The following is a 194,456-nucleotide window of genomic DNA, read 5'->3' as shown; positions in this document are numbered from 1 at the left end:
GCTCAGCTGGTTAGAGCGCACGCCTGATAAGCGTGAGGTCGGTGGTTCGAGTCCACTTAGGCCCACCATATTCCACAGTAGCTCAGTGGTAGAGCTATCGGCTGTTAACCGATCGGTCGTAGGTTCGAGTCCTACCTGTGGAGCCATACTGGCCCGTTGGTCAAGCGGTTAAGACACCGCCCTTTCACGGCGGTAACACGGGTTCGAATCCCGTACGGGTCATCTTAAAAGCAGTTTGCATATGCAAACTGCTTTTTTTGTTTGTAAACGGAGTTTATTCTTTTGTCTAAACTCTATTTTTCATTTTTCTATGATTTCCTCGCCTCAAATTACATTTCTTATAGCACATCCATAAACGCTTGTTCTAAATTTCGAAAAAAAACCTACAATAGTAATAACGGCATACTGTTTGTACAAAAGGAGGGGAATGCGTGAAAAAAATTGTTTGGTGGTCCATCGGAGTTTTTCTTGTGTATGGAGCGTGTATTTGGGTGTATTTATTCTATATAAGCGATACCTCTATTCCACAATCATTAAAAGGCACCAGCGTAGACCCGGCTACGTTTATGAATACACGAGAACTTATGTTAACCGAAAAATATTCAAAAATTAGAGATGCGCTCTTTTTTATCCGAATTCCATATGAGTGGCTAGGGTTTATTTTAATTTTAGTGTTAGGTGTGTCTAAGAAAGTTAATAAGTGGTCTAAAGATGTCAGCCGTTTCAGTCTTCTCCAAACTGCTATTTATGTATTTTGGTTATCCGTTCTGCTGCTGATCTATTCTTTTCCTATGGACTGGATTAGCTATAAGCTTTCAAAGGCTTATCATATTACGACGCAACCTTTCCAGGGATGGATGAAGGATCTTTTTACAGATTTTTGGGTGAACTATGCCACCATGTTTTTAGTGATTGCTGTGTTATATGCATTCATTCGTAAGTTTTCAAAAAGATGGTGGCTGTATGCGTGGCTAGTATCTATTCCATTTACGCTATTTTTGACGTTTATTCAACCAGTGGTTATCGATCCGTTATATAACGATTTTTATCCATTAAAGAATAAAGAGCTGGAAACGAAAATTTTGCATTTAGCAGACGAAGCTCATATACCTGCTAAGCATGTATATGAAGTAAACATGTCTGAAAAAACGAACTCCCTTAATGCATATGTGACGGGAATAGGTTCTAATTCAAGAATTGTGTTATGGGATACTACTCTTAATAAATTAACGGAACGTGAAATTTTGTTTATCATGGCGCATGAAATGGGTCATTATGTAAAGAAACATATTTATGTGGGGATTGCTTCAGCATTAGTTTTATCGATCGTAGGCTTATGGCTAACGAAACATTTAGCCAGCTTTGTGATTAAGAAATGGGGGAAAGCATTAAAAATTACTTCTCTTAGTGATTTAAATTCTTTACCGCTTATTCTACTTATTTTTTCTATTCTTACATTTGCTGTGAGTCCGTTAACAAATATGCAGTCGCGTCATCATGAACTTCAATCTGACACGTATGCTATGGACCTAACAGGAGATAAGCAAGCTGCTATTAAAACGTTTCAGGACTTAACGAAATCAGGACTATCTCAGGTAAATCCGCCGTATTTAGTGAAGATTTTCCGATATGGTCACCCAACAATACTGGAAAGAATTTCATTTGTTGAGAAGTATGAAAGAAATGAATAAGTGATATAAGAAAAAGTAAAGGATATATGAAGCCTTTTATACGTAGGTATTAATAGAAAAGCCTCCTTGCGAGTAGGAAAAAAATTCTAAAAGGAGGTTTCATTTTCGAAAGTACTGTTATATAATAACGTATGTAAAATAAAAACTGTTTTATAACAATAGGGAGGAATAGTTATTTGTGATTGAAAAGATAGCAGTCAAAATTCTCAGCGTATATTCACCTCAGCTAAGTCTTACTACATGTCCTTCACCTACTTACTTATTTCATCTACGTTCTTGCTAACATTATGGCAAGCTGCTAATTTACTTCATCATGAAACAGACATATTCTAACTGCTGCGTTTTATATTTTTATGAATATAGAATTTTAAATTCATTAGGGGGTATAAAGAATGAAAGACATTCGTGTAAAAAACCTTGAAGAGAACTGGAAAAGCGATGAGCGTTGGAAAGGAATTGAACGTCCATATTCTGCAGAAAAAGTCATTGGGCTAAGAGGGTCTATTGATATTGAACATACGCTTGCTAGAAGAGGAGCTGAAAAGTTCTGGAACTTATTAAAAACAGAGCCATACGTTCATGCCTTAGGAGCTTTAACAGGAAATCAAGCAGTACAACAGGTAAAAGCAGGGCTAAAAGCAATTTACTTAAGCGGATGGCAGGTAGCTGCAGATGCAAATCTTTCAGGAAATATGTATCCTGATCAAAGTTTATACCCGGCAAACAGCGTGCCGCATGTTGTGAAACGAATCAATCAAGCGCTGCAGCGTGCTGATCAAATTCAGCATTTAGAAGGAGAAGGGGATATCGATTACTTTGCTCCAATTGTAGCAGATGCAGAAGCAGGGTTTGGAGGACAGTTAAACGTATTTGAACTCATGAAAGGAATGATTGAGTCGGGAGCATCTGCCGTACACTTTGAAGATCAATTATCCTCTGAGAAAAAGTGTGGTCATCTCGGCGGCAAGGTATTGCTTCCAACTCAAACCGCTGTGAAAAATTTGATTGCTGCTCGTTTAGCTTCTGATGTAATGGGGGTTCCAACACTTCTGATTGCTCGTACCGATGCTGATGCCGCTGATTTGATTACAAGTGATGTTGATCCTGTAGATCGCCAGTTTATTACAGGTGAACGCACCGCTGAAGGTTTTTATCGCACGAGAGCCGGAATCGATCAAGCTATTGCTCGTGGCTTAGCATATGCGCCATATGCGGATCTAGTGTGGTGTGAGACGTCTGAACCAAACTTGGAACAAGCACAAAAATTTGCAGATGCTATTCATGAAAAATTCCCAGGTAAAATGCTTGCTTATAACTGTTCACCATCTTTCAACTGGAAGAAAAAGTTAGATAAGAAAACGATTGAAAAATTCCAAAGAGAAATTGCAAAAATGGGCTACAAGTTCCAGTTTGTTACGCTTGCTGGCTTCCACGCTTTAAACCACAGCATGTTTGAGCTGGCACGAGGATATAAAACAAGAGGAATGGCAGCTTATTCAGAGTTACAAGAAAGAGAGTTTGCTAGTGAAGTAAATGGATATACAGCTACAAGACATCAGCGTGAAGTAGGAACGGGCTATTTTGATGAAGTGGCACAAGTAGTTTCTGGTGGGACTTCTTCTACAACAGCTTTAAAAGGTTCCACAGAAGAAGAGCAGTTTCAGACGCATAAATAACAAAAAAAACCTATGAGTGGAATGGTCGGTTACGTCCACTCATAGGAAAGATTCTACTAAAAAAGATTCTTACAGGTGTAAGAATCTTTTTTTATGTAGAAAACACGATTTAACAGACAGCTGTTCTTCCTGAGAAGAAAGGATCTGCCTGTTAAACGTACATATAAATCGTTAATATGAATTAAGCTCCTGAAATATTAAGTAGATGTTTGAAGCAGGGATTGGTACTGTGCTGATAGCTCATAAAAAGCAGTTTCATCACGTTGATCTAATGCCGTGTTAATGTTTGTTTCTAACAGTTCTTTTTGACGCTTAAAAAGCGATTCATCAATTACCATTTCGATATAAACATCCAACATACTCACAGTATCAATTACTTTTTTCTTGCGAGCGAGGGACTTCATCATTTCCGTGTACGATTTTTCATTGTTCATACCTCATCACCTCTGCACCCTTTTTATTATTATATAGATTAAAAGGAGAAAAAACAACTAATTTTCTAAATTTTTAGATTTTTATTTTCAGAAATGATAAAGTAAAAGGGAAACGCTATTTTTGTTTTTATCAATTGACTATTTGGTTTAAAAATGAGTGCTTGGGGGCGAAGAAATTGAATCATTTAAAAAAGCGTACGGTAACGATAGAGGATTTGTATGAACTGAAGTCTGTGTATAATCCTCAGATTTCCCCAGATGGTAAAAGTGTAGTTTATACGGTCCGAGAAACGAAGAAAATAGAGAACACGTATGAGACGCAGCTATTTCTGCTAGATCTTGAAACGAAAAAAACAAAGCAATTAACCTACTGTAAAGGAAACAATCATTCTCCAGTATGGTCCCTTGATGGCAAGTGGATTGCTTTTTTATCCGATCGCAGTCAGAGCGTTCAGCTCTATCTATTAGCAGCGGCAGGAGGAGAAGCAGAAGCACTCACAGATCTTGAAAAAGGCGTTAGCAATCCGGTGTGGTCTCCTTATAGTGACGAAATTATGTTTTCTACAAAAGTAGGAGAAAAAGCTGTAAGAGTTGAACAAAATCATGAATATCCTCAGCCTTACGAAGTGGAGCGTCTATTGTACAAATCCGATGTTAGCGGTTATTTAAAAGGTGAATATGCTCAAGTTGCCGTCGTTAAACTTAAAAACAAAGAAGTGACGTTTTTAACGGATGGACCTTATCATCACTCTGTTGGGTGCTGGTCCCCTGATGCAAACTCAATTGTATTTTGCAGCAGCCGAGGAGAGAATCCGGATTTATCGCTAACGATGGATGTGTTTATTTTGCATCGTGATACTAAAAAAGTAACATCTATTACAGCGGAAACAGGATATTTTCATCAAGTTTCGTGGTCACCGGATGGGTCATACATAGCATACATTGGAAATGAACGTACATACGGATCGGCTTCAATGAATGACATATATATTTATCAGATCTCTAACCAAAAAACAGCTTGTATCACTGCTGGCATAGACTTAGAAATAGGAGATATGGTAGCAGGAGATTTTCACTTTGGTAGAACCGCAGCGGGAATTATGTGGGGCAGTAATGAAGAATTTTATTTTGTCGTAAGTGAAAAGGGTTCTGTAGGCATATATAAAGGAAATGTGAATGGAAAGCTAGACTCTGTACTTATGGATAATGCTCACGTATATGAGGTCTCTGTTCTTCCCAATTGTGAGGAAGCTATCGTGGCAATCAGTACATTTACACATCCCGGAGATCTTTATTCTCTAAATTTAAAAACAGAGGAATTAGTGAAGCTGACAAACGTTAATGACTCATTTTTAAAGCATGTGCAGCTTACACAAGCAGAATCTTTTTACGCCACTTCTACGGACGGTATACATATCCACAGTTGGGTAGTAAAAGCTGCTGCTACCAATGATGTATCTCCAACCATTTTAGAAATCCATGGAGGTCCGCATCTTATGTATGGTCATACATTTATGCTTGAATTCCAAGTACTTGCATCAAAAGGGTTCAATATCCTCTTTTCTAATCCAAGAGGCGGCAGAGGATATGGTCAAGCATTTACAGATGCGGTTCGAGGGGATTACGGAGGCATGGATTATACGGATTTGATGGCAGTGACTGACGAAGCAGTGAAGCGCTACTCTTATATTAATGAAGATAAGCTTGGCGTAACAGGAGGAAGCTACGGAGGGTTTATGACAAACTGGATTGTAGGAAGTACAAATCGGTTTAAAGCAGCGGTAACGCAACGGTCTATTTCAAATTGGACAAGTTTTTACGGCGTTAGTGATATTGGCTATTATTTTACCGAATGGGAATTAAAAGCTGATATTTATGAAAATCCGGAAAAACTTTGGAACCACTCGCCGCTTCGTTTAGCGGAGAATGTTAAAACACCGCTGTTAATCTTGCATAGCGAACAGGATTACAGATGTCCAATTGAACAAGCTGAACAGCTTTATGTGGCCCTGAAAAGAAAAGATAAAGAAGTAGAATTTATTCGTTTTCCTCAGTCTAATCATGAACTTTCTAGAAGCGGTAAGCCTAATTTACGAACGGCGAGACTAAAATATTTAACAAGCTGGTTTAAACGTTATTTAAAACAGTCTCAGTAAAAAATGCATGGCTGTTCAACCAAATATGTATGTGTAAATAAAGGCTGTATGGCAAGCGTAAAAGGACAGGAAAGGTAAAACGCTGTAAAACTTTTGTTTGGTAAAGGAAAGTAGTACAATAAGTGAAAAGTAGCACAGTTGTTTAAATAAGGAGAACATTCGATGGATTTTGAAACATTAAAGCATTATTTGACGTTAGACGGCGTCCTCGAGTTATTAAAACAATATCAATCATTTGGAATCATTCCAGGGCTGCTGTTGCCTATTTTAGAAGCGTTTATCCCTATCTTGCCGCTTTTTGCGTTTGTAATGGCCAATGCTGCTGCTTTTGGCTTATGGTTAGGTTTTTTAATTTCATGGGTTGGCAGCTGCGTTGGATCACTGCTTGTCTTTTTGATTTTTAGAAAATATGGACAGGCGAGGTTTTTACATTTCATCAGCCGGCATGCGCAAATTCGAAAGATTATGATTTGGGTAGAAAGACACGGGTTCGGACCGCTGTTTATTATGCTTTGTTTCCCTTTTACCCCGTCTTCGGCAATTAATGTAGTAGCAGGGCTATCACGTGTTAGTATGGCTCAGTTTATGCTGGCTGTATTAGCCGGTAAAATGGTGATGATATTTATGATGAGCTTTATTGGGGCCGATTTTGTTTCATTTGTGAAACAGCCTCTGAAAGCAGTACTTGTTTTAGTCATCATTTTTGTTCTATGGCTTGTTGGAAAACAAATTGAACGAAGATTAAATGAAAAATCTAAAGTGAAACAGTATGACAAATAGTTTGTTTATATATAACAAATAGTGATGAAAGACTGCTTTTTAATAGGCAGTCTTTTGTTATACATACAGCCAAAAGGGGTATTGTAAACTATAGAAAAGCCTTTTCTTATAGGGATACAACAGCATTTTTGAAAGGATCTTAAAATTTTTCTTAAAGAAGTTATTTGTCTGTTTATTCGGTTGGAAGAACAATGCACATACAGAGTATCTGTCCAGTAATGAACAAGTTTTTTGTTTATCAATTGTGAGAAATATGCTAAAATAAAAGAAAAAACTGGGAATAAATTAGACGTCTATTCCTAGTTGCACCTAAGTAATGAACCCTTTGTTTTCTAGAGATATACGTGTTTTTTCTCAACATGTATTATCACCTCATGTATTTCAAAACGTTTTCTTAAAAATTATATGAATGATTTTTGAGCTTGACTACTAAGATGTAAGTAGAGGGATCATTACTAGAAAAGCACCGAATGATCATTAAGACGTGCTTGGCGTCGTTTTGAGGAGGGGAATGCGCTACTGAGATTCAAGCGACTTGCTGATTAATCGTTGTTAGTAAGCGTCTTATAGCGCGGGTGACATGAGATTAAAAGATAAAGTGGCAATTATTACGGGTGCAGCAAATGGATTAGGATTCGAAGCTTCTCGAATATTCGCACAAGAGGGTGCAAAGGTCGCTATGGTTGACTACGATGCAAAAACGGGAGAAGAACGAGCAGCTCAGCTAAAAGAAGAAGGCGGAGATGTAGCATTTTTTCAAGTGAACGTAGCGGATCGAGACAGTGTAGATGCAATGGTAGAAGAAGTAGTGAAACGCTACTCTAAAATAGATATTTTAATTAACAATGCAGGTATCACCAGAGATGGAATGCTAACCAAATTATCAGTTGAAAATTTTCAAGCAGTAATCAACGTAAACCTTACAGGCGTTTTTCACTGTACACAAGCAGTGGTACCGCATATGATTGCTCAAGGTAAAGGGAAAATTATTAGCACATCTTCGGTATCTGGCGTATATGGAAATGTTGGTCAAACAAACTATGCGGCGACAAAGGCAGGCGTAGTAGGAATGACAAAAACATGGGCTAAAGAGCTGGGACGAAAAGGAATTAATGTAAACGCTGTAGCTCCCGGGTTTATTGAGACGGATATGGTGAAGGCGATGCCAGACAAAATCATTGATCAAATGAAATCCACTATTCCTTTACAAAGATTAGGTCAGCCTTCTGACATTGGTTATGCTTATCTGTATTTAGCATCTGATGAGTCCAACTATATTAACGGTACAACACTTCATGTAGATGGTGGAATCATGATGTAAAAGTAGAAAATAATTCGCTTTTCTAAAACTTTTCAGTGGTCTTTTGACTACTGAAAAGTTTTTTTGTTGCATCCAGCATTTCACATATCGGCAAAGTGGAATTTTGTCTGCAAGTTCAGTAAAATAATAAGGAGAGAGATAGAGAGATTTAGATGATTATCACTATAAAATTTTGACGACTGCGTCACGTGTTTACGTGGCGTTTATCCATTTTGTACTTAAACAAATGAAAACATAGAGAAAAAAATGAAGGGGTGAAAACGTGGGGCTACAGTTTTTATTAGGACGTTCAGGAAGCGGGAAAACGGAATATCTTTTAAATAGCATGCGCCAAGAGCTGTTAAATGCTCCGCTTGGGCATCCACTTATTTATATTGTACCTGAACAGATGACATTTCAGTCGGAGTATGCGCTTGTTCAAACACCTGGGTTAGAAGGCATGATGCGTGCTCAAGTTTATAGTTTTACACGTCTTGCATGGCGTATCCTGCAAGAAGTTGGAGGTATTAGCCGCTATCATGTGGATCAAACAGGTATTCATATGATGCTTAAAAAAATTATCGAACATCAAAAAGAAGAGCTTCGACTGTTTGCGAATTCTTCAGAACAAGCAGGGTTTATTGAAGAACTGGAAAAAATGGTTAAAGAATTTAAACAGTACACAGTAGATGCCCCGTCTCTCGAAGAGATGAAGAAAAAGCTTCAAGCAGAAGATGAGAAAGTCCTTGCTGATAAATTACATGATTTACATCTCATTTACGGAGAATTAGAAAAACAGCTGATGACGAAATATGTAGATGGAGAAGATTATTTGAAGCTGCTGAGTGAAAAAGTAGCGTCTTCTGGCTATCTTGCTCAAGCAACGATTTATGTAGATGGATTTCATCACTATACTCCTCAAGAATTAACCGTATTAGTAGAGCTGATGAAAGTTTGTAGAGAAGTAAAAATAGCGGTGACTTCTGATTATTCATATCAAGATTTTATTCCAAATGACTTGCACTTGTTTCGATTAACGAGCGAAACGTACCAAGAAATAATGGGCCTGGCGGCTGAAAACGGTATAGAGATTCAAGAGCCAATCGTATTTAACGAACAAAAAAGGCATCAAAACAGTCCAGAGCTTGCCTATTTAGAACGATATTATGATGAACGGCCAACGCCGGAATTTCAGTCAGAGCCCGAGCACATTCAGCTGCTACCGGCTGTTAGCCGAAGAGCAGAAGTTGAAGGGATTGCAAGAGAAGTACTTTCACTTGTACGCGATCGCGGCTATCGCTACCGTGATATTGCCTTGATTGTTAGAAATGCAGAAGATTACCATGACTTGCTTCAAACCATTTTTCGAGATTATGAAATTCCGTACTTTATTGACCAAAAACGAGCGATGTTTCACCATCCACTCGTTGAATTTGTTCGCTCAGTGTTAGAGGTGGTAAGCGGGTCATGGCGATATGAAACCATCTTTCGAGCAGTGAAAACAGATCTTTTATTTCCTTTGTCATCTGATGTGCACCAGCTTCGCGAAGAGATGGATGAATTAGAAAATTATGTACTCGCTTACGGTATTCAAGGATCTAAGTGGACGAGCAAGGAACCATTTACCTACAGAAAATATCGTTCGCTTGAAGACATGAACCTTGGGAAAACGGACGAAGAGCTTGCTTTTGAGCAAAAAATAAATGAATTAAAAAATATGATTGTTCCTCCTATTTATTCGCTTCAGCAAAAATTAAAACAAGGGAAAATAGGAAAAGAAAAAGCAGAAGCGCTCTATCGTTTTTTAACGAATTTAGATATTCCACAAAAGATAGAAGCGCTGCGCAATCGATGTGAAGAAGAAGGAAAGCTTCAAGAAGCAAGAGAGCACGAGCAGGTATGGAAAGCAATTCTTCACTTATTTGATCAGTTTGTTGAAATGATGGGAGAAGAGAAAGTATCGATTTCTTTGTTTGCAGATCTATTTGAGACAGGGCTTGACAGCATGCAGTTTGCACTTGTTCCGCCTGCACTGGATCAAGTGGTTGTGGCAAGTTTTGAGCGTTCGCGTTTATCCGATATCAAAGCAAGCTTTGTGTTAGGTGTAAATGACGGTGTGATTCCAGCTAAACCCAAAAGCGATGGCCTGTTATCTGAGAAGGAGAGAGAGCAGCTGCTTGAATCAGGTTTATTACTTGCGCCAACCGGAAGACAAAAGCTGTTTGACGAACAATTTCTCATTTATTTAGCACTTTCCAGCTCTTCGGAAAAACTTTATGTTTCGTATCCTCTTGCCAATGAGGAAGGGAAGACCCTGCTGCCTTCACTCGTTATTAATCGAGTAAAAGAGCTATTTCCGCTCCTGCAGGAAAAACTGTTAATGACGGAACCTACAGATTTAGAAGAAGAAAAGCAAGTTGATTATATTACAAATCCTTTAACGAGCATCGCGCATTTAGCCAGCCAGCTGCAAGGATGGAAACGCCATTATCCGATGAGTTCCGCTTGGTGGGATGTGTATAATTTTTATGTGGAAAATTCAGATTGGAACTCATACAGTGGGAAAGTACTAAGCAGCTTATTTTATCAAAATGAAGCAAAACGGTTAACAAAGAAAACGAGTCAGCGTCTGTATGGAAAGCATATTCAAGCAAGCGTATCGAGAATGGAAAAATTTGAAGCCTGTCCATATGCGCATTTTGCTTCTCACGGGCTCAAGCTTAAAGAACGAAAAGTTTTCAAATTGGCGGCTCCTGACATAGGCGAGTTATTTCACGCGGCGTTGAAAATGATTTCAGACGAACTTCGCGGCGGTCAAAAAGAATGGAAGAACTTAACGAGAAAAGACTGTCAGCAGCTTTCTACGGCTGCAGTGCATGAGCTTGCTCCGCGCTTGCAAAATGAGATTTTATTGAGCTCGAATCGCCACCACTATTTAACACATAAGCTGCAGCAAATTATTGAACGTGCGTCGCTTGTGTTAAGTGAGCACGCTAAGATGAGCGGCTTTGTTCCCGTTGGATTGGAGCTTGGATTTGGACCTAGCGCAGAGCTGCCTTCTATGCAGTTCACACTGCCAAATGGCCATACGATGGAACTCGTTGGCAGAATTGACAGGGTAGATAAAGCGGAAAGCTCAAAAGGACTTTTACTGCGTATTGTCGACTATAAATCAAGCGATAAAGCATTAAACTTAGTGGAAGTGTACTACGGTTTATCTCTTCAAATTTTAGCTTATTTAGACATAGTCGTGACGTATGCTGAACAGCTTCTTCATGATAATAGAGGAGCATTGCCTGCTGGCGTTCTTTATTTCCACGTTCATAATCCAATGATCAACAGCACTAAAGCATTACAGCCTGATCAAATTGAAGCTGAAATCTTCAAGAAGTTTAAAATGAAAGGACTGCTTGTAGGAGACGAGGAAGCAGTAAGGTTAATGGACGAAACGTTAGAATCAGGGCACTCACAGGTTATATCAGCTGGCATTAAAAAGACAGGGGGCTTTTATTCCAATTCTTCGGTTGCGAGCGAAGAAGATTTTACACATCTCCGTCAGTATGTGCGAGGTAAATTTGTGGAGGCAGGTACAGAGATTACAAATGGGAAAATTGACATTTCGCCTTATAAACTAAAAGATAAAACACCATGTGCGTTTTGTGAATACCGCTCAATTTGTCAGTTCGATGAATCAATGGAAAACAACGAATATCGTCAGCTTAGTACAGAGAGTCAAAGTGTTATTTTAGATAAAATTCGAGAGGAGGCCAAACGAGATGAATGAAGATATACACGTAAAACCGGCCGACTCCCAGTGGACAGATGATCAGTGGAAAGCCATTGTTTCATCCGGTCAAGATATATTAGTAGCCGCGGCGGCTGGCTCAGGAAAAACAGCGGTTTTAGTTGAACGTATTATTAAAAAGATTACGATGGGTGATGAGCCAATCGATGTTGATAGATTACTCGTTGCTACGTTCACAAATGCTTCTGCAGCCGAAATGAGAAATCGAATTGGAGAAGCATTGGAAAAAGAGTTAAAAAAGAATCCATCTTCTTTGCACTTGCGCAGACAGCTTAATTTATTAAACCGTGCGTCGATTTCTACGCTCCATTCTTTTTGTTTAGAAGTCATTCGAACGTATTATTATTTGATTGATGTAGACCCTGGTTTTCGGATTGCAGATGATACGGAAGCCGATCTTCTGCGTGAAGAAGTATTAGAAGAATTGTTTGAAGAACAGTACAGTATTGAACAGAACGAGCGATTCTTTGATTTAATTGATCGTTATACAAGTGACAGAAATGACTTAGATATTCAGCTTATGGTAAGAAAGCTGTATGACTTTGCAAGATCTAACCCTGACCCAAACGGCTGGCTTGAAATGATCGTGAGTCAATATGATGTGACAGAAGACTCTTCTATTGATTCACTTCCGTTTCTATCTTTTCTTTTACAAGAAGTAACAACGCAGCTAATGGGCATTGAGTCGATTTTAAAACAGGGCTTAGAGTTAACAAAGCTGCCAGGAGGGCCTGCTCCTCGCGCCGTTAATGCAGAGGAAGACCTGGCTCAAATTCATCGGCTGATCAGTGCTTCTAAGCATTCTTTTGCTGATTTGCATGAGGAAATGCAGAATTTGAATTTTACTCGTTTAAAGCCATGTAAAGGAGAAGCATACGACTCGCAGCTTTTAGATGATTTCGGAGAGCTTCGCAAAAAAGCTAAAACAAGTCTTGAAAAACTTCATGCTGATTTGTTTTCTAGGCCTTTGCACGGCTACATGGCTGATTTTGAGAAAATGAAGCCCGTTATTGAAACGCTAATCTTTTTAGTTCAGCGCTTCGGTGAACGATATGAACATATGAAAAAAGAGAAAGGGTTAGTGGACTTTTCTGATTTAGAACATTATTGCCTGCAAATCTTGAGTGTAAAAGAAGATGGAGTGCTTAAGCCTTCGTCCATTGCCCAAAAATATCGTACTCAGTTTGAAGAGGTGCTTGTTGACGAATATCAAGATACAAATATGGTTCAAGAAACACTGATTAAATTAGTGACGAGAGATAGTGAAGAACAAGGGAATTTATTTATGGTTGGAGATGTAAAACAATCCATTTACCGCTTTCGTTTAGCGGAGCCATTTTTGTTCTTAACAAAGTACAAGCGCTTTACACAAGATGGTCGCCAGTTCGGAAAACGTATCGATTTGAATAAAAACTTCCGCAGTCGTTCTCAAGTGCTTGATGCTACAAACTTTATTTTTAATCAGCTGATGGATGAAGAAGTAGGAGAAATTGCATATGACGATGATGCTTCTTTAAAATTAGGAGCATCGTATCCAAAAGCGGAAGGAATGGAAACGGAGCTTCTGCTCATTGCAAAAGAAAATGCAGAAGAAGGAGGGGAAGAAGAATCGGATTCTTCTCTCGTCGCTTTTTCAGAAGCAGAGCTTGAAACGGCTCAGTTAGAGGCAAGAGCAATGGCGCGTAAAATCAAAGAACTCGTTCAAAACCGCTTTCAAATATATGATCGCAAGCTCGATATCATGAGAAATGTGACGTATCGTGACTTTGTTATTTTGCTTCGTTCTATGCCTTGGGCTGCGCAGATTATGGATGAATTTAAGCAAGAAGGCGTGCCCATTTATGCCGATTTATCAACAGGTTATTTTGATGCTACTGAAGTGATGATTATGATGTCTTTATTAAAAGTAGTAGATAACCCGCATCAAGACATTCCGTTAGCTTCTGTTCTTCGCTCACCGGTAGTAGGGCTTTCAGATGAAGAGTTAGCTACACTGAGAGCAGAGCAAAAGAAAGGAACGTATTACGATGCGTTAAAAACGTACTTAGCGGCTTCAGATGATGAAGAACTTCGCGATAAAGTAAAGTATTTCTATGAGCAGTTAAAAGCATGGAGAACACAAGCTAGACAAAGCTCTTTGTCAGAACTGGTATGGCAAATTTACCGCGATACGGGTTTCTTTGAATTTGTTGGCGGACTTCCTGGCGGGAAACAGCGTCAAGCCAATTTACGTGCTCTTTACGATCGCGCTCGCCAGTACGAGGCAACTTCATTTAGAGGTCTGTTTCGATTTTTACGTTTTATTGAACGCATGCAGGACCGAGGGAACGATTTAGGAGCTGCTCGAGCACTGGGAGAACAAGAAGATGTGGTGCGTTTGATGACGATCCACAGCAGTAAAGGTCTTGAGTTTCCTGTTGTTTTTGTAGCTGGTCTTGCTCGTCAGTTTAACTTAATGGACTTGAATAAAGCATATTTACTCGATAAAGAACTAGGTTTTGGATCTAAATATATTGATCCAAAACTGCGTATTACGTACCCTACTCTTCTTCAGCAGACCATGAAGAAAAAAATGAAAAAAGAAAGCATGGCAGAGGAAATGCGGGTATTATACGTAGCTTTGACGCGTGCGAAAGAAAAACTTATTTTAGTCGGAACAGTAAAAGATGCACCAGAAAAGCTCAGACAATGGAGCTCCGTTATGGCACATGAAGATTGGACGCTTCCAGCTCACGTGAGAAGAGATGCAAAATGTTATTTAGACTGGATTGGACCTTCTTTAATCCGTCACCAAAATGTTAGTCATATGGTTGAAGGAGAGGTCCAGCCGGCCAAGGTGATTCATCAGCATGCTTCAAGCTGGAAACTTTCAACGTTATTAGCAGATGATTTAGCCGAGCAGCCTCTTGAAGAGCAGCAGCATCATGAAGAGCTTTTAAACGCTCTTCAAAAGCATGAGCCAGTTTCAGAATCGAGCGATTATAAAGACGAAGTGTATAGACGCTTAAATTGGTCTTATGATTATCGTGTAGCTTCCGTTCATCGTTCGAAGCAATCTGTTTCTGAACTAAAAAGGCAGCAGCAGCTGACGGACGTAGGTGGAAGCGACGATCTCATTCGAGGATCTAAAGCACCTCTTGAAAATCGTCCGCTGTTTCTTCAAGAGAAATCTCTCACAGGAGCTGAAAGAGGAACAGCTACACATGCCGTTATGCAGCAGCTTCCATTAAATAAAGCTTATACCCTTGAAATGGTTCAAGACTTTATTCAATCAATGGTTACCAAAGAATTATTGACGCAAGAACAAGCGGATGCTGTTGATGCAAATGATGTAGCAGACTTTTTAGACAGTGACATTGCACAAGGTATTCGAACGGCTCGCACGCTTTATAGAGAGATGCCTTTTAGTTTAGGTGTCTCCGCTAAAGAAATCTATGATCATTGGGAGCAGGAAGACGAAACAATTTTAGTGCAAGGTATTATTGATTGTTTGTATGAAACGGAAGAAGGTCTCGTTTTACTTGATTTTAAAACCGATAACATTTCGCATCGTTTTCAAGGGGATTTTGAACGAGCAAAACCATTTCTAATTGACAGATACCGCATTCAGTTAGAGCTTTACGCAAAGGCCATTGAGCGGATTGTAAAACAACCTGTGCAGCATCGCTATCTGTACTTTTTAGATGGTGGACATGCTGTTGAAATATAAAAAAAGAAGAAGGCGATAGTCTTCTTCTTTTTCACCAATAAGGAGAGAGTAACATGCGTTTATTACATACAGCGGATTGGCATTTGGGGCGAACGTTAGAAGGTCGAAGCCGTCTAGCTGAGCAAGCACAGTTTTTAGATGAACTGGCAGACATTGTGGAAGAAGAAAAGATAGATGCTATTCTCATGGCGGGAGATGCCTTTGATACGGTTAACCCTCCAGCAGCGGCAGAGCAGCTTTTTTACGAAAGTATGTCTAGGTTGAGCAACAATGGAAAACGTCCGATTATTGTTATTGCAGGTAATCATGACAACCCAGATCGGCTGTCGGCGGCTTCTCCATTAGCTGTTCATCAAAATATTACGCTTCTTGGTTTGCCTACTACCGATGTAGAAAGCATTCACATTCCTACATCAGATGAAGTGTTAAAGGTTGCGGCTCTTCCTTACCCATCTGAATCAAGGTTAAAGGAACTGTTAGCAGAAGAAAATGATGAGCTGGCTCTTCGAAACTCATATGATGCCAGAGTAAAAGGTATTTTTGATAAAATGAGTGAGCAGTTCACAACAGATACCGTTAATATTGCCATGAGTCATATTTACGTAGCAGGGGGAAGTTCAACGGACTCAGAACGTCCAATTGAAGTAGGAGGAGCTTATACGGTGGCGGCAACTAGTTTACCTGCTAATGCTCAATATGTAGCTCTAGGACATTTGCATCGCCCGCAAATGATCAATCGCGCCAGCACCCTTGCAAGATATTCTGGGTCACCTCTTGCCTATAGCTTTTCAGAGTCAGGCTATGCAAAGTCTGTTACCATTTTAGACGCTCAGCCAGGAAAAGAGGTCGAAATGACCGAAATTCCATTATCCAGCGGAAAGCCTTTGACACGTTGGAAAGCAAAAAACGGACTGCTAGAAGTATATACGTGGCTTGATGAACAGAAAGATGCGCAGGCATGGGTTGATTTAGAAGTTCACGTAGAAGATGCACTTTCATTAGAAGAAATCCATCGTCTTCGCAAGCTTCATCCAGGCTTTATTCATATCCGTCCAGTATTCAAAGCAGAAGAACTAGCACTTGAAACACGTTCACAGCGAGAAGTGCCGATCGAAGAACTGTTTACAAAGTTCTACAGCAGGCAAACCGGCGGAGGGGCACCTGATGATGAATTAGTCAAACTGTTTTTAACCTTGATTAACGATGAAGAAGTATCGGGAAAGGAGGATGAAAAATGAAACCTATTAACTTGACCGTTTCGGGGCTTCACAGTTTTAGAGAAAAACAAACTGTCGACTTTGAAGCGCTGTGTTCAGGCGGTGTTTTCGGAATATTTGGTCCTACAGGAAGCGGGAAATCCTCCATTTTGGATGCCATTACACTAGCTTTATACGGAAAAGTAGAGCGTGCAGCAAATAATACACAAGGAATTTTAAATCACGGGGAAAATGAACTGAAAGTATCGTTTACGTTCGAGCTGGAAAACGCTAGTCATAAAAAACGCTATACTGTTGAACGAAGCTTCAAACGAACGGATGAACTGCGTGTGAAATCAGCTTCAAGTCGATTGATTGAAATCGAAGATGAAACGTACGTATTAGCAGATAAAACGAATGATGTAAATCAGCAGGTACAGGAACTTCTCGGTTTAACTATTGATGATTTTACAAGAGCTGTTGTATTACCACAGGGAAAGTTTGCAGAGTTTTTATCATTAAAAGGGACGGAGCGCCGTCAAATGCTGCAGCGTCTTTTTAATCTCGAGCAGTACGGAGATCAGCTTAGTAAGAAAATACGCTATCAAGTTCAGCAGCTAAAAACAGACCTAGATAAGATTACGGCAGAACAAACGGGATTAGGTGAAGCTTCAACAGAGAAAGTAGCGGAAGCCCAGCAACTTGTAAGTGATAGCATTGTACTTTTGGAAAAACGAGAAAAAGAAGCGTCTGATTTGCAGGAAAGATACGATCAGCAGGCGTCTCTTTGGAAAGCGCAGCAGGAAAAAACAATGCTAGAAGAAAAACTAGTGTATGCTTCTAAGCAGGAAGAGGAGATTAAACAAAAGCAAGATGTGCTGACGAAAGCTCAGCAGGCAGAACGTCTTTTTCCCTATTTAGAAACATTTGAACAAGCTGAAAAACAGCAGAAGCTTTATGAAGATAAAGTAGAAAAATTAAAAGCACAAATTGTTCAAAAAAGTGAGGAATATAAGCGCTCAAATAACTTATATGAGCAGGCTCGCTTACAAAAAAATGAACAGCAGCCCAAATTGGTTGTTCAAAAAGAACAGCTTCAACAAGCTTCTGATCTTCAAAAACAAATTAAAGAAGGTCAGCAAGAAATAAAAGAAGCGGAAGTTTCTCTTCAGCAAAAGCAGCAGGCAATTCAAACGAAAAATGATGAATTAATGGAAGCGGATCAGCGGTATCAGCAAGGTTTGACTCTTCAAAAAGAGTTAAAGGAAACATTAACAAAAGTGGAGATTCAACCTGATTATCGGCAGGCTGTTCAGCAAGCATTTTACCGTTATCAAGTATGGAATAACGATAAAAAAAACCTAGATGAAGGTCAAAAAACGTATAAAGAAAAAGCCGAACGGCTTAAGCATTTGTACACACAAAAACAAACACACAAAGAGAGAGATCAGCAAACAATAGAACAAAGTAAAGGGGTATTTTCAGATATTCAAGGCTTGTATCACACTGTATGTGAGCGGGAAAAAGAGTTTCAGCAGCTTTTTCAACAAGCAGATCGTTTAATGAGCCATCTAAAAAGACGCAAAGAAAAAGAATGGTCACGCCGTCTGGCTCATCAATTAGCCGAGCAGCTGACCCAAGGAGAGCCTTGTCCGGTTTGTGGCTCTGAGCATCACCCTAACCCCGTGTTACACCAACAAGAAGGTGACGTCACAACTGAATCAGCGGATCAGTTCGAAGATCAAGTCAATCAGTTGCGTGAACAGCGATTTAGCTATTCGTCGCTCAAAATGCAGCTTGAACAGCTAGCTAAACCTCTTGTTGAAAAAATACCTGAGTTAGCTGAGTTTATGAATGAAGCTGGCGAAGTTCCTGCTTTAGGAGAAATGGATACAGATGCCTTTGGGCATTATGTTAAGAAAATAGAAGTTGAAATCAAATCTCTTGAGCAGGATTATTTGCAGGTAAGTGAAAAACAGCAAGCAATTCTTGGGCAGATACAAAAGGTCCAGCAAAGTCTTGAAAAGATTGAATTAGAGCTTGCTCATTATCAAAAAGAACAAGCTGAATTAGAAGGAAAGATAAATCAGCAAAAACAGGCGCTACAAGCAGGAAAAGAAGCTTTTCAACAAGACTATCCTTCCTTTGTATTTGAAGAGATGGAAAAAATTAATGAAAAGCTGACTGAAAGAGAAAAAGAAGAGCAGACAATAAAGGCTCGAATTGAAAAAAGTAGCGTATTTTTTGAAAATCAGCAAAAGAAAATCGAACGTCTAAAAGAAGAGAAATATGCGGGCGAAAAAGAATTTACAGAATTAAAAGCAATGCTGTCTCATAAACAATCTCTTGTTCACTCGCAAATTGAACGCTTGCGTACGCTTACAGATCAAGAAGATATTGAACAGGCGCTGCAAAAAACAGTTCTTTTACTTGCGGAGTTAGAGACGAATGAACAGCAGGCATATCAACATTGGCAGACTGTTCAAAAAGCGTATCAAACGCTGCAAATGGATGAAAAAGCGGCGAGCGAGTCCCTAGAAACAGCTCATATCCAGTATAAAAAGGCAGCTGAAAAATGGGAAGAAGCGGTAGGGAATTCTTTATTCAGCGAAGGAAAAGAAGTTCAGCAAGCTTTGTTATCACATGATGAGATGAAATTGTTGGATGAAACTGTTCAGGCTTATTGGGACAATATAAAACAGATGAAGTCATCAATTGAACAGTTAAATATTCAGCTGAATCACCAGTCCATAGAAGAGCACCAATTTGAAGAAACTCAGCAGCTGCTTCATGATATAAAAGCGGCTGTGAAAGAAGCGGTTCAGCTCAAGGGAGCAGCTGAGCAAACGTTAAAAAGCGTCAAAGAACGGCATGAGCGATTTTTAGTGCTTGAACAGGACCGTGAAGAAAAACAAGCGTTATTTGAACAGTATCAAAAGCTTCAAACAGTATTTAAAGGAAATGCTTTCGTGGAATATATTGCTGAAGAACAGCTGATGTCCGTTAGCCGAGATGCTTCAGAGCGTCTGGGTATATTAACACGTCAGCGCTATGCGATTGAAGTTGATTCCCAAGGCGGCTTTATTATGAGAGATGATGCAAATGGAGGAGTAAAACGTCCGGTTTCAACTTTATCTGGTGGAGAGACGTTTTTAACTTCCCTGGCTTTGGCCCTTTCATTATCTGCACAAATTCAGCTAAGAGGAGAGTATCCGCTGCAGTTTTTCTTTTTAGATGAAGGATTTGGAACGCTTGATGGAGAGCTTCTTGATACCGTGGTAACAGCGCTTGAAAAACTTCAGTCCAATAATTTATCAATTGGAGTCATCAGTCACGTGCAAGAACTTCGTGCTCGCCTGCCAAAACGTTTGATTGTTGAGCCGTCCGAGCCTTCTGGCAAAGGAACTAGTGTAAGAGTAGAAACTTTATAGGGAAGGAAATCTATATGAAGAAAAAAGACAGGCGGATAGGAACATGCGAATTATGCGGAAGGCAGGATGTCTTGACGACCGTACATCATTTAACGCCAAAGGAAATGGGCGGAGCATTTGAACCAACAGCAAACTTATGTATTCCGTGTCATAAACAAATTCATGCGTTATACACAAATGATGAATTAGCCATTCGTCTTAATACGATTTCTTTATTACAAGCTGATTCTAAAATTAGCTCTTTTATTAAATGGATTCGTAAACAGCCTTCTTCTAAATTACCTAAAACCAAGAAATCAAACAGCCGAAAATCCAAGTGAATAAAAAACCCCTTATCCGCTTTAATAGCAAAGATAAGGGGTTTTTTTAAGCATTTGCTGCTATATTTTGATCGAATAAATCTGGATCTAACGTATTTGTTCCTGAAATGCCGTTATTAGTATTAACAAAGTTACCTGTATTTAAAGAACCAGAGCCTGACGCTGTTTTAGCGGCACTTTTTGGAGAAACATAAAACGTATCTCCAAACGTTACGACACCGCCTCCGACGCTCATGATACTAACGGGTCCAATTATTGCTGGCATGAGATTCACACCCTTTTTTCATGATATTAATTTAGTATATGAGCAGCTTTTTAAAAGGTTCACTCACTGCTGCTAGCTTGTGAAGAAGCACTACTTGATGTTCCTGTTTCAGCTTCCTTTGAAGGTTCATCGTTGATCAGTTCCCGAATATGCTTAATGCGGGCTTCTGCATAAACATTGCACGTTGATCCAATATGAATAACTGATGAGAATGAGCACCCTTTTATATCAATTCTGTTAACGCGGATCAAAGGTATTTCATTCCATGTTTGAACGGGAATAGGTTCATAATCGCCATGAGGAATAGGCTCATTAAAGATAGCGTAATCATCAAAGTTTCCTTCTCGACCGTAGAAAAACGGATACTGTCTCCGATCGGCTAAAGCTTTATTAAGTAGATGAATTTCTGTTGAATCTCCAATTTGGCAAAAGGAGCTCGCCGACAAGGAATTAATTTCTATATAATTAACAGAAGATGTGCGTGAAAGCATACGTAAGCTCCTTTATGATAACGATAGTGGCACATAAGGTCCGATAATCAACGATTCAGCCGGCGTATCAAATGTTGAGGATAGAGAGATGTAATTGGCATCACCAATTAAAAAAAGAGAAGAAGAAGATACGCCTGTAATACTAACGTCTCCAACAAGCAATTCGCGGTTTACAACGTTAAAGTTCATGAAGGAGGTCCACCTTTCTTTAAAGATTCAGGTAAATACGTTAAAAATGCGTCAATTCCTTTTTTCATATCTTCATAAAGTTTACCGATAATTTGAGGTTTGATTTGTTCAAAATTTCGTTCCATTTCTTCCGGCTGAACTTGCTGTATATAAAAAGTAATCCGCTGCTGCAGCTGCTTTTTAATATCTTCTAAAATAAACTCGTAGTACGATTCATCAATCATCATCGAGCGCTCATCAAGCACATGTTGAACCATAGAAAATCCATATTGATTAAGTTCAGCTAAAATCGTTTCGTGGATATCAGAGACCCACTGTTTTTCTAGCTGGCGGTTCAACGGTTTTAAGCTAGGATTTTGCGGTCCAGGACCTCCGGGTTGTCCCGGCTGCTCACCTTGAGGCGGTTGCCCCTGTGGCTGAGCTCCTTGCGAAAACGTTACTTCTGGTTTCTCATTGATAATGATATCTTCTAAATTATCAGGTGTAAGAGGGTTTAATCCAATATTTAATGTTCCATCTAATGAATCGATTTTTAACTGTTCAAATTTATATTCAATTTTATCAATTTTAATAGGTGGCTGTTCACCTAACTCTTTTATTTTTTTCTGAAGTTCTTGTACGTTTTTTTCAAGCTGAGCAATGCGTCCTTCTTGCTGCTGAATATACGAAGACATTTGCTGAACATACTGATGTACCTGCTGAATATAGTCCATGTTATCCACCTTCAATCACCTCAATTCCCTTATCTTCTGATAAAGAAAATAGTTATATATATACATATGGCGATGAAGGTTGTAACATGTCAGTCGTTGTCTCGAACTGGGGGAGTTAACGACTGTGAGAAAGGAGCTGGGGCAGTGCCCGCACCGGTTCCGGGAGTAAAGGTAGAAGGAGAAACAGATCCAAGAATGCCTTTTTTTGTTTCAGTAGGTGCAGCGCCTGTAAACCCTCCTGTATTAAAGAGATTTGAGTTCGGTTTAATAACACCTACGCTTCCAATTTGAAGTACTGAAGAGTTACTTACGGCACTGATTTTCATACTTTGAATACAGATACTTTGATTCACGTAAAAGTTCATAAGCATCCTCCTGTATGAGCTTCATTTCTATTATAGATTTCCAGCAACATTTTGGTCATTTACATCATTGTCTGACGTATTGGTTGAGCTCTGCTGATTCACAACATATAATCCGTCACCTGTATTAAACGAACCTGCGCCAGCAAATGTTTTAGCAGTGGAAATAGGGGCTATTGTATAAACATCTCCAATATGAAAGACGCTGGCTGAACCAACACTGTTAAGATTAACAACACCAACAATGGCAGGCATAGGCAAACACCCTTTTAATTTAGTCTAGTAACAGCATATGAAGCCTAGACAAAAAGGTGATTAATGCTTTTTCTTTATCTATATGCAGGGAGGAAGCAAAACATTAAAGAGAGGAATGGAAATAGTAAACATTGAAGAAAAACTTTTGCGTTCGATATAATGTGAAAGCAATAATGAAATAATGTAAGGTGTGAAAGAATGAAACGTTTCAAAATGAACGCAGCTGATAAAGAACAGCGCATTGAGGCAGCAGATGTATTAAAAGGAATCGCGCTTATTGGTATTTTGCTCATAAACATGCCGAATTTTTATTCACCTGCTTCCTATTACGACCATAATTTGTTGGACGGTTCAAGAATGAACTATGTTGCTAATGGATTAGTTGATGTAGTTGTAGGGCAGACATGCTACGCGCTGCTCGCTATTTTGTTTGGATTTGGTTTTATGAAAATGTTCCAGCGTACATACGAAAGGCAAGTAAGCTTTACTCCTTTTTATGTACGAAGAATCACGGCTTTGCTTCTCGTTGGGGCTATTCATGCTTTATTTATTTGGCACGGTGATATGATTGTGATGTACAGCTTCTTTGCTTTGAACATGCTATTTTTTCAAGAAGCAAAGAAAGAAGTGATATTAGCGTGGGGAACCGGAATATTTAGCATTTATGCTGTGATTATGATTGTTATTTTAACAGTAGCGGCTTTTGTTAACGAAGGAGAGACAGCAGCGGGAATTCACCAGCCTATTATTGACCAAGCGCTTCAAGCATATGGACACGGAAGTTTTGCGTCAATCTTTCATCAGCGCTTGCTTGATTGGTACTACGCATATAATTTAAATACCGTTCCTTTTCTGTTTTTATCGCTATTTCCACTGTTTTTATTAGGCGGTTTTATGGCAAAAAGCGAGTGGTTCGAAGAAATAGAAGAATATATAGTGGAGACAAAGTGGCTTTGTCTTATTTCATTCATCGTGTATGCAGCATCATCTGTATTGCCCTATGTTTTAGATCACAATGTAGCGACATCGTATATTCACGATACAATTGGAGGAACGGCAGGAGCAATTTTTATTGTAACGTTGGTCACATTAGCTATGCGAAGTGTATCTATTCAAAAAGTCATGCAGCCATTTGCCTTTTTGGGGAGAATGATTTTAACTAATTATATTGTCCAGTCCATTGTATGCACATTTCTTTTTTACTCATATGGGTTAGGATACTACGGATTTACTCATATGGGTTAGGATACTACGGACATATTTCAATTGTAGAAGGTTTGGCTATTGCGGGGATTATCATTTTTATTCAACTGCTGGGAAGCCGGATATGGATGAGCCTATTTTCAGATGGACCCCTTGAAAAACTCATTCGGTATGCTACTTATGGACGCGGTCGCTAAAAATCCTTTTTCTTCCTTATATTATTGGTGAAGGAAAGGTTTTCATGATATGATATTTTCAGAAAGGACGTGAGATGAATGGCTCCACTACATATTCATGTAACGCTTTGGACATTATTAATTATCTCGTTTGTGGTTTCGTTGATTTTACATCGAGCAGGTAAAGCTAAAGGTCAAAAAATTCTACATATGGTGGCGAGACTCCTATACTTATTAGTATTAGTATCAGGTCTGCATATGTTAGCAGCTTGGTACCATTTTCAAGGCGCAGCGCTCATTAAAGGAATTGCCGGAGTGTTAGTGCTTGTGGGAATGGAAATGGTACTTGTTCGTACTGAAAAAAGAAAGCGTACAGGCGTTGCTTGGGCAGTTCTTGTAATTGCGCTTATCTTAGTATTCTATTACGGATATGTCGTACTAGGATAAGAAAAAAGCTATCTTGGATAAGATAGCTTTTTTCTTTTGCTTTAATCTAAAAAAAGATTCATTGAACGTTCTCCATCATTAACGGTATATTCAAATCGATCTAGGTGATGCGTGCCTCGTTCGAATAAATGCTGAACGGCACAAATTTTCTCCTCATTGTCATAAATGATAAAATTAGCACCTTTTGTATCACCGTCTGTCGGTAAAAAACATAATGTGTTGTGACAGTAAATACAATCATAAAGAGAGAATTTTAATGAATTTAAGTGCTGAGTGAATGATAAAAAGGTCTCTTTCGGTAGCGATTGAAGAAGCTGTTCGTATGCATAAGGTAGCTTTTTAGTCAGTCTTAGCTTATCCCCATTTCGCAATAAATACGTTCCATCGTGAAGCTTTATTTGACGGTCATCAACCATAATGGCTTTTTCCCAGCGTGTATCAATAAGAAGTTCTAATGTATCATCCATTACTTCATGGAGCATGGAAGCTTCGTCACTTTCATCTTCAAAGAAAATCCACTGTGAATCAACACATTCAACCGTACCAATCACGAAGGAACGCGGCTGATTGTTCAGAGCTTGTTGTTTAGAATAATGAGTCATAATCAAACCTCCGTGTGAAATTTATCCATATTTTTTTATTGCCTAAAAAAGCTCTCTTTATAACTCGAAAGTGAAAATAAAATATAAGGACAATTCAACTGTAACTATTGCGTGCATACAATGGCATTATTTCATTCATAAACAAGAGCGTGAAAGAAAGGATGATAAACGATGTGTGGTATAACGGGTTGGGTCGACTTAAAGCGATCGCTTTTAAATGAAACAGCAACAATAACAAAAATGGCTGACACTTTATCGAAAAGAGGTCCTGATGACACCAACGTATGGACACAGCAGCATGTTGCTTTTGGGCACAAACGCTTAGTTGTAGTAGATCCTCAAGGCGGAAGACAGCCCATGACAAGAGAAAAAAATGAACAGCTCTATACGCTTTGCTATAATGGAGAGCTTTACAACACGGAAGATATTCGGAAAGAATTACTAAAAAGAGGTTATCAATTTCAGGGACATTCAGATACGGAAGTACTTCTAACATCTTATATAGAATGGAAAGAATCATGCGTAGATCATTTTAACGGTATCTTTGCTTTTTCAATCTGGGATGAAGCCAATGAAAAGTTATTTATAGCACGCGACAGAATGGGAGTGAAGCCCTTATTCTATCGATCTTATGAAGGTGGAATTCAATTTGCATCGGAGTTAAAAGCGATATTAGCTCATCCTGAGGTGAAAGCGGAAGTAGGATTAGATGGATTAGCAGAAGTGTTTGGCTTAGGACCTTCTCGTTCTCCCGGCCACGGGGTATTTAAAGAAATAAATGAATTGCGCCCGGCTCACGCGCTCACGCTTACTCGTAACGGGTTGAAAATTTGGCGATACTGGAACGTGAAAAGTGAGCAGCATACAGATGATTTAGGTGAAACTACAGAAAAAGTTAAATTTTTAGTGCAAGACGCGATTGTAAGACAGCTAGTGTCGGATGTCCCGGTTTGTACATTTTTATCAGGTGGAGTAGATTCAAGCGCTATTACAGCAATTGCTGCAAATGCGTTCAAAGAAAGCGGCAAGGGCTCTCTTCATACGTATTCTATCGATTATGAAGACAATGATAAATTTTTCAAAGCAAATGAGTTTCAGCCAAATTCTGATGGAACTTATATCAAGCTCATGTCGGATACGTTTCAAACAAATCATCACCGCTGCATTATTTCAACGGAGGACCTTGTGCAGCATTTAACAGAGGCTGTAGAGGTGAGAGACCTTCCTGGAATGGCTGATGTAGATTCATCGCTGCTTTGGTTTTGCCGTGAAATCAAACAAGATTTTGTCGTGAGCTTATCAGGAGAATGTGCGGATGAAATTTTTGGAGGATATCCGTGGTTTCACCGAAAACATGATTTGTCTTCGGATACCTTCCCGTGGATGCGTTCATTAGATGCTCGAATTGATTTGCTGCAAAGTTCATGGAGAAAGAAATTACAGTTAGAAGATTATGTGCGTGCAAGATATGAAGAAACATTAAAGGAAGTGCCTGAATTAGAGGGTGAATCGTTAGAAGATGCGCAGCGGAGAAAGCTGTTTTATTTAAATCAGATTTGGTTTATGACAACTTTATTAGATCGTAAAGATCGTATGAGCATGGGCGCGAGCTTAGAAGTACGGGTACCTTTTGCAGATCATCGCCTTGTGGAATATGCATGGAATATTCCGTGGGAGATGAAAATGACGGGCAATAAAGAGAAGGGGATTTTACGAAAAGCGCTTGAAGGAATTTTGCCTCATGACGTTCTTTATCGCAAGAAAAGCCCTTATCCTAAAACGCATAACCCAGCTTATACAAAAGCTGTAACTGTATGGCTTCAATCTCTTTTACAAGATAAACAGTCACCTCTTCATGAATTTTTTGATAAGCAACAGTTAAAGCATATTATTGATACAGGCGGAGAAGGATTTAAAGCACCGTGGTTTGGTCAATTAATGACAGGACCTCAGCTGCTAGCTCATCTAGCTCAAATTCACGTCTGGTTTACTCACAATAATATTCAAATTGTGGAATGACAGGACCCTCTCAGTACAGAGGGTTTTTTTTATGAAATAAAGTCATCTGTTTCTCTTTTTTGTACGTTTAACTAGAGAAGAAGACCGCAGTCTATTTTTGTATAACTTTACATAGATATAAAATAAAAGCTTGAAGGCACCGAATAAAGGGAAAGTGTACTGAAACCCTGGAAAAATGGTACAAACGTCATATTTTAATGGTTTAGTTATTGGTAATTTTATGATTCGAATAAAGACAAGCAGTTTATCGTTGTGTTTAATAATAAAGCTTTGTATAATGTTTGTATAACTATTGTATAGGATTAGGAGTGTATGTATGCAAAAAAACGTAATCGTGATTGGAGCAGGTCCAGGAGGACTAGCGGCAGCGATGCTGTTAGCAAGTCATGGCTATAAAGTAGATGTATATGAAAAGCAAGGATACGTGGGCGGGCGAAATTCAGCGATTAAAATGTCGGGTTATACGTTTGATATGGGTCCTACATTTTTGAGCATGCCACAGATTTTCGAAGAATTATTTCAAGCTGCTAATCGCAATGCGCATGATTATATGGACTTAAAACGTCTAAATCTCATGTATGAGCTTATTTTCGATGATGCGCAGATTCAGATGACGGATAACCATAAAAAGATGAAAGAAGAAATCGAACGTTTATACCCAGGAAACGGAGAAGGCTATGAGCGCTTTATGAAAGACACCGAAGCAAAGATGGCGGCTTTGCTGCCTTTATTGCAGGGCGAGATGGATCGTTTTCATCACTATTTAAAGCCTGAAGCAATTCGAGCACTGCCGCACTTATCCTTAGGTAAAACGCTCTATGATGTGCTTGGCAAGTATTTCACTGATGAGAAATTGAAATTAGCTTTTACTTTTCAATCGAAGTACTTGGGAATGTCCCCTTGGGAATGTCCAGGAGCCTTTTCTATTTTATCGTTTATGGAACATGCTTACGGTATCTTCCATCCAATAGGAGGAGTAAACCAACTATCTCAAGCAATGGCAAAAGTAGTGGAAGAACATCAAGGGCACATCCACTTAAACCAAGGTGTCCAAAAACTATGGGTTGAAAATAAGAGAGTAAAAGGAATTATTCTAGAAAATGGAGAGCGAATAGGGGCAGACGACGTCATTATCAATGGAGATTTTGCTCATGCGATGACGAATTTAATAGATGAAGGTACCCTTAAAAAATATGCAGTTAAAAAACTTGAAAAGAAAAAATACTCTTGTTCTACTTTCATGATTTATCTAGGCATAGACAAACAGTACAAAGATCTGCCTCATCACACGATTGTGTTCGCTGAAGATTATAAAAAAAATGTAGAAGAGATCACAAAAACGCTAGCTCTTTCAGAAGACCCTTCTATCTACATTCAAAACCCTGTGGTAACGGACCCAACTTTAGCACCAGAAGGAAAGTCTGCTCTTTATATTTTAGCGCCGGTTCCAAATAATTTCAGCGGCGTAAACTGGGATGAAAAACAAAAAGATTTCCGGGATGCAGTATTAAGAATTGTAGAAAAGAAAACGGGCTTCAAAGATTTAGAGAGTCATATTGAAGTTGAAAAAATCATTTCACCAAAGCAGTGGGAAGAAGACGTGCTGGTCTATAAAGGAGCGACATTTAATCTTGGACATCAGCTCACTCAAATGATGGTGCTGCGTCCGCATAATAAATTTGAAGAATTAGAAAACTGCTGGCTAGTTGGAGGAGGAACTCATCCAGGAAGCGGTCTACCAACTATTCTGGAATCATCTCGCATTACGACAAAGCTCATCTTAAAAAGAGACGGACAATTACTGAATGAGCCGTTTAAAACCATGAAGGAAATGGAGAGTGCATTATGAGAACAGCAATTGTTGGAGGCGGCATAGGCGGTTTGATTACCGCTTTGTTATTAAGCAAACGAGGATTTTCTGTTGATATTTTCGAAAAAGAAAACAAGCTGGGCGGCCGGTTGGCGTTTGTAGAAAAAGATGGTTATAAAATTGATGAAGGTCCCACGATTGTCTTACTGCCTTTAATGCTTGAACGTATTTTAGATGAAGCAGGCATTTCTGCTTCTCAATATGAACTAAAACGCTGTGATCCACTTTATGATATTCATTTTCCAGACGGGACGACCTATACAAAAAAAGCGACTGAAAAAGATCAGTTAGAGGAAATTAGCCGTTTGTTTCCAGGCGAAGAGCAAAACTACCGGCGTTTTATGACTGAATTAAAAAAGCGATTTGAATTAGGAAGTAAGGCATTTTTGGAAAAAACATTTGTAAATAAACGAGATTTTTGGACATGGCAAAACATCAAGGCATTAAAAAAAATGAATGCAAATAAATCAATGAGAAAATTTGTTTCAACGTATTTCCATGATGAACGTCTAGTAGATGCCTATTCCCTGCAATCTCTCTATATTGGAGGAAATCCTTATTCGGCGCCAGCTATTTATTCCCTTGTTCCTTACAGTGAGCATGCTCATGGCATCTATTACGTAAAAGGCGGATACGCAAGTCTTGTGCCACTTCTTGAAAAGGCGCTGATAGAGCAAGGTGTAAACATTCATTTGAATAAGGCGGTTCAAGAGCTTTCTATATCAGGAGACAAAACGGAAGGGGTTATTGTTGACGAAAAACTTTATCCATTTGATCAAGTTGTTTTAAATGGCGACTTTCCTAATATGGCGAAAATTGCTCGAAAAAAAGAAAAGAAGTATGTGCCTTCGTCCAGCTGTCTGCTGCTTTATCTTGGTTTGAAGAGAAAATATGATCATCACAATGTGCATCAATACTTTATGGGCAATGATTTAGCTAAACATATGGAAGCAGTGTTTAAGCATAAAACGATTCCTGAAGATCCCGCTATTTATACATTTAATCCCTCTGTTATTGATCCATCGTTAGCCCCTGAAGGGAAAAGTGTGCTATATGCACTTATACCGGTTCCATCAGGCGGCCACATTGATTGGAGCAATCAGCAAGATTTTGTTGATGGAATCATTCGAACTTTAGAAGAAAAAGGGTTTGAAGAGCTTCGTAAAGAAATAGAATGGGTAAAAGTACGCACGCCAAATGATGCTCAAGCATTTGGACTTTACGAAGGAGGAAGCTTTGGTATTGCTCCTGAGCTGTTTCAATCAGGCGTATTCAGACCCCAGTACCAGCCGTACGAATATAAAAATGTTTTTGCAGTCGGAGCATCTATTCATCCAGGCGGAGGCGTGCCAATTGTTATGCAAGGAGCAAAAATGTTAGCTGATCATCTTATTGAACAATCATCTGTTCAAACGGTTGCAAAGCTTTCTTAAGATCTTGTAAGCCATAAGGAAATGATGGTTTATCCTTTAATAGAGAAAGGGGTCCTATATGATGAACATTTCGTTAGACAAAGCGTACAATCAGTGTGAAGAAATTATTAAAGAAAACTCAAAAACGTTTTACAAAGCTTTTTCCATGCTGCCGTCAAAACAAAGAAAGGCAGTATGGGCAGTATATGCATTTTGCCGTCAAGTCGATGATATTGTAGATGAAGGATGCAACCCTGAAATAGAGTTGCAGCAATTCGAATCAGAATTTGCCCGATTTAAAAATGGAGAACTATTAAACGAAAGCGCCATGTGGGTAGCTCTGCGCAATGTATTTGAACAATATGAGATGAATGTTCAAGCGTTTGATGATATGATTACCGGCCAGAGAATGGATTTAGTAAAAAAAGAATACGATACGCTTGATGAAGTGAAAACATACTCTTATCATGTAGCGAGTACGGTAGGGTTAATGCTTTTACCGATTTTAGCTCCAACTACTCATAAAGAATTAGAAGAAGAAGCAGTTGCATTAGGCATTGCGATGCAGCTGACCAACATTTTAAGAGACGTTGGGGAAGACTTAGAGCGAGGGCGCATTTATTTACCGAAAGACCTTATGAATTCTTACGGATATACGCGCATGCTATTAGAGAACCGGTGGGTCACTTCTGAATTTATAGAGATGTGGGAGCACCTGGCCAAAGAAGCGGAGATGTATTATATAAAAGGACTTCAGTCGATTCATAAATATCCGGTCGCTTCTCGTTTGCCTCTCACAGGAGCGGCGCATTTATACCGAGCGATTCTTGATAAAATTCGAAAAGAAAATTATGACGTATTTACAGAAAAGCACTTTGTCACAAGTCAAGTGAAAAAGAAAATTATGACATCTATTTCTACGGGGTAACGCAAAGGAATTACTTTTCCTTTGCGTTACTTTTTTTTGAAAAGATATGAAAGCGTTAACTATTATGTAAATAAGAAAAAAGTCTCAGCCAAGAAGAAATTGCTGGTTTAGATTTTGCTGAACATGGTTCATCCGCATACGAATTTCGTGAAAGTTTCGTAGCGACAGCAGATGGTAACCTTCATCCTGAATTTGGTGTTGGATTGATTGATCGATTAAATAAAGTTGGTAAAGTATCGGATAAACCTCATATCTCGAACGTAAATGAGACGGTATAGCAGCATATAGATGGAAAAAAGTGATTAAAAGTAAAAACTTTTAATCACTTTTTTTGTTTTTATCAACTTATTTAACAATAATGTAAGCGTTAACGTTATAATGGAAACAAAAGTGAGTTTGAAACAGTTCGTCTATAGGAGGGGAATAGATGAAATGGAAAAGGACAAGTATGCTGCTTATACTACTATTGCTTTTTGGAAGCAGTGCCTCAGCGCAAGATCATAAAGATATACGTGATGAGGTAATATACTCATTGATGATCAACCGTTTTTATAACGGAAGTGAACAGAATGATCGAAATGTTAACTATGAACGTTCAGATGCCTATTATGGAGGCGATTTACAGGGAATAGCACAAAAGTTAGACTATATTCAAGAGATGGGATTTACCGCTGTTTTATTAACTCCTTTTATGGAAAATGATGAGACAGGCTATCATGGATATGCGGTGACCAACCATTATAAAATAGACGATCATTTTGGAACGTTAAAAGACTTACAAAATCTTGTGAAGAAAGCACATGAGCGCAATATAAAAATTATGGTCGAATTTCCTTTGACAATCAGTAACAATCATCCCTGGGTAGCAGATAAAGAAAAACACACATGGATAAGTAATAAATCCGGTACAGATAACGAAGTAATTAAAGCATTGCCTCACCTTAATTTAAAAGAAAGCGCTGTGCAGAAATACCTTATTAAAAATGCTGCTTGGTGGGGCAAACAAGCAGATATTGACGGATATTACGTTAAAGATATCGATCAAGCCCCTTCTGCATTTATTTCATCCTTTTCTAAGACGCTAAAAAGCATGGATCCTTCTTTTCTATTAATAGGAGAAATAAACGGGGAACCATTTAAAAAAAATGAGCAGGCTGATTCGTTAGGAGTAGATTTGCTTGTAGATAGAACGCTAGCCGAAGCCACTGCTGCTACGTTTAGCGGTACTAATCGTCCGCAGAAAATGTTGTATGACAAGTGGGGAAAAGGAAGTAATCATCCTTTAGCCAATTTTTTAGATGATGTTCATAGCACGCGTTTTACAGCACAAGCATTAAAGAGTGAAAATCATCCTGGAGCCCGAACAAAGCAAGGGCTTTCGTATCTTTATACTTCGCCGAGTGTACCAATCGTTTTTTATGGAACGGAAATTGCGCTGAATGGGGGAAAAGGAGCAGAAAATTATGGCATGATGAATTTTTTAGCTAATCCCGATATTATAGATCATTTAAAAAAACTGGCTGAACTTAGAGCAAAGTCGCCTTCTCTTCGAAAAGGAAGCTTTACCCTTGTGTCTGAGCAACAAGGTGTGGCTGTATACAAGAGAAGGTATAAGGACGAAACGACGTTTGTTGTGATTAATAATACAAAGGAAACTTCGGCCATTAATGTCCCGCTTAAAAAAGTTGGAAAAGAAAATGAACTAAGAGGGTTAATAACGGAAGGAATTATACGACCCGTTGACGATGTATACAACATTTCATTGGAGCCTGAGACCACAAATGTATATAAAGTAGTGAAAAAGTCAGGGGTTAATATTGGATATATCGCAGCGGTTGCTGCTGTTTATACGGGATTTGGCATCTTTTTGTACAAAGCATCTTCAAAAAGAAGAAAAGAAAAGAAAATTTCTCAATCTCGTAAAAAGGACAGCGCGTCGTAGTTGTCAAATTATATTGGATAAGTATTATAAGTATTAATGAAGAAAACATAATTAAGAGGTGGAATTATGGGTGTAACAATAAAAGATGTGGCAAATTTAGCAAATGTAGCCCCTTCGACGGTATCTCGCGTCATTGCAGACAGCTCAAGAATTAGTGAAAAAACAAAACAGCGCGTGCGATCGGCTATGAAAGAACTTGGTTATCACCCAAATATTATTGCGCGAAGTCTAGCAAATCAAACGACAGAGGCAGTCGGCCTAGTGATGCCGAGCTCAGCAGACAAGGTGTTTCAAAATCCGTTCTTTCCCGAAGTGCTAAGAGGAATCAGCACCGGAGCTCACGAAAACAAAAGAGCGATTTATATGTCCACTGGAGAAACGGAAGAAGAGATTTTTGCAGAAGTTGTTCAAATGGTACAGGGAAGACGAGTGGATGGATTAATTTTGCTGTACTCCAAAGTTGATGATCAAGTACTTTCTTATTTGCAAGAACAGAGCGTGCCGTTTGTAGTTATTGGAAAGCCGTTTAAACATAGTGAAAGCATCACGTTTGTTGATAATGATAATTTTAAAGCTGGAAAAGAAGCGACGGAATATTTAATTGAATCTGGACATGAGCGTATTGCTTTTATTGGCGGAAGTCTTGAATTAGTCGTTACCATTGACCGTTTAACAGGCTATGATAAAGCGATTCAAAAAGCAAACATACCTTACCGGGACGAGTATGTAATTCATGAAGAATTTCTACAAAAGGGAGGAAAAGAAGCTGTTTGCGAACTTTTATCTCTAAAAGAACGTCCAACAGCTCTGGTAGTAGCAGACGATCTAATGGCATTAGGCGTTTTAAATACATTGGATGAAATGGGAATTTCGGTTCCTGAAGACATTTCGATTGTCAGTTTTAATAATGTTCTGATCGCCGAAATGGCTAGACCTGCTCTCACATCTATTGATATTAATATTTTTGAACTTGGTTATCAGGCTGTACGCTGCTTGATTAAGCAGATTGAAACGCCATATGCTGTTGCAGAACAAGTGCGCGTTCCCCACAAAATGATTGAAAGACAATCCTGTAAAACCATTCAAATGACGAAGAGATAACTTTATATACAAAGAGAAAAGAGGCTGAGACAAAAGTATTGTAGTTGAAGGAAGATCCGAACGAGTTTGATTCTTGATGGAGAATCAAACTTGTTCGGATTTTTTCGTTTTTAGATTGGATTGATTTTGTTATGTCTCAATATATTTTCTGTGCCAAATATATTGGCGTTTAAAGTGCAAAAAAAATATACACGTGCCAATTATTTTTTCCTTTATCAAAAAGAAAGAATGATATAAGTGGTGAAAACCTTGATGACAAATAGGCTGTAAAGTTTTATTAAAAGTTGGCACGCTATTTGCATAACTATAAAGTAAACAAAGATTTGCATACTAGGAGGTATATATCATGGTAGTTTCTTATTCTCATGAACCATTTACAAATTTTAAGGACGAAAACAATAAAAAGGCATTTCAAGAAGCATTAACATATGTAAATACACAGCTTGGCAAAACGTACCCGCTTGTGATCGACGGTGAAAAAGTGGAAACTGAAGAGAAAATTACGTCTGTTAACCCAGCGAATATAAAAGAAGTGATTGGATATGTCTCTACAGTAAATAAAGACTTAGCAGAGCAAGCGATGCAGTCAGCTTTAAAAGCTTTTGAAACGTGGAAAAAATGGAAAGTAGAACATCGCGCGGATATTCTTTTCCGTGCAGCGGCCATCATCCGTCGCAGAAAGCATGAATTTTCTAGTTATCTTGTAAAAGAAGCAGGAAAGCCTTGGAACGAAGCAGATGCTGATACAGCAGAAGCAATTGATTTTTTAGAGTACTATGCACGTCAAGTCCTGACGTTAAAAGATGGTTCTCCAGTACAGAGTCGAGACGGTGAGTATAATCAGTACAATTATATTCCACTTGGCGTAGGTATTATTATTTCACCCTTTAACTTCCCGTTAGCTATCATGGCTGGAACAGCAGTGGCAGCTATCGTAACAGGCAACACGATTTTATTAAAGCCAGCTGATGCCACTCCTGTAGTAGCAGCGAAATTTGTAGAAGTAATGGAAGAAGCAGGTTTACCGAAAGGCGTATTAAACTTTATTCCTGGTGCTACACCTGAAATCGGTGACTACTTAGTTGAACATCCAAAAACACGTTTTGTTTCATTTACCGGCTCGCGCGCAGTAGGTTGCCGCATTTACGAAAGAGCAGCAAAAGTACAGCCGGGCCAAAAATGGCTAAAACGCGTTATTGCTGAAATGGGCGGAAAAGATACGGTGGTTGTAGACAAAGATGCGGATCTTGATTTAGCTGCTTCTTCAATTGTATACTCTGCATTTGGTTTTGCAGGGCAAAAGTGCTCCGCTGGTTCTCGTGCTGTTGTGCATCAAGATGTGTATGATGAAGTGCTTGAAAAAGCAGTTGCGCTAACAAAAACATTAACCGTTGGAAACCCGGAAGAAGTTTCAACTTATATGGGACCTGTTATTCATGAGGCGTCGTATAACAAAGTATTATCGTATATTGAAATTGGAAAAGAAGAAGGACGGCTTGTTGCGGGAGGAGAAGCAGACAATTCAACTGGATACTTTATTCAGCCAACTATTTTTGCGGATGTAGATGAAAAAGCTCGTCTCATGCAAGAAGAAATTTTTGGTCCGGTAGTAGCATTCTCTAAAGCGCGAGATTTTGATCATATGATGGAGATTGCAAACAATACAGAATATGCATTAACAGGCGCTTTATTATCAAACAACCGCGAGCATATTGAGCGCGCCCGTGAAGAGTTCCATGTTGGAAATCTGTATTTTAACAGAGGATGTACAGGAGCGATTGTGGGTTACCAGCCTTTTGGCGGATTTAATATGTCAGGAACGGATTCAAAAGCAGGCGGACCGGATTATCTTGTTCTTCACATGCAAGCAAAAACAACATCTGAAACATTCTAATTAGAAAATAAGGAGGAGTAAATATGACAACTGAAACACAAAAAACGGTGAAAATCATTGAGCAAACAGAAAAATTTGGGGCACACAACTATCATCCGCTGCCGATTGTAATTGAAAAGGCAGAAGGCGTATGGGTACACGATCCAGAAAATAATAAATATATGGATATGCTAAGTGCTTATTCCGCTGTTAACCAAGGACATCGTCATCCAAAAATTATTGAAGCATTAAAACGTCAAGCTGATAAAGTAACGTTAACGTCACGAGCTTTTCATAATGATCAGCTTGGTCCATGGTATGAAAAGATTTGTAAATTAACAAATAAAAATATGGCTCTTCCAATGAATACGGGAGCAGAAGCGGTGGAAACAGCCATTAAAGCTGCACGCCGCTGGGCTTACGATGTGAAAGGCGTTGCTGAAAATCAAGCACAAATCATCGCATGTGTGGGCAACTTCCACGGTCGTACAATGACAGCTGTTTCCTTATCGTCTGAAGCAGAATATCAACGTGGTTTTGGACCGATGCTTCCAGGGCTTCAAACCATTCCTTATGGTGATTTAGAAGCGTTAAAAGCTGCTATTACACCAAATACAGCCGCATTTTTAATTGAGCCAATTCAAGGTGAAGCAGGTATCGTTTTACCTCCAGAAGGCTTCTTAAAAGCTGCAGCTGATTTATGTAAAGAACATAATGTGCTATTTATTGCTGATGAAATACAAGTTGGCTTAGCGCGTACAGGCAAAATGTTTGCTTGTGATTGGGAAGGCGTAGAACCAGATATGCTGATTTTAGGTAAAGCGCTTGGAGGAGGAGTTTTCCCTATTTCTTGCGTAGTCGCTAATGAAGACATTTTAAGTGTCTTTAACCCTGGCTCTCATGGTTCAACATTTGGAGGAAACCCGCTTGCTTGTGCCGTATCATTAGCTGCTTTGGAAGTAATTGAAGATGAAGAACTTCCAGCGCGTTCATTAGAATTAGGTTCTTATTTCAAGCAGAAGCTCCAAAGCTTAAGCAATCCAGTTATTAAAGAAGTGCGCGGCCGAGGTCTATTCATTGGGGTAGAATTACACGAAGAAGCTCGTCCTTATTGTGAAAAATTAAAAGACCAAGGTTTGCTTTGTAAAGAAACGCACAGTACGGTTATTCGTTTTGCTCCGCCGCTAACGATTTCAAAAGAAGAGTTAGACTGGGCAATTGAACGAATTGAAAAAGTATTTGCTGAGTAATCGGTTTAAAATAAATAAAAATAGTACGATATGTATATATCGTACTATTTTTATTCATATGCAGCTAAATAACGTTTTTATTTGATAGGCAGGAGGAATAGAAGTGTATATCCAACTCTCACAGCTAAGCATGGAAGAGCAAGTTGAATGTTTAACAAAAGCGTTAGTGAAAATCAAAAGTATCAATGGGACAAGCGGCGAAGTAAAGATTGCTGATTTCATTAAAAACACGCTTCAAAGTTTTCCTTATTTCAAAGAAAATCCCCTCCACGTTTGGGAACAGAAAATTAATGGCGATACGCTAGGTAGAAAAAATGTATTTGCTTTTATTCAAGGCAGCAAAAAAAATGCTCAAACAATGATTTATCACGCTCACTTAGATACGGTTGGCATTGAAGATTTTGGTCCATTAAAAGACATAGCATTAGATCCAGAAGAACTTCAGCGCTATTTCTCTACGCATAACATTAATGAAGATGTACAGCGAGATGCTCGCTCAGGTGAATGGATGTTTGGAAGAGGAGCCGTTGATATGCAAAGTGGAATTGCTGTACATTTAGCCAATGTGCTGCATTTTACTAAGCATCCAAATAAATTAGAAGGAAACGTCCTTTTTATGGTCAACCCAGATGAGGAAAGTCAGCATGCTGGAATTATTTCTGCCGTTTCTGAACTGAACCGTTTGAAAAAAGAAAAAAATCTTTCATATGTAGCAGCGATTAATACCGACTTTATTACACCTCTTTACGATGGAGATTCCACGCGCTATATTTATACAGGAGCCGCTGGGAAACTGCTTCCATGTTTTTATATTTACGGAAGGGAGGTACACGTAGGAGATACGCTTGCTGGTATAGATCCTAATTTGATTGCATCTGAGATTACAGGAAGCATCCATAACAATATTAATCTAGCTGAAAATATTGAAGGAGAGCTGGTACTGCCACCTTCCTGTCTGTATCAACGAGATAATAAAGAGGCTTATAATGTGCAAACTGCTGTAAGCAGTCATTTGTATTTTAACTATTTCATCTATGAACGAACGGCAAAAGAAGTGATGAGTCAATTAATTGCATTATCAATCGAAGCATGTGAAAAAGTGGAGAAAAAACTTTCTGATTATTACGAACTTTTTGTTTGGAGAACGAATTTACCAAAGCGAAACTTGTCTTGGAAAGTGGATGTTGTGAGTTTGGAAGATTACCTGGAAGAATTGGATCAAAAAGGGATAAATGCTCAGGCTTGTATTGAACGAGCTTTCGAACAGTATGGGCATTTAGAACTTAGAACAAGGTGCTTTAAAGTAATTGAAGAACTTCAAAAGTTAGATCCGCATCAAAGTCCGCGCGTAATTGTCTTTTTTGCACCGCCTTACTTGCCTCATAATCACTTGAAGAAAGACGAAAGCAGAGATCAGCAGCTTCTTTATCCCTTGCAAGCAGCTGTGGAGAAGGTTGGAAAACAGACGGGAGAGACGTTTCAGTTTAAAAATTTTTTTCCCTACCTAGCGGATGGCAGCTTTTTATCTCTTCATGAGACAGATGAGGAAATCGATGCTTTTACACGTAACTTTCCGGGGTGGGGGATTGTAGGGGCGATTCCTTTCCGTGAAATTCGAGAGTTAAATATTCCGTCCATCAATATAGGAGTATATGGGAAAGACGGACATAAGTGGACAGAGCGAGTGTATAAGCCTTATTCGTTCGGAGTTCTTCCTAAGTTGATTCAAGAAACAACTGTTCAGATGCTAAAAAGTAGGCATGCTTGTACAAACCACATATAAGAAAATGAAGAACGGAGGTACCGATGAATAGACATACAGAACAAAACCAATTACAGAGAACAATGAAAAGCAGACATTTATTTATGATTGCGTTAGGAGGCGTGATTGGAACAGGCCTATTTTTAGGTTCGGGTTTTACTATTAGCCAGGCAGGGCCGGGAGGAGCCATTCTTGCATATATAATAGGCGGCTTCCTCATGTACTTAGTTATGCTTTGTTTAGGAGAGCTAGCGGTAGCAATGCCGGTTTCAGGTTCCTTTCAAGAATACGCTACAAGGTTTTTAGGGCCTTCTACAGGCTTTATGATTGGATGGCTGTACTGGTTCAGCTGGGCAAATACGACGGGGCTTGAATTTACGTCAGCAGGAATTTTAATGCAGAGGTGGTTTCCTGATGTACCTATATGGTCATGGTGCTTGATCTTTGGCGTCATTACATTTTTAATTAACGCTCTTTCTGCTCGAAGTTATGCTGAAACTGAGTTTTGGTTTTCGAGTATTAAAGTTACGGCTATTATTCTATTTATTTTAATTGGAGGAGCTGCTGTTTTTGGTTTTATCGATTTCAAGGGAGGAGAACCCGCACCGTTTCTTTCACATTTCACCCAAGGCGCAGGTCTTTTTCCAAATGGAATACTGGCAGTTTTATTGACTTTAGTAACGGTTAACTTTTCGTTTCAAGGAACGGAGCTTGTCGGCATTGCAGCAGGAGAAAGTGAAAGTCCTGAGAAAACGTTGCCGAGATCTATTCGAAACGTCATTTGGAGAACGCTGTTTTTCTTTGTGTTAGCTATGTTTGTTTTAGTCTCTATTCTGCCATACAAAACAGCAGGTGTCATTGAAAGTCCGTTTGTTGCCGTATTAGATCAAATTGGCATTCCATACGCAGCGGATATCATGAACTTCGTCATTTTAACAGCTGTTCTATCAGTGGCGAACTCCGGCGTTTATGCTGCTTCTCGTATGCTTTGGTCACTGTCAAACAGCAATATGGGGCCAAAACCTTTGAAGAAATTATCTTCAAAAGGTGTTCCAATTAACGCATTAATTGTGACAATGATTATTTCAGGGTGCTCGTTGATTACAAGCGTCGTGGCTGCTGAAACCGTATATCTTTGGTTTATTTCGATTTCAGGAATGGTGACCATTATTGTTTGGATGTCCATTTGTGCCTCTCAATTTATGTTCCGCCGTCGTTTTTTAGCGGAAGGAGGAGACATAAAGGAATTGAAATTTAAAACGCCGCTTTATCCGTTCGTTCCTATTCTAGGTTTTTGTTTGTATGGACTTGTATTAATCAGCTTAATTTTTATTCCGGATCAACGAATTGGTCTTTACTGTGGTGTCCCTTTAATCATTGTACTCTACGTGTATTATCACGTAGGAATCAAGAAAAATATTGATCAAAAACAATCGGATTCACCGGTTTATAAAGCAAAATAAAAAAGAAGTGCACTGTGCACTTCTTTTTTATTTAGAGCGGATGTTTAATCGTTTCATACGATACTGCAAGCTTTGTCTAGTCAGCCCTAGTATCTTAGCACTTTTTGAGATGTTGTGGCTGTGTTGTTCAAGCGTTTGTTTAATACATTCTGCTTCGAACGCTAACAGCTGTTCCTTTAAAGGAAGAGAAGGGTGAAAAGCGCTTGGATAAGAAGGTGCCTCACTGCTTGCTTTATTTTCAAAATGTTCATGCTGCTTTAGCTGGAACTTCGTTCTGTATTGGAAAGGAAGGTGAGAATAGTGAATAACATCTTCGTCCATTACTAAGTTCATTGCACCTTCAATAATGTGTTCTAATTCCCGTACGTTCCCTGGCCAGTCATAAGAGAGAAAAGAAGACATAACTTGGTGATCTACGGTTTTTACATTCATCTGAAATAAATCATTGTATTTTTTGATGAAAAACTTTGTTAATTCAATAATATCTTCTTTTCGTTCACGAAGAGGAGGAATAAAAAGCGTCACGACGCCAAGTCGATAATATAAGTCTTTGCGTAATCGGTTTTCTGCAATTGCATCGATTGGATCTTCATTCATGTTCGCGATCACTCGAACGTTAACCGGTTTGTCCACTGTATCCCCAATTCTTCGTACGGTTTTTTCCTGCAGCACTCGAAGAAGCTTAGCCTGAAGATTTGGGTTTAACGAGTTGATTTCATCTAGCAGTAATGTGCCTCCTTGCGCTTGTTCGAAAAGGCCAGGATTATCCATTGCACCTGTAAAAGCTCCGCGCTTCGTACCGAACAAAAGGCTTTCAATTAAATTATCCGGTAGCGCAGCACAGTTTTGTGAAATAAAAGGAGCAGAAGAGCGGCTGCTGCCATTATGTATGCTTTGAGCAAACAGTTCTTTTCCCGTGCCTGTTTCTCCAATGATTAAGACATAAGAAGGAGTTCTAGTAGCGCGCTTGGCGTCTTCAATCACATCATGAACAGCTTGACTGTTTCCAATGATGCTATCAAACGTAAAGCGTGTGTTTCCTTTTTGCCTAATGTTTTGCCGGATTAGACGCTCTAGTTTCGTCACGTCCTGAGCAATTTCAACCGCTCCTTGAATGACCCCGTCTTTTAAAATAGGGAAGGTATTATTAATCGTCGTAATTTCTTGTCCTTGATTGTTGAAATACGTTTGCTTGACGTTAACCGTTTCTTTTCCTTTTTGCAGCGCCTGTACAAGCGTGCTTTGCTGATTTTCTTTGAACATAAACACATCTAACAAGTTTTTATGTAAAACGTCTTGTTCATCCATCAGCTCCATCTTTGTCATCTTTTCATTATAAATAATAGTTTTTCCTGTTTCATCGACCGCATGGATACCGGCATCGACTTTATTTAAAATGGTTTCGTATATATGTTTAAGAGTGCTTAATGTATCGGTCATTCAAATACTCTCCTTTAGCGGTGTTCATATCTCTATTTAAACAAAAATAGCTGAATTCTGATAGTGTTTCCACATAAAAATAAATGAATGACCGAAGAGCAATGTTATCCGTTTACAATAGATCCCCCATTAATGTGCAGAACTTGCCCGGACATATAAGAAGAATCAGAGCTTGCCAAGTATACATAGGCCGGTCCGAGCTCAGAAGGCTGTCCTGCCCGTTTCATAGGTGTATTAGACCCAAATGTCGCAACTTGCTGTTCGTCGAACGTAGACGGAATAAGAGGTGTCCAAATGGGTCCCGGAGCTACGCCGTTTACGCGAATGCCTTTTGTTGCGAGCGAAGCTGATAAAGAACGTGTAAAAGCAACGATAGCACCTTTGGTTGAAGAGTAATCAATCAGCTGATCATGCCCATGGTAAGCTGTCACAGACGTTGTATTAATGATAGCGCTTCCTTGTTTTAAATGAGGCAATGCAGCTTTGGTCAGATGAAAAATTGAAAAAATATTCGTTTGAAACGTACGAGTAAGCTGTTCAGTCGTAATATCCGTAATACTTTTTTGAGGATGCTGTTCAGCTGCATTATTGACTAAGATGTCTATTTTTCCGAAAGTCTGAATCGCCTTTGAGACGACTTCTTGACAAAAATGCTCATCTCCTATATCGCCAGCAAGCAATAAACAAGAAGCTTCCATTCGTTCAACTTGTTTTTTGGTTTCATTTGCATCATCGTGTTCATTAAGGTAGGTTATGACAACATTTGCGCCTTCTTTAGCGTAATGATAAGCGACAGAACGTCCGATACCGCTGTCTCCTCCGGTGATAACAGCTACTTTGTTCTGTAATTTTCCGCTTGCCTTATAGTCTGGAGCGATAGAGGTAGGGATTGGATGCATATCTTTCTCAATACCTGGCTGAGTTTGCTGATGCTGAGGAGGGAAGTTTTGTTTTTGATTTTGATTCATTGGTATACACTCCTTAATTAATATGAGTATGTAAGCGTATACTAGTATTTGTTAAGAAAGTGTATCTATGCATAGGAATAAGCCTGAACGAATAAAAAAAGGCTTTAAAAGAAAAAATGAATGCCGGAGCATCCATTTTTTTAGCGGTAATTAATAAATTGTACGTCAATAGGTAAATCAGCGCTGCGAATAGCTGAAATAATTTGCTGCAGGTCATCACGATTTTTACCGCTTACGCGAAGCTGATCATCTTGAATCTGGCTTTTTACTTTTAAACCGGTATTTTTAATAATTGTATTTAGCTTTTTAGCGTTGTCTTTGTCGATACCTTGAATTAGCTTGGCGCGTTGTCTAACCGTTCCTCCAGAGGCGTTCTCAATTTTTCCATATGAGATATTGCGTGTAGGTACGCCGCGTTTAATAAGCTTGGAGATCAGTACGTCTTTTAACTGTTCAAGCTTAAATTCATCATCAGAAATAAGAACAAGCTCTTCGTTTTCAAGCGAGATTTCGCTTTTACTGCCTTTAAAATCGTAGCGGGTTTTAATTTCTTTTGTTGCCATGGTAATGCCGTTTGTTACTTCTGATAAATCGACTTGTGACACAATGTCAAATGAACTATCTTTAGCCATAATAACCTCCATATGTAAAGAGTTTGTTCTTTTATTATAAATAAAACACAAACTGTATACAACTGATATTGAATAGAGAGCCGGTAATTGATACAATACAAGTTATGCTTTTTGTTGTAAGCTATAGAAGCAGCTTTTTTAAACAATGCATGCATTTAAGTTGATTTGAAAGTTAAAATGCTGTTCGATGCAAAGTGAGAAGGTATGTGGTGACGGAATAATCACTACTAATTTATATAAAGGATGGATAGAACGATGAATGTAGAAGCTGGGATGAAAGCGTATTTAACAGTAAACCGGGAAACGCCGATTGGTTATATGTTAGCAGAAGGTGAAGAAGAAATTTTGCTACATAAAAATGAAACAACAAGAGAACTTGCTGAAGGAGAAGAAGTAGAAGTTTTTCTATATCTTGATCAGCATGACCGTTTAACGGCAACGATGCACTTACCTCTTGTTGAAGAAGGTGTTTATGAGTGGGTCGAGGTCGTAGATGTTAATCCAGGTTTGGGCGTGTTTGTAAATATCGGCATGAACAAAGATATGTTAATTGGTTCAACAGACTTACCTGCCCTAGAAGATCTGTGGCCAGAAGTCGGAAACAAGGTTTACTGTACAATGAAGATTTCAAAGCGCGGTAAGATGTACGGAAAAATTGCTACAGACGATGTGATGAAAGCAATGGCATTAGATGCTCCGCCCGAACTTTTTAATCGTGAAGTGAGCGGATACATCTATCGCGTACTGCGTGTAGGTTCATTTATTATGACAGATGAAGGATATGTTGGATTTATTCATGAAAGCGAGAGACGCAAAGAACCAAAGCTTGGTACGTATGTAACAGGCCGCGTAATTAATGTAAAAGAAGACGGAACGCTAAACGTATCGCTTCTTCCGCGCAAGCAAGAAAGCATGGATGAAGATGCACAAGTACTATACGATTACATGGAAAGCCGCGGTGGCGTTATGCCATTTTGGGATAAAAGCTATCCGGAAGATATTCGCGAGCGCTTTAATATGAGTAAAGCTGCGTTCAAACGTGCGCTTGGTAAACTGATGAAAGAAGGAAAAGTTTATCAAGAAGAAGGATGGACATATTTTAAAAAAGAAGAAAACTAAAAGGAGAAGCCGCTGAAAATTCAGCGGCTTCTTTTTATAAGTGATCAGTTTTTTTAGAAAATGAATGTTTTCCAAGCTCACGGTTATGCTTAGCTTGCAGATTCTTTTCGTGAAGCTTTGCGTTATTATCTTTTGCTTTTTTATCGTTATCGCTCGTTTTTGGCATTGTGATACACCCCTTTTTGGTCGTATCTTTAGAATGCCCTGACCTCTTTAAATTATTCGATGGTTTCATTCAAAAAGAAGACTGCAATCGTCCCTGGGCCAGAGTGAGAACCTATGGCTGCACCAATAATATTAATAATAAAATGTTTGGTTCCAAAACGTTCTTGAATCATCTCTTTCAGCTGAAGAGCTGTTTCTAAATCATCTCCATGGCTAATTCCAATGGTTTGAGAAGAGAGGTTTTTTCCTCGCTCTTCCATTACATCAAGCATGCGCTTAAATACTTTTTTACGGCCGCGGATTTTTTCGATTGGAATCAATTTTCCATCTTCCACATGAAGCAGCGGCTTAATATTAAGCAGACCTCCTACAAAAGCAGAAGCTTTGCTCACGCGTCCTCCTTGAGCAAGAAAATCTAAGTCATTGACCGTAAAAATATGTTCCATATGCAGCGCGTATTGCTTTATTTTTTCTGTCATCTCTACTAGTGAGAGGTTTTGTTGTAGTAATTGTGCTGCATAATAAGTAACTACTCCCTGGCCAAGAGATGCACATTTCGTATCGATTATCTCTAATTGAAAATCGGGATACTTTTCTAGGAGTTCTTCTCGAATCATCATTGCTGTTTGATATGTACCGGATAATTCTGAAGAAAAAGCTAAATAAACGCACGAATCACCTGATTTAGCTATGTCTTCAAAGACTTCATACATAGTAGTTGGAGCCGCTTGAGATGTTTTTGGCATCTTGCCTTTACGGATGGCTTCGTAGACAGAAGCTGGCTCAATCGTTTGTAGATCTAAAAATTCTTGATTATCCAGGCTTACGCGAAGTGGTAAAAAGCCAACGTTATTTTCTTGAAAAAAGGATAAAGGCAAATCGCTTGCACTATCGGTTAAAAGTTTAATTGACATAAATGTCACCTTCCTAATTGCATTTATAAAATATTAAATGAATTTGATGTATAAACATTGAGAAGCGTTATATACGACATAGTATTAGTGTATAAGCACTTTGAGGAAAATACAATTTTTGAATAAGTTTTTTTAATTCTGCCAAATCGTACATACTATATGTACTAACTATTTTAAAGATGCTGACTTTATTCATTTTATAAATGGGTATAGGAGAGTAAGAAGTTTTAAAAAAGCGGAGGTCGGTCATTTGAATATGTGGCTTGAAACAAAAAAAGCGATAGTCGTCTTGGTAGGAGCATTATTGAATGCGCTTGCGCTCAACTTGTTTTTGATACCTGCTAATGTATATTCGAGCGGCTTTACAGGAGTAGCGCAGCTTGTTTCGAGTATCGTGACAGATTACACCCCTTTTACTATTTCCACTGGAGTGCTGCTGTTTTTGTTAAATATTCCTGTAACTATTTTAGGGTGGAAAAAAGTTGGGAAGTCATTTACTGTTTACAGCTTTATCAGCGTTGCTGCAACAACTTTGTTTCTTGGAATTATTCCTATTCAAGCACTTTCTAAAGACATCATCCTTAACGCAGTTTTTGGAGGCGTTATTTTAGCGGTAGGGGTAGGAATTACGTTGAAATTTGGAGCTTCAACTGGTGGGCTCGATATTATTGCCCTGATTTTATCTCGAGTAAAGGACCGACCAATTGGCACTTATATGTTCATATTAAACGCAATTATTATCGTGCTAGCAGGTCTTTTATATGGTGCTGAGAAGTCACTCTATACGCTTGTGACGCTTTATACAACTACTCGCGTCATTGATGTTATTCATACGCGTCATGTCAAACTCACAGCAATGATCGTAACGAAAAAAGGAGTGGAGCTAAGAAAGGCGATTCACGCCAAACTTGTGCGAGGGATTACGGCGGTACCGGCTAAAGGCGGCTTTACAAACGAAGATAAAGAAATGCTGATGATTGTTTTGACTAGATACGAATTATTTGACTTGGAGCGAGTGATTAAAGAGGTAGATCCTAAAGCATTTACCAATATCGTTCAGACAACGGGAATCTTTGGTTTGTTTCGCAAGGATTAAAAAAGGTCCAGGTATTCATTACCTGGACCCTTTGTATTAATGTGTGCCTTTTAAGTCATTAGAAAGCTCTTGAAGCTGAGCTTGTTCTTCAGGAGAAGCATTTTGCTGCGCATGAGACAGCATATCAGCTGCAATGTTTTCATCAGAAGCTGCAGACGTATGAGCCTGAGACGTTTGATGATTTTGACCAGCAGCTCCCAATGTATTCTGAAGCTGCTGAAGCTGAGCTTGTTCTTCAGGAGAAGCGCTTTGCTGTGCATGAGACAGCATATCAGCTGCTACGTTTTCACTAGACGTGTGAGCTTCACCATGAGCGTGAGACTGCCCGCCTTCTAAAGTGTTTTGAAGCTGTTCAAGCTGTGCCTTCTCTTCGGAAGAAGCATTCTGAACGATATGAGACAGCGTATCAGACGTAATGTCTGCGCTTTTCTCTTGTGAATGTGATTCTCCATCTGTATCATACGCTTGATGCAATGAGTTTTGGAATTGCTTCAGCTGCTCTTGCTCCTCAGGAGAAGCGTTAGAAGCAATACTATTTAATACGCCTTCTGAAATATCAAGCTCACCATTGCTGTGCTTTTGACGGTGAAGCTGATCTTCTGAATGGCCGGATACTGCATTTCGAATCGCATCTTTTACTTGACCAAAAAGTGAATTTTTCATAAGTTACTGTCCTCCATGAGGAGTTTGGCGCTGCTGAGCTTGAAATGCTTCTGCCTCTGCCATAGTCATATGATAAGGAATTCGTTCATCATGTTTTTGAACTGCGTCTGCACCTTGTTTCACAAAACGTTTTGATCGATTGCCTCTGCCCATCATAAATTCCTCCTCGTAATATAAATAAAACCGACACCTTAAGAAGTGTCGGTTATAGTGTGTGCTAAATAAAAAAAATGATAGCGATAAAAATTTACCTTGCTTTTCAAAAAAAGCTAAGTTATAAATTTAACGTTTTTTCCAAATAATAAGCAATACCATCATTTTCATTCGATTTTGTTACTTCACGCGCTAGCTGTTTTAATTCGTTAATGCCATTTTCCATAGCGATACCGTGTCCTGCAAATTTAATCATTTCAAAATCATTGTCTTCATCTCCAAACGCAATAATTCGTTCGCGTGGAATTTGATAATGATTAGCTACGCGCTCAAGACCTACAGCTTTATTAAGTCCTTTTTTTACAATTTCAACGACATGCCAAGGTGCTCCCCAGCGTCTATGTTCTAGTACTTCTGCATGAACATCTGAAAGGTGAGAGCGTATATCTTGTACATGTTCTTCATCTGCGTGAATTAAAATAGACGTTGGATCGTGCTGCAGCGTATGACGCAAATCACCCGTTTGTAATTTAGGATCCCCTAGGCTAAGTACATCCATTAATTTTCGATCTTCAAAATGAAGATACACATCATCTTGTACTTCTGCCATGATATTGTTGATGCGATAGTCTTGCATAGCTGTCACAATGTCATGGACAGTGCGGCGGTTTAAAGGTTCGTGATGCGTGCCGAAATCAGGCTGAAGGGGGTGATGGACAAGCGCTCCGTTAAAGTTTACGATAGGCGTGGATAAATCTAATTCGCTGTAATACATAGCACTGGAACGATAAGGTCTACCAGTTGCAATCATTACAATATGTCCTTCTTGTTTTGCTTTTTCTAATACCCGTTTCGTTGTAGGTGAAATGGTTTTTTCATTCGTTAACAATGTTCCATCCAGATCTAAGGCGATTAAGTGTTGATCGTTTCTCATATAGGGCTCCTTTTAAATTGAAGTAGTTATACGATTATATTGAATTCTACTAATACTCATGCTTGTATTCCCATATTTTACACAACTTTTCCTTAGGAGCAAAGCAGAACGATTGACATGCAAAAGCTGTCTTGTTACGGTGTAAGACATAGTTATTGATTGCTTACGATAAATTGTTTAAGGGTATATTTAATACGTGAAGATAATTACGGAAGTAAAAGAAAGGAGAATGAATATGGATAAACAGTTAGAAGATAAAATCATGGAATCACTAGAGGAAGTAATTGATCCAGAGCTTGGCGTTGATATCGTAAATTTAGGCTTAGTGTACGGTGTAGAAATGGAAGAAAACAACACTGTTATCGTGACGATGACGTTAACTTCTATCGGCTGCCCGCTGGCTGGTGTGATTGGCGAACAAGTGAAAAAACAATTAATTTCGCTTGAAGAAGTAGAAAATGTAGAAGTGAATATCACATTTAATCCGCCATGGGATAAAGATCGCATGACGCGCTACGCTAAAATTGCATTAGGTGTTCAATAAGAAAAAAGCCATCAACGATGGCTTTTTTTCTTATTCAATTCTGCACAATTCCACAGGGCAGTCCTCACAGTCTATTTCTTTCTTTAAAAAAGAAAGCTTATGAATGATGATTTTTCCATCTGCCATTGAAATCACTTCGTTTTTTCGCAACTCAGCGAGCATGCGATTGACTACTTCTCGAGATGTCCCGCATAGATTGGCGATTTCTTGATTGGTTAACGTTACGTTTAATAAAATACCATTTGGCTTCATTACTCCAAAGCTATTAGACATGCGTATCAGAGTAGAATAAAGAGCACCTTTTTTTCCATTTAGAATTAAGTCTCTAAATTTTGTCTGCATTCGCTTAATTTGTAGTCCCATCCACTTCATGTACTCCATAGAAAGAGCAGGGTATTGTGCTAGTTCGTTTTCTAACACCCGTTTTTGAATACTGATTGCCGTACAAGGTTCAATAGCTTTTGCTTGAAGCATATGGGGAGTAGATCCGCAAAACAGCATGACTTCCCCGATTAAGTCTCCGGAACTCGCCAGCTGAAGCGTCAGCTCGCGTCCTTCCGGCGTCACTTTACCTACTTGCACGGCCCCTGACGTAATAAAAAATAAATGAGTTGAAGGTGAACCTTCTTGAAAGAGAAAGTCACCTTTTTTAAACGAAAGTTTATGATCAAAGTTCATAAAAAATTGCTGCAGCTCATTTGAAAAAGAATCCGTTGTGATGTTCATCATGTTATCACCTTTTAATTAAAATTTTTGCGACTGCTACTTATTAATCTATTAAGTTAGAACAGTCTGTATATGCTGTACGTCCACTGGCCGTATAAAAAATATCATACGGATGATTTTTATCGATATTCTTATTATACACAAAAACAACCAGTGTTTTCCAAAAACATCTGTGAACAATTTCTAAACAAAAATAGAAAGTTAGTTATAAAAATAAAAACTTATGAATAAATAAAAATGTTTAAAAATATAGAATAAAGTATTGGATTTTTTAAATATTCATTTGATTTTATTTTTATACGGTATTATAATGATAAATAATTCAAATAGATACGTGGAAAAAGGAGTTTTAAAATGAAAGAATACAAGGTAGGAATTGTTGGAGCAACAGGGTATGGAGGAGTAGAACTGATTCGTTTGTTAGCGAATCACCCACATTTTCATGTTTATGCAGTTTATTCATCCTCTCAGGATGGGATGGAACTAGCAGAAGTTTATCCTCACCTTTCTAATACTGTATATACGCTGCAAGATATAAACCCTAAGAAGATGGCTGAAGAATTAGATTTAGTGTTTACAGCAACTCCGTCCGGTGTTTCTAGCAAACTTGTACCTCAATTAATAGAAGAAGGAATAAAAGTGGTAGATCTATCTGGAGATTTTAGATTAAAAACAGAAGCGCTTTATGAAAAATGGTACAAAAAGCCTGCTGCAGCTGAAGCATTTTTACAGCAGTCTGTGTATGGATTATCAGAATGGTTTGCAAACGAAGTCGAACGCAGTACGTTCGTTGCGAACCCGGGTTGTTATCCAACAGCTACACTGCTTGGGCTAGCTCCCCTCGTTAGTAAACAAATGGTAAAATCAAACTCTATTATCATTGATGCAAAGTCCGGGATCTCAGGAGCAGGACGCGGTCTTTCGCAAATGGCTCATTATGCTGAAATCAATGAAAATATGAAAATATACAAAGTTAATCAACATCAGCATATCCCAGAAATCGAATCTATTTTAGAAAAGTGGGATGAAGAAATTGGCCACGTTACGTTCAATACGCACTTAGTTCCAATGACGCGAGGGATTATGAGTACAATATACGCTGAACTTTCTAAAGAAAGCTCAGTACAAGAGCTTCATCAGCTATATGTAGATACATATCAAAACTCCCCGTTCGTTCGCGTTCGAAAAGCTGGTGAATTTCCGTCTACTAAAGAAGTAAGTGCATCAAATTATTGCGATATCGGTGTTACATTTGACGAACGAACAAAGCGTGTCACGATTGTTTCTGTCATTGATAACTTAGTTAAAGGGGCAGCCGGTCAGGCCATTCAAAATGCCAATATCATGATGGGGTTTGAACAGCAAGCGGGTATCGGGCTACTGCCTGTCTTCCCATAAAGACACAGCATCACTAATCACGATAAAAGCAGGAGGGAACGTATAGTGATTACGGTTAAACAAACGAAAGAAAAGATAAAGAAAATAGAGAACGGTACAATTGTAACGCCGCTAGGGTTTTCAGCAGATGGCGTTCACGCTGGTTTACGTTATGCTAAAAAAGATTTAGGAGTTATTGTAAGCGACGTGCCAGCTAATTGCGCAGCTGTTTACACGCTTAATGCCTTTCAAGCAGCGCCTTTAGCTGTTACAAAAGAAAGTGTAGCGGTGGAGCAGAAGCTGCAAGCGATCGTTGTGAACAGCGCATGTGCAAATGCATGTACTGGAGAACAAGGATTAAAAGATGCATACCAAATGCGAAATACATGTGCAGAAAAGCTTAATATCCTACCTCATCATGTAGCGGTAGCTTCTACAGGCGTAATTGGAGAGCTTCTAGATATGAAAAAAATTGTTAAAGGTATTGGGTTATTAAGTCCTTCATCGAACAAAGAAAAAGCAGAAGAATTTCAAACGGCTATTTTAACAACAGATACAGTGATGAAGTCAGCTTGCTATGAAACAAAAATTGACGGCAAAGTAGTTACCATTGGAGGCACAGCGAAAGGATCAGGCATGATTCACCCAAATATGGCTACGATGCTTAGCTTTATCACAACAGATGCTAAGGTTGAAGCTTCAGTGCTACAAGATGCGCTAAGTTCTATTACAAATAAAAGCTTTAATCAAATTACAGTGGATGGTGATACGTCCACCAACGATATGGTTGTTGTTTTAGCAAATGGAAAAGCTGATCATCAGTCGCTTACACCAGATCATCCTGAATGGAATTCGTTTTATGAAGCACTGCGCTTGACGTGTGAAGATTTAGCCAAACAAATTGCACGCGACGGTGAAGGAGCAACAAAACTAATTGAAGTAAACGTATCTGGTGCTCATACAAACGAAGAAGCAAATGTGATTGCTAAACAAATTGTGGGCTCGAACCTAGTGAAAACGGCCATGTATGGAGCCGATGCTAATTGGGGACGAATTATTTGTTCAGTTGGATACAGCGGAGTAGCGCTTAATCCAGAAACAGTGAATGTTTCGTTAGGCAATATCCAGATGTTAGAAAACAGTCAGCCTGTTTCATTTAGTGAAGAAGAAGCAAAGACTTATTTAGAAAATGATACGGTCGAAGTCTATGTGGACTTACAGCAGGGAAGTGGGATCGGCAAAGCGTGGGGCTGCGATTTGACTTACGATTATGTCAAAATCAATGCCAGTTATCGAACGTAAGGAGAGAGTGAAATGAGCAATGAAAAAATCGTCGTTGTAAAATGCGGAGGCAGCATTGTCAACCAGTTAACAAGCGCTTTTTTTGAAAGCATTCAGCAGCTAAAAGCAAATGGATATCAGATCATTGTTGTGCACGGAGGCGGACCTGATATTCAAGATACGCTTACCAAACTTCACATTGAAACGGAATTTGTAGATGGGCTTCGAAAAACGTCCAAAGAAGCATTAGAAGTTGTGACGATGGTATTAGCAGGCAAGGTTAATAAGCAGCTTGTAAAAGATCTACAAAAAGCGAACTTAAAAGCGGTAGGACTATCAGGAATTGATGGATTATTGCTTAAAGCAGAGGCAATTGATGTGGAACGTCTAGGTTACGTTGGAGAAGTAAAAGGCGTAAACGATACATTATTAAAACAACTAACTGACAGTCAGTATATTCCAGTTGTTTCTTCCATTGGAGCAGATGAAGAAGGTAATAGCTATAATATTAATGCTGACGTGGCAGCCGGAGCCGTTGCACAAGCAGTAAATGCTGAAAAGCTGATGTTTGTAACGGATGTAAAAGGTGTGTTAAAGGATGGAGCATTGCTTCCTGAGCTTACAAAGTCAGAGATTGATGCACTTATTGAAGAAAAAGTAATTTACGGCGGAATGATTCCGAAAGTAACATCAGCGGTAAATGCGTTATCTCCTTTGCTTGAAGAAGTTCATATTATTAGCGGAACTGATGGATTTTTAGATAAGGAAGGGAAGCTGATTGGTACAGCAATTAAATATAGTGGAAAAGGTGGGGAAGATAGCGATGAGTTCATTGTTTCCAACATATCAACGGTTTGATATCCATGTGGAAGAGGCGCAAGGAACAAAATTAATAGATAACATAGGAAATGAGTATTTAGATTTTATTTCAGGTATCGCTGTTTGTAACGTAGGTCATCGTCATCCTGATGTTCAAAAAGCGGTCGAAGAGCAGTTAAATAAAGTGTGGCACGTGTCAAATTTATTTCATCAATCGATTCAAGAAGACGTAGCAGGTAAGCTTGTGGAACACTCAAACGGTGATGCAGTATTTTTCTGTAACAGCGGTGCAGAAGCCAACGAAGCGGCGATTAAATTAGCGCGTAAGTACACACAAAAACACAAAATTATTACGTTTACAAAATCATTTCATGGACGTACATTTGCTACAATGACAGCTACAGGGCAGGCAAAAATTCATGATGGCTTCGGTCCTCTTGTTAATGAGTTTGTTTACGTGCCATACAATGATGAAGAAGCATTAAAACAAGAAATGGACGACAGCGTAGCAGCCATTATGGTTGAAGTCATTCAAGGAGAAGGCGGAGTGGTTCCAGGAACCGAAGCATTTTTATTAACCATTCAAGAGCTGTGTAAAAAGCACGAAGCACTGTTTATAGTCGATGAAGTGCAAACTGGAATCGGCAGAACAGGAAAACCATTTGCTTATCAGCATTTTAACGTTTCACCAGATATTATTACAGCAGCTAAAGGATTAGGAAGCGGAATGCCAGTTGGTGCGATGATTGGAAAAGAATATCTCAAAGAAGCATTTGGACCTGGTACTCACGGAACAACCTTTGGAGGAAACCCAATTGCACTAGCTTCAGCCAAAGCAACCTTAAACATTATTTTTAATGAAGCATTTTTGGCAGAGGTTACAGAAAAAAGCCTTTATTTTACCAATGCTTTGAAAAATAGCTTAGCAGCTTATTCATTTGTAACCGATGTTCGCGGAAAAGGTTTTATGATTGGAATTGAATGCGGGGAACATCAGTCAGCATTGCTTGCAGCTATGCGTGAAAAAGGATTGCTAGCACTGGGAGCAGGACCGCATGTAGTACGATTGCTGCCGCCTTTAACTGTAACAAAAAAAGAGTTGGACCAAGCTATTCATATCATTGAAGAAGCGTTTAGCCAAACAAAAATTACTTCATAATACAAATTTTTTTGAATATGTTTGTATAAAAATTCTGTTTTATAAATAATTATTCGAAGAGGGATGCACAATGAACGGATATTTACACTTAGCAAACGGCGATTCGTTCGCCGGACACATTGAACATACAGCAACGCACCAGGCAGAAGGAGAAATTGTTTTCTTTACTGGAATGACTGGTTATCAAGAAGTTGTGACTGATCCATCTTACAAAGATCAAATTATCGTCTTTACGTACCCTTTGATTGGGAACTATGGTATCAATGAAAAAGATTATGAAAGCAAAAAGCCTCACGTAGCAGGCGTTGTCGTATACGAATGTTCAGATGAAGGGTTCCATTACGAAGCGATGTACAGCTTTAAACAATATTTAAAGAAATGGAACATTCCGCTTATTACACATGTGGATACGAGAGCGGTCGTAAAACGAATTCGAAAAGAAGGTACGATGCAATCTGCCTTTTCGACATCTGCTGAATCGCCAGCATTTACTGCTGAATGCGATGGATATGTAGTAAAAGAAGTATCAACAAAAGAGCCTGTTACTTACGGAAACGGTGAAAAACACGTTGTATTAATGGACTTTGGGTATAAAAAATCAATTTTACAAGAGCTGTTAAATCGAGAGTGCAAAGTAACAGTTGTTCCTTATTCTACAAGCTCTTCAAAAGTAAAAGAGCTGCAGCCGGATGGCATTGTCTTATCAAACGGACCTGGAGATCCAACTCAAGTGAGCAGTCAGCTGGATGAATTAAAAGAAATTATTTCATCGTATCCAACTTTGGGAATTTGCTTTGGACATCAGTTAATTGGGCTCGCTTTTGGGGCGCAAACCAAAAAGCTGGCGTTCGGTCACCGAGGAGCTAATCAGCCTGTAATTGATTTAACGACTAACAAAGTGTGTATGACTTCTCAAAATCACAGCTATGTCGTAGACGAACAGACGATTACGTCTACGCCATTAAACGTTCGATTTAAAAATGTGAATGACGGATCGGTTGAAGGTTTAATGCATAAAGACCTTCCTGTTATGTCGGTTCAATATCATCCAGAAGCACACCCTGGACCAAGTGACAGCACGTATATCTTTGATGAATTTATGACGAAAGTACAGCAAGTAGGGAGCGGAAAAGTATATGCCTAAAGACCAAACGTTAAAAAAGATTTTAGTAATCGGATCAGGACCAATCGTAATCGGGCAAGCAGCAGAATTTGATTATTCAGGAACTCAGGCATGCTTGTCATTAAAAGAAGAAGGTTATGAAGTTATCTTAATCAATAATAATCCAGCTACAATTATGACGGACACTCACGTAGCAGATCGAATCTATTTTGAACCATTAACAGTAGACTGCGTAGAGAAAATTATTGCAAAAGAAAAGCCCGATGGTTTGTTAGCCACATTAGGCGGACAGACGGGTTTAAACTTAGCCCTTGAGCTTCATGAACAAAACATTTTGCCAAAATATGATGTGAAACTTTTAGGAACGCCGATTGAATCAATTAAAAAAGGTGAAAGCCGTGAAGAGTTCCGCGCATTGATGAATGAACTGAATGAACCGGTGCCGGAAAGTGAAGTTGTTACAAAAGTAGAAGAAGCGTTAGCTTTTGCCAAGAAAATTGGTTTTCCTGTTATTGTACGTCCTGCTTATACGTTAGGCGGAACGGGCGGAGGAATTGCTCATTCTATGGAAGAGCTTGAAAAGCTTTCAGCGTCAGGTTTACGTGAAAGTGCTATTACTCAATGCTTAATTGAAAAAAGCATCGCTGGATTTAAAGAGGTTGAGTACGAGGTTATGCGCGACGTAAACAATACGTGCATCACCATTTGTAATATGGAAAACATTGATCCCGTAGGCGTTCATACTGGAGATTCGGTAGTCGTTGCTCCTTCTCAAACGTTAACAGACGTGGAATATCAAATGCTTCGCTCTGCTTCAGTTAAAATTATTTCATCGCTTGGCATTATTGGGGGTTGCAACATCCAGTTTGCGCTTGATCCAAAAAGCAAGCAGTATTATCTAATTGAAGTAAATCCGCGTGTGAGCCGTTCGTCTGCTCTTGCATCAAAAGCAACTGGCTATCCGATTGCCAAAATTGCTGCAAAGCTATCGGTAGGCTACACGCTTCATGAGTTATTAAATCCTGTGACGGGAGACACGTATGCAAGCTTTGAACCTGCTCTTGACTATGTAGTAGTGAAATTTCCAAGATGGCCGTTTGACAAGTTTTTCTACGCTGAAAGAACGCTTGGCACCCAAATGAAAGCAACTGGAGAAGTAATGGCTATTGACCGTAACTTTACACGTAGCTTCCAAAAGGCATTATCTTCTTTAGAAATTGACTTACAAGGATTAGAAGTAGAAGAACTGCAAGAACTTTCAACAGATGAATTAAAAAGCAAGCTGGGCGAACAAAGCGATGAGCGTATTTTTGTTATCCTTGAGCTTTTACGCCGAGGCACAACGCCTGAGTATATCCATGAAGTAACACAAATTGATTATTTCTATTTAACACACTTTGCACAGCTGATTAAAATGGAAGCCTCTTTAAAAGAAGTGCGTTTTGATTCGATTACAGCTGAACACTTTAAACAAGTAAAGGAGCATGGTTTTACAGATGCGTATCTAGCAAACGTATGGAATGTGCCGGAGCTTGACGTAAGAGCGAAACGTAAAGAACTACATATTACGCCAAGCTATAAAATGGTGGATACATGTGCAGCGGAATTTGAATCTTCAACGGCTTATTTCTACTCTAGTTACTACGGGGAAAGTGAGATTGAACCATCAACGAATAAAAAAGTTGCGATTATCGGTTCTGGACCAATTCGTATCGGGCAAGGAGTAGAGTTCGACTACAGCTCTGTACACGGTGTGCTAGCTCTTGAAAAAGAAGGATACGAAACGATTTTAATTAACAATAATCCAGAAACGGTAAGTACGGATTTTGAAGTAGCAGATCGCTTATATTTCGAACCTGTAACAGTAGAAGACGTATTAAATGTTCTTGATGCTGAAAATGTGACGGATGTAATTGTTCAATACGGAGGTCAAACGGCTATTTCGCTTGTTAAAGGTCTAGAAGAAGCTGGCGTTAATTTATTAGGTATTACAAATGATGTCATTGATGCACTTGAAGATCGTGACCTGTTTTATAAGCTCTTAGACGACTGCGATATTCCTCATATTCCAGGTGAAATGGCGAAAGACGCGAAAGAACTTGTACAAAAAGCAAAAGATACGGGATTCCCATTACTCATTCGTCCTTCTTACGTGATTGGCGGAAAAGGAATGCTGACAATTCAAAACGAAACGGAGCTTCAGTCTTGTTTACCGGCTATTAAAGCGTCTCATTTCCCAATGCTTATTGATGCTTACTTCCCTGGAAAAGAAGCAGAAGTTGATGTAGTAGCAGACGGAAAAGATGTGTTGATTCCGACAATCGTTGAACATATTGAAAAAGCCGGCGTTCATTCAGGAGACAGCTATGCGCTTTTACCAGCAAAAACAGTAGAAGCAGCACATAAAGAAAAAATGGTGAGCTACGCTCAAAAAATTGTAAACAAACTTCAATATAAAGGGATTATGAATATCCAATATGTTATTTACAACGATGAAGTCTACATGCTGGAAGTTAATCCGCGTGCCAGCCGTACAGTCCCTGTAGTAAGCAAAGTGTGCAACACGCCGCTTGTTTCGCTATCAACTCAAATATTGCTTGGGAAATCATTGTCGGAAATTAGTGAAAAGCTAGGTTTATTGCCGGATCCAGCTTACACAACTATCAAGTTTCCAGTGTTTTCGACAAGTAAATTATCAGGAGTTGATCCACTTGTTGGACCGGAAATGAAGTCAACTGGTGAAGGAATTGCGATTTCTTCAACGATTGAAGAAGCAGCAAAAAAAGTATTCCATCAGTATGTGTTAAGTAAAAAAGGTGCTGCAGAAGTGTATATCAACGGAGAAGCGCAGGGCCTTGAAGAACTTGTGCAAAGCGCGGGCTTAACTCTTGTTAAAGATAAAGAAGTTAGTGAATGGGTGAAAACGAAAGAAGCTTTATTATATGTAAGTTTACAGCCTGAAGATAAAGAAAGCCGTATGTCAGCATTAAAACACGGTTTAATGGTTATGACGGAGGCAGAAACGGCTTCGCTATTTTTCCAATCGTTCCAAGTCGATGAATATCACGTTTCATCACTGCAAGAATGGTTTCAAAAAACTAAAAAGGAAGTGACAGTATCATGAGTACAGTATCGGTAAATACGAATTTAAAAGGAAAAGATTTGCTTACACTTAAAGATTTATCATCAGACGATATTATGTCACTTTTGGAAAGCGCCATTGAGCTGAAAGAAAAGCATAAAAATGGTGAAATCGTAACATCGTTAAAAGGAAAAACGCTGGGGCTCATTTTTGAAAAATCTTCAACAAGAACAAGAGTCTCATTTGAAGCGGGAATGATGCAGCTTGGAGGAAACGCCCTCTTTTTAAGCAGCCAGGATTTACAGATTGGACGCGGAGAAACGATTGCTGATACAGCACGCGTACTATCTGAATTCATCGATGCTATAATGATTCGTACGTTTGAACACAGCAAGATCGAAGAGCTTGCAGATTACGCATCCATTCCCGTTATTAATGGTTTGACAGATGATTATCATCCTTGTCAGGCTCTAGCTGATTTATTAACGATTTACGAGCACAAGAAATCATTTGAAGGGCTAAAAGTAGCTTATGTTGGAGACGGAAATAATGTAGCGCATTCGTTAATGATTGCCTGTGCAAAAATGGGAATAGATATTTCAATTGGATGCCCTGATGGATATGAGCCAAAAGACTTTGTCACAGCTTATGTTCATGAAATAGCTGCTACAACAGGTGCGAAGGTTACGATTACAAAAGATCCTGTAGAAGCTGTGAAAAATGCCGATGCTATTTATGCAGACGTATGGACAAGTATGGGACAGGAAGAAGAAGCACAGCAGCGTTTGAAAATATTTGCTCCTTATCAAGTAAATGAAGAACTAGCTGCCTATGCTAAGTCAGACTATTTATTTCTGCACTGTTTGCCTGCGCATCGTGAAGAAGAAGTAACAGCAAGCATTATTGACGGACCAAATTCTGTTGTTTTTCAGCAGGCTGGAAATCGTATGCATGTACAAAAAGCTTTGCTGCAAGCCATTTTAGCTTAAGAGAAAAACCCTTTCTGAGAATATCAGAAGGGGTTTTTTGTTTAAAGGGAATTAATTGTGGGAACACCAACTGTATACTAAACAGAACGAAAGGTGATTTATGATGAAAGTATTAGTTGTTGGAGCAAACGGAACAACGGGAAAACAAGTGGTAGAAAAAGTTGCAAACAGCAAGCAGCACGAAGCTTATGCGATGATTCGCGACGAAAAGCAAGCAGACGCGTTAAAGAAGCTGGGTGCCAACGTTGTGCTTGGTGACTTGGAGCAAGATGTTTCAGATGCTTTAAGAGGTATGGACGCTGTCATATTTGCAGCAGGGTCTGGAGGACATACGGGAGACGAAAAAACAATCGCTGTGGATCAAAACGGCGCTAAAAATATCATTGATGAAGCAAAAAATCAAGGTGTAAAGCGCTTTGTTATGTTAAGTTCAATGGGAACAGACGCACCTGAACAAGGACCAGAAGGCTTACAGCTTTACCTGCGTGCAAAAGCGATAGCGGATGAATACTTAAAACAGTCTAATCTACAGTATACAATTGTACGACCAGGAACTTTATCGAATGATCAAGCTACTGGGAAAATTGATATCAATAATGATATTGAAGATAAATCTCAGACGATTCCCCGAGCAGATGTAGCAGCCGTACTTGTAGAATGTCTAAACGAAGAAGCTACGATAGGAAAAACGTTTGAGATGCTAGCTGGAGAAACTGAAATCGAACAAGCTATCAAATTTACTCATTAATATAAAAGGGCGGATCTAAAGGTCTGCTCTTTTTCTCTGCCTAATATGAAAACATCTCCATTATGAAACAGAAATCTTAAGGGAATAGTATAGGAGAACATTTCATTTCAGGAATGAGGAGGCAGGACAATGGGACAAAATCGTCATTTCACACCGGGTCAAAAAGCTCCTAATAACGGAGTGTATATTGAAATTGGTGAAACAGGAAGTAACGTAAATAATCCTCAAAAGGTTAAATTAAAAGCAGGAGAGCGTTTTCCAGAGACGGCCAACGATGATCGCCACTGGACGTACATGCGTAAGCCTTAAATAGTAAAAAATAAAGAAGCCATTCTAAATTGAATGGCTTTACTTGTTTTCCTATTGCTGGGTATAATGAAATAAAGGTCAATAAAGGTCAAATGTATCGAAGGAGGATGTTCAATGGATATAAATAAAATGACCCAAAAATTGCAAGAAGGCGTGATGGAAGCGCAGTCCGAAGCTATTAAACGAAATCAGCAGGAAGTAGATATTGTTCATTTGCTTTATACGCTTATTCATCAGCAAGATGGTATTGCTCCTCGCATATTAGATCATTTACATATCGATCATCAATCTTTTCAGCAGCAGGTAAATCAATTGCTTGCGAAAAAACCAGCCGTTACAGGAAGTGGTGCTGAAGCAGGGAAGGTTTATATTACGAATAAACTTCAGCAGCTGTTTGTTAAAGCTCAAGAAGAAGCATCTCGTTTGCAAGATGATTACGTTTCAGTTGAGCACATCTTTTTAGCATTAGCACAGGAACCGTCTTCTAGTGAATATGGCAAGTTATTTTCAAGTCACGGTATAACAAAAAAAGCTCTGCAAGATGTGCTTGCCAGCCTTCGAGGAAATCAGCGAATTACAAGTCAAAATCCCGAAGTCACATATGAAGCGTTAGCTAAATATGGAAGAGACTTAGTAGCAGAAGTACGAGCAGGCAACATTGATCCAGTCATTGGACGGGACGGAGAAATTCGCCGCGTTATCCGCATTTTATCGCGAAAAACAAAAAACAATCCAGTTTTGATCGGAGAACCTGGCGTTGGTAAAACAGCGATTGTTGAAGGTCTAGCACAGCGTATTGTTCGCCGAGATGTGCCTGAAGGATTAAAAGATAAAACCATCTTTTCATTAGATATGGGAGCTTTAGTAGCAGGAGCGAAATTCAGGGGAGAATTTGAAGAGCGTTTAAAAGCTGTTCTTCAAGAAGTTAAGAAAAGCAACGGTCAAATTCTTTTATTCATTGACGAGCTTCATACAATCGTTGGAGCAGGCCGTACGGATGGAGCGATGGATGCAGGGAATATTTTAAAACCAATGCTTGCTAGAGGAGAACTTCACTGTATAGGAGCTACAACTCTTGATGAGTATCGTCAGTATATTGAAAAAGATCCAGCGCTTGAAAGACGCTTTCAACAGGTGCTGGTTGAAGAACCTTCAGTAGAAGATACAATCTCTATTTTACGTGGTTTAAAAGAACGATTTGAAATTCATCACGGGGTGAATATTCACGACCGAGCGATTGTTTCAGCAGCGGTTATGTCTGATCGGTATATCTCAGACCGCTTTTTACCTGATAAAGCAATTGATTTAATTGATGAAGCATGCGCAACTATTCGAACAGAAATTGATTCGATGCCATCAGAATTAGATGAAGTTACACGACGTGTCATGCAGCTTGAAATTGAAGAAGCGGCATTAAGTAAAGAAACAGATCAAGCAAGCATCACAAGGTTAGAGGCAATTCGAAAAGAAGTCTCTGATTTAAGAGAACGTGCAGATACAATGAAGCTGCAGTGGGAAAAAGAAAAGCAGTCGATTCAAACGGTGCAAGATGTCCGGGAGCAGCTTGAAAAAGCGAAGCGAGACCTAGAAGAAGCTGAAGGGAAATATGATTTAAATAAAGCAGCTGAACTTCGCCACGGACGCATTCCAGCTCTTGAAAAAGAACTAAAACAGCTGGAAGAAACAGCTGCTGAAAAAGCACAAGAAAACCGTTTGTTAAGAGAAGAAGTAACAGAAGAAGAAATTGCTGAAATTGTAGGAAGATGGACGGGAATTCCGGTATCAAAACTAGTTGAAGGGGAAAGAGAAAAGCTGTTGAAGCTTGAGTCAATTTTACAGCAGCGTGTGATTGGGCAAGATGAAGCTGTATCCTTAGTGACGGATGCTGTGATTCGCGCACGGGCAGGCATTAAAGATCCGAACCGTCCGATTGGGTCATTTATTTTCCTAGGACCTACCGGAGTAGGAAAAACGGAGCTAGCCAAAACGCTGGCACATTCTTTATTTGACAGTGAAGAACAAATGGTTCGTATTGATATGTCTGAGTACATGGAAAAGCATGCGGTCTCTAGGCTTATAGGAGCGCCTCCTGGCTATGTAGGATACGAAGAAGGCGGCCAGCTAACGGAAGCGGTGAGACGCAAGCCTTATTCAGTCGTTTTGTTAGATGAAATTGAAAAAGCCCATCCCGAAGTATTTAATGTTCTCCTTCAAATACTAGATGATGGAAGAGCAACAGATTCAAAAGGAAAAGTCATTGATTTTAAAAATACAGTTATTATTATGACGTCGAATATCGGTTCTCAATTTTTATTAGACGGTTTAACAAGTGAAGGCGAGATTACTGAAAAAGCCAGAGAGCAAGTGATGGCTCAATTAAGACAGCATTTTCGTCCAGAATTCTTAAATCGAGTAGACGACACGATTTTATTCAAACCGCTAACTGTTCATGAAGTAAAAGGGATTATTGATAAGCTATTGGTTCAGCTTGAAAAGCGTTTATCCGATCGTCATATTTCGTTAACGTTAACAGAAGAAGCAAAAAATTATATTGCAGCCTCCGGATTTGATCCGGTATACGGAGCTCGCCCTTTAAAAAGGTTTATTCAAAAATATATTGAAACAAAAATTGCCAGAGAATTAATTGCAGGGCAAATTGAAGATTATAGTCAAGTGACAGTTGATGTAAAAGATGATGAGTTTGTTGTCAGCGTATAAGTTTCCTAAAAAGACCATTCATGATAAATTGAATGGTCTTTTTTTGCTATTAAAAGCAGCTCTTCTTTTAAAATAAATAAAAAGAAATGAAAGAAAATACGTGAGAGCTAAGCGTAAAAACTTATTCAGTTTTAGGTTGTAGAATATATCTAATTCATTTATGATAATACAAAATGGGCAAAGGAGCATGAATGAGCACATGAAGGACCGTATAGAGCTTATATATGACGAAGCATACGATTTTATAGATCAGGCATTAACTAAAATAAGAGCGCTGGATAAAAATGATCTTCAAGCTGAAAATGAAGAAGTGCAGGAAAAGGCAGAACGGACAGAGTTTGCACTTCAAGCTGCACGAGATATTTTAGAAAATATGATTATCCCGGGTAAAAAATTGACTTTTATTTACGAAAAAGGTTCTGTGGTAGTAGAAATTCCCGATAAAAAATAAAAACGACTTCCTTTTATGGAAGTCGTTTTTATTTTGGCAATGCAAAGTGCTCATCAATGGATGCATCACTTTTTCGATACTGCCCGGGTGTCATATTGGTTGTTTTGCGAAATACTTTTGTTAAATAATTGGCATTTGCATAACCGACGTTTTCAGCAATTTCTTCGATTGAGTACTTGGTTTGATGCAATAGCTCGGCCGCTTTTTGAATGCGAAGCTTCGTTAAATATTGAATCGGCGTAATCCCAGTTGTTTGTTTGAATAACCGGCTAAAATGATAGCGAGATAAATGAGCTGCATCTGCCATTTCATCCGGACCGATTTCTTCATGATAATGATTACGGGCAAATAAAATAGAGCTAATGATACTTTCAGGCCAATCTTCTGTAAAACTGTCCATGCTTTTAATATATTGGTACAGCTCCATTACAAAGCGGTAAGATAAGCTTGAAGCATGAAATGGATCTGCTATATGTTTTTCACTTGCCCGCTTATATATTTGAGCAAGCAGCTGAACAGGTGCTGATTCAGGATGAAACCGTATTACAGGGGAGTGGGTTGACTGAATATAATCCCAGCATTTTTGTACTTCATCTCCGTATAATGTAAGAAAAATAAACTCCCAGTTTTCACTTTCCTTTGGTAAGTAATAACGATAATTTCCAGGTATATTGACGATGAATGCTTTCCCAGCATCCACTTTATATTCTTGTCCATCTATTTCAATCATTCCGTACCCAGAAACCGTGTATTGAAAAATATATTTCCCGACGTCTTTTCGCTGATTTCCGCTCCAGTTATAAAGGGGGGAGAAAACTTCATCCCACCCAACAGACCATAGCTGCGCAACTTCATTTGTGCGGGATTCTAAAAACCTGTATGCGTACGTTGAATATTCTTGAGCTTGGAAATGTGAGAGCAAATTTTCACCTTCTTTTTGAAATAAAGTAGTACTTAATTCTTACTTTAACGTAATCGCTTTCATTTTTCTATAATTTTTTGAAAATATCGTGATTATTTTTAGGGAATGTCTCTAAATCTATTATTTTCTTATCATTTGCAAGTCAAGGCTCATATAAAGATAACACCTTTTTGGCGCAAGAGTAGTTCATTGTCAATTCAAAAGAATCATTTTTAAAGGGATAAGCAAAAAAGTACCGATTATCGATAGTAATTTTACCATTGAGGCAAGGAAAATTGGACTTTACAATGTACATATGAATCCGTTTCCAAAAAACTACTTAAAATAGGTGATAATAAATGCTGGGAAAATTAATCGAAGAGTTCAAACAAATATTTCATTCGTCAAAAGCTATTCGCTGCTTTTTTGCGCCAGGGCGTGTCAATTTAATTGGAGAACATACTGATTATAATGGAGGGCATGTTTTTCCTTGTTCATTGAGTATAGGAACGTATGCGGTAGTACAAAAACGTCATGATCAAAAAATACGTATGTACTCAAAAAACTTCTCCGAAGCAGGCGTTATTGAATCCTCTTTAGAGCAATTAACGTACAAAACCGAAGATGATTGGGCTAATTATCCAAAAGGAGTAATGGATACCTTTAAAAAGCACGGATATGACCTTCCTTTTGGATTTGATATCTTGTTTTTCGGCAACATTCCTAACGGAGCAGGACTTTCATCGTCGGCATCAATTGAGTTAGTCACATGCGTACTTTTAAATAAAATTCTTGAATTGAATATTGATATGATGGACCTTGTAAAAATGGCGCAGCAAGCTGAGAATGAATTTATCGGCGTAAGCTGCGGGATTATGGATCAATTTGCAATTGGAATGGGAAAAGAAAATCAAGCCGTATTGTTAAACTGTCAAACTCTTGAATACCAGTATAGCCCGCTGCAGTTAACAGATGCTGTGCTCGTTATTTCTAACACAAATAAGCGAAGAGGGCTGGCAGATTCAAAATATAATGAGCGCCGCATGGAGTGTGAAAGAGCGCTGGCAGATTTACAAACGTCACTTTCCATTAATTCGCTTGGTGATTTAACCAAAGAACAATTTGAAAAGCATAAATTTTTGATACAAAACGAAGTAGATTGTAAGCGCGCTAAACATGCGGTATATGAAAATGAACGCACAAAAGAAGCGGTTGCTAAATTGCAAAACGGTGATTTAGAAGGGTTTGGTCAATTGATGAATGAATCGCACTGCTCACTGCGAGATGACTATGAAGTAAGCGGGAAAGAACTAGATGCTCTTGTAGAAGCAGCTTGGTTGCAAGAAGGTGTGATTGGATCACGCATGACAGGTGCAGGCTTTGGCGGCTGTACAATCAGTATCGTACAAAAAGCACAGGTTGATAGGTTTATTGAGGAAGTAAAAGACGCCTACTATAAGAAAACAAGTTTAGAAGCTGAATTTTATGTGGTTACGGTTGGAGAAGGAGCGCGTGAACTCACATTAGAAGCAGTATAAGAGAAAACAGATAGAGAAAGGAACGAGTGTATGTCAGTCAACATTCATGAAGAAATCACCCGACTTATTCAATATGGTTTACAAAAGAATCTATTAACAAAATGGGATATAGATGTGGTGAGAAATAAACTGCTGGAAGTGTTAAAGCTCGACGAATGTATTATAGTAGAAGTCGAAGAAGAATGTCTGGAACATCCAGCTGCTATTTTAGACAACATGCTTGATTGGGCTGCAGAAAACAATCGAATCGCTGAGAATTCTATCACGTATAGAGATTTATTCGATACCAAAATAATGGGATGCTTTGCAAGCATGCCTTCAGAGGTTAATCGGACATTTTATGATCACTATCAGCAAAGCCCCCAAAAAGCCACAAGCTATTATTATAAGCTGTCAAAAGACATTCACTATATTCGCAGAGATCGAATTGCTAAAAACGAAAGATGGGTAACAAAAACTGACTTTGGAGAACTTGAAATTACTATCAACTTATCCAAGCCGGAAAAAGATCCAAAAGCAATTGCAGCAAGCAAATCATTGAAGGAAAGCAACTATCCGCTGTGTCTTCTATGTAAAGAAAATGCTGGTTATGCAGGTCGTATTAACCACCCAGCTCGTCAAAATCACCGGATTATTCCTGTGGAATTGCAGGAAGAGCTGTGGTACATGCAGTTTTCACCTTATGTTTATTATAATGAACATGCCATTGTTTTTGCGAGTGAACATACACCCATGCATATTTCAAAGCAAACGTTTAAGCGGCTGCTTGCCTTCGTTGAACAATTTCCACATTATTTTCTAGGATCAAATGCAGATTTACCCATCGTAGGAGGATCTATTTTAACTCATGACCACTTTCAAGGCGGCTATCATGATTTTCCTATGGCTAAAGCAAAAATAAATAAATTGTTCTCTCTTAAAGCATATCCAAACGTGAAAGCTGGAATTGTTCATTGGCCGATGTCGGTCGTTCGTCTTCAAAGTTCGCACCTTGCACCATTAGTAGAAGCAGCGGATTTCATTTTGAAGAAATGGAAATCATATAGTGATCAAAGTGCTGATATTTTAGCTTTTACAGATCAAACTCCTCACAACACGGTCACGCCTATTGCTAGGAAAAGAGGGGATTTGTACGAATTAGATTTAGTACTGCGAAACAATCGAACAAACGGCAAACATCCAGATGGCATTTATCATCCGCATGCAGAAGTTCATCATATTAAAAAAGAGAACATAGGTTTAATCGAAGTAATGGGGCTTGCGGTTTTACCCGGTCGTTTGAAAGACGAAATGAGTCTAGTGGCCGAAGGGTTAGTTCAGAATAACCTGAGCGAGTTAGCCAGCAGACATGATCAAGTGCAAAAACACGTAAAGTGGGCGGAACAAATCAAGAAAAAATATCCACATATTGAAGAGCAAAATGTCCAAAGCATTCTCCAACAAGAGCTCGGTTTGGTCTTTGCAACTATTTTAGAACATGCAGGTGTGTTTAAACAAAACACTGAAGGGCAGCTCGCATTCAGTCGTTTTATGAATTCGTTAAATGAAGCGTAAATCATTAATAAAAACAGGCAGCTCGTAATGAGCTGCCTGTTTTTATACAGTTAGGGCATGCTGTTTTAAAAGGGTGTACAGAGCCTGTGTTCCTTTACTATCATCGCCTTGTTTTTCGAGCTGTTCATAAAGCGATTTTGCTAACTTTAGCCCTGGTGTATACAGCTCCATTTCTTCAGCTGACTCAATGGCAATTTTCATATCTTTAATAAAGTGTTTAATATAAAAACCTGGTTCGAAGTCTCCTTTAATCATGCGAGGAGCTAAATTGCTTAACGACCAGCTTCCAGCTGCTCCTGTTTCAATACTTTTTAAAACGGTGTTTGGATCTAACCCAGCTCTTTCAGCATAGAGTATCGCTTCACACACGCCCATCATATTAGAGGCAATAGCAATTTGATTGCACATTTTTGTATGTTGACCAGCACCAGCACTTCCTTGAAGAACGATATTTGTTCCCATTTTTTCAAGAATAGGCGTAACGGCAGAGAATGCTTCAGAATCGCCTCCTACCATAATCGCTAACGTTGCTTTCTGAGCCCCAATGTCCCCTCCTGAAACAGGAGCGTCAAGCGCATGAATGTGCTTCTCTTTTGCTGCTTGATAAATCTCACGAGCAAGTATAGGGCTTGATGTCGTCATATCAATTGTATAGCAGCCTTTCTTTGCATTATGTATAATGCCTTCTTTACCTAAATAAATCTCTTTTACATCGTGAGGATAGCCTACCATGGTGATAATAACATCAGATTGTTCGGCCACTTCTTGAACGGTTTCTTTCCAGTTGGCCCCTTTTTCAAGTAGTGCTTGAGCACGAGTTTTTGTTCGCGTATAAACAAGGACTTCATATCCTGCGTCAATTAAATGCCCAGCCATGCTTTGACCCATAACGCCTGTTCCGATAAAACCAATTTTTTCTTTAGTCACAGCAGTATTCACTCCTAAAATTAATAGTTTGATTATTCTAAAATTATATAGTTAAAGGTTGGGATAATCAATGATTATGAATGTATATAAATGTAAAAAACAGCTTCAGTCATTTGTTTTGAATACGAGTTAACGAAAGAAATTGCTGAGAAGAGCTTATGCCAAAAGATAAAAAAAGCGCTGGCTTTACAGCCAACACTTTTTAGTGATGATTATTTGCTGGTTTATTCGGTACACCCAGTTCTCCAATCAAAATTACAACTAGCGTGAAAACTACTCCAAGGATGGAAGCGGTTGCGAAACTGTAAGTACCGCCCGTCATTGCAGAGATTACGTACACTGCCATATTCATTAGTAAAAAGCCCCAAACAAAAGCCATTACGACACGCATTCTATTCACCTCGTTTACAGTACAGTTTGATTTCATTTTAGCATATAGCAGTCAAATAAGAAATTGAATTTTTTATGAATAAATAAGGGGCGTGTTCCCATGCAGAAACAAAAGAGCAATAAGTCAGAAATAGGCATTATTCTAGTGCGCTTTTTGATGGTTCTATCATACACTGTATGGAACAACTAGTAAGTTACGGAGGAAGAGCTATGATACATCGACGCTTTTTTAGCTTAGATACGCAATGGAATGTCGTACATGTCCCTGAACGACCGAATGGTTTCGGTGTGTTAGTATTGGGTGATAAAGATCATTTTGTTGAAAGTTCAACTAGCTTATGGATTCAGCACGGCGGAAGGTCACAGCTGTTGCAATGTTTACAAGATGAAGGATACACAGTATTTTATTCCAATTTATATGGCCGGCATTGGGGGTCTCCTGAAGCATATCACCTTGCAAAACAACTTTATCATTTAGTAATGAAACAAGAAATTTTAAATAAACGAATTCATATTTTAGCTGAAGGAATGGGGGCTCTGTTAGCGCTGCAGCTAATGGAAAATGACGGGAATACGTTCGTTCGATCAGCTGGTTTACTAAATCCATGTATTGATCTTCATACGCATGCAGAACATGAAAAAAACAATAAATTCTTTTATAAACAATTTACGAAGGACTTGACTCAAGCTTATAAAGTGGAGCGGAAGCAAGTATCAAAGTTAATTAAGGAGTACCCTTCTGTTACAGAATTAAAATCAACGCTGCCCGTGAAGATATGGACGGCGCCTAATGCCTCTACTCATTATCCAATTGCACACAGTAAAAAATATGAACTACATCGTGAAGAACTTCACTCTCCGATTATGCTTTCACTTTATTTACCGGAAAAAAACTATTTGTTTGAACGGTCCCTTCTCCAATTTTATAAACAGCATGAAAAAGTGTTATAAGCAAAGCTTCTATGATTATACATATCATAGGGGCTTTTTGTATAAGAGATAAAATGAAAAAAGAGTTCATGATGCTTTTACAGATGAACCTCTTTGAAATAAGGAATGAGTGCCCTCTATAACTATAGGGATTTAAGCTTTTTGTTGAATAAATGATGAATGAAGAATTGGAGGAAGCGATATGGGAAATGTAGTAGTAATAGGGGCAAACCGCTTTATTGGTTTTCATTTATGTATGGCTTTTTTAGACGAAGGTACAGAAGTAAAAGGGTATACACATTCTGCTCATAAAGAAGAAGATGATTTGCAGGAAGAGATGAAATTTTTCTTAGGGCGAAACGCTAATTATGCATCGACTGAAGTTGGAGAGTCATTAGATATGATTACCTCAGAAACGGATGTTGTCTACTTTACGTATTTCGATGGAGGAGATTTTTATCATCCTGATTTTTTAAGACAAGAAATGCAAAAAGCACAGCAAGTGCTCATTCAAGCGCTTAACAAATGCCGTCAATTCAACATTCGATTTGTGTTTGTTTCTACCATGCGCGTATTTGGAGACCAGCAGCGAAAAATTGAAGAAACAACGATTCCAGAACCGGACAGTAGTGAAGGAAGGCTATACGTTCATTTTGAGCGAATGATAGAGAAATATAAAGATGATGGATGGCCCATTATAATTGTCAGAACGCCGACTCTTTACGGACCTTGGCAGCCTTTGTCAATGTGCTATTCCAAAAATATTGCCGGGTACGAAGAGGCTTTTGACATTATGGAAGGCACGGATTTTATTATTTATATTGAAGATGCCGTCAGTGCACTTAGACGCTGTAAAACTGCTGCATATTCATATGAAGTCGTTCATTTAGTTGAAGAAAAGTTACAGCCTTGGAGCGCAGGAGCAAACATTACTCATATGGAGGTGAAGGAAGAAGCGGCTCAAGAAAAATATGAAATCAGCAGGAAAGCGAAAGAACTGCTGCATTTTTCTTCAAAAGTAACGGCTAAAGAAGGCATTTATCTGCAAAAAAAACATATGAGAACATTCTTTTTACCTCTTCATTAAAAGGAGAAAGTTGTACTTATAGAATAGATTCGCTAATATAAGGAGGAATAAATGTTTTTAATAAAGGAGATTTCACTATGGAAGAGCAAAATATGCAATTCATGCAAATTGCAATGAAGTACTTGCCAGAAGCAAAACAGATCTTAGATGAAACAGGCGTTGAGTTATCAATGGAACACGTACAGCCGGTATTGACATTACTAACAAAAGTAATGAACGATGCCTATAAGCTTGGCAAGCAAGATGCATTAGCTGAAAATGAAAACAACTAAAGAAAACAGCTCGGTAGAATCCGAGCTGTTATTTTTGTTTGGAAAATAAATCGACTAAAGGGGCAAACTGTTTAAGAAGAGGAGCTAGTTCTTCGACGGCGAGTACAATTTCATCGATTTGTTTAAATAATCGTTCCCACTCCTCTCGCTCTCTTTCTTCTTTTGATTTTCTGCGCCCAGCTCCAAACATAAAATCAGAAAAACCTTCATTTCTTTGTCTTCTTGCCATGATACTCATTCCTTTCACTATTTTAATGGTGGGTAAGTTCTTACCTAATGTCCCATACTAGAGTAAGAGGGTCCCGTATCATTACTATATGTAGCATGATAGATACCTGAGTAGGACGAACACCTATATAGACAAAAAATAAAAAATGAAGTAAAATTAGTACCAACTCATAATAATTGATTATATAATCGATAAATGAAATGACGGATATAGGTTTTATAGGAATATAAGCCTTTTATTTAAAGGAGAGGTTGATATGAACGCTGGTGTTCTAGGAATTGGACGTTATGTACCAGAGAAAGTTGTAACAAATTTAGATCTTGAAAAAGTAATGGATACATCAGATGAGTGGATTCGTACGCGCACAGGTATTCAAGAGCGCCGAATTGCAGCCGATAACGAGGACACATCTGATTTAGCTTATAAAGCAGCAGTTGAAGCTTTACATAAAGCTAACGTCGAGGCAGAAGATATTGACATGATCATTGTTGCTACGGTAACGCCAGATCAACCGTTTCCTACAGTATCATGTATGCTACAAGAAAAATTGGGAGCAAAAAAAGCAGCTTCTTACGATGTGAGTGCCGCATGTGCAGGGTTTATGTACGGCATGATTACAGCTAAGCAATTTATTGAAACCAATGCTTACAAGCATATATTAGTGGTCGGTGTAGAAAAGCTTTCTAAGATTACAGATTGGGACGACCGTAACACGGCTGTTTTATTCGGAGACGGAGCAGGTGCAGTTGTAATGGGACCTGTATCAGAAGGACGAGGTATTTTATCCTTTGAACTAGGGTCCGACGGTACGGGAGGCAAGCACTTGTATCAAAACGAGCTTGATCATATTGTCATGAACGGACGTGAAGTATTTAAGTTTGCTGTTCGACAAATGGGGGAATCTGCTGTTAATGTAATTGAAAAAGCAGGTTTAACAAAAGAGGATGTTGATTTTCTCGTACCTCATCAAGCGAATATTCGTATTATGGAAGCTGCAAGACAGCGATTAGACTTGCCTGAAGAAAAAATGTCTAAAACAATCCAGTACTACGGCAATACATCAGCAGCATCGATTCCAATTTCAATTGTTCATGAGCTTGAAGCAGGGAAAATTCAAGATGATGATTTAATTGTAATGGTTGGCTTCGGAGGCGGCTTAACATGGGGAGCTATTGCTATTAGATGGGGAAAATAACACTACATTTTTAAAGCAACTGAAGGAGATGAATGTACGATGAATAAAAAACGTGTAGTTGTAACAGGACTTGGTGGGCTTACACCAATTGGAAATGACGTAGAAACAGCTTGGAAAAACGCAGTAGCAGGCGTGTCTGGCGTTGGTCCTTTAACAAGACTAGATGCAGATGAATTCCCGGCTAAAGTAGCGGCTGAAGTAAAAGATTTTAACGTGGAAGATTTTATTGACCGCAAAGAGGCTCGTAAGATGGATCGCTTTACTCAATATGCAATGGTAGCTGCATTGGCGGCTGTTAAAGATGCGGATTTGACTATTACAGAAGAAATTGCTCCAAACGTCGGCGTTTGGATTGGTTCTGGAATTGGCGGTATGGAAACGTTTGAAAACCAATATTCAACGTTATTAGAAAAAGGTGCCCGCCGCGTAAGTCCATTCTTCATTCCGATGATGATTCCTGATATGGCAACAGGACAAGTTTCTATTGCTTTAGGGGCCAAAGGCGTGAACTCTTGTACGGTAACGGCATGTGCAACAGGTACAAACTCTATTGGTGATGCGTTTAAAGTCATTCAACGCGGAGATGCAGACGTGATGGTGACGGGCGGTACGGAAGCGCCAATCACGCGTTTATCTATTGCTGGTTTCTGTGCGAATAAAGCACTTTCTACAAATCCAGATCCTGCAACAGCATCTCGTCCGTTTGATAAAGACCGCGACGGCTTCGTTATGGGAGAAGGTGCGGGTGTTATTGTGCTTGAAGAGCTTGAACATGCACTAGCGCGCGGCGCACGTATTTATGCTGAAATTGTGGGCTATGGTTCAACAGGAGATGCTCACCATATCACAGCGCCAGCTCCAGGAGGAGAAGGCGGCGTTCGTGCAATGCGTCATGCCATTGAAGATGCAGGCCTACAGCCAAGTGATATTGATTACATCAATGCTCACGGTACAAGTACAGGATACAATGATAAATTTGAAACAATGGCTATTAAAGAAGTATTTGGCGACCACGCTCAAAAAGTAGCAATTAGTTCAACAAAGTCAATGACTGGACACTTGTTAGGAGCTGCTGGCGGAGTAGAAGCTATTTTTAGTGTGAAGGCAATTCAAGACGGTATTCTTCCTCCAACAATTAACTATCAAACACCTGATGAAGAGTGTGATTTAGACTACATTCCAAACAAAGCGCGTAAGCAAGAAGTAAAAGCGGTGCTAAGCAACTCACTTGGATTTGGCGGTCACAATGCAACAATCATCTTTAAAAAATACGAAGTATAATGAAAAATTCTAGGCTGATGCCTAGAATTTTTTTTATTTTTAATAACCAAAAGAGTAGCTGTGAACATATCATGAAACAAAAGGAAGAAGAAAGTGAGGGGAAAACATGCCGATTGTTTCAACTTCTACTTGGACGGAGCCGAAAGAAATAAGCCGTTATCTTGCGCGCTATTTTAAGAAATTAAAAGAAAAAGAATATATGGAATTACTTTTTAACTATGGAATGTGTCCGCCTTCTTTAATGTTTATAAAAGAATTAGAAGAAATGAAGAAAAGACAGGTTTGGAAGAAAGTTAAAGCACATTATGAGAAGCTTAAAAAAGCATGGAATGGGCCCGATGTAGCGGTGCTAGTGCTTCCAAGCAATCCTAGAAATCGAAAAATGCAGCGTGAATTTAATGGAAGAGCAGGTGTCGCTTTTACCGATAAATTATTTGTGTTTATGACAAGTCATACATCCGATGAAGAAATGTTAGCGGTGCTTACCCATGAATACCATCACGTTTGCAGGCTAAAAGCCATTAATAAATCTGATGAAACGATTACTTTGTTAGACGCTATGATGATGGAAGGGTTAGCTGAAAGAGCTGTAGAGGAGTATTGTGGTAAAAAATATTTAGCTCCGTGGACAAATTATTATAACATTGAAGAAGCTAAAAAAATGTGGGAAAAGCATGTTAAACCTTATTACAATCTCCGCGCCGACGAAAAGAAATATGATCAACTGTTATTCGGCCAAAATTGGTATCCAGAAATGATGGGCTACAATATTGGTTATCACCTTGTTACTTCATGTATGAAGCCTCACACTTTAACTACTACCGAGCTGCTTCCTCTTAGCACCAATACTATCTTAAAAAAATCTGCGTTCCAACTGTAAAAAAGCAAGTTCTATATACCTAAAATTAAAAATAGTAAATTTTATCCTATTTCCAACAAAAAATTAGGAGGTTTATGCGTTAAAGTGCCGAAGAGATATTCAGAAATCATTATTTTAAAAATAAAAAATATAATTAATTTTCAAAATATATTGATTTTGTAATGAAATTGTAATAATATCTTATTCAAATATAACAATTTTTAGAAAAATGAGGTGTGCACTATAAATGGATAAAAAGCCCGTCGAATCAACACCTTTACTAGAAGTTAAAAATTTACAAACTGCTTTTTCCATTAATGATTCCTGGCATAATGCTGTGGACGACGTGTCGTTTCAAGTCGGACGAAAGCGAATTATAGGGGTTGTAGGAGAATCTGGCTGTGGAAAAAGCGTATTGTCTTTATCCGTCATTGGGCTATTACCTAAAGTAAATAGTCAAATTAGAAGCGGAAGCGTTTTATTTAACGGAAAGAATCTTACGCACTTATCAGAAGATGAGATGAATGATGTTCGGGGGAAAGACATCTCCATGATTTTCCAAGAACCGATGACATCCCTTAATCCTGTGTTAACCATTGGGTATCAGCTGCAGGAAGTATTGTTTAACCATATGAATATATCGAAAGCGGAAGCGCGTGAAAAAAGCATTGCGCTTTTAAAAAGCGTTGGTATTTCGAGATCCGAAAAGCTCATCGATGAATATCCGCATCAGCTGTCAGGAGGAATGAGGCAGCGTGTCATGATTGCCATGGCGGTAGCTTGTCAGCCTAAACTTTTAATTGCTGATGAGCCGACAACGGCCCTAGATGTTACGGTTCAAGCTCAAATTTTAGAATTGCTAAAAGAAATTCAAGAAAGCAATGATATGTCTATTATTATGATTACACATGATTTAGGAGTAGTTGCTGAGATGTGTGATGAAGTGATTGTCATGTATGGCGGAAAAATTGTGGAGCATACAGATGTTGATACGTTATTTTATGAACCAAAACATCCGTACACGAAAGCGCTTCTTCACTCAATTCCACGCATGGAAGATGATGTAGAAGTATTAAATACGATCAAAGGAATTGTGCCTTCTCTTGTAAACATGCCGCGGACAGGCTGTCGTTTCGTTAACCGATGTCCTCATGCAATGGAAGACTGCAGTTCCGTTACGCCTGTTCTTCGCCAGGATTCACAGGGGCATGATGTCGCATGTCTGCTGTATAAAAATAGCTATCCGTCAAAAGGAGTGAAGACAAGCTAATGACTAAAGCAGTGAAAGATGTATTGCTAGAAGTTCAGCATTTAAAAACCTACTATCCTATTCACGGCGGATTTTTCCGAAAGAAAATTGGTGATGTAAAAGCAGTTGACGGTATTTCTTTTGCTATTCGAAAAGGAGAAACGCTCGGTCTAGTAGGAGAATCTGGCTGTGGAAAATCCACGGCAGGAAGAACAATTCTAAGACTGTTGGAACCAACTAGCGGAAAAATTATTTTCGATGGTAAAGATATCACAGAAGCAAAAGGAACTTCTCTCCGTAAAATTAGACAAGATTTTCAAATGGTTTTTCAAGATCCCTATGCTTCCCTCAATCCAATGCAAATGGTTGGAGATGTTATTTCTGAACCAATTCGGAATTTTACAGGAAAATCAACCAATCAATTAAAATCAGAAGTTATGAATCTACTTACAAAAGTAGGGTTACCGGAAGATGCATACTATAAATATCCTCACGAATTTTCCGGTGGACAGCGTCAGCGGATTGGAATTGCACGTGCACTTGCACTTCGTCCAAAACTTATTATTGCTGATGAACCGGTATCGGCACTCGACGTTTCTGTCCAATCACAAGTTTTAAACCTTCTAAAAGAACTTCAACAAGAATTCGACCTAACCTTTTTATTTATTGCCCATGATTTGAGTGTTGTTAAACATATGAGTGACCGTATCGGTGTTATGTACCTAGGCGGTTTAGTGGAAATTGCTGATAAGAAAAGTCTGTACGCAGAGCCATTGCACCCTTATACGCAAGCGCTTGTATCGGCTATACCTGAACCAGATCCGCGAAAGAAAAAACAGCGTATTATTTTACAGGGAGATGTGCCAAGTCCAATTGATCCGCCAAAAGGCTGTGCGTTTCATCCTCGCTGTATACATGCAATGGCGGAGTGCAGCCAAACGAAACCTGCCTTAAAGGAGGTGAGACCTGGCCATCAAGTAGCTTGCCATTTATATAACTCGTAAAAGCTACATACGAACAGATTATTAGTTAAATAGGGGGAACGTCATGATGAAAAAGAAATCGTTTTTATCACTTGTTTCCATTTTGCTTGTGCTATCGCTTTTTCTAGCGGCATGCAGCGGTGGAAGCAGCTCTTCATCTTCTAGTAATAAAGAAGGCGGAGAAACAAAAACTGAAGGTGCAAAAACAGACAAGCCAAAAGATGGCGGAACGATTACGTATGGGATTGACGGAGCGCCGGAAGGGCTTTTTGAGTACGCATTGTATGGTAGTGCATATGATAGCCAAATATTAGAATTTATCAATGAAGGTCTCTTTACTTATGATAAGAAATTAAAAATTAAATCTGACTTAGCTACTTGGGACGTGAGTGGTGATAAACTAACTTACACGTTTAAATTAAAAAAGGGGATTAAGTGGCATAACGGAGATCCATTAACTGCAGATGATTTTAAATATACGTATGAAACGATTGCCGATAAAGACTATACAGGTCCACGCTATGTAAACGTTGAGCACATTAAAGGCGCTCAAGAATATCACGACGGCAAAGCGGATTCTATTTCCGGAGTTGAAGTAGTAGATCCACAAACATTTAAAGTAACGTTTAAAGAAGTTCGTGTAAATAACTTAGACAATCTATGGCCGTATCCAATGCCGAAAAAGTATTACGAAGGAATTGCTGTAAAAGATCTTGCAGAGTCCAAACAAGTTCGTAAAGAGCCTATTGGTGTTGGACCGTTTAAAGTGAAAAAAGTAGTAGCAAGTGAATATGTCCAAATGGAACGTAATGATGATTATTGGAAAGGTAAACCTCACCTTGATGGTGTTGTTGTAAAAGTACTGGATCCATCTGTTTCCGCCGGAGCATTAAAAAAAGGCGATGTCGACATTATGGATGTTCGCCCAGCTGATCTAGGGCAAGTTGAAAAAGCAGAAAACTTAGACTTTTTAGAAGGGAAATCAACTAGTTATTCGTATATTGGTCTACGATTTGGACATCGTGATCAAAAAGCTGGTAAAAACGTAGATGATTACGAAAAGTTCAAAGATCTAAAACTTCGTCAAGCATTGCTTTATGCAATAGATAGAAAAGCAATGGTAAAAGCATTTATGAACGACAAAGCGGTTGTTTCTAACACAGTTATTCCGTCTGTATTCTGGATTGCTGCTGACCAAAAAGATTTAACAAAGTACAAGTATAGTCCTGAAAAAGCTAAAAAATTATTAGCTGAAGCTGGTTATAAAGACAAGAATAATGACGGTTTTGTAGAAGATCCAAACGGAAAACCATTTACGATTTCATTCGGTCACTATGCTGGTCCAGCCAACTTCGAGGGTCGTGCGAAGGCTATTATGCAAGCATGGAATGATATTGGTATTAAAACAAAATTAGCAACGGGTTCACTTGTTGAATTTAACTTATACAATGAAATGAAAGATAACGACGATAAGGCGTTAGAAGCATTCTTTGGTTCTTGGGACACTGGTTCCGATCCAGATCCTACAGGATTATGGAGCTCTGATGCTGAATGGAACTATGGCCGTTGGGTAAATAAGGAATCTGATGAAATGCTTAAAGACGGTTTGAGTGAAAAATCATTTGATGATAAATACCGTAAAGATGTATATGTAAAATGGCAAAAATTCTTTAATGAGCAGCTGCCAGCACTTCCTTTATGGGAAAATATCAATATTTATGCTGTGAATAAGCGTGTGAAAAACGTAACTCTAGATCCATCAACGGTAGTTGTAGATCCGGAGAAATGGTCTGTAACGGAATAAGTATTTTACATGTAAAGGAGAGTCAACGATGCTGCAATACTCACTAAGACGTATTTTAGGGATGATTCCAATGCTGATTCTGATCTCCTTTGTTGTGTTTTCCCTGGCAAAAATGATGCCAGGGGACCCTTTTGGGGGAGAAATCAACCCTAGTAATACAGATCCAAAATACATTGAGGAAATGCGTGATAAGCTAGGATATAACGATCCTATCTACGTTCAATATTGGAACTGGGTAAAGGGAGTGGCACAAGGAGATTTAGGAAAGTCAACAACTCATAAGTTACCGACATTAGATATTATTTTAGAGCGTATGCCTAATACTATCTTTTTAGCTTTGACTTCGCTTTTGATTACGTATGTGTTTGCATTTATTTTAGGTATGTATGCAGGAAGAAAACCGTATACCTTAGCAGATAACTTTATTGCAGGATATAATTACTTTGCATTAGCGGTTCCATCGTTTATCGCAGGGATCGTAGGCATTTATTTATTTTCCTTTCAGTTAGGTTGGTTTCCGTTTAGCGGTTCTGTTGAAGTAGGATTGAAAGAGGGATCATGGGAATTTATTCAAAGTAGAATTCATCACGTTATATTACCCGCGCTGATTCTTGGCTTGATGTCGACCGCGCAGTATACCCAGTTTTTGCGCAATGATATTATTGAAAACAGTCGCAAAGATTTTGTGCGCACTGCTAGAGCAAAAGGGACAAAAGAATCTAAAATTTATAATGTTCATATCTTACGCAACTCAATGATTCCGCTTATTACGTTTTTAGGATTTGATCTTGTAACAATCATTAGCGGTTCTATCATTACAGAGACGATCTTTACGTATCCAGGAATTGGAAAATTGTTTGTTGACTCTGTAGCAACTCGTGACTACTCAGTTATGATGTCGCTTACAATGTTGTTTTCAATATTAACACTGGTTGGGAATCTGGTTGCTGATTTGTTATACGGCGTAGCAGATCCGCGTATTCGTTTGGATTAGGAGGAGAAAGTATGGAAATTGTAACGAAAAAAGATGTACAGCCAGAAGTGAATATGAAAGCTCCTAAAAACCTTTCTCCATGGGCGATTGCGCGAAAGAAGTTTGTTAAAAATAAACTAGCCATGATAAGTTTAGCTTTCATGATTGTGATTACGCTTCTTGCCATTTTTGCACCGCTGCTTACAAAAGCAGATATTACACGTATCGACTATATGGCGATGAATGCAGCCCCTTCTAGTGAGCATTGGTTTGGAACGGATACAAATGGACGAGACGTATTTGCACGTACATTGTATGGAGGAAGAACTTCGTTACTGATTGGAGTTGCTTGTACAACACTCGTTATTTTAATCGGAACTCTTATTGGTTCGATTGCGGGTTATTACGGAGGCAAAGTGGATCAATTCTTAATGCGTTTTACAGACTTTGTATTAAACTTTCCGCTAATTGTTTTCGTTGTAGTGTTAAATACAATCCTAATTGGAAAGATCTCAGGCGTTTGGACGCTCATCCTAGTTGTTAGTTTCTTAAGCTGGGGAAGTACGGCCCGGCTGGTTCGAAGCAAAATCTTGGCTGAAAAAGAAAATGAATATGTGCTTTCAGCCGTTTCGATTGGGTGCAGCCCGTTTAAAATCATCTTTAAACATTTGCTGCCAAATGTGTTTTCAACAATTGTGGTTCAAGCCAGTTTGCAGATGGCGATCCTTATTGTGTTTGAGTCAGCGATTAGCTTTATCGGTTTTGGCGTGCCGGCTGATACGCCAAGCTGGGGGAATATGCTGACAGAAGCAAGGGAATCAGATGTGCTGCAGAATAAGCCTTGGATGTGGGTTCCGCCAGGTTTAGCTATTACCTTTACAATCCTAGCTATCAACTTCATTGGTGAAGGATTAAAAGATGCTTTGAATCCCAAATCTCTTCGTTAAAAATCTATCCAAAAGTGTGATAGATTTTTTTAGGTTTGTCAGACCTCCTGACAAACCTATTACTATAGAAGAAACTCGGATTTTTTTCTGCTTATAGGGGTGGATATAGCTCATGAAGCCTTTAGCAATCATTAGCACTGGCGTTATATCTGAGCTTCGAAACAAGTGCATTTGAATAATAGCCAAAAACGAAGGCATTTTACAATTAATTTTTAGAAAAATAACATCATTTGGAATAAAAATTCCTTTCTCTGCCTATACTGATGGATAACAAACAGATAGTAAGTGAGGGGTAAATTATGCTATATCTTCATGATGTATGGGTTAATTGGTTTGAAGGCGAAGAAAACGGTTATAATGTGTGTCATTTCCATGAGTGGAGAAAAGACGATTGTGTAGAACTGCTCGATCAAGCACCGTTATTAAAAGTAAATCCGCTTTTATTTCATTACATTGAAAATGATCTTTCCGAGCTACCTCAACAACTACTACAAGATGTCTATCAGAAAGCATACATTCGGAAAAATCATGAACGCACGCAGGTTGAATATTGTTTTATTGTTACAGATGGAACGAATATTTTAGCAATTGATACGATGGGATATCATATTCCGATTCGAAAAAGCCGCTTAATTCCAAGACAGGAACAGTTAGTCTATGAGATGATTGCGGATCAAGAAGAGCTAGAATATAAGTTCAGTGAAGACGAGCTGAATAAAAAAGAGCATCATATTCTTTCGCCGTCTCCTGAAACGATGAGAGGACTAACACGTAAAGAACGTCAGCTAAAACAGCTGTTATTTATGGCACTTGATCAGCTACATACAACAAAAAATACTGCTCAAATCCGCTACTGGTACACAGAGTGGAATCCAACGAAGTACGAAGACATTCAAGAGATGCCGTTTCAAGACGTATGGAATCAGCTATACGATGAAACGAAGTCAGGGTGGTCACCGAAGCATAAATTATTATGCGAGCGCTTAGTAAAAGGACAACCTTTCTTTGAAAAACTTTGGGAAATTGAACAAGAGCCAAAAGTTAATTAAAAAAAACGACTGCATAGCAGTCGTTTTTTTTAACGTTTACGGCCAATTCCCATTGCGTTTCGCATTTTGCGAAGCATTTTATTAGCCGTTGCATTTGCTTTATCGGCACCTTGATCTAAAATATCATCTAGCTCGCTAGAATCAACTAATTCATAATATCTTTCTTGAATTGGAGCGAGTGCTTCAGCTACCACTTTGGCTGTGTCAGCTTTAAAGTCACCATAACCTTTGCCTTCGTACATCGCTTCAATGTCTTCGATCGATTTATTGGCTAGGATTGAATAAATACTTAATAAGTTTGAAATACCTGGCTTATTTTCTTTATCGTAGCGAACAATACCTTCTGAATCCGTTACGGCACTTTTGATTTTCTTTTCAATTGTTTTAGCGTCATCTAAAAGCGTAATGAAAGCTTTTTGGTTTGGATCGGACTTGCTCATTTTTTTCGTAGGATCTTGAAGAGACATGACGCGTGCGCCCACTTTTGGAATACGTACTTCAGGGATAGTGAAGATATCATTGTATTTTTTGTTAAAGCGCTCAGCTAAGTCACGCGTTAATTCTAAATGCTGCTTTTGATCTTCACCAACTGGAACCAAATCGGTGTTGTATAAAAGAATATCCGCTGCCATTAATGGAGGATAAGTTAGTAATCCTGCTGATACTGCTTCTTTTCCAGCGGACTTATCTTTAAACTGAGTCATACGTTCAAGTTCACCGATATACGCTACGCACTGTAACATCCATCCCGCTTCTGTGTGGGCAGGCACTTCCGATTGAATAAATAAAGTCGATTTTGCTGGATCAATTCCTACCGCTACATACAGAGCAGCAAGGCCTCGAATGTTTTTACGAAGTGCTAAACGATCTTGAGGCGTTGTAATTGCATGCTGATCTACAATACAAAAATGACAGTTATAGTCATGTTGAAGTTCAACAAATTGCTTCATCGCTCCAATGTAGTTACCTAAAGTGATTGTACCGCTTGGTTGAATACCTGAAAAAATTGTTTTCATCAAATCTTCCTTTCATCTGCACATATATGATGCTAATTTACGGATACAACATAAAAAGGCCCATCCGCTCCTAGCATAAGCTAGGGGCGAATGGACCGCGTTGCCACCCTAATTAGCACACATAATTGTGAACTATCTTTATTCATGTAACGTTGAGGTCAACGTTCAAGCTTTGCACTTGAAAGCTCCAAAGTCCATTCTGCAGGTTTCAATGTTTGTTCTCACCAGCCACAAACTCTCTGAAAATGAAAATTCTGCATACTACTCTTTTTCACAGCTTTAATTATATAGTTATTCGTTATTATAACGCGAAAAAGCAGGAATTTAAACATCTTATCGCTAAAAAGTTTTATAAGACAATTTACTGGAATTTTTCAGCGGCAAAAAAAGACAAGAACCTTTTAATTAAAGCATTTCTTAATGAAAATTTGGTGGAGGATTTGGTAAAAATCTTTTATTTAATATTTCTAATGGCCTTGTAATACTATCGTAATACCTATACTACAAAAAAGATTTTAGAAGTCTGACAAGTAGGCACAATCCTTATAAGATAAGGTTTTTTCCCTCATGACAAAAAAATACCATTAAATAATAGTATTGCAATAAATTTTTAAAATATTTATAATAGGCGTAACAAACATATTTTTTACAAAGGTATTACAATTTCTTAATTTTTCAGAAAACACAAAATAGACAATGTTTTGTTTCAATTAGCGAATTTTGTAATGAATGAGTCTTCTACATATTAAGCGCATACATTGGATTTACAGCATGTAAACAATTGATGACAGTTTCATAGAGTAGAAGAATAATTTTGCAGTGAGGTCTTTAATGCTCTACTACGTGAAAAAATAACTGATTATTTTGTATTGAAAGAGGATTAAGAAATTAGTACATATCAAAAAAATATGGTTGCCACACAAACAAAATTTAATAGGGGGTAACACGCAATGAAGAAAAGGTTGTCGATTCTTTTCAGTTTGCTGCTTGTAATGAGCTTGTTTTTAGCTGCATGTGGATTTAACAAAGAATCTGGTGGCAGTGAAAATGCTAGCAGTGATGGCGGCGAAAAGAAAAAAGAGCAAGAGCTTCGCGTAAACATTAAAACTGAGCCTTTTTCATTAAACCCAGGCTTAGCTAATGATTCAACGTCATCAAACGTATTATTACAAACATTTGAGGGTTTAACTCGTATCGGTAAAGATGGAAAACCTGAAAATGCAATGGCGAAAGATGTGAAGGTCAGCGATGATCAAACTAAATATACGTTTACAATTCGCGACGATGCAAAATGGTCAAATGGTGACCCTGTAACAGCAAAAGATTTCGAATATGCATGGAAATGGGCGTTAGATCCTAAAAACGAATCTCAATATGCATATCAATTATACTATGTTAAAAATGCACAAGCTGCTAATGAAGGAAAAGGTTCATTAGATGATGTTGCGGTTAAAGCAACAGATGATAAAACGCTTGAAGTAACATTAGAAAACCCAACGCCATATTTCTTAGAATTAACAGCTTTCTATACGTACTTCCCAGTGAATACGAAAATTGCTGAATCAAATGAAAAATGGTACACAAATGCAGGCGAAAACTATACGTCAAACGGTCCTTTCAAGCTTAAAGCTTGGAAACATAATGACAAAATCGAGTTAGTTCCTAATGAAAACTATTGGGATAAAGATGCTGTAAAACTTAAAAAAGTTGAAATGTACATGATCAATGATAACAACACTGAACTTTCAATGTTCAAAAACGGTGAATTAGACTGGGCGGGTATGCCTACTGGTCAATTACCAGCTGATGCACTTCCTGAATTAAAGAAAGACGGTTCATTAAACATTCAAGAGATTGCAGGTACTTACTGGTACAAGTTTAATACAGAACAAAAACCTTTAGACAACGTGAACATTCGTAAAGCATTAGCTTATGCAATTGATCGTAAAGGTATTACAGAACAAATTACAAAAGACGGTTCAGTTCCAGCGATGGCGGCTGTACCACCAACAATGTTTGAAGATAACAAAAAAGGTTACTTCAAAGACAATGATGTGAAAAAAGCAAAAGAATATTTAGAAAAAGGCTTGAAAGAAATGGGCCTTAAAGATGCTTCAGAACTACCAGCAATTAAGGTTTCATACAACACGGATGAAAAACATGCAAAAATTGCACAAGCTGTTCAAGATATGTGGAAGAAAAACCTTGGCATTAAAGTACAGTTAGACAACTCTGAGTGGGCTGTTTACATTGAAAAGTTACACCAAGGAGATTATCAAGTTGGACGTATGGGCTGGTTAGGAGATTTTAACGATCCAATCAACTTCTTAGAATTGTTCCGTGATAAAAAAGGCGGAAATAATGATACAAACTGGGAAAACCCAGAATATAAAAAGTTATTAATTGACTCTCAAAAAGAAACAGATCCTAAAAAACGTCTGGAAATGTTGAAAAAAGCAGAAGGTATCTTTATGGATGAAATGCCAGTGGCACCAATCTACTTCTACACAAACGCTTGGGTACAAGACAAGCAGCTGAAAGATGTTGTGATGTCTGGACTTGGAGACATTCAGATTAAGTGGGCTCATTTTGAGTAAGTAACATCAATTGTGACAAAGGGTATATGGGGCCTGGTGCTCCATATACTTTTCTTTCTTGTGCGCGAATTTTGTAAAAATATGGAGGTGTGTCAGGGTGTTCAAATATATAGGAAAACGACTTATTTATATGTTTCTATCATTATGGCTGATCGTAACAGCGACCTTTTTCTTAATGCGTGCTGTTCCAGGAGGTCCATTCACATCAGAAAAGCAGCTTCCCCCTGAAATTCAAAAAAATCTAAATCAGTATTACGGTTTAGACCAGCCTTGGTACCATCAGTACTTTGATTATTTAACATCAATTTTAAAGTGGGATTTTGGTCCATCTTTCAAATATAAAGGCCAAACGGTAAATGATTTGATTAACGGCGGATTCCCTGTTTCATTCATGCTAGGTATGGAAGCTATTTTAATAGCAATTGCTATTGGTGTAGTACTTGGTGTTATTGCTGCTTTAAAACATAATAAGTGGCAAGATTACACGGCGATGGTTATTGCAGTTCTAGGAATCTCAGTTCCGAGTTTTATCATGGCAGCGGTATTACAATACGTTCTGGCTATGAAACTACAAATTTTTCCGGTTGCACGCTGGGAATCTTGGGCACACACGGTGTTACCAGCTCTCGCGCTTGCTTCAACCCCTATGGCGTTTATCGCACGATTAACTCGTTCGAGTATGCTTGAAGTATTAAGCAATGATTATATTCGTACAGCGAAAGCAAAAGGTTTAAGCAGAGGCGTGATTACAGTTAAGCACGCCATGCGAAATGCGATGCTTCCAGTCGTATCCTATATGGGACCTTTAGTAGCAGGGATTTTAACAGGTAGCTTTGTTATTGAAAAAATATTTGGTATCCCGGGATTAGGTTCACACTTTGTACTCAGTATCTCAAACCGAGATTATACAACGATTATGGGCGTAACGGTGTTCTACAGTATTTTACTACTTTTTTGTATCTTGCTTGTAGATATTGCATACGGATTCATTGACCCTCGAATTAAACTTACAGGTGCTAAGAAAGGAGAGTAACTATGCAGCAACTTCCAAAAATTCCTAAAGAAATGTTTGAAACAGCAGGGATTGACCGCGCTCAGGCAGAAAAGATTGAAAAACCGAGTCTTTCATTCTGGCAAGATGTTTTTATTCGTTTTCGCAAAAACAAGCTTGCTATGTTTGGGGTAGTACTAATGGTTCTCCTTGTTTTTATGGCTATATTTGGTCCATTGATGGTGAAATATGATTATGCAACCAATGATTTATTGAATGCTAATCAGGCTCCATCTTCTGAGCACTGGTTCGGTACAGATGAATTAGGGCGTGATGTTTTTGCTCGTACGTGGGAAGGCGCTCGTATTTCATTATTTATCGGGTTAGCAGCAGCTTTAATTGATTTATTCATCGGCGTAGTTTGGGGAAGCATCTCTGGATACCGCGGTGGCCGTACGGATGAAACAATGATGCGTGTTGCGGATATCTTATATGGTGTTCCTTACCTTTTACTCGTTATTATTTTAATGGTTATGCTTGGCCAAGGGTTAGGCACGATGATTTTGGCGATGACTATTACCGGCTGGATTAACATGGCCCGTATTGTACGTGGACAAGTATTGCAGTTAAAAAACCAAGAGTACGTAATGGCTTCACAAACATTAGGAGCAACAACAAAACGTATTTTATTTAAACATCTTATTCCTAATGCAACAGGTCCAATTTTAGTAACAATGACACTAACGATTCCTTCAGCAATCTTTACAGAAGCATTTTTAAGCTACTTGGGACTAGGCGTTCCGGCACCGCTTGCAAGTTGGGGAACAATGGCTTCAGAAGGCTTACCTGCTTTGGAATACTATCCTTGGCGCTTATTTTTCCCAGGTTTGTTTATCTGTTTAACAATCTTAGCGTTCAACGTAATTGGTGATGGATTACGAGATGCGTTAGATCCAAAACTACGTAAGTAAGGAAGTGGACTCATATGTCACGTTTATTAGAAGTAAAAAATTTAGCTGTATCATTTAAAACATATGGCGGAGAAGTTCAAGCTGTTCGCGGCGTTAACTTCCACTTAAATAAAGGTGAAACTTTAGCAATTGTTGGTGAGTCAGGATCTGGTAAAAGTGTAACTTCACAAACGATCATGCGCCTTATTCCGATGCCTCCTGGCCGAATCAAAAGCGGTGAAATGCTGTTTGACGGCATTGATTTAGCTAAGAAAACGGATAAAGAAATGGAAGCTATTCGCGGTAAAGATATCGGTATGATCTTCCAAGATCCGATGACTTCCTTGAATCCAACGATGAAAGTTGGGGCTCAGATTGGCGAAGTCGTAATTAAGCATTCCAAAGTGTCTAAAGCAGAAGCGAAAAAACGGGCAGTCGAGTTATTAACGCTTGTAGGAATTCCTTTTCCAGAACAGCGTGTGAATCAATATCCGCATGAATTCAGCGGCGGGATGAGACAGCGTGTTGTCATTGCGATGGCTCTTGCTTCTAATCCGAAGCTATTGATCGCTGATGAACCAACAACGGCGCTTGATGTAACAATTCAAGCCCAAATTTTAGAGCTGATGAAAGACATTCAGAAAAAAACGGATACCTCTATTATCTTTATTACCCATGATCTTGGTGTAGTAGCAAATGTAGCAGATCGAGTAGCCGTTATGTACGCTGGTCAAATTGTTGAAATGGGCACAGTGGATGAAGTGTTTTACGATCCAAAACATCCGTATACGTGGGGACTGCTAGCTTCTATGCCAAGCTTAGATAACGAGGCAGAAGAAGAGCTGGCTGCTATTCCTGGAACGCCGCCAGATTTAACGAATCCTCCAAAAGGAGATGCATTTGCAGCGCGAAATCCATACGCAATGAAAATTGATTTTGAGCAAGAACCTCCAATGTTCAAAATATCTGATACGCACTATGCGAAAACATGGCTGTTACATCCCGATGCACCAAAAGTAGAGCCGCCTGCTTCAGTTCAGCGCCGCATGCGTAAAGTTGACAATGTATACAGTACACCTGTACTCGTAGCGAAGGATGGTGAATAACATGACAGATAAATTATTAGAGATTAAAGACTTAAAACAACATTTTTTCACAAGTAAAGGAACAATTAAAGCAGTTGATGGTCTGACGTTTGACATCTTCCGCGGAGAAACATTAGGGCTTGTAGGTGAATCCGGTTGCGGAAAGTCAACGACAGGGAGAACGATTATTCGTTTATATGACGCTACTAGCGGTGAGGTACTATTTAATGGCGAAAATGTACATGGTCGCAAATCTCGCTCAGAGCTTAAAAAATTTAATCGTAAAATGCAAATGATTTTCCAAGATCCATATGCGTCGCTTAACCCTCGTATGACCGTAGCAGATATCATAGCAGAAGGCATTGATATTCACGGTTTAGCTAAGACGAGAAAGGAGCGTATGGCAAAAGTTCACGAGCTTCTTGAAACAGTGGGGCTTAACAAAGAACATGCAAATCGCTATCCACATGAGTTTAGTGGCGGCCAGCGTCAGCGTATCGGTATCGCAAGAGCACTGGCAGTAGAACCTGATTTTATCATCGCAGATGAACCAATTTCAGCGTTGGACGTGTCTATACAAGCTCAAGTTGTTAACTTAATGAAGAAGTTACAGCGTGAACGTGGACTCACATATTTATTTATCGCCCATGATTTGTCAATGGTAAAATACATCAGTGACCGTATCGGCGTTATGTACAGGGGTAAGATTGTAGAGCTTGCACCAAGTGATGAACTTTATCGAAACCCTGTGCATCCATATACAAAAGCGTTACTTTCAGCTATTCCGCTTCCCGATCCTGACAGTGAAAAAACGCGTCAGCGCAAAATTTATGATCCAAGTATCCATGACTATAACGGTGAAGAACCGGAGCTTAGAGAAGTATCTCCCGGTCACTACGTGTCTTGTTCTCAAGCAGAATTTGCCACATATACAACATAACAAAAACGATCTCACAACGAGGTCGTTTTTTATTTAGTTATCAAAGAACACTAAGCTTCAAGTTGCAAAAAACATGTAAGAACAAGTAACATTAGCGCTTTACAGGTATTATACAGTAAAGGATTGAAAAATACTATTGAAAATTTTCAGAATTTTATATTTAAGACAAAATATCTATGTGTAAACCTTATAACTAAAGGAATATAAGTGATTAATAATGTTTTTTATTGAATAATAATTCAAGATTTATAAAAAGAAGGTAGACATGCGTCTACCTTCTTTTTATAAATCTGCTAAGATATCGCCGTCTTTACGATTTTTGTCAATTTTTAATACTTGATCTGCCGGCTGATAAGACGCACCATATATTTCTTTGTCTTTGTACGTATGAATTAACTCGTACGTTTTTTTCATTTTATTTAAAATGCTTTCCTCTGTTTCAGAAGTAGGAGACCAATATAGAATTTCCATCTGGTTAATTTCATTTGTGGCTAATGACCGGCGGTTATAGCCAATTGTTTGAGCATGCTTAAAGTCTGCACGTTTATAAAAATGCAGTCGTTTTGCCGAGTCTGAATCTTTATAGTCTACAGGCTCTACTTCTAAGATAATTGGTTTGTTATGCTGTTTTAACTCATCAATTAATTTACCGCCAAGCCCTTGACCTCGAGCGTCTTTTGAAACAAAGAGGTAATCAATAAAGATAAATTGGTCTGTTTCCACGTACATTAATACGTGATGAGGTCCTTCGTTTTTATGATAAATATCGCTGCGTTCTTGTAAAAGCGTTTCGATATGCTTCTTTGATTTCATTTCTTCAATGGGAAAATATTGACTTAGTTTTTCATACCAATTCATAGCACCCTCCTACTGATCTTTTCATGATGATGTTCATAATAGTGTTTAAACAGTTATCTTATCTTTACCCTTTTTAGGGAAAAGTAAGCATCTATAATTGAAAATATAGAAGAATAATCGATTGATTATTCTTAATAGTTAGATAACTATAGTGAAATAAGAACATATAATGTAAAAAATGGTTTTTATTATATTTCGATCGTAAGTTTATTTGTGAAAATCACAAAAAACTATCGCATTTTTTGTGATTTTTGATAAAATGAACAAAGTGAAGTTTTTTTAATATTGTATTTTATAGATGTGAGAACGGTAAAAGTGTAGGTGTGAAACTTGCAATATCAGATTTTTAGTACATACACTGTTTAGAATTATTTGGCTAAAAAATAAGTTAATACTATACACGTAGCCGCTATCGCTATTAAATGAAATGGATATGTTAGGAGAGAGAATTATGCAAGGGAACACGCAAGAAAAAGAATTAAGCCGTGGACTTGAGGAAAGACATATTAGCTTAATGTCTTTAGGTGCAGCTATCGGAGTTGGACTGTTTTTAGGTTCTGCATCCGCTATTCGGTTAGCGGGTCCTGGTATTCTTATCATGTATGGAATCAGTGGTCTTATTATGTTTTTTATTATGAGAGCGCTAGGTGAAATGGCAGTACAAAATCCAGTAGCCGGTTCTTTTAGTAAGTATGCTAACGATTATTTAGGACCACTTGCTGGTTATTTAACAGGCTGGAACTACTGGTTTATGTGGATTATTACATGTATGGCTGAAATTACAGCTGTTGGAGTATATATGGAGTTTTGGTTCCCAGGTGTACCTCAGTGGATATGGGCACTTGCAGCACTCGTTATCATGACAGGGGTTAACTTTTTAGCTGTAAAAGCATATGGCGAACTAGAGTTTTGGTTTTCTCTTATTAAAGTAGTAACGATTATCCTTATGATTGTGCTGGGCCTAGGCATGATTATCTTTGGAATTGGAAATGGCGGTATTGCAACAGGAATCAGTAATTTATGGAGTCACGGGGGCTTTTTCCCGAATGGCATGAAAGGTGTTCTTTTATCACTTCAAATGGTTATGTTTGCTTACCTTGGTATTGAAATGATTGGGGTAACAGCAGGAGAGGTGAAAAATCCGGAAAAAACACTAACAAAAGCAATTGATAATGTACTGTGGAGAATTTTGATTTTTTACATCGGAGCTTTGTTTGTTATTATGTCTATTTATCCTTGGCCAGAGATTGGAACACAAGGAAGTCCATTTGTTTTAACATTTGATAAAGCTGGAATTCCCGCTGCAGCAGGGATTATAAACTTTGTAGTGTTAACAGCGGCTTTATCTTCTTGTAACAGTGGAATTTTTAGTACAGGCCGTATGTTATTTAATTTAGCTCAGCACGGGGAAGCTCCAAAACGCTATGCTAACTTAACAAAAGGCGGCGTGCCTGGTGCAGCAGTTATTGCTTCAGCTGTTGTACTGCTAATCGGAGTTGGCTTAAACTATGTTGTTCCTGATAAGGTGTTCACATGGGTGACGAGTATTGCCACTATTGGAGCAATTTGGACATGGGGAATTATTTTACTTTCTCAAATTCGCTTCCGCAAGGGATTAAACGATCAGCAAGTAAGTGATTTAAAATATAAGCTTCCGTTTTTCCCGTATACGTCATATCTCTCTCTTGCTTTCTTAGCGGGAGTAGTAGTGGTGATGGGTTTTTCCTCTGATACAAGAATAGCCCTTATTGTAGGTCCGGTATGGTTTGTTTTATTGGTTGTTGTCTACTATTCAAAAGGTTTTCATAAAAGATAAAAAATAAGGCTCGGACAAAAGTAGTTTCGTTGAAGGAAGATCCGAACGAGTTAAATTCTTGATTAAGAATTCAACTCGTTCGGATTTTTTTATGGTGAACATAGGTTTACTGTATGTAGGGCTTCTAGCTATTGAATTGGAGGGCAAGGGGAAGACTCTCAACAGCGATGTAACAAGCGGGATCCATACGAACTCCTATATCCCATTTGTTCATCTTTAGATTGATGTAGTTGTGTCCCACCCGCATTTTTTTCCAAAAGAAAATGAAGGATTTATTATTTCACTTTTTGCTTTAGTGTGCTAATATATTATATTGTTAAACAAATGAAGAGATGAATGAAGAAACAAATAATTTTTACGCGTTAATAGATTAGCATCGAGCTTTCTATCTCAAAAGTTTAAGCTTTTAGAAAGCAAAAGGAGACACAGCAAATGAAAGATAAAAAATGGGGACTTTGGTTTTTAACAGCCTTTGTAGTTGGTAATATGGTAGGCGGAGGAGTATTTATGCTTCCTTCTAATTTAGCAAACGTATCAAGTCCAGTCGGTTCAACACTTGCTTGGATTGCAACAGGTCTGGGCGTGTTCATGATTGCTCTTGTATTTGGAAACTTAGTCATGCGAAAGCCCGAATTAAAAGGAGGGCCTCAAAGTTATGCGGCGAATCTTTTTTCATCGCCTAAAGCAGGTAAAGTAGCAGGGTATAGCATGGCTTGGGGCTATTGGGCAGCTAACTGGGCTGCAACAGCATCTGTCATCATATCGTTTGCTGGATATTTAACAACGTTCTTTCCAGTAATGGAGAGCAAGGATATTTTATTTTCAGTCGGAGATTTTCAATTAGAAGCTGGAAAATTTATTACGTTTTTAGTATGTTCTATTGTACTTTGGGGAATTCAAGCTATTTTACAGCGAGATATTAACAGCGCCGGTAATATTAACTTCATCACAACAGCAGCTAAAATTATTGGATTCGGTTTATTTATTGTTGTGGCGCTGTCGCTATTTAGCGCATCCAACCTCGTTAGTACAGAATTTGTTAATTCAAAGGGTATAAATGTAGGATTGGGAAGTCAGGTCAATGGGGCAGCTATTGCTACACTGTGGGCGTTTATCGGAATTGAATCGGCTGTACTGTTATCTAACCGTGCAAAATCACAAAAAGTAGTGAAGAAAGCAACGCTGCTTGGATTATTGATCTCAATGGTTATCTATGTGGGGATTACGCTTCTAGCTATGGGGATTCTTTCAACAGCTCAGCTTCAGCAGTCTCAAAAACCTTTGGTAGATACGTTAGAAATGGTGATTGGACATAAAGGTGCTTACGTAATGGCCATTTTAGCACTTATTTCTTTATTAGGCTCTACTGTTGGATGGATTGTTGTTAGTGCAGAAGTTCCTTATCAAGCAGCGAAATCAGGGTTGTTTCCACAGTGGTTTGCTAAAACAAATCAGAACAATAGTCCAGCCCGCTCACTAACATTAACAAATGGCTTAACACAGTTGTTTTTGTTTGCGACTATTTCAGGTACAGTTTCGCAAGCCTATAATTTCGCTATTGTTGTAGCTACTCTCGCTTATTTAGTTCCTTATTTCGTGACGACAGTTTATCAATTAAAGCTTATTGTGACGGGTGAGACGTACGACACGATTAAAGGATCGCGAGTAAAAGACGGAATCATTGCCTCGTTAGCACTTATTTATTCACTTTGGGTGATTAAGACAGGGACAGCTGATTTAAAAACATTTTTCTTAGGTATTGGCTTATTTGTAATCGGGCTGTTACTGTATCCTATCTTAATGAGACGAGGAAAAAGCACATCAGCTATTAAATAAAAGGTTATTTCAAAAGCTTTGCAGAATGTCAGTTCTTCTGCAAGGCTTTTTTAGTGACTGAAAAATTTGAGGAATTTGTAAAAGAAAAAAATAATAAAAAAAATGAAACTAATCTACAGGTTTATTCGTAATAGTAGTGTGGTAAATAAATAATGAAGAAAATCGGCAATGAAAATAATGACAGTGAAGGAACGAACTAATGTACTAGTTCACTTCAAAAAGTATATCATTCCGATGAAGTTTATAGTATAATGCAAATAGATATTATTTTTTAAAAGTAATTATAAAGTAGTATCGATTTTCATTATCAGTCATTAAATATTTACACTCGTTGAAGTTTGTATAAAACAACATGATTTACAGTTCATGTTTTAAATGTTATGACCGATTATGATAGAAGGAGTGAAGGAGTAAATGGTTACATTATATACATCACCAAGTTGTACATCTTGTCGTAAAGCGAAAGCTTGGTTAGAGGAAAATGATATTGGATATACAGAGCGTAATATCTTTTCAGAGCCGTTATCAATCGACGAGATTAAAGAAATTTTACGTATGACAGAAGATGGAACAGATGAAATCATTTCAACACGTTCGAAAACTTTCCAAAAACTAGACGTTCAGGTAGACGCTATGCCTCTGCAAGATTTGTATGAATTAATTCAGCAAAATCCTGGCTTATTGCGCCGTCCGATTATCATTGATGAAAAACGTCTACAAGTTGGTTACAATGAAGACGAGATCCGTCGTTTCTTACCACGTAAAGTGCGTACTTTCCAACTTCGCGAAGCTCAAAGACTTGTGAATGGTTAATTTTTATATTTGTCTGTTTAAGATTTAAATAAGAAACCAACCAAGTAACGTTTGCTTGAAGTTGGTATATAAAAAATAAGCAGCAGGGAGCCAAATGGCCTCTGCTGCTTATTTTTTGTCGAAATAGCAGGGAAAATGAAGTATATATGTAATTAGTAAAGAAAGAGAGTATTTAAACATATAAAAGTGGTGGTGAACGGATTGGAGCTTTTACAGCTAAAATATTTCCAAGTAGTTGCTAGACTAGAACATATAAGTAAAGCGGCTGAAGAGCTATACGTATCTCAGCCTGCGCTCAGCAAAACGATTTCACAGTTAGAAAAAGAGCTAGGCATTCGTTTGTTTGATCGAAACGGTAAATACATTAAATTAAATCGATATGGCAAAGCATTCTGTGCCAAAGTAGAACTTGCTTTAAAAACATTGGAAAGCGCAAAGCACGAGCTAAAGGATATGTCGAACGATCCATGTGAAGAAATTCGCCTTGTTGTATTAGCTAGTTCACATTTGCTTCCAGAGCTATTAAGCAGGTTTCGTGAACAATATCCTCAGGTGCGTTTTCGACTGATGCAGCATTTGACTAATAGCAATTCACAGCCTGATTTCGATTTATGCATTTCAGCTTTTCCATTAACAACCCGTCAGATCGAACATACTCCTTTGCTTCGTGAATCGATTTTGCTTGCAGTGCCTCTTGATCATCCTTTAGCCAAGCAATCACGTGTAAAGTTAAATGAACTTAAAAATGAGAAATTCATTGTGCTGAAGAAAGGGAAAGAGCTAAGGAAAATAACGGATGTAATTTGTAAGGAACAGAATTTTGTACCTCAAATTACGTTTGAAAGCGATGATCCAGCAACAGTAAGAGGTTTGATTAGAGCGAAGCAAGGAATAGGTTTTATTCCTGAAGTAACTTGGGGAGGTTCTACAGGAAAAGATGTAAAACTGCTGAAAATTGAAGAGGAAACATTTGAACGTACTATCTTTTTAGCTTGGAACAATGGAGGCTATGTGACGGATTTACAACAAATCTTCAGGCAGTTTGTGATTGATTATTTTAAACATTTACGCTCCGGTATGCCTCATGAATACGTATAAGAATCATGACTAAATGTCATGATTTTTATTTCTTTTTCGAATAAATCTAAAGTGAACAGTAGAGAAAAACTGTATTATGTCACTTTTGATATAAGTATATAACTAAAAATGCATAGGTTATTCAACTTTTTTCCTTTACACTATTTTTAAACCATAAAGTAAACGCTTTCAAAAATAGGTTGGGGAGGAAGTAATATGATAATCTTCGGTGTAGCGCTGCTATCTATTTGCATGTTGATAGGGGTAATTGTAGGGGACGCATTAGGAGGGCTGATGGGAGTAGAAGCCAACGTTGGAGGAGTAGGGGTATCCATGCTTCTTCTTGTACTAGCGGTGGATTATTTAAAGAAGAAAAATAAGCTCCAAGTAAAATCCGAAGAAGGCATTGCTTTTTGGGGAGGTATTTATATTCCTATCGTGGTAGCAATGTCTGCACAGCAAAATGTTGTAGCTGCTCTTGATGGAGGAGGCATGGCGCTTCTTGCAGGGGTGGTAGTAGTCGTAGTAGGCTTTTTATCCATACCATTTATCAGCAGAATAGGAGAGAAAGCGAAGGTGAAAGAACAAGAAATAGAGCTTTCTATTTTACCTAAGGAGCAGATCAAATGATGAATATGATCAAAGAAGGATTAGAAAATAACGGGCTGATTACGGCATTTGCTATTATTGGGATTGTCATGTATATTGCTTATTTTTTATCAGATAAATTAACAAAAGGAAGAGTTCACGGATCTGCTATTGCTATTATGTTTGGGTTAATTCTTGCTTATATCGGTGGAGTGAACACAGGAGGAGAGAAAGGAATTTCTGATATACAGTTATTTTCAGGAATTGGTTTAATGGGCGGAGGGATGCTGCGAGATTTTGCCATTATTGCTACTGCGTTCGGCGCCAATTTTAGTGAAGTGAAAAAAACGGGAATCAGCGGTATTACGGCCTTGTTTTTTGGGGTTTTCTATTCTTTTGTAATAGGTGTAATTATTGCTCTTTGTTTTGGATATAGAGATCCCGTTGCTTTGACCACAATCGGAGGAGGAGCCGTAACCTATATTGTGGGGCCGGTCTCTGGAACTGCGATTGGAGCCTCTTCTGATATTATCGCGTTAAGTATAGCTGTAGGATTAATTAAATCCATTTCAGTTATGATTTTGACACCGATATTTGCTAAGAAAATCAAATTAAACAACCCTCGTACAGCAATGATCTATGGAGGAGTTATGGGGACGACGAGCGGTGTAGCAGCTGGTTTAGCCGCGACAGATGTAAAACTTGTACCTTACGGAGCCATGACAGCTACATTTTATACAGGTCTTGGTTGCTTACTCGTACCATCTATTCTTTTTTTACTCACAGAGATTATTTTTTAAGTGTACAAAGTGTTTTATGAATAAAAGACTGCTGTGCTCATTAAACTAAAGAAAAGGCCATACTAAATAAAAATGTTTAGTATGGCCTTTTCTTTATCATTTAGTTGAACGAAAGCTATTAACAACCATGCCGCTTATCAGCACAACAGCAATTGTTATAAACGGAATAAATGTTCCTAGAGATGTATGGGCTGCAAAGAATGAATGTAAGTTCTTTTCATGTCCAATCATATTTCCAGCAGTATAAGCTAAAATAGCTGCTCCCCCATAAACGAGCAGGGGAAATCGTTCCATCAAATATAAAATAAGCTTGCTTCCCCAAACAATAATGGGGACGGATACGAGTAATCCGGTAACGACCAAGATAATATTTCCATGAGCTGCGCCTGCTACAGCTATTACATTATCTAGTCCCATTACAATATCAGCAAATACGATCGTTCTTACAGCGGCGCCTAATGTCACGCCTGCACGGATTGAAGATGCATCATCACCTTCTGATACAAGAAGCTTAAAGGCAATGATCACTAATAAAAAACCGCCGATGAGCTGCAAGTAAGGAATAGTTAGTAAATAAACAGCTAAAATAGTAAGTACAATCCGAACGATCACAGCTAAGCCAGTCCCTAAAAAAATAGCTTTATTTCGCTGATATTCAGGTAAGTTGCGGCTTGCTAAGGCAATAACAATAGCGTTGTCTCCACCTAATACAATATCGATACCGATAATAAGAAGAATGGAGGTTATTAATTCTAAATCCAATAGTCTTCCCTCCCAATATGTAAGGATAAGTAGCTCATATTGCTTTATCTGTGTTCATTTTTAACAAAAAGCGTTCATAGGGTAAAGAGATTATGTATATAACAAAGTAAGGTGTAAGGTGGCTATGAGTTGTCAGAGTATTTTTTATTTCCTTTCTTTCGCATTTTGTCATAAAATAGATATACAAGGTTCACTCAAATAGTGTATGCTTGTATATCCCAAGTTAGAATGCTTTACAAAGTGAGAAAGTACATGTAATATTGCTTTAACACGGGGGTAAAATAGTCCCTTCATCGTTTAGGGGTAATGTTCGAAATGGCCGGATTACCTTCACTGATTTTTCCGAAGGGAGAGATGATAATGGAAATCGAACGCATTAATGAAAACACAGTAAAATTCTTTGTCACTTACGTAGATATTGAAGAACGTGGATTTGATCGCAATGAAATTTGGTTTAGCCGAGAGCGCAGTGAAGAGCTATTCTGGGAGATGATGGACGAAATTCATCAAGAGGAAGAGTTTGTAGCAGAAGGTCCTCTTTGGATTCAAGTACATGCGCTTGAGAAGGGGCTAGAGGTTATTGTAACAAGAGCACAAGTTTCAAAAGACGGTCAAAAGTTCGAAGTACCTGTTGGTGAAAATGATAAAATCGATATCCCTGTAGATGGAAAAATTGAAGCGTTGCTTGATCATCAAGCGAATCAAAATAAAAAAGCTGATTTTGAAGAAGAAATTATAGAAGACGAAGGGCTACAGTTCGTCGCACGCTTTCAAGACTTAGAACATTTAATTTCCTTAAGTCACCATTTAGAGTTAGATGATATCATCAACAGCATGTACGTGTTTGAAGGAAAATATTATTTATACGTTGAGTTTACAGATGATGAAGACTTTGTAGCTGAAATTGATAACATTTTAAGTATCATTTTAGAATATGCAAATGAATCAAATGTAACAGTTCATCGTTTAATGGAATATGGAAAAGAATTAATCAGTGAAAATGCACTTGAACAAGTAAAGCAGTATTTTCCTTTACGATAATAGCAGCCGATTTCATGTATATGAAATCGGTCTTTGTTTTGCCCTCTTTTTTGGAAATGCCCTCCGCTCATATCGAACAATTTAGGTGGAAAAAGCAGGCGGCTGGTTCCTACACGGGAAAGTGTAGTGTTAAAATAACAAGTTTGAGGATAATAACGGTATAGAGACCTGTTATTAATGATGAAAGATTGGTTTTAGGATAGGTGAAAACAAGTTGAAAAATAGATTACAGCTTTTAATTTTTGTTATTGGTATTATTGCTTTGCTTTATTTTACAAAAGGGTATTGGGACGGTAAATTTATTGGCGTGCTAAGTATCTTAATTACGATTAGTGTTGTTTTCATCGGTCTTGTTATTTCATTAGAAAACCGTCATCCAACTCAAACGCTAACGTGGCTCGTAGTATTAGGCGGTTTCCCGGTAATAGGATTCTTTTTTTATTTGTTATTTGGACGCAATACGCGAAAACGGCGTTTATTTGCTAAAAAAGCAAAGCTGGATGAACAGGTGCTTTTAAAGATGGAAAGAGATTCCGGTATATTAGAAAATCACTTTGAACAGTTGGGCACCAGTAGAAAGCAAATGCTGAAGCTAGCCGTCAGGCTTGGCAAGAGTCCAATTTCTTTTTCATCAGATACGCGCGCATTGACGAATGGAAAAGAGACGTTTCACGAAATTATGGAATCATTAAAGCATGCAAGGCATCATATCCACTTAGAGTATTACATCGTACGACATGATCACTTAGGAGAACAAATTAAAGATATTTTAATTCAGAAGGTACAAGAAGGAGTTTATGTACGTTTCTTGTACGATGCCGTGGGCAGTTTTCAGCTTTCACCGCATTATATTCACGAGTTAAGAAACGCGGGCGTAGAAATGATTCCATTCTTGCCGGTCAGACTGCCATTTCTCAATAATAAAATCAATTTCCGTAATCATCGTAAAATTGTAGTCATTGATGGAACAATTGGATTTGTAGGAGGTTTGAACATTGGTGATGAATATCTCGGGAAAAGTCGGCATTTTGGCTTTTGGAGAGATACCCATTTGATGGTGAAGGGTGAGGCAGTTCGTTCATTGCAGCTTATTTTTTTGCAGGATTGGTATTATATGACGGGTCAGACGATGCTTACTCAAACGTATCTATCACCGGATTTAATTGACATTGATATGGAAAAGTGCGGCGGTGTTCAAATGATTGCCGGCGGACCAGACCGTGAGTGGGAAATTATCAAACACTTATTTTTTTCGATGATTACGTCTGCGAAAGAGTCCATTTGGATTGCTTCTCCCTACTTCATACCTGATGAAGATATTTTTACTTCCCTCAAAGTAGCTGCTCTAAGCGGTATAGATGTAAGGCTTCTTGTACCTCAGAAGCCCGATAAAAAAATTGTTTTTCATGCATCACGCTCTTATTTTCCGGAGCTGCTAGAAGCAGGTGTGAAAATTTACGAGTATAAAAAAGGATTTATGCACAGCAAGATTGTGATTGTTGATAGAGAAATTGCCTCTATTGGAACAGCTAACATGGATATGAGAAGCTTTCATTTGAATTTTGAAGTAAATGCTTTTTTATATCGCACAGCTAGTACTCAAAAGCTCGTATATGAATATATGCAAGATTTAGAAGAAACGAGTGAGCTTCACTTTAAAGACTTTGAAAAGCGGCCATTTATACAGCGGCTATTTGAGTCAACAGCTCGTTTGCTTTCACCGCTATTATAATCGCTGTAAACCACATTGCGTACGGTGCAATGTGGTTTTTTTCTGAAAGAAAAGGGTTTAGTAGAAAGGTGTCGAATACAAGAATATAGCTCGCTATTATAGGAAGGAGAAATGTACGATTGTTAGTTGCCCAAACAGAAGAAGGCCTCATTTCACTAGCTCAGCGCTTTTCGCTTGAACAGCTTAAGCTGTGGAAAAAAGAAAAGCAGTTCTACTGTCCCTCTTGTCAATCCCCTGTACAGTTAAAGGTAGGTACAAAAAAAATCCCTCATTTTGCGCACCTGAAAAAAACGTGCGTCGCTCAGCATGAAGGTGAAACAGATTATCATCTCGACGGAAAACGAAAGCTGTTTCACTGGTTTAGTTCTCATCTTGAAGTCGAGTTAGAAAGTTATCTTCCTGACATTATGCAGCGTCCAGATCTTCTTGTAGATACGCCCTCGCAAAAATATGCAATCGAATTTCAATGTGCTTCCTTATCTTCCTCAGCGCTAACCAAACGTTCTATTCATTATGAGAAAGGAAATTATATGCCCCTTTGGATTATGGGGGCAAAAAGAATGAAGCGCTTATCCACTTATATGTATCAACTTTCTTTTCAAGAATGGCAGTTTCTTACTCTTTCCGATTATACGCCCACACTTCTTTATTTTTCACCTTCTACTAATCAACTGTTGAAACTTGAACATCTTATTCCTTTTTCATCTCAGATTTGTTATGCACAGCTTGTCGTGCTCTCTCCTCACGAGCATACCTTTCATGATCTTTTTTCTACACATACACAACCTCAATTTTTCTCTTCGTGGATAAAGAAAAAGAAGGCATGGAGAACGCATTATATCCTTTATCCTAATCAGAAGCTTCAGCCTTTTTTACACGCTCTTTATGAAAAAAATATTCCTCCCTCCCATATTCCAGCAGAAGCAGGCATGCCGCTGCCTTCTTTATACATGGTTGAAACGTCTGCTACTGTATGGCAAACGTGGCTGCTTCTCGATTTAATGCAGCACAAGCAAGTAGGGGATTTAGTTACAGAAAAAGAGTTAGGCCGGCTATGGCTCAACAGAATTCATAAGAGGCATATTGTATTTCGGTCTTTGCCAATGGCCCCTGTTGCTGTGGAACAGCCCCTGTTTGAGTATATAGAGGTATTATGCCGGCTAGGGATGCTAACGTATATTACTTCTGGGTTATACAAAATCAGAAGGCCCTACACGATTCCAAAGCAAACATCTGATGCTTTTTTAGAAGATGGACAAATGATGAAAAGGTGGTTAAATCAAGCAAAAGAAGTGACATAATCACTGAAAATCAGTACGCTTAAGAAAGAATCCTTTTTTCAAAAGCGTACTGACTTTTGATTAATTCTTTTAAAACAACATACAATAACGAAAGAAATAAAAAGGATTCGCCTTAGAAAAAGCGAACAGTTATAGACAGGTAGAAAAAGATGGAGGGATGACCATGAGTGAACAATCAAAAGTAAAAAAGTTACCAAGTAGAAGCGAGATAAAAGTAGAAGATACGTGGAAACTAGAGGATATTTTTGCTTCAGATGACGCATGGGAAAAAGAATTTGAAGAAGTAAAAGCTCTTATTCCCCAAATGGAAAAATTCAAAGGGAAACTTGGAGAGTCCGCTCAAACTTTATACGACGCTCTTCAAGAGCAAGACGAGCTCACAATGCGCGTTAGTAAACTTTATACATATGCTCATATGCGCTACGATCAAGATACCACTAACTCTTTTTATCAAGGGTTAAATGATCGTATCAAAACACTTTATACCCAAATTGCAAGTGCACTATCGTATGTAACACCAGAAATTTTGTCTATTGAAGAATCAAAAATTAAACAATACATGGCGGAACATAAAGAGCTAAAGTTATATGCTCATGCATTAGATGAAATTACTCGCGAGCGTCCGCACATTTTATCAGAAAGCGAAGAAGCGCTTCTTGCTCAGGCTTCTGAAGTGCTAGGATCTTCAAGCAACACGTTTGGAATGCTAAACAACGCAGATTTAGAGTTCCCTTCCATTAAAGATGAAAATGGAGAAGAAGTAGAAATTACGCACGGGCGCTATATTCGTTTCCTAGAAAGCAGCGATCGACGCGTACGAGAAGAAGCGTTTAAAGCGGTGTACGAAACGTACGGTAAATTTAAAAATACGTTTGCAAGTACGTTAAGCGGCACGGTGAAGAAAGATAATTTTAGTGCCCGCGTTCGTCACTATAATTCAGCTCGTCACTCAGCTCTTAGCACAAATAACATTCCAGAAGAAGTATACGATAACTTAGTTAAAACAGTGAACGATAATTTGCATTTATTGCATCGATATATTGATTTACGTAAGAAAGTATTGGGAATTGAAGAGCTTCATATGTATGATCTCTATACGCCTTTAGTAAAAGACGTAAAAATGGAAGTAACCTATGAAGAAGCAAAAGATTATATTTTAAAAGGCCTGAAACCACTAGGTGAAGACTACCTTAACGTGTTAAAAGAAGGGTTTGAAAACCGTTGGGTAGACGTTCATGAGAACAAAGGCAAGCGAAGCGGTGCTTATTCTTCAGGAACGTATGGCACCAATCCTTATATCTTAATGAACTGGCAAGATAATGTAAATAACTTGTTTACACTAGCCCATGAATTTGGCCATTCTGTACACAGTTATTACACAAGAAAAACGCAGCCATATCCTTACGGAGATTATTCAATCTTTGTGGCAGAAGTAGCTTCAACGTGTAATGAAGCGCTTCTAAACGATTATTTACTAAAAACGATTGATGATGAAAAGCAGCGCTTGTACTTGCTTAACCATTATCTAGAAGGATTCCGAGGTACGGTATTCCGTCAAACGATGTTTGCTGAATTTGAGCACGATGTGCACGTGCGTGCTCAAAACGGAGAGCCGCTTACACCTGAATTATTAACAAAATTATATTATGACTTAAATAAAAAGTATTTTGGAGACAACTTAGTGATTGACGAAGAGATTGGATTAGAATGGGCTCGTATTCCGCATTTCTACTACAATTACTACGTTTATCAATATGCTACAGGGTTCAGTGCAGCAGCGGCATTAAGCAAGCAAATCCTTGAAGAAGGAGATACAGCTGTTGAGCGCTATGTAGGTTTCTTAAAGTCAGGAAGCTCTGATTATCCAATTGAAGTGTTGAAAAAAGCAGGAGTAGATATGACAACGTCTCAGCCTATTGAAGAAGCGCTAGCTGTATTTGAAGAGAAATTAACGGAAATGGAACGTTTATTAAATCAATAAAATTAAAATGAAGCAGGAGCTGTATCCTGCTTCATTTTTTAAATCCTCGAAATTTGTTGTGATTGTTAAGCAATGTAAAAATAATAAGGATAGCTAAAAATAAGAGAGGGCCTGCGATAATGAGAGGGACAAGCTGCATAAGAGATAAAATATAGAATAAAAAAGAAACCAAAAGAATAACAACCCCTAGAGTAATTCCAGCAATTTTCATAGTTAACACCTCTATTAAAAGCATAATTGGTTGTACTATATGAGTGAATCTGGCTGTTTATGAAGTTTTTTTATAAAAAAGTGAATAAAATTGAAAAAAGGGGTTGCCAAAAGTCGACATAATTTGCTATAGTATTAATCGTGAAGTTTATCACAAAACAAACATATACCCCTTTGTTTGACCGTGAAAAATTTCTCCCATCCCCTTGTTGTCTTAAGACAAACGAAAAGACTTGGCGAAAGCCAAGTCTTTTTTGTTTAGTTGATGCTTAGGACAAGCATCAACATTTAATGATTAACAGCTCTTTTCAGTACTTCTCCAAAAGGTGCCGTATTTGACAGGAACTCTCTCAACCACTTGCTGAAGCTGAAGTTTTTTCAATTCCTTTTCAGCCTCTTCTAATGATAAACCATACACAACTGCAACTTCTTTTGAAGCAACAAATTGAAAATAGCTTAAAAATGAACGAAGAGGCGGAAGACAAGCTGGATCTGGGTCAATTTCTAACATCTCTTTAATGATGTGTACATATGTTTCATACGAATAGTATCCTGATATCTTAATGCCTTCTTCTTCAACTTTTTCGTTGAAGAACACAAGAGTTGGAATCTCATCGACATCCATTTCCGACGTGATTTTTAAATCACATTGAAAGGCCTTCGCAGCGTAATCTGAATGCAAATCTTTTACAAATTCATCAACATCTAGCCCCACATGTTTTGCACATTGTATTAAGACAGATTCTTCTGTAACATTTTGTTTTTCTAAAAATACTACTTCTTGAAGTCTTCTCAAAAAGCGAATGCCCTGTTTCTTTCCTTGCAGACCGGCCGCTTTAATCGCAATTGATGCAGCGTAAGGAGTATCGATTGGGTTTTCAAGCCACAGATTGCCGTCACATGACATACCTGATCGGCTTCCAGTTTTCTCCCACGATTTTGCAATATGTTCAAATTTCTGCTGTGCTCCAATATTTAATTGCTGTAAGTTTCCGCCAAGCACATGCTTGAGGGATAACAGCTGACCATATTCTATTTGTAACTTCTTTAGAATAGGCTCGAGTGCCCAGCATTCCGGGCAAAGAGGGTCAACAAATACATAGATTTCAAGCGGTTTTTTATTTGAACCTTGACAAAGCTGATGCAAGGATGGGTATTGGCTATTTAGATTACTCAATGTGAAAATCCTTTCTCATCTGTCTGTTCCGGTGAATTAATCATGTGTTGGGCAGTTAAAATAAGACGATGATAAAGTTCATCTCTCTCAGGGCCTTCTAAATTAATTTCGTCCATTGCTTCATGCATACACGTCAGCCAGGCTTTGGCTCTTGACGGTGTAATTTCAAAAGGAAGATGCCTAGCTCTCAGCATAGGGTGACCATGCTCTTCAGTGTATAACGAAGGCCCTCCTAAATATTGTGTCAGAAATTGCTTTTGCTTTCGTGCTGTTTCTGTTAAATCATCAGGAAAAATTGGCGCGAGCTCAGGATGTTTTCCAACGCGTGTATAAAAAGCATCAACAAGTTTTGAAATCGTATGTTCACCGCCTAATAATTCGTAAGGGGAGTGGATTTTTTCTCTCATGTTGATAACTCCTTTGTTATAAGAAATATACGTCTTAACTCTTTGGTGTTTTTTACTTTCCTTAATTTTAGCAGTGTCATTTCGTTAACTCAAACTATCCGCTTACTTCTTCTACTGGAAAAGAGATAAAGTGGAATTTTACATAAGAAAAGTCTATGATGCTGTCGCGAATCACTAATTATGAGAAACAAAGGAATACTTTCACAAACGTTTCCTTCTATTTATATAGTGTAACCTCGACAAACTACAGCCATTCTATGTTCGAGTGGTGAATGATTTGGCTCATTTACACAAGATAAGAAGACATAATTTTATTTACATATTTTTGCGTTTCTTGAAAAGGGGGGACTCCGCCGTATTTATCAACATTACCTGGTCCAGCATTATAGGCCGCCAATGCTAATTTCACGTTTCCGTTGTATTTATCTAACATTTGTCGAAGATATTTGGCTCCTCCAAATACATTTTGCTTGGAGTCGTACGGATCTTCTAGACCAAGAGCTTTAGCGGTTGCTGGCATTAGCTGCATAAGCCCAGCCGCTCCTACAGAACTTTTGGCAGATGGATTAAAGTTTGATTCTTGTTTAATAACAGAACGAATAAGTTTAGGATCCAGCTGGTAGCGTGCAGCTGCTTCTGTAATTATCGTTTGTACATCCTGAGAACTGGCCTTTGCCGTTTCATTTTTTTGTGCAGGTAAGGCAAAATTTGAAGCCGCTGCCTTACCTGAGGAAGAAACAGATGGCTCGGACTGCATTTGAACCGCCGTAGATGGAAACATCTGCGCTGCCTTCAAGTAAAGATTGGTACTCATTTGAGGCTCTTGATTGACGTAGTCTTGAAAAAGCTGAGCAAATACAGAGAGTAAAGTTGTACCAAGCATCACGTTAGCTGTTGGCATCTGGTTGTTAACTGAAAATGGCTGAGTTCCAGGAAATTGAACGGAAGACATGTAATTGTTAATATTCATGCTCATAAATTTATTCTCCATCCATTAACGTATACTTTCGCTTGTAAAACCGTCGGATTTTGTTTTCCGTTGGTTTCTTTTTAATATCAAGCTCCGTAAGCAATTGCTCAAAATATTTTGCTCCTTCATTGGCATCGGTTACTTCGTATTCAAGTTCATAATCTTCAGCACCTAGATAAAAGCTATGATCGAGTACAAGTAACCCGTTTTTATATGGAATTTCTGCTCGACTTGTACACAAAGTGCCAAAATAAGTTAGCGCATGGCTATCGACTTGTAAATCAGTAATAAGCTGTTGAATTGTTGACGGAATCTTGGCGCTGCCATCTCGCAATTCTTTAGCTTGTTCATTTGTTAATGCTTCATGTGTTTCTAAAAGACCCTCTTGATGAGGCTGTTTGAGCGTGAGAACGGACTTATCTTTTTTGCTTCGAATTCGCAGGGCAGCCCCGCAGTCTTTTAATGAGAAAGCAGGTGTATCAAAATAGTGGTTTTCTTGAGAGACAAACTGATCTTCAGTTAGTTGAAAGTGTGAGCGGAGACGATCAAACTCTTCTTTCGTTACTATATTTTTAAATTCAATTTCAATTTCTTGTTTCAATGAAATCATCCTTTTAATTTAGGTCTTTTGGTAAGGCACTTTCCATCTTAATTTATCACACTTTTTGAGACAGTCAAACTACATTTCCTAACAGGAATATCCATATGGGCAACTTGGAAAATGAAGAAATACGGATTGTTTAGGTTTTACCTTTATTAAACGTTCCTGGAATGTGTTAAAATAGTAACGAATTGTATAGTTGGAAGGAGTTTATTTATGCACAATCGAATTGACATCACTACCTGTGTGATGAAATCAAATGAATTACATTTAAAAGCAGACCCTATTGAGACGGAAATTGAACAATTGGAAGATACAAAACAAATGCTTGTTGACTCAGATAACATGTCATTTGTATATGTTGTAGATATTAATGATCAATTTATGTATGTTGGCCTTAGTGATAATATTTGGGCAAATTTAAAGCACGTCTTACATAAAGATATGAAAGTATTTTTAGAAATTAATAAGAAAGTAATTGAGCTATCAGCCGTTAAAGAAGAGCTATCTTATCTCATCAGTAACATCGAAGGAAATGTGAATTATGGAGACGAGATGGTAGCAAGGGTAGAGGAAGTTTTTTTAGATAAAGAAAATAAGTAATAGAGAGAAAAAAGGGGGGTGTTATTAATGATCAGGCATTGGGATTTATTTTTAGCACCGTATAAACAAGCCGTTGAAGAACTTAAGGTGAAATTAAAAGGAATTCGTTCACAATATGATATGAAATCTACGCATTCACCTATTGAATTCGTTACGGGACGAGTGAAGCCTATCGCCAGTATTTTGGATAAAGCGACTCGAAAAGGAATTTCTCTCGATCGCTTAGAGGAAGAGATGCAGGACATTGCGGGACTCCGTATGATGTGTCAATTTACGGACGATATTAAAGCGGTCGTAGAGCTCCTTCGTCAGCGAACAGACTTTGAATTGATTGAAGAAAGAGATTATATTCTTCATAAAAAAGAAAGCGGCTATCGTTCATATCATGTGGTCGTATGTTATCCTGTTCAAACAATTAAAGGTGAAAAGAAAATTTTAGTGGAAATTCAAATTCGTACACTGGCTATGAATTTTTGGGCTACAATTGAGCATTCTTTAAATTATAAGTACAGCGGGAAATTTCCTGAGAATATCAAAAAGCGACTTCAGCGTGCTTCTGAAGCAGCTACTCAGCTCGATGAAGAAATGTCTCAAATACGAGGTGAGATTCAAGAAGCTCAGGCTATTTTCTCACGAAAAAAAGAATCGGCGGAAGAATCTTAGGTATGACTCAGCAACAGCTTTGTACATTGGATGGATAGGGGGAGAGAATTAGGTGGAGAAAATAAAATTTGCTATTACATCAAAAGGCAACCAAATATCAAATACGCTTATGCAAAAAATGAAAACGTATTTATTAGATTTTCATTTAGAATATGATGAAAACCAGCCTGATATTGTAGTGTCAGTAGGAGGGGATGGAACGCTTCTCTACGCGTTTCACCGTTATCGAAACCGACTTGACAAGACGGCTTTTATTGGGGTTCATACCGGCCATTTAGGCTTTTACGCAGATTGGACACCTGATGAGATTGAGAAGCTGGTGATTGCTATTGCAAAGACACCCTATCAGACTGTAGAGTATCCACTGCTCGAAGTGATTATTCGCTACACCAACGGTGGACGCGAAGCTCGATACTTAGCTCTGAATGAATGTACGGTAAAAAGTGTAGAAGGTTCTTTAGTAATGGACGTGGAAATTAAAGGGCAGCGATTTGAGACCTTCCGAGGAGACGGCCTTTGCGTATCCACTCCCTCGGGAAGTACAGCTTACAACAAATCCCTTGGAGGCGCGATTTTACATCCTTCGCTTCAAGCTATTCAAATTGCTGAAATGGCTTCTATTAACAATCGAGTGTTCCGTACGATAGGTTCTCCATTGGTTCTTCCTGGACATCATACAGCGCTGTTAAAGCCTGTCAACGACGCAGACTTTCAAATTACCATTGATCATTTAACTCTTTTACATAAAGATGTAAAGTCGATTCAATTTCGGGTAGCAAGCGAAAAAATTCGATTTGCTCGCTTTCGTGCGTTTCCTTTCTGGCAGCGTGTCAGAGACTCTTTTGTATGTGATGATTAAAGGCAGGGAAGAGAATGAAACAAGTTTTTACGTTGAGTTGGACCGTAGATCATTCTTTCGAGGGTGTAGCGGTTCGTGAATTTTTAAAAGAACATGATATTTCCAAAGCTTCTCTGACGGACATTAAGTTCAGAGGAGGAGCAATTGAAGTAAATGGAGAGCATGCAACGGTTCGATATATTCTGCAAAAAGGTGACGAAATTAAGGTGGCGTTTCCACCAGAAAAAGCAAGTGAAAGTCTTCTTCCTAAAGCTATACCTTTGGATATTGTATACGAAGATGAGTATATATTAGTGTTGAATAAGCAGCCAAACATGCCAAGTATACCTTCTCGAGAACATCTAACGTGGTCACTAAGTAATGCTGTGCTTTATTATTATGAGAAAAATAACATTAACTCGACTGTTCATCTTGTAAATAGGTTGGACCGAGACACATCTGGGCTGCTTATTGTCGCTAAGCATAGGCACGTTCATTACTTATTCTCTAAAGCACAAAAAGAACATGAAATTAAACGCGTGTACCGAGCTTTTGTTCATGGGAAGCTTGTTGGCAAAGAAACGATAGAGGCACCGATTGGCCGAAAAGAGTCAAGTATCATCGAACGGGAAGTAAGAGAAGATGGGCAGTTTGCTATTACACACTATACGGCGCTTCGTCAGTATTCTTCTTTTACAGAAGTTGCTCTTTCGCTTGAGACGGGGAGAACTCACCAAATTCGTGTTCATATGGCTTATAAAGGATATCCACTGCTTGGAGATACCTTATATGGAGGAACGAATCATCTTATTTCTCGTCAAGCTCTTCACAGCTATGAACTCACTTTTTTTCATCCTTTTTTACAAAAAATTTTGTCTTTTACAGCACCTTTGCCGCCAGATATGCAGAAACTTCAAATCGTAAAAGAAAGTCGCTTTTTTTAATGAAAAGCGACTTTCTTTTTACACGAAGTGATTAAATTTTTCCTCTACGTAAGGCATAGATGAAGGCACCGATATAATATTCCTTTCAGGATACTGAAACGCCGTTAAAGCCCCTCCAAAAACTGCGCCTGTATCAATATTAATGGTATTGTGAATTTTTCTGGCTTTTACTACGGGTGTATGCCCATAAACGATAAACGGTTTTCCGTTATAATGTTTGGCCCAATCCCGTCGGACAGGCATGCCGTTTAGATGTTTTTCACCCGTAATGTCTCCGTATAGCACAAAGGTTTTTACTTTTTTATCCGTTCTGCCGATGTATTCAGCTTTAAGACCGGCGTGAGCAATAATTAATTGGTTTTGATCAAGCTGCACATATAGAGGTGATTGTTCATAAAGCTCAATGAACTTTTTTTTAATGAATTTCTGTTCTCTTGAAGGTAAAGCTTCGTACTCGGCAACGGTCGTTTCTAATCCATGAGTAATTTGCACTTTGTTACCGCAAAAGAAGCGATATAGCTTATTGCAGTGATTGCCTGGACAGTAGTAAGCTTGCTGATGCTTTATTACAAGTGACCATACGAGCTCAATCACTTTTAGTGAATGAGGTCCTCGGTCTGTTAAATCACCTACAAATCCAAGGCGCCGTCCGTCAGAGTGGACAGGAATCCCGTCTTGCCATTCATACCCAAGTTTTTCTGTTAACGCTTTTAATTCATCATAGCACCCATGGATATCGCCTATTATATCTACTTTCATCTTTTATCCACATCCTTAAAAGGTTTTTCCTTTGACGATATAAAATTACCCTTATATGGAGCAAACTATGTGTAGAACTTATATATTATTGGGAAAAGAGTAAAGAGCTATGAGTTGAAAAAAAACAAAATTCATCATAAAGTTAAATGAGTTTTGTGCGACAGGGAGGTTGAAGACATGACAGATTCAATTGAAAAAGAAGAAAAGGCATGGTTCGCCGAACATTTATTATCACTTTTAGAAAAAAATGAAATCGATGCATTTCGTGAAGAATTTTTACATATGCATACGTATGACCAAGCTCAATTTTTTGAAGAATTAGATGAGCCTTCTAGATTTGCGTTGTACGAGATGTTATCTCCGGAAGAAATGGCGGATATCTTTGAAAATGTAGAGATACGAGAAGAAGATTATCAAGAAATTCTCTCAGAGATGCATCCCAATTTTGCAGCAGACATGCTGTCGGAAATGTCGGCGGATGATGCCGTTGACGTATTAAATGAATTGGATAAAGAACAAGTGGCGAGCTATTTAACGATTATGGATGAAGAAGCAGCCGATGAAATTAAAGAGCTGCTTCATTACGAGGAATATACCGCTGGAAGTATTATGACGACTGAGTTTGTGGCCATTCGTGAAAATCAAACTGTACATTCAGCCATGCACATTCTACGCAGGGAAGCTCCAGAAGCGGAAACAATTTATTATGTATTTGTTATTGATGAACAAAAGCATCTAGCAGGTGTTATTTCTCTTCGTGATTTAATTATAGCAGATGAAGATACGATGATAAGCGAAGTTATGAATGAACGAGTCGTATCCGTATCAGTAGCAGAAGACCAAGAAGAAGTTGCGCGTATTATGCGCGATTACAACTTTCTTGCGCTTCCAGTTGTTGATTTTCAGCAGCATCTTCTCGGAATCATTACGGTTGATGATGTGATGGATGTTCTTGATGAAGAGGCATCGGATGACTATTCTAAATTAGCCGGTATTAGTGATGTAGATGATACGATTGACCACAATCCTTTAGTAGCGGCCAAAAAGAGGCTGCCTTGGCTTATCATTTTGCTGTTTTTAGGAATGATGACAGCGAGTTTAATTGGACGTTTTGAAGATACTTTGAATCAAGTAGCTATTTTAGCTGTATTTATACCTTTGATCGGCGGTATGGCTGGTAATACAGGAACACAGGCGCTAGCCGTTGCGGTTCGCGGACTAGCGACGGGAGAAATCGAAGAAGAAAGCAAATTTAAGCTGTTAATCCGAGAAGCAGCTACCGGAATGATTACGGGCGCATCATGCGGACTTTTAGTTGTATTAATTGTTTATATTTGGCAAGGAGATCTTATTTTAGGAGCTTTGGTAGGCGTGTCTGTATTTTCAACATTGATTGTGGCTACACTTGCAGGAGCGTTTATCCCGCTTCTCATGCACAGGTTCAAAATTGACCCTGCAGTCGCATCAGGACCATTTATTACAACGATCAATGATCTTATCAGTATTTTAATTTACTTCGGTCTAGCGACAACATTTATGAGTTATTTAAAATAATGAAGGGACGTTAGAATTCGGCATGAGTAATCATGTCGGATTTTCATTATCAGTTCATATAGTTGACAGAGAACCTTCAAGCTTTTATGATTAACCTTTAATTTTGAATACTAACGTCTTCGTTTTATAAATAGCGAAGGTAAAAGGAGGGGAATCTAATGGAACAGCACGCGTCCTTTACATCACTTGTTATCGTCATTAGTTTGGCCTTTTTAACGCCTATACTGTTACATCGGCTTAAACTCAACATTATACCTGTAGTCGTAGCTGAAATTATTATGGGATTAATTATAGGGAAAAGTGGTTTTGACCTTGTGGAGCAGGATATGTGGCTTGAAACACTTTCCACTCTAGGCTTTATCTTTTTGATGTTTTTAAGTGGTTTAGAAATTGATTTTTCTGCTTTTGCTGGAGGAAATTCAAAAGACAAAAAGGCATCAGGAGCGAAGGTGCCAAATGCTTTTTCCATTTCTATACTAGTGTTTGCAGCTATCTTTGCAGTTTCACTATTTTTGTCCTATGTTTTTGTATGGACAGGTTTTATTGATAATGCCTTTTTGATGACGCTTATTATTTCTACCATTTCATTAGGAGTAGTAGTGCCGACATTAAAAGATGCACAGATTATGAAAAAGCCGATTGGACAAACCATTTTATTGATTGCGGTTATTGCGGACTTAGTCACGATGATTTTACTAGCCGTATTTGCTTCCGTCTATGATAAATCAGGAGATAGCAATACATGGTTGATTTTAATTTTATTTGGAGTAGGAGTGATTTTATACTTCATAGGGAAGCAGTTTAAAAACCGATCGTTTCTTGAAACAATGTCTAAAGGTACAATTCAAATCGACACGCGCGCCGTATTTGCACTCATTATCATTCTGGTGGGCCTTTCGGAGTCAATTGGTGTTGAAAACATTTTAGGCGCGTTTTTAGCGGGATCACTCGTTTCTCTTCTAGCTCCTAACAAAAATTTAGTTCATAAATTAGATTCGTTTGGCTATGGATTTTTAATTCCTATCTTTTTTGTGATGGTAGGAGTGAAGCTTGATGTTTGGTCATTGTTCAGTGATAAAAAAGTGCTGATATTAATGCCTTTATTATTCATTGCATTGTTGATATCCAAGCTAGTCCCAGCGTTAATCTTAAGAAAATGGTATGATATGAAAACCGTTTTGGCATCGGGTTTTCTTTTAACATCGACTTTATCACTCGTTATTGCGGCAGCAACGGTGGGTGAAAATATTGGTGTTATTGATTCACAAATGTCCGGTGCGCTGATTTTGGTGGCGATTATTACCTGTATTATTACACCTATTATCTTTAGAAAACTGTTTCCAAAGCCAGAAATCAGTGACAGAAAGCTGAAGGTTAATATGCTCGGTGCAAATCAATTTACACTCCCGGTTATTCGAGAAATGGATCTTGATTTATATGATGTTACGATTTATCACCCTACTCAGGACAAAATTGAAAACCGTACGTCGGATTCCATTTTTAATATCGTCGACATCGATGGATATAGTAAGGAAACTTTAATACGTATGGGGATTTTAGATGCGGATGTATTAGTTGTAACAACAGGGGAAGAAGAAAGAAATAGCGACATTGCTCTATTTGCAAAAAAATATGGTACAGAACGGGTTATTGCCCGCGTAGAAAGTCCTGTATTAGATGAAAAGATGAAAGAAAATAACATTGAAGTTTTTTCTGTGCTGTTATCTACGACTGCATTGCTAAAAGCTTTAATCGAATCGCCAAATATTTTAAATATCTTAACGAATCAAGAAACAGCACTTTATCAAATTAATATGCGTAACCCTAAATACGAGGGGGTAGAGCTTCGTAAGTTCCCATTTACAGGAGATGTGATTTTTGTTCGAATCTTTAGAGGCAAAGATTCCATTGTACCTCATGGCGATACAGAGCTTGAATTTGATGATCGTTTGATTGTAACGGGATCTCGCTCGTATGTGAATGAATTACGTATGCTTCTTGAGTATAAAATTAGATAAAGGTATCTAGGTAGGTTTAGTTTTCTATGTTATTGAATGAGAGAAAGAGACTGGGACAAAATTATTTTAGCTGAAGTGAAAAACGAACCACTGATCAAAATATTTGATAGTGGTTCGTTTTTTTTGTTGTTTTGAAAATAAGTTTCATCGGCCGTCCGCGGAAAGCGAAGTCTTGCACGGAAATCAACTGTGGTGTAACAAGCGGTTCAGCTCATGTGTCCCATTTGTGCGTCTTTAGATTGAATTCATTTCGTTATGTCTCAACCTCTTTTTTTGTGTTTTCGCAAATGCTGGAAATAAAAGGACAGCGCTGCTTTTGGTGTTAAAAAGGCTACCGCAAAAAAATAAACAAGTTTTTCCGTGTTCAAGCATACATTTTTAAAAGAACGATAACAAGCAATTGGAGGTATGCTTCATGACTAACTCAAAATCTAAGTCAGAAGAAAACGAGCCGCTAATGTACATTGTCCAGCCAAACGCTACGCAAAATCAGCGTTCTATGCAATATTATTTTAGTTCAAAACAGCAAGACAATAAAGGAATAGAGAAAGAGCACGTGTTAAAAGAAGAGCCCAGCTTTTCTTCCATTCAAGAAGTCAAAGAGCCTGACGTAGAAAAAGTGGAAGAGATTAAGCAAGAAAAAGAGGAAGAGCGTTCAATTGTTCCCGTGGATATACCGCAATCAGAGACTAAAAAGCCAAATAAAATGTTTCAGTCTATGACGATTAAAGAAAAAGTTGATTTTCTATGCAGTTTCCCGCCTCATATGTCTCAGCCAATTTGTGAAATTACGTGTCAAAACCAAAAATATATAGGAACAATTTTAGAATTAAAAGAAGGAAGTTTATACGTGAGCGTTCCTCCTAATAAAGAGAAAACAGTATTGATATTTCATGATATTCAGACCATATCTATCATTAAAATTTAAGTAACTCTAAAAGCTAACAGTGAAGAAGCACGTTAGCTTTTATTTTCATAAGTTTGTGAATGCACGGAGGAATGAAAATGACATGGATTTATCTAACATTATTTGTCTTTGCAACATTTCGACTTACTCGTCTAATTGTTTTTGATAAAATCACAGCGTTTATTCGTAAACCGTTTCATAAAATTGTAGAAGATCAAGATGAACAAGGAAATACGGTAACTTATCTAGAGATAAAAGGGAAGGGACTGCAAAAGTGGATTGGAGAGCTGCTCAGCTGTTATTGGTGTACGGGCATATGGTGTGCGGTAGGGATTTATTTTAGTTATGTAGCGTTCCCGCATATTGCTATTCCTATCATTACAATCTTAGCGATTGCAGGATGTGCAGGAATTATAGAATCATTTATGAAATAAATGGACGAGTTAAAAGACATATTGAACATCAATATGTCTTTTAATAATTAAGGGAAATTTAGCACTACTTTATTAAAAAAAGGGATGCCTTCTTGCCACTCTTCGCTATAAAAAAAGCCTTCTAGAATAAATGAAGTCGTATCAGAGGACAGCGGAATGACTACTTGAAAAGAGTCAAATAGTAATTTGTCTTTTGGCTTTAATACGGTTTGCTTAATAGGTTTGATCCAATATTCACCGTCATTTTGAATTTTTTCGTTCCATTTTGGATGAGCATAGCGCCATTCTAAAGAAGAAGAGGGGATACTGGAAACTTCAATGTCTTTTTCATCAATGATCTTCCCGCTTAATATAGCCGAAGCAGTGGGTTTCATTTTTAAGCAAAGCACCGGAGAGCGTAAAGTACTGCTCGTTTGATTTTGAATAATTACGTTGCCGAATATCGTCAGCTCGCTTTCATCTTGTTCTGGCAGCAGTATAGAATGTTGAAAGAAACAGAGGATATCACTCTTTTCGAACCTTTCCACAGGTTTTTCCACAATTTTTTCGATTACTTTTTCCACAATCTTTTCTTCAATAACGGGCTGTTTTCTCGAGGCTTTTTCCCGAAATGCTTCTGCAATAATTTTTTGTTCAGAAAGCTCGTTTCTTAGTAAATCCAGCTCTTTTTCTAATCCTTCAATTTCTACTTCTTTTTCAGATGTAGAAAGCGTCTCAGCGTGCTTTTTCTTCCAAAACGATGTATTTTCTTTTTCTCGTTCTAAAGCTCGTTCATAGCTTTTTAATTGGTTTTGTACGTGCCGAATTTCCGATTTATAGTGAATGAGCTTTTGTTTTAATTGAGTTAAATCATCTTTAGGGGAAGGGGAGTTACGACTCATCTAGTAGTCTCCTTTCCTGCTGAGCTATGAATTAAGTTTGTAAACCTGAGCTGCCTACAGCAGTTTTATTTATATGTATGCACAAAGCTTGTAAACGATGAAAAAAGAGGAGAAATATTCTCCTCTGATAGAGTATTTAATTAATCGAAATCTGTTTCAAAGGAACTTTCATAGCTTCTTTCATCACATTCATCGTGATGATGTTTTCCAGGGAAGATAGCTTCACATTGAGGTGGATATTCGACAGGTAAGCAACCAACGTTGGATGGATCGATGATTTCAGGTCGAGGGTAGCAGAAGCTGCCTTCCACTTCAATTTTCACGTCTTTTTCAATTTGTATACTTAAACATAATACGATGTCGAAGCTTAGCAGTTGTAAACGTCCGTGTGATAATCTTATAGAACCGCTTGTTCCTTCAAAAGAATCTAGGTGTACAACTGGGTCAGTGCCTTCAGGAGCACAAAGATAAAACGTTTGATGTGTTTTCCATGGAATATTACAAGAAGTAAATTCATGATGTTTTTGATGGTTACCTAAATCAATTAACTTAATCTTGTAAAAGCCACTGATTGATAATTTAACTTCATGAAGAACAACACTTTCTCCATCGGGTAAAATAATTGTTCGAGGGCGGCGACCTCCGTGCGGCACAAGTTCAATTACTTTATCCAGTGCGTTTTCATCTGAAGGATCCACAGGATTACCATGGCAATCTGTTAAAATAATTTCAACTTCTACGTCATCTCCTAAACCTTTAAGCACATGTTCATTAAATAACGAAGTGTCATGGGTAAAAATTTGTGGTAAAACGACTTGACGTCTAACCCAGTCGTACACTTTAGGTACGCGGATACACAATGATTCAAAAAGTTCTCCCATTTTTAAACCTCCTAATTGTAATTGTCCTTCCTTTACGCTTTTCGTTACTAGGTATCGGACTACTATAGTGTATGAATGACCTGCTTTTATGTTCCTTAGTAAAAGCGGAATTTATCGGAATAAATTCTAGGTGAAGCGAGCATAAAAAATGAAGGAAATAATAAACTCAATTACAGCATATTCATGTTAATAAAAAGTGTTATTCATCTTTAAGTGATTTTTTAGAAGTAGTGGGTTATTTATAATGGAGGAGTGAAGGGCATGAGTGAGGAAAAAACAAAACAATATATTGCTTCATTGAAGTCAGAACTGGCTTTTTATAAAGAAGAATATCAAAAATTCAAGCATCAAGAATTTGAACATGAAGATATTAAGGAAGAGTTAGCGGAATTAAAGCAAAAGCATGAAGAAGAAAAAAGGAAACTAGAGGAAAAAATAGATTGGCTTAAAGCATGTGTTAATGAACAAAAACCAAAAATCGAACAGTCCATTGTACAGTACAATCATGAAGCACAAGGAATCATTCAAGAGCTGCAAAAACGGCTGCGTGAAGTGACAGAGCAAAAGGGAGGAGAGAGATCAAGAGTGAAAAAGTCAAAAAACAGCACGGATTTATTTTTGTCCATGCAGCGCAAAATGGACAAATAAGATAGAACGTCTTTCTTTAGTCCTGAATATAATGTTATAGATAGGATGCTGTGAAAAGGAGGCAAAACATGATGTATTATCATTATAATTATAATCCTAATCAATACCCTCAGCCCCTGCCTTATCATCCACAACCAATGACAAAACAATCAGTGAAGAAAGGGCAGTCTATTCCTAAGCCAGTCCAGTACCCTTCTCCAAAACAAGGTGGTTGCGGCTGTGGTTCAAAGTTACCAAAGCGATAAGTAATAGAAGCATTGTCACTCGGACAATGCTTTTTTACATAGGGTGGAGAGAGGTGTAGAGATGCCGGATTTTTTCGATGAATTTGAACGTTTTTTTGAACAGCATATGATGGGAGAACATCGAAAGAGAATGAACGAAGTAGAAAAAGCAGAAAAGCAGATGGAACAGCAAGAGAGGAAACTGCAGCAAAATGTAAAAAGACTTGATGAGCAAGATGCTGAAGATCCTTTTGGACAATGAAATTTAATGTACACAGTTGAAAAGCCCATACAAAATCATTTGAGCGAACATACAGTATAGAGAGTAAAACAGAGGGGGTGTAATATTATGGGCTGCGGATTTGGCTACGGTGGTTGTGGTTACGGTGGTGGCTACGGCGGTGGTTTTGCGTTAATCGTTGTATTATTCATTCTATTAATTATTGTTGGTTGTGTTTGTTTTTACAATTAATCCCTTCTATGAATAAGGCACCGAAAAGTGCGGGTGAAGTTTCACTCGCACTTTATTTTTTTATTAAATGTAAAGGGCACCATCTAGGCACATTGTGCATACGATGAAGTATAAATAAAGGAGGTCATGCAAAATGGATAATAATATGTTTAAAAATATAGAAAAGAAAACAGGCGTTAATATGAAGGATATTTTTGAACTTGCGAATTCTGTACAAAATGCTAATTTTAAAGATGAGCAAACGGTGCGTAATATTGTGAAGCGAGTAGCACAAATTGCGAATAAGCCAATTTCAAAACAAAAAGAAGAACAAATTGTTAAGGCGATTGCAAACAATAATCAATCCATTGATTTTGCGACCATCGCTAAAATGCTAAATGAGAAAAAATAATTTAATATTTTTATATAAAGCCCTGACGTGTCAGGGCTTTTTTCTATTTATGCAATTTCATTTGTTTGAAATGCGTTAGGATCAAGATCAAACAGTTCCGGATGCTGTGCTAAGTAATTAATTTCTTTAATACGATGAGCGAGAGGGGGGTGAGTTGAAGTAGCTTGAGTCAACCACATAAAAAAACCTTTTTCCTGTGAGTGCGTATGAACAAATTCCTCTTGATTTACTTTTTTATTTAGACAATGACCAACCGCAAGTATAGTGAGTGCTTGAGTGGCAGCTTTTGCATCACCAATCGCAACGGAAGCTATGCGATCACACGTATATTCACAGGCCCTAGAGTAAGCTTTTCCTAAAAAAGGAACCCAAAGAGCAGGTAGAATAAGTGAGTGGTAGAGTGTATGTTTACGTTTGATATGAACTAATTCGTGGGCAATAATAAAAGAAAGTTCTTTTTCTTGATTATCTTCAATCATTTCAACAATGTCGGAGTATAAAATGACAAAGTGACGTCCAAAAAAACGTGTAGCAAACGCGTTTAACAAGCCGCCTGATTGAATAATATAAATATCGGGCAGCTCTAAATCCAGCTCTGAAGATAAATGTTTTGCCTGATGATAAGTGTGCGGGAACTGCTTCTCTGTCAATCTAACTCCATTATTGCGAATTTGAGCAATAGAGAAACCGTGGAGTATAAATGTAATTAAAAAACCGATTACAAGATAAATAATACCAACGAGTGAAATAATTAAAAAGAAATAGGTTAATAAGCTGATAACCATACACAGAATGAAAAAAATCTTTTCATTTTCATGAATAAGCTTTGCGTTCAATAATGGAGCCCCCTAAAATATAGTAGTACAGTACATAACGTAGTGTAACGCATCCATTTATGAATATCTACCTCTTAGTGGAATATTTGGTTAATAATAGATGGTAAGAATATCGGTTATGGACGCTAGCTTGAAGTAAGATAAAGAGGTTGAAACATAACTACAGGAATCCAATTTAAAGACAACAATCTGGATACATGATCTGGACTGCTTCCTCGACCGCTGTTGCTTTCTGCGGGGGCTCATCTGTCCCCGCAGGAGTCTTCGCCTTGTCCTCCAACCAACAGCTAGAAGCACCTGCGTTCACCGCGATTATAAAAAACACGAACTATTTATCCGTTTATGATAGATAGTTCGTGTTGCAATTTAATGAAACTACTTTTGTCCAAGCCTGTTTTTCCTTTACACTTTTTTTATAAACGACTTCAGGAATCTTGAAGGATAAGCGGTTTTACCTCTTCTAGTTTGCGGAACAGATAAGTAAAGTGAATTCTGTGCACGCGTCATGGCTACATATAAAAGGCGGCGTTCTTCTTGAAGCGGCACATCATCTCCGCCTCGATAAGCTTCGAGTGCATAATCATGAGGCAATCCGCCATCTACGCTGCTCAGTACGTATACATGCTTATATTCAAGACCCTTTGCTCGATGAATTGTGGTTAGTTGAATACTTTCATTAAATTGCTTGCTTAAAGCTTTCATCTCTGTGTTCATGGCAATCATATGATCCACATGCTCTAACAGTTCAGGTACGGTTTTAAATTTACGTGCTACAACTTTTAAATCCCGCACGTCATCCGAACCTTTTTCCATCATATTTCCTTCATTTCCGCGTTTTTTGACAAAATCATCGAATCCCATATCTTTAGAAATTGTCTCAAGTGCCAAAGAAGGAGACATTGATTTTAGCGACTTGAATAAAGGAATTACTTTCTTGAGCTTTTTTTGCTGAAACGGTTTTAGATCTTGAAGATATTCAAGTGCATCAATAAATGTACCATCATGAAGAATACTTGCTGCTTTTAAGTCATTGACTGCTGTTTTCTTTAAAAAGAGTGCGTTTACTAAATCTTGTAGCGAACTTGCGTCATTTGGATTCACGCTCAAGCGTAGAAATGAAAGTAAACTTCGAACCATTCGTCTTTTATAAAAAGAATCCGCATCTTGTTCGATTGAAAATGGCAGGTTTGACTGCGATAAACGTTCAAAGATGGCGCGTGAAGAAGCGTGAGTTCGGTACAAGACCGCGAATTCAGTTGGAGAAGCCCCTTGCTTAATTTTTTCTTTCATATCCGTTACAATCATTGTTGCTTCTTCTTCTTCGTCGTATGGAAAGAAGAATGTAGGTCGCAACTCATTATCAAACTGGGCAGCCATTTCTTTTTGTCGGCGCGCTGTATTTCGTGCAATGACTTTATTCGCAGAAGAAACGATGGCATGAGCTGAACGATAATTTTGGTTTAACGTAATAACAGTTGTATTAGCAAAATCTTTTTCAAAGTTTAAAATGAACGACGGGTCGCTTCCGCGGAAAGCGTAAATTGATTGATCATCATCTCCTACGACACACAAGTTTTTAGAGTCTTCACTTAGCATTTTCATAATTTTATATTGAACTTTATTGATATCTTGAAATTCGTCAATTAAAAAATAGCGAAACCTTTTTTGATAACGAGTTAGTAAATCGGGATTTTGTTTTAGCATTTCATAACATCCATACAGCATGTCATCAAAATCGAATAGCTGTTTTTGCTTTTTGACTTCTTCATAACGACGATATAAAAAGTGCACATCTTGTTCCCATTTGTCCTTTGGGCGAACATCTTTCACGCCAACAAGCGTGTTTTTCCAATAGCCGATTTGCTGAAGTGCCTGATCAAACGGAAAATCTTTTTCATCCACGTGGAGCTCTCTTGCTGCTTCTTTCACAATCTGTTCTTTTTGCCAATCCCATTTTAGCAGGCGGTCCATTTGCCACGCTTGAGGATTATGATGAACAATCATACGTAAGAAAATGCTGTGAAAAGTTCCAACTAGCATTTGACGAAGATGTAAGCCGGACATCTTTGGGTATGTAGCCAATCGTTCTTTCATTTCTTTAGCTGATTTAGCCGTGAAAGTCACCAGCATAATGGATTTTGGATCAATTTGTTTTTCTTGTATCATATATGCGGTGCGAGCTGTTAATACACGCGTTTTTCCGCTGCCTGCACCGGCTAGAATAAGGAGCGGTCCTTCTGAATGTGTAACAGCTTTCCATTGGTTCGAATCTAATTCAATACCGCTCTCTTTAAATTCATTTAAATAAGGAGAGTCAGAGTGTTTAGGAACAGCTGGTTTTAAGCGAAAAGCAGGAACACTTGAAAAAGGTGCGGAAGACCTCCATGTTGCTTTCTCTTTTACAGTTGAACTTTTCTCGCCAATAGCTCGTCCTTTAGGAATACGAAATCCATTGGTTTCTCTGTATTCAGCCGGAGTTTCTTTTATTTGTTGCACAGCTGTTGTTTCTGATAGTATGTCTGAACACTCTTCTCTTTCATGGGGAACTTGAGCATGATAAAAGTAAGGAGAATGCTCAATCCCCAGATATAATTTAACTGGTTCTCCGCAGTGAGCACACGTTATTTCTCCTCGGAGACTAGCTTCATATAAATATTGAAATCGGTCTCTAGCCGTTATAGCAAGATTAAGTATCTGATTTTGATAAAGTGTACGTTGCAAAAAAACATGGCCTCCTTTTTAAAACATGAATAATCAATAGTAAATAAGAGGGAGTTAAAGCAAGAAGCCGCTCTCGTTCTACATCGATATAGATGTGTGTATACGCACAGTTTTTGTTTTATAGTCAAAGTCTATCATATCAAAATCACCTTTTTTTAAAAAGAGCACGGATATTTTTGGAGGGATAGGATGTAAAAAAGGGTATATATTGAATAAGACATCACATATGTTCAAAAAAGGCGGTATAGATACAGGGTGCCATCTGTTTTGAGCAAGTCTAAAGTAGAGGATTTAAGTAATCTGTTTCAATGTCGATACTTCTTGAGAAAAATACTGAGGTCTGGGAGTAGAAGGTATCTTGAAAAAGAGGAGGGTTCATATGGGATATATACTGCCCGTCACGCCTTATCAATCTATTCAATATGCAAATCGCCTTCAAAAAAATAATGCTTCTTTTTCAAATCGTATTTGGCCTATTGAGAAAAAAAGCTTTGACGAAGAGTTTGAATCGCGTTCTCACTTACTGGAATTGACGCCAAGTTCAGTACAAAAGCGAAAAAAACTTCAAGCAGCAGAACGTGTATACAGCAAGCTAACAAATAAGGGCCTAGTGATTAATACAAGTGTCTAATACAAAAAATCGTGAACGCAGCAGAATGAATGCGCTCACGATTTTTTAACAAAGTAATGAACAAGTAAAAACATCTTAGTAAGATTCAATAAAAAGAGTACTGCCCTGCTGCCATTCAGCATAAAGCACCTGTTTATAATCGGTAAATCCTTGTTTTTTCAACTGTGTCTTTAACCAGTCTTCATCAAAGCCTGACTGAATCAAGTTTTTCAAAAGCAAACGTCCATCACTGACGAAGGCGATAGATAAAACGGGTTCAGAAGGAGGCAGCTGTAGATCGCTTCTTGTCGGCTTAGCATAATCAGATTTTGGCAATACGCTTAGTGATCCATCTGTTTCTAAAATCGCATATTCAACTTCCCGAATGGAAAATATGTCTTTTGAACGAAGCATATGAAGAAGCTGATCGATATCCAATCGATTTTTGCTAAGTTCTTTGTACGAAATTTTCCCTTTTCGAATAATAATAGATGGTCGTCCTTCTAAAAACAAACGCAGGCGAATATTTTTTTGAGTAATAACTTCGGTGACATAAATAAGCGCTCCCCAAAAGATAACAGCAAATAAAATTTTGCCTATTCCTACTTCTGAGTCATATAGCGCATTTCCTACTAACTCTCCTAATACAAGAGCAGAGATAAAATCAAAAGTGGTAAGCTGAGTGATCGTCGCTCTGCCTAAAAATTTAGTTAAAATAAACAGGCAGATAAATCCGATAAAGAGTTCTAATGCAATTCCGATAAGTTCATCCATATTTTCACCTAATTCACATGATTAGGTATTAGTATAAGCAAAGCAAAGGTTCTTATCCTTTAAAAAAGCAAAAACACCAGGTTCAATTCCTAGTGTTTTTTACTTAGTTTCTTTACCATCTCTACATGTGGAATTCCAGCATCCATAAATTCACCTGAAACCGTTACGTAGCCTAGCTTTTTATAAAATCCTTCCGCATGCGTTTGAGCATGCAGCTTAATCTTTTCAATCTCATGCTCTGCTGCGACCTCTTCTAACTTATCCATCAAAAGCTTTCCTACACCGTCTTTTCGATAAGAAGAAAGAACGCAGATTCGTTCTGCTTTTCCATAGTCCTCTACCATACGGAAGCGTCCTGCCCCAATTGGTGCAGTTCCTTTGTATACAACTAAATGCAGGGCTTCGGTATCGTATTCATCGATTTCTTGCTCTACATCAACCTGCTGTTCTTCTACAAATACTTTTTGACGTACGAAGTAAGCATCAGAATGATCTTGTTTGTTCGTTAGTACTTTGATGTTCACGTATCTTATCCCTTTCCAAGACGAAATGTTTCAAACACAGTCCATGTTTCATTTTCAAGCTGGTACATTAAGTGAAAGCGATCCACTGTTTCTTCATGAGCGACATCTACAAGCTTCAACTGGCTATACACATCTAAGTGCTCATCATCTGAAAGGCGTTGACCAATTGTAATATGTGGAATAAATGAATATTCAGTTGGCTGTTCGAGATTGCCTTCATGAAGTTTATTGTAAAGTGACGTCAGTTCTTGCTTTTGTTCCACTTTTAAGTAAATAACGTTATTGGCTGGTGAAAATGAGCTTACTTTCGTTACATTTAATGTAAATGGATTTGTTTCTTCGGCAATTTTACGCAAGTTAGCCGCAATTTCATCAATTTGGTCTTCTGTAGCTTCAAAGACTTCTTTTAATGTAAGATGAGGCGGAATTAATGAATAGTGAGAATCATAGCGCTTTCGATAAGAATTCGCTACATCTTGCAATTTTTTAGATGGAAAAAGTACAACGCCAAATTTCATAAAAAATCCCTCCAAAGTAAGATCATAAAATATGTATAAAGCGAGCTTATTATAACAAATTTTCGAAAAATATGATATCTTTCTACTTCAACATATATTGAAGCGACCGCTTTACGTCTTTTTGCCAGTATTTCCACGTATGATTTCCATTAAATTCTTCGTAGAAAACAGAATATCCACGCTGCTTCATTTGTTCGTGCAACAGGCGGTTAGGTTCAATAAAATTCAATATACCATCTTGCGTTGTTTTGACAGCCGTTTCTTCAGTTCCAATAACATGATACAAATCCAGAAGTGAAGGAGAAGCAAATGAGTTGACCGTTTGTAATACAGCATCGTTCACGAAAGGAGAATGCATAATTACTTTCCCGAACGTGTGAGGATACGCAATGGCCGTCAGCAGTGAAACTGTAGCAGCAAGCGAATCACCAATTAAAACACGTGATTTTCCCATTTGATATGTAGGATATGTTTTATCCAAAAATGGCACAAGTTCATGTGCTAAAAAGCGAATGTAAGCATCTACTTGATTTCCTTCTGGATGATACTTATCGCGTCTGTCTTCCACGCTTTTATATGGAATTCCAACAAAAATAGTACGATCGATTTCCGACTCGTTCATTAAATCATCAATTAAACGAGGTGTCCGTCCGTACATAACATAATCTTTTCCGTCTTGGGCAATAAGTAAGGAATACTTATAGAGCGTAGAATAGTTTGACGGCAAATAGACTAGTAACGTGACATCTTCTTGCAGTGCGTCACTATAAAAAGAAATTTCTTCTAACTTCCGCTTACTTTCTGACATGAATAATCGACTCCTATGCATTTGAATGAAAGCGTTACCTTTATTGTAACACATTTTCTAATAACCGTTCTTTATTTTATTGTAACGAATTTTTTAGCGAATGACGAGAAAGAGGCATGCGTCATTAAAAAAGCGCTTCAGAATCGACTGAAGCGCTTTTGATTAATCTAATTTTTTCATTTTTTTAAACATAGCTTTTTCTGCTTGGCTGGCTTTTTCTAGCGGCTTCTTCGTATATTCTTCTTCTTTTTCATCAATCGAAACCAATTCTGTGTCATTTTTTACATAACTTCGGATATTGCGAGCACCGAAATAGCCGTTTACATCTTCTAAAATAGGCTTGTTTTCTTTTTGATCATAAAGAGTATATGAATTCTCTTCCTTAACGATAGCGTAGTGATTCCCTGCTAGAAGAGCTACGGCTTCTTTTTCGCTTTTTCCAAAAGTAGACATGAGAAACAGAACGATTAAGACGATAAAGAAAAGGGCTGTTGCGCCAATGAAAAATAATAATAAGCCTCTGCTAAATTTACTTTGTTTTTCTTCCACAGTAGACAAACCTCCTGATTAGATAATTTTATTATAGCAAGTAAATGTAATGAGCGCCTAAAGAGATATGTGACGAGTTTATGAATTCAGGTGGATGAAACAAAAAAGGTTTTTAGCGCCTCTCATCGAATTTAATATAAAGAGAGACAACAACTTGAAAAGGAGAGAGAGACATGACAGCGAAAAAAATCCCAACGAGCAAAGAAGTAGCAAAGGCAACATTTGATTTGCTAGAAGAGCGTGGCGTAACAGTTTTAGATATTGCTGAAATTGTGTATGATTTACAGCTTCCTTATCATCCTGCTCTAACCATTCAGGAATGCGCTGAGAGCGTAGAGAGAGTACTGCAAAAGAGAGAAATTCAGCATGCGCTTCTAGTTGGAATCGAACTTGATAAGTTAGCTGAGCAACATAAATTATCAGAACCTCTTCAAAGTATTGTAGAACAAGACGAAGGGTTGTTTGGTGTTGACGAAACGATTGCTTTAGGTGCCGTTTTAACCTATGGCAGTATCGCTGTTACGACCTTTGGCTATTTAGATAAAGTAAAAGTAGGCATTATTGAAAAGCTGGACTGTAAAAAAGAAAAAGGAGTTAATACCTTTTTAGATGATTTAGTAGCGAGCGTGGCTTCTAGTGCGGCAAGTCGTTTAGCTCACCGTCAGCGTGATGAACAAGAACAGCTGCAAGAAGGCAATCCGGCTACGTAATAAATTTCTTTTAGTATGTATATAAGCTGCGTAAATTAACACGCCGAAATGATTTAGTCTTTTATTTAAGTAACGGATACTAGGCACGTATCACCTGCGTGTCTAGTATCCGTTAATGGAACGATTTATGGCTGTAGTGAAGTAGTCATAAGGTAGCTTAAGTTTTTCAGCCCAAGACTTTCATAAAAAGCAAGTGCTTTCTCGTTAAATGCCCATACGGTAAGCTGGAGGTCATTTGCTCCTTTTTGTACAGCCCACTGTTTCGTAGCAGAAAAAAGACTTTTTCCTACGCCATAATTTTGAAAGCCTTTCTTAACGCCAAAATATTGGATGTACGCTGTGTAGGAAAGAGGAGCTAATGTAGTGGGAGGGTTATATTTTAATTCAACAACAGACGCCCCAATAATTTGATTTCGATATTGAGCTACAAGAATATCAATGGTTGCATAATAAAGAGTAGCTTGATACTGTTCCGGAGATAAAACAGCCATCTGATTATCAAACATAGAAGGAAGCGCATTTGCGTGGAGTTCTAGTGATTCCCCTAATATTTTATTTACTTCTGTATAATCATCGAGTTTTGCAGTGCGATAGATAATCTCCATACACACTTCACCTACTTTTTAAAAGTTGTGCTTTATCATATGTAGCAACTTAAAAAATGTTAAATGAGAATTAAAACTTAAAAATTTTAAGCGAAGAACTGCACTAAACAGAGCATATATTCTATGCCCTGTTTGATGTTATAGTTGAAGAATATATAAGAGCGAAACGTTAAATTCTAGTTTCAGCAATGGCATCGCGTACTTTTTCAAGCGAGTGTTTAGAGGCATCTTTATTCGCAATCATTACATTAACGTACAAAGCATCAATGAGGCTTAGCTGTCCAATTCTCGAGGCAAGAGCTTCAGATCGATATTCTGTTTCTTCTGAACTCGTATAAAGAGAAACATCGACATTTTGGCTTAATGGAGATTTTGGAAAACCCGTAATACCGATCGTTTTGGCACCGTTCGCTTTTGCTGTATTTAAAATGTTCATTGTGTCTTTATTTGTTCCAGAATGAGAAATCACTACCGCTACATCTTGTTTTGTTAATTGAGAAGCGGACATAAGCTGGAAGTGGGAATCAATAAATGCAAACGTTTTAATTCCTGTTCGAACAAATTTATGAAAAGCATCCATAGCCACTACGGAAGAACCGCCCGTGCCATAAAACTGAACTTTATCCGCCTTCATAAGAAGTTTGACGGCTTTTTCAATAGCGTTGCTTTCTAGTATTTGTAATGTATTTTCAAGCGTTCGTACATTGGAGCGAAAGATTTTTTCAGCAATCGTTTTTTCATTATCCGTTTCAGCAATTTCCTCGTGAATCTGCTGAATAGGCGTCATAATTTCAGCAGCCAGCGCTATTTTCATCGCTTGATAGCCCTTGAAGCCAATTCGTTTACAAAAGCGAAAGACTGTTGCATCAGCTACATTTAAATCGTCTGCCACTTCGTTAATGGTACTGTGAATAATTTGTTCCGGCTGTTCTAAAATATAATTTGCTATTTTTTTCTCTTTTTCACTGAATCTAGCATAGTGAGAACGAATTTTTCCTAAGCAATTTTGCGTCATAACTGATGTTCCTTTCCACGAATTTAGTAGTAAAAAGAGTATAGCATAAAAATATGAGTGAAAAAAATTTTCTTGTAAACGATTGCAAAATGAAAAATAATTCGTATAATGGAGGTAATGTGAAATTTTTTTTCAAAAGGAGTTTGTAAAATGAAAATTGGATTAATCGGTTTAGGAAAAATGGGATATAATTTATCATTAAATTTAATGGACAACCATCATGAAGTAGTAGCTTATGATGTAAATAAAGAAGCGGTAGAAAAACTTGCAAATGAAGGAGCAACTGGCGCCTTTACTGTTGAAGAGTTAGTTAATGAACTTCCTCCTTCACCTAAAGTTGTATGGATTATGGTTCCGGCTGGAGAAGTAACGGAAAATGTTATTACAGAACTAAAAGAACTTCTGTCAGAAGGAGATATTATAATAGATGGAGGAAACTCTAATTATAAAGAATCTGTTCGACGTGCTCAGGATCTTCAGGAAAAAGGTATTTACTTCTTTGATGTAGGGACAAGCGGCGGAATGGAAGGGGCAAGAAACGGAGCGTGTACAATGATCGGTGGAGATGCGGAAGTATTCCGTACAATTGAACCGATTTTTAATGATATTTGCGTAGAAAATGGATTTATGTACGCAGGTAAAAGCGGAAGCGGTCACTTTTTAAAAATGGTTCACAATGGTGTAGAATATGGAATGATGCAATCCATTGCTGAAGGATTTGAAGTCCTGGAAAAAAGTCAGTTTGATTTCGACTATGAAGCCGTAGCACGCGTTTGGAATAACGGATCTGTTGTTCGTTCTTGGTTGATGGAACTAACGGAAAATGCGTTTTCAAAAGATCCTAAACTAGACAGTATTAAAGGAGTCATGCAGTCTTCTGGCGAAGGGAAATGGACCGTAGAGACTGCTCTTGATCTTCAAACGGCAACTCCTGTTATTGCTTTATCGCTAATGATGCGCTATCGTTCATTAGAGGAAGATACATTTACAGGAAAAGTTGTAGCAGCACTTCGAAACGAATTCGGCGGCCACGGTGTTGTAAATAAGTAAAGTAGTAAAGTAGGGGGACAGCAGCATGAGCAAAAAATATGCAATAGGTGTAGATATCGGAACAACGAGTACAAAGTCTGTATTGTTTTCAGTAGACGGTACAGTCATTGCAAATCATGGGATTGAGTATCCATTATACTCGCCGACGCCCGCGATGGCTGAGCAAGATCCTGAAGAAATTTTTCAAGCAGTTGTACGTACAATTCAAACGGTTGTAAAAACGAGCGATGTAAAACCTGAGGATATTTTATGCGTTTCATTCAGCTCAGCTATGCACAGTGTTATTGCCGTTGATCAGCAGGGAAAGCCGCTGACAAAATGTATCACGTGGGCGGATAATAGAAGTGCAGAATGGACGGAAAAAATTAAAAATGAATACAATGGTCATGAGATTTATTTGCGTACGGGTACGCCTATTCATCCGATGTCGCCGCTTTCCAAGCTAACATGGCTATCTAATGAACAGCCTGAACTAGTGAAGGGAACACATAAATTTATTTCGATTAAAGAATATGTATTCTTTAAGTTGTTTAACGAATATGTTATCGACTATTCGATTGCATCAGCAACGGGTTTGTTTAATCTGAAAAATCTTGCGTGGGATGAAGAAGCACTTAAAGTAGCAGGTGTTACAACCGATCAGTTATCCACTCCTGTTTCAACAATGCATCAGTTAAAAGGGCTAAACCCAGCGCTTGCAGTTGACATGCACTTACTTCCAGATACGCCCTTTATTGTAGGTGCAAGTGACGGTGTATTATCAAATTTAGGCGTAAATGCAATTGAACCAGGCGTTGTGGCTGTGACAATCGGGACAAGCGGAGCTATTCGAGCAGTGACTGACAAGCCAGTAGTCGATCCGAAAGGTCGTATTTTCTGTTATGCGTTGACAGAAGACCACTGGGTAATTGGCGGCCCTGTAAATAACGGCGGTATGATTTTCAGATGGGCTCGCGATCAGTTTGGAGCGTCGGAAGTAGAAACAGCTAAACGCCTTGGAAAAGATCCGTATGAAGTATTAACGGATATTGCAGCTTTAGTGAAACCGGGAGCGGACGGTTTATTGTTTCACCCATACCTTTCAGGAGAGCGTGCGCCGCTTTGGGATGCAAATGCTAAAGGTTCATTCTTCGGCCTAGGTTTGCATCATAAAAAAGAACATATGATTCGTGCTGTATTAGAAGGCGTTATCTTTAACTTGTATACGGTATTATTGGCACTTGAAGAGTTAATTGGAGAGCCTACAAAAATTCAGGCAACAGGCGGATTTGCACGTTCCGCACTTTGGCGTCAAATGATGGCAGATATTTTTAACCAAGAAGTATCGGTGCCGGAAAGTTTTGAAAGTTCATGTCTAGGAGCAGTTATCCTTGGCTTATATAGCCTTGGCGAAGTTGACTCATTGAACGTTGTTTCTGATATGGTTGGAGCGACTAATCATCATTATCCAATCAAAGAAAACAGTGAAGTATATAAAGAGTTAACGACTATCTATATTCGTTTGGCTCGCTTATTTAAAGAAGAATACGAAAGCATTACGGCTTTTCAAAAAAAATATGTACATTAAGTTCACAAATCATCGCTTGAAGTTTTCAAGCGATGATTTTTTGTGTGTTAGGTTATCTAACAACCAAAAGAGTTGACACTACACAATATATAAAAGTTCCCTCAAATAATGTTACAATTTGTCCAGTGTATCCCCGTTTCTCATTAAATATAATAAGGGATAACGTTAGTATTTATCACATACTAGAAGGAATCGTCACAAACGCCTTTATATTTCAGAAAATTCAAATAAAATTTGTTTTTTGAAATGAACTTATTTTATGAAAAGGGGTTTTATGGATGAAAACACAAATTGAGCAAGATGGAATTGTGACGCTCACAGATGAGACGCACAATCAGCTGAGCGGCAGTGACCTTTGGAATGAGGATTTACGTCCGACTACGATGAAAGAGCATTCTTGGAAAGGAGTTAACTTTGCCACGCTTTGGATTGGGATGTGTCTGTGTATTCCAGCTTACACAATGGCGAGTGGAATGATGACGCTTGGAATGAACTGGTGGCAAGCAATTGGTACAATCTTTTTAGGAAATGTTATTGTTCTTATTCCTATTTTGCTTAATTCTCACGCTGGAACCAAGTTTGGCATTCCTTATCCAGTATTTGCCCGCCTGTGGTTTGGAGATAAAGGAGCACATATCCCAGCACTGGCTAGGGCCATCGTGGCTGCTGGGTGGTTTGGAATTAATACATGGATTGGAACGGAAGCAATTGATACACTTCTAAGCGCTTCGTTTTCGTCTTGGAATGGTTTAACTGGTCATACAGCCATTGTATTTGCTCTTTTTTGGCTTTTAAATGTAGGAGTGGCATATAAAGGTCCGCAAGCGATTAAAGTATTAGGAGCGATTGCTGCTCCCGTTATTGGTATTTCGGCTATTATTCTTTTTATATGGGCTTATACAAACTCGGGAGGGTGGGGCCCCATTTTATCTACGCCTTCTAAATTTACATCAACAGGAGAATTTCTAGCCGTATTTTTCCCAGCTTTAACGGGGGTTATTGCCTTTTGGGCGACGCTCGCTTTGAACATTCCGGATTTCTGTCGATATGCTAGAAGTCAGAAATCTCAAATGGTTGCGCAAACCTTTTCCTTGCCATTGACGATGAGTATTTTTTCATTTATTGGAATTGCCGTTACTTCAGCAACAATCGTTATATTTGGAGAAGCTATTTGGGATCCAGTGGCCTTAGTAGCTAAATTCCCTCCGTTTATCATTTTCTTAGGAACAATCGTTATCGTGCTTTCTTCTTTAACGATTAATGTGGGAGCAAATATCGTCGCACCAGCCCGTGCAATTGAGAATCTGAATCCAAAGAAAATCACGTTTGCGATGGGGGCGCTAGTGACCGGTATTTTTGCTATTCTACTTCAGCCATGGTACATCATGTCTAATTTCGGGAACTATATTTTCGGCTGGCTTGGAACATACGGAGCGCTGCTTGGCCCTATAGACGGCATCGCCATTGCTGACTACTGGCTTGTAAGAAGGAGACAGATGGCATTAAAGGATTTATATGAGGTAAACGGTCGCTACAGTTATTCAACAGGTTTTAATAAAAACGGCATTTATGCATTAGTAATTGGCGTGGCCATACCCGTTTTAGGCTTACTGATTCCTGGACTGCGCTTTTTATGGGATAATGCCTGGACATTTGGTCTATTCATTTCTATCATCGCTTACACGTATCTCATGAGAGGAGATAAAAGTGTATTAGCGCCGGGGGAATATGAAGAAATAACGTTAAAAACAAGCGAAAAAACGATTATCGACAGTCAAACGGCTGATCCAACCATCACCAAATAAATAAGATGAATCCAATCATTAACATGATTGGATTTTTTTATGTGTTAAAACTGTATGGAAGAAAATTGATAAAATTTTTTTGAGTTTTTTTGTTGATTTAAGAATTTTTTTTTCATATAATTTAAGTAATAAAAAAATGAAATCGTTTTCTAAAATAATTAATGTAAACGATTTCGATAATTGAAACTTATTTTTAAAAAAATTCACAGGATGTAGAGCTTTTTTGCTACATAGAGAAAGCGTTTACTTAAAGGGAAGGTGGAAAGCAAGATGGATGCATACTTATTAGCTATTACAGTTGCCGCAATTGTTATTGTTATTGTAGGTGTTTCAGTTTTTAAATGGCATGCGTTTATTAGTTTAACGGTTGCGAGTTTGTTTTTGGCAATTGCTTCTGGGTTATCAATGGATAAAATTGTTGGCGCTTACGAAACGGGAGTGGGCGGTGTTTTAGGCCACTTAGTAGGAATTTTAGCGCTGGGAACAATTTTAGGTAAGCTGATGGCCGATTCAGGTGCCGGCATGCAGGTAGCGGATTATTTCGTAAGAATATTCGGTGTGAAAAGACTGCCATGGGCGATGCTAGTAGCAGGTTTCATTATTGGTATTCCTGTTTTCTTCGAAGTAGGAATTTTAATTCTACTGCCTTTAGTTATTTCCATTCATAAAACAACAAAACAAAATATATTATTGATTGCTCTGCCGGTTATTGCGGGATTATCAATTGTTCACGGTCTCGTTCCTCCTCATCCAGGTGCGATGGCAGCTATTAGTATTTACGGAGCAAATACGGGGAAAGTGCTTTTATATGCATTAATCATTTCAATTCCAGCTGCAGTTATCGCTGGACCGGTTTTTGCAAAATGGGTTCACAAACGAGTGATTCCAGAAGGAGAACCTGATCTAATTCGTATTACGACAACATCAAAAGATCTTCCTGGTACAGGCGTTTCATTTTTTGTCATTTTACTGCCCGTTCTATTAATGGTCTTAGCAGCTATAGCACCTGTTATTAACGGATTGCCAAGCGGCGTAGTGAAGTTTGTAGAATTAATAGGAAGTCCATTAATTGCACTTTTAATTGCTTGTTTTGCAGCGTTTTACCTGCTTGGAAAACGTCAAGGTATGACAAAAGATGTGATTAAAAAACTAACGGAAGAATGTTTGCTTCCTGTAGGATCTATTGTCTTAATTATTGGTGCAGGGGGCGGCTTCAAACAAGTATTAATCGATAGCGGAGTAGGTACAACGATTGGTCAAATGTCTGAACATCTATCTCTATCACCACTTGTACTTGCATTTTTAATTGCTGGATTAATCCGTATTGCTACAGGTTCAGCAACAGTTGCATTAACAACAGCGGCTGGTATTGTCTCACCAATCATTGAGCATATGTCCGGTGTTAACTTAGAACTACTTGTTATCGTTACGGGTGCGGGTTCACTAATGTTCTCTCACGTTAATGATGCTGGCTTCTGGATGGTGAAGGAGTATTTAGGATTAACAGTGAAAGAAACGTTCAAAACATGGACCGTTCTGGAAACGCTTCTATCCTTTATTGCTTTTGCAGGAGCACTTATTCTAAATGCATTAATTTAAAAATAAGACTCTTTTACTCTATGTAAAAGAGTCTTATTTTTTTATGAAAGAAAAGAATTTGCAAGAAAAATAATCAAAATATTTTATTTATTCGTTAAATTATGGCAAAATGGAAATAGAAGAATAATAGCTTCTAAGAAGGGAATGACAGAGAGTGAGTAATCAACTAGTATTTTTCACAAACTTTTCAGAAGGAAAATTAGATTCAGACGTTTCTTGGTATTGTCCACCAGCTCAATTTCAAATTGATACAGAAACGAATCGATTAGTGATTAAAACAGACGCTAAAACGGATTTTTGGCAGCGTACTCATTATGGCTTTGAAGCGGACAATGGACACTTTCTTTACCGTGAAGTAGAAGGCGACTTTGAAATCATGACAAAGGTGCATACATATCCAGTTAATCGCTACGATCAAGCAGGTCTCATGATTCGTGTATCAAAAGATACGTGGATCAAAACGTCAGTTGAATACAATCCCGATGGTCCTAACCAATTAGGAGCAGTCGTAACCAACCAGGGCTTCTCAGATTGGTCCAGTCAAAATTTTACTCAAAACAAATCAGCGCTTTATTTTAAAATTCAGCGCAAAAACGATGATTACACCGTTTGTTATTCAAGTGATGGAGATTCTTGGACTCAGCTCCGACTCGCTCACTTATTGAACTCAACCAAAGAACCTGTTCAAGTTGGTATTTATGCTTGTAGTCCTCAAGGAGAAGGGTATGAAGCCCAATTTGATTTTATAAAAGTAGAAAAAATGTAAATAAAAACCACGATTTAGCCACAGCTAAATCGTGGTTTTTATTTAGAAAGCGCATTATCTAAAGGCTGTGTGACAGAAGCGGATGTCGGTTGATTGTGTAAAGCAATTTTTTGCTTGAAGTAGCTGATGACAAAACCTGTAATCGCAATGGATATAACAGAGAAAATTCCTTTTGAAATTCCAATTGAATACATGCTCGACAGCACGACAAGGAAATCAAATGAAAAATTCACTTTTCCAGGATCCCAGCCAAATTTTCGCTGTGCGAATAACGCTAGAATATTAGCACCGCCGAGAGAAGCTCCGTTCATAAATAAAATGGATAAGCCAAGGCCGGCAATTAGTCCGCCCGTAACAGCACCCATCAGGCTGGGAAGTGTAAAAGAAGGAAGCAAGTGATCGAGTGAAGTGAGAAGCGATAGCAAAGACACTGATCCTATAGTTGTGGCGGTAAATTTCCATCCCATTTGAAAGAAGGAAAAGAGATAAAAAGGAATATTAATGAGAAAAAAGATTACCGCAAACGATAAGGGAAGGGCATATGACAAGCTAAGAGACAGACCAGCTGTTCCCCCCGTCACTACGTGAGAGTGCCGCAAGATAAGAACACCAATACTTGCAATCGTACATCCAAGAATAATCCATAAAACTTTTTTCATAAATAAACCCCTTTGTTTGTTTTTTCGGAATTTTCATTTTCAATTATCTACTTTAATGATAGGATATTAAATAAAGAAAACACATGTATAAATGAAGGAAATAATACTTGTTCTTTTATCAACTTGAATAAAGATTTTATTTATTATATTCATTTTGAAAGGAAAGGTTTGGATGGATGAAATCGATGCACAACTATTGTCTATTTTGCAAAGGGACGGACGTATGACGATTAGTGATTTATCAAAAAAGCTGGCTCTTAGCCGTCCAAGCGTATCAGAAAGACTGCAGCGTCTTCAGGAACGAGGAGTGATCCAGCGTTTTAGCGCTACGGTGTCTCCGAAAGCTTTAGGAAGAGATACACAGCTGTTTATTCAAGTAAGCGAATTAAAAAGAAAACCGGAGGAATTTGAAGACTTTATTGAGCAAAATGAAGACGTGCTTGAATGTCATCGCGTAACGGGGCCGGTTTCTTACTTTATCAAAGCAGCCGTGTCTGGAATGGATGGACTTAGAATGCTAGTGGATGAACTGATTCCTTATGGAAATGTGAATACCTCAATTATTTTAAAGTCGCCTGTAGAAAACAGGATGATTACTCCTGTACAAAAACCGGCCCCATAAGAGGCCGGTTTTCTGTGTAAGGAGATATTAATAAAATCCTTTAATAATATAAAAATGATTTTGTAAAATATCAGGTATTTCTTCTTCTGAAACGTTCCTTTTCGTCTTTTTTTCGCCATCTGTTACAGTTAGCGTTTCACCAGAGAGGGTAATGCGCCCTGTAGGGGTTGCGATCGTAACAAGACGTTTGTGTACAAACGGAGAATCCGCTGACGTTTGATTGAACTCACACATGGGAGTAAAGTCAGTCAGTTTCTTAGGAAGCGTAGACACACGGTACAGCGTTTTCCATACATCATCTTCCCATCGCTGCAAATCATACATATGCTCAGCAACGTTTGTCATACGATAAGAGCCGCTTACATCTATTACTACTTCGCCATTTAAAGGCATTGGCTTGCGCACAGAATCTCCAAATCCAACGTCTACGATGTAAGGCTGATTTTCAATCGTCACAAGGTTTGTAGCGTGACTTCCTTCAATGGTCCACGTGCCGTCGGGTTTTTTGACGGTAGCTGAAACGTAAGAGACTTCATATCCGCTTTCTTTTAACAGCCAGCCAAATAGACCGTTTAATTCGTAGCAAAATCCTCCCCGCAAATTTACGATTACTTTTTGAAAAATTCGTTCTAAATCAATTATGATAGGGGTTTGAGACAGAACATCTAAGTTCTCAAAAGGAACATGAAGCATGTGTTTGTTCTGTAAAGCAGCTAAGCTTTCATACGTTGGGCTATCCGGTTTCTTAGCTAAAAACCGACTAAAATAATAATTAATATTCATCAAATGCACCTCTTAGTAAATCATTTCTCTCTGTCTTTAGCAGAACGTTCATGTAACAGCTCTTTTTCGATTGTCTCTTTGGAAGCGAATCCTTGAAATGCACGGCTGTCAATTTTTAAAGTCGGTACTTTCGTTACATGAGCATCTTCATACGCATGAACTAAGCTATCTTTATGAACTTGTTCGAACGTCCGGTCTTTTAAGATACGTATAAATATTTCTTGATCTAAATGCAAGGAATCAGCGATTTCTGCTAAGACTTCAATCTGGCTAATATCTTTTTCCTCTTCCCAATAAGCTTTAAAAACAGCATCTACATAGGCACTTTCTTGACCATGTTTTTTAGCAAAATGAAAGCCTTCATGTGCTAAATGAGTGCGCGGGACTGGAGGCATGTCCGGTATATTTATTTCTACGTGCAGCTGTTGTGCTAAGGGAGCTATCGATTGATTCCAAGGTCTCTCTAAAACATCTTCTATTTGCTCCATCTGCTGGGCTGGCTCAGGACAAAGTTCAAAAGGCTTCCATTCAATCTCAGTCTTTTGTTCTTTCATGACTTCTCTTAAAGGCTTAGTGGCTAGAAAACATAGTGGACAGACAAAATCAAAATAAAACTCAATATGCGCTTTCATCCCGTCACGCTCCTTTATGGCATGTTTTTATTTTATCAAAAATAAAGACGATCCTTCCAACTTGGGAACTGCGGAAAAATAGTTGACAAAATTGGATAACTCTTTCTATAATATAGTCAATACATATCACGAGCGATTAGTTCAGTGGGAGAATACATCCTTGACAGGGATGGGGTCGGGGGTTCGAATCCCTCATCGCTCATACCAAAGCCGTTTTCTTATTAATAAGAGAGCGGCTTTTCTCTTTTGTTTGACAAATCAATGCTACATTAAATCTTGAGCGCGTATAGAAGAATTAAAGTATAATGAAACATAGTGCATCAGGTCATGATAAAGATAATCACTAATTTAAAATAAATGAGGGTACAAAATGAATCAAAGAAGTTTTAGTCAATATGGTCTTAGTGACAAGGTAGCTAAGGCGCTTTCTAGTCTGCAATACAATCATCCTACGGAAGTACAAAGCAAGGTGCTTCCCATCGCGCTAGAAGAAAGAGATGTTGTCGTGAAGTCTCAAACAGGAAGTGGAAAAACGGCTTCCTTTGGCATTCCACTGTGTGAATTAGTTAATTGGGAAGAAAATAAACCCCAAGCCTTAGTGTTAACACCTACACGAGAGCTGGCTGCGCAGGTAAAAGAAGATATTACAAATATCGGCCGTTTTAAGCGAATTAAAGCAGCAGCTGTCTACGGAAAATCACCGTTTGCTAAGCAAAAAGTAGAATTAAAGCAAAAAACACATATTGTTGTAGGTACGCCTGGACGAGTGCTTGATCATATAGAAAAAGAAACGCTTGCATTAGAGAAAATTCGTTATTTGGTTATTGATGAAGCAGATGAAATGCTAAATATGGGTTTTATTGACCAAGTAGAAGCAATCATTCAACATCTTCCTAGTGAGCGTGTAACGATGCTTTTCTCTGCTACGCTTCCTGAAGATATTGAAGAGCTTTCTCGCAAGTATATGAAAAAGCCGGTTGATGTTGAAATCAAAGCAAATGGATTAACGACAAGTACGATTGACCATTCTGTTATATCAGTAGAAAACGAACGTAAATTTGAACTGCTGAAAGACGTAACCACAGTAGAAAACCCAGACAGCTGCATCATTTTTTGCCGCACACAAGAGCAGGTAAATACGTTGTTAGATGATTTAGATGATCTTGGGTATCCTTGTGATAAAATTCACGGGGCAATGGTGCAAGAAGACCGTTTTGAGGTTATGAATGATTTCAAAAAAGGTAAATTCCGTTATTTAGTGGCGACAGATGTAGCTGCGAGAGGAATTGATATTGATAATATCACACACGTTATTAACTATGACCTTCCGTTAGAAAAAGAAAGCTACGTTCACCGTACAGGAAGAACGGGACGTGCCGGTAAAAAAGGGAAGGCTATCACATTTGTAACGCCTTATGAAGAGAGAATGCTATCGGAAATTGAAGAATATATCGGTTTTTCAATTCCAGCATCTACTCCTCCTTCTAAAGAAGAAGTACAGCAGGCAGCATCCGCTTTTACTGAAAAAATCAATGAGCGTCCAGAAGTTAAAAGGGATAAAAGCGAGTCATTAAATAAAGACATTATGAAGCTGTATTTTAACGGAGGAAAGAAAAAGAAAATTAGAGCGGTTGATTTTGTGGGAACAATTGCGAAGTTAGACGGAGTAACCGCGGACGATATTGGAATTATTACGATCCAAGAAAATGTCTCTTATGTAGAGATTTTGAATGGAAAAGGTCCAAAAGTGTTACAAGCAATGAAAAACAAAACGATTAAAGGAAAGAAATTAAAAGTTCATAAAGCGATTAAATAGCAGAAGGAAGTCCATCTTTTTAAAGATGGGCTTTATTTATAGAGCCAATAAAGGAGTTGAGAGTATGAAGTACATAAAAGAAGCGTGTGCAGAAGGGTATGAGCAGGCAAAAAAAGCAGAAAAGCTAGGAGCAGACCGCATTGAATTGTGTGACAATCTCAGTCAAGGAGGCACTACGCCAAGTTACGGCACCATTGAATATGCAAGCGAACATCTTGATACAGATATCAACGTGATTATTCGCCCAAGAAGCGGTGATTTTATATATTCCGAAGCAGAATTTCAAATTATGAAAAAAGACGTTAAAGCATGTAAAGACCTTGGAGTAAACGGAGTAGTATTTGGCATTTTAACAGAAGAAGCTGAAATCGATTACGGACGCACTAAAGAGTTAATAGCAGAAGCTCATCCTTTAAGCGTTACGTTTCATATGGCATTTGATGAGATTAAAGATAAATACAAAGCCATTGATATACTTAGTGAATTGGGAGCAGACCATATTTTGACCAAAGGAGGGAAAGGATCTGCTTTGCAAAATCTTCATATAATCCGAGAATTGATCACATATGCTAACGACCGTATTATTATTTTGCCCGGCGGAGGAATTCATGAAAGCAACGCAGAGGTGGTTATAAAAGAAACAAAAGCAGCTGAATTACACGGAACAAAAATTGTAGGAGATTTATCTCGTTAAATAAAAAGAGGCTGGGACAAAAGCATTTTAATCCAAGTGAAAAACGAACCATTAATCAATATGTTTGATTCGTGGTTCGTTTTTTTGATGGTGAATATAGTTTCATCTGTTTCGTTCCTTCTAGCAGGTGATTGGAGGGCAAGGCGAAGACTCCTGCGGGAACAGCGAAACAGATGAGACCCCGCAGGAGCACAAGCGACGAGGAGGCTCAGCGGCCGCCCGCGGAAAGCGAAGCCTTGCACGGAAATCAACTGCGGTGTAATAAGCAGTCCAGCTCATCTATCTCATTTGTTCGTCTTGAGATTGAATTCATTTAGTTATGTCTCAACCTCTTTTATTTTGATGTATTTTCTTTTGCTGCTAAGCCGCTCGTCATTTTGGTACGTTGAAAGAAAAAAGAACCTACGACGAGTACAGCAATTAAAAGAGTTAAGAAGAACTGAGAACGTAATGAATCAATAAATGCCATGGCTATAAAAATACTAGTGATGGCAAGGATTGTAGCGTAAGTTAAGTAAGGAAATAACCACATTTTAATTTTTAATGCTTCGGGATTTTCTTTTTCATATTTTTTTCTCATTTTAATCTGTGAAAATGCAATAACAAGATATACAAGAAGCGCTACGCCGCCTGACGCATTCACTAAAAACAAAAAGATTTTGTCCGGTGAAATATAGTTAAAGATAACGCTAATGTACGAGATAACTGTACATGCTAATATCGCGCTAACCGGCACGCCTTTTTTATTTAATTTTGAAAAACTTTTTGGCGCATCGCCGTTTTGAGACATGGAAAACAGCATGCGAGAACTTGTATACAGACCAGAATTCAGACAGGAAAGAACGGCTGTTAAAATAATAAAGTTCATAATTTGAGCTGCGGCCGGTACATTCACTAATTCAAGAATAGATACAAATGGGCTTTTCATTAGGCTTGACGAATTCCACGGAAGAACCGTTACTAAAATAAAAATAGAGCCTAAATAGAAAAACAAAATGCGATAAATAACGGTATTGGTCGCGATGGTAATGGCTTTTTCAGGCTGAGACGATTCACCTGCTGCGGTTGCGACAATTTCTGTTCCCATAAAGGAGAACATGACAAGGGCAATTCCTAAAAATACAGAGCTAATTCCATTCGGTAAAAAGCCGCCTTTGTGCAAAAGGTTGGAAGTGCCGGGAGAATCAATTCCTGGAATGAATCCACAAATAATAGCTATACCTAAAATTAAAAAAAGAACGATACTGACGACTTTAATGAGGGAAAACCAATATTCAAATTCTCCGAAAGATTTAACAGAGTACAGATTGGTCATCGTTAATAAAAAAGTAAGAGCCAGGCTTACTCCCCAAGACGGCAAAGACGGGAACCAGTATTGAATAATATTTGCACCTGCAATGGCTTCAACAGCAATAACGATAACCCAGAAAAACCAGTAAAGCCAGCCAATCGTGTAGCCGGCCCAAGGGCCTAATGCTTCTTTTGCATAAGTAGAAAAAGAACCGCTGGAAGGATTGGCAGTAGACATTTCGCCAAGCATTCGCATGACTAAAATAACGAGCAAACCAGCAAATGCGTACGAAAAAATAGATCCCGGTCCAGCGGTGTTAATGAGTGATCCGCTTCCGATAAATAATCCAGCACCGATAATTCCTCCAAGAGAAATCATGGTGATATGCCGGATCTTTAACTCTTTTTTTAACTGTGGCTGTGGATGGCTGTTCATTTGTAACCTCCTATATAAATTGAATTTTTAGTTAATATGGAGAATTATAGTATTTTGTAAGACGTATGGACAGGATGTTGTTAGAGGTTCTTTCATACAAAAAGCGGATATGAATTGTTGCATTCATATCCGGCTTACTCTGACACAGATATTCATTATGCGTATAAAGTACCTGATTAGCGTTTTTTTCCTTTTTATAATAAGCAATGTAGCTGAAAATAAACTGAATGATTGTTTCAAATAATTTAATCAAAAGAGGTATACATTCTATTAAAGGATAATGTGGAGTGATATTCAAACTCTCTGCAAAGCTCTAAATGCGGGTTTTCCTTTCTGAAAACGGGTATATATAGTGGTAAGAAGTTTATTCTTTTGTTAAGTATAAAAGAAAGATGTGCGATAGAAACAGGAGGTTATAAATAATGAAACATGTTGAAGTAGTAGAAAAAGGAGCAAACATTAACGAAGCAGTTAATCAATTTGCAGACAAAGGTTTTGAGAAAGAAGAAGTATACGTGTTTACGTATGACAAGGAAAATTCAAAAAATTTAACAGAAGTAACGGACACAAATATTATTCGACTGTCTGAAGAAGGTCCTTTACATTCAGCAGCGAGTTTATTTTTAACCAGAGAAGATGAGCTTCGAACAAAAATGGCTTCACTAGGCTTATCAAAAGACGAAACAAAAAAATATGAAGAAGAGTTAAAGAAAGGCAGTGCGATTGTAGTGGCTGCTACAGGAGAAAGAAAAGACGTTTAAGTTTAATAGAGGCTATGAAAAAAGTAGTTTAGTTAAAGGAAGATCCGAACGCGTTTGATTCTTGATAGAGAATCAAACGCGTTCGGATTTTTTTGTGGGGAGGGTATAACAAGTGATCTATACGAGCTTCTTTATCCCATTTGTTCGTCTTTAGATTTAATTGATTTTGTTATGTCTCACACTTTTTTGTTTTTTCCAATATATGATTGATAAAACTAATGGTATTAGTTAAAATTAAAACTAATACCATTAGTTTTAATTTTGATAATAGGGGATGAGGAAATGAGAATAGTTCGTGAGAAAATGTTGTATCAACTGACGTTTTTGCCTCGCTTTTTTCCAGTGAATTGTTATTTAGTCGAAGAGAAAGACAGTCTTACATTAATTGATGCGGCTCTTCCATACAGCGCGTCGGGTATTTTGAAAGCTGCAGATCAAATTGGAAAACCGATTACTCGAATTGTTTTTACACATACTCATGAAGATCACATCGGAGCGATTGATCATTTGAAAAAAAGGTTACCGAATGCTTCTGTTTATATGTCGCAAAGAGATTATCGATTATTTTCAGGAGATTTCACACTCGATTCTGAAGAACCTCAAAACCCAATCCGTGGAGGAATACCAAAACTAGGAAAGGTTTCAACTAAAATTGATCATTTCATCGAAGAAGATTCTTATATAGGCTCACTTGCTCCTATTTTTACACCTGGACATACACCTGGATCTATGTCTTTTTTAGACCAGAGAACGAACGCATTAATTGCCGGAGATTCGTTCCAAGTGCGAGGAGGAATTGCGGTATCAGGTCAGTTAAAACCGCTGTTTCCGTTTCCTGCCTTTGGAACGTGGAGCAAAGAGCTAGCGCTTAAAAGTGCAGAAAAGCTACATGAGCTAAACCCGTCACTTCTTGCTGTTGGACACGGAAAAATTCTTTCTCAGCCGCTAAAATTGATGGGGAAAGCAATACAACAAGCGAAAGTAAAAATAGAAAAAAGGAGATGAAGGGATGTCGCCACGACAAGGACTAGATTTCAAAAAGGTTATTCAAACAGGTGAAAATTTGGCCAATCGTGAAGGGTTTTATGCTGTTACAATTGCTTCATTAGCAAAAGAATTAAATGTTCGTCCACCGTCTTTATATAACCATATAAAAGGATTAGAAGAGCTGCGCAAAGAACTGGCTTTAAGTGGACTGCAGCAGCTATATCATCTTTTAAAAAGTACTGTCGAACATGCTTCCGCAGAAGACGCTGTTTATCATCTAAGTAAAGCGTACGTTTCATTTGTAAGAAAGTCTCCGGGAATATACGAAGCAACGGCAACGGTAGCACCAAGGATAAAGGATGAAGAAGTACAAAAAGCATCTGATAACATTTTGTTTTTAGTGCTGGATGTGTTGAAACCGTATCAGCTTCGGGAAAATGAAGCCCTTCATGCTGTTAGAAGTCTTCGCAGCATTTTACATGGGTTTTCTTCTTTGGAGCATAAAGGGGGATTTGGAATGTCATTAAGCACTGATGAGACTCTAGACTTTTTAATCCGTACGTTTGCATTGGGCCTACACCGGTATAAACAGACCACATAAATTTCATTAAAGCCACTAAGCCTAATGCTTTAGTTGAAATTGAAAAAAAAGAGAAAGAATGATAGATTACAAATAAAGACATTTATTCCTATTGTTTTAGGGTTGTTACTGATGAAGCAGGCAAAACCTAAGCTGCAAGGACAGAAAAAGATAGTTTCTGTTTGTTGCTGTTTAGGTATTTTTTGTTTTTGTTTAAAATAACCAGCCCTTTTTCATTTGTTTTATAAGGGAGAAATCTTCTGAGAATGGAGAGAAGCAAACATGCTTAATTCAAGAATGATCGTCATATTAAGAGAACTAATGTCCGTACAGTCTACATTATCAACCGTTACGAGTGAATATTTAGCAACAGTAAATCAAGTATCTTCTCGAACTATTCGAACGGATATAAAACAGCTAGATGACATTTTGTCTCAGTACGGAGCTAAAATTAAATCAGCTCGTGGGACAGGATATGAACTTAGCGTTTTAGATGAAAAACAGTTCCATCACCTATTAAAAGAACTTTCGGCTAATCAATTATTTGATGCAACTTCTATTCCAACCGTTCCTGATGACCGCGTGCATTATTTAATCAAAAGATTGCTGCTAGCAGACGAATATTTGAAGCTCGAAGATTTAGCAGACGAGTTGTATATTAGCAAGTCAACGGTTCAAAACGATTTAAGAGATGTTAAAAAACAGCTGTGTAAGTATGATATTCTTTTAGAAAAACGTCCTAACTATGGCTTGAAAGCTAAAGGGGACGAAATGAAAATGAGATTCTGTATGTCTGAGTACATATTCAACCGAAAAGATAAAGAAATAGATATGGTATACAATAAAATATCTATTCTGCCCCAAGAATCAATCTTAACGATTAAAGCCCACATTTTAAATCAAATAAAACGATACAATATTATGGTTTCAGACATTGGATTAAATAATTTAATCATTCATTTAGCTATAGCTTGTAAGCGAATACAAGAAGAAAATTTTATTTCTTTGTATTCAGAAGATCTGCTTGAGATTATGGAACATAAAGAATATGAAGTGGCAGCTGAAATTGTGCGGGAGATTGAAAATGCATTCAAGATTCGTTTTCCGAAGTCAGAAACGGCATATATCGCCATTCATTTGTTAGGTACAAAAATGCTCAACAATAGCAATCATGAAGAAAAAGAAGTGAAGCAGTTTATTGACACAAATATCTATGAATTAACAGCAGCTATATTAGAAGCAATTGAAAAAGAGCTTCATTTAGGAATTAGTGAAGATTCAGAGCTGATCCTTGGCATGAGCTTGCATTTGAAACCGGCTATCAATCGCTATAAATATGGAATGAATCTGCGAAACCCGATGCTTGAAGGAATTAAGAGTCATTACCCTCTGGCTTTTGAAGCTGGGATTATAGCTGGGAAGGTTTTGAAAAATCGCCTTGAAATCGACATGCATGAAACGGAAATTGGCTATTTAGCTTTACATATTGGAGGGGCCATTGAACGTCGGAAAATTATCAATCAGCCTAAGCGCTGTTTGATTGTATGCGCATCGGGAGTAGGGAGTGCCAAGCTATTATCATATAAGCTGCAGGCTACTTTTGGATTAAATCTGACTATTTTAGGAACAACGCAGTATTATAAGCTTCACCAAATGTCGCTGCACTCTTTAGATTTTATTGTTAGTACCATTCCAATTCCAGATCATCTTCCTGTTCCTGTAGTACAAGTAAGTACGATTCTAGGAAACAGTGATTTTAAAAAAATTGATTGTTTAATGAAGAACAAACAGCAGCCTTCCTTAGAATACACAAAAAAAGAATTAGTATATTTACAGCAAGAATTTCAAACGAGAGAAGAAGTGCTTCATTTTTTAGGAGAGAAATTAACTCATCTAGGACTAGTTCCTTCTCAATTTATAGAATCTGTTTTTGAAAGAGAAGCTGCATCACCAACAAGTTTTGGCAATCTCGTTGCGATTCCTCATCCTATGGTTCCTCAAACGGATACGACGTTTTGGGCCATTTGCACGTTAAAAAAACCGATTATGTGGGAAGGAAACCTCGTACAATTTATTTGCCTTTTAAGTGTAAAAGCCAATAATCAAGGCGATTTGCAAAAGATGTACAGTTTGTTAGTCCGCGTTGTGGATGATAAGCAGGTCGTGCAGCGCTTAGTAAAGTGCAAGGATTATGAGGAATTTATAGAGGTGTTTATGAAAAATATTAGATAAAAAAAGAAGTCTAAGAGAGGGGCTTCTTTTTTTATCTGAATGTTCAAACATAATTTTTCCGCTAGTAACGGAAAAAGGTTGTGTATAAATGTAAGCGCTTTTATTTTAAGGTAAAACTATCAACAAAACAGATAGCAAAATAAAAAACGGGGGAATGACAAATGAATATTCTATTATGTTGTGCAGCTGGAATGTCTACAAGTTTACTAGTAACAAAAATGGAAAAAAGCGCTCAGGAGCAAAGCACGGAGTATAAAATTTGGGCGGTTCCTGGTGACTCTGTTCGCAACCATATTGATCAAGCGGATGTACTTTTATTAGGACCTCAAGTGCGTTACCTATTGCCGCAGCTTAAGAAGCTAGGTGAAGAAAAAGGAGTGCCAGTTGACGTTATAAATCCTGTTCACTACGGAACGTGTAATGGAGAACAAGTGTTAAAATTTGCAGTTCAACTAGTTTCAAAATAGGAGTGTGGACTACATGAGCAAATTTAATAGTATGCTTGAAAGCAAAGTAATGCCTATCGCTGGAAAAATGGCGGGTCAACGCCATTTACAAGCACTTCGAGACGGTATTGTTCTGACAATGCCGCTCATTATTATCGGTTCAGTATTTTTAATACTGTCGAATTTACCGATACCAGGTTATAACGACTTTATGGCAGGGATTTTCGGAAAAGAATGGGCAACGAAAATGGCCTATCCAGTTGGAGCTACATTCGATATTATGGCGCTGCTTGCTTGTTTCGGAATAGCCTATCGGTTAGCTGAAAAATACGGAGTAGATGCTTTGTCCGCAGGGGCTATTTCACTTGCTGCTTTTTTACTTGCTACTCCGTATAAAGTGTCCTTTCTCCCAAGTGGAGCCAAAGAAGCTATTTTAGTAGACGGCGGAATTCCAACCGCTTTAATGGGAAGTAAAGGACTCTTTGTAGCAATGATTGTCGCGATTCTCTCTACGGAAATTTACAGATGGTTTATTCAAAAAGACATTATCATCAAGATGCCTGATGGGGTTCCTCCCGCTGTTGGAAAATCGTTTGCTGCTCTTATTCCTGGCTTTACGGTAATAGCATTTATTTGGATTTTACGTTTGTTAGTAGAACAAACGCATTTTGGAAGTCTGCATAATATCGTTGGAGAATTGCTTGGAAAGCCTTTAGGTGTGTTAGGCGGCAGTTTAGGCGGTACGCTAGTTGCCGAACTTGTTATTATGCTCATGTGGTCATGTGGACTTCATGGAGCGAATATTGTCGGTGGAATTATGGCTCCCATTTGGTATGGAGCTATGGATGAAAACCGAATTGCATTTGCTAATCATGAAGCATTACCAAATATTTTTACACAGCAGTTCTTTGATATTTGGATTAATATCGGAGGCAGCGGAGCAACGTTAGCTCTAGTTGTAGCTATGATTTTAAAAGCACGCAGTCAACAAATGAAGCAGCTTGGTAAGTTAGGAATAGGACCAGCTCTTTTTAACATCAATGAGCCAATCATCTTTGGACTTCCGATGGTGATGAATCCAATGATGCTTATTCCGTTTATTATTACCCCTCTTGTGACGGTAGTAGCAACCTATATTGCGATGTCGACAGGACTGGTAGCAAAACCAGCAGGTATTGCGGTTCCTTGGACTATGCCTCCGATTATTTCTGGCTATTTGGCAACAGGAGGGAAATTATCGGGTGCAGTTATGCAAGCTATTAATATCGGAATCTCTGTTTGCATTTATTATCCTTTCTTTAGAATGTGGGATAAACAAAAATTCACTGAAGAAAATGGTATACAGCCTGCAGCTGAAGGGGTACCAAGTGATACAAAGAAAGATATTGTGTGAGGAGGGATAAAGGATGGAAGGCATTCAAGAATATATTTTTAAATTAATCTTACACGGTGGAAACGGCAGAAGTTCAGCAATGGAAGCGATAGCAGCTGCCAAAAGCGGAAATTTTTCAGAAGCACGTGAAAAGCTTACACAAGCTGCAGAAGAATTAAATGCTGCTCATCATATCCAAACGTCGTTAATTCAAGGTGAAATTAGAGGGGAAAGCACAGAAATTTCTCTGCTCATGATTCATGCTCAAGATCATTTAATGAATGCGATGACGGTAAAAGAAATGGCTACTGAATTTGTAGATTTATATGAAGCAATCAAAATTTCTGGGGGGATTACACTATGAAAAAAGGTATTAAGATTGTAACGATTGGCGGAGGTTCAAGCTATACGCCTGAACTAATAGAAGGATTTATTAAACGATACGATGAACTTCCAGTTCGAGAACTGTGGCTAGTAGACGTTGAAGAAGGAAAAGAAAAGCTAGAGATTGTTGGTAATTTGGCAAAACGAATGGTGAAAAAATCAGGTTTGCCAATTAATGTTCATTTAACGTTAGATCGAAGAGAAGCACTAAAAGATGCAGATTTCGTAACGACTCAATTCCGAGTTGGTTTGTTAGATGCACGAGCGAAAGATGAAAGAATACCGCTAAAATACGGGGTGCTTGGTCAAGAAACAAATGGACCGGGCGGATTATTTAAAGGACTTCGCACGATTCCCGTTATTTTAGATATCTGCCGTGACATTGAAGAGTTATGTCCAGAAGCTTGGCTGATTAACTTCACAAATCCTGCAGGCATGGTAACAGAAGCTGTGCTCCGCTATAGTAACATTAAAAAGATTGTAGGACTTTGTAATGTACCAATCGGAATGGAAATGGGGATTGCTAAGCTGCTTGATGTAGATCACTCTCGCATTCGAATTGATTTTGCTGGTTTAAATCACATGGTCTATGGATTAGATGTATATGTAGATGGTGTAAGCGTTAAAGATCAAGTTATTGATTTATTGAGTGATCCAACTAACAGCAGCTTTGTGAAAAATGTAGCGGGACTTGGATGGGAGCCAGAATTTACAAAAGCCCTAAATGCGTTAACGTGTCCATATCACATGTACTATTATAAAACGCGTGAAATGGTAGAAAAAGAGCTCGTTAATTATGAAAAAGGTGAAACGAGAGCAGAAGTCGTAAAACAGTTGGAAAAAGAGCTGTTCGAACTGTATGAAGATCCTAATCTAGACATTAAACCGCCTCAATTAGAACAGCGCGGCGGAGCCTATTATAGTGATGCAGCCGTTCGATTGATTACATCCATTTACACGGATAAAGGTGATATTCAGCCCGTAAATACTATCAATAATGGTGCCATAGCAAGTATTCCTGCTGATTCTGCCGTAGAAGTAAGCTGTATCATTACAAAAGATGGACCGAAGCCAATTTCAGTCGGCGACCTTCCTGTACCTGTGCGAGGTCTTGTTCAAACAATTAAGTCATTTGAGCGTATTGCAGCTGAAGCAGCAGTGACCGGAGATTATGATAAAGCTATTTTAGCATTAACCATTAATCCTCTTGTGGCTTCTGATAAACTAGCTAAGCAAATTGTAGACGAGATGCTAGAAGCTCATAAAGATTACTTGCCTCAATTTTTTAAAACGGTTCAAGCTTAAAATCAAGCTGTGCGAATACAGTACGTATTCGCACAGCTTTTTTTCTATTTGTAAAGCTAGATTTCTGCCACCATCAATGTAACAATATAAAGTAGAAACGGACAGCAAAGGGTGGCTAGAAATGATTCATTTATTAATTATGATGGTAGAACGAGTCGGAGTTATTGTCATCTTAGGTTTTTTGCTGGCACATACAAAAGTTTTTCGGCAATTTCTCCGCAAACAGCAAGGATATAAAGGAAAAGCTGTACTTATTTTTATTTTTTCTCTTTTTAGCATTATTAGTAACTACACGGGAATTGAGATTCAAGGAACAATTATTCGAAATGAAGACTTATTATTAAAAGTAGATCCATCAAGCTCGATTGCAAATACACGAATTATGGGTGTGGAAATGGGCGGTCTGCTTGGCGGTCCATTTGTTGGTTTAGGAGTAGGAATACTTGCTGGCGTTCATCGCTTTATGTTAGGAGGGAGTACGGCGTTTAGCTGTGCAGTTTCATCCGTTTTAGCAGGGGTGTTAACTGGATATATCGGCTATGCCTACCGGAAAAAACATCGAACGATTACACCGCGCTTTGCTGCACTTGTAGGCATAGCGATGGAAACGCTTCAGATGCTGATTATTTTATTATTTGCTAAACCGTTTGATTCGGCATGGACGCTAGTGAGTATTATTGCTATTCCAATGATTATTGTAAATGGCACGGGAAGCTATATTTTCTTATCTATTATTCAGTCCATTTTACGGCAAGAGGAACAAATGAGAGCGCTTCAGACACACAAAGTATTATTAATTGCGGATCAAACTCTTCCACATTTTCGTCAGGGTCTTACTAGTGAATCATGTGAAAATGTTGCAAATATTATTCATCGCTTCACAGGTACGGATGCTGTTTCGCTAACTGATACGCACAAAATTTTAGCTCATGTAGGGGAAGGAATTGATCATCACGTTCCTTCGCATAGTTTAATTACCGGGCTGTCTCACGAAGTGCTGAAGACAGGAAAAATTATGAAAGCAAAATCGAGAGAACAAATTGATTGTCAGCATAAAGACTGCCCGCTTCATGCCGCTATTGTGATGCCGCTTACTTCTCACGGTACTACCATTGGAACACTAAAAATGTACTTTAAAGATGCGAGCGGGTTAAGCCGAGTGGAGGAAGAGCTGGCAGAAGGATTAGCTAAACTTTTTTCAACTCAGCTAGAGCTCGGCGAAGCAGAGCTTCGAAGTAAATTGCTAAAAGATGCGGAGATTAAAGCTTTACAGGCTCAGGTGAATCCTCATTTTTTATTTAATGCTATTAATACGATATCGGCGCTGTGCAGACAGGACGTAGAAAAAGCCAGAAAGCTGCTTTTGCAGCTAAGCATTTATTTTCGTTCCAATTTGCAAGGTGCAAGGCAGCTGTTGATTCCGTTATCAAAAGAGCTTGATCATGTTCACGCGTACTTATCGCTTGAACAAGCCAGGTTCCCTAATAAATACGAAATTGACATGTATATTGAAGAAGGGCTAGATGATGTCTTGCTTCCACCATTTATTCTTCAAGTGCTTGTGGAAAATGCCATTCGGCACGCCTTTCCGCGTAAACAAAAGCACTGTCGCGTAGAAGTTCATATTGAGACAAAAGATAAATATGTATACGTAAAGGTAAAAGACAATGGACAAGGTATAGACACAAAACGATTGCAAAAGCTTGGCAATCAGCCCGTTTTTTCAGAAAAAGGAACGGGGACGGCTCTTTACAATATTAAACAACGTTTGCACGGATTATTTGGAAAAGAAACAACGCTAGAGTTTGACATAACAGAAGGAACAGCGGTTTCGTTTGTTATACCAATTGAATTAAAAAGCGAGGGTGTATAATATGCTGCGAGTACTAATAGTAGATGATGAAATGTTAGCGCGAGATGAATTAAAATATTTATTACATCGAACGAAAGAAGTAGACTTCATTGAAGAAGCTGAAAGTATCGAAGAGGCGTTGGATAAAATGATGGATGAAAAGCCGGATTTATTATTTTTAGATATACAACTGTCAGATGACAGCGGTTTTGATATTGCTAAAAGGCTTAAAAAAATGAAAAATCCGCCAGCTATTATATTTGCAACCGCGTACGATCAGTACGCTTTACAAGCCTTTGAAGTAGATGCAATTGATTACATTTTGAAGCCTTTTGACGAAGAAAGAGTGGTGCAGGCCATTCATAAATATAAAAAAATGCGTGTTCCTCATTCCGCTGTGAAAGAAGAAGAATCGTTAGGAGAGTCTTCTTCTCAAACTGGAAAGTTAGCGATTTCTGTAGACGATTCGATTGTGTTGGTGAATATAAAGGACATCTTGTTTGTAGGGTTAATAGAAGGAGAAGTCACCATTCAGACTATAACAGAATCCTACCATACTGCTGATACGCTTGCTATGCTAGAAAAAAAGCTCCCTTCTCAGTCGTTTAGTCGTGTGCACAGGGGATATATCGTCAACGTAGATCATATTTCCGAAGTACAGCCTTGGTTTAATTCTACGTATAATTTAGTAATGAAAAACGATGAGCGAGTTCCTGTCAGCCGTACATATGCTAAAGAATTAAAGAAACGTTTAGGAATTTAAGAAAAAAACAGCTTGCGTATGCATTTTGGCAAGCTGTTTTTTGCATTTCAAGGCTCGATTTTTGTAAGTGAGCACAAATATTTGACTCTTTGATTTGAAAACGCTTTCCTATTGATTTTCATTTTATATAATGAAGTCAACAAACAGAGAGAGGTGAAAGAAATGAGTGCTAAAAAAGTGTATGGCTTCTTAACACAAGCATTTATTTTTTCCGTAATTATGTTGATTTCAGATTTTATTGCAGAGCATTTGCCTTTTCCAATGCCTGCTTCAGTCATTGGACTTGTGCTGTTATTTCTTGCACTCTGCTTGAAGATTATTAAACTAGAGCAAGTTGAATCACTGGGAACGGCTTTAACTTCTTTGATCGGATTTTTATTTGTACCAGCAGGTATTTCTGTTATGAATTCATTAGGTGTTATGCAGCAGTACGGCATTCAAATTTGTTTAGTTATCATCGTGGCAACGATTATTTTGTTAGGCGTTACAGGCTTATTTTCACAGCTTATACTTGGCATGACAAAAGATAATAAAGCAAAAGAAGAAATAAAAGATGTAGATATGAGTGAAAAAACGAAAAAACAAGGTATTGCTTAACATCAATTATAAAGAGACAAGGTGGTTGGAAAGATGAATCCGTATTTTGGAATCGTGGTTTCTTTAGCTGCGTACGGCATTGGAACGTATTTATTTAAAAAGTCAAAAGGTTTTTTCTTATTTACTCCTTTATTTGTGGCAATGGTACTAGGAATTGCTTTTTTGAAAATTGGTCATTTTTCTTATGAGGAATATAGCAGCGGCGGGAAGATTATCAGCTTCTTTTTAGAACCGGCAACAATTGCTTTTGCCATCCCTTTATATAAGCAAGCCGATAAATTAAAAAAGTACTGGTGGCAAATTCTTTCTTCTATTGCAGTAGGGTCAGTTTGTTCGGTAGCGATTATTTTTGCGATTGCTAAAGGTATTCATATGGATGAAGTTGTGATGAAATCAATGCTTCCGCAAGCAGCTACAACAGCGATTGCGCTCCCATTGTCTCAAGATATTGGAGGGATTCCTGCTATTACTTCCTTTGCTGTTATTTTTAACGCAGTCATCGTATATGCGCTGGGCGCTTTATTTTTAAAAATATTCAAAGTGAAGAATCCAATTTCAAAAGGATTAGCTCTTGGAACTTCTGGACATGCGCTGGGAGTAGCCGTGGGAATTGAAATGGGAGAAGTAGAGGCAGCCATGGCAAGTATTGCAGTTGTTATTGTAGGCGTCGTCACAGTTGCCGTTATTCCACTTTTTGTTCAGCTAGTCATGTAACAAAAGCCTGAAGGAGTCAGAGATTTTCTGACTCCTTCAGGCTTTTGTTTGTTAATTAATACACCACTCCAAAATGTCGTGATGCGCAGTTTTGACAGGTTGTATGGTCAAAAAGACTCTCAGGAATGATAAATTCAAAACAAAATTGACATTGTTTGAATTGACTTTGTCTATAAAACATTGTCTCTAAGAAAATAGCTGTAATATGTTCAGTTATGTGCTTATGGGAACGTTGTTCTAAAGTGGACCATGGAATAGACTGATGCTCTATGTAAATCGGACAGGAAGTATAGGGTGTATCCCATTGAATGGCTTGATATCCAAACGTAAGGCCATGATGAGCTGCTGATGTAAATATGATTAGATTTTGATGGAATTCTGGCAGAGGTAATTCTAGTTTTTGATCTTTAAGCGATCTCGTTTTGGAATGAAGGTTATACAATTTAATTTGAAAATGAATCCACTGAGTGGCGTGAACGGTTATTGACATGTTTTAAACCTCCAATTCAGACTCTTTCTTTTATCATAATTGATTTCAAAATAAATAAATAGTAGACAAAAAGAAGATAACAAAATTTTATATAGATTACTTATAAGGCGTAGGGAAAGGTGATATAAGCATAGCATCCTTTTTTCTACCCCTTTTTAAAGCATATTAATCTTCTATATAAAAGCTTGCTTTCAACGAATGGTATCGGCGTATTCATACGCTTTAAACAGATTTTAATGTTAGAAGTTATAACAAGGTTCATTTCTTTTAGAGAAGTTTATGGAATAATAAAAACTGTATATTTTACGGTCTGAATCTATGTGTTGGAGGTTTTTATATGACGAAACAAAAGCTGATATTAATCGGAAATGGAATGGCAGGAATGCGCTGTATTGAAGAAATTCTTATTCATTCTCCAGATGGTTTTGATATTACTGTTTTTGGAAGTGAGCCTCACGTTAACTATAATCGAATTTTATTATCAACCGTTTTACAAGGCAGTACAAAGCTTGAAGATATCAATATTCATTCTTTGGCATGGTATAAGGAAAATAATATCACTTTATTTAAAGGAGAAAGCGTTACGCACATAGACACTAAGAGAAAAATAATAAAAACAGATAAAAACAGAGAGACGATGTACGACAAGCTTATTCTTGCTACTGGCTCGAGCCCGTATATGCTCCCCGTTAAAGGGTCTGACAAAGAAGGTGTCCTCGCTTTTCGTACCATCGAAGACTGTCAGGAAATGATTAAAATTTCTAAACAATATAAAAAAGCAGCGGTTATTGGAGGGGGTCTGTTAGGGCTGGAAGCTGCTAGGGGACTATTAAATTTGGGAATGGATGTTCAAGTCATTCATCATTCGGGTTTCTTAATGGAGCGACAGTTAGACAGAGCAGCATCTGCTATGTTAAGGGAAGAATTGGAAAAGCAAGGCATGAGTTTTCTATTAAACAAGCATACGGATGAGATTATAGGGGAAAATCGAGCAGAAGGCGTCCGATTTAACGATAGCAGCAAAATTGCAGCTGATTTAGTTGTAATGGCTACAGGAGTGAGGCCAAATGTTAATCTAGCTAAAAAAAGCGGAATAGAAACAAATAGAGCAATCATCGTAAATGATTATTTAGAAACGAGCATCCCGGATATCTATGCAGTAGGTGAATGCGCGGAACATCGAGGGATGACATACGGCCTTGTTGCTCCTCTTTACGAACAAGGAAAAGTCTTAGCGCGACATCTTTGCCAAATAAAAAACGATGGTTATCGCGGGTCCGTTCTTTCCACTCAATTAAAAATATCAGGAATAGACGTTTACTCAGTCGGAGAGTTCAAGGAAAATCAAGGTGCAAAAGCCATTACTATTTCGAATATGTTAGATGGTATATACAAAAAAGTCGTTTTTCGCGAGGGGAAAATAGTGGGAGCTGTTCTTTTTGGAGATACCAGTGAGGCTATAAAGCTATCACAAATGATTAATGAAAAAAAGGATTTGTCGCAAGCGGAAAAAGTACAATTATTTCCTTCTCAACATGAAAAAGAAAATGCAGTAGCTTCTATGCCACTTACAGATATGGTATGCAACTGTAATGGTGTAACAAAGGGAGCCATTATTGAAGCAGTACAGAAAAATGATTTAACGACAGTAGATGAAATAAAAAATTGCACGAAAGCTTCTGGTTCATGCGGAGGATGCAAACCCCTTGTAACAGATCTTTTAACATATATTCAAAGCGATGAGTTTGATGAAATCATTGAACAAAAAACCTTTTGTACATGTACACATTTATCAGAAGATGAGCTGGTAAGAGAAATGCAGCAATATCAATTTGAGACGGTTCAGCAAGTAAGAGAAATATTAAAGTTTAAAGACATGAAAGGCTGTTCGTTATGTGAAGGCGGTCTTCATTACTATTTAGATATGATGCATCCTCATTATGAAAACAATCGACATTCTTTATTTACTACGGAGAATGAACAGGCCGTTTTGCTTCACGATGGGACTTATGCAGTGGTACCGCAAATTCACGGTGGTCTGACAAATGTACAGGAATTAAGGAACATAGCAAATGTAGCTGAAAGGTACAACATCTCTAATATTCGTTTAACAAGTGATCAGCGCATTCAACTTATTGGAGTGAAAAAAGAATATCTTCCGTTGATAAGTGAGGAAATAGATAGAGGACTTCAGCAGCTATATGAACGTACAGTTAAAAATGTATCTGTTTATATAGGAAAAGGAACGTGTATTTGTCAGCATGAACCTGCTCTTGCTTTATCAAATGAATTAGATAAACAGCTTGAATATGTAAAGACCCCATGTGATATCAAAATCAGTATTGCTTCGTGTTCTCACATTGCAGAGAATGTAACAACAAGTGATATAGGATTAAGCAGAATAGACAGAGGATGGGAAATATATGTCGGCGGAAGCAGCGCAGAAGACAGAAGCGGGGAGCTGTTTTATGTGGCCGAAACGAACGAAGAAGCAGTAGAAATCAGCTGTTCTTTGATTCAATATTACCGTGAAACAGGAAACTATTTAGAAACTGTCGGGAGCTGGATCGAACGAGTAGGAATTGTTCATGTCAGAGAAGTTTTGTTTGAGATAGACAATCGAGAGTATTTAATGAAGCAGCTCAGTTCAGAGCGCTCTCGTGCAATCACATATTTATTATAGGAAAGAAGGGTGACCTACGATGACTGAGATGCTATTGAAATATTTTCGTGAGCAGCAAAAGCAAGTTGAAACCGAGCGTATCTATAATACTCAGTGTCCTTACTGCAGCATGCAGTGCAAAATGCAGTTAGTTGAACAAACACATGTAAAAAGGAAAACGTATAAAACAATTGGAACAGATAACCCTACTTCTCAAGGAAGGTTATGTATCAAAGGAATGAATGCGCATCAGCATCCTTTGCATAAAGATCGGATTCAATATCCTTTATTAAAAGTAAACGGAGAGTTTGTAAAGATTTCTTGGAAAGAAGCTCTTCACTATATTAAAGAAAACGTTACAGAGATTCAAGAGAAAAATGGAGCAGATGCGCTAGGTGTTTATGGAAGTGCCTCTATTACAAATGAAGAAGCTTATTTATTAGGGAAATTTGCTCGAGTTGCGTTAAAAACAAAATATATTGATTACAATGGACGCTTATGTATGTCGGCTGCTGCTTCTGCTGCTAGTAAAACATTTGGCATGGACAGAGGATTTACGAATAGCTTGCAAGAGATTCCGTTTACTGAATGTATTATGTTAGCTGGAACAAATATTGCGGAATGTCAGCCAACGATTATGCCTTATTTTGAGAAAGCAAAAGAAAACGGAGCATTTATTATTGCAATTGATCCAAGAGAAACCGCTACAACTAAAATAGCTGATTTACACTTGAAACTTAAGCCGGGAAGCGACGCGGCATTAGCCAATGGAATCTTGAAGGTCCTTATCGAAGAAAATTATCTAGATGAACGATTTCTACAAGAACGTGTAAATGGATTTGAAGAAGTAATTCAATATGTGGCGTCTCTAGAATTTAATATCATTGAAGAAATAACGGGAGTGCCACTTGAAGAGATGTACCAAGCTGCCCGTATGTTTGGTCAAAGAAAAACGGGAATGATTTTTACTGCTAGAGGGGTAGAGCAGCAAACAGACGGAAGTGCTGCGGTGCGAAATTTTTTAAATATTCTACTTTCTGTTGGGAAAATTGGTAAACCTCGCTGCGGATATGGGGCCATTACCGGTCAAGGAAATGGGCAAGGAGCCCGGGAGCATGGTCAAAAAGCGGATCAGCTTCCAGGCTACCGTTCAATCGAAAATCGTGAGCACCGGATGTATATAGCGGATGTGTGGAACATAGAGGAGAAAGACCTTCCTAGAAAAGGTGTTTCTGCATATGAGATGATTGAAAAAATTCATGACGGTGAAATTAAAGGGTTGTTTTTGATGTGTTCAAATCCAACAGTTTCAAATCCAAACGCTAATTTTGTTAAGAAGGCTTTTGAAAAGCTTGATTTTCTAGTAGTAGCAGATATGTTTGAATCAGAAACAGCAAAATTAGCAAACTTGATCTTACCAGCATCTTCCTACTTGGAAGATGAAGGAACTATGACAAATGTAGAGGGAAGAGTTACATTACGCGAAGCTAGCTTTCCATGCCACGGCGAAATCAAACACGACTGGGAAATACTGTGTGAAATTGCTAAAGTTTTAGGGAAAGAGGAACATTTTTCGTTTGCATCAGCTGAAGAAATATTTAATGAACTGCGAATAGCAAGTAAAGGAGGGATCGCGGATTACTCTGGTATTACGTACGAACGATTACGAGAGGAAAAAGGAATTTTATGGCCATGCAGAAGCTTAACAGATAAAGGAACCGAGCGCCTGTTTGAAACGCGTTTTGCTCATAGTGATGGAAAAGCGATGATGGTCCCTGTCTCGAATCAAGCTATTGTACCTAAAGCAAAAATAACGGAAAAATACCCTCTCTATTTAACAACGGGGAGAGTGATGTCGCACTATTTAACGGGTGTACAAACGCGAAAAAGTGCATCTTTATCTGCTAGAAATTTCGAATCTTTTATGGAAATCCACCCTTCAACAGCGAAAAAATATGAAATTTTGAATCAAGAATTAGTACAAATTGAATCTTCATATGGAAGGGTTGTGGTAAGAAGCAAATTTTCAGAGGGCATTCGGCCAGATACCGTATTTGTTCCTTTTCACTGGGCGGATTCTCAAAATGTTAATAACCTTGTTTCTGAGAAATTAGATCCCGCCTGTAAGATGCCAGGGTTTAAAGTAAGTGCTGTGAAGATTAGCCCTTCTGTAAAAAGAAGCAGCTATTAAAAATGCTGATGCAAAAAGCCTCTTGAAAAAAGAGGCTTTTTGCATGGAATCAGGCAAGGTGCTTTTGGTTAATACGTACATTTTGGTTTTTGAATCCAGAATAATTTAGTAAGAGACAGAATAGGGCAAAAAGCGCTAGTAAGGAAAAACCGACAACGTAGTCTCCGCTTGTATCTTTTATAAAGCCTAGCACAATAGGGGGAAAGAAGCCGCCTACTCCTCCGAATGCTCCTACGATCCCGGTAACAGCTCCAATATTTCCTGTTGAAACAGATGGAACCATTTTAAAAACAGCTCCATTTCCGATACCAAGGGTAATGGCTGCAAGTAAACAACCTACGCTAAATAGGGAGAAGGCAGTGATGGTAAATGCAATAAATAACCCTATTAGTAGCATTCCGGTAAAGACGAAGGTGAGTACTTTTTTTGCTCCGAAGACATCCGATAAATATCCTCCAAGAGGCCGTACAAACGTTGCTAGTACGACAAATACAGCTGTTTTCAGCCCACTGTCTACAGTTGAAGCATTAAATTGATCATGCAAAATGGTAGGAAGATAGATGCTGAACGTTACAAATCCACCAAATGTTAAAAAATAGAAAACGGATAAAAACCACGTTTCTTTAAATTTTAATACCGATAAAGATTCCTGCAGCGTTTTGGGGGAAGCAGCAGAAGGGTGGTCTGAAGTTCCTATCCATAATAAAAGAGCCATTAAGGCTACCGCAATTGCTAAACTCCAAAATACCCAAGGCAAGCCAAAAGAAGAAAAGATAAGTGGAATACTAAAGCTTGCTACCGCCGATCCTAAGTTGCCCATCCCGGCAATTCCCAAAATAAAACCTTGCTTTTGAGGTGAATACCATTTAGAGACATATGTAATGGAAATAGCAAATGTTGTTCCAGCCATGCCGATAAAAAATGCCCAAAAGAGCAGCATAGAATAAGAATGAGTAAAGCCTGCACAAATAGTAGGGAGTAAAAGAGCCAGCATAGTCAAAGAATAGACTTTTCTTCCCCCGAAGCGATCTGTTAAAATCCCCATCGGAATTCGCATGAGGGAACCTAATAAGACGGGAGTGGCAATTAAGATACTTTTTTCAGCATTGGTTAATGAATACATTACTTGAATATCTGCAGCGATAGGTGCGAAGACAGACCATACTGAAAAAGCAATAATCATAGATAAAGTCGAGATAAGAAGTACAGATAAGGGCCGTTTAGAAAACATTACTTAAAAACCTCCTTTTTTATATCCAGCGTAAAGCTGTTGCAATATGGTAATTATGATACTACGCTTTCTTTCTTATGTATCATTCTGTGTTAGGTTTTCTTCCGTACTTTTACTGAAGAACGGACCCAGATAAAAGTGGAGAGATAACTTAGACTTACACTTACACTCTATCTAAGTGCTGATGAAGAAACGGTTAAAAAGCTTTGAAGGAACAGTAAGTAGAAATATTGTCGAAAGAATGGAAGGGAAATTGAAATTAGAAGAGATTAATAGAGTAAGCATCTATAAATTTGTGCTATCGAATTATAGCGAAATAAAAAATAATTCATATTTTATATAGAACACAAATTTTTGAAATAGAAGGTGGAAAAAGTGACAGAAAAGCATCCTCTTTCAGGTTATAAAAAGGATGATAATGGGGTTCTCTGGATATGGAGTTACGTTGGACAGGCTAGAGTGAAAATGGGGTATAAAGTAAAAAGTCTGCTTCACTATGAGCAATCTTCCTATCAACAAATCAGTATTGTGGATACAAAATGGTATGGGAAAATGTTGGTGCTAGATGGTACTCCACAAATTTCAACAGGAGAAGGGTTTATTTATAATGAAATGATTAGCCATGTGCCAATTATAACGCATTCAAATCCCAAAAAAGTTGCGATGATTGGCGGAGGAGACTGTGGTCCTGCACGGGAGGCCATGAAGTATGCCGGAATTCAACAAATTGATGTAGTCGAAATCGACCCAAAAGTTACAGAAATCTGCCGCACATGGCTAACTCCGGCTTCTTGTTATAATGGTGAAACGAGGCTCAATATGATACATCGCGATGGAATAGATTGGATTCAAGAACAAAAGGGAGTTTATGATGTTCTCATAATTGATCGGCCTGACCCTGTTGGACCGGGAAAAAAACTATTTCAACCTGATTTTTATCAATATGTCTACAACAGCCTTAAGGATGACGGCGTGGTTGTTTTTCAATCGGGATCTCCTTACTACAATACTTCTACATTACAAGGCACAATTAAAAATTTAAAGGAGCTATTTCCAATTGTCCGCACATATTTAGTGACGATACCTCTTTTCCCTTGCGGCATTTGGAGTTTTACGATTGCTTCTAAAAAAATGGATCCTCTTCAGGCCGATTTGACGAAGCTGCAGCATACAGATACTCAATATATTGATCCTGAAATTTTCCATGCATCATTTGTTTTACCTAAATATATAAAAGAAATAGTAGACGGAAAAGATTCCTAAAAACTAAGTAGCGACGAATGTTTGTTGAAAGTCATCAATAATCTCGGAAAATATCTTTGTTATAGTAGTTCTGTGTTTGCTGCGCAGAGTCCGGGATAATTCAATTTGAAACGTATTAAAATGATGACTGTAACCTAGATAGCCGCTATTGTCACCTTGTCTGTGAAAGGCAATTGATTCGTTTCCAACAAATTTATTATCAAATATTACATGGATTTTCGGGAACGAATCTTCAGATTTTTTAGTCAGCTCCTGTTGAAACCAATCTTTAACTTCCTTTGAGCAAGATTGTCCATATAAAGTCCCCACTTCAATTGCATGAGGCCCATAATGTGTATCCTTCATTCCATGAAAAGATAAATGCAAATAGGGTGTTAAAAGGCAATTATTATCATCTACTATCTTCAAAGATTTAACAATTTCTTGGATTGTTCTTCTATATTCATGTATCCCCTCATGGTTTGTTTTATTTAGGTTTCTATTTAAATCTGCTATGGTTCTGGAAACCGTACTAACGATTCCTGCACATCCTGTTTTCTTGACTAAATTTTCTACAACTTTATCCGTAAATAAATCAGCAGCAGGTGGTTCTGCATGAAGTGCATCCACATGACAGCTTATAAAACCAGTTCCTTTGTTGTATTTTAAGTAGTTTCCATGAATGAATTTTAATGTCATTGACTATTTCTCCTTTTATATCGTTTGAAATCTATCCTTTCTATAATAAATGCAGTAAAAATAAAATCGGTGAATTATTACACGTGTTAAATACATACATAAAAAGTTTTTAGAGAGGGTGGAAATAAATAGATAAATGTACAGGATTTTTTTGTCCAGTTACATACTATATGAGTAGCTGATTATTGTTATAGGGCATTAAAGTAGCAAAATACGATAGAAAGTTTTAATTAGGAGGCTTTAAAATGGATCCAATGAGAGAAGAGTTAGGGATATTATCTGATAAAGAAATGACGTTGCAAACTCTTAATCTGAATAATATACCGTCTGTTGAATTAGTTGACCCCAAAACCTGTTCATATCCAGTGATAGGGAGGAAGTATGGTCACCATAGCGGAAGAGATATTGTTATCGTAAATACAAAGGACCAAGCAATATATGAAGGGTATGATTATTTTACGAAAATATATGCAATAGACAAAGAATATTGTCTAGAAGTAGAAGGACTGAGCGTAAAAACAGTACAAGTAGTGACCAGTGAACATGTTGTATTTAATGAAATACCCATTCGAACGCAAGCCTTCGGCTGGAAATTAGAACAGGTACACGGCATGGATGTACCGGAAATGCTGATGAACGTAGCCATTCGAGCGCTCTACGTAACGGGAGCTAAAAGCGGCTTTGTCAAAATGGGGTTATTAGAAAATGGAGAGTGCATCGTCACAGATATTAACTCATCAGAAAGTGAATGGATAGAAAATCCATTAAAGCCTAGTGTTCCTTTTAGCATGGGTGCTGACGTTGAGTTTATGTTAAGTTGTGATGGAGAGCTTCTACCAGCTTCTACTTTTTTTTCTGTTGAAGGTCCGGTAGGCTGTGATGAAAGACAAATAGAGCAAGATAGCGGTGAGTATGCATTAGTAGAAGTTAGGCCTGAAAAAGCGAATTCATCAACAGAACTATTTGAGAACATCCAAAAGTTAATAGAAAAAGCATCTGCACAGGTACCATATGAAAATATTCATTTTCGGGCAGGCAGCATGCCGTTTTCAGGGTATCAATGTGGAGGACATATTCATTTTGGCATTCCGCTTTCTTTATCCTTATTAAGAGCTCTTGACCACTACCTTGCTATTCCAATAGCGCTGATAGAAGAATCTAAGACCGCTAAACTCAGACGGAAAACGAACCATGGAGGTATTGGACGCTATCGTGAAAAACCGTATGGATTTGAGTATTTAACTTTAAGCTCTTGGATTATCGACCCTAGAATTACTCTCTCCACTTTAGCTCTTGCTCAGCTAGTTGCTACCCATCATCATGAATTAAAAAGCGAATTTTTATTTCATCCACTTACGCAACGTGCTTACTATCAAGGGAATAAAATCTTTCTTAAACGAATGTGGAAAGATATCAAGGCCAATCTTATGAAAACATCCAGCTATCCACATTATCAAAATGAACTATCTTTTCTATTTGAAATGATAGAAAAAGAAATTCCTTGTGATGAATCAAATGATATTCGGCGGAATTGGAATGTAAAGATTTCTAAAGAAATCTATGACCGCGGACATATTATTCAAATCCCCAAAAAGCTCCGTTTAAAATACGGCCTCAAAGAGGGGCAGTCTACGATTGTTAGTGCAGGAAAGGCAATATCAACTGCAACTGTTCATTCTTATCCTTTTTCATTTCGCCATCCAAATATGGTTCAACTCTCTAAATCTCTCCGTGATAAACTATCTCTCCCGAAAGATTGGTGCCCCAAGCTATCAGCTTCAGAAGGCATCATAACTTTAGGTCCTATCATTGGCATTCTTGCTAACCGTCCTTTTGAAAGACAAACAACCTATTTCCATCATCTATGTCGCTTAGCAACTGAAAAGCGAATGCTTGTATATGTGTTTGAACCCGAAGATATTGATTGGGAGAAAAAATTGGTTAAAGGAACAACTATTAACGGTGAAGGGCTTTATCCTTTTCCTGCTGTTATTTATGACCGTTATTTCATAGATGGCAGAAAGAATATTTTAATAGATGAAGTAAGGGCAAAACTTCAGGCGGTTTATAAAATTCCTTTTGTTAATTCTTCAAATTTGTTTCAGCTCACGGGAGATAAGTGGGCAACATATGAACTTCTTATGAAAGAATATGAAGAATTTCTTCCAGAGTCACGTCTGGTACAAAATTCTGGTGACATTGCAGAAATGCTTGATAACTACGGAGAAGTCTATTTAAAACCGCTTGGCGGAGCCTTAAGTAAAGGAGTCATGCGTATCGTTCGCCGACCAACAGGCATCTTTTGGTTTGATCTTAATAAAAAAGAGCTGCATCAATTCAGTAATATGGAAGAATTATTTACTTTGCTCTCTCCTTTGATGAAAAACAATCCTTATCTTGTTCAGGAAGGAATTCGCAGAAAACAGCATAAAGATAAAAATTTAGAAATACGGGTTTATATGCAAAAAAATGAAAAGCAAATTTGGCTTCGAACGGGTATGGTTGCGCGTCTCACCGGTGAAGATGTGCTAACGGAAGATTCTGAAACGAATATGCGCCTCAGTAAAATATTAAACAGTTTATATCCTGATCCAACAGACAGAAGGCTCATTATAAACCAATTAGCTAAAGTATCTAAAAATATTGTTGCAACAGTAGAGGAGAAAGTGGGTCCTTTTGGGGAGCTGGCGGTAGATTTATGTATAGATCAGTACGGTTCCATAAAGTTACTTGAAATAAATGCAAAACCAGATAGTCTATTCTCACAAATTAGAGCCTACAAGCTGCGTACTTTGGCGGGGATTCGTCTGCTTAATTATGCGTCTTCACTGGCTGGTTACGAAGAAGAAAAGGAGGATTTAACATGAAGCACTTCACATTAAATGAAATCCTTAAACAAACGGGAGGAGACCTTTGTTATGGATCAGGAAATCCTGTTATTAAACATGCTATAAACTACGCTAAAAAGGATATAGAGGATCATACACTCATCTTTCATTTAGATAGAGAACCGATTAGAGGGAAGTATTGGAAAGAAAATCATTCAATTGTCGTTATAACAGATCACCCTGAGCTGTGCACGAACTTAGAGGGAAATATTATTCTTGTTAAAACAGCTCAATTAGAAGAGGCTTATTGGAAATTTATTGAATACTACCGAGGGCTCTTTGATCTTCCTGTTATTGGTGTTACAGGGACTTGTGGGAAAACGACCACGAAAGAGATGATCCGACAAATATTAATTGAAGATTATAAAGTGAAAGCTACGTGGATGAGTATGAATTCTATGTCTGTAAATCTACGTTATTTAACAGGTATTGATGATACGACAGAAGTAGCTGTTTTTGAAATGCCAGTCGCTTATCCGGGCTATTTAAAAGTTGCGTGTCGCTACTTTCAGCCACAAATACGAATTCTATTAAATATAGGCGTACACCATCTCGCTGATTGTGAAACACCTGAAGAATATATGAAAGCAAAAGCCGAAATTGTAGAAGGTTTAGATCCAAATAGAGGCATTTTGATTTTAAACGCAGATGATGAAAATATTAAGAGAGTGCTTGATGTTAGTCATCTGCAAAATGTTGTATATATAGGTAAAAATGATAGTTCCCAATTTCAAGCAAAGAATATTAAATATGCCAAGGGAGGAATGGCTTTCACTTTAAAGCACCAAGACAAAGAGTACGATGCCTTTATCCCTGGATATGGTGAACATAATGTGTATAATGCACTGGCCGCCATTGCTGCAGTATTTTATGTGGGCGTTGATATTTCCGTTGCCATACAAAGACTTAGCTTATTTGAACAAGTAGAAGAACATTTGGAATTTAAAAGAGGAATGAATGAATGTACGGTAATTAATGATACATGGAACTCTTCACCTTTATCGATGGCTACAGCTCTCGGAGTTCTTAGTGATATGTCAAAAGAGAAACAATCTATTGCTTTATTAGGTTACATGCCTCAGCTAGGAGAAGGACCTTATGCAATTAAACAATATGAAGATATGGGAAAAAAAGCAGCGGAATCAAAGATTGATATTTTAGTGGTAGTAGGAGAAGAAGCAAAAACTATTGGGACAGGAGCTTTAAAATGTGGAATGGACCCTAATAAAGTCTATTTTTGCAAGACTGGTGATGAAGTATACAATGTGCTAGATCCATATTTAAATGAAAATACAATAATTTTATTAAAAGTAACGCATCGTGTTATGACAAAACCTACTTTTAAAGAATTAAGAAATAAACTTATTCCAGACAACGAAGAGTAAAAGGAGGATAGACATGAAGAAGACTAAACAGCTAAGAGAGTTGATAGAAAGTAAACAGCTAGAGTTTATTATGGAGGCTCACAGTGCGCTATCTGCAAAGATTGTAGAAGAAGCAGGGTTCAAAGGGATATGGGCCAGCGGCCTGTCATTATCTGCAGCACTGGGTGTAAGAGATAATAACGAGGCTTCATGGACACAGGTATTAGACATCTTAGAGTTTATGAGTGACGCAACGTCCGTTCCAATTCTTCTTGATGGGGATACAGGCTATGGGAACTTTAATAATGCAAGAAGATTAGTTAAGAAATTGGAGCAGCGAGACATTCCAGGCGTATGTATTGAAGATAAATTGTTTCCAAAAACAAACTCATTTATTAAAGGTGAAGCACAGCCGCTTGCAGATATTAATGAATTTTGCGGCAAAATTAAAGCAATGAAAGATAGCCAAAATGACGAAGATTTTGTAGTGGTATCGCGTGTAGAAGCTTTTATTGCAGGGTGGGGGCTGAAGGAAGCTTTAAAGCGTGCAGAAGCTTATCGCCAAGCGGGAACCGACGCCGTTTTGATTCATAGTAAAAGGTCAGATATGACGGAGATTGAAGCTTTTATGAAAGAGTGGGGAAACAGGCTTCCGGTTATTATTGTTCCCACCAAATATTATTCAGTTCCAACTGATAAATTTAGTGATTTAGGAATTAGCTTGAGCATTTGGGCCAACCATAACTTAAGATCTTCCATTACAGCTATGCAAAAAACGTCCGCTCAGATTTATTGCGATAAAAGTTTGATTAACGTAGAAAAAAATGTCTCTCCGCTTGAGGAAGTTTTCCGTCTTCAAAAAGCTGAAGAGCTCGACCTCGCAGAGAAACTTTATTTAAGCTCTGCCAATCATAGCACGAACGCTATGATTCTGGTAAAAGAATCAGCAAATGAAGCTTTGATAACTGAGCAGATAAATCAGTTAAAAAAAGTCGGCGTGACAAATAGTATAAAAGTAGGTTCCAACAAAGCTATGGAAGATAAGGCGTTTCCTAATAAAGGAGAATTATATCATCTCTATGCTGCAAGAGGTAAGCTAGGAACGGCTACTTTAATAAGCGATAGTAACATCGTATATAAAACACATGTTTTTGAGGAGTTAATTCATGAAAGCGGTGATATCACGATCGTAGCAGGAGCTGATTATGAGTTAAAAGGGAATCAAACATCTTATGTAACTGCTAAACTTCCCTATTCCAAGCAGCTGTATTCCAAAACAGTAGACTTGATTCAAATGTCGTGCAATCCAAACTCTAACAACATTCACGGTGAATTCATTGGTCTTTGGAAAGTTTCTGGAAAAGGCACTGAGGTTGTAAAAAAAGCTTTGGAAGAATTGGCACAAAGAAAAGATTTTGCTCAGCTCACGTTTTCTGATTTCTTTAATTATATTAATCTAATTCACCCGGTTGCTGTTAAATATACGATGGGGTCATGGATAGATACCGAAACGTATACAAAGATTCAAAAAGATGGTGGGAGAAATGATTAGTACGTCCGTATTTGGAACTCAATTAAAAAAACTAGGTTTTCAATTTTATAGCGGGGTTCCTTGTTCCTATCTTAAACATCTTATTAACTACGCTATCAACGAATGTGAATATATTGCAGCAGCAAACGAAGGAGAAGCGGTAGCGATTGCTGCTGGGGCATCAATTGCTGGCAACAAAGCAGTTGTTTTAATGCAGAACTCCGGATTAGCAAATGCTGTTTCCCCTTTAACCTCTCTTATTCATCCGTTTAAAATTCCTGTCCTTGGATTTGTCAGTTTTCGCGGAGAACCTGGATTTCCAGATGAACCGCAGCATGAATTAATGGGAGAAATTACTCCTGTCCTGCTAAATACAATGAAAATAAAATGGGAATATTTATCTTCTGATTTTGCCGAAGTTAAAAAACAATTACAGCGGGCTAATCAAACTGTTGAAAATAATGAAAGCTACTTCTTTATTGTAAAAAAAGGAACGTTTGAGCCAGTTAAGCTCTTAGAAAAATCAATAAAAAAAGTTACTCCTAAAATGAAAAGTGAACAGATAACAACCGATGAGTTACCTTCAAGGTATGAGGCATTACGAGTAGTTAATTCATTAAAAGACAACGATACTATTCAATTGGCCGCTACAGGAAAAACAGGAAGAGAGCTTTACGAAATAGAAGACGCAAGAAATAATTTTTATATGGTTGGATCTATGGGGTGCGTTAGTTCCATTGGTTTAGGCTTAGCTTTGAGCAAAAATGAAAAGAACATCATTACAATTGATGGAGACGGAGCGTTGCTTATGCGCATGGGAAATCTAGCAACCAACGGATACTACTGTCCAGCAAATTTATTACACATTCTTTTAGACAATCAAACCCATGATTCTACAGGGGGGCAACATACGGTCTCTCATAACATTAATTTTGTAGATATTGCTTTTTCCTGTGGATATCAAAATTCCATTCATGTTCATAACTTACATGAGTTAGAGACGTATATCAAACAGTGGAAAAGTGATAAAAAATTAACGTTTTTATATCTTAAAATAGCGAAAGGATCTAAAAAGAACCTGGGGCGTCCTGAAATGAAGCCTTATGAAGTCAGAGAAAGACTGCAGGTGTTTTTAGATGATTAAAACAGCTGTTATTCTAGCTGCAGGGATGGGGAGCAGGATTCGTAAAAGAGCTGGAAACCGCCCTAAAGGTTTTTTGATGATTGATGAAAAATCGATTATTGAACATTCCATTTCCAAGTTAATAGAAGCAGGAGTCAAGACGATTTTTATTGGAACAGGATATATGAAAGAAGAATATGAAAAGCTAATGGTTAGATATCCTCAAATAAAATGTGTTTATAATTCTAGATACGAAACAACGGGAAGCCTGTTTACGCTGTATCAATTTAAAAATTATATTAAAGAAGATTTTTTACTATTGGAATCAGATGTAATTTATGAAAAGAATGCGTTGGAAACATTAGTAAACCATTTGAGATCAGACGTCATACTAGCGAGTAAATTGAACGGTGCTGGCGATGAAGTTTATATTGAAGCTGATGAAAATAATAACCTTAAGAATATGTCAAAACAAAAAGAAGAGTTGAATAGTATCTATGCAGAACTAGTTGGTTTAACCAAACTCTCTTATGCTACATTTCAGAGACTTTGTGATGAAGCAAATACGCTGTTTCAGTTTAATCAAACGATCGATTATGAATATGGCCTCGTTAAAATTTCCAAAAAAGCAAATGTGTATGTTCATAAACTGGATAATTTGGCATGGTGTGAAGTGGATGATGAAGATCACTGGGCAAGAGCAACTGCTATTGTTTATCCGATTATTAAAGCTCGAGAAGGTATTACGCATACAGTTAAGAGAAGTATACTCCTAAACCCCGGACCGGCAACTACAACAGATACCGTCAAATATGCTCAAATAGTGGAAGACATTTGCCCGAGAGAAAAAGAATTTGGAGAGACGATGGAATTTATCTCTGCTGAACTAACAAAATTTGTGGGGAATCCAGAAAAGTATACTACGGTATTATTCGGCGGATCTGGAACGGCGGCAGTGGAATCGATTTTAAGTTCAGTAATTGATAATGGTACGGTTGTTATTATCAATAATGGTCCATACGGTGAAAGAATGTGTAAAATCGCTGAAATTTATGGACTGAATTATTTAGAATATAAAAGCTCCGCCGAGCAGGCTATTGATATGAACGACTTAGAAATTTTTGTGAAAAAGATTTCAACGAACGTTTCTTATCTGGCGCTTGTTCACTGTGAAACTTCCACGGGGCTTCTTAATGATATTGAAAAAATTGGGGAATTTTGTGCAGTGAAAAATGTCGAAATGATTGTGGATGCAATGAGTTCTTATGCAGCTGTTCCAATTGACATGCAAAAAATGAATATAAGCTATCTAGCCGCAAGTGCAAATAAGAACCTTCAAGGAATGGCAGGCGTGTCGTTTGTTATAGCAAATAAAGACCGGTTAGAAAAAACGGAGCAAATAAAGCCTCGTAACCTTTATCTTCATTTATATGATCAGTATCGATATTTCCAAATGAATAAACAATTGCGTTTTACTCCTCCTGTTCAGACTATGTACGCCTTAAAGCAGGCAATTATAGAAACTCAGTGGGAAGGAATTGAGAAACGATATGAACGCTACTCAAAATCATGGACTACTTTAACGGATGGAATTACTCGGCTTGGGTTAACCTATTTGGTTCCTGAAACGCATCATTCTAAAATTATTACCTCTATCCTCGAGCCTTCCGATAAAAAGTATAATTTTGATATTATGCATGATTTTTTTTATAAACAAGGATTCACCATTTATCCTGGTAAAATTGATAAATTAGAAACGTTTCGAATAGCAAATATTGGTGATATCACATATAGAGATATAGAAAGATTTCTTCATCTTCTTGAACAATATCTTAACGGGCTAAAAGGAGAGTGAGAAAAAGTTGAATCAAAAATTAGCTGTAGCAGTTATGGTGGTAAATCAAGATCATCACGTGCTTCTAGTCAAGAACCATAGACGGGGATGGGAATTTCCAGGCGGTTTTGTTGAAGCAGGTGAATCAATAAAAGATGCGGGGATACGAGAAGTTAAAGAAGAATCTGGAATTGTTATTGAAGTGACCAACTTTCTAGGAGTAGAACAAGATGTTAAACGATCTACTACTGTTATTTTATTAAAGGGAAAAGCGATTAGCGGGGAAATTTCTGTCTCCAATGAAACGCAGGATGTGGGATATTTTACGTTAGAAGAAGCAAAAAATATAATTAAATTAGATAACTTTAAGGATCGAATGGCTAGATGTCTAAAAGAGACTGAAATACCATTTTTCTATGTTTTAAAAGACACAGGCTCTTTTTACGTATAGGCGGAAGGTTTCTGTGTTGTGCTAGAAATGAAGCCTGAACGCGATTAAATAAAAAACGCTCATCGTCATGCATAACGATGAGCGTTTTTTTATCAGTAAAAGTATCGTTGTTTATTCAGCCGTCGCAATTTCTTCTTCTACATCATGGTCTTCTAAATTAGCATTTAAAAATTCACTTGTTTCCGATAAATTGAGATTTAATTTCGTTTTTTTGCAGATTTGAATTGTAACATCTTGAACAGAGACATCTAAAACATGTCCCCCTTCTTTTTTATATTTATCAATAAAGTGCAGGTGGTAGCCGGGAACACCGATGCCTGAAGAATATTCTGGCGTATAAAAACCTGCTAGTGTTCCATTTACATCTGAAGATGTAAATGTAGGCTGATCAGCAGCCGCATCTACCATAGAAGGATAGGGCTTCTCTTGCTTTGAAACCGTGCGCGTTTTTACTTCTTTAAACTTTCCGTCAATGCGAACTGCATAGAATAAATTCGGGCTAGGAATAAGCTCGTTCATTAAGGTTTCTAGTTGTTCACGATTCATTTCCTTTTCTACACGATAAGAGATATCTTCATAAAAGGTTGTCATAATGGCAAAAGGTGTTTTTGCATCTTTGCCAATAGGCGCGGCTTTCCCATCAGCAATATGATAAAATTCTCCGTCAAAGGCAATCATTTCACCGTCCAATTGATTAAACGTACCGATGCCGAAATCACCTTTCTTAGATAAATCCTTGTATGTAACAATACCGTCAAATACTCCGTCTAATAAAGCGATCATGGTGGAAGTTTGGTGAATCGTTAATTTTTCTTTATTGCTCATTCTTTACTCAGTCCTTTCAGTTAATTTGATCTGGCAGTAGCTGTGTATTTAATTTTTCATTATCTTTATAATCTACAGGAACATCGATGATAACTGGGCCTTGTTCACGAAAAGCGCTTGCTAGAGTGTCCGAAAATTCTTCTGGTGAGTTAACTCTAAATCCTTTGGCACCAAAACTTTCAGCAAGCGTAACAAAGTCTACACTGCCAAACTCTACTGCAGATTTTCGGCCATATTTAATCTGCTGTTGAAAGCCAACCATATCGTAGGTTTGATCGTTCCAGATAATGTGAACAATTGGTAAGTTTAATCGAACGGCTGTCTCGAGCTCCATAGCTGAAAATAAAAACCCGCCGTCTCCAGACATGGACAGAACTTTTTTATGGGGGCGAACGAGTGCAGCTGAAATAGCCCAAGGCAAAGCAACACCTAGTGTCTGCATACCGTTGCTGAATAGTAAATGCTGAGGTTCATAGGAACGAAAATAACGAGCCATCCATATGTAATGCGAACCAACGTCACATGTGATGGTAGTATCATCTTCAACAAAGTTCTGCAGAGCTTCAATTAATTGTAGGGGATGAAGGTAAGTGTCATTAGAAAACTCGTACTGATCGTCAGGTTGTTCAAGTTTACTTTTTAGCGTTTTTAAAAAAGAAGCACTTTCTTTTGAACGTATTAAATGTGGGAGTTTATCCGCTAATATGTCAATTGTGCTTGGAATATCCCCTACTAACTCAATTTCCGGCTGATAATGGTGGTCAGCTTGTGCTTGTAAATCATCTAAATGAATAATGCTCCTTTGACTTTCTGAGTTCCAAAGAGAAGGAGGATATTCAACTGGGTCATATCCGATTGTTAAGACGACGTCAGCATGCTTCAATAAGACGTCTCCGGGCTGATTGCGAAAAAGACCTACTCGCCCAAAAAAGTGAGTTTCAAGCTCTCTTGAAACAGCTCCCGCACCTTGGAACGTTTCCACCACAGGAAGGTCATGTTCTGCTATAAGCTGACGGATTGATTCCACTGCTTTAGATTTACTTGCTCTCATACCTAAAAGCAAGGCAGGTAGTTTTGCTGTGCGAATAGTGTGTATAGCTTGGGCAACAGCGTCTAAATTGGCAGTCCCAATCGTAGGAGCTTTTAAAACGGATAGAGTGGAAGCTGATGTTTCGCTATCCATTACATCCTGCGGCAAGCTGACAAAAGATGCTCCTGAAGGAGAAGAAACAGCTTCGCGAAAGGCGTCTGTTATCACTTCTGGAACGTTTGCAGCGTCTTCTACCTCAACGCTGAATTTGGCGATAGATTTAAATAGTCCTTCATTATCCATTGATTGATGCGTCTTTTTTAATCGATCTGCTCTTGGAACGGCTCCTGCTAGGGCTACCACTGGATCACCTTCAGAAGTAGCAGTCACAAGGCCAGTGGCTAAGTTAGCGGCACCTGGACCTGATGTGACAAGGCAAACGCCCGGCGTACCTGTCAGTCTTCCCATAGCAGCTGCCATAAACGCAGCATTTTGTTCATGGCGGCAAACAATTACTTCTGGTCCTTTTTCTTTCAAAACATCAAATACGCCATCAATTTTGGCTCCTGGAATGCCAAAAATATAAGGCACATTCTGACTTGCCAAACTTTCTACTAGTAAGTCAGCGCCTTTTTTTGTTTCGGCAGTATCAGCATTACTCATCATGCATTCTCTCCTTTATGTTTCTTAGATAGGTTTTAAGGCCTACTGATTGAATACCCAATTTGTATGACAACTAACCTAAGGAAAGGAGAAGGTTTTAATTTTCTAAATAAAAAACTTCCCTATTAATTAGGGAAGCAGAGATGTACCTATTGCGAATAAAACATATCTGTTTTATTTGTAGGTTTATGGTACTTGAGGGATAGCAAGTGAAAGTCCAACGCGGCTCTTATTTGGTATGGTTAAAAAGCTTTTGGTAACTAACAATTTTTTGATCTAGCTTTTGACTTAATTTTAAAATCTCACCGTGAGAATAGCTGCTTGTTTTTTTAGCTAATTGGTAAATATCTGATTGTAAGGCTCGAATTTCTTTTTCTAACTGAGGTTGCTTCATTGAAATCCTCTCCAAGTCAGAATACTTCTATCTTCTATCTTCTATGTTTTATCTTTTATCTAATAGTATGAAATTCCTTCATATTTGTAAAATGTTTTTTGTTTTGAAAAATATGACATAGGTGAAGAGCTGCTAACAAGCTTTGTCGAACACTTTTTTTACCTGTTTTCAATAAATATGATATACTGAGACTAGGAAAAATGACAATCTGGAGCGCACGTTCAGTTATTCTTAACAAGCGAATGAATTCTTAGCTTTGACAAGTGCAACTTGTAAGGTGAAGAAATTCATCACATAATCTTATTAGATCTGAACCTTGTTAGCCCAGATGAGGATTTGTCGAAAACGATTCACTAGAGAAAACCTTCGAGACCGCCAACTCGGAGGTTTTTTTATTTTTGTGTATGGGAAGTAAAAAAAAGACATAGACTAATAAAGAAAAAGGTCCCGCACCCATAATCGGCCGTAGTTGATTACACCTTGTCCATTTCTGCAAGGAAGCTGTCTTTTTACTATAGGGAAGTGCCGCCAAACACGATTCCCTAAAGACAATCAGCACACGAGGCTTATGGATGAAGAACCTTTTAGACGATACTTATCGGTGATTACTTATTTTACTACTGGAAAAATAGCAAAATAAGAGCGACTATGGCTCCTAAAAGCTCTACGTAAGCCGTTAGGAGCTGAACATTCTCAGCATCTAGGAAAAATGACTTGAGGATTCGTCTCAGACTATCCACCACCTTTTTCTTCCTTGCGTGAATTCCCAAGGGAAAGAAAGGGGACGACAGTGCTTCTTTATTTTAACAAAAGTAGGAAATGATAAGTAGATTTATTTGAAGTGTAAACTAAAAAAGCATGTAGAATACATGCTTTTTTAATTTGGGTAAATTTCTTTTATGCGTCCGACTTGTCCATCTGTTAAACGGACTTTGATGCCGTGTGGGTGAAAGTTTGAATTGGTCAGAATGTCTTTGACCGTTCCGCGTGTAAGTTTTCCAGAACGCTGATCTGCTTTTAAAACAATGTCGACTTCAATTCCAGGAGCTACGTCTTTTCTATTTTGTCCGTTCATTATACACCTGTTCTCTTTCGCTGATTATTCGTTTTTTTTGTTTGTTGACTCGTCAGCTTTTTGGTTGCTTGATTGGTGCTGCTATTTTGAGCTTTACTTGAAGATTGATTTTTCTTATTAGCAAGCTGCTGTTTGATAGCATCTTGAAGACTAATTTTCTTTTTAAGCTGTTCTGTCATATGGGTTCCTCCTGAATATATACATCATCTGAAAAAACAAAGAAAGTAAGGGAATGAAAAAGCTGACTAGATAGTCAGCTTTTTTTAATTAGAAACAGTGACTTCTTCTACAGGCTGCATAAGTACAGCTTCTTTATCAGGATACGTTTTTTCAATATGATGTTCTCCCCAAGAGCATAATGAATCAAGAATGCTTTTTAAAGACCATCCGTAATCTGTTAAAGAGTATTCTACTCGAGGCGGCATTTCATTGTACATTTTTCTAACAATGATGCCGTCTGCTTCAAGTTCTCGAAGCTGCTGCGTTAATACTTTTTGCGTAACACGCGGCATAATTCTTTTTAATTCTCCAGGGCGCTTTGTCCCTTTAATTAAGTGACAAAGAATAACGACTTTCCACTTGCCTCCAATGACTTCTAGTGCCGCTTCCACTGGAATATTATATTTTTTCACGTTAACAACTCTCCTTGTTCTAGAGATAACGGTCAAATGCATGTTTTCGCATTTTTTCTGATGTTTATCATATCACTATAGAGCAAAATTTTCTAGGTGTAAGCATTTTTTTAGAATACCCAATAGTTCATGACTTTAGTATTTACGCTTATTGTAACCTCCAGGTGCCTATATCACTTGAAAGTGCGTACTTTTTCTTTGGTTTTACATCGCTCATAATAACAATTGTTGATGGCGAGTTAGCGAATATATGAAAGGTACCTAAGCTAATTAGCCGTAAGAGAAGCTATTATGAAGAAGTTATCATAACGAACAGGAGGCGTTAAGAAGTGAACACACTTTCACAAACACAACAAAGTAAAAAAAGCGGTGCTTTGCCGCTATTAGCGCTAGCTATTAGCGCCTTTGGAATCGGGACTACAGAGTTTGTTCCAGTAGGTTTATTATCATCGCTTGCAGATGATTTAAATATTTCCATTACACTAGCAGGGTTATTAATTTCAGGATACGCAATGGGAGTTGCATTTGGAGCTCCCGTATTAACAGCTTTAACAAGTAAAATGAGCAGAAAATCACTGTTGATGCTATTGATGGTTATTTTTATCGTAGGAAACTCAGTAGCAGCTTTATCAACAAGCTTTGGGCTGCTGCTTATAGCACGAATTATTACTGCATTTTCACACGGAATTTTCTTTTCTATCGGTGCGACTATCGCTGCTGATTTAGTGCCAGAAGATAAGCGAGCAAGTGCCATTGCTTTAATGTTTACAGGTTTAACAGTTGCAACTGTTACAGGTGTTCCGCTTGGTACATTTATCGGACAAGCTTTCGGCTGGAGAGCAACATTTTGGGGAGTAGCGTTACTTGGGGTTATTGCCATTATTGCAAGTGCTCTTTTAGTGCCTAAAAACTTAAAGGAAGCGCCGCCGGCAAAGTTTAGTGATCAATTGAAAATTTTGAAAAACGGGCCGCTTTTACTATCGTTTGCTATTACCGCCTTAGGATATGGCGGAACGTTTGTAGCTTATACGTATTTAGCACCTATTCTTGAAAAACTAACAGGATACGCACCAAGCGCAGTTAGTATCTTACTGCTGGTATACGGTGTAGCAGTAGCCATCGGAAATACAATCGGAGGAAAAGCTGCGAATAAAAACCCGTTAAAAGCATTATTTTGGATGTTTCTAATTCAAGCAGTTATCTTAGTTATTTTATCGTTTACTGCATCGTTTAAAGTAGCGGGAACGATTACGATTTTTGCCATGGGCTTATTGGCATTTATGAACGTACCTGGACTGCAAGTGCTGGTCGTGAACTTAGCTGAAAAGTATGTTCCTTCAGCAGTGAACGTAGCCTCTGCGCTTAATATTGCTGCATTTAACGTTGGAATTGCTATTGGTTCTTTTGTAGGCGGCCTGATTGTTGATTCGATTGGTCTTGTTCATACTCCTTGGATTGGAGGAGTTATGGTTTTAGGAGCGGTCTTATTAACAGCATGGAGCCGCTCAATAGAAGCAAAAGCAAAATAAAACAAGAGATCATCGCAAAAGGCGATGATCTCTTAGCTATAAAAGGAGAGGAAGTAAATGACTACATTTCAACATCATAAGGCGTATCGTCGTATGTACAAGGAGAATGAGTTAACGTTAGGGTTGCATATGCCGCTTGAAAATTATCAATATGCCACGCCTACGATGGAGAAACAAGTAGAGCTCACGCAGCTTGCAGAACAATATGGATTTACAAGCTTATGGTTCCGCGATGTCCTTCTTCAAGATCCATCATTTGGCGATCCAGCCACGGGTCAAATTTATGATATGCTTATTTATTTGACGTATCTGGCCAGTCAAACAAAAGAAATTGCTCTTAGTACATCTGCTATTGTGCTGCCTTTGCGCCATCCGCTTCGCGTAGCTAAAGAAATGGCAACCATTGATCAGCTTTTTCCTGAGCGTTTAATTATGGGCGTATCTTCTGGAGACCGTCAAGCAGATTTTCGAGGGTTAGGTATTCCTCATGAAGAAAGAGGAAAGCGATTTGCAGAGGCTTTTCATTATTTAGAAGAAGCGTTAAATAAAGAATTTCCATCTATCCAGTCTGCTTTGGGATCCATTCAAGGAGCAAATGTCGTTCCTAAGCCAACGAAACGTATTCCGACGATGATCACGGGATACAGTCAGCAAAATATGGAGTGGTTTGCACAGTATGGAGCCGGCTGGATGTATTATCCTCGTCATCCCCATTTTCAAGCAGAAGCTATTACACAATGGAGGAAACTGGTTGACATCTATCATCCAGGCGTTTTTAAACCTTTTACACAACCTATGCATCTAGATTTGGCAGAAGATCCAAATGAAATGCCAACGCCAATTCGTTTAGGATGTCGAGCAGGTCGTAATACATTAATTGAGCTTCTTTCTGTTTATAAAGAAATAGGAGTTAATCATCTCTTTTTTGCTCTGTTTGATAGCAAGCGTCCGGCTGAAGAAGTTATACATGAGCTTGGCGAAGAAGTGCTTCCGCATTTTCCAGCTCATCTGTAGCTAAAAGTACTTTAGTTGAAGATCCGAATGGGTTAGATTCTTACTGGAGAATCTAACCCGTTCGGATTTTTCCATTGATTTCGTTATGTCTCAATCCCTTTTTATATAGATTTCAAGTTATAGGATATATAAGAAATATGTATTAGAGTTATTGACCCTATGTTCTTTATAATAAAATTATCCATTATCTCCTTGGATGATATAAAGTCGAAAGGAGAAACACGATGAGTGTTGCATTTCTATTTTCAGGCCAAGGCGCACAATATGCTGGTATGCTTCATGATATAAAAAATAAATGGGGATTAGCGACTACGTTTGAAGAAGCAAGTGAGGTTTTAAATCAAGACGTATTATCTTTAGATTCGTCAGAAAAATTAAAATATAATAAAAATGTTCAAATATGTCTTTTTATTGCAGGAGTGGCTGCGGCTAGGTCGTTTAAAAACAAAGGATACTCGCCAGACGTGGTAGGAGGGCATTCTATAGGGGCGTTTGGAGCAGCAGTTGCATCTGAAGTGTTATCTTTTAAAGAAGCTCTTCTTCTTGTGAAAAAAAGAGGGAAACTGATGGAAAATGCTTATCCTGATGGTTATGGTATGGGGGTTGTGATGGGACTGCGTGAACATCAGCTTCTCTCTATTGTACATGAACTATCAACTGATGCAGCTCCTGTGTACGTAGCGAATCTAAATTCTCCCGATCAAATAACGATTTCTGGCACCTTAAAAGCAATCGAGAAAGTTCTTGAAAAAGCATGTAAAAAAGGGGCTAGAAAAACTAAAATGCTTCATGTAACGGTGCCTTCTCACTGTCCTCTTATGGAAGGAGTTTCGAGGGAATTACGAAAAACCATAACGGAAGTGAAAGGAAAGGACCCTTCCGTTCCTTTTATAGGTAACTGTAAAGCTCGGAAATTATGGAAAGCTGCTGATGTTAAGGAAGACTTAGCAGCGAGTGTTGCGATGCCCGTCCGTTGGCATGATACGACGGAAGTTATGTATGAAATGGGCACAAGATTATATATTGAAATGGCTCCAGGAAGAGTGCTAACGGATTTGGCTGCTAAGAGCTTCCCTGAAGCAAGGGCTATTTCGGCAGCCGAATCTACGATGAAAACTTTGCTGATTTTAATGGAAAAAGAAAAAATGTAAGCGTATTAATTTAGAAGTATCAGAAAGGAGCTAGAACATGAGTGGCATAAAAAAAACTTCAAAATCATGGACAACTCGCCGAGATCAAAAAGCAGCTCGCCTTGCGAAAGTAGACCATCTTCTTAAAGAAAAGTTATTGGGTAATGAACACATTATTGAAGCGTTAGAATTGCTTATATCACCCGGAGATAAAGTAGTGCTTGAAGGAGACAATCAAAAGCAAGCATCTTTTTTATCAAAGGCGCTGAATGAAGTAAGCGCTGATAAAATACACGGCCTTCATATGATTATGTCTAGTATTTCACGTCCGGAACATCTCGACATATTTGAAAAAGGAATTGCTGAAAAAATTGATTTTTCGTACGCCGGTGCTCAAAGCCTTCGCGTGTCTCAAATGATTGAAGATGAGACGTTGAAAATGGGAGAAATTCATACATATCTAGAGCTTTACGGACGTCTTTTCATTGATTTAATTCCGAACATTGCTCTAGTGGCTGCTGACAAAGCAGATGCACAAGGTAATTTATATACAGGAGCAAATACGGAAGAAACACCAACCATTATCGAAGCAACCGCGTTTAAGGATGGAATTGTTATTGTGCAGGTAAACGAACTTGTTGAAGAACTTCCGCGAGTTGATATTCCGGCTTCTTGGGTTGATTGTATCGTCGTGGCGGATCAGCCTTATCAATTGGAAGCTTTATTTACGCGAGATCCTCGTCATATTACAGAACTCCAAATTTTAATGGCTATGATGACAATTCGAGGTATCTATGAGCGCCACAGCGTACAATCATTAAATCATGGCATTGGCTTTAATACCGCTGCAATTGAGCTTTTGCTGCCTACTTATGGAGAAAAGTTAGGACTGAAAGGTAAAATATGCAAGCACTGGGCTCTGAATCCTCACCCCACGTTAATTCCGGCTATTGAAAGCGGATGGATTGAGAGCGTGCACTGCTTTGGCGGAGAAGTAGGAATGGAACAATACACAGCAGCGCGTCCAGATGTGTTTTTTACAGGACGCGACGGCAGCCTGCGCTCAAACCGTGCGATGTGTCAAGTGGCTGGTCAATATGCGGTAGATGCTTTTGTAGGATCAACTTTGCAAATAGATGGAGAAGGAAATTCTTCTACCGTCACATCTGGACGTTTGTCAGGGTTTGGCGGAGCGCCTAATATGGGGCATGACCCTAGAGGCCGTCGACATTCTACGCCTGCTTGGTTGGATATGATAAACGAGCAGCACGAACTAGCGAGAGGCAGAAAACTAGTTGTTCAAATGGTTGAAACCTTTCAATCAGGAAATGAGCCTGTTTTTGTGGAGTCTTTGGATGCGATAAAGGTAGCGAAACAAGCAGGCGTAGCTACTGCTCCTGTCATGATTTACGGGGATGATGTGACGCATGTTGTGACGGAAGAAGGAATTGCTTATTTATATAAAGCACAAAGCTTGGACGAAAGAAAAGCAGCGCTTGAAGCAGTAGCAGGGGTAACACCTATAGGCCTTCGATATAGCCGAAATAAAGTGGAAAAGATGCGCAGAGATGGCTTAGTGGCTTTTCCCGAAGATTTACAGATTCGCCGTACAGAAGCAAAACGTTCATTATTGGCAGCAAGAAGTGTCGAAGATTTAGTAGAATGGTCGGATGGCTTGTATAATCCGCCTGCTAAATTTAGGAGCTGGTAAGAAATATGCGTATTCAAAGTATTCAAGAAGAGTCAAGACCAGCTGTGTTTTACTCATGTCTAATAGCTAAAATGGCAGTTACCGCTCTGGTTGATGAAGCGGTGCTTACACCTAAGCCTGGGCTTGTAGATGCAGCAACAACTGGATCTCATCAAGATATGAATATTGAGACGCTGTTAACTTCTGCTTATGCTTTACAACCGACCTTTTTACAGATTGCATTATACAGTCAAGGAAAGCAGCCAAGTCAGATGCTAAGGGAAGAAATTGCTCGAATTGGACGCGAGGGCGAACAAATTATGTACGGGGCTACGGATGGTGTTAATACACACAAAGGAGCCATTTGGGCATTAGGCCTACTTGCGTCTGCAACAGCGGTTTGCGGCATTCAAGCATCACCTGCATCCATCACAGAAGCTGCAGGAAAAATTGCTCGTTATGCAGATCGTTTTTGTCCTCTGCATTCATCTAATGGACTTCGTGTGAAAAAACAGTATGGCGCAAAAGGAGCGGCTGGAGAGGCGAAGCAAGGATTTCCTCACGTAATTCATATAGGCTTGCCTGCTTTACATAAAGCTCGCAAGCTAGGCATACATGAAACATCAGCAAGGATTGATACTTTAGTAACACTAATCGCCAACCTTGATGATACGTGTATTTTGCATCGTGCTGGTCCGGTTGTGTTAAAGGAGGTTAAAATGGCGGCATCCAATGTGTTAGAAGCTGGAGGGGTATCTACATCAATGGGAAAACAGCGGCTAGAAGCGTTAGATCATATACTTCTATCATCTAACGCTTCTCCAGGCGGAAGTGCAGATTTGCTGGCTGCTGTATTATTTTTAGATCGAATATCTCTTTTTAAAGAATCGTAAACGTCTGCAGGGAGGAGTGGCTAATGGAAACGTTAGTGTTTAAATACAAAGCCGATCGAAAGTTAACTCAGCGCGCACATGTAGGCGTTGTTGGTTCAGGGGATTTAGAAATTTTAATGGTTCCTTCTGATGAAGAACATGCTCACGTATCAGTACGAACAGGAAGTGAAGGATTTAGTGAAACCTGGAAAGCCGTATTAGACCGGTTCTTTAGTGTTCATACCATTCAAGCGAAAATTGTAATTAATGATTTCGGTGCTACGCCTGGTGTAGTCGCCTTGCGTCTTGCACAAGCTTTGGAGGTGAGTGAAAATGGGAGTGAATAATCAAAGCTTTATTGAGTTAAATGGAAGAGAACGAGCGCAGGCAATCTTAGATCAAGGAACATTCTATGAGCTGCTTGGCCCTTTTGACGGAATCGAATCGCCTCATTTACCTAAGCAAAATATTGTTCCTCAAAGCGACGATGGTGTCATTATAGCAGGTGGGCTGATAGCAGGAGAGCCAGCCGTTGTCATTTCAATAGAAGGAGGGTTTCAAGGGGGAGGCATTGGTGAAGTATCGGGAGCTAAAATTGCAGGAGCTTTAGAACTAGCTCTTAATAATCACAAAAAAGGTGTTCCTGTTAGACCTGTTTTTCTATTCGATACAGGAGGGGTAAGGCTCCAAGAAGCGAATTATGGACTTTTGTCGATATCTGAAATTGGCTCAGCTGTGGTTGCTTTGCGTGAGCATACACCTGTTGTTGGAGTTATTTCAGGAAATGTAGGCTGCTTTGGAGGAATGTCCATCACTGCTTCACTCTTTAGTTATCTCATTATGACAAAAGAAGCAAGGTTTGGCCTTAACGGCCCTGAAGTGATCGAACAAGAAGCAGGAGTTGAAGAGTTTGATGCAAGAGACCGAAGCTTAATCTGGAAAACGATTGGCGGTATTCAACGCTACGAAACCGGGTTTGCAGATACCTTAGCACAGGATGATGTCAAGGCTATTCAGCGAGCGGTTCAAGAGACGTTTCAGAAGAAAGGAAAAGCAACTAGTAAAACAGAACAAGTAGATTTTTACAGACATTTGCTTAGTAAGGTTGATCCTTCAGAAAAACTGGCTCCTGATCAGTTTCAAGAATTGTATAACACAACAAAAAATGAACCTATCCCTTCAACAGTCTCTTACTCGCTTAATGAAGTTCCAGGTAACATGCCCAACAGCCGCGGTCGCGTGTGGATCAACGCCTTAATAAATGATGAAGAAGCAGATTTTGAAATCCCTTCCGTTCTTTATAAAGACGCATTGCTAGGAAGAGAAAAGGTCCGATATATATCGGTTGTACCTAATCCTTATAATCGTTTCTTACGTGCACGGAAAGGGGAAGTAGGACTAGATGAAGGATGGGCAATTGCCAAGCATGTTCGTGAAATAATAAAAGAAGATCGAAATCAATCTCCTCGGCCTATAATCGCCATTGTGGACGTACCGAGTCAAGCGTATGGCTATCATGAAGAACTTCTAGGTATTCACTATGCTTGCGGTGCTGCGGCTGATGCTTATGCAGCAGCGCGCTTAGCAGGTCATCCGGTTATTACGTTAATTGTCGGAAAAGCAATTTCAGGAGCATTTCTGGCTCATGGATACCAATCAAATCGAATTGTGGCTTTAAAAGACGAAGGAGTGAATGTTCACGCCATGTCCAAACAGTCGGCAGCGCGCATTACTAAAAGAAGTATTAAAGAACTTGAAGAAGCTTCAAAGAAAGTCCCGTCCATGGCTTATGATATTGAATCATTTGCCTCACTTGGCGCTTTATATGAGCTGGTTAGCGGTATTCAAGCAGAGCAGCCCACAGAGCGCGACGTTCAAACGATTCAAGATATTTTGACTGGAGCCGTAGAAGATGTACGCCGTGAAGGTGTGTACGATTTAAGCACCCGGCTATACAGTGAGCAAGCAAGGAAGGAAGGGCGAAAAGCTTCTTTATTAGTAAGAGATGAGTTGGAAAAACAATGGAATATATAGCTCATGATTTGCTTCAGTTAAAAGAGGAAGCAAAGCTTATCAGTTATACACCTATCCCTGATTGGGTGCAGCATTCTTTAGGGAAGGCTCCGTTTGTCGTTGTAAGGCGGGCTGTTCACCGAGATAGCCTGATACCTGTTGGAGTAAGAGGAGAAAGAAGAAATCAGCGTTTTGGAGCATTTGTATCTGAGCATGCCGTTAAACAAAGAATTAGGCCGGAAGATCTCGTTCCTATTTTTCAAAACGGCCACTTTAGAAACATGCCAGCCACAGGTGCTTTAAAAGAAGTTGCTATTATTTTAAAAGATTTTGCGTGGGGACCAACCGGCAGTGTGGGATTCGAATTTGCAAGTGGTGCCGAAGTTGTTACAACAACTAGTGATGTGGATATACTTATTCGCCTTTCTTCTTATTTGTCGGTGGAACAAGCGCAACTGATAGTTAATCAGTTAAAAGAGTGTCCAGTTTCTGTAGATGTACAGGTAGAAACAGAAAAAGGAGCATTTTCTCTGGTGGAATATGCAAGGGGAGAAAAGACGCTGCTTCTGCGTACTGTATATGGACCTTCCTTAGTAAAACTAAATCAATTAGTATAAAAGACGGAAGAGGTATTTGCACCTTTTCCGTCTTTTCTGTCAATACCAGCTTTTTTCCTTGCTTAACAAGCGCTTTGCTTCAAAAAAGAATATTTGAATAAATTTTTTGGTGTTAATGCGAATCGGCAAAATTTTAGAATCTCCCTGTAATTCTTTCATTTTTTTACGAACAGCTGTAAAGTCAAAAAACTTAGAAGCATAATTTTCAAATTTCGGATTTGAAAAGTCTGTTAATCCGATAGAAGCAAAGTGATTTAGTGAGTGAGTAACTGCTCGTCTTATTCGCTGTTCACAAGCTTTGGTTTCGCGATTAATTTCAATGGAAGACGCGTGAGCTCCTAATTTTTTCTCAGCCACATTCACAAAAATATTTTTTAGAGAAGGGAAATGTTTTTCCACACTTTCTCTTTGGTCATAAGTGTACAGAAACTGTAAAATATCCAGTAAATCTTTTGCACCATTTTCTCCTACAATACCTAACTCGGCTAATAAGAATTTACCTACATCGTATAGATGGGCTTGTTTCGTTACCGGCTGGCTTGAAGGGGGAGCGTGATGAGCTGTCGCTAAACTATTCAAGGAGGTTTTAATATCATCGATTGATTTCTCAAGGGAGATTCGTTCCATTACTTTTCGAATAACCGTTAAAATTTCAATTCGGTTAATTGGTTTTGTAATATAGTATTCAATTCCTAATGAGTAGGCTTCTCCTATCAATTCTTTGGATTCCACCTGTGAAATCATAATCATTTTTCCTTTAAATGAATCTTTTAAATGACGGATCGTTTCGATTCCGTCACGTCCTGGCATAAGTAAATCGATAAATAAAATATCAATTTGTTTTAAATTTAACGTAGAGGCATCTAAAAAGCTTCCGTCGACGACTTCTTCTACAACTTCTCCTAAATCCTCATCTTCAATCAGCTGACTGAGCGTTGAACGAATAGCTGAATCGTCATCTGTAATACAAAATCGCATAAACTCATCCTTTCTGAATTAAATTACGAAGGGGGATTTGAATGATAAACGTCATTCCGCTGTCTTCTTGTGTAGCTTTAATCGTACCTTCAAGTTCTTGAACAATATCTTTTACATAAGAAAGACCAATGCCAGTAGAGGGGTTTCCAAATTGATCGTATTTTGAGGTGAAACCAGGTTCAAAGATAGCTTTTTCGTACTTTAAAGGTACTCCAGGACCGTTGTCTTGTACATGAAATTCTACATGTTCAGCTTGTCTATGTACCGATAAAACAATCCTTCCTTCATCTTTAATCGCTTCCACTGCGTTGGCTACCAAGTTATTAATGATCGATAAAATGGTGTAAACGTGGTAGCTGAAATGTTCCCCGTTTACAGAAGAAAAAAAGGTAATTTGTTTGTGAAGAGAATCGGCATATTTTTTGTTGATGCGTACGATCAGCTCGATTAATTCCTCTGCTTTCATATAATTTTGGAAACTTTCATTTGAAATTGTTTTAGATAAGCCCGCAAAAATACGCTGGTTGTCTTTTTTTACTTCGTGAATATCTCCCGCAATCCGAAGCGCTTTTTTACTGAGCGTTTGGTTTAGCACAGAATGATCTTTTTCCTGCTGATTTAATACGCGGTATAAATCGTACGAAGCTTTTGTAATCGCTTCTGTATTATGAAGGGTCTTTTTTAAATGAACGGTTTCTTCATAAAGGCTTGTAATGAGCATTAGCATGTGCTCATTTTGTTTGCGAATTTGACGTTCTCGTGACTGTGATTCATAAATCGTCATCATATTAAAAAAGCTAAGTACAATGAAGCTGTGAGCAAAAGCAATAACGGCCATGTCAGATAATGAATCGACATGGATTGTTGTATGCAAAACTATATACTGCGCAGTTAGTTCCACTACATCAGCAGCAATTTCAATGATGAGTCCAATCACTCCAATTACAATAGCACTATAGTTCATGCGGCTTACTTTAAAAACAAAAAATAAAAGTGCATACGTAAAGTAGAAGAAAAACGTAGGGTAATGCGTATGTGCAGAAGCCGCAAATTGAAAATGATCGAGCATGATATAATCGAGCATGATGCGAAAGAGAACGACACTTAAAGCGGTTAACAAGCCCCCGGCTAAAACGGTTTTTCGTTTTAAAAGCAACAGGAAAAAGAAAAATGTAGGAGCTCCAAATGTAATTCGAAATGTTTCATTTAACGGATAAAATTTTAACTCTCCCGCCAGCGGGACAGTAATGAGCATGAGCAATAAAATGTACGGATCTTTTCGAATGAAAGATTTAAAATTCAGATAATTCCACCTCCTGAAGTGATTCGTGAATTAGTATACATTGTGACAGCGTCCAGCACAATGGAGAAGAGTGCCAAAGATAAAAATATAATTACAAAAAGTTTTGTAGGTTTTTGTATGCTCTCGTAGGTTGCATTGTACATTAAAAACGAAAATGAAATCCCGTTTTATGAAAGCGCTTTAAAATAAAAAGTTAATTAAGTGATGAGGTGATTTTAATGAAAAGAGAAATTGAACAGGAAATGTCTTACTTACACGTCACTGCAAAAGAGCAGTTACATGAGTGGGTAGAGCAAATAAAAGAATTTTCTTCAGAAGGAAAAACGGCCGATTACATTCCAGCTCTGAAAGATATGGACTCGTCTCAATTAGGTATTTGTTTGATTGGTGCTGACGGAACTGTTATCCAGTCTGGAGACTATGAATCGGTATTTACTCTTCAAAGTATTTCTAAAGTCATTAGCTTTATAGCAGCTTGCTTATGCTGCGGCATTCCTTATGTGCTAGAGAGAGTGGATGTAGAGCCAACTGGAGATGCATTTAATTCTATTATAAGACTGGAAATGCATAAACCAGGAAAGCCGTTCAATCCTATGATTAACGCGGGTGCTTTAACGGTTTCATCTCTTTTATCTGGGGAGACGGCAAAAGAAAAATTAAGCTATTTGTTTGATGTGATAACAATGCTTACCGGGAAAACACCAATCATTAATGAAACGGTCTTTGAATCTGAATGGCAAACGTCTCATCGAAATCGTGCGCTTGCCTACTATTTAAAAGAAACGAACTACTTACAAGGAGAAGTAGAAGAGGTTCTAGAGGTTTACTTAAAGCAGTGCTCAATTGAAGTAACGACTGAAGATATTGCACTGATTGGATTAATTCTGTCATTAGATGGATATCATCCAGTGTTTCACAAACAAGTAATTCCAAAAGAAGTAGCTAAATTAACAAAAGCGCTCATGCTTACATGCGGTATGTATAATGCTTCAGGAAAGTTTGCGGCATTTGTTGGTATGCCAGCTAAAAGCGGTGTATCGGGAGGAATCATGTCATTGGTGCCACCTAATACGAAAAAGCAGTCTCCATTTCCAGACGGATGCGGTATCGGAATATACAGTCCAGCTATTGATGAGTACGGGAATAGCGTAAAAGGCGTTACGCTGCTAAAAAAAATCGCAAAAGAATGGGATTTGAGTATTTTTTAGTCTATTTCCGTACTCTTCATTCGCTTCAATAATATAAACACCAAGAGAAAAAACTTTCATGTTGTGCATTTGTTCTACCAAATTTTTTAATGAGGTGATAGGCATGCAACAAGCAGTCGAAAGTGTGATTAGCGTCATCAATGATTTTTTTTGGTCGAATTTATTAATTATTTTACTTGTATCAATTGGTATTTATTTTACGATTCGCTCTCGTTTTTTGCAGTTTCGCATGTTGAAAGAAATGGTCCTTGTTTTGAAAGAAGGACGAGCGGCTAAAGGTGGAGGAGTCTCTCCGTTTCAAGCTTTTTGCATAAGCATGGCAGCTCGAGTAGGAACGGGAAATATTACAGGGATAGCGATTGCTATTGCACTTGGTGGCCCGGGTGCTGTATTTTGGATGTGGATTATTGCCATTATCGGTTCAGTATCAAGTTTTGTAGAAAGTACACTCGCTCAAATTTATAAAGTAAAAGGATCAAACGGGTTTCGAGGAGGACCCGCTTATTATATGGAAAAAGGGTTAAATAAAAGGTGGATGGGCGGGCTATTTGCTGTACTCATTACACTATCATTTGGCCTAGTGTTTAACGCTGTGCAGTCTAATACGATTACGCTAGCATTTGAGAACTCTTTTGGAACGAGCCGCTTGTTGGTTGGGATTATTATGACAGTTATATTTGCGGTAATTATTTTTGGCGGAATCAAACGCATCGCCAAGATATCGGAATACATCGTGGTCGTATTAGCCGTTTTATACATTGGAATGGCTCTGTTCATTATCTTTAAAAATATCGATCAAATGCCTGCGGTTCTATCTCTAATTGTGAAAAATGCATTTGGATTTGAACAGGCGCTTGGGGGGTCAATTGGTGCAACGTTAATCAACGGAGTAAAGCGCGGACTGTTTTCCAATGAAGCAGGAATGGGAAGTGCTCCCAACGCCGCGGCAACTGCAGTGACGAGCCATCCAGTTAAACAAGGTCTTATCCAAGCATTTGGTGTCTTGACGGATACACTCGTGATTTGTACAAGCACAGCATTTATCGTTCTCTTATCCCCCGCCTATAAGCAGGGACTAAGCGGCATTGAACTAACGCAAGCTTCTCTTAGTACCCATATTGGCTCTTGGGCATCAGGGTTTTTAGCTATCATGGTATTTCTATTTGCTTTTAGTACGTTAATTGGCAATTATTATTATGGAGAAACGAATATTGAGTTTTTAAATTCAAATAAGTTGTGGCTTTGGTCTTATCGTGTAGGTGTTTTAGCGATGGTTATTTTTGGATCGATCGCTCAGCTTCAGCTTGTATGGAATTTGGCAGACTTATTTATGGGGATGATGGTAGTCGTGAACTTGATTGCTATTTTTCTATTATCGAAAGTGGCATTTTCCGCCTTGCATGACTATACTGAGCAAAAAAAGGAAGGGGAAAATCCAGTCTTTTATAGAGATGCGTTAGAAAACAATCAAAATATCGAATGTTGGGAAAGAGAATCTGCTCCGCCCCCTTCTGAAAAAGAGAATATTATCTAAAAAAAGTTCAGCCAATTGGCTGAACTTTTTTTATGCGTTTTTCTTTAATTCAGTTTGCGCAGTGCCTTTAGAAAACAATGTTTCTTTCACGCCGTTAGTTGCTACTTTTGTTTTGGCCGAAAAGATTGGATTTAAAATAACAACTACGAGTAAGTTAGATAATAATCCCCAGAATCCTTCATAAAGACCAAATGAATTTCCTGTGGCATGTACGGTAAACGTCACAACCAGCCCTACTACTAATCCAGCAATCGTACTTTCTTTCGATTGATTTCTCCAGAACAGACTGATAACGATAGCCGGGAAGATTTGTACCATACCGGATACCCCTAGTAACTGTAGGGAAACAAGTGCTTGAGGGAATAATAAACCGAATAAAAGTGCCAGTCCAATAACAACGAAAACCATAGAACGAGTAACCATTGTTAATGTTTTACCCTGTACATTTGGATTAATTAAATCTCTGAATATATTATTTGCAAATAAGTTAGACGCTCCGATAGCCATGATAGAACATGGAATTAATGAAGCAAGAGCAATCGTTGCATAAGCTAACCCTTGGCCAATGCCGCCATATGAATATTGAATTAAGGTTAATAATGCTAATCTAGGATCCGTTGTATCTTGAGGTAATACTTGATAAGCAATAAATCCTAAGAAGATGACTAGAATTAAAACAATATTGTAAAGCGGTAAGAAAATAGCATTTTTACGAAGCGAATCTGCACTTTTAGCAGTGAAAACACCTGTAGCAGCGTGGGCCCACATGAATAAAGCTAAAGCAGATACGAGTGATGCTGTAATAAACCATGGAATGCCTTTAGGTCCTTGTGTTGGGATCGTTAATAGCTGAGGTGAATCCTTTGCAACATTGTCGATCATGTTGCCCCAGCTTCCAAAATGCATAATTGGCAGAGAAACAACCATAAATAACATAATCGCCCATACTAAAATATCTTTAATAATTGCCGTATATGTGGGACCTTTAATTCCGCTGAAAAAGGTATAAAGAGCCACAAGAAAGAATGAAAGAATAACGACTGCTTTTACGTTAATGTAGCCAGTTCCTGCAACGCGAAGAGTATCTTGAATACCGCTAAGCTGAAGATCAATATATGGAATGAGCATCAATACACCTACTATAGCAATTAAAGAGGAGAGAAATTTACTGCTAAAACGTTCTCTGGCATAATCAGCAAGCGTAGTAAGTTTGTGCTTTTTAGCAACAGTCCAAAGCTTTGGAAGAAAAAAGTATGAAATTAAAAAGGCTAAAACAGAGTAAGGAATAGCAAAAAATGCGATGCTTCCCCCCTGATAAGCTGTACTTGTAAGACCTAGGAATGTATAAGCAGTATATAAATCTGCTCCTACTAAAAGCCAGACGAGCAGGCTTCCAAAACGTCTTCCACCTACAGCCCACTCTTCAACTGAGCTTCTAGATGATTTGTCACGTCCCGCTATAAAACCAATGGCGATAACGACAAGAACAATTGCTGATGTGATTAAAAGTGCGGTTAAATTTCCTTGCATTATTCAATGTCCCCCCAAGATTTTTGTAAACGATAAATGATAAATGTACACACAGGCGTTAAGAAGACCCATAAAAATAACCATAAATGCAAAAGAGGTAATCCAAAAATAATTGGATGAATGTTATTTACAAAAGGTAAAAAAACGAATTGAGCAATAAATGGAATGATGAATAAAATAAAAATTATGAATTTTCTGTTCAATTTTACTCCTCCTACTAAAAATTTATCTAACAATGTTCACTATGATAGCAAGTCTGACATGGTAAAGCAATAAGTTTTTTGAAAATTTCGTTATAATCTATGGAAATTTTTTTAGAAAAACAAAAAAGAGCTTATGGTGGGAGTATATTTGAAATGATTACGAAGGAAAAAAAGGGGGATAATCTAAGCGAAGTTGCTCTTGAAGCAAAAAGAGAACGGAAAAGAAGAAATTTAGTTTTGACCGGGAAGTTTTTATTATTTCGCTGAGATAAAGTATATTGCTATTGCATCATAAGAAAAGAATTTGTATGTTCAAATAGAGATTCATGGAAAGAATAAAACAGAGCAAATAAAAAAACTAGACAATAAGTGCTTGTCTAGTTCCACCACTCTGTCAGTGGTCCTTTGTCGCCATAAACAGGATCTGTTGTAGGAATAGGTACTTGTGCAATTTCATCAAATACGTGAGGGCGATCAGTTTGTTTTCCTGTTCTTAAATTGTAATCCATGCCCTCTGGATAAGCTCCAACCACTTTAAAATCAGCAGTTGACTGCAGACGCATATGCCCTGTTCCTGCAGGAAGTACGAGCACATCGCCAGCATGCACCACGATATTTTCCCCCATATGTCCACCTAGTTTTAAACGTGCAGATCCGCTAATTACACCTAGTGCTTCATGAGAATTACTGTGGTAATGGTGAAAATCATGTATGCCGCCTACCCAGCTGTTTTTCCAGTTGTGAGAATTAAAAATGCTCTCCACTTTCTCTTTCTTACTAATAAATACGTGTTCATACAACAAAACTGGAAGACGAGGGTGATTTGGAATGGTTCCGTCGTCATCAAAATAAAGAACTTTTACATTTGCATAATTCATAAGCATCCCTCTAACAATCTTTTTTCGTAATTTTCCCTGTTTTGTGCTTGCGTAAACAGAGAAGTTTGCTCGAAGTACTTCATTT

At 38.2% G+C, this 194,456-nt stretch carries 180 protein-coding genes, 3 tRNA genes and 1 other annotated feature (1 of these 184 running past the window's edge); of the genes, 125 read left to right on the top strand and 58 right to left on the bottom strand.

Annotated elements, in window-relative coordinates; translation table 11 throughout:
* Positions 1 to 71 precede the first annotated feature (71 nt).
* From AC1DEF_RS20325 to aceA, 4 genes are all read left to right on the top strand, one after another.
* Positions 72 to 146 (top strand) — tRNA-Asn (locus AC1DEF_RS20325).
* 4 nt (positions 147 to 150) lie between these two features.
* Positions 151 to 222, top strand: a tRNA-Glu gene (locus AC1DEF_RS20320).
* Positions 223 to 431: 209 nt separating this feature from the next.
* Positions 432 to 1,691: a M48 family metallopeptidase gene (locus AC1DEF_RS20315; RefSeq protein WP_097824347.1), complete on the top strand. Its 1,260-nt coding sequence runs from the start codon at positions 432 to 434 to the stop codon at positions 1,689 to 1,691.
* A 392-nt stretch (positions 1,692 to 2,083) separates the two neighbouring features.
* On the top strand, positions 2,084 to 3,367 hold the full coding sequence (gene aceA, locus AC1DEF_RS20310; RefSeq protein ID WP_097824346.1) for an isocitrate lyase: 1,284 nt from the start codon (positions 2,084 to 2,086) through the stop codon (positions 3,365 to 3,367).
* 197 nt (positions 3,368 to 3,564) lie between these two features.
* On the opposite strand, the gene AC1DEF_RS20305 is transcribed toward aceA, so the two are convergent.
* Positions 3,565 to 3,801, bottom strand: coding sequence for an IDEAL domain-containing protein (locus AC1DEF_RS20305; protein ID WP_028412421.1), 237 nt, complete (start codon positions 3,799 to 3,801; stop codon positions 3,565 to 3,567).
* A 176-nt stretch (positions 3,802 to 3,977) separates the two neighbouring features.
* Between AC1DEF_RS20305 and AC1DEF_RS20300 the strand changes: the two genes are divergently transcribed.
* From AC1DEF_RS20300 to AC1DEF_RS20265, 8 genes are all read left to right on the top strand, one after another.
* Complete coding sequence (locus AC1DEF_RS20300; RefSeq protein ID WP_097824345.1) at positions 3,978 to 5,957, top strand: S9 family peptidase; 1,980 nt, start codon at positions 3,978 to 3,980, stop codon at positions 5,955 to 5,957.
* 162 nt (positions 5,958 to 6,119) lie between these two features.
* Positions 6,120 to 6,737: a TVP38/TMEM64 family protein gene (locus AC1DEF_RS20295; RefSeq protein WP_013081701.1), complete on the top strand. Its 618-nt coding sequence runs from the start codon at positions 6,120 to 6,122 to the stop codon at positions 6,735 to 6,737.
* A gap of 580 nt (positions 6,738 to 7,317) precedes the next feature.
* Positions 7,318 to 8,058 (top strand): 3-oxoacyl-ACP reductase FabG, encoded by a 741-nt coding sequence (gene fabG, locus AC1DEF_RS20290; protein ID WP_013055347.1) that lies wholly within the window; start codon positions 7,318 to 7,320, stop codon positions 8,056 to 8,058.
* Between the two features lie 262 nt (positions 8,059 to 8,320).
* On the top strand, positions 8,321 to 11,821 hold the full coding sequence (gene addB / locus AC1DEF_RS20285) for a helicase-exonuclease AddAB subunit AddB (RefSeq protein ID WP_097824344.1): 3,501 nt from the start codon (positions 8,321 to 8,323) through the stop codon (positions 11,819 to 11,821).
* A complete protein-coding gene (gene addA, locus AC1DEF_RS20280; RefSeq protein ID WP_097824343.1) occupies positions 11,814 to 15,551 on the top strand; it encodes a helicase-exonuclease AddAB subunit AddA in 3,738 nt (1,245 codons plus the stop codon). Before addB ends, addA begins: the two co-directional genes overlap by 8 nt.
* 53 nt (positions 15,552 to 15,604) lie before the next feature.
* Entirely contained in the window at positions 15,605 to 16,789 is a 1,185-nt protein-coding gene (locus tag AC1DEF_RS20275; RefSeq protein WP_043980880.1) for an exonuclease SbcCD subunit D, read from the top strand.
* A complete protein-coding gene (locus tag AC1DEF_RS20270; protein WP_097824342.1) occupies positions 16,786 to 20,178 on the top strand; it encodes an SbcC/MukB-like Walker B domain-containing protein in 3,393 nt (1,130 codons plus the stop codon). Before AC1DEF_RS20275 ends, AC1DEF_RS20270 begins: the two co-directional genes overlap by 4 nt.
* Before the next feature lie 14 nt (positions 20,179 to 20,192).
* Positions 20,193 to 20,498, top strand: a complete 306-nt coding sequence (locus tag AC1DEF_RS20265; protein ID WP_013081707.1) for an HNH endonuclease — start codon at positions 20,193 to 20,195, stop codon at positions 20,496 to 20,498.
* A gap of 46 nt (positions 20,499 to 20,544) precedes the next feature.
* Here AC1DEF_RS20265 and AC1DEF_RS20260 read toward each other — a convergent pair whose 3' ends face one another.
* The 6 genes from AC1DEF_RS20260 to AC1DEF_RS20235 all read right to left on the bottom strand — a co-directional run bounded on the left by AC1DEF_RS20260 (position 20,545) and on the right by AC1DEF_RS20235 (position 22,773).
* On the bottom strand, positions 20,545 to 20,763 hold the full coding sequence (locus AC1DEF_RS20260; RefSeq protein WP_025749935.1) for a spore germination protein: 219 nt from the start codon (positions 20,761 to 20,763) through the stop codon (positions 20,545 to 20,547).
* A gap of 59 nt (positions 20,764 to 20,822) precedes the next feature.
* Positions 20,823 to 21,254: a spore germination protein GerPE gene (locus AC1DEF_RS20255; RefSeq protein ID WP_028407429.1), complete on the bottom strand. Its 432-nt coding sequence runs from the start codon at positions 21,252 to 21,254 to the stop codon at positions 20,823 to 20,825.
* A 12-nt stretch (positions 21,255 to 21,266) separates the two neighbouring features.
* On the bottom strand, positions 21,267 to 21,443 hold the full coding sequence (locus AC1DEF_RS20250; protein ID WP_013055355.1) for a hypothetical protein: 177 nt from the start codon (positions 21,441 to 21,443) through the stop codon (positions 21,267 to 21,269).
* The gene (gerPC, locus tag AC1DEF_RS20245; protein ID WP_043980887.1) at positions 21,440 to 22,156 is read right to left on the bottom strand and encodes a spore germination protein GerPC; all 717 of its coding nucleotides are present in this window, start codon (positions 22,154 to 22,156) and stop codon (positions 21,440 to 21,442) included. Before gerPC ends, AC1DEF_RS20250 begins: the two co-directional genes overlap by 4 nt.
* A gap of 89 nt (positions 22,157 to 22,245) precedes the next feature.
* Positions 22,246 to 22,521 (bottom strand): spore germination protein GerPB, encoded by a 276-nt coding sequence (locus tag AC1DEF_RS20240; RefSeq protein WP_016763006.1) that lies wholly within the window; start codon positions 22,519 to 22,521, stop codon positions 22,246 to 22,248.
* 30 nt (positions 22,522 to 22,551) lie between these two features.
* Positions 22,552 to 22,773 (bottom strand): spore germination protein, encoded by a 222-nt coding sequence (locus AC1DEF_RS20235; protein ID WP_013055358.1) that lies wholly within the window; start codon positions 22,771 to 22,773, stop codon positions 22,552 to 22,554.
* 198 nt (positions 22,774 to 22,971) lie between these two features.
* On the opposite strand from AC1DEF_RS20235, the gene AC1DEF_RS20230 reads away from it, so the two are divergent.
* The 3 genes from AC1DEF_RS20230 to AC1DEF_RS20220 all read left to right on the top strand — a co-directional run bounded on the left by AC1DEF_RS20230 (position 22,972) and on the right by AC1DEF_RS20220 (position 24,599).
* Positions 22,972 to 24,018, top strand: coding sequence for a DUF418 domain-containing protein (locus AC1DEF_RS20230; RefSeq protein WP_255255751.1), 1,047 nt, complete (start codon positions 22,972 to 22,974; stop codon positions 24,016 to 24,018).
* Positions 23,958 to 24,173 (top strand): DUF418 domain-containing protein, encoded by a 216-nt coding sequence (locus AC1DEF_RS20225; protein WP_255255750.1) that lies wholly within the window; start codon positions 23,958 to 23,960, stop codon positions 24,171 to 24,173. The genes AC1DEF_RS20230 and AC1DEF_RS20225 overlap by 61 nt, the downstream gene beginning before the upstream one ends.
* Before the next feature lie 78 nt (positions 24,174 to 24,251).
* Positions 24,252 to 24,599: a DUF1516 family protein gene (locus AC1DEF_RS20220; RefSeq protein WP_013055360.1), complete on the top strand. Its 348-nt coding sequence runs from the start codon at positions 24,252 to 24,254 to the stop codon at positions 24,597 to 24,599.
* 41 nt (positions 24,600 to 24,640) lie between these two features.
* On the opposite strand, the gene AC1DEF_RS20215 is transcribed toward AC1DEF_RS20220, so the two are convergent.
* The gene (locus AC1DEF_RS20215) at positions 24,641 to 25,201 is read right to left on the bottom strand and encodes a DUF2777 domain-containing protein (RefSeq protein ID WP_016763009.1); all 561 of its coding nucleotides are present in this window, start codon (positions 25,199 to 25,201) and stop codon (positions 24,641 to 24,643) included.
* 171 nt (positions 25,202 to 25,372) lie between these two features.
* Between AC1DEF_RS20215 and asnB the strand changes: the two genes are divergently transcribed.
* From asnB to AC1DEF_RS20165, 10 genes are all read left to right on the top strand, one after another.
* Positions 25,373 to 27,220 carry an asparagine synthase (glutamine-hydrolyzing) gene (asnB, locus tag AC1DEF_RS20210; protein ID WP_025749930.1) on the top strand — a complete coding sequence of 616 codons (1,848 nt, stop codon included), beginning with the start codon at positions 25,373 to 25,375 and terminating at the stop codon, positions 27,218 to 27,220.
* Between the two features lie 316 nt (positions 27,221 to 27,536).
* Entirely contained in the window at positions 27,537 to 29,069 is a 1,533-nt protein-coding gene (locus AC1DEF_RS20205) for a phytoene desaturase family protein (protein ID WP_043980535.1), read from the top strand.
* Positions 29,066 to 30,523, top strand: coding sequence for a phytoene desaturase family protein (locus tag AC1DEF_RS20200; RefSeq protein ID WP_097824341.1), 1,458 nt, complete (start codon positions 29,066 to 29,068; stop codon positions 30,521 to 30,523). Before AC1DEF_RS20205 ends, AC1DEF_RS20200 begins: the two co-directional genes overlap by 4 nt.
* 58 nt (positions 30,524 to 30,581) lie before the next feature.
* Positions 30,582 to 31,430 carry a phytoene/squalene synthase family protein gene (locus AC1DEF_RS20195; protein WP_016763013.1) on the top strand — a complete coding sequence of 283 codons (849 nt, stop codon included), beginning with the start codon at positions 30,582 to 30,584 and terminating at the stop codon, positions 31,428 to 31,430.
* Positions 31,431 to 31,857: 427 nt separating this feature from the next.
* Positions 31,858 to 33,372: an alpha-amylase family glycosyl hydrolase gene (locus AC1DEF_RS20190; RefSeq protein ID WP_097824340.1), complete on the top strand. Its 1,515-nt coding sequence runs from the start codon at positions 31,858 to 31,860 to the stop codon at positions 33,370 to 33,372.
* Between the two features lie 66 nt (positions 33,373 to 33,438).
* Entirely contained in the window at positions 33,439 to 34,473 is a 1,035-nt protein-coding gene (locus AC1DEF_RS20185) for a LacI family DNA-binding transcriptional regulator (RefSeq protein WP_043980528.1), read from the top strand.
* Between the two features lie 346 nt (positions 34,474 to 34,819).
* Complete coding sequence (gene pruA, locus AC1DEF_RS20180) at positions 34,820 to 36,367, top strand: L-glutamate gamma-semialdehyde dehydrogenase (protein ID WP_014461625.1); 1,548 nt, start codon at positions 34,820 to 34,822, stop codon at positions 36,365 to 36,367.
* A gap of 23 nt (positions 36,368 to 36,390) precedes the next feature.
* Positions 36,391 to 37,596 carry an ornithine--oxo-acid transaminase gene (locus tag AC1DEF_RS20175; RefSeq protein ID WP_013055371.1) on the top strand — a complete coding sequence of 402 codons (1,206 nt, stop codon included), beginning with the start codon at positions 36,391 to 36,393 and terminating at the stop codon, positions 37,594 to 37,596.
* A 103-nt stretch (positions 37,597 to 37,699) separates the two neighbouring features.
* Positions 37,700 to 39,379, top strand: coding sequence for a M20/M25/M40 family metallo-hydrolase (locus tag AC1DEF_RS20170; protein WP_097824339.1), 1,680 nt, complete (start codon positions 37,700 to 37,702; stop codon positions 39,377 to 39,379).
* A 23-nt stretch (positions 39,380 to 39,402) separates the two neighbouring features.
* Complete coding sequence (locus AC1DEF_RS20165) at positions 39,403 to 40,821, top strand: amino acid permease (protein ID WP_013081723.1); 1,419 nt, start codon at positions 39,403 to 39,405, stop codon at positions 40,819 to 40,821.
* Positions 40,822 to 40,848: 27 nt separating this feature from the next.
* Here AC1DEF_RS20165 and AC1DEF_RS20160 read toward each other — a convergent pair whose 3' ends face one another.
* From AC1DEF_RS20160 to AC1DEF_RS20150, 3 genes are all read right to left on the bottom strand, one after another.
* A complete protein-coding gene (locus AC1DEF_RS20160; RefSeq protein WP_097824338.1) occupies positions 40,849 to 42,261 on the bottom strand; it encodes a sigma-54 interaction domain-containing protein in 1,413 nt (470 codons plus the stop codon).
* 104 nt (positions 42,262 to 42,365) lie between these two features.
* A complete protein-coding gene (locus AC1DEF_RS20155) occupies positions 42,366 to 43,229 on the bottom strand; it encodes an SDR family oxidoreductase (RefSeq protein WP_016763019.1) in 864 nt (287 codons plus the stop codon).
* Between the two features lie 140 nt (positions 43,230 to 43,369).
* Positions 43,370 to 43,861, bottom strand: a complete 492-nt coding sequence (locus tag AC1DEF_RS20150; RefSeq protein WP_013055376.1) for a YajQ family cyclic di-GMP-binding protein — start codon at positions 43,859 to 43,861, stop codon at positions 43,370 to 43,372.
* Positions 43,862 to 44,116: 255 nt separating this feature from the next.
* Here AC1DEF_RS20150 and AC1DEF_RS20145 point away from each other — a divergent pair, with 255 nt between their 5' ends.
* Positions 44,117 to 44,980 (top strand): CvfB family protein, encoded by an 864-nt coding sequence (locus AC1DEF_RS20145; protein WP_013055377.1) that lies wholly within the window; start codon positions 44,117 to 44,119, stop codon positions 44,978 to 44,980.
* A 34-nt stretch (positions 44,981 to 45,014) separates the two neighbouring features.
* Here AC1DEF_RS20145 and AC1DEF_RS20140 read toward each other — a convergent pair whose 3' ends face one another.
* Together AC1DEF_RS20140 and AC1DEF_RS20135 are read right to left on the bottom strand one after the other, a co-directional pair.
* The gene (locus AC1DEF_RS20140) at positions 45,015 to 45,146 is read right to left on the bottom strand and encodes a DUF3941 domain-containing protein (RefSeq protein ID WP_013055378.1); all 132 of its coding nucleotides are present in this window, start codon (positions 45,144 to 45,146) and stop codon (positions 45,015 to 45,017) included.
* A 52-nt stretch (positions 45,147 to 45,198) separates the two neighbouring features.
* Positions 45,199 to 46,059: a DegV family protein gene (locus AC1DEF_RS20135; protein WP_043980523.1), complete on the bottom strand. Its 861-nt coding sequence runs from the start codon at positions 46,057 to 46,059 to the stop codon at positions 45,199 to 45,201.
* A gap of 256 nt (positions 46,060 to 46,315) precedes the next feature.
* Here AC1DEF_RS20135 and AC1DEF_RS20130 point away from each other — a divergent pair, with 256 nt between their 5' ends.
* The gene (locus AC1DEF_RS20130; RefSeq protein WP_176521299.1) at positions 46,316 to 47,155 is read left to right on the top strand and encodes a YitT family protein; all 840 of its coding nucleotides are present in this window, start codon (positions 46,316 to 46,318) and stop codon (positions 47,153 to 47,155) included.
* A gap of 36 nt (positions 47,156 to 47,191) precedes the next feature.
* Here AC1DEF_RS20130 and AC1DEF_RS20125 read toward each other — a convergent pair whose 3' ends face one another.
* From AC1DEF_RS20125 to AC1DEF_RS20115, 3 genes are all read right to left on the bottom strand, one after another.
* Entirely contained in the window at positions 47,192 to 47,818 is a 627-nt protein-coding gene (locus AC1DEF_RS20125; protein WP_097824335.1) for a DUF3813 family protein, read from the bottom strand.
* Between the two features lie 3 nt (positions 47,819 to 47,821).
* A complete protein-coding gene (locus tag AC1DEF_RS20120) occupies positions 47,822 to 47,974 on the bottom strand; it encodes a hypothetical protein (RefSeq protein ID WP_013055382.1) in 153 nt (50 codons plus the stop codon).
* A 118-nt stretch (positions 47,975 to 48,092) separates the two neighbouring features.
* Positions 48,093 to 48,905, bottom strand: a complete 813-nt coding sequence (locus AC1DEF_RS20115; protein ID WP_050691042.1) for a Cof-type HAD-IIB family hydrolase — start codon at positions 48,903 to 48,905, stop codon at positions 48,093 to 48,095.
* A 235-nt stretch (positions 48,906 to 49,140) separates the two neighbouring features.
* Here AC1DEF_RS20115 and AC1DEF_RS20110 point away from each other — a divergent pair, with 235 nt between their 5' ends.
* Positions 49,141 to 49,449, top strand: coding sequence for a metal-sulfur cluster assembly factor (locus AC1DEF_RS20110; protein ID WP_013055384.1), 309 nt, complete (start codon positions 49,141 to 49,143; stop codon positions 49,447 to 49,449).
* Positions 49,450 to 49,479: 30 nt separating this feature from the next.
* On the opposite strand, the gene AC1DEF_RS20105 is transcribed toward AC1DEF_RS20110, so the two are convergent.
* Complete coding sequence (locus tag AC1DEF_RS20105; protein WP_097824334.1) at positions 49,480 to 50,178, bottom strand: Crp/Fnr family transcriptional regulator; 699 nt, start codon at positions 50,176 to 50,178, stop codon at positions 49,480 to 49,482.
* A 351-nt stretch (positions 50,179 to 50,529) separates the two neighbouring features.
* On the opposite strand from AC1DEF_RS20105, the gene argC reads away from it, so the two are divergent.
* The 11 genes from argC (at position 50,530) to AC1DEF_RS20050 (ending at position 64,231) form a co-directional block, all read left to right on the top strand.
* Positions 50,530 to 51,573 carry an N-acetyl-gamma-glutamyl-phosphate reductase gene (argC, locus tag AC1DEF_RS20100; RefSeq protein WP_097824333.1) on the top strand — a complete coding sequence of 348 codons (1,044 nt, stop codon included), beginning with the start codon at positions 50,530 to 50,532 and terminating at the stop codon, positions 51,571 to 51,573.
* A 45-nt stretch (positions 51,574 to 51,618) separates the two neighbouring features.
* The gene (gene argJ, locus AC1DEF_RS20095) at positions 51,619 to 52,854 is read left to right on the top strand and encodes a bifunctional ornithine acetyltransferase/N-acetylglutamate synthase (protein WP_097824332.1); all 1,236 of its coding nucleotides are present in this window, start codon (positions 51,619 to 51,621) and stop codon (positions 52,852 to 52,854) included.
* A gap of 12 nt (positions 52,855 to 52,866) precedes the next feature.
* Positions 52,867 to 53,691, top strand: coding sequence for an acetylglutamate kinase (argB, locus tag AC1DEF_RS20090; protein ID WP_097824331.1), 825 nt, complete (start codon positions 52,867 to 52,869; stop codon positions 53,689 to 53,691).
* Positions 53,657 to 54,811, top strand: a complete 1,155-nt coding sequence (locus AC1DEF_RS20085) for an acetylornithine transaminase (protein WP_097824330.1) — start codon at positions 53,657 to 53,659, stop codon at positions 54,809 to 54,811. The genes argB and AC1DEF_RS20085 overlap by 35 nt, the downstream gene beginning before the upstream one ends.
* Before the next feature lie 70 nt (positions 54,812 to 54,881).
* On the top strand, positions 54,882 to 55,955 hold the full coding sequence (locus tag AC1DEF_RS20080) for a carbamoyl phosphate synthase small subunit (protein ID WP_028407453.1): 1,074 nt from the start codon (positions 54,882 to 54,884) through the stop codon (positions 55,953 to 55,955).
* Positions 55,948 to 59,058: a carbamoyl phosphate synthase large subunit gene (locus tag AC1DEF_RS20075; protein WP_097824329.1), complete on the top strand. Its 3,111-nt coding sequence runs from the start codon at positions 55,948 to 55,950 to the stop codon at positions 59,056 to 59,058. Before AC1DEF_RS20080 ends, AC1DEF_RS20075 begins: the two co-directional genes overlap by 8 nt.
* Entirely contained in the window at positions 59,055 to 60,005 is a 951-nt protein-coding gene (gene argF, locus AC1DEF_RS20070; protein ID WP_013081737.1) for an ornithine carbamoyltransferase, read from the top strand. Before AC1DEF_RS20075 ends, argF begins: the two co-directional genes overlap by 4 nt.
* A 103-nt stretch (positions 60,006 to 60,108) precedes the next feature.
* Positions 60,109 to 60,753: an SDR family oxidoreductase gene (locus tag AC1DEF_RS20065; protein WP_097824328.1), complete on the top strand. Its 645-nt coding sequence runs from the start codon at positions 60,109 to 60,111 to the stop codon at positions 60,751 to 60,753.
* A 129-nt stretch (positions 60,754 to 60,882) separates the two neighbouring features.
* Complete coding sequence (locus AC1DEF_RS20060; RefSeq protein WP_013055394.1) at positions 60,883 to 61,062, top strand: YjzC family protein; 180 nt, start codon at positions 60,883 to 60,885, stop codon at positions 61,060 to 61,062.
* 114 nt (positions 61,063 to 61,176) lie between these two features.
* Positions 61,177 to 63,780 carry an ATP-dependent chaperone ClpB gene (gene clpB / locus AC1DEF_RS20055; protein WP_097824327.1) on the top strand — a complete coding sequence of 868 codons (2,604 nt, stop codon included), beginning with the start codon at positions 61,177 to 61,179 and terminating at the stop codon, positions 63,778 to 63,780.
* Between the two features lie 199 nt (positions 63,781 to 63,979).
* Entirely contained in the window at positions 63,980 to 64,231 is a 252-nt protein-coding gene (locus AC1DEF_RS20050; protein ID WP_014461601.1) for a hypothetical protein, read from the top strand.
* Between the two features lie 28 nt (positions 64,232 to 64,259).
* Here AC1DEF_RS20050 and AC1DEF_RS20045 read toward each other — a convergent pair whose 3' ends face one another.
* Positions 64,260 to 65,153, bottom strand: coding sequence for a helix-turn-helix domain-containing protein (locus AC1DEF_RS20045; RefSeq protein ID WP_013081740.1), 894 nt, complete (start codon positions 65,151 to 65,153; stop codon positions 64,260 to 64,262).
* 338 nt (positions 65,154 to 65,491) lie between these two features.
* On the opposite strand from AC1DEF_RS20045, the gene AC1DEF_RS20040 reads away from it, so the two are divergent.
* Both AC1DEF_RS20040 and galT read left to right on the top strand, forming a co-directional pair.
* Positions 65,492 to 66,670 carry a galactokinase gene (locus tag AC1DEF_RS20040; protein WP_097824326.1) on the top strand — a complete coding sequence of 393 codons (1,179 nt, stop codon included), beginning with the start codon at positions 65,492 to 65,494 and terminating at the stop codon, positions 66,668 to 66,670.
* Positions 66,671 to 66,700: 30 nt separating this feature from the next.
* Entirely contained in the window at positions 66,701 to 68,224 is a 1,524-nt protein-coding gene (gene galT, locus AC1DEF_RS20035) for a UDP-glucose--hexose-1-phosphate uridylyltransferase (RefSeq protein WP_097824325.1), read from the top strand.
* A 42-nt stretch (positions 68,225 to 68,266) separates the two neighbouring features.
* Here the strand turns inward: galT and AC1DEF_RS20030 are convergent, their stop codons facing one another.
* Positions 68,267 to 69,151 (bottom strand): NAD(P)-dependent oxidoreductase, encoded by an 885-nt coding sequence (locus AC1DEF_RS20030; protein ID WP_080781641.1) that lies wholly within the window; start codon positions 69,149 to 69,151, stop codon positions 68,267 to 68,269.
* Between the two features lie 202 nt (positions 69,152 to 69,353).
* Positions 69,354 to 69,578 (bottom strand): YjzD family protein, encoded by a 225-nt coding sequence (locus tag AC1DEF_RS20025; protein ID WP_412762268.1) that lies wholly within the window; start codon positions 69,576 to 69,578, stop codon positions 69,354 to 69,356.
* Positions 69,579 to 69,718: 140 nt separating this feature from the next.
* On the opposite strand from AC1DEF_RS20025, the gene AC1DEF_RS20020 reads away from it, so the two are divergent.
* The 3 genes from AC1DEF_RS20020 (at position 69,719) to AC1DEF_RS20010 (ending at position 71,830) form a co-directional block, all read left to right on the top strand.
* Entirely contained in the window at positions 69,719 to 70,492 is a 774-nt protein-coding gene (locus tag AC1DEF_RS20020) for an alpha/beta hydrolase (protein WP_235860903.1), read from the top strand.
* 181 nt (positions 70,493 to 70,673) lie between these two features.
* Positions 70,674 to 71,558, top strand: a complete 885-nt coding sequence (locus AC1DEF_RS20015; protein WP_016763037.1) for an NAD-dependent epimerase/dehydratase family protein — start codon at positions 70,674 to 70,676, stop codon at positions 71,556 to 71,558.
* Between the two features lie 77 nt (positions 71,559 to 71,635).
* Positions 71,636 to 71,830 carry a ComZ family protein gene (locus AC1DEF_RS20010; RefSeq protein ID WP_097824324.1) on the top strand — a complete coding sequence of 65 codons (195 nt, stop codon included), beginning with the start codon at positions 71,636 to 71,638 and terminating at the stop codon, positions 71,828 to 71,830.
* 28 nt (positions 71,831 to 71,858) lie between these two features.
* Here the strand turns inward: AC1DEF_RS20010 and AC1DEF_RS20005 are convergent, their stop codons facing one another.
* Positions 71,859 to 72,059 (bottom strand): hypothetical protein, encoded by a 201-nt coding sequence (locus tag AC1DEF_RS20005; protein ID WP_016763038.1) that lies wholly within the window; start codon positions 72,057 to 72,059, stop codon positions 71,859 to 71,861.
* 256 nt (positions 72,060 to 72,315) lie between these two features.
* Here AC1DEF_RS20005 and AC1DEF_RS20000 point away from each other — a divergent pair, with 256 nt between their 5' ends.
* From AC1DEF_RS20000 to AC1DEF_RS19960, 9 genes are all read left to right on the top strand, one after another.
* Complete coding sequence (locus AC1DEF_RS20000) at positions 72,316 to 73,254, top strand: beta-ketoacyl-ACP synthase III (RefSeq protein WP_013081747.1); 939 nt, start codon at positions 72,316 to 72,318, stop codon at positions 73,252 to 73,254.
* Between the two features lie 39 nt (positions 73,255 to 73,293).
* Complete coding sequence (gene fabF / locus AC1DEF_RS19995; RefSeq protein WP_097824323.1) at positions 73,294 to 74,535, top strand: beta-ketoacyl-ACP synthase II; 1,242 nt, start codon at positions 73,294 to 73,296, stop codon at positions 74,533 to 74,535.
* A 106-nt stretch (positions 74,536 to 74,641) separates the two neighbouring features.
* Positions 74,642 to 75,415, top strand: a complete 774-nt coding sequence (locus tag AC1DEF_RS19990) for a DUF2268 domain-containing putative Zn-dependent protease (protein WP_097824322.1) — start codon at positions 74,642 to 74,644, stop codon at positions 75,413 to 75,415.
* A gap of 226 nt (positions 75,416 to 75,641) precedes the next feature.
* A complete protein-coding gene (locus AC1DEF_RS19985) occupies positions 75,642 to 76,664 on the top strand; it encodes an ABC transporter ATP-binding protein (RefSeq protein ID WP_097824321.1) in 1,023 nt (340 codons plus the stop codon).
* Positions 76,664 to 77,647: an ABC transporter ATP-binding protein gene (locus tag AC1DEF_RS19980; protein ID WP_016763042.1), complete on the top strand. Its 984-nt coding sequence runs from the start codon at positions 76,664 to 76,666 to the stop codon at positions 77,645 to 77,647. Before AC1DEF_RS19985 ends, AC1DEF_RS19980 begins: the two co-directional genes overlap by 1 nt.
* A 43-nt stretch (positions 77,648 to 77,690) precedes the next feature.
* Positions 77,691 to 79,430: an oligopeptide ABC transporter substrate-binding protein gene (opp4A, locus tag AC1DEF_RS19975; RefSeq protein ID WP_013055409.1), complete on the top strand. Its 1,740-nt coding sequence runs from the start codon at positions 77,691 to 77,693 to the stop codon at positions 79,428 to 79,430.
* A 28-nt stretch (positions 79,431 to 79,458) separates the two neighbouring features.
* Positions 79,459 to 80,424: an oligopeptide ABC transporter permease gene (gene opp4B, locus AC1DEF_RS19970; RefSeq protein WP_013055410.1), complete on the top strand. Its 966-nt coding sequence runs from the start codon at positions 79,459 to 79,461 to the stop codon at positions 80,422 to 80,424.
* A gap of 11 nt (positions 80,425 to 80,435) precedes the next feature.
* On the top strand, positions 80,436 to 81,350 hold the full coding sequence (gene opp4C, locus AC1DEF_RS19965; RefSeq protein ID WP_013055411.1) for an oligopeptide ABC transporter permease: 915 nt from the start codon (positions 80,436 to 80,438) through the stop codon (positions 81,348 to 81,350).
* A 299-nt stretch (positions 81,351 to 81,649) separates the two neighbouring features.
* Positions 81,650 to 82,399 carry a YjbA family protein gene (locus tag AC1DEF_RS19960; protein WP_014461589.1) on the top strand — a complete coding sequence of 250 codons (750 nt, stop codon included), beginning with the start codon at positions 81,650 to 81,652 and terminating at the stop codon, positions 82,397 to 82,399.
* Between the two features lie 29 nt (positions 82,400 to 82,428).
* On the opposite strand, the gene trpS is transcribed toward AC1DEF_RS19960, so the two are convergent.
* Entirely contained in the window at positions 82,429 to 83,418 is a 990-nt protein-coding gene (gene trpS / locus AC1DEF_RS19955) for a tryptophan--tRNA ligase (RefSeq protein ID WP_097824320.1), read from the bottom strand.
* 76 nt (positions 83,419 to 83,494) lie between these two features.
* Positions 83,495 to 83,699, bottom strand: a binding site (T-box leader).
* A gap of 666 nt (positions 83,700 to 84,365) precedes the next feature.
* Here trpS and AC1DEF_RS19950 point away from each other — a divergent pair.
* The 5 genes from AC1DEF_RS19950 (at position 84,366) to AC1DEF_RS19930 (ending at position 89,978) form a co-directional block, all read left to right on the top strand.
* On the top strand, positions 84,366 to 86,012 hold the full coding sequence (locus AC1DEF_RS19950; protein WP_043980478.1) for a peptide ABC transporter substrate-binding protein: 1,647 nt from the start codon (positions 84,366 to 84,368) through the stop codon (positions 86,010 to 86,012).
* A 97-nt stretch (positions 86,013 to 86,109) separates the two neighbouring features.
* Positions 86,110 to 87,045: an ABC transporter permease gene (locus AC1DEF_RS19945; RefSeq protein ID WP_013055415.1), complete on the top strand. Its 936-nt coding sequence runs from the start codon at positions 86,110 to 86,112 to the stop codon at positions 87,043 to 87,045.
* A 2-nt stretch (positions 87,046 to 87,047) separates the two neighbouring features.
* Positions 87,048 to 87,974 (top strand): ABC transporter permease, encoded by a 927-nt coding sequence (locus AC1DEF_RS19940; protein ID WP_013055416.1) that lies wholly within the window; start codon positions 87,048 to 87,050, stop codon positions 87,972 to 87,974.
* A gap of 14 nt (positions 87,975 to 87,988) precedes the next feature.
* Positions 87,989 to 89,059: an ABC transporter ATP-binding protein gene (locus tag AC1DEF_RS19935; RefSeq protein ID WP_016763049.1), complete on the top strand. Its 1,071-nt coding sequence runs from the start codon at positions 87,989 to 87,991 to the stop codon at positions 89,057 to 89,059.
* Position 89,060: 1 nt separating this feature from the next.
* A complete protein-coding gene (locus AC1DEF_RS19930) occupies positions 89,061 to 89,978 on the top strand; it encodes an ABC transporter ATP-binding protein (protein ID WP_020465427.1) in 918 nt (305 codons plus the stop codon).
* Positions 89,979 to 90,260: 282 nt separating this feature from the next.
* Here AC1DEF_RS19930 and AC1DEF_RS19925 read toward each other — a convergent pair whose 3' ends face one another.
* Entirely contained in the window at positions 90,261 to 90,836 is a 576-nt protein-coding gene (locus AC1DEF_RS19925) for a GNAT family N-acetyltransferase (RefSeq protein WP_013055419.1), read from the bottom strand.
* Positions 90,837 to 91,287: 451 nt separating this feature from the next.
* Here AC1DEF_RS19925 and AC1DEF_RS19920 point away from each other — a divergent pair, with 451 nt between their 5' ends.
* From AC1DEF_RS19920 to madM, 6 genes are all read left to right on the top strand, one after another.
* On the top strand, positions 91,288 to 92,652 hold the full coding sequence (locus AC1DEF_RS19920) for an amino acid permease (protein WP_043980476.1): 1,365 nt from the start codon (positions 91,288 to 91,290) through the stop codon (positions 92,650 to 92,652).
* A gap of 432 nt (positions 92,653 to 93,084) precedes the next feature.
* Entirely contained in the window at positions 93,085 to 94,488 is a 1,404-nt protein-coding gene (locus AC1DEF_RS19915; protein ID WP_043980475.1) for an amino acid permease, read from the top strand.
* Positions 94,489 to 94,902: 414 nt separating this feature from the next.
* The gene (spxA, locus tag AC1DEF_RS19910) at positions 94,903 to 95,301 is read left to right on the top strand and encodes a transcriptional regulator SpxA (protein ID WP_013055422.1); all 399 of its coding nucleotides are present in this window, start codon (positions 94,903 to 94,905) and stop codon (positions 95,299 to 95,301) included.
* A 201-nt stretch (positions 95,302 to 95,502) separates the two neighbouring features.
* Positions 95,503 to 96,399, top strand: a complete 897-nt coding sequence (locus AC1DEF_RS19905) for a LysR family transcriptional regulator (protein WP_097824319.1) — start codon at positions 95,503 to 95,505, stop codon at positions 96,397 to 96,399.
* Positions 96,400 to 96,594: 195 nt separating this feature from the next.
* Complete coding sequence (gene madL, locus AC1DEF_RS19900; protein ID WP_013055424.1) at positions 96,595 to 97,008, top strand: malonate transporter subunit MadL; 414 nt, start codon at positions 96,595 to 96,597, stop codon at positions 97,006 to 97,008.
* Positions 97,005 to 97,766, top strand: a complete 762-nt coding sequence (gene madM, locus AC1DEF_RS19895; protein WP_029324768.1) for a malonate transporter subunit MadM — start codon at positions 97,005 to 97,007, stop codon at positions 97,764 to 97,766. Before madL ends, madM begins: the two co-directional genes overlap by 4 nt.
* Positions 97,767 to 97,862: 96 nt before the next feature.
* On the opposite strand, the gene AC1DEF_RS19890 is transcribed toward madM, so the two are convergent.
* Positions 97,863 to 98,528, bottom strand: coding sequence for a TerC family protein (locus AC1DEF_RS19890; protein WP_043980471.1), 666 nt, complete (start codon positions 98,526 to 98,528; stop codon positions 97,863 to 97,865).
* A 360-nt stretch (positions 98,529 to 98,888) separates the two neighbouring features.
* On the opposite strand from AC1DEF_RS19890, the gene mecA reads away from it, so the two are divergent.
* From mecA to pepF, 4 genes are all read left to right on the top strand, one after another.
* Positions 98,889 to 99,569, top strand: coding sequence for an adaptor protein MecA (gene mecA, locus AC1DEF_RS19885; protein ID WP_013055427.1), 681 nt, complete (start codon positions 98,889 to 98,891; stop codon positions 99,567 to 99,569).
* Between the two features lie 214 nt (positions 99,570 to 99,783).
* Positions 99,784 to 101,301 carry a cardiolipin synthase gene (gene cls, locus AC1DEF_RS19880; RefSeq protein ID WP_013081764.1) on the top strand — a complete coding sequence of 506 codons (1,518 nt, stop codon included), beginning with the start codon at positions 99,784 to 99,786 and terminating at the stop codon, positions 101,299 to 101,301.
* Positions 101,302 to 101,420: 119 nt separating this feature from the next.
* The gene (locus AC1DEF_RS19875; RefSeq protein WP_097824318.1) at positions 101,421 to 102,602 is read left to right on the top strand and encodes a competence protein CoiA; all 1,182 of its coding nucleotides are present in this window, start codon (positions 101,421 to 101,423) and stop codon (positions 102,600 to 102,602) included.
* Positions 102,603 to 102,765: 163 nt separating this feature from the next.
* Positions 102,766 to 104,583: an oligoendopeptidase F gene (gene pepF / locus AC1DEF_RS19870; RefSeq protein ID WP_097824317.1), complete on the top strand. Its 1,818-nt coding sequence runs from the start codon at positions 102,766 to 102,768 to the stop codon at positions 104,581 to 104,583.
* Positions 104,584 to 105,088: 505 nt separating this feature from the next.
* Here the strand turns inward: pepF and AC1DEF_RS19865 are convergent.
* From AC1DEF_RS19865 to AC1DEF_RS19850, 4 genes are all read right to left on the bottom strand, one after another.
* Positions 105,089 to 105,940 (bottom strand): ClpXP adapter SpxH family protein, encoded by an 852-nt coding sequence (locus tag AC1DEF_RS19865; RefSeq protein WP_013081767.1) that lies wholly within the window; start codon positions 105,938 to 105,940, stop codon positions 105,089 to 105,091.
* Between the two features lie 26 nt (positions 105,941 to 105,966).
* The gene (locus tag AC1DEF_RS19860) at positions 105,967 to 106,377 is read right to left on the bottom strand and encodes a globin domain-containing protein (RefSeq protein ID WP_013081768.1); all 411 of its coding nucleotides are present in this window, start codon (positions 106,375 to 106,377) and stop codon (positions 105,967 to 105,969) included.
* A 286-nt stretch (positions 106,378 to 106,663) separates the two neighbouring features.
* The gene (locus tag AC1DEF_RS19855) at positions 106,664 to 107,353 is read right to left on the bottom strand and encodes a lytic transglycosylase domain-containing protein (RefSeq protein WP_097824316.1); all 690 of its coding nucleotides are present in this window, start codon (positions 107,351 to 107,353) and stop codon (positions 106,664 to 106,666) included.
* A gap of 4 nt (positions 107,354 to 107,357) precedes the next feature.
* On the bottom strand, positions 107,358 to 107,948 hold the full coding sequence (locus tag AC1DEF_RS19850; protein ID WP_013081770.1) for a CYTH domain-containing protein: 591 nt from the start codon (positions 107,946 to 107,948) through the stop codon (positions 107,358 to 107,360).
* A gap of 216 nt (positions 107,949 to 108,164) precedes the next feature.
* Here AC1DEF_RS19850 and AC1DEF_RS19845 point away from each other — a divergent pair, with 216 nt between their 5' ends.
* The 4 genes from AC1DEF_RS19845 to AC1DEF_RS19830 all read left to right on the top strand — a co-directional run bounded on the left by AC1DEF_RS19845 (position 108,165) and on the right by AC1DEF_RS19830 (position 110,996).
* Entirely contained in the window at positions 108,165 to 108,551 is a 387-nt protein-coding gene (locus AC1DEF_RS19845; protein WP_013055436.1) for a UPF0738 family protein, read from the top strand.
* A gap of 27 nt (positions 108,552 to 108,578) precedes the next feature.
* Positions 108,579 to 109,214: a GTP diphosphokinase gene (gene yjbM / locus AC1DEF_RS19840; RefSeq protein ID WP_014461566.1), complete on the top strand. Its 636-nt coding sequence runs from the start codon at positions 108,579 to 108,581 to the stop codon at positions 109,212 to 109,214.
* Between the two features lie 61 nt (positions 109,215 to 109,275).
* On the top strand, positions 109,276 to 110,073 hold the full coding sequence (locus AC1DEF_RS19835) for an NAD kinase (RefSeq protein WP_025749877.1): 798 nt from the start codon (positions 109,276 to 109,278) through the stop codon (positions 110,071 to 110,073).
* Positions 110,074 to 110,087: 14 nt separating this feature from the next.
* Positions 110,088 to 110,996, top strand: coding sequence for an RluA family pseudouridine synthase (locus AC1DEF_RS19830; protein ID WP_097824315.1), 909 nt, complete (start codon positions 110,088 to 110,090; stop codon positions 110,994 to 110,996).
* 18 nt (positions 110,997 to 111,014) lie between these two features.
* Here AC1DEF_RS19830 and prpE read toward each other — a convergent pair whose 3' ends face one another.
* Positions 111,015 to 111,755: a bis(5'-nucleosyl)-tetraphosphatase PrpE gene (prpE, locus tag AC1DEF_RS19825; RefSeq protein ID WP_043980458.1), complete on the bottom strand. Its 741-nt coding sequence runs from the start codon at positions 111,753 to 111,755 to the stop codon at positions 111,015 to 111,017.
* A gap of 177 nt (positions 111,756 to 111,932) precedes the next feature.
* Between prpE and mgtE the strand changes: the two genes are divergently transcribed.
* From mgtE to AC1DEF_RS19805, 4 genes are all read left to right on the top strand, one after another.
* A complete protein-coding gene (mgtE, locus tag AC1DEF_RS19820) occupies positions 111,933 to 113,309 on the top strand; it encodes a magnesium transporter (protein WP_014461563.1) in 1,377 nt (458 codons plus the stop codon).
* A gap of 158 nt (positions 113,310 to 113,467) precedes the next feature.
* Positions 113,468 to 115,327: a monovalent cation:proton antiporter family protein gene (locus AC1DEF_RS19815; protein WP_097824314.1), complete on the top strand. Its 1,860-nt coding sequence runs from the start codon at positions 113,468 to 113,470 to the stop codon at positions 115,325 to 115,327.
* A 415-nt stretch (positions 115,328 to 115,742) separates the two neighbouring features.
* A complete protein-coding gene (locus AC1DEF_RS19810; RefSeq protein WP_097824313.1) occupies positions 115,743 to 116,255 on the top strand; it encodes a CotO family spore coat protein in 513 nt (170 codons plus the stop codon).
* A 77-nt stretch (positions 116,256 to 116,332) separates the two neighbouring features.
* Entirely contained in the window at positions 116,333 to 116,668 is a 336-nt protein-coding gene (locus AC1DEF_RS19805) for a DUF1360 domain-containing protein (protein WP_035334808.1), read from the top strand.
* A 47-nt stretch (positions 116,669 to 116,715) separates the two neighbouring features.
* Here the strand turns inward: AC1DEF_RS19805 and AC1DEF_RS19800 are convergent, their stop codons facing one another.
* On the bottom strand, positions 116,716 to 117,549 hold the full coding sequence (locus AC1DEF_RS19800) for an OmpH family outer membrane protein (protein ID WP_097824312.1): 834 nt from the start codon (positions 117,547 to 117,549) through the stop codon (positions 116,716 to 116,718).
* Positions 117,550 to 117,689: 140 nt separating this feature from the next.
* Positions 117,690 to 118,430: a BMQ_0737 family morphogenetic spore coat protein gene (locus AC1DEF_RS19795; RefSeq protein WP_097824311.1), complete on the bottom strand. Its 741-nt coding sequence runs from the start codon at positions 118,428 to 118,430 to the stop codon at positions 117,690 to 117,692.
* 261 nt (positions 118,431 to 118,691) lie between these two features.
* On the opposite strand from AC1DEF_RS19795, the gene AC1DEF_RS19790 reads away from it, so the two are divergent.
* The 5 genes from AC1DEF_RS19790 to spoVIF all read left to right on the top strand — a co-directional run bounded on the left by AC1DEF_RS19790 (position 118,692) and on the right by spoVIF (position 120,165).
* Positions 118,692 to 119,078: a hypothetical protein gene (locus AC1DEF_RS19790; RefSeq protein ID WP_097824310.1), complete on the top strand. Its 387-nt coding sequence runs from the start codon at positions 118,692 to 118,694 to the stop codon at positions 119,076 to 119,078.
* Positions 119,079 to 119,146: 68 nt separating this feature from the next.
* Positions 119,147 to 119,323 carry a hypothetical protein gene (locus tag AC1DEF_RS19785; RefSeq protein WP_164797097.1) on the top strand — a complete coding sequence of 59 codons (177 nt, stop codon included), beginning with the start codon at positions 119,147 to 119,149 and terminating at the stop codon, positions 119,321 to 119,323.
* Between the two features lie 43 nt (positions 119,324 to 119,366).
* Positions 119,367 to 119,564: a hypothetical protein gene (locus AC1DEF_RS19780; protein WP_240530828.1), complete on the top strand. Its 198-nt coding sequence runs from the start codon at positions 119,367 to 119,369 to the stop codon at positions 119,562 to 119,564.
* 87 nt (positions 119,565 to 119,651) lie between these two features.
* The gene (locus AC1DEF_RS19775) at positions 119,652 to 119,774 is read left to right on the top strand and encodes a YjcZ family sporulation protein (RefSeq protein WP_013055448.1); all 123 of its coding nucleotides are present in this window, start codon (positions 119,652 to 119,654) and stop codon (positions 119,772 to 119,774) included.
* A 133-nt stretch (positions 119,775 to 119,907) separates the two neighbouring features.
* Positions 119,908 to 120,165, top strand: a complete 258-nt coding sequence (gene spoVIF / locus AC1DEF_RS19770) for a sporulation-specific transcription regulator SpoVIF (protein ID WP_013055449.1) — start codon at positions 119,908 to 119,910, stop codon at positions 120,163 to 120,165.
* Between the two features lie 47 nt (positions 120,166 to 120,212).
* On the opposite strand, the gene AC1DEF_RS19765 is transcribed toward spoVIF, so the two are convergent.
* On the bottom strand, positions 120,213 to 121,001 hold the full coding sequence (locus tag AC1DEF_RS19765; protein WP_255255748.1) for a M48 family metallopeptidase: 789 nt from the start codon (positions 120,999 to 121,001) through the stop codon (positions 120,213 to 120,215).
* A 402-nt stretch (positions 121,002 to 121,403) separates the two neighbouring features.
* The gene (locus AC1DEF_RS19760; protein ID WP_097824309.1) at positions 121,404 to 123,722 is read right to left on the bottom strand and encodes an ATP-dependent helicase; all 2,319 of its coding nucleotides are present in this window, start codon (positions 123,720 to 123,722) and stop codon (positions 121,404 to 121,406) included.
* A 379-nt stretch (positions 123,723 to 124,101) separates the two neighbouring features.
* On the opposite strand from AC1DEF_RS19760, the gene AC1DEF_RS19755 reads away from it, so the two are divergent.
* Positions 124,102 to 124,353 (top strand): hypothetical protein, encoded by a 252-nt coding sequence (locus AC1DEF_RS19755; RefSeq protein ID WP_097824308.1) that lies wholly within the window; start codon positions 124,102 to 124,104, stop codon positions 124,351 to 124,353.
* Between the two features lie 75 nt (positions 124,354 to 124,428).
* Here AC1DEF_RS19755 and AC1DEF_RS19750 read toward each other — a convergent pair whose 3' ends face one another.
* The 5 genes from AC1DEF_RS19750 to AC1DEF_RS19730 all read right to left on the bottom strand — a co-directional run bounded on the left by AC1DEF_RS19750 (position 124,429) and on the right by AC1DEF_RS19730 (position 127,505).
* Positions 124,429 to 125,106, bottom strand: coding sequence for a DUF421 domain-containing protein (locus AC1DEF_RS19750; protein WP_013081784.1), 678 nt, complete (start codon positions 125,104 to 125,106; stop codon positions 124,429 to 124,431).
* A gap of 89 nt (positions 125,107 to 125,195) precedes the next feature.
* Positions 125,196 to 125,630 (bottom strand): GNAT family N-acetyltransferase, encoded by a 435-nt coding sequence (locus AC1DEF_RS19745; protein WP_043980433.1) that lies wholly within the window; start codon positions 125,628 to 125,630, stop codon positions 125,196 to 125,198.
* 5 nt (positions 125,631 to 125,635) lie between these two features.
* Positions 125,636 to 126,148: a YjcG family protein gene (locus AC1DEF_RS19740; RefSeq protein WP_013081786.1), complete on the bottom strand. Its 513-nt coding sequence runs from the start codon at positions 126,146 to 126,148 to the stop codon at positions 125,636 to 125,638.
* An 82-nt stretch (positions 126,149 to 126,230) separates the two neighbouring features.
* On the bottom strand, positions 126,231 to 126,956 hold the full coding sequence (locus tag AC1DEF_RS19735) for an alpha/beta hydrolase (protein ID WP_013055456.1): 726 nt from the start codon (positions 126,954 to 126,956) through the stop codon (positions 126,231 to 126,233).
* A 162-nt stretch (positions 126,957 to 127,118) separates the two neighbouring features.
* On the bottom strand, positions 127,119 to 127,505 hold the full coding sequence (locus AC1DEF_RS19730) for a hypothetical protein (protein WP_029324785.1): 387 nt from the start codon (positions 127,503 to 127,505) through the stop codon (positions 127,119 to 127,121).
* A gap of 173 nt (positions 127,506 to 127,678) precedes the next feature.
* Here AC1DEF_RS19730 and AC1DEF_RS19725 point away from each other — a divergent pair, with 173 nt between their 5' ends.
* On the top strand, positions 127,679 to 128,215 hold the full coding sequence (locus tag AC1DEF_RS19725) for a phosphatidylglycerophosphatase A family protein (RefSeq protein ID WP_043980427.1): 537 nt from the start codon (positions 127,679 to 127,681) through the stop codon (positions 128,213 to 128,215).
* A gap of 125 nt (positions 128,216 to 128,340) precedes the next feature.
* Here AC1DEF_RS19725 and AC1DEF_RS19720 read toward each other — a convergent pair whose 3' ends face one another.
* Together AC1DEF_RS19720 and AC1DEF_RS19715 are read right to left on the bottom strand one after the other, a co-directional pair.
* A complete protein-coding gene (locus AC1DEF_RS19720) occupies positions 128,341 to 128,820 on the bottom strand; it encodes a GNAT family N-acetyltransferase (protein ID WP_097824307.1) in 480 nt (159 codons plus the stop codon).
* A gap of 169 nt (positions 128,821 to 128,989) precedes the next feature.
* Positions 128,990 to 129,835, bottom strand: a complete 846-nt coding sequence (locus AC1DEF_RS19715) for a MurR/RpiR family transcriptional regulator (RefSeq protein ID WP_013055460.1) — start codon at positions 129,833 to 129,835, stop codon at positions 128,990 to 128,992.
* Positions 129,836 to 129,985: 150 nt separating this feature from the next.
* On the opposite strand from AC1DEF_RS19715, the gene gnd reads away from it, so the two are divergent.
* The 5 genes from gnd to AC1DEF_RS19690 all read left to right on the top strand — a co-directional run bounded on the left by gnd (position 129,986) and on the right by AC1DEF_RS19690 (position 136,622).
* Entirely contained in the window at positions 129,986 to 130,885 is a 900-nt protein-coding gene (gnd, locus tag AC1DEF_RS19710; protein ID WP_043980423.1) for a phosphogluconate dehydrogenase (NAD(+)-dependent, decarboxylating), read from the top strand.
* A 25-nt stretch (positions 130,886 to 130,910) separates the two neighbouring features.
* Positions 130,911 to 132,452 carry a gluconokinase gene (gntK, locus tag AC1DEF_RS19705; RefSeq protein WP_043980421.1) on the top strand — a complete coding sequence of 514 codons (1,542 nt, stop codon included), beginning with the start codon at positions 130,911 to 130,913 and terminating at the stop codon, positions 132,450 to 132,452.
* Between the two features lie 278 nt (positions 132,453 to 132,730).
* On the top strand, positions 132,731 to 134,257 hold the full coding sequence (locus tag AC1DEF_RS19700; protein WP_043980420.1) for an NCS1 family nucleobase:cation symporter-1: 1,527 nt from the start codon (positions 132,731 to 132,733) through the stop codon (positions 134,255 to 134,257).
* Positions 134,258 to 134,527: 270 nt separating this feature from the next.
* Positions 134,528 to 135,856, top strand: a complete 1,329-nt coding sequence (locus tag AC1DEF_RS19695; protein ID WP_013081793.1) for a GntT/GntP/DsdX family permease — start codon at positions 134,528 to 134,530, stop codon at positions 135,854 to 135,856.
* 154 nt (positions 135,857 to 136,010) lie between these two features.
* Positions 136,011 to 136,622, top strand: coding sequence for a DUF1349 domain-containing protein (locus tag AC1DEF_RS19690; RefSeq protein ID WP_028407502.1), 612 nt, complete (start codon positions 136,011 to 136,013; stop codon positions 136,620 to 136,622).
* A 38-nt stretch (positions 136,623 to 136,660) separates the two neighbouring features.
* On the opposite strand, the gene AC1DEF_RS19685 is transcribed toward AC1DEF_RS19690, so the two are convergent.
* Complete coding sequence (locus AC1DEF_RS19685) at positions 136,661 to 137,281, bottom strand: YitT family protein (protein ID WP_097824305.1); 621 nt, start codon at positions 137,279 to 137,281, stop codon at positions 136,661 to 136,663.
* A gap of 172 nt (positions 137,282 to 137,453) precedes the next feature.
* Between AC1DEF_RS19685 and AC1DEF_RS19680 the strand changes: the two genes are divergently transcribed.
* A complete protein-coding gene (locus AC1DEF_RS19680; protein ID WP_097824304.1) occupies positions 137,454 to 137,903 on the top strand; it encodes an Lrp/AsnC family transcriptional regulator in 450 nt (149 codons plus the stop codon).
* 27 nt (positions 137,904 to 137,930) lie between these two features.
* On the opposite strand, the gene AC1DEF_RS19675 is transcribed toward AC1DEF_RS19680, so the two are convergent.
* Both AC1DEF_RS19675 and AC1DEF_RS19670 read right to left on the bottom strand, forming a co-directional pair.
* Positions 137,931 to 138,686: an arylamine N-acetyltransferase family protein gene (locus AC1DEF_RS19675; protein WP_097824303.1), complete on the bottom strand. Its 756-nt coding sequence runs from the start codon at positions 138,684 to 138,686 to the stop codon at positions 137,931 to 137,933.
* Between the two features lie 20 nt (positions 138,687 to 138,706).
* Positions 138,707 to 139,318, bottom strand: a complete 612-nt coding sequence (locus AC1DEF_RS19670; RefSeq protein ID WP_097824302.1) for a DsbA family oxidoreductase — start codon at positions 139,316 to 139,318, stop codon at positions 138,707 to 138,709.
* A 130-nt stretch (positions 139,319 to 139,448) separates the two neighbouring features.
* Here AC1DEF_RS19670 and AC1DEF_RS19665 point away from each other — a divergent pair.
* From AC1DEF_RS19665 to AC1DEF_RS19650, 4 genes are all read left to right on the top strand, one after another.
* Positions 139,449 to 139,520: transfer RNA gene (locus tag AC1DEF_RS19665), tRNA-Val, on the top strand.
* 168 nt (positions 139,521 to 139,688) lie between these two features.
* Complete coding sequence (locus AC1DEF_RS19660; RefSeq protein WP_097824301.1) at positions 139,689 to 141,134, top strand: DEAD/DEAH box helicase; 1,446 nt, start codon at positions 139,689 to 139,691, stop codon at positions 141,132 to 141,134.
* 64 nt (positions 141,135 to 141,198) lie between these two features.
* Complete coding sequence (locus AC1DEF_RS19655) at positions 141,199 to 141,828, top strand: copper homeostasis protein CutC (RefSeq protein ID WP_318330993.1); 630 nt, start codon at positions 141,199 to 141,201, stop codon at positions 141,826 to 141,828.
* A gap of 127 nt (positions 141,829 to 141,955) precedes the next feature.
* Positions 141,956 to 142,090: a hypothetical protein gene (locus AC1DEF_RS19650; RefSeq protein ID WP_255255747.1), complete on the top strand. Its 135-nt coding sequence runs from the start codon at positions 141,956 to 141,958 to the stop codon at positions 142,088 to 142,090.
* Between the two features lie 72 nt (positions 142,091 to 142,162).
* On the opposite strand, the gene AC1DEF_RS19645 is transcribed toward AC1DEF_RS19650, so the two are convergent.
* The gene (locus tag AC1DEF_RS19645) at positions 142,163 to 143,554 is read right to left on the bottom strand and encodes an amino acid permease (RefSeq protein ID WP_097824299.1); all 1,392 of its coding nucleotides are present in this window, start codon (positions 143,552 to 143,554) and stop codon (positions 142,163 to 142,165) included.
* Positions 143,555 to 143,976: 422 nt separating this feature from the next.
* Between AC1DEF_RS19645 and AC1DEF_RS19640 the strand changes: the two genes are divergently transcribed.
* The 12 genes from AC1DEF_RS19640 to lrgB all read left to right on the top strand — a co-directional run bounded on the left by AC1DEF_RS19640 (position 143,977) and on the right by lrgB (position 155,547).
* The gene (locus tag AC1DEF_RS19640) at positions 143,977 to 144,315 is read left to right on the top strand and encodes a YflT domain-containing protein (RefSeq protein ID WP_097824298.1); all 339 of its coding nucleotides are present in this window, start codon (positions 143,977 to 143,979) and stop codon (positions 144,313 to 144,315) included.
* Positions 144,316 to 144,597: 282 nt separating this feature from the next.
* A complete protein-coding gene (locus AC1DEF_RS19635; RefSeq protein WP_318330994.1) occupies positions 144,598 to 145,320 on the top strand; it encodes an MBL fold metallo-hydrolase in 723 nt (240 codons plus the stop codon).
* 4 nt (positions 145,321 to 145,324) lie between these two features.
* Entirely contained in the window at positions 145,325 to 145,903 is a 579-nt protein-coding gene (locus tag AC1DEF_RS19630) for a TetR/AcrR family transcriptional regulator (RefSeq protein WP_318330995.1), read from the top strand.
* 261 nt (positions 145,904 to 146,164) lie between these two features.
* Positions 146,165 to 148,114, top strand: coding sequence for a BglG family transcription antiterminator (locus AC1DEF_RS19625; RefSeq protein ID WP_097824295.1), 1,950 nt, complete (start codon positions 146,165 to 146,167; stop codon positions 148,112 to 148,114).
* A 161-nt stretch (positions 148,115 to 148,275) separates the two neighbouring features.
* Complete coding sequence (locus AC1DEF_RS19620) at positions 148,276 to 148,581, top strand: PTS sugar transporter subunit IIB (protein ID WP_013055477.1); 306 nt, start codon at positions 148,276 to 148,278, stop codon at positions 148,579 to 148,581.
* Between the two features lie 13 nt (positions 148,582 to 148,594).
* Positions 148,595 to 149,953 carry a PTS cellobiose transporter subunit IIC gene (gene celB, locus AC1DEF_RS19615; RefSeq protein WP_013055478.1) on the top strand — a complete coding sequence of 453 codons (1,359 nt, stop codon included), beginning with the start codon at positions 148,595 to 148,597 and terminating at the stop codon, positions 149,951 to 149,953.
* Between the two features lie 13 nt (positions 149,954 to 149,966).
* On the top strand, positions 149,967 to 150,296 hold the full coding sequence (locus AC1DEF_RS19610; RefSeq protein WP_025749845.1) for a PTS lactose/cellobiose transporter subunit IIA: 330 nt from the start codon (positions 149,967 to 149,969) through the stop codon (positions 150,294 to 150,296).
* On the top strand, positions 150,293 to 151,621 hold the full coding sequence (locus AC1DEF_RS19605) for a 6-phospho-beta-glucosidase (protein ID WP_043980400.1): 1,329 nt from the start codon (positions 150,293 to 150,295) through the stop codon (positions 151,619 to 151,621). Before AC1DEF_RS19610 ends, AC1DEF_RS19605 begins: the two co-directional genes overlap by 4 nt.
* 121 nt (positions 151,622 to 151,742) lie before the next feature.
* Positions 151,743 to 153,494, top strand: coding sequence for a sensor histidine kinase (locus tag AC1DEF_RS19600; protein ID WP_043980398.1), 1,752 nt, complete (start codon positions 151,743 to 151,745; stop codon positions 153,492 to 153,494).
* A gap of 1 nt (position 153,495) precedes the next feature.
* On the top strand, positions 153,496 to 154,236 hold the full coding sequence (locus AC1DEF_RS19595; RefSeq protein ID WP_097824294.1) for a LytR/AlgR family response regulator transcription factor: 741 nt from the start codon (positions 153,496 to 153,498) through the stop codon (positions 154,234 to 154,236).
* A 162-nt stretch (positions 154,237 to 154,398) separates the two neighbouring features.
* On the top strand, positions 154,399 to 154,833 hold the full coding sequence (lrgA, locus tag AC1DEF_RS19590) for an antiholin-like murein hydrolase modulator LrgA (RefSeq protein ID WP_028412310.1): 435 nt from the start codon (positions 154,399 to 154,401) through the stop codon (positions 154,831 to 154,833).
* A gap of 33 nt (positions 154,834 to 154,866) precedes the next feature.
* The gene (lrgB, locus tag AC1DEF_RS19585) at positions 154,867 to 155,547 is read left to right on the top strand and encodes an antiholin-like protein LrgB (RefSeq protein WP_025749840.1); all 681 of its coding nucleotides are present in this window, start codon (positions 154,867 to 154,869) and stop codon (positions 155,545 to 155,547) included.
* Positions 155,548 to 155,602: 55 nt separating this feature from the next.
* On the opposite strand, the gene AC1DEF_RS19580 is transcribed toward lrgB, so the two are convergent.
* On the bottom strand, positions 155,603 to 156,037 hold the full coding sequence (locus tag AC1DEF_RS19580; RefSeq protein WP_016763097.1) for a hypothetical protein: 435 nt from the start codon (positions 156,035 to 156,037) through the stop codon (positions 155,603 to 155,605).
* A 337-nt stretch (positions 156,038 to 156,374) separates the two neighbouring features.
* Here AC1DEF_RS19580 and nirB point away from each other — a divergent pair, with 337 nt between their 5' ends.
* A complete protein-coding gene (gene nirB, locus AC1DEF_RS19575; RefSeq protein WP_318330996.1) occupies positions 156,375 to 158,720 on the top strand; it encodes a nitrite reductase large subunit NirB in 2,346 nt (781 codons plus the stop codon).
* 19 nt (positions 158,721 to 158,739) lie between these two features.
* Positions 158,740 to 160,890 (top strand): assimilatory nitrate reductase catalytic subunit NasC, encoded by a 2,151-nt coding sequence (nasC, locus tag AC1DEF_RS19570; RefSeq protein WP_477727530.1) that lies wholly within the window; start codon positions 158,740 to 158,742, stop codon positions 160,888 to 160,890.
* A 49-nt stretch (positions 160,891 to 160,939) separates the two neighbouring features.
* On the opposite strand, the gene AC1DEF_RS19565 is transcribed toward nasC, so the two are convergent.
* Entirely contained in the window at positions 160,940 to 162,121 is a 1,182-nt protein-coding gene (locus AC1DEF_RS19565) for an MFS transporter (protein WP_097824290.1), read from the bottom strand.
* A 375-nt stretch (positions 162,122 to 162,496) separates the two neighbouring features.
* Between AC1DEF_RS19565 and speE the strand changes: the two genes are divergently transcribed.
* Positions 162,497 to 163,384 (top strand): polyamine aminopropyltransferase, encoded by an 888-nt coding sequence (speE, locus tag AC1DEF_RS19560; protein WP_097824289.1) that lies wholly within the window; start codon positions 162,497 to 162,499, stop codon positions 163,382 to 163,384.
* Between the two features lie 3 nt (positions 163,385 to 163,387).
* On the opposite strand, the gene AC1DEF_RS19555 is transcribed toward speE, so the two are convergent.
* Positions 163,388 to 164,062 carry a hypothetical protein gene (locus tag AC1DEF_RS19555; RefSeq protein WP_097824288.1) on the bottom strand — a complete coding sequence of 225 codons (675 nt, stop codon included), beginning with the start codon at positions 164,060 to 164,062 and terminating at the stop codon, positions 163,388 to 163,390.
* 245 nt (positions 164,063 to 164,307) lie between these two features.
* Between AC1DEF_RS19555 and AC1DEF_RS19550 the strand changes: the two genes are divergently transcribed.
* The 6 genes from AC1DEF_RS19550 to AC1DEF_RS19525 are packed head-to-tail and all read left to right on the top strand — an operon-like array spanning position 164,308 to position 173,253.
* Complete coding sequence (locus tag AC1DEF_RS19550; protein ID WP_097824287.1) at positions 164,308 to 166,929, top strand: putative amidoligase domain-containing protein; 2,622 nt, start codon at positions 164,308 to 164,310, stop codon at positions 166,927 to 166,929.
* Complete coding sequence (locus tag AC1DEF_RS19545; RefSeq protein ID WP_097824286.1) at positions 166,926 to 168,335, top strand: Mur ligase family protein; 1,410 nt, start codon at positions 166,926 to 166,928, stop codon at positions 168,333 to 168,335. The genes AC1DEF_RS19550 and AC1DEF_RS19545 overlap by 4 nt, the downstream gene beginning before the upstream one ends.
* Positions 168,336 to 168,348: 13 nt before the next feature.
* Positions 168,349 to 169,866, top strand: coding sequence for a phosphoenolpyruvate mutase (gene aepX, locus AC1DEF_RS19540; RefSeq protein WP_097824285.1), 1,518 nt, complete (start codon positions 168,349 to 168,351; stop codon positions 169,864 to 169,866).
* The gene (aepY, locus tag AC1DEF_RS19535; protein WP_097824284.1) at positions 169,859 to 170,989 is read left to right on the top strand and encodes a phosphonopyruvate decarboxylase; all 1,131 of its coding nucleotides are present in this window, start codon (positions 169,859 to 169,861) and stop codon (positions 170,987 to 170,989) included. The genes aepX and aepY overlap by 8 nt, the downstream gene beginning before the upstream one ends.
* Positions 170,982 to 172,823 carry a 2-aminoethylphosphonate aminotransferase gene (locus AC1DEF_RS19530; RefSeq protein WP_097824283.1) on the top strand — a complete coding sequence of 614 codons (1,842 nt, stop codon included), beginning with the start codon at positions 170,982 to 170,984 and terminating at the stop codon, positions 172,821 to 172,823. The genes aepY and AC1DEF_RS19530 overlap by 8 nt, the downstream gene beginning before the upstream one ends.
* Before the next feature lie 7 nt (positions 172,824 to 172,830).
* Positions 172,831 to 173,253: an NUDIX hydrolase gene (locus AC1DEF_RS19525; RefSeq protein WP_013081823.1), complete on the top strand. Its 423-nt coding sequence runs from the start codon at positions 172,831 to 172,833 to the stop codon at positions 173,251 to 173,253.
* A 111-nt stretch (positions 173,254 to 173,364) separates the two neighbouring features.
* On the opposite strand, the gene budA is transcribed toward AC1DEF_RS19525, so the two are convergent.
* The 6 genes from budA to AC1DEF_RS19495 all read right to left on the bottom strand — a co-directional run bounded on the left by budA (position 173,365) and on the right by AC1DEF_RS19495 (position 177,872).
* On the bottom strand, positions 173,365 to 174,078 hold the full coding sequence (gene budA / locus AC1DEF_RS19520) for an acetolactate decarboxylase (RefSeq protein WP_097824282.1): 714 nt from the start codon (positions 174,076 to 174,078) through the stop codon (positions 173,365 to 173,367).
* Positions 174,079 to 174,094: 16 nt separating this feature from the next.
* Positions 174,095 to 175,774 carry an acetolactate synthase AlsS gene (gene alsS / locus AC1DEF_RS19515; RefSeq protein ID WP_477727529.1) on the bottom strand — a complete coding sequence of 560 codons (1,680 nt, stop codon included), beginning with the start codon at positions 175,772 to 175,774 and terminating at the stop codon, positions 174,095 to 174,097.
* 226 nt (positions 175,775 to 176,000) lie between these two features.
* Positions 176,001 to 176,165, bottom strand: a complete 165-nt coding sequence (locus tag AC1DEF_RS19510; RefSeq protein ID WP_014461503.1) for an aspartyl-phosphate phosphatase Spo0E family protein — start codon at positions 176,163 to 176,165, stop codon at positions 176,001 to 176,003.
* Between the two features lie 877 nt (positions 176,166 to 177,042).
* A complete protein-coding gene (locus tag AC1DEF_RS19505) occupies positions 177,043 to 177,240 on the bottom strand; it encodes a YwbE family protein (RefSeq protein ID WP_043980363.1) in 198 nt (65 codons plus the stop codon).
* Complete coding sequence (locus AC1DEF_RS19500) at positions 177,240 to 177,419, bottom strand: hypothetical protein (protein ID WP_013055499.1); 180 nt, start codon at positions 177,417 to 177,419, stop codon at positions 177,240 to 177,242. Before AC1DEF_RS19500 ends, AC1DEF_RS19505 begins: the two co-directional genes overlap by 1 nt.
* Positions 177,420 to 177,503: 84 nt before the next feature.
* Positions 177,504 to 177,872, bottom strand: coding sequence for a winged helix-turn-helix transcriptional regulator (locus AC1DEF_RS19495; RefSeq protein ID WP_013055500.1), 369 nt, complete (start codon positions 177,870 to 177,872; stop codon positions 177,504 to 177,506).
* A gap of 329 nt (positions 177,873 to 178,201) precedes the next feature.
* Here AC1DEF_RS19495 and AC1DEF_RS19490 point away from each other — a divergent pair, with 329 nt between their 5' ends.
* The 8 genes from AC1DEF_RS19490 (at position 178,202) to AC1DEF_RS19455 (ending at position 186,737) form a co-directional block, all read left to right on the top strand.
* A complete protein-coding gene (locus AC1DEF_RS19490; RefSeq protein ID WP_014461498.1) occupies positions 178,202 to 179,401 on the top strand; it encodes an MFS transporter in 1,200 nt (399 codons plus the stop codon).
* Between the two features lie 57 nt (positions 179,402 to 179,458).
* Entirely contained in the window at positions 179,459 to 180,415 is a 957-nt protein-coding gene (locus tag AC1DEF_RS19485; protein ID WP_097824280.1) for an LLM class oxidoreductase, read from the top strand.
* Between the two features lie 224 nt (positions 180,416 to 180,639).
* Positions 180,640 to 181,566: a malonate decarboxylase subunit epsilon gene (mdcH, locus tag AC1DEF_RS19480; RefSeq protein ID WP_097824279.1), complete on the top strand. Its 927-nt coding sequence runs from the start codon at positions 180,640 to 180,642 to the stop codon at positions 181,564 to 181,566.
* Between the two features lie 37 nt (positions 181,567 to 181,603).
* The gene (gene mdcA, locus AC1DEF_RS19475; protein WP_097824278.1) at positions 181,604 to 183,256 is read left to right on the top strand and encodes a malonate decarboxylase subunit alpha; all 1,653 of its coding nucleotides are present in this window, start codon (positions 181,604 to 181,606) and stop codon (positions 183,254 to 183,256) included.
* Positions 183,257 to 183,261: 5 nt separating this feature from the next.
* The gene (locus AC1DEF_RS19470) at positions 183,262 to 184,128 is read left to right on the top strand and encodes a triphosphoribosyl-dephospho-CoA synthase (protein ID WP_097824277.1); all 867 of its coding nucleotides are present in this window, start codon (positions 183,262 to 183,264) and stop codon (positions 184,126 to 184,128) included.
* 23 nt (positions 184,129 to 184,151) lie between these two features.
* Complete coding sequence (locus AC1DEF_RS19465) at positions 184,152 to 184,454, top strand: malonate decarboxylase subunit delta (RefSeq protein WP_013055506.1); 303 nt, start codon at positions 184,152 to 184,154, stop codon at positions 184,452 to 184,454.
* Positions 184,441 to 186,141 (top strand): biotin-independent malonate decarboxylase subunit beta, encoded by a 1,701-nt coding sequence (gene mdcD, locus AC1DEF_RS19460; protein ID WP_043980352.1) that lies wholly within the window; start codon positions 184,441 to 184,443, stop codon positions 186,139 to 186,141. The genes AC1DEF_RS19465 and mdcD overlap by 14 nt, the downstream gene beginning before the upstream one ends.
* A complete protein-coding gene (locus tag AC1DEF_RS19455) occupies positions 186,129 to 186,737 on the top strand; it encodes a malonate decarboxylase holo-ACP synthase (RefSeq protein WP_097824276.1) in 609 nt (202 codons plus the stop codon). Before mdcD ends, AC1DEF_RS19455 begins: the two co-directional genes overlap by 13 nt.
* A gap of 39 nt (positions 186,738 to 186,776) precedes the next feature.
* On the opposite strand, the gene AC1DEF_RS19450 is transcribed toward AC1DEF_RS19455, so the two are convergent.
* Positions 186,777 to 187,715, bottom strand: a complete 939-nt coding sequence (locus AC1DEF_RS19450) for a response regulator (protein WP_043980348.1) — start codon at positions 187,713 to 187,715, stop codon at positions 186,777 to 186,779.
* A 4-nt stretch (positions 187,716 to 187,719) separates the two neighbouring features.
* Positions 187,720 to 188,970, bottom strand: coding sequence for an ATP-binding protein (locus tag AC1DEF_RS19445; protein ID WP_097824385.1), 1,251 nt, complete (start codon positions 188,968 to 188,970; stop codon positions 187,720 to 187,722).
* A 266-nt stretch (positions 188,971 to 189,236) separates the two neighbouring features.
* Between AC1DEF_RS19445 and AC1DEF_RS19440 the strand changes: the two genes are divergently transcribed.
* Both AC1DEF_RS19440 and AC1DEF_RS19435 read left to right on the top strand, forming a co-directional pair.
* Positions 189,237 to 190,226 carry a glutaminase gene (locus AC1DEF_RS19440; RefSeq protein WP_043980347.1) on the top strand — a complete coding sequence of 330 codons (990 nt, stop codon included), beginning with the start codon at positions 189,237 to 189,239 and terminating at the stop codon, positions 190,224 to 190,226.
* 103 nt (positions 190,227 to 190,329) lie between these two features.
* A complete protein-coding gene (locus tag AC1DEF_RS19435; RefSeq protein ID WP_097824275.1) occupies positions 190,330 to 191,760 on the top strand; it encodes an alanine/glycine:cation symporter family protein in 1,431 nt (476 codons plus the stop codon).
* Between the two features lie 30 nt (positions 191,761 to 191,790).
* Here AC1DEF_RS19435 and AC1DEF_RS19430 read toward each other — a convergent pair whose 3' ends face one another.
* Both AC1DEF_RS19430 and AC1DEF_RS19425 read right to left on the bottom strand, forming a co-directional pair.
* Complete coding sequence (locus AC1DEF_RS19430) at positions 191,791 to 193,290, bottom strand: sodium:solute symporter family protein (RefSeq protein ID WP_097824274.1); 1,500 nt, start codon at positions 193,288 to 193,290, stop codon at positions 191,791 to 191,793.
* Positions 193,290 to 193,493: a DUF3311 domain-containing protein gene (locus AC1DEF_RS19425; protein ID WP_043980340.1), complete on the bottom strand. Its 204-nt coding sequence runs from the start codon at positions 193,491 to 193,493 to the stop codon at positions 193,290 to 193,292. The genes AC1DEF_RS19430 and AC1DEF_RS19425 overlap by 1 nt, the downstream gene beginning before the upstream one ends.
* A gap of 99 nt (positions 193,494 to 193,592) precedes the next feature.
* On the opposite strand from AC1DEF_RS19425, the gene AC1DEF_RS19420 reads away from it, so the two are divergent.
* The gene (locus tag AC1DEF_RS19420; protein WP_427075669.1) at positions 193,593 to 193,760 is read left to right on the top strand and encodes a hypothetical protein; all 168 of its coding nucleotides are present in this window, start codon (positions 193,593 to 193,595) and stop codon (positions 193,758 to 193,760) included.
* 110 nt (positions 193,761 to 193,870) lie between these two features.
* Here the strand turns inward: AC1DEF_RS19420 and AC1DEF_RS19415 are convergent, their stop codons facing one another.
* Positions 193,871 to 194,456, bottom strand: partial view of a cupin domain-containing protein gene (locus AC1DEF_RS19415; protein WP_080621362.1) — the 3' portion only. It continues 14 nt past the right edge of the window; only the last 586 of its 600 coding nucleotides appear in the window; the start codon falls outside the window, past its right edge; it ends in the stop codon at positions 193,871 to 193,873.

It is taken from the genome of Priestia sp. 10L35, assembly GCF_056395685.1.
The sequence above is the reverse complement of the archived record's forward strand: the minus strand, read 5'-3'. Positions and strand labels throughout refer to the sequence as shown.

Bases quoted from the DNA above. Each gene is read 5' to 3' on its own strand.
- aceA (WP_097824346.1), top strand. From the start codon at position 2,084: ATGAAAGACATTCGTGTAAAAAACCTTGAAGAGAACTGGAAAAGCGAT.
- AC1DEF_RS20305 (WP_028412421.1), bottom strand. From the start codon at position 3,801: ATGAACAATGAAAAATCGTACACGGAAATGATGAAGTCCCTCGCTCGC.
- AC1DEF_RS20295 (WP_013081701.1), top strand. From the start codon at position 6,120: ATGGATTTTGAAACATTAAAGCATTATTTGACGTTAGACGGCGTCCTC.
- fabG (WP_013055347.1), top strand. From the start codon at position 7,318: ATGAGATTAAAAGATAAAGTGGCAATTATTACGGGTGCAGCAAATGGA.
- addA (WP_097824343.1), top strand. From the start codon at position 11,814: ATGAATGAAGATATACACGTAAAACCGGCCGACTCCCAGTGGACAGAT.
- AC1DEF_RS20275 (WP_043980880.1), top strand. From the start codon at position 15,605: ATGCGTTTATTACATACAGCGGATTGGCATTTGGGGCGAACGTTAGAA.
- AC1DEF_RS20270 (WP_097824342.1), top strand. From the start codon at position 16,786: ATGAAACCTATTAACTTGACCGTTTCGGGGCTTCACAGTTTTAGAGAA.
- AC1DEF_RS20265 (WP_013081707.1), top strand. From the start codon at position 20,193: ATGAAGAAAAAAGACAGGCGGATAGGAACATGCGAATTATGCGGAAGG.
- AC1DEF_RS20260 (WP_025749935.1), bottom strand. From the start codon at position 20,763: ATGCCAGCAATAATTGGACCCGTTAGTATCATGAGCGTCGGAGGCGGT.
- AC1DEF_RS20255 (WP_028407429.1), bottom strand. From the start codon at position 21,254: ATGCTTTCACGCACATCTTCTGTTAATTATATAGAAATTAATTCCTTG.
- AC1DEF_RS20250 (WP_013055355.1), bottom strand. From the start codon at position 21,443: ATGAACTTTAACGTTGTAAACCGCGAATTGCTTGTTGGAGACGTTAGT.
- gerPC (WP_043980887.1), bottom strand. From the start codon at position 22,156: ATGGACTATATTCAGCAGGTACATCAGTATGTTCAGCAAATGTCTTCG.
- AC1DEF_RS20240 (WP_016763006.1), bottom strand. From the start codon at position 22,521: ATGAACTTTTACGTGAATCAAAGTATCTGTATTCAAAGTATGAAAATC.
- AC1DEF_RS20235 (WP_013055358.1), bottom strand. From the start codon at position 22,773: ATGCCTGCCATTGTTGGTGTTGTTAATCTTAACAGTGTTGGTTCAGCC.
- AC1DEF_RS20230 (WP_255255751.1), top strand. From the start codon at position 22,972: ATGAAACGTTTCAAAATGAACGCAGCTGATAAAGAACAGCGCATTGAG.
- AC1DEF_RS20225 (WP_255255750.1), top strand. From the start codon at position 23,958: ATGCACATTTCTTTTTTACTCATATGGGTTAGGATACTACGGATTTAC.
- AC1DEF_RS20220 (WP_013055360.1), top strand. From the start codon at position 24,252: ATGGCTCCACTACATATTCATGTAACGCTTTGGACATTATTAATTATC.
- AC1DEF_RS20215 (WP_016763009.1), bottom strand. From the start codon at position 25,201: ATGACTCATTATTCTAAACAACAAGCTCTGAACAATCAGCCGCGTTCC.
- asnB (WP_025749930.1), top strand. From the start codon at position 25,373: ATGTGTGGTATAACGGGTTGGGTCGACTTAAAGCGATCGCTTTTAAAT.
- AC1DEF_RS20205 (WP_043980535.1), top strand. From the start codon at position 27,537: ATGCAAAAAAACGTAATCGTGATTGGAGCAGGTCCAGGAGGACTAGCG.
- AC1DEF_RS20200 (WP_097824341.1), top strand. From the start codon at position 29,066: ATGAGAACAGCAATTGTTGGAGGCGGCATAGGCGGTTTGATTACCGCT.
- AC1DEF_RS20195 (WP_016763013.1), top strand. From the start codon at position 30,582: ATGATGAACATTTCGTTAGACAAAGCGTACAATCAGTGTGAAGAAATT.
- AC1DEF_RS20190 (WP_097824340.1), top strand. From the start codon at position 31,858: ATGAAATGGAAAAGGACAAGTATGCTGCTTATACTACTATTGCTTTTT.
- AC1DEF_RS20185 (WP_043980528.1), top strand. From the start codon at position 33,439: ATGGGTGTAACAATAAAAGATGTGGCAAATTTAGCAAATGTAGCCCCT.
- pruA (WP_014461625.1), top strand. From the start codon at position 34,820: ATGGTAGTTTCTTATTCTCATGAACCATTTACAAATTTTAAGGACGAA.
- AC1DEF_RS20175 (WP_013055371.1), top strand. From the start codon at position 36,391: ATGACAACTGAAACACAAAAAACGGTGAAAATCATTGAGCAAACAGAA.
- AC1DEF_RS20165 (WP_013081723.1), top strand. From the start codon at position 39,403: ATGAATAGACATACAGAACAAAACCAATTACAGAGAACAATGAAAAGC.
- AC1DEF_RS20160 (WP_097824338.1), bottom strand. From the start codon at position 42,261: ATGACCGATACATTAAGCACTCTTAAACATATATACGAAACCATTTTA.
- AC1DEF_RS20155 (WP_016763019.1), bottom strand. From the start codon at position 43,229: ATGAATCAAAATCAAAAACAAAACTTCCCTCCTCAGCATCAGCAAACT.
- AC1DEF_RS20150 (WP_013055376.1), bottom strand. From the start codon at position 43,861: ATGGCTAAAGATAGTTCATTTGACATTGTGTCACAAGTCGATTTATCA.
- AC1DEF_RS20145 (WP_013055377.1), top strand. From the start codon at position 44,117: ATGAATGTAGAAGCTGGGATGAAAGCGTATTTAACAGTAAACCGGGAA.
- AC1DEF_RS20140 (WP_013055378.1), bottom strand. From the start codon at position 45,146: ATGCCAAAAACGAGCGATAACGATAAAAAAGCAAAAGATAATAACGCA.
- AC1DEF_RS20135 (WP_043980523.1), bottom strand. From the start codon at position 46,059: ATGTCAATTAAACTTTTAACCGATAGTGCAAGCGATTTGCCTTTATCC.
- AC1DEF_RS20130 (WP_176521299.1), top strand. From the start codon at position 46,316: ATGTGGCTTGAAACAAAAAAAGCGATAGTCGTCTTGGTAGGAGCATTA.
- AC1DEF_RS20125 (WP_097824335.1), bottom strand. From the start codon at position 47,818: ATGAAAAATTCACTTTTTGGTCAAGTAAAAGATGCGATTCGAAATGCA.
- AC1DEF_RS20120 (WP_013055382.1), bottom strand. From the start codon at position 47,974: ATGATGGGCAGAGGCAATCGATCAAAACGTTTTGTGAAACAAGGTGCA.
- AC1DEF_RS20115 (WP_050691042.1), bottom strand. From the start codon at position 48,905: ATGAGAAACGATCAACACTTAATCGCCTTAGATCTGGATGGAACATTG.
- AC1DEF_RS20110 (WP_013055384.1), top strand. From the start codon at position 49,141: ATGGATAAACAGTTAGAAGATAAAATCATGGAATCACTAGAGGAAGTA.
- AC1DEF_RS20105 (WP_097824334.1), bottom strand. From the start codon at position 50,178: ATGATGAACATCACAACGGATTCTTTTTCAAATGAGCTGCAGCAATTT.
- argC (WP_097824333.1), top strand. From the start codon at position 50,530: ATGAAAGAATACAAGGTAGGAATTGTTGGAGCAACAGGGTATGGAGGA.
- argB (WP_097824331.1), top strand. From the start codon at position 52,867: ATGAGCAATGAAAAAATCGTCGTTGTAAAATGCGGAGGCAGCATTGTC.
- AC1DEF_RS20085 (WP_097824330.1), top strand. From the start codon at position 53,657: ATGAGTTCATTGTTTCCAACATATCAACGGTTTGATATCCATGTGGAA.
- AC1DEF_RS20080 (WP_028407453.1), top strand. From the start codon at position 54,882: ATGAACGGATATTTACACTTAGCAAACGGCGATTCGTTCGCCGGACAC.
- AC1DEF_RS20075 (WP_097824329.1), top strand. From the start codon at position 55,948: ATGCCTAAAGACCAAACGTTAAAAAAGATTTTAGTAATCGGATCAGGA.
- argF (WP_013081737.1), top strand. From the start codon at position 59,055: ATGAGTACAGTATCGGTAAATACGAATTTAAAAGGAAAAGATTTGCTT.
- AC1DEF_RS20065 (WP_097824328.1), top strand. From the start codon at position 60,109: ATGAAAGTATTAGTTGTTGGAGCAAACGGAACAACGGGAAAACAAGTG.
- AC1DEF_RS20060 (WP_013055394.1), top strand. From the start codon at position 60,883: ATGGGACAAAATCGTCATTTCACACCGGGTCAAAAAGCTCCTAATAAC.
- clpB (WP_097824327.1), top strand. From the start codon at position 61,177: ATGGATATAAATAAAATGACCCAAAAATTGCAAGAAGGCGTGATGGAA.
- AC1DEF_RS20050 (WP_014461601.1), top strand. From the start codon at position 63,980: ATGAAGGACCGTATAGAGCTTATATATGACGAAGCATACGATTTTATA.
- AC1DEF_RS20040 (WP_097824326.1), top strand. From the start codon at position 65,492: ATGCTGGGAAAATTAATCGAAGAGTTCAAACAAATATTTCATTCGTCA.
- galT (WP_097824325.1), top strand. From the start codon at position 66,701: ATGTCAGTCAACATTCATGAAGAAATCACCCGACTTATTCAATATGGT.
- AC1DEF_RS20025 (WP_412762268.1), bottom strand. From the start codon at position 69,578: ATGAAATCAAACTGTACTGTAAACGAGGTGAATAGAATGCGTGTCGTA.
- AC1DEF_RS20020 (WP_235860903.1), top strand. From the start codon at position 69,719: ATGGAACAACTAGTAAGTTACGGAGGAAGAGCTATGATACATCGACGC.
- AC1DEF_RS20015 (WP_016763037.1), top strand. From the start codon at position 70,674: ATGGGAAATGTAGTAGTAATAGGGGCAAACCGCTTTATTGGTTTTCAT.
- AC1DEF_RS20010 (WP_097824324.1), top strand. From the start codon at position 71,636: ATGGAAGAGCAAAATATGCAATTCATGCAAATTGCAATGAAGTACTTG.
- AC1DEF_RS20005 (WP_016763038.1), bottom strand. From the start codon at position 72,059: ATGGCAAGAAGACAAAGAAATGAAGGTTTTTCTGATTTTATGTTTGGA.
- AC1DEF_RS20000 (WP_013081747.1), top strand. From the start codon at position 72,316: ATGAACGCTGGTGTTCTAGGAATTGGACGTTATGTACCAGAGAAAGTT.
- fabF (WP_097824323.1), top strand. From the start codon at position 73,294: ATGAATAAAAAACGTGTAGTTGTAACAGGACTTGGTGGGCTTACACCA.
- AC1DEF_RS19990 (WP_097824322.1), top strand. From the start codon at position 74,642: ATGCCGATTGTTTCAACTTCTACTTGGACGGAGCCGAAAGAAATAAGC.
- AC1DEF_RS19985 (WP_097824321.1), top strand. From the start codon at position 75,642: ATGGATAAAAAGCCCGTCGAATCAACACCTTTACTAGAAGTTAAAAAT.
- AC1DEF_RS19980 (WP_016763042.1), top strand. From the start codon at position 76,664: ATGACTAAAGCAGTGAAAGATGTATTGCTAGAAGTTCAGCATTTAAAA.
- opp4A (WP_013055409.1), top strand. From the start codon at position 77,691: ATGATGAAAAAGAAATCGTTTTTATCACTTGTTTCCATTTTGCTTGTG.
- opp4B (WP_013055410.1), top strand. From the start codon at position 79,459: ATGCTGCAATACTCACTAAGACGTATTTTAGGGATGATTCCAATGCTG.
- opp4C (WP_013055411.1), top strand. From the start codon at position 80,436: ATGGAAATTGTAACGAAAAAAGATGTACAGCCAGAAGTGAATATGAAA.
- AC1DEF_RS19960 (WP_014461589.1), top strand. From the start codon at position 81,650: ATGCTATATCTTCATGATGTATGGGTTAATTGGTTTGAAGGCGAAGAA.
- AC1DEF_RS19950 (WP_043980478.1), top strand. From the start codon at position 84,366: ATGAAGAAAAGGTTGTCGATTCTTTTCAGTTTGCTGCTTGTAATGAGC.
- AC1DEF_RS19940 (WP_013055416.1), top strand. From the start codon at position 87,048: ATGCAGCAACTTCCAAAAATTCCTAAAGAAATGTTTGAAACAGCAGGG.
- AC1DEF_RS19935 (WP_016763049.1), top strand. From the start codon at position 87,989: ATGTCACGTTTATTAGAAGTAAAAAATTTAGCTGTATCATTTAAAACA.
- AC1DEF_RS19930 (WP_020465427.1), top strand. From the start codon at position 89,061: ATGACAGATAAATTATTAGAGATTAAAGACTTAAAACAACATTTTTTC.
- AC1DEF_RS19925 (WP_013055419.1), bottom strand. From the start codon at position 90,836: ATGAATTGGTATGAAAAACTAAGTCAATATTTTCCCATTGAAGAAATG.
- AC1DEF_RS19920 (WP_043980476.1), top strand. From the start codon at position 91,288: ATGCAAGGGAACACGCAAGAAAAAGAATTAAGCCGTGGACTTGAGGAA.
- AC1DEF_RS19915 (WP_043980475.1), top strand. From the start codon at position 93,085: ATGAAAGATAAAAAATGGGGACTTTGGTTTTTAACAGCCTTTGTAGTT.
- spxA (WP_013055422.1), top strand. From the start codon at position 94,903: ATGGTTACATTATATACATCACCAAGTTGTACATCTTGTCGTAAAGCG.
- madL (WP_013055424.1), top strand. From the start codon at position 96,595: ATGATAATCTTCGGTGTAGCGCTGCTATCTATTTGCATGTTGATAGGG.
- madM (WP_029324768.1), top strand. From the start codon at position 97,005: ATGATGAATATGATCAAAGAAGGATTAGAAAATAACGGGCTGATTACG.
- mecA (WP_013055427.1), top strand. From the start codon at position 98,889: ATGGAAATCGAACGCATTAATGAAAACACAGTAAAATTCTTTGTCACT.
- pepF (WP_097824317.1), top strand. From the start codon at position 102,766: ATGAGTGAACAATCAAAAGTAAAAAAGTTACCAAGTAGAAGCGAGATA.
- AC1DEF_RS19860 (WP_013081768.1), bottom strand. From the start codon at position 106,377: ATGAGAGAAAAAATCCACTCCCCTTACGAATTATTAGGCGGTGAACAT.
- AC1DEF_RS19855 (WP_097824316.1), bottom strand. From the start codon at position 107,353: ATGAGCATGAATATTAACAATTACATGTCTTCCGTTCAATTTCCTGGA.
- AC1DEF_RS19845 (WP_013055436.1), top strand. From the start codon at position 108,165: ATGCACAATCGAATTGACATCACTACCTGTGTGATGAAATCAAATGAA.
- yjbM (WP_014461566.1), top strand. From the start codon at position 108,579: ATGATCAGGCATTGGGATTTATTTTTAGCACCGTATAAACAAGCCGTT.
- AC1DEF_RS19830 (WP_097824315.1), top strand. From the start codon at position 110,088: ATGAAACAAGTTTTTACGTTGAGTTGGACCGTAGATCATTCTTTCGAG.
- prpE (WP_043980458.1), bottom strand. From the start codon at position 111,755: ATGAAAGTAGATATAATAGGCGATATCCATGGGTGCTATGATGAATTA.
- mgtE (WP_014461563.1), top strand. From the start codon at position 111,933: ATGACAGATTCAATTGAAAAAGAAGAAAAGGCATGGTTCGCCGAACAT.
- AC1DEF_RS19815 (WP_097824314.1), top strand. From the start codon at position 113,468: ATGGAACAGCACGCGTCCTTTACATCACTTGTTATCGTCATTAGTTTG.
- AC1DEF_RS19810 (WP_097824313.1), top strand. From the start codon at position 115,743: ATGACTAACTCAAAATCTAAGTCAGAAGAAAACGAGCCGCTAATGTAC.
- AC1DEF_RS19805 (WP_035334808.1), top strand. From the start codon at position 116,333: ATGACATGGATTTATCTAACATTATTTGTCTTTGCAACATTTCGACTT.
- AC1DEF_RS19800 (WP_097824312.1), bottom strand. From the start codon at position 117,549: ATGAGTCGTAACTCCCCTTCCCCTAAAGATGATTTAACTCAATTAAAA.
- AC1DEF_RS19795 (WP_097824311.1), bottom strand. From the start codon at position 118,430: ATGGGAGAACTTTTTGAATCATTGTGTATCCGCGTACCTAAAGTGTAC.
- AC1DEF_RS19790 (WP_097824310.1), top strand. From the start codon at position 118,692: ATGAGTGAGGAAAAAACAAAACAATATATTGCTTCATTGAAGTCAGAA.
- AC1DEF_RS19785 (WP_164797097.1), top strand. From the start codon at position 119,147: ATGATGTATTATCATTATAATTATAATCCTAATCAATACCCTCAGCCC.
- AC1DEF_RS19775 (WP_013055448.1), top strand. From the start codon at position 119,652: ATGGGCTGCGGATTTGGCTACGGTGGTTGTGGTTACGGTGGTGGCTAC.
- spoVIF (WP_013055449.1), top strand. From the start codon at position 119,908: ATGGATAATAATATGTTTAAAAATATAGAAAAGAAAACAGGCGTTAAT.
- AC1DEF_RS19755 (WP_097824308.1), top strand. From the start codon at position 124,102: ATGGGATATATACTGCCCGTCACGCCTTATCAATCTATTCAATATGCA.
- AC1DEF_RS19750 (WP_013081784.1), bottom strand. From the start codon at position 125,106: ATGGATGAACTTATCGGAATTGCATTAGAACTCTTTATCGGATTTATC.
- AC1DEF_RS19740 (WP_013081786.1), bottom strand. From the start codon at position 126,148: ATGAAATTTGGCGTTGTACTTTTTCCATCTAAAAAATTGCAAGATGTA.
- AC1DEF_RS19735 (WP_013055456.1), bottom strand. From the start codon at position 126,956: ATGTCAGAAAGTAAGCGGAAGTTAGAAGAAATTTCTTTTTATAGTGAC.
- AC1DEF_RS19725 (WP_043980427.1), top strand. From the start codon at position 127,679: ATGACAGCGAAAAAAATCCCAACGAGCAAAGAAGTAGCAAAGGCAACA.
- AC1DEF_RS19720 (WP_097824307.1), bottom strand. From the start codon at position 128,820: ATGGAGATTATCTATCGCACTGCAAAACTCGATGATTATACAGAAGTA.
- AC1DEF_RS19715 (WP_013055460.1), bottom strand. From the start codon at position 129,835: ATGACGCAAAATTGCTTAGGAAAAATTCGTTCTCACTATGCTAGATTC.
- gnd (WP_043980423.1), top strand. From the start codon at position 129,986: ATGAAAATTGGATTAATCGGTTTAGGAAAAATGGGATATAATTTATCA.
- gntK (WP_043980421.1), top strand. From the start codon at position 130,911: ATGAGCAAAAAATATGCAATAGGTGTAGATATCGGAACAACGAGTACA.
- AC1DEF_RS19700 (WP_043980420.1), top strand. From the start codon at position 132,731: ATGAAAACACAAATTGAGCAAGATGGAATTGTGACGCTCACAGATGAG.
- AC1DEF_RS19695 (WP_013081793.1), top strand. From the start codon at position 134,528: ATGGATGCATACTTATTAGCTATTACAGTTGCCGCAATTGTTATTGTT.
- AC1DEF_RS19685 (WP_097824305.1), bottom strand. From the start codon at position 137,281: ATGAAAAAAGTTTTATGGATTATTCTTGGATGTACGATTGCAAGTATT.
- AC1DEF_RS19680 (WP_097824304.1), top strand. From the start codon at position 137,454: ATGGATGAAATCGATGCACAACTATTGTCTATTTTGCAAAGGGACGGA.
- AC1DEF_RS19675 (WP_097824303.1), bottom strand. From the start codon at position 138,686: ATGAATATTAATTATTATTTTAGTCGGTTTTTAGCTAAGAAACCGGAT.
- AC1DEF_RS19670 (WP_097824302.1), bottom strand. From the start codon at position 139,318: ATGAAAGCGCATATTGAGTTTTATTTTGATTTTGTCTGTCCACTATGT.
- AC1DEF_RS19660 (WP_097824301.1), top strand. From the start codon at position 139,689: ATGAATCAAAGAAGTTTTAGTCAATATGGTCTTAGTGACAAGGTAGCT.
- AC1DEF_RS19655 (WP_318330993.1), top strand. From the start codon at position 141,199: ATGAAGTACATAAAAGAAGCGTGTGCAGAAGGGTATGAGCAGGCAAAA.
- AC1DEF_RS19645 (WP_097824299.1), bottom strand. From the start codon at position 143,554: ATGAACAGCCATCCACAGCCACAGTTAAAAAAAGAGTTAAAGATCCGG.
- AC1DEF_RS19640 (WP_097824298.1), top strand. From the start codon at position 143,977: ATGAAACATGTTGAAGTAGTAGAAAAAGGAGCAAACATTAACGAAGCA.
- AC1DEF_RS19635 (WP_318330994.1), top strand. From the start codon at position 144,598: ATGAGAATAGTTCGTGAGAAAATGTTGTATCAACTGACGTTTTTGCCT.
- AC1DEF_RS19630 (WP_318330995.1), top strand. From the start codon at position 145,325: ATGTCGCCACGACAAGGACTAGATTTCAAAAAGGTTATTCAAACAGGT.
- AC1DEF_RS19625 (WP_097824295.1), top strand. From the start codon at position 146,165: ATGCTTAATTCAAGAATGATCGTCATATTAAGAGAACTAATGTCCGTA.
- AC1DEF_RS19620 (WP_013055477.1), top strand. From the start codon at position 148,276: ATGAATATTCTATTATGTTGTGCAGCTGGAATGTCTACAAGTTTACTA.
- celB (WP_013055478.1), top strand. From the start codon at position 148,595: ATGAGCAAATTTAATAGTATGCTTGAAAGCAAAGTAATGCCTATCGCT.
- AC1DEF_RS19610 (WP_025749845.1), top strand. From the start codon at position 149,967: ATGGAAGGCATTCAAGAATATATTTTTAAATTAATCTTACACGGTGGA.
- AC1DEF_RS19605 (WP_043980400.1), top strand. From the start codon at position 150,293: ATGAAAAAAGGTATTAAGATTGTAACGATTGGCGGAGGTTCAAGCTAT.
- AC1DEF_RS19600 (WP_043980398.1), top strand. From the start codon at position 151,743: ATGATTCATTTATTAATTATGATGGTAGAACGAGTCGGAGTTATTGTC.
- AC1DEF_RS19595 (WP_097824294.1), top strand. From the start codon at position 153,496: ATGCTGCGAGTACTAATAGTAGATGATGAAATGTTAGCGCGAGATGAA.
- lrgA (WP_028412310.1), top strand. From the start codon at position 154,399: ATGAGTGCTAAAAAAGTGTATGGCTTCTTAACACAAGCATTTATTTTT.
- lrgB (WP_025749840.1), top strand. From the start codon at position 154,867: ATGAATCCGTATTTTGGAATCGTGGTTTCTTTAGCTGCGTACGGCATT.
- AC1DEF_RS19580 (WP_016763097.1), bottom strand. From the start codon at position 156,037: ATGTCAATAACCGTTCACGCCACTCAGTGGATTCATTTTCAAATTAAA.
- nirB (WP_318330996.1), top strand. From the start codon at position 156,375: ATGACGAAACAAAAGCTGATATTAATCGGAAATGGAATGGCAGGAATG.
- nasC (WP_477727530.1), top strand. From the start codon at position 158,740: ATGACTGAGATGCTATTGAAATATTTTCGTGAGCAGCAAAAGCAAGTT.
- AC1DEF_RS19565 (WP_097824290.1), bottom strand. From the start codon at position 162,121: ATGTTTTCTAAACGGCCCTTATCTGTACTTCTTATCTCGACTTTATCT.
- AC1DEF_RS19555 (WP_097824288.1), bottom strand. From the start codon at position 164,062: ATGACATTAAAATTCATTCATGGAAACTACTTAAAATACAACAAAGGA.
- AC1DEF_RS19550 (WP_097824287.1), top strand. From the start codon at position 164,308: ATGGATCCAATGAGAGAAGAGTTAGGGATATTATCTGATAAAGAAATG.
- AC1DEF_RS19545 (WP_097824286.1), top strand. From the start codon at position 166,926: ATGAAGCACTTCACATTAAATGAAATCCTTAAACAAACGGGAGGAGAC.
- aepX (WP_097824285.1), top strand. From the start codon at position 168,349: ATGAAGAAGACTAAACAGCTAAGAGAGTTGATAGAAAGTAAACAGCTA.
- aepY (WP_097824284.1), top strand. From the start codon at position 169,859: ATGATTAGTACGTCCGTATTTGGAACTCAATTAAAAAAACTAGGTTTT.
- AC1DEF_RS19530 (WP_097824283.1), top strand. From the start codon at position 170,982: ATGATTAAAACAGCTGTTATTCTAGCTGCAGGGATGGGGAGCAGGATT.
- budA (WP_097824282.1), bottom strand. From the start codon at position 174,078: ATGAGCAATAAAGAAAAATTAACGATTCACCAAACTTCCACCATGATC.
- alsS (WP_477727529.1), bottom strand. From the start codon at position 175,774: ATGATGAGTAATGCTGATACTGCCGAAACAAAAAAAGGCGCTGACTTA.
- AC1DEF_RS19510 (WP_014461503.1), bottom strand. From the start codon at position 176,165: ATGAAGCAACCTCAGTTAGAAAAAGAAATTCGAGCCTTACAATCAGAT.
- AC1DEF_RS19505 (WP_043980363.1), bottom strand. From the start codon at position 177,240: ATGAACGGACAAAATAGAAAAGACGTAGCTCCTGGAATTGAAGTCGAC.
- AC1DEF_RS19500 (WP_013055499.1), bottom strand. From the start codon at position 177,419: ATGACAGAACAGCTTAAAAAGAAAATTAGTCTTCAAGATGCTATCAAA.
- AC1DEF_RS19485 (WP_097824280.1), top strand. From the start codon at position 179,459: ATGACTACATTTCAACATCATAAGGCGTATCGTCGTATGTACAAGGAG.
- mdcH (WP_097824279.1), top strand. From the start codon at position 180,640: ATGAGTGTTGCATTTCTATTTTCAGGCCAAGGCGCACAATATGCTGGT.
- mdcA (WP_097824278.1), top strand. From the start codon at position 181,604: ATGAGTGGCATAAAAAAAACTTCAAAATCATGGACAACTCGCCGAGAT.
- AC1DEF_RS19470 (WP_097824277.1), top strand. From the start codon at position 183,262: ATGCGTATTCAAAGTATTCAAGAAGAGTCAAGACCAGCTGTGTTTTAC.
- AC1DEF_RS19465 (WP_013055506.1), top strand. From the start codon at position 184,152: ATGGAAACGTTAGTGTTTAAATACAAAGCCGATCGAAAGTTAACTCAG.
- mdcD (WP_043980352.1), top strand. From the start codon at position 184,441: ATGGGAGTGAATAATCAAAGCTTTATTGAGTTAAATGGAAGAGAACGA.
- AC1DEF_RS19455 (WP_097824276.1), top strand. From the start codon at position 186,129: ATGGAATATATAGCTCATGATTTGCTTCAGTTAAAAGAGGAAGCAAAG.
- AC1DEF_RS19450 (WP_043980348.1), bottom strand. From the start codon at position 187,715: ATGCGATTTTGTATTACAGATGACGATTCAGCTATTCGTTCAACGCTC.
- AC1DEF_RS19445 (WP_097824385.1), bottom strand. From the start codon at position 188,970: ATGCTCATTACTGTCCCGCTGGCGGGAGAGTTAAAATTTTATCCGTTA.
- AC1DEF_RS19440 (WP_043980347.1), top strand. From the start codon at position 189,237: ATGAAAAGAGAAATTGAACAGGAAATGTCTTACTTACACGTCACTGCA.
- AC1DEF_RS19435 (WP_097824275.1), top strand. From the start codon at position 190,330: ATGCAACAAGCAGTCGAAAGTGTGATTAGCGTCATCAATGATTTTTTT.
- AC1DEF_RS19430 (WP_097824274.1), bottom strand. From the start codon at position 193,290: ATGCAAGGAAATTTAACCGCACTTTTAATCACATCAGCAATTGTTCTT.
- AC1DEF_RS19420 (WP_427075669.1), top strand. From the start codon at position 193,593: ATGGAAATTTTTTTAGAAAAACAAAAAAGAGCTTATGGTGGGAGTATA.